Genomic DNA, 230686 nt, shown 5'->3' on the forward strand with positions numbered 1-230686 from the left:
AGTGTTAGTAGAACACGATACCTTATCAGTTGCTAAAAGCAAATTATTACGAGGCGAGTTGGTTCCTCCTTTAATGAAACTACTTTATCCTCGCGCAGATGCGATTGTGGGGGTTTCTAATGGTGCAGCACGAGATTTAGAAGCCCAACTCGGTCTAGCCAAAGGAAAGGTTAGTGTAATTTATAACCCGGTGGTTGATGACGAGCTGCTCGATAAAGGAAAAGCTGCTTTAGATCATCCTTGGTTTCAGGAAGGCTCCCCACCAGTATTTTTAGCAGTGGGACGGTTAACAGAGCAAAAAGACTTTTTTACCTTACTCGAAGCTTTTGAACTCGTCAGAAGACAAAGGCTAGTTCGTCTCATCATCTTGGGTGAAGGAGACGAACGCGATGAATTAGAAGCAGCGATCGCTAGATTAGGAATCGCTGAAGATGTCTCCATGCCAGGTTTTGTCGAAAATCCTTATGCATACATGAGTAGAGCCAGCGTCTTAGTACTCTCTTCTCGCTGGGAAGGGCTGGGAGTTGTGTTGATCGAAGCTATGGCTTGTGGTTGTCCCGCGATCGCCACCGATTGTCCAAATGGTCCTAGCGAGATTTTAGCAGCAGGAAAGTACGGACCTTTAGTACCGATAGGAGATGCAGTATCGCTGTCAGTATCTATGTTACAAATGCTAGAAACTCCTGTAAGTCGGGATATACTGACGCAACGAGCAATGTATTTTTCTATCGATCGGGCAGTATCTGAATACCTCGACGTGTTGAACTACAAGTGAAAGTAATTGAAATGCCTTAAGCAAATGTCACAATGCTAATAGAAAAAAAATGTGTTCGATTGCCTTGACGAGGTTTTTCTTTATATGGTTGCAGCTATAGCATATTTGATAATTATAGTTTCCATTGTTTGGTTTGAATTGACCAGAAAAAAAGTTTTAAGAATTGATTTCGTTTCTATTTTTAACTTATTTTTTGTTCTATTCTATGCTGTACCTGGTTTTTGTTTAAACTTCAATTTTGATTTTTATTCAGGTGAAATTTCTGAATACGCAGTTTCAAAATTTGGCAAAAGTATTATCGGTAGTACCAGCGTTTTATTAGCATTAGTTATATCTTACATTTTAATTGTTACTGGATTTTATGCTGTACCTAATCACTTACCACAAAGAGTATCGATCGCTCCGTCTCCGAAGACAAATAATCGAGTTTTTATTGCTATAGTTGCTGGTATTATCATCTCGTTCTGCTCGATTTATATTTATTCATCTCAATATGGTGGTCTTGTCAATGCGCTAGCAGATGCAGATATGATCCGAGCTGGTGCATTTGAACCTCCAAAGTATGCCTTTTTTCTGCGGTTTACTAATGCATGTTTACTTTCATCATCTTTGCTATTCTCACAGTTATTTATTATAAAATTTAAGCATTGGCGAAGTATATTGTATTTTTTATTTGGTATTTCTTGTGTTTTATCAATTATTTCTGGTTTGTTATATGCCGGACGCATTTGGATGATTTTACCGATTCTTTTTTTTATAGTAAATTATATTGATTGCAAGGAAAAATTAGGAATTGATTTCTATATAAGTATTGCAATAGCTTTTTTTATATCGATTTTAGTGCTTCAGTACGGCGATGTAATCTTTTTGAGTTTAAGAGGGTTATTCGATAATAGTCAAACATTTGCTGAAGCAATTCAAGCCCAGTCAGCCGAACGTAGTACAAAATTTATACTTGCTGGTGAGTTTGAACATCCATATATTTCTTTAGGAACGGCTTTAAATGTTGCTTTAACTTCAAAACACGATCTCAGATGGTTCTCAGACTGGATATATGGTTTTCTAGGATTACTACCAGACAACTTAATTGAACTAGAACTGCCAGATGGAGTTGAGACTTATAATACTTACTATATTACAGGAGTTGCCGAGAAAAAATTTGTTCCAGCTGGACTTTTAGCAGGAGCTGTTTACAGTGCTTATTGGCTAGGATTAGCGATTACGACAATTGTTTATGGAGCCATAGGTGGATTTATTCACAAAGCCCTGTTGACTAATTTTAACAAACACTATTTTATTCCAGTATTGTATGTATTAATATCATTTGCGTGGGGATTTACTATGCTAGTTTACGATCCAACTTCTCTTTTTTGGGACTATTTTGCTACCTTCTTATTCATTCTTTACCTATTAAATAGATGTAGTAGATTAACTTTTAAAAATAACGTTTAAAACGGGAGATAGATCGGAAAACAACAACTAAATTTTTAGTCAAAAAAACATGAGATAAAAACTATGCATGCCAAGCTTAATTCCCGTAAAGTTGTAATATATATTAGTACCGGACTTTCAACTGGCGGGGCAGAGAGAATGCTCTACAATTTACTATCTAAGATCGACAAAATGCGATTTGAGCCAATTGTGGTTTCATTGATGGATCGCGGTACGTGGGGCGATCGCATTATAGATTTAGGTATTCCCGTCCGTACTGTAGAAATGGAAAGAGGCAAGCCAACACCAGCAGCATTAATGCGCTTGCAGCGAATCATCAATGAAATCAAGCCAGATATCATTCAAGGTTGGATGTACCACGGTAATATCGCAGCTCAAATTGTCAGTTTTTTTATCAAACAGAAAATTCCTATTTTATGGAGCATTCATAATTCAGCCGATTCTCTAATGGCTGACAATAAAATGACAGCAGCAATTGTTAAATTGGGGGCTTGGCTATCGCGATTTGCAGCTAGCGTTGCTTTTGTTTCGCAAACAAGTAAGTCACAACACGAAGCCTTAGGTTATCTACCAGAAAATGCTTGCGTGATTCCCAATGGCTTTGATACTAATCTATTCACTCCTTCACTGTTAGCCAGAGCTGCTATTCGCTCTGAGTTAGGTTTAGCCGATGATAGTACTTTAATCGGCTCGATCTGTCGCTTTCATCCAATGAAAGATCATAGTAATTTACTACAAGCTGCGGCTTTACTCTTAAAAGCGCGTCCCGACGTACATTTAGTTTTAGCTGGAACAGATGTCAACGATCGCAATCCTCAACTGCAACAGCAAATTCAAACACTAGGAATTAGCAAAAATATTCACTTACTGGGAGAACGCCGCGACATGCCGCGTTTAACTGCTGCCCTGGATATTTCTACATCCACATCTGCTTATGGAGAAGCATTTCCGATGGTGGTAGGGGAAGCTATGGCGTGTGGAGTTCCCTGCGTCGTTACTGACGTAGGCGATTCTAGGTGGATAGTGGCACAAACGGGTAGAGTCGTACCGCCAAAAAATCCACTAGCATTGGCGCAAGCCTGGCAAGAGTTGATAGCTATGAGTAGCGAACAAAGGCAAGCTTTGGGTGCAATGGCGCGATCGCGTGTCGAAGAGTGTTTTGCTCTGGATGCGATCGCCGCACAGTACGAAAAGTTATACGAACAGGCTTTATCTAAACGTTAAAATTACAAAACGAATAACTATGCCTAAACTCCTATACATTACAACCATTCCAGTAACGATTAGCTCCTTTTTCGTCCCCATAGCGCGTCACTTTCAAGCTAAAGGGTGGCAAGTGGATGCAATGGCTAATGGAATCTCAACCGAACCGAAGTGTACTGATACGTTTGACAAAGTATGGGAAGTCGATCTGTCGCGCAATCCTCTCAATCCAACTAATGTCTTATCCGCACCTAGACAAATCCGCCAAATATTACAGCAACAGCAATACGATATTGTTAATGTCTCAACTCCAGTAGCCGCATTCGTTGCTAGACATGCCCTCAAAGATTTTAGCAGGCAGGGTAAGGTAAAGTTAATATACACTGCTCAAGGTTTCCATTTTTATCGCGGTGGTTCTTTAATTAAGAACAGTATTTATCGCATCCTAGAAGCAACTGCTGCCCCTTGGACTGACAGACTGGTAGTAGTAAATCGAGAGGACGAAGCGGCAGCTAAACAGATGCTTGCACCGGAAAAAGTTCGCTACATACCGGGAACAGGGTTAAATTTCGATCGCTTTAATCCCGAACGGATCGATGCCGCAGATGTAGCGAGAGTACGGCATGAATTGGGTTTAGCACCAGAGCATTCTTTATTTTTATCAGCAGCAGAGTTCATCCCTCGCAAGCGCCATCGTGACTTAATTCAAGCATTCGCTAAACTGAATCGCCCTAATGCCCACTTAGCACTAGCAGGGGATGGGCGGCTGTTCGAGCAAATGCAACAGTTAGCAAAAGATCTAGGCATTCAAGACCGAGTGCATTTTCTCGGCTTCCGTAGAGATATTCAGATTTTAACCCGTGCCTCTGTTGCTACACTTCTGGCTTCAGAACAGGAAGGCTTGCCCAATTGCGTCATGGAATCGATCGCACTGGAAGTACCCGTTATCGGTACGGATATTCGCGGTACGCGAGATTTGCTAGGCAATGGCAAAGGACTACTCTGTAAAGTAGGAGATGTGGCGGGGCTGGCTCAAGCAATGGCTTGGATATTAGATAATCTAACAGAAGCTCAGATGATGGGCAAGCAAGGACGAGAAGAGATGAAAGCCTATGAATTGCAATATATTTTGCGGCAATACGAGGCTCTGTATGCTGAAGTATTGAACGAGCTACAACCTAATGGGATTTTTTCACTACAAGGTTGAGAAGGAAGGTTGACCAGGGCAATGTCCCAAAGATCCTGTTCGTCACGCCTTCTGCCATTAATCTGAAAATGCAGTCAAAAACTTTCAGCTCAGCTCTTGTCCAACCGACCTCGATCGCAAATAACTTTCCCCTCCTACTCCAAGTGCGATCGCGCCAATGAAACCAATAATTGCGCCCTGTGAGCCATAAAATTCTACAGCTAAGGCGATCGCTAGGGTTACTGCCATATACGTAGTGGCAACATATGCATGAGTCCAGCCAGATTGCTGTAGTCTTTGATACAAATGACTGCGGTGTGCTTGGAAAATGTTCTCTTTGCGTAACAGCCGACGCACGATCGTGTAAATTGCATCTCCTATCAGTGGGAAAGTCACAACTAGGGCTGACCAAGCCTGGACTGCGCTATCACCAGCATTGAGTAAAGCGATCGCCACTATAGCACCTAAAACAGTACTACCTGCATCGCCCATAAAAATCTTAGCTGGCGACCAGTTCCACCACAGAAAGCCTACGAGCGCTGCTACCAGAAACCACAACAGGGGTTGATGTAGGTAAAAGGCAAAAAAACCTAATTGAATCGCACTCGTTCCAGCCACAATTCCATCTAACCCATCCATAAAGTTGTAGAAGTTGACAATCGCTGTCATACCAATTGCAGTGAGAACAATGGCTACAATGCTGCCGACAACTCCAAATTGCGATAGCCAAGGCTGAGGAAAAGCACCAAAATAAGTCACTGCAACTCCAGCAGCAGCCAACTGAACCAAATAACGAATGCCTGCGGGAACGTTACTGCGATCGTCAATAATTCCGACAATAGCCAGTGGAATCAGGATTAACCAGACGAGCGCTAAATTAAGATTTAATGGTACGTCTGCAAACAAATGAAAATAGTTATTTCCCAAAGCGATCGCACTCGTAATCGCGAAGGCAATAATAAATCCCAAGCCGCCACCACGGGGAGTAGGCTGGGTGTGAGAGCTGCGCTCGTTCGGAATATCTAGTAAGCTCTGCCGAAAGCGCTGTCTAATCAAATTTACGGTCAGGAAACTAATCCCAAAGCTGAAGATCGACAACACGATCGAAGGCATGGTAGTCATACTCTGTCAGAAAAAACCATTAAAGCATATTTGCTGTATGTCAATTTGGCGATCGCAGCATTTGTGCTAAACCTGCATCAACTGTAAAGGGGGGTTGCCAGTTCAGGGTCTTCTGAATGTAGCTGCTATCAATTGCTAAACTTCCTAGCAGGCGATCGATAATCGATGTATTGAGAGGCAATTGTTTTTGACTGACATTCTGTACGGTATCACCTAACTTCCCCCCCAGTTGCAACCAACTTGGAGGAACTGACAGCAGGTTACATGGGCGCTTTAAATTGACGGCAATTTTTTGAATTAATTCTGGTGTGGAAAGATCCTCTCCATCGCTAACTAAAAACGCTTGATTCGCTGCTTGGGGATGGTTCAGGGTAGAGGCGATCGCATCTACTAAATTTCCCACATAAATCAAACTGCGATGATTTTTAACTGCACCAAATGGCAGTGGTAAACCTGTTTGAACGAGTTTAATTAACCGTTCCATATTACCAGGATTTCCCGCACCATAAACTAGAGGCGGACGTAAAATTGTCCAAGTCATGGCACTTTGACTAGCAAGCTGTACTAGGGCTTGTTCTGCTTGCAGTTTGCTGCGACCGTAGGGCGTATCTGGTTGACAGGGCGAACTTTCCGTGAGGGGGCGATCGCTACTTGAGGTCATTGCTCCAATCGAACTTACGAATACGAACCGCTTCACCCCTGCGGCGATCGATTGCTTGACCAGATTCACCGTTCCCTCTGTATTGATACGCAAAAACTCTGCTTCTGGATCGGACGCTTTATCTTGAAGAATGTGGGCGCGTGCTGCTAGGTGAACGACTATATCTATATCCTTTAACGCCGAGCGCCAATCAGTATTGCCATCAATATTACCAACTTTTACGGCTGTAACGTTGGCTGGCAGTCGTGCAGAATCGTTCCGTACAGCTGCCATAATCTGCAATTTCTCTTGCAGCAGTCTGGGTAGCAAATGGCTAGCAACAAAGCCAGTGGCTCCAGTAACTAAGATTGCGTTTATCCTGTGTACCGTCATTCGCAGTAATGGCACAACTACTCATGTAACAGACTACTATTTTTTTGCTTAAAAAACTGTAATATAAGAAAAACTCTGTTGCAGTTCGGACAGAGGAAATCATAGCTAATTATTTATCTCGTCTACTCAAGTAAATCTGCTGTTATTTATGCGCAGGCTCAAGCAGTTAAGCCGACTAGTTAAACTTTTACTCGATCGCTTTGTTGCCGCGATCGCGCTGATAATATTGTCTCCTATAGTTATTTGTGTTGCGATCGCCATATATTTTCGTATGGGTTCTCCAGTTGTCTTTACCCAACCCCGTCCAGGTAAAGAAGGAAAGATTTTCAACTTTTACAAGTTCCGTACCATGACCGACGAGCAAGACGCACAAGGAAATTTACTTCCTGACGAACAGCGCCTGACGACTTTCGGTCAATTTCTGCGGCAAACTAGCCTTGACGAACTGCCCCAACTGTGGAACGTTCTCAAAGGTGACATGAGTTTCATTGGTCCCCGCCCCTTATTGGTGAAGTATCTCGACCGTTATACTACAGAACAAGCTCGCCGTCATGAAGTGAAACCAGGCATTACGGGTTTGGCTCAAATCAACGGTCGCAACGCCATTACTTGGGAAGAGAAATTTGTCCTCGACGTTTGGTATGTCGATAACTGGAGTTTGTGGCTGGATTTAAAAATTTTATTTCTGACCGTGTTTAAAGTTCTGCAACAAGAGGGAATTAATCAAGAAGGTTACACCACATCAGAAGAATTCAAAGGTCAAGGAAATAAGGTGTCATCCTAATGATTAGACAATTATAAGGAGCGATCGCGAATGGAAACTTGTGCCTTCCGGCTTTCGGAAGAACAGCTAGCACTTCTACCAACAGAAGCAGATATTGCTTTCTACGAAGAACATGGCTGGTATATTTCAAAACAGATACTCCCAGATGAACTGCTCGACACAGCAATTTTAGGTAGTGAAAGATACTATCGTGGAGAGCGAGACACTCCACTGCTCGTAAAAAATGCTTATAGTGACTGGAAACCACAAGATAAAAGCTTCATTCGGAATAACGAATTTGTCTCTTTACAAAACAAGCAACTCCACGAACTAGGCTTTTATCCAATTATTGCGGCGATCGCAGCGCGTTTATCCAGAACGAAAAGAATTCGCCTGTTCGCTGATTCGCTGCTGTGTAAGCTACCAACAATTAAGGACAGTCATAATGGAGTGGTAGGCTGGCACACTGATAAAGCATACTGGTCTACTTGCAGTTCCGACAAATTGCTCACTGCCTGGATTCCTTTTCAAAACTGTGACGAGTCCCTTGGTCCATTGATTGTCATTGATGGTAGCCACAAGTGGAAAGATACTCATTTAATGAAGAATTTTTTCGACCCGAACTTGAATGAGTTGGAAGAAAAGTTTCGCCAGCAAGGAAAACAAATTACAAAAGTGCCAATGACCTTACAAAAAGGTCAAGTTAGCTTTCATCACTGTCTGACAATACATGGCAGCTCTCCTAATTACAGTAACTCTTTGCGGCTAGCAATGGCAGTTCATATGCAAGACGATGGCAACCATTATCGACCGTTTTGGAATCAGAAAGGGGAACAAATTCATATCGGCTACGAAGCCTTATGTCGCAAATTGCAGAACGGTCATCCTGATTTTAGCGATCCAGCCGTGTTTCCCATACTTTGGTCGGAGATAGAGCGTTAATCGCGCAGATAGGATATCAGTTCTGATATGGCACGGTCTTAGCTCTGATAACTTTTGCACAAACATGAACATTCAAATCATCGATCCACAAGACCCCTTGTGGCATAAAGTTCTGCAACAGCTCCGCCATGATGTTTATCATCTACCTGAGTACATCGGCATTGAGTCAAACAGAACTGAAACAATGGCTAATGCTTTTTTGGTTGCTGATAGTGATAAAATTTTCTTCGTACCTTATTTACTACGTCAGTGTCATAATGTAATATCACAAGAATTGCTCGAAGAAGAATGCTTTGATGTTGTCTCTCCCTATGGCTATCCGGGCATTTTGTTGAGTGAAGCAGCGGCAAATACGCCAAAATTTGTAGATTTTGCTCTGCATGAGTTGAAGTACTTTTTGCAGAAAAACAACGTATGTTCGGCTTTTTTGCGATTGCATCCCCTTTTGAGCGATCGCTTCAAGGAGATTTTTCCCTCAGAATATTTAACTGATAGTGGAAAAACTGTATCCGTAAATCTTACTCTCTCTGAACCGGAAATTTGGGCGCACACAAGAAAAGGACATCAAAGCACTATTAATAAGTGCAAGCGGCTAGGTTTCACTGGCAGAATGGTCGAGCTTAGGCAATATATTGACGAATTTATTACTATTTACGAAGAGACAATGAATCGAGTCAATGCTAGGCAATTTTATTACTTTAGCCGCGATTACTTTGAGGATTTATTGTCACTAGGAGAGAATATTCATTTAGGTATTGTAGAGGTAAATAACGAAATCGCATGTGCTAGCTTATTTTTTGAATGTTGTGGTATTGTTCAAGCTCATTTGGGAGGAACGAAAACCAAATATTTACACCAATCCCCTTTTAATTTTCTCTTACATTACGTGCGCCTTTGGGCTAAAGAGCGTGGGAATGAATTTCTACATATAGGAGGTGGAGTGGGAGGTTCGACTACAGACAGCCTCTATACTTTCAAGTCAGGGTTTTCCAGGCAGAGACACGATTTTCTGACTTTAAAACTAATTACAAACGAAGAAAAGTACTATCATCTAGTCAATTTACGGGCAAAAGTCTTAAATACTCAAGCTGAAGTACTACTTAGCTCAGAGTTTTTTCCTGCCTATCGTTCTTACAGTTAAAGCACAGTTCAAAAACTCATGCTTGATATTCAGGTTATCAAACCACATGACCTATTATGGTCTCAGACACTACAAAAACTCAGACATGATGTCTATCATTTACAAGAATATCTCAAGCTTGAGGCGATTAGAACTCAAACTACTCCAGAAGCAATTTTAATTACTCAAGAGGACAAGATATTTCTGATACCATACTTAATACGTAGCTGTCAGGACATATATCAAAATGCTCCGTATCATGAAGAAATATTTGACGCTATTTCTCCCTACGGTTATGCTGGGATTTTGCTAAGCGATGCAGCGGTTGGACAAGCAGAGTTCTTAAATTTAGCTGTATCTTCTTTGGCGAACGTGTTGCGATTGAAAAACATCTGTTCGGCATTCTTTCGCCTACACCCCATACTCAATCACGGCTTTGAACAAATCTTATCTTCTCAAATTTGTCAAATAACTGGAGAAACTGTATCTATAAATCTCATGCTTTCTGAAGCAGAAATTTGGCAGCAAACTCGTTCCGAACATCGCACTCATATCAATCGCTGTAGGCGTGCTGGATTTACTACTAAGATAGTAAGATACGAAGATTATATAAAAGAATTTATTGATATTTATGAAGAAACAATGAATCGCGTCACCGCGAAGCAAATGTATTATTTCGGCTATGATTATTTTACCAAGCTAGCTAATCTACATGAAAACATTCACCTTGGTATTGTAGAATTCGATAACCAAATTGTTTGTGCTGGCATCTTCACAGAAATTTGTGGGATAGTGCAATACCATTTAGGAGGGACTAAAACCGAGTTTCTCAAACAATCTCCCAGCAAACTCTTATTCGATCGCGTGCGGTTCTGGGCTAAAGAACGAGGTGACAAAATCTTTCATCTCGGAGGTGGTGTTGGAGGTAACAAAGATAGCCTACACCAATTTAAAGCTGGTTTTTCTAAACTGAAGCATAATTTTTTGACATTGCGGTCGATCGCAGATGCAGAAAAGTATCAATATTTAGTAGATCTGCAAGCGAAGAAACTGAATATTGAATCCGAACAACTACTTAAGACAAGTTTCTTTCCAGCGTATCGTTCCTCTCAAATTTAAAAAAATCGAAAGGAGAGATTTATTTATGCTCGACAATAAGAAAATTTATCAATCTACTGAAGAATTTAATACTTGGGCATATGGAAAAGGTCTGAGATTTGAAGAAAAGTATTTAATTAATAACTACTTAGATAAACATTTAAAGACAGTAGAAGCAGGGACAGCAGGCGGTAGAATTTTACTAGAGATGAGAAAGATGGGCTTTACTTCTCTCATAGGTTACGATTATGTACCTGAATTTATAGAGCAAGCAAAGCAAAAAGATCCCTCAAGCGAAATTACTTTTGAAGTAGAAGATGCCACCCAACTAAGTTATGTAAATAATAGCTTTGCGCAGATCTTATATCTCCAACAAATCATCAGCTCTATAGATGGAGACCAAGCAAAGCTAAAAGCTTTTCAAGAGGCATATCGTATTTTAGAACCAGGTGGTACAGCACTATTTTCATTTCTTTGCTTTGAAGTGAGAGCGCAGACTTTAATCTACAAACCATATTTAGTCTATTTACGTATTTTGCGTAGCTTACAGGGTAAAAGTCTTTCTCTTCAGTATCTACCTTGGCTCAAATTAGGAGAAAAGTGGAATTTTTCTGCTTTACTAGATTGCGAACCCTATGTGTATTGGTATAAACCACAAGAAGTAGAACGACTATTGAAAACTGTTGGTTTTGAAGTCACTGCTGTTGGTTCTTCTGCCCAAATTGAAGGAGATAGTATGTGTACAAGTGTAGAAGAATTAGCAAGACAACCTTTAGCAGGTGGTTTATATTTCGTTTGTACAAAATAAAGTTTGTAGTTGTTTGAACTTAATCGTTGAAACTAAAGCGTAAATTAGTCAAATGTAACTGCTTTTTTAAATGCAAGTTCAAGATTTAGCGTGACTAAAATTCTCTGTTGGCAACGAATAAATGAGACTATTCTGAGAAAAAGTCCAGGCTCTAAATTGAACTAAACGTAATAGCAGTGTAAATGATAGCAGGCTCTTATCCGTGTAAAAAAGCTTACATTTAAATTAGTTTAATATTATACATATCGATACTAACACAACAAATAATACGAGAAGTTAAGTATAGCGATAAAATAACTTTATTGTTAAGATGGAATAATATTTTTTGCAATAAAAAGTAATATTACTATTAAAATGATTAAACCGATTCTTCTTTCTATTCCTCATATGAGCGGGGAAGAGATTGAGTATGTCAAAGAAGCATTTGATACGAATTGGATTGCTCCCGTTGGTCCCCATCTAGAAGCTTTTGAACAAGAATTTTGTCATGTAATTGATGTCAATCATGCTGCTGCCGTTGTATCTGGCACGGCAGCTTTACACTTAGCCTTGCAGTTGGTTGGAGTGGAGCCTGGAGACGAGGTATTTTGCTCGACACTCACTTTTGCGGCTTCAGCTAACCCCATCGTTTATTTAGGGGCAAAACCTGTCTTTATTGACAGCGATCGCACTTCGTGGAACATGAACCCGGAATTGTTACGAGCAGCCTTGGATAAACGGGCGCGGTTGGGTAAATTACCTAAAGCCGTAGTTGTCGTCCACCTATACGGTCAAAGTGCTGACATTGACCCGATTCTAGAAGCCTGCAACCGCTACGAAGTGCCGTTGATTGAAGATGCCGCTGAATCTCTAGGAGCAACTTACAAGGGGCGATCGCCTGGTAGTTTCGGTAAGATTGGCATTTTTTCGTTCAATGGCAATAAAATCATTACGACATCTGGAGGTGGAATGTTGGTTTCCAACGATCCAGAAATTGTCATCAAAGCCAGATTTCTCTCCACTCAAGCACGCGATCCAGCGCCCCACTACCAACACTCAGAAATTGGCTACAACTATCGGCTGAGCAATGTATTAGCGGGAATTGGTCGAGGTCAACTGCAAGTACTAGAGCAACGGGTACAAGCTAGAAGGCGTAACTTTGAAGTTTATCACCAAGCCTTGGGTGAACTGCCAGGAATCTCATTTATGCCAGAAGCGAGTTACGGTCGCGCCACGCGCTGGTTGAGCTGCATGACAATCAATCCTCAGATTTTCGGTGCAGATCGAGAACAAGTGCGTAAAATCCTAGCTCAGCAGCACATTGAGACTCGCCCAGTTTGGAAACCACTCCACCTCCAACCTGCTTTTGCCCAACACGAGACAGTTGGAGGTGAGGTGGCGGAAGAGCTGTTTGCTTGCGGTCTGTGCCTTCCCTCTGGCTCTAATTTAACCAACGAGGATTTAGAGCGAGTCGTAGGGGCGATCGCTAAAATTTGCTCTATCGCGCTCAAAATAAACTGAGTGTTTACAACTCCGATCGAACTAGAAAAACCTCATCTTTTTTTGCTAATGCTCAAGGGAGAGTGACTTTCTGCCAGTGCCGCGCTATCATCTTCTTCCGACTGGCTTGAAAGATAATAGTAGTTATATTGTTCGCTATCGGAATTATATCCATTCACTACCTGACCGAGGACATGCTGTCCTGACTTTTCTAGAAATTCTTTAGCACGGATAGCAGCAGCAGTATCTACTACACCAGGTCGAACGACCAATAAAACTCCATCTGTCATTTTTCCTAAAATTGCCGCATCAGCAGCCGCATTTAAAGCAGGAGCGTCAATAATTGTGTAGTCGTAATTGGCTGAAAAAACAGTAATTAAAGATGCCATCCTTTGAGAATCTAGTAGTGCCATTGGATTCGGTGGAATCACTCCAGAAGTCAGGATGTGAAGATTAGCTGTGATCTTTTTGATTGCTGTTTTTGGTTCGGTCTGACCCACAATAATATTACTTAAACCCAAATGATTTGGTAATTCCCAAATTTTATGCTGCAAAGGACGATACATATCTGCATCGACTAACAAAACCTTACGCCCCATCTGAGCGATGGTGACAGCTAAATTTGCTGCAACCGTTGATTTACCTTCTTTGGGGACGGAACTTGTAACGACAACTGCTTTGAGCTGTTTATCAGAATTCAGAAACTTCAAATTAGCTTGCAGCATTCGATATGCTTGGCTGAAAGGCGATCGCGGTGACTCCTGCACTAAAATTTCTGGTGTAGCTCTTTCTAGGGAGCGATCGCGCAAGAAAATGTTCTCAGATTTTTTTAAAGCTGGAATTATACCCAGTAAGGTATAGCCAAATATTTTTCTAGCTTCCTCAACACTTCTGAGCGATTTATCTAGTTTTTCTAATATCAAAGTAGTAGCAGCCGCTAATATTCCACCCAGCATAACTCCCGTCACCAGGTACAACATTTTGCGGGGAGCAACCGCTTCTTCTGGTGGTATGGCTGCTGAAATGACGCGAGCATTACCTATATTCTGATTTTCCGCAATCCGAATTTCTTGTAATTTCTGCTGTAGTAATAAATAGGTAGATTGAGCTGTTTGAATTTTTCGTTCTAACGCCCGCTGCAATTGTTCCAACTGAGGTAAGCGATCCAGTCTTTCTCTATAAGAAGACTGCACGTTTGAGATTGCTGCTATTTGGCTAGATAAACCCAAACGTCTCGCTTCTGCTCTCACAAACTCTTCTGTCAGTTTTTGATCGAATTCGCTATTTTGTAAGCTATTTCCTGCGCTCGGTTTTTGTTCTCCTACAACTTGTTTTAAGCGTTGTTTGAGTAACTGCTCTAAACTTGCTTTCTTTTGCTTGAGGGAGACAACGTTAGGAAAATCTGCCTGAAAGCGGCTCTGTTCCACCGCTAGCTGCGATTCTATTTGTTGAATCTCTTTTAAAATAGCTTGTACGGCTGGAAATTGACTGATACTAGTTACCGCTCCGGCGCTATTTAAAGTTTCTCCTAATTGCTGTTTCAGCAGTTCAGATTGAGCTTTTGCATCTGCCAAACCAGCATTAGCATTCGCAGCTTGGCGCTGCATATCGGCAATAATTGCTACTGCTGCTCTTTTTTCTTCATTTAGATCGACAACTTTATTCTGCTCTTGAAATTGACGTAATTCTGACTCGCTCTGACGCAAACTTTTTTCTGCCATAGGCAATTGTTTCTGAACAAACTCTCTCGCAGACACGGCTTCAGAGCGATTAGCAAGTAAATTACTTTCTAAATAAATAGCCATTAAAGTATTGACTACTGTTGCAGCTTTGTTCGGATCTGCATCTCTATAAGCAATCTGCAACACATCCGTTTTTTTGACATCTGTTATATCTAGCTTTCTCAGAAATTTTTCCGGTTTAAGAGTTTTACCCAATTCATTCTTCAACTCTAACCGCGTAATCGTTTTTTTTATAATAGGCAGAGAACGTATAATTTCCGCTTCTGTATCTACAGGATTATTTTGCTCTTGTAATGGCTGCAATTCACCTATGCCCTTACCTACTTCAGGTAAATAGGAAGAACTAGGGCTATTTTTTCTAAAGAGTAACTTTCCTTCTGCTTCATATATTGGCTTTTGCAATGCTAGGCTTATACCTGTCAGTGCGACAACGACTCCAAACACGATTGATGTTGGTAAGTAATGCCGCTTGAGTAACAGCCAATATTGCTGTAATTTGACACTAGATTCTGTGGACTCAGGAAGTGACATGAGCGCGCTATAACTTTATGACAAAATTTAACAAATAGATATCGTATTCAATACTACCTTGAATAGTGTTGTTGTAAACACCTTCTCCTCAATTCTTCCACATCGATTATTATTTTATGATAGAATTTTATTGCGAAACAATGTTTATCCATAAATTGATAGCTATAGATGGCATGAAATCGGAGCTAGGGAGAGCCAGATAAACGACGTTGCCAATCAGCATCGATTTGTGCCGAATTTTGGCTTTCTTGTTCTAATAAATCGCTATCAGTCGAGTAGACTACATCGTCTTTAGTAATCGTTGATTGAGTGGCAAACTGATTTGCATAAGCAATTTTTTGCTGTAAGACTACATCGGAGCTAGCTAGCAGATTTGCTCTTGCTTGCCGTTTCTGATTGCGATCGCTGATTTTGCGATTGCGCCTCTGCACCCAAAAATATCTTACCAGAGGTAGAAGCAAAAAGCCTACTCCATATGCTATGAGCAACCAATAAACTCCCTGCACGAAGGCAACCAGTCCCCCGAGCTGAGCCGCAGCTAACCCATCTGCTAGTAAATTACCCAATACTAGTAACCCAACAAAATTCAGTACGCCCAAGCCAATACCGAGCATAATTTGCCCAGAGCTAGCCGCACTGAAACGATAGGATAACTCTTGCAAAAATGCTGGCACACGTCGTGATTGTTGCTGCGTGGCACTAACTTGCAACTCTGGAAAATGGTAAACGAGATGCCCTTCTGGACTAACAACTGGTTGACCGTTAAAACGGGTTAGCACGGGCAGCATATAATCCTCGTACTCCTGGGCATATCCCTCGCCCAAGTCGTCAAGGTAGGGAGCGATTTGTTCTGCCGTTACCGCACCTCGATTGTTACGGATTGTAGCGGCAATCAGCGAGAAGCGTTTATCTTCTAGATCGATATTGGGATTACCATCACCAAAGAGAAACGAGAATATCGCCTCTAAAAAATTCAAATTGCTGGTTTCCCTTCTCCGCTGTCGATAGCGGGTGTCGTAATCTGGATAGAATACCCAAAACCAATCGGGACCGATCCAAAAGTAAGGCATGTAGAACCCACCACCGCCGCGATCGCCGCGATCGTCTCCATCCCGATTTGTAGCTGTAACAATAATCGCGATCGTGAGAAACACTAGCACGATTGAAACGAGCAAAACAATACCAAAAGAAATCCGAATCAGGTAAAACAGTACCTTCCAAATTTTTTGCCACCATTCTTGCAAGCGCAACCGCCAGTATTTGTTGCGTAAAACTCCCCGCAAATTCTGCGGAAACTGGTAGGCGATCTCACCTGAGTTAGCTACCTGCATGTGTCCGCCGACATCACTAGCTAGAGCAAGTAACCCTTGTTGCGCTTGACCGACATCTAACCCGATCTGAGCTGCTACGTCTCCTACCGTGACGCGATATCCTAATTGTTCCACAGCTTGCACGATCGCGGGATTGGGAATCATACACTACCCTCGATTGCCATTTCTTCCTTCTCCCAGTATAGAGTTCTATTTAGGGTTGAGGAGCAATTACCAAGTCGCAAGTTGCTATGCTCGCAGTCGTAATGAATTCCGAATTCCGAGTTCTCCCCGTGCGCCACTTATTGCAAATGGCTAATGACTAGTCACTATTAATTTGTATAAAGAACTAAAAGAAACGAAACACCTATTTGACGATCGGATTTATTCAATCGATCTAATCTTACCCAGGTATTTCGTTTCTCAAACTACTTTCCATTTGAGGTATATAAACAATCTAAACCAACAATAACTCTGCGTCCAGACTTGAATTCCAGTTAACCTAAATCTTTATAAAAAATTTACTATATCAGGGAACTCTTATTTACGGTTGGAAATTGCAACATGGAAATATTTATTGAGCGATCGCCGCGCTCGCAATATTTGACATCAAGCTCGTAAGATCGGGGATTTTGCTGATAGTTACTTATTAAACTTGGTATGAATTATTGCATTCTACACTGAAAAACGTGTTTCGTTCGTTTGCTAAGCGCTGGGATAAATACCTTAAACTCTATCTAACTAAAGGACTACCATGATGGTGTATTAAATACCACTTACCAGCCATCTTCTCGAAGATATTTGTGGCGATTGATTCAGCCTTTATGGTTTTGTTACTGCTAGCTTGTAGTACGCGCTCGACTAACACGATATAAGCCGTCGTATCGCGAACTTCTGTATGAATAATTTCGATTTCAATTTCTAAATATTTAGTATTTTTGAAAATGACTTCCCAAGAGTCGCGAATTTGCTTCCAACCGCGCAAGGCATTACGCCCAGGGTGAATGCAGTGGCTAGCAGTTCCCTGCGACCAAACTTGACTCATAGCTTCTAGATTTTTCTTCTCAAAAGCCCGGTAAAAATTTTCATTGACTGCCAAAATCTCAGCTTGTACGTCTGTCATTGCTTTACTCCTCTGCTCCTGTACGGGGCGGATTTATCTCAAATTTCTGTCAGTCACGAAGTATATCGGTGAACCCGCCCCTACAACTCCCCACTCCCTAATTAACGTCGGTACTCGTCGCCGCAATCACCGATTAACCGCAACAGATCGCGCGATCGCGCCAATACAGTTTCAATTTGACCCGTATCGTCTGCATCTAAAGTAAGTGCAAACACCTTAGCATTATCTGCGACGTGTTCCGAGATCCCTAACCGCGTGCCAACGATCGCCCCTGCTACTGTCGGGCGATCGAGAATGTATCTGACTGCAACGTTAGCAATACTAACATCGTGCTTAGCCGCTATTTGTTTTAACACGGCTAAAAGCTCTTGAAACAGACTCCAGCCACCCCATGCATCTACCATGTTTTTATATTTGCGTAGGGAAGCTGTGTTTAACGCCGCGCCTCGCGGTTCTGGTTGTTCTAAGTATTTTTCTGACAGCAATCCGCCGCAAAGCGTACCGTAAGCTAAAAGTTGAATATCATGCTCTTGACAAAACGGAATCATCTTCATTAAGGGGCGGCGATCGACCAATGAAAATTGTACTTGGTTGGAAACAATCTTAATGCCTGCTTCTGAGATGATTTTTAACCGTTCCGTATCGAAATTCGTGAGTGCTAAGTGCTTAATTTTCCCTTCTTGCTGGAGTTCTGCTAGATAAGTAAGAGCATCTATGTAGTTTTTATCTCTGTATTCCCACCAGTGGAATTGGAGCAAGTCCAGCGATTCTACTCCCATCCGACTTAGGGAGCGATCGATATTTTGCTCGACGACTCGCCGCGTCATCTTTGCTGGTCTGGGAACCCATTTGGTAAATGCTTGTAGATTAGAAAGTGCCTCTTTACCCCGCGTGGCGATCGCTTGACGGCGAAACTCACCGATAAAGTCTTCAGCAGGTCCGTAGTGGTCTGCTAAGTCCCAAGTGGTGAAACCAGCATCCATATAATCGAACATAGTGGCGATCGCTTGTTTTGGCTGGATTGCTCCATGCGTCCCCGATACTTGCCACATGCCATTGAGGACGCGGCAGATATTTAAGTCTGGAGTAAGTTGCCACCGACTAGATTCTGGTAATTTCATCTTGCTACACGACTGTCCTATCTCACAAGGTAGCAGGAGTTGGTCATTTGTCATTGGTGAGTGGCTGGTGACTAGTGGCTAGAATCTTGTCTATTCACTAGCCACTAGCCACTAGTCACTCTCTACTGATAACTGATAACGGTACGAAAATTGCTGTGATTCCAGCTGGGGAAAGGTGGGAAGATGGAAGTTTACGCCCCTGTTTAGAAGATGCGATCGGTGCTGGTGCGATTCTCAACTATTTGCAAGGCAATCCCTCCCCAGAAGCAAAAGCAGCTATGGTAATATTTCAAACGTTTCGCGCCGATCTCGCGTCAGCCTTGAGCCAATGTAGTTCGGGAAAAGAGTTAATTTCTAGAGGATTTAGTTGCGATCTCGAACTGGCAACAGCTTTAAATGTGAGTGACTGTATTCCAATATGTCGCGATCGCCCTTATATTCGGCATATGTGACATAAATTGCGAGTCGAGGCAGACGTGAAGCGCAAGATCGTTTATCTAGCTAGTCCCTATGGATTTTCGCAGCAGCAAAAGACGCTGCTTTTACCTCCTATTATTCAAGCTTTAGAGACATTGGGGCTAGAAGTTTGGGAACCGTTTGCCCGTAACAATCAAATCGATTTTTCTCAGGCTGATTGGGCGTATCGCGTAGCGCAGGCAGATTTGCAGGATGTGAAAAACTGCGATGGCATTTTTGCAGTTGTCAACGGCACGCCACCAGATGAAGGAGTCATGGTAGAGTTGGGAATGGCGATCGCTCTGAATAAAGCAATTTTCTTATTCCGAGACGACTTCCGGCGCTGTAGCGATAACGAACAGTATCCCTTGAATCTCATGCTTTTTGCTGGCTTACCGGAAATTGGCTGGGAAAATTATTACTACACCTCGGTAGACGAAATCCAATCGCAGGATAAAGCGTTGTGCAAATGGCGATCGCGAATGTAGATGACTGCCGTAGCACGTAGAAATTCGTGGAGCGCACAGTAGGGGCGCACAGCTGTGCGCCCCTACGACCGTGATACATTGTGGCGCTTGCGCCCCTTCACCTTCTTGCCACCATCCAAGCCGTAGACTTCTCCCTTTTTTCCATCGTCTTGACTGCTACTCGAATCAGCTATTGCGACAGTGGAATCCTCGGCTCAACCTAACTGCTTACGCAACTTGTGCCGAACCGCATCATGCATTCTCTGCCACACACCCTTGCGCTGCCATTTCTTGAAATAGCCATATACAGTAGAGTACGGCGGCAAATCATGGGGCATCATCTCCCACTGACACCCTGTGCGTTGAACGTAGAAAATGCCGTTGAGAATTTCTCGAAAGTCTACTTTGACTGGATGCCCAAATCCTTTCGCTTGGGGCAGCAGTGGTTTAATTTCCCACTCAGCATTACTCAAATCACTGGGGTAGGGTTTGCGATGAGGATGCGCAACATCGGGCAGACGAGTCATTGTGGTTGTTACTGAAGCAATAGACAGTTCTAGCCTAAATTCCAGCCGCCACCGCACTCTCAGCTCTTCAGCTTCTCTTCACAAATCAGCTCTTATGGTCAGGCGAATGGTAGCTTAAGTTTTTGTTTACAAATCAGCTCTCATACCGAATCGCACTCAGTTGTGAGTGCGATCGCCCTATGGAGAATTCATTCTAGGAGGGAAAAAAGTTTGTCGATTTGGGAATCACAAGGCGCTGGCGAAATCAAGGAGATGCAGTGAGGACTTTGAGACTTGGGGCAGAATAGATGGAGAGAAACACTGCATCTTCCAATCCCTCATTGATTGCTCCGTGAACTTGCGATGGTTCAGCGATATCAATCTGACCAGCGGAAATAATTTTCTTCTGCCCGTCGCCAAGATAATATGTCAATTCTCCCCTGACTACGATCCAGGTATCTTGCCCGTCAGGGTGAGTGTGTGCAGACACTTGTTGTCCAGGACGTACACCCCAGACGGCAATGCTTGAGTGTTGCGTAATAGCTATTTCTGTAACAACTGCTTTTTCTTCGGAAAAGCGAACCGATTTTTCAACATCAAATATGCGTTGGGTGGAGAAAGGTAAAGTATCGGTCATCATCATCTCCATATATGGTTTGCTTGAGCTATGCAGGAACTTATTAGCCTACAGCAATTGAACAATCTTCTGAGTCTTATAGATAAGATTATAGCCACGAATTTAAAAAAGAATTACTAGCTAATTCTCACGTTTTTCTTAGAAAAAACTCATAAATCTATCAGCCACAACTCAGGAAAGTGATGGATGCTGGAAATATTGAATTGAACAAATTTTGTTTATTCTCAAATTCTTAGGAGTGAATCTAGTGAAACTCACGTCTGTCTTAGCAGGCTTTGCTTTAGTCGGGTTAGTCACGGTTGTAGATGCGCCACTTAGAGTTATCAATCCTCGGTTGGGTCAAGCATCTGCTCAAGAGATGCAAATGAAAGGTCCGACTAGCATTCCCATTCAAAAGAAAATTGAATTAATTACCGCGCACAAGGGACAACTGGGTGGTGGTGACGAACTGCGGCGCTATTTCTTTGGCGACCTGCTACCAGTATCAGTGCAACCTGGTGGTGCGGGTATGGTTGTCCTCCTTTACAACAAAGCCAATGATTATACTTTTGCTTATTGTGCAACTTACGATGTGGTCGTGGCGCTGAAAAAAGGTAAAGTCATGAAATTTGAACCTAGCGAAGTGAAGTAATTCACGTTGAACTTCGAGCGTGACGATCGCTCTTTCTTGGCAAAGGTGGCATGAGTATATTAACTCGATTCATGCTGAGAATTCCTGGGCAGCTTTATTTGTGGCTGGCAATCTCGATCTTTGGAGCTGCTAATTCCGTAACGCGGAAGCTCGCCCAACTCGGTACTCAGCATTTTATCAATGGTCGCAACCCGATCTCGCTTTGCAATGTTTTGTTTGTAGGAAATCTCTGTGCCTTACTAGTGCTAGCGATCGTCTATCAGCGACAGTTACGCCCTACGGCATGGCAGCGAATTTCTCGCCAGGAATGGTTGGGTGCGATCGCAGTGGCAATTTTAGCTGGGGCGATCGCACCCAGTTTAATTTTTCAAGCACTAGCATTAACAACAGTCAATAATGTTGTTCTGGTAGGGCGATTAGAGACTTCCCTAGCGCTGATTCTTTCCATTTGGTTATTACAAGAGCGAGTCAATCTTTGGGAAATTTGCGGCGCGTTTGTTTCATTTATGGGTGTGATTGTCACAATTTTTCTAACATCATCTGGGCAAGGCATACATATCATGACAGATTTCTTCCACGTAGGAATGGGTGAAATCTTAATAGTTACTGCTGCTTTAGTGCTGGCATCTGCCACGATTATTAGTAAGCTGAGACTGTCTCGCGTTCCTTTAGGAATCTATAATATTTTGCGTACAGCTCTAGGAACGGTAATTTTCTTTTTTGCTGCCTTACTACTCTACAGCAAACATCATTTTATGGATGCATTCTCTCCCTTTTTATGGCAGTGGATGTTAGTTTATGGCTCGATTGTTGTCGTTGTCGGTCAGTCTTTCTGGACTACAGGCTTAAGAGCTACTTCAGTATCCGAAGCTTCATTAGTTGGCTCCTTTACCCCAATTGCCGGAATTCTATCTGCTTATCTGATTTTGGACGAAGTGCCAACTCTGGCACAATATATTGGTGGCAGTATTATTTTGATTGGCGTTTTTCTCAGTCAAATTGGTATTTGGCGCAAAGCATCAATTCAGTTTGCCACTTCACAAATCGGTACGACTAGCAAACTACAAGAAGTTGAAAGTCGGATGGGATTTAAGGGGATTTAAGCAGAAAGCGTGACAGTTTTAAAACTATCAGTTTCCTAGAGGTTTTATATGGTCGATCTTAATGACGCGCTCGGACTCTTGCATCCAGCGATCGCAGTTATCTTTGTTTTTCCATTCATTGGGATCGTCTCTTATTTCGCTTGGCAGACACGACAGCGAAGATTACAAATCATGGCAGGCAAAAGCAACATTCCACCTACCACCGGACTAAATCACAATCGTTTTGGTAAGGTATTAGCTGGAGCAGTTGTAGGACTTGCCCTGCTAGGAATGGCTCATCCAATATTTGCTAATATTACCACTAACCAAATCTGGAGCAAAGAACCTCTTAAAGTTGTCTTCATTGTTCTAATATTTGCTGCTACTATTGCCTCTTTAGTTTTTCTTTATCGAGCAAAACCGCGACTTTGGCGCGGGATTTTTGCTACCTTAACAGGTACTGGATTAGTTGTTTTGGGTTCTCAGGATGGGGTGTTTCGCCGCGAGTATGAATGGTATGTCTCTCATTACTACATTGGACTGGCAGCAGCAATGCTGATGATTTTCTCTCTAGCAATTCTGCCAGACATCTACCAAGACCGCTCGAATCGCTGGCGAATTGTCCATGCAGTTTTGAATTCTATCGCCCTTTTACTATTTGTGGGACAAGGGCTAACTGGGACGCGGGACTTGCTAGAAATTCCTCTGGGCTGGCAGAAACATTACATCGAGCAATGCGACTTCGCCGCTCGGATCTGTCCGAGTAAAACTTCACAAAGCCAGGTAGAGAAAGAACTAGGGGTAGTGCAAGCGTTGCGCTTGTGAGGAGCAGAATAGAATTATGCAGAGGGAAGCAGGGGGAGGGAGAATATTTCCTCAAGTATGGCGACTCGATCCGTTTTCGCTGCGATCGCGTTTAACGATTGGCATTGCCACTGTTTCCTCGGTAGGGTTGGGTAGCATTGCGCTCTGGACAGGGTGGCAAATGCAGCGCATCTTAATTAACAGTCACAAACAGGGAATCGAATACATTGCCGGACGCTTACCCCACGATGTAGAACTCTACAGTGAAATGATGCCAGTAGAAACTGGATTGAGCAAGGCAATTAATAACCTGACGACTGCCGATACGCTTTTATGGGTGAAGCATTCAAATGGGAAAATTACAGCTAAGTCTGGTAATCTCAAAACTCAGAGCGATCGGGGTACGGCTGCTGCCTTAATGTCCCTGACACAAATGCCATCTCAAGCCCAAGTTTCCGAAGTCAACGGACGCTTCTTCGTGTTACGTGGTAGTCCTTTGCAGGTGCGGGAAAAAGCAATTGGTCAATTGTTCGTGGCAAGAGACATTTCTGGCGATCGGCAGATGTTTTTGGCAATGGTGTGGAATTTGGGCATCGTTAGTCTAGGAGTGCTGCTAACAGTGACAGTGGCGATCGCTTTTTACTTGAGGCGATCGCTCCAACCTCTGCGCCAACTGAATCTAATGACTCAGTTAATTTCAGCTGAAGATTTAGGACAAGCGCGATTGAATCTCGAACGCGCTCCTAGCGAAGTGAAAGAACTGGCGCAAACTTTCAATATGTTATTATCTCGCCTCTCTCAAGCTTGGGAGCGAGAACGGGAATTTGTCAGTAACGTTTCCCATGAGTTACGCACGCCACTGACGATCGTACATGGATACTTGCAAAGCGTCTTGCGACGACAGCATAACCTGACAGAAACTCAGCAAGAAGCTTTAGAAACTGCTGCATCTGAGGCAGAGCGTACCATCCACCTTTTACAAGATTTACTCGATTTAGCCAGGGCAGATAGTGGTTATTTGCAGTTTCGGCTCGATTCTTTTGTCCTCAATGACTTAGTAGCGGAAGTTGTCGGGATGGCGCGTCAGTACAGCGATCGCGCGATCGCAATTGAGACAGAAACTCATCCGATTGTCGTCAAAGCAGACTACGATCGCCTCAAACAAGTGTTGCTTAATTTGATTGATAATGCAATTAAATACTCCGAGTCAGATACATCAATTCAAGTCAAACTAGACGGCAACCCAACAGCAGCAACCATTCAAATCTGCGATCGCGGTTATGGCATTCCCTTACAACACCAATCTCGCATCTTCGAGCGATTTTACCGCGTCGATGAAGCTCGAACTCGCGGCACTGGGGGTTCTGGTTTAGGGTTGTCGATTGTCAAAACTCTAGTCGAGGGAATGGGTGGTAGCGTGACGTTGCGCTCGAAATTAGGTGAAGGTAGCGTATTTACAATTAGCTTACCTGTATAGCTGCCTGCAAAGAGACAAAATTAGCTGTAGCAGAATTAGCCTATACCAATTTCAACAAGCGATCGCCCACTCGTAGAGCATTAGCAATAATCGTTAATGTCGGATTGACTGCGGCACTGGAAGGGAAAAAGCTACCATCGACGACATAGAGATTCTGAATGTCGTGAGTGCGGCAATTGAGATCTAATACAGAGGTTGTCGGATCTTCGCCAAAGCGACAAGTGCCGCATTGATGCCCTACTGCTTGTAGCGGGATCGAGTTGCGGGGGTAAAGACTGAAGGGAATGACGTGTTCTGCTCGATCGACTTGCTTGAGAACAGTCGCCCAACGTTGAATCAATCGGCTAGCCGCTTCAATATTATTGGGTTTGTACTCCAGGTAAAGGCGATCGCCTTCTATTCGCACTCGGTTGTGAGGATCGGGTAAATCTTCAGTCTGCAACCACCAACCCACACTGCGATCGGCGATCGCTTTCAGTTCTGCTCCAGGTCGAAGTTTGAGCAAGGGGGCGAGTAAAGCAGGAGCTTCCGCAGGTAGCATATCTGCAAGCACGTTGCCCGTGTTTTGCACCAACCCCATTGGATAAGGAAAGCTCGGCTCCCCCCAATAGAAATCGCTGATGCAAATAGTTTTTTGATAAATGGCGGGATTGAGCTTGGTACTCAGTTGTACCATTGCCGTACAATTGTGCTTCATCAGGTTTCGCCCTACCTGACCGGAACTATTTGCTAGCCCGTGAGGATGGCGATCGTTTTGCGATCGCAACAATAATGCGGCTGAATTAATCGCCCCGCAAGCAACTACAACAACATTGCCCGTGAAAAATTGAGGCTCCCCGTTTATTTCCGCTTCGATCCGAGTAATTTCTCGACCAGAGGAACTGGTATGCAGGCGCGTGACTTTGGCTGCTGTGAGTAAGGTGACGTTAGTACGTTTGCGGGTTGGCTGGATGCAGTTAACTTCGGCATCTGCTTTGCCGTCGGTCAAGCAGGGAAACCCATCGCACGTATTGCAGCGAATACAGTTACCCAAGCTTCGATCCACTTCATTAAGTTTCAGTCCCAAGGGCAAATTAAACGGATGCAACCCAACCTGCGCGAGCAAATTAGCGAGTTCTTGCATCCGAGGTTCGTGGCGTACCGCAGTGTAGGGATAAGGCAGACTTCGCGGTGGCTCAGTCGGGTCGCCAGTCTGCCCATGCACGTCGTACAATTCTTCGGCGCGATTGTAATAGGGTTCAAAGTCGAGGTATTTCAGCGCCCACTCTGGTGAAATACCATCTTTGTGTTCGACCCGCTCAAAGTCTCGTTCTCGCAACCGCAGTAAAGCAGCGCCGTAAACTTTAGTATTGCCTCCCACCCAGTAGCCTGTTGCGGGACGAAAGGATTTACCGTTTGTGTCATACCAGCGTTCTTGAGTGTGATATCGCTCTCGTTGATAAACTTCTAGAGCACTCCAGTTCTCTTTCTCTTTGGGTAAAAACGTGCCTTGCTCTAAAATTAAAATCTTTTTACCACTGGGAGCGAGACAATACGCCAAGGTACCGCCACCTGCTCCCGTTCCAATGATGATGATGTCGTAGTGTTGTGCGGTCATGAATGAGTTCCTCTAGCTAAAAACTAGGAAGTCAATGGTTAGAAGACGCAAGAAGACACATCTGGGTCTTCATCAAAACTAATCAGGGCGAGGTAATCGGGGTTTTCTAGAAGTGTTTTGGCAACTAGAAAAGCGGCGATCGTCCAAGTCTGGTATTTCCTCGCTTCTTTGCCAATTAGTTTTCCAGTCTTGCCATCGTAGTATTCGCACCAGCGATCGCTTGATAAGCGTTTCTCCGCAATTTCCAAGGCGTTTCGTGCCAAGTCTGGTCTACCCGTCTTCAAAGCTGCCGCTGTCAAAAGCCAGAGTAAAACGGGCCAATTACCGCCATTATGGTAAGACCAGGGAATATTTTTGGGATCGCAGCCAGTGACAATCTGCCAATCTCGACCTTCTACGGCTGGAAAGCAAATTTTCATCGGCATGTGTCCGATTAGATCCTGCCAGCGTTGCTCGATTAAGTTGACGATCGCCTGAGATTGTTGGGCAGTTGCCAGCGAGGCGATCGCTGACATCAAATTGCCGAGTCCGAAAAAGCGAAAATCAATCTGTCCTGGTCCTAGATTTCCGGCAAAATAGCCGCTAGTATCGGTCAGCCATTCGACGAGCCACGCAGGGATAGTATCTGGATAGACATTGAATCGATTCATTGCCATGTCACCAAACTCTTCGCCTTTGTAGCGATAGATTTCGTTCAAACGTTGCAGATCGATCCAGTAATATTTCCGCACGTGATAGGTTAGGTGACTTAAGCGAGTCTCGACAGCCTGAAGATAGGTATTGCCGGAACCGATTGGTAGCAGCAGTTCTCGCGCCGTCCGCAAGGCAGCATAGAACAATGCCTGAATTTCCAGCGGATGACCGTAGACTCCCAGACGGCGATCGATCGCAAACGAGCCATCCGGGACTAACAGCGTCGGAAACATGTCAAACCGAGCTTCCAAGCAAAGCTGTAAAATCAACTGAATTCCCCGCTGAAAGTCATCTCGGCAAGCAAGTGCCGTGTCTCCCGTCGCTTTGACATATGCCCGTAGCAGAATCAGCCACCAGAAGCAGGAATCGATCGGGGCAACTCTGGCGATCGCCTGTTCGCCATAATCAGCCACCAAATACTCGGTTTCAGCTTCAACTTCTACCTTAAAACTAGCAGGATGCAATCCCTGTCCTGGTTGAAAGCAATCCAATCGCCGTTCGCGGCTTTGAAGCCCCAACACTTCCACCAAGAAGTTGCGGACAATATCGGGCTTCCCCTGCATCAGAAATAGCAGACCAGCGGGGACAAAATCACGCACAAAACACTGGTCGTAATTAAGTGCCTCTGCGTCAGGGTCGCGAGCAGCTACAGTACCGATAGGTTGCCCGCGATAATAGAGAATCGCATCTTCAAGGGCTGTTTGAGCTTCTTCTATTAATGTACGGTCTGCAAGCATACAGTTTCAATAAATTTGACATGAGAATCTAGTGCTATTTTGATGAAATTTTGCTCGCTACACCACCGAACGGCGAGCGACGCTTCTTGCGTAAACAGTGTATTGATTGTCACTCTTAAACTATGTCGAAAGATGATGAAACGTTAATGAATTCCGAGTAAAAAGCTGATGTGTGCCTGAAAAATAGCTGAGGAGTTTCTCATCAAACTCTCACGCAGCAGTAGTTTGTGTTGTTTGCAAGAGCGGCTTTCACGGCAAGAGAGTATACTTTTATTCATCGAGATTCGAGTAGTTAAGGATAAGCGATCGTGCAGCCTGGAGCAGAACAGGATGGAGTTAGCGTAGCTTCTGAATATCAAAATCAGCGCGTTCTAGAGGTGTTATCCTCACTCAGTTATCGGACTGGCGAACTGAGTGGCTACCTGCAAGAAATTGCCCAAGGCGTAAGCGAACTCATCCGACTCGATTGGTCTACAATTACTCTCTGTCGGGATGGATTCGAGCGAGTTATAGCCAGTACCATTGACATAGGTGAAGCAGCGGAGCGAGTTTATTCTCTCCACGGCACTCTGACGGGTACGGTAATTGCCACAGGTGTTTCTTTAGTCGTTGAAGATACTCAGACTTGTACGGACTATGGAGAAGCTCCAGCAGGCTACCAGGCATATTTGGGCGTTCCCCTACGCACGCCTGTAGGAGAAGTCATTGGCACGATTTGCTCCTTTCAACGACAGCCGCGCCATTTCAGTGCCGCAGAAATTAGGCTAGCAGAAATTTTTGCCGAACGAGCGGCAACGGCGATCGACAATTACCAAATGTACCAGCAACAGCAGCAGATGAACCAGCAGTTGCAAGTAGAAATCGAGGAGCGCCGAGCCACCGAAAAGATGTTAAGAGAAAGCGAAGAACGGCTGCGCCAGATTGCCGAAAATATGCATCAGGTACTCTGGATGTACTCTCACGATCGCCAACCCATCTATATTAGTCCTGCTTTTGAGCAAATCTGGCAGCGATCGTGTGAAAGTTGGTATGCTAATCCCCAGATCTGGCAAGATACAATTCATCCTGAAGATCGCCAACGAGTCGATGCCGCTTTCCAGCAAACAATGGAATTTAGCGAAGAGTATCGGATCGTTCGCCCCGATGGATCTGTGCGAATTATTTTTGACCAAGCATTTCCAATTTGGGATGCCGCAGGGCAAATTTATCGTTTGGCTGGAATTGCCGAAGATATCACGGAACGCAAGCAAGCTCAACAGGAAATGGTGAAGGCGATCGCATCTTTAGCAGAAGTGGGCGAGTTAGCAGCAACGATCGTTCACGAGTTACGCAATCCCTTGACTACAGTATTAATGGGACTGAATGCCTTTAAGCGGATAGATTTACCACCAACCGCCAAAGAACGCTTAGATTTATCGCTGGATGAAGCCGAACGAATCCGAAACCTGTTAAACGAGATTTTGCTGTATGCCAAGCCCCAGGTACTTCAATTTGCCCAATTGGAGCTGAATAGTTTCATTGCCGGAATTTTACCATCGCTGCGAACTATGCCCTCAGCCATGCGGCGGCGGATTGAATTTTTCCCAACACCAACCCCGATCGAGGTTTTAGCCGATGCCAATAAACTGAAGCAGGTATTTATCAATTTGGTAGACAATGCCTGTGAAGCCGTGAAAGACGATGAAGTAATTTCTTGGCAAGTGGAATTAGAAGAGACTGCCAAGCGAGTCAAGATTTACATTTGCAATGGTGGCGATTGCATTCCTCCGGAGATCTTACCAAAACTAACAAAACCGTTCTACACCACAAAGCTTTCTGGTACGGGATTGGGTTTATCGATTGTCAAGCGGATTGTCGAGGCTCATGGGGGAGAATTTGCGATCGCTTCTTCTACAGCAGAAGGCACGATCGTCAGCGTCCAATTACCTGTAATAGATTACTCTCGCAATACATAACCTACACCCCGCACGGTATGGAGCAAACGCTTTTCGTTGTTTTCTTCCAGTTTCAGGCGCAGGTAGCGAATATAAACTTCAATTACATTGGAATCGCCGACAAAGTCATAACCCCAAACTTTTTCTAAAATTTGGTCTCTGGTAAATACTTGACGCGGGTGGCTCAGCAGGTATTCTAGTAGATCGAATTCTTTCACAGTTAGTTCGATCGCCCGCTGACCGCGCAATACTTCACGGGTACGGCGATTTAAGCTCAAATCCTCAAATTGCATTAAATCTAAATCTGGTTCGCTATTCCGGCGTAGATGGGCGCGAATTCTGGCGAGTAATTCCTCAATACTGAAGGGTTTAACTACGTAATCATCAGCACCCGCATCCAAACCAGTGACGCGATCGCCCACTTCATCTCTTGCTGTCAACAAAATTACGGGAATCTTGTTGCCAGTAGCACGCAGGCGACGGCACAGTTCCACTCCTGTCAACCCTGGTAGCATCCAATCTAGAATTGCCAGATCGAATGATGACTCTCGCGCCAATGTCAATCCCGCCATGCCATCATGCGCTACGCTGACGCGATAGCCTTCGCTGCTCAGTTCTAGTTCCAAAAACCGAGCCAGCTTGATTTCATCTTCAACCAGGAGAATATGTGCTGTCACGGTCTTACTCCCGATCGGTTATATTTTGTTGCTGATGAGAAGCCACTAGCATCGGTTTCTCCCAATTCATCCATATTGCCACGTAAGCCAATCCGAGCCGAAAAAGCTCAAGTGAGGTGAAATTTTAGTGCAGAGATGTCACTTTTTACTATTCTAATTTTGCCTACTTTCCTAAGGAAATTTTCTCCGAAATGCATGACAATAGCACATATCTATACAGAACTTATCAATTAGTATTTGAAAATTCATTTTTGCAGAGTGTTTTTCTGCGAATTGAATGCGACTTGAATCAAATTTAGCCATCAATAGTAGGCAGTTATAGGAAATATCATAGTTATTTGAACTGAACGTAATTTCGCGTCGCTGCTTTGTCGATTTCCATTTGCAGGAAAAAGTTTAAGACTGTCCGCAAAACGACTATAGCGCCCAATTGACCGATCTCCGTCCAAGTAGGTGCGATCGCGGTACGGAGAATATCTGCTGCTAGTTCAAATTCCAGTGCTAGCGACAGCCATCTGCCAAATCGCAAGCGGATCTCTTCTTTGACTGCATCGGGCAATCGCCGCCGCACGAAAAACAATACAAAAGCTTTAAAAGTGGCCTCTACTGCAGCAAAACCAATTATTAAACCAGCACCAGCTTCTACACCAACTGCTAAATTGGCAGTTAATTGCTTGAATAGGTCTTCCATTTTACCTACTCCTAATTTCTGGAAAAACTATTGCTTTTAATGCGATCGCTGTAGCAGTTTTTGCGATGATGCTTTGTCTTGTCTTTCATACTCGCCGTATTGCTGAATTAGCTTTGCCACTAAACCCGTCCATCCAGTTTGATGACTAGCACCAATTCCCGCGCCGTTATCGCCGTGGAAGTATTCGTAGAACAAAATCAAATCTTGCCAATCAGGATCGGTTTGAAACTTTTGAGTTCCGCCATGAACGGGGCGATCGCCGGATGAGTTTTTCAGAAAAATCCGCATTAACCTTTGAGATAATTCAGTTGCAACTTCCCACAACGTCATCATTTGACCGGAACCTGTAGGGCATTCAACTTGAAAATCGTCTCCCAAATAATGATGAAATTTTTGTAGAGATTCAATCAGTAGAAAATTTACTGGAAACCAAACGGGACCGCGCCAATTAGAATTACCACCAAACAAACCGCTACTAGATTCTGCGGGTTCGTAATCGACGCGAAATTGAGTACCGTTGACATTAAAAACATAAGGATATTCGGCATGGTAGCGGGAAATTCCTCGAATCCCATAATCTCCGAAAAATTCAGTTTCATCCAGCATTTTTTGTAAAATTCGCTGCAACTTATCGCGGTAGACAATAGCCAGCAATCTTCGCTCTCCTACTCCCTCGCTTTTCATACAAGCAATATTTTGAGTGAGATCGGGGCGATTTTGAATAAACCATTCCACTCGCTTTTTAAAGCCTGGAAGTTGTTGTAGTGTTTCTGGTTCAATCGTTTCTACCGCAAATAACGGAATTAAGCCCACAAGCGATCGCACTTTTAAGCTAATCTGCTGCTCGTTAGGTAAATGCAGGACATCATAATAAAATCCATCTGCCTCATCCCAGAGAGATGCTTCCATTTCGCCAATGTGGTTCATGGCATCAGCGATATAGAGAAAATGCTCGAAGAATTTAGTCGCAATGTCTTCGTAAACGGGATTGGTTTTTGCTAACTCTAGGGCGATCGTTAGCATATTCAAGCAATACATCCCCATCCAGCTTGTACCGTCAGATTGATCGATGTGTCCCCCCGTTGGCAGCACGGCACTGCGATCGAATACGCCAATATTGTCTAAACCGAGAAATCCCCCTTGAAAGACATTTTTACCCTCTACATCTTTACGATTTACCCACCAAGTAAAATTCAGCAATAATTTCTGAAATACCCGCTCTAAGAAGACGCGATCGCTGCGTCCGTAAATTTTTTGTTCGATCTTGTAAACGCGCCAAGTTGCCCAAGCATGAACGGGTGGATTCACATCTCCAAATGCCCATTCATAAGCCGGAATTTGCCCGTTTGGATGCATGTACCATTCCCGCGTCATCACATCTAATTGATATTTGGCAAAATCTGGGTCGATTGTTGCTAGAGGAATGGCATGAAAGGCAAGATCCCAAGCGGCAAACCAAGGATATTCCCACTTATCAGGCATGGAGAGAATATCATCGCTGTAAAGGTGAAACCATTCGTGATTTCTAGCTGTTTTGCGATCGCTTGGTGGCTCAGGTGCAGCCGGATCGCCCTTGAGCCAATCTTCGACAACATAGTGGTAGTATTGCTTGCTCCAAAGCATTCCGGCAAAAGCCTGTCGTTGCACGTTACGCATATCCTCGCCCAGTGTAAAGGGAGTTATGCGCTGATAAAATTCATCGGCTTCTCGCTGGCGGCTGGAAAGGGTAGTATCGAATGTATCGAATGGAGATCCCCCCAACCCCCCTTGGTAAGGGGGGCTTTGAGATCCCCCCAACCCCCCTTGAGAAGGGAGGCAAGGAGATATATCGCTGAGTCGCAATTTAATGATTTGAGTTTCGCCTGCACCGACATTTAATAAATAATGAGCCGCAGCTTTAGTACCAAAAGATTCTGGGTTTACTGCCTCCTTTCGACCCTGTACGATGTAGTCGTTAATGCCATCTTTTACATAAGCAGAAGCATTAGGGAAATTAAATAACCGTGCGGTATTCGTTTCATTTTCTGTAAATAAGAGTTCTGTTTCCCCTTGACAATACAGATATCTTGTCCCTAACGTGGGATGAAAAGCACTAATAACACTCAAATCATGACCAGATTCAATTTTTTGCAGAATCGGCTTGCTCTCATCTGTAGTCCAAGACCAAGTATTGCGAAACCAGAGTGTCGGTAATATATGTAGCGTTTTCGCTTCTGCCCCCCTGTTTATTACCTGAATTTGAATCAGAATATCTTCAGCAGAATACTTTGCATATTCGACGAATACATCAAAGTAACGATTTTCATCAAATATACCTGTATCTATCAGTTCAAACTCCGGCTCTCTACGATTTCTGCGTTTATTTTCTTCCACTAATTGAGTGTAGGGAAATGCTTGATGTGGATATTTATAGAGTGCTTTCATGTAGGAATGAGTTGGAGTATTGTCAAGATAAAAGTAATATTCTTTGACATCTTCCCCGTGATTGCCTTCACTACCTGTGAGACCAAAAAGCCTTTCTTTGAGAATCGGATCTTCACCATTCCAAAGGGCGATCGCAAAACACAATCTTTGATGGTTGTCGGAAATGCCAGCAATGCCATCTTCACCCCAACGGTAAGCACGAGAACGCGCTTGGTCGTGGGTAAAGTAGTCCCAGGCAGTACCATAAGAGCTATAGTCTTCGCGGACTGTACTCCATTGGCGATCGCTCAAGTACGGTCCCCACCTGCGCCAGTGAGCTTTGTGCGTCAGGGCTGCTTCTAACCTGATTTCTTCCTGGGTTAAGGTTGTCATCATAAGTCTCCTGGCTCTGAAATAAACTTCTATTATTCTGAAATGATGAGTTGTAGAAGCGCGATCGCCCTAAATACAAGCTAAGCAAAAACTCTGAATTCCTGCTGAGATGAAAATTAAAGCTAGCTAAGAATTGTTGACATAAATGCGATCGGCTGCCGCTTTAGGATCGTCCATCGTCAATTGAAATCGTTGAGCTAGAAAATCGAGCAGCCTTGCTGTAGCTATTACTTCTCCACCAGCCGCATGACATGACCATCGGGATCTCTGACCAAAAAGCCCTTTTTAAATCCCAACTTCTGCCCAGGTATCGCCACGACGCTAGGAGAAACAAACGTAGCCCGATCGCGTTGCAATTTCTGAGCAACTGCTGCTGCATCTTTCACCACAAGCGTAGTCTGCCAATGCAGCAAATCGTTGGGACGAGCATCCGTTGGCAAAGGTCGCCCATCTCTGGGGGTGAGGTACTCTAGAAACTCAATTCCAGGGGAAGCAAGGCGCGATCGCAAACCACTAATATGCAACCTTGCCCCAAATACGTTGTTGAGATGCTCTTGTTCTGTGCCGTAATTTTCGCTTTCTCCCGCTAGTCTCATGCCTAGAAGATCGCGGTAGAATTTCAGGCTAGCTGCGGTATTAGAAACAACGATCGCGGTGTGGTCAATACCCAAAAATAATTGGTTTGTTGGCTTTTGCCATTTTGGATCGCCTTTACCTGGAGGAAAATAAATCGTTTCCAGGTAATGACCATCTGGATCGCGGAAATAAAAGGCACGAATCCCTGCTGCTGCTTTGTTCCAGTCGGGAATGCGTTGCGGGGCTGTGGAGGCGTGTTGTACCTTGAACTTGCGTAAGTGCTGGTAGGCTTTATCCATATCGTTAACTGCGATCGCAATGTGTTGAAACCAGCGATCGTTACTACGCGAATCAACTGGAAATGGCTTGCCCTTGGGGGTGAGGTACTCAGTTAGCTCGATGAATTCGCTACCCAACCGCATCCTAACCACGCGCATCCGCACGCCAAACAATCCTTGCAATTGTTCGTATTGGGTTCCCAAAACTTCCACATCAGAAACTTTCTGGAAGGAAAGCACTTGAGAATAGAAATCAATGGAACGATCCATGTCTGCAACGGTCATTCCCACCGATTCTACAGCAGTGACGGCTGGCTGAGCTGACTGAGTTATAGATGTTGCAGCTGGCTGGTTACGTGGCTGCGGGTATACTTGATTGTGGGTGGTTGCGAAGGTCGCTTCGCGAACCGCCTGTGGCATCGCGACAAATGTACCAACTGCCAACAGGACTCTGGCGGTCTGGGTTAGTTTCCTAGTCATACAAGTAATGCTTTCGATGCCTTCACAGCAGAATACAGAAACGCTCTAACTTGCTCCTCTTGCGCCCCATCCGAATCTGTTGTTAATTGAGAGGCAGTCAGAACCGCTCCTACCCAGTGCTGAGTCTGCCAGAAACCTCCTCCAGCTAGTTTAGGTAGGCTAGTTGTATCGGGATAGGGATAGGGGGATACATACCAGTAAGGTTCGTCGTAGCTGCGATCTCCAGGTGACATCCCCACGCCTACAGTGATTGGCTCGCCGTTCTTTTTGCCTGGAATTGAAATTAACGTCGCCATGTCGAAGTGATGGGACCAAGTGTGAATTGGGGAAGCATCTTCAGTTTCAGCTACGATTTCTTGCAAAAGTTGATGAGTATTAGCGTAGTAATTTGCTAGTTCCTGCCGTCCTGCTACTTCACTGGTATTGAAAGTAGCACCGTGGGCGATCGCATGGTCGGGAAAATCATCGGGTGGATAGGAAAGAAACGCAATTTTTTCAGCATCAGCACCAAGTTGAGAAATCTGTTTTTTGTGCCAGTTCATTCCCTCTACTAAAGTTTTTCCTTCCAAAGGAGACGTTGCAATAGTCTCACCATGCTTATCTAAAATAATTGATATTAAACTAACTGGGTCGAGTGCAACTTGAAACGATCTTATTGCATGAATAACTGCACCAACAAATACTTTTAGATCTGATTTCCATGTCAAACTCGTATGACTATAATCCTGTAGAGGTTCCGCTAGAGCAGAGCCAGTAGCAGCAATAAACTGAATTGCATAGTGTAATCTGAGTCGGCTTTCAGTTAGCGATCGAGGCTGAATTTTGCCTGTTAAATGCCATAAATTATTCATAATAAATTGCCACAAGAAAGATGTTTTCTTTGGTTGGTCAAGAGTATTATCAATTTTTCTTCTGCCCCTCTGCCCCTCTGCTCTTATCCCATCCGCTCGCTCAAATGTTCTCCCACTCGCAAAGCATTAGCAATAATCGTCAGTGTTGGGTTTACGGCTCCACTGGAACAGAAGAAACTACCATCAACAACGTAGAGATTATCTATATCGTGGGTGCGACAATTGAGATCCAATACTGAAGTTTTAGGCTCTTCCCCAAAACGGCAAGTCCCCACCTGATGCCCTACACCATCTAAAGGTAATTTACCCGTAAAATAAGTTTTGCCCCCTTTGACGAAATAGGAACAGTTAGGCAAGATTTCTTGACCGCATTCAATTGATTTGAGAATATCAATCCAACGCTTTTCTAGGCGATCGTAGGATTCGGAATTATTTTCGGTGTAGTCGAGGATAATTTTGTCTCCATCCACCCGAATGCGATTATTAAGATCGGGCAAATCTTCAGTTGTCAGCCACCAATCAATCGAATGGCTGGCAACTTGCTCAGGAGTTAGGGGAGCGTAAGCTTCTGGATTGCCTTCTAGCGCCTCTTTGCTAACTTTACCCAAAGTTTGAATCTGTCCCATCGGGTATTCGTAACCTTCCTCACCCCAGTAGAAATCGTTGATTGACAGAGTTTTTTGAAAATTAGTTGGGTTAGGTTTTTTGGAAACGCCAATAATCGAACCCAAGACGTGCTTCATAAAATTGCGCCCCACCAAGTCAGAGCTATTGGCTAAACCGTTGGGATGTTTATCATTGGCAGATTTGAGCAGCAGTACGGATGAGTTAATCGCGCCACAGGCGATCGCCACAATATCCCCAGAAAATCTTTGAATTTGCGCTTGCCCAGATTCGGGATCGCGTATCTCTACCTCTACGCTAGAAATTGCTCGTCCCGATGCACTCGTATGCAATTTCAGCACCTTTGCTTCCGTCAGCAGTGTAACGTTATCTTGCGCGATCGCAGGACGCACGGCACTCACCTCAGCATCAGATTTAGCCTGAACCAGACAGGGAAAACCATCGCAAGTATTGCAACGGATACAAGCACTCAAGTAGCGCTGGGCTTCATTTAAATGGATGCCTACCGGAGTATGGTAGGGGTGCAAACCTCTGCCTTTGAGGATATCTGAGACTTCTTGAATTCTGGGTTCGTGGCTGACAGCAGGATAGGGAAATTCTTGAGAGCGAAAAGGTTCCGTCGAGTCTTCGCCACTCTTACCATGCACTTGATAGAGTTTTTCTGCCTCGACATAATAAGGTTCAAAGTCTTTGTACTTCAGCGCCCATTCTGGCGAAATGCCGTCTCTGTGCTGGAATTTTTCAAAATCTTTTTCGCGTAACCGAAATAGAGCCGCACCATAAACTTTTGTATTGCCACCCACAAAATAACTCATGCCTGGGTGCAATTCGTTACCGTTTTTGTCATACCAAACTTCAGAATTGTGGTAGCGATCGCTATTAAAAACCGTTTTAGTATCCCAATTCGCTTTCTCCCTCGGCAGAAATGGTCCCCGCTCCAGAATTAGGATTTTCTTACCACTAGCAGCCAGTTTATAAGCTAGCGTACCGCCACCCGCCCCCGTACCGATAATAATAATGTCGTAATGGTTAGTCATAATTACGTCAGCCTCGCATTTTTATCAAAGATCGAGAACAACTCTTGCCGTTTTCGGTTTAGAAATGCAGATCAGTACCGCACCCTCATCAATCTCTGCGGTTGGTGGTTCCTGGTAAGTCACTTCGCCAGCTTGGATGTTGCACTGACAAGTGCCGCAGATACCTGCACGACAACTATAGGCAGGATCGAGATCGTTAGCTTCGGCAAACTCCAGAATCGTTCCTTCACCCTCGTGCCAAGTGAGGGTTTTGCCCGATTTTGCAAAGATAATTTCTGCTGCTGCAACTTCCTCATCTCCACTTACAACAGAAAGTTGTCTCTCGGATGTAGCTTTCATTGGTTTACCGAAAGACTCAAACAAGATGCTACTGCTAGCTACTCCCGATTCTTTGAGTCCTGCCATAATCGACTCCATAAAAGGCGGAGAACCGCAGAGAAAATATTCTGCCTCTTGCTGGACTAAGCTTCTAACCAGAGCCGCATCAACATAACCGATACTGTGATAGTTTCCTTCGTCTTCCACTCGCAGACGGCTGTAGCAAAAATGGACGTGTAGATTGGGATTCTGCTGTGCGATCGCCAGTACTTCATCTCGAAAGGCATGAAATCGACCATCTCGCGCCCCATGCAAAAACCAAATCTGTCGGTTGGGATTGAGGCGGCTACAAGCTTTTACCATACTAAGCATGGGAGTAATTCCCACCCCATTGCTAATGAGTACGGCTGGTAAAGACTGATTGACATCAAGAACAAAGTTACCTCTAGGTGGCTTAGCAGAAATTACCGCTCCTTCATGGATGCGATCGTGCATAAAGTTAGAGGCAATTCCTGGTTGTACTTCTAACCCTTGAGGCGCTGGTTCCCGTTTAATTGAAAGACGATAGTATTCGCAAGGTTCAGGGAAATCTGAGAGCGAGTAAGTCCGAATAACAGGTTTAGCTTGCCCAGGAATATCTAGTTTAATTGTTAAAAACTGCCCTGGTTGAAAGCTAGGAATTTCACTGTTATCCTCTGGTTTGAGATAGAAAGAGGTGATTTCTTCGCTTTCTTTGACCTTGCGAACGACCACAAAATTGCGCCAGTCTTGCCAAGTTTTGCTAGTAGCTGTTGACCGAGCAGTAGATTCTTGTATACTTACCTTTCTCCCAGTAACTAAGCCCACCAAAGCACCGCAACCAGTTCCCAGCAATGAAGCATACACGCCCAATTTAGCTTTATCTTTGACATTGACTAGACCTACGACTGCACCAGAAACAATCGTCGCGATCGCAAAAGCAGCACTTGCTCCTGTTACACTCCTGAGTATAGGATTCTCAATTTGTCTAAGACTTGCAAGCATTTGTTCTCTCCTATTAGTGATTAATCATTAGTCATTAGTCATTTGTGACGAGTAGATATTGATAACTGATAACTGTTCACTGTTCACTGTTCACTGTTCACTGTTTCCTATGTGACGAGTAGATATTGATAACTGATAACTGATAACTGTTCACTGTTTCCTATAGCCACAGCGAAAAATACAGCGTTTGTGATTGTGATGGTGGAGTTTGGCGCAGCGCACTGCGTTCCGACCTTTAAGGCGCACGTAAAGTTCAGATGCTAGCAGCATCCCTAAAAGTGGAGCAATGAAATAAACCCAAATTGCCGTCCAATTCTGTGCGGGAATTGCCGAGGCAAGAGTTCGAGCTGGATTCATGCTCATACCTGATAATGGCGCTTCTACCGTGATGTAAGTTGCAACTAGCAGTCCGGCAAACAGTCCGGTATATCGTGCCAATTTCGGGGTATTGGATACAAACAGAATCGTCAGCATAATTCCGAAGGAAATAATTGCTTCCGCAATGAATGCAATACCTGCACCAGCAGTCCCAGGAACAGTGACGATATAATTGACTGCTGGATCGGCGATCGCATCCCTCGAGACGACTGCAACTAACCACACTCCCAACAGTCCGCCGACAAATTGCGCCACGATGTAAAAAAATGCATCCCAAGGCTTAATCTTGCCCAAATGGAAGAACGTCAGCGTGACAACCGGATTAATGTGCGCTCCAGACTGCTTACCCCAAGGGGAATATATAATGGCGATCGCGGTCAATCCCATCGCTACCCCAATGATGCAACGGCGTAATAACGGATCGGCAATTGTTTGTCGCAGTGGTGAAGCTGGATGCTCCAGCAAGGCTGTCACAACACTGGCAGAAATCATAAAAATGCCAAGTCCCGCAGCTTCCATCAAATATTCAGGATAGTGACGACGTAGAGCGTTCATCTCACCTATTGCTCCTGATAGTTCCAAAGCAGTCCACCATCGACAAAAAAGGTACTACCTGTAATGTAGTCAGCATCAGAGGATGCTAAGAAGGCAACAACAGAAGCAACATCTTGCGGTTGTCCCAGACGACCGAGAGGAATATTGTGCAAGAGCGCACCTAACTTTTGGGGGTCGTTCAAGAGTTTGGTGTTGATCGGTGTTTCTATTGCTCCTGGTGCGACATTGTTAATTGTGATGCCCAGCGAACCCAATTCAACTGCTAAATTGCGTGTCAGCATTTTCATACCACCCTTACTGGCACAATACGCTGTAAAGTTAGGAAAGGGCAGTTCCTCATGCACCGAACTAATGTTGATAATCTTGCCAGGTCTTTTGGTTGTAATTAGATGTTGCACAAAGGTTTGAGTTGCAAAGAAAACTCCCTTCAAATTGACATTCATTACCGCATCGTAATCAGCTTCCGTCACTTCCCAAAATGGAGCGTGTTTTTCAATTCCAGCGTTGTTGACCAAAATATCTAGCTTGCCAAAATGTTCGATACTTTCTGCAACTAGCTGACGCACCTGATTCACATCACCTAAATCTGCCTTAACCGTGTAACCTTGAGATTTAGCGCATCCAGCCATGTAGCATCTACCACCAGCAGCCTGTACCTTTGCTAAGGTTTCCTCCGCTCCTTCTGGGTGCGATCGGTAGTTAATGACAACATCTGCTCCTTCTTGGGCAAGACGCACGACAATTCCCTGTCCGATTCCTTGACTGCTACCCGTTACCAGGGCAACTTTACCTTCAAGTCTCATGCAGATTCTCCTTGGATAGATAGCAATTAGTTCTCAAACGAGATACACAAGCAATAGTCAATATTGGTTCTGGAAAGACTAATCACGCTAATGACCGAATACTAGTTGCCGAGTCATGTTTGAGCAATTTCGTCAAGAACAATTGTTTTATAGCGGTTTTCAATTGGGTAAAACACGCGATCTGTAGGGGCGCACGGCTGTGCGCCCCTACAAGTGTCACGCACGCAATCGAGAATTGCTATTATGCAACTTAAGTTAATTGTTGCTTGAGCAATTAGCGGATGAATGATACACCTCTAAAAACGTTAATCGATCGAGCTGAGAATTTAGCTGCGATCTTCTTATAGTTTTCTCAGGAAAATCTAATTTTGACTAAATTATTAGTAACAGTACTTCAGAAAATCTAGATAAATTTTGAAGTAAATATGCTTTAAGTTTCATTAACAATAAGTTGATTAGATTTAAGTAAAATTTTTGTCGGCTCAGAGATTTTTTAGTATAAACTCAGCAATTTCTCAGATAATCCTTTTAAAGTAATTCTTTAAAGGTCATAGTTGTACCAGGGTAGTAAATCCAATATAGCTCTGGAACGTCAGCATGACAAAATTTCAGTAAAAGGAAACTTACTCTCATGAATGCTTTTGTAAAAAGTATTGCTTTAACGACTATTGGCTTAGCTATAGCAACTACCTCTGCAAGTGCTGCACAGGCAAATAATCCAGATACTAACACTACTAGCCATGCAAATATTGTCGAATTCGATCGTCAAATAGCTCAAATCTCGCCATCTAGTCGTCTGAATGAGACAAGATCGAGACGTTTCATCGATGAGATGATTATGCTTCGGATGAAAATGGTCGAAGCAGCTGAGGAAGCACTTCAGTCTCCGAATCCTGAAATCAAACGCATGGCACAGGAGGTCATCAAAACTAGTAATAATGAAATTAAAAAAATGATGGAAATGCGGGGGAAATTTGGTATATATGAAGATGGTTAAGTTGGCTGAAAGACCACTTTAAACAATTAAGCCTACAGGACAAAAAATGAGGAGAGGGGTTCAACAGGTGACAGAGAAAGGGTTTCATAGTAGTTACCACACCATCTGTGAAACCCTATGAACCAAGTTAACTTACTTCGAGACACTTTGAAACCCCATCTAGGATGGCATGGCGCTCGACTCAATTTTCTGGCTTTGTTTTTAATCGCCCTTATCAGAGTCAAAACAGTAAACTTTTAGCTTTGATGGCTTTGGCTTTATGTTGGGCGATCGCGCACTGGCGAATGGTTATCTTCTCATCGTCCTCTCAAGCTGAAGAAATATGGACGACGGCAAGCGAGTATTTTTCGTTATGGCTTCGATCGTCTTCGTTCCATTTTTACTGATTTAGACTTGAAATCTGATGACTTTCTTCACTCTCTACAATTTTTGTCCTGTACTTAGCTGTTTTCTACACTCAGCACTGCTGAGTCATTTCTTGCTGCCTAGTCTAATCTCCAAATCCTAGTTTCACGGTTGCAATATCGGTTCTTCGATCGCAGCAGCCCGTGCAGATGCAATACGGGAAGCAGGAGAACGGAACAATGCCTGAAAGTAAGACTGTCGCTGTTCGCTTGGTTCTGGGGCGTAATCCCATAAACTTTGGTAAAAGAAGAAAGCTACACCTAAACCGCGATCGCGTGTAGCCCTCACCTGTGCCTGAATCCGTTGCATTGGGACTGGATCGTTTCTCAAGCCCGTAAGAATGCCGATACCAGTAGGAATCTTTTGTTGTACCTCTTGAATTTCGGGGCGGGCAAGTTGTTGGAGAAAACTTTGCAGTTCTGGACGGTAGACTTGCACGATCAGTTCGTCAACAATTCCGTTACGCACCCACGCTAGCCAGTCTTGCAAGTGAAATTTATAAGCAAAGTCGTAGTAGTTGGGGGCGACGGCAAAAATTGCTTTGGGCTTGCTTTGTTTAACTGTTTGATTGAGTTGAGTCATAAATGCCGTAATTTTATCAGCCCGCCAACGCATCCACGCTGCATCGCCAGGATGGGCTGGACTGCGCTTGGTTTCCTTCTTGTACAGAGCCACCGTATATTTGTCATAGCCAAATTCACGCGGTAAACTCATGTGATCGTCAAACTGAATCCCATCGACATCGTACTTAGTCACGACCTCCCGTACTAGTGCGGTGATAAATTGCTGAACTTCTGGATGGAAGGGATTGAGCCATACAACCTCACCCGCAACATCAATTGAAGTTTTGCTCCCATCCCGTTTTTGGGTTAGCCAATTCGGGTGTTGCAATGCCAATTCTGAAGTGGGGGGAGTCATGAAACCAAACTCAAACCAGGGAACGACGAGTAAGCCTTGGCGATGGGCTGTGGCAGCGAGATCGGCTAAAGGATCTTGTCCCTGCAAACCTTTGCGCACGAAGGTTTGAATCCCTGTTTGTCGTGCTACGTTGCTATCATACTGAGCGTATCCAGAATTCCAGACGACGGGATAGATCGTGTTGAAGTGCAGCCGCGCTAGTTGGCTGACGGCAGCTTGCATTTTGTCACGGTCGATGAGGGTACTCGTATCGTTATTTGTCATCCACACGCCGCGAATTTCCTCAAAAGGTTGCTGGGCGATCGCCACAGGAGAAATACTATTCGGTATGGTTACGGCTAACAATGTACCTAAGAGTAAGGCAAGATACTTCAGCGATCGCCACCACTGTCTAAGGATTACGTATAATTTCAAATATAATTTCATAAGCTAAAATCGCAAGCTATCTATTCAGCACGCGATCGCGTACTTCAATTGTGAAAATTCACTTTTGGCAATAGTTCTTTTCTCCACCATCATTTACCAGCATCCAACTCACCATCCGTTGTCATACTGAAAACTATTAAGATTGCGTAAAAATTACTTTAAAAAGAGGCGTGAGAGCGAAAAAGAGACACGATAACAATTAAACCCTGCCCTTAGATTTCAGCAAAAATCTTTTGTTTTTAGTGATATATCAGTTGTTAACCTGCGATTGCCGCTTGAAATTAGCTTAAAATTCTGCTGAAGCGAGGCGGCTCAGCTAACGTATTTCCTCCTCAAGATGTGTCCGCGATCGCTCTGAGGACAGTAGCGTCCAGATTATCATAGTGGATATGTTACTACCGCTATATTTATTCTCATATCTATGACAGGGCTGACAAAAAAAGAAGCGGAGCGGATGCTGGAAAAGCAGATGGAAGCAGAACGGATGCACGACGTTTTGCTACTGCTGCAAAATTTATCCAACGATCAAGAAGCAACTATTAAATTAATCATAGATTGTCTCTACGATGCGGGTGCGGTCAATATAATAAATCAAAAGATCCAATTTCGCCCGCTGAATCGGATGACAAAATCAGTAGCGCGAATATCCAAACCAGTATTTAGGAATGTAGCATGGTATTGGTTTAGGCAAAATTGCCCGCAATTGATCGTAAATTGGTTGCTGACGAAGATTACTTTTCAGCCTAAGCGAGTCGCAGTAGCGATCGCTGAAAATCGACCCGAACCATTGGTAGAAAACGAATCCCGCCCTAGATCTCAGAACGAACCCCATTATTTAGATCGGGATTTAAATCCCAATTTAAATCGGGTAGCAACCCTCGATCGCGAAAATCGCCAGTTACGCCATCAAGTGCGGTTGCTAACAGGGGTTTCTGTTTTGGCGATCGCAGCTTTGGGTGTTGCCGTGACCATACCCCATCGTACGCTGGAAATTTTCCCTAGCCGAAAGCCACAACCAGGAGCATCGGCTAAAGTTAGCAGTTCAACTGGTGTGACTCTTGAACGAGCTTGTTTAACTGGTAGACTAACGAACTGCGATTTCTCCCCGTCGATAGAGTTCGCGGGCAAAGTCAGTCCACATTCCCTGTCCCCAATAGCGGAAACAACTAGTTTCCAACAATAAGTTATACAACAAGGCTTCAAGGTAGTCAGGAAGCTGAGTTACAGTCGGATCTTGCTGTACTAGTGGGTCGTACTTTGCATGAAATGCTGCACTGAGTTGATTCATCGGTGCTAAAACATTTTCGTAACCTTTGACCCAGCTGAGATCGTTCGTCCAAGATGCACCATCCATGTGAAATCGGTCGTCAGTGGCTTTTAATTGCGCGATCGCATGTTCTACCGCTTCTGGAGTCGCACTGTCTGGATCGACTTGCTGCCAGATTTTGTGTTGGTTCGCCGCTTGACAAGCTGGATAATCATCGGGATTAGCGCCAGCCGCCTCAATCAATTCCAAATATTCCGTGCCATTTAGTGCTACGATTCCCGCGTCATTATTGCCAGCATCGCGAATTTCATGATACACCCGAAATAAATCGCGGGGATATTCATTCATCATCACGCCGCCATTTTCTCCATCAGCAATTTGGGTTACGAGAGAGGGTACAGTGACGTTACCAACTTGTTGCTTCCCTCGCCCTTTGGCTTCAAAATAAGGCTGCATCTGGGCAACTAATTTCGTATCCGATCCTTGAGTTTTAATCAGCGCCGTAATGCTAATCGTTTCACCGTGTGAATTTCGCGCCACTAAACGGTTGGGAATGTATTTTTGGTCGTGGTGCAACCCCGTACCATCCAAACGTTCCACGGAATGTTCTTGTACCAGCAACCAGCGATAACCGCATTCTTTCAAAGCTTTAATGTATTCAAATAGGGTATCTGGGTGGTTGGGTAAGTGCATTTCGGGAGGAGAAAAACCCTTAACACGCCGCAAAGCATCGTAGCCAAAAATTGCGGCAAAATAATGCTGCCAAGCTTGAATGTGCAGCTTGAGATCGGGAATTGGCGTAGAAGGGACAACAGCATGACTCCACATCGTCCCCAGCCATTCTACGTAAGGTTGGTATTGGCGATTGCAAGTTATCTGTTTGAGATTGTTCAGAATATCTTCTCGCCCCATTTGCTGCAATCCCCACAATAGATTACCCGAATAGTCCAACATAATTCGAGGGTTGCAACCTTCAGCAATCAACTGTGGAATAAATTCCCCCATGCGTCCGTAGCACCAGGCAAAGACTCCGGCGTTGTGGTTATCCCCATCGTGAGGATGTTCAAACATATATTGCAGATTGCTGATGACCCCATTACCACCTGCGGGAATTGTCGGTTGGTGCATGTGCAGGGCGCAAGCAAATCCAGAAGTCAGATTTTCTAGACGCAAATTGGTAGTGGGTAAAAACACGGGTTCGCTGTGGTTCGTTACCGACTTTATTTCCGCCTCCCAGCCGCAAATATTTGGCAACCCCGACCTTGATGCTGCTAAAACAGGTAAGTTTGATATAGCTGTTGCCGTCATAATCAGTTATCAGTTATCAGTTATCAGTTGTCAGTTGTCGTCGGGGCGGGTTTAGCCAGTGGATTCACGGTTAAAGCCATCATCTTGGTTCAAAACCCGCCCGTACAGTTATCAGTTGTCAGTTGTCGTCGGGGCGGGTTTAGCCAGCGGATTTACGGTTCAAGCCATCATCTTGGTTCAAAACCCGCCCGTACAGTTGTCAGTTATGAGTTATCAGGGAGCAGGGAGCAGGGAGCAGGGAGCAGGGAGCAGTTAACCGTCAACCATCAACCATCAACCGTCAACCGTCACATCAACCAGTTCTCTACACCCTACACTCTAAACCCTTCTTTCTTCAACCACGACAAATTTACCAATGACGAATAACCAATGACCAATGACAAATTAATTTGGCAAGCTGATTTTTATCGTCGCCCGTGGCGAGATGATACCGGACAGGTATTGTGGGAATTGTTAATCTGCGATGCCGAAGGCGGTTCGCGAAGCGACCATCGCACTGGGAATTTTCGCTACGAAGCCATATGCCCTCAAGCAGCAGCCAATGCATCGTGGCTGGTAGAACAGTTGCAATTAGCTGCATCTCAGCTACCAGATATAATCCAAGTCTTTCGACCCCAATCTCTCAGTTTAATCGCTGCCGCAGGGCAAAAACTAGGTATTCCCGTAGAACCAACGCGGCGCACTGGGGCATTGAAACAGTGGTTGCGATCGCGCATACCTCAGTATTCCACTAATGGAGAATCCTACAACCCCCTCGCTATAGACAAACCACCCCCCGTCCCCCTACCAGAAAATTTGTGGGGCGATCGCTGGCGTTTTGCTAGTCTACCAGCAGGAGATCTCGAAGCTGCATTTAAAGACCGTCCGCTGCCGATCTTAGACATGCCGGAATCTCTACTCCCCCTAAATTTAGGCTTAGCATCGACAATTGCCGTTCCAGGGGTAATCATCTATGGTGACAGAAAATCCATGCAGTTAGCCCGTTGGTTGCAAGCAGCGCAGCCGATTGCCCTCAACTACGTTTCAGGCGAATTAGCGGGATTAGTTTTAGAAGCAGGGTTAGCAGATCGGTGGGTTGTAGCGACTTTTTCTGATAGTGAGGCGATCGCATCTGCTCAAACTTACGCACAGCGTCAGCAACAGAGTCAAGGTTTGCATTTTTTGTTGGTTCAACCCGATGACTCGGGCATGACTTATACTGGTTTCTGGCTGTTACGAGATGAGTAGAAAATACTTCTAGCGTACTTAAGTAGGAGACAAGAGGCGCGATAATTTTGTCTCCTGTCCCCTGTCTCCTGTCTCCTACCTAAATTTTTCCTCACAACTTCCTCAAACTGTTTCTATATAACCCATAACTGTAGAGCAAGTAGATAGAGTCAATGGCTTTTCCAAGGCTTATCGAGCTTCTATTGACTCAACCTAAATATGAGGGGAATTGAGTCTATGTTGCAATCAACAGCAAATCGGCAAAACCAGTTACAGATTTCTAAAGAACAAGCCTTTGTACTTTGGTTTGAGGAAGTTGGGATTGCAGATATCCCTTTAGTAGGTGGTAAAAACGCCTCTTTGGGTGAAATGATTCAACAACTGACACCCAAAGGCGTAAACGTACCCACGGGTTTCGCCACAACAGCTCATGCTTATCGCTACTTTATCGATCGCGCAGGCTTACAAGCGCAGTTGCGATCGCTATTTGCCGATCTAGATGTGGAAGATGTCAATAACTTGCGGCAACGAGGTAAGCAAGCCCGTGCTTTAATTCTCAATACGCCGTTTCCACCAGAATTAACCAGCGCGATCGCGGATGCTTATTTGCAATTGTGTCAAAGATATGGCGACACGTCAGCGAGTTTGTGCGATCGCCTCGCGCCAGAATATCGCGAATCCTGCCAGCGTTCTAGCGGTGAAACTGATGTTGCAGTTCGTTCTAGCGCTACAGCTGAAGATTTACCCGATGCCAGTTTTGCCGGACAGCAGGAAACATATCTCAACGTCCACGGCGTACAAGCAGTGCTAGAAGCTTGTCATAAATGTTTTGCTTCTCTGTTTACCGATCGCGCTATTTCCTATCGCACAATTAAAGGCTTCGACCATTTTAATATTGCCCTATCGGTGGGCGTGCAAAAGATGGTACGTTCTGACTTGGCGGCTTCTGGGGTGATGTTTTCGATCGATACAGAGACGGGTTTTAAAAATGCTGCCCTAATTACAGCTGCCTATGGTTTAGGGGAAAACGTCGTCCAAGGTGCAGTTAACCCCGATGAATACTTTGTCTTTAAGCCGACACTGCAACAAGGTTTTCGCCCCATTTTAGAAAAACGCTTGGGCAGTAAAGAAATCAAAATGGTCTACGATGTCGGTGGTAGCAAGCTGACAAAAAACGTCACCGTACCAGAATCAGAACGAGTCAAGTATGCTCTGACGGATGATGAAGTTCTGACTTTAGCTCGATGGACTTGTATCATTGAAGACCACTATTCGACAGTACGCGGCGTTTATACCCCGATGGATATCGAGTGGGCAAAAGATGGGATTACGGGAGAATTATTCATCGTCCAAGCCCGTCCCGAAACCGTACAATCGCAAAAATCTGCTAATACTATCAAGAGCTATCAACTCGTAGGAGAGCGTAGCAATGCGCCCGTAATAGTTAGAGGTCGTGCAGTCGGAGAGGCGATCGGTACGGGTAAAGCGCGAGTCATTTTGGATGTCCATAAACTCGACACTTTTCAACCAGGGGAAGTTTTGGTGACATACAAGACCGATCCCGACTGGGAACCGATTATGAAAAAAGCGAGTGCAATTGTCACCAATCAGGGGGGTAGGACGTGTCACGCGGCAATTATTGCGCGAGAAATGGGAATCCCCGCAATCGTGGGAACTGGGAACGCGATCGCCCAGTTGAAAACGGGTCAGGAAGTGACGATTTCCTGTGCGGAAGGGGAAGAAGGACGGGTGTATGAGGGGATTTTGCCTTATGAGGTGAAAGAGGTGGCGTTAGAAAACTTACCTCAGACGCGCACCCAAATCATGATGAATGTGGGCAATCCCTCGGAAGCCTTTAGTCTAGCAGCCATCCCAAATGATGGTGTGGGATTGGCGCGGTTAGAATTTATCATTGCCAACCATATTAAAGTGCATCCCTTGGCTTTGATTCATTTTGACAAGTTGCAAGATGCGGATGCGAAAGACAAAATTGCCTTGTTAACGCATTTATACGATGATAAGCCATCATACTTCGTCGATAAATTAGCTCAGGGGATAGCTACAATTGCGGCTGCTTTTTATCCCAAACCAGTAGTCGTGCGGTTATCTGACTTCAAAAGCAACGAATACGCTAATCTTCTAGGTGGGAAGCAATTCGAGCCAGAAGAAGAAAATCCGATGATTGGCTGGCGCGGTGCGTCGCGGTACTACGACGAGAAATATCGTGAAGGTTTTGCTCTGGAATGTCAAGCCTTGAAACGGGTACGGGATGAGATGGGTTTAACCAATGTCATTCCAATGGTTCCCTTCTGTCGCACGCCTGCGGAAGGGCGTAAGGTAATGGCAGAAATGGAGAAATATGGTTTAAAGCGGGGCGACAATGGGTTACAAGTCTACGTCATGTGCGAGATTCCCAACAACGTCATCTTGGCGAAACAATTTAGCAAAGTGTTTGACGGATTCTCAATTGGTTCCAATGACTTGACGCAACTCACTTTGGGACTCGATCGCGATTCTGGCTTGGTGGCGCACCTATTTGACGAACGCAATGAAGGCGTAAAGGAGATGGTACAAATGGCGATCGCTAAAGCTAAAGAAAATCAGCGCAAGATTGGGATCTGCGGTCAAGCACCTAGCGACTACCCAGAATTTGCCCGCTTTCTAGTCGAACAAGGAATTGACTCGATCAGTCTCAACCCAGATTCAGTTTTGAAAACTTTATTGGAAGTTGCTGCTGTTGAGGGTGTAGTTACACATTGACGTTTTTGTCAAGATGCAAATCGCGTCTTGACAGAAAATTTGACTGAACTGCGACGAGCGATGAAACAAGAGATGAACGCGAGCCACCAAGAGCAACTGCTTGACTTCTTACAAGAAAAATTGGCAATTCCACCCAAGGCGATCGCGATGGCGCTACGGCTGAACGAGCAGAATCCCGGTCCCTTACCCATGCTGCTGTGGCAGTACGGGTTAATTTCTCTGGAGCAGTTAGAGCAGATTTTTGACTGGATGGCAAGCTAAATTAAGCTGCGAGCAACAAAAATATGCATTCTCATCCCCCTGCAAAAGTGCCAGATCGAGCTACCGTCACGGCTCATCCCAGTGGCGATAAGCGTTTTAAGCTTCTAGATGTCACGATTAAGCGACATCAAGCTCGACAAGACGCACTGATCGAGATCTTGCACAAAGCACAGGAACTTTTCGGTTATCTGGAAGATGATGTTCTGTTGTACGTTAGTCGCAGCTTGAAATTGCCTCCCAGTCGCGTTTATGGTGTGGCAACTTTCTATCACTTGTTTTCCCTTGCACCCCAAGGAGTTCACACTTGTACGGTTTGTACTGGAACTGCTTGTTATGTTAAAGGTGCAGCACAAATCTTAGCAGCAGTCGAGCAGAACGTGAAGATTCATGCTGGTGAGACGACAGCAGACAAACAACTTTCTTTACTGACAGCCCGTTGCCTGGGTGCGTGTGGTATCGCTCCTGCGGTCGTATTTGACGGGACTGTGTGCGGACATCAAACGGCAGAGTCAACTTGCGATCGCCTGAAGGAATGGCTGGAAGGCAAGTAGATGGCGCGCCAGCCGAGTGCATCCTCACAAGTTTCTCATACTTCTTTTCTAACTTCAGAGTGGAGTCGAAATCGGTGGTGGCGAGGAGGCAGCTAAAAAATGGATTTAACCCAATTACAGGAAATTGCCCAGCACGAACGCGCCGCTCAAAAACCGATACAGATACGTTGTTGCGTAGCTGCGGGGTGTCTATCTGCTGATTCCTTAGCCGTGAAACAAAGGCTGGAACGAGCAGTGACAGAGACGGGTTTAGGGGATAAAGTGCAAGTCTGTGGTGTTGGTTGTATGCGTTTGTGCAGTCAAGGACCGTTAGTACAGGTTGCAGAAAGCACGCTTTACGAGAAAGTCACTCCTGAAGATACGCCTTCTATTATTACTGCCCTCGATGGCAGCGAAACAACGGTGCGACATGGCGATTTGACCCAGCCATTTTTTACTCAACAAATGCCAATCGTTTTAGAAAATAGCGGTAAAGTCGATCCAGAACGGATTGAATCTTATATTGCCGCAGAAGGGTATCGGGGACTCTACCACGTTTTGCACGAGATGCAACCGAACGAGGTGGTAGAGGCGATCTCCCAAAGTGGCTTGCGGGGACGCGGTGGTGCTGGTTATCCTACTGGTTTGAAATGGGCAACCGTTGCCAAAGCCAAGGGAGAACGCAAATATGTTATCTGCAACGCTGATGAGGGCGATCCTGGCGCATTTATGGATCGCAGCGTCTTGGAAAGCGACCCGCATCGGGTACTGGAAGGAATGGCGATCGCCGCTTATGCGATCGGGGCAAATCAAGGCTATATCTACGTCCGAGCTGAATATCCTACTGCTATTAGTCGCCTGCAAATTGCCATTCGCCAAGCCCAACGCCTCGGTTTGTTAGGCAGTCAAATCTTTGATTCACCTTTTGATTTCAAAATTGATATTCGCATTGGTGCGGGTGCTTATGTCTGTGGCGAAGAAACCGCATTAATGGCATCAATCGAAGGCAAGCGGGGTTTACCCAGTCCTCGCCCTCCTTATCCGGCTGAATCTGGTTTGTGGAAAAATCCGACTCTAATTAACAACGTCGAAACTTTTGCTAATATTGCGCCGATTATTCGTAAAGGTGCTGGCTGGTTCGCCAGTATTGGTACAGAAAAAAGTAAAGGTACAAAAGTTTTCGCCCTAGCAGGCAAAATTTGCAATACAGGTTTAATTGAAGTGCCGATGGGAACGACTTTACAGCAAATAGTAGAGTCAATGGGGGGCGGCGTACCGGATGGTGGAGTGGCTAAAGCCGTGCAGACTGGAGGACCTTCGGGGGGATGCATCCCAGCTTCAGCTTTTGACACGCCTGTAGACTACGAATCGCTGACTCAACTCGGTTCGATGATGGGTTCCGGTGGCATGATTGTCATGGATGAATCGACCAACATGGTAGATGTCGCCCGCTTTTTTATGGAATTTTGCATGGATGAGTCTTGCGGTAAGTGTATTCCCTGTCGCGTTGGTACTGTGCAGCTACATCGTTTATTAACCAAGATTCGGCAGGGTGAGGCATCGTTAACCGATTTGTCACTGTTGGAAGAACTGTGCGACATGGTGAAAAATACGAGTTTGTGCGGTCTGGGTCAGTCTGCACCTAATCCAGTATTTAGCACTTTGCGTTATTTCCGAGATGAATATTTGGCTATGGTTGGTGAGGCAAATGTTTACTAAAATTTTCCTCGGCATTGGTGTATTGCTGGCGATCGCCTTACTCGTTCTAGCGATCTTGCGACTGGGAAACGCACAAGAGATGAGCGCCAAAGAGCGATCGCTTGAGTTACCAGTGGGTAGGCTTTTTACTGAGGACATGGTGACGGAGTTACCTGAGCCTGTCAAACGCTACTTTCTCCATGCGATCTCCCCAGGAACTCCCCTGGCTAACTCAGTGCGCCTGAAAATGAATGGTAATTTTAAACTTGGGCAGGATAAACCCTGGCTACCGATGCAAGCTACAGAAATTCTCTCTAGCCAAGGATTTATCTGGAAAGCAACAATCGGTCGTGGTTTACTCCGAATGGTAGGAGCCGATTATTATGTTAATCGTTCGGGGCGAATGCAATTTGCGCTGTTGGGGCTTCTACCCTTAGTCAAGGCTAGCAACCCCAACATTAACCGCTCTAGCATTGGAAGACTCGCAGGGGAATTTATCTGGCTACCTTCAGCTTTACTGCCGCAACAAGGTGTAGATTGGCGGGTAATCGACGAACATACGATTCAAGCAAGTCTGAAAATTGATGGCGAACCGATAACGCTGACACTCATTATCGATCCTGACGGCAAGTTATTGAAATTTTCTTTACCCCGATGGGGCGATCGCTCTGCCGATGGTAGTTGGGCTTACATTCCGTTTGGCGGCGAAGTTCAAGCAGAGCATAGTTTTGACGGCTATACCATCCCCTCACAAATAAGTGCGGGTTGGGGGTATGGTACAAGCTCTTATTTTGAATCATTCCGTGCCGCGATCGCCAATCACAATTACGAGATAAAACAGCAGCAATGGCAGTAAAAACTCTTACTATTAACGACCAATTAATCAGCGCCCTTGAGGAGCAAACCATACTAGAGGCAGCAAGGGATGCGGGAATTCATATTCCGACACTTTGCTATTTAGAAGGAGTTTCAGAGGTTGGTGCTTGTCGGCTGTGCTTGGTAGAAATTGCTGGCAGTCATAAACTACAACCCGCCTGTGTCGCCAAAGTTGCGGAGGGTATGGAAGTGAAAACTCATACCCCAAGGTTGCAGAATTATCGTCGCACGATTGTCGAAATGTTGTTTGCAGAAGGCAATCACATTTGCTCGGTTTGCGTGGCGAATGGTAACTGCGAATTGCAAGACTTGGCGATTGAAATGGGTATGGAACACGTCCGGTTAGAATATCATTTTCCCGATCGCAAAGTTGACGTTTCTCACGATCGCTATGGCATCGACCACAATCGTTGCATTCTCTGCACTCGTTGTATCCGAGTCTGCGACGAAATTGAAGGGGCGCACACTTGGGATATGGCGGGTAGAGGGACAAACTCGCACGTTATTACCGATTTGAGTCAACCTTGGGGAACGTCGCAATCCTGTACTTCTTGCGGTAAGTGTGTGAATGCTTGCCCTACAGGGGCGCTGTTCTACCAAGGTTCGAGTGTAGGGGAAATGAAACGCGATCGCGCCAAATTGGAATTTCTGGTGACAGCACGGGAGAAACAGCAATGGCAGATTTAGGACTGGGTGATTTTTGTCAAGGTTCAAGCCAGTTCTCTTGTTGCAAGCCTGAAATGTTTACAAAGTGGCGCGTGTTATCGGTTACAAGAATATCTTGTCGAGAACGGGCGATCGCAGCAATTATTGCGTCTATTTCTCCTGTTGGTCTACCAATTCTTCTTAACTCAGCTTGAATTTTACCAAACTCTTCAGCTGCATTTCGGTCAAACTCAACAATTAGCATCAAGTTAAGAAATTGTTCTAGTATGGTCAAGTTTTGCTATACCCGTTGAGAACAGTAAACTCCTTTGTAAAGCTCAGCTACTACAATTGTGGGAAGATAGCAAAGACTTGCTTTGGTGTTAAATTGTTCAGCTGCAAGAATATTCTGTTTGAGTAGAGCTATACAAATATTGGTATCTAAGACATACACAACTTCTTTCCCTATTCATCAAAGGGTTCTATTGCTCTACCGCGATAAGCATGACGTTCTGTATTAATCTCAGCAAATATTGTATCGAGATCGGGCTGATTTTTCCATGCTCCAAATATTTGGTTGAGTCTATTCAGTCTCTCCTGTTCGCTCACAGGCTGCTCGATCTCAACTTCCAGATAAATTTCTGTACCATCAGGAATATTTATTTCCTCTAATAATTCAATGTTTTTACCATGCTTTATGCCTTTAACTCTCATCGGATTTGTTCCACATATTTAAGAAGAGCTATATCCCTACTATACCTAAGTATTGAAGTTATACCAATTCTGTTTATCTTTGCACTAAATAGGTCGCTTGTAACCCCCCTTAAAAAGGGGGGTTGGGGAGATCTCCCGTGGCATAGTCATATCAAAATGGTATTAGGAGGATCGAGCGGATTTATAAAGCGTACGCCTTCAATTATCGCGTCCAGATTGAAATCTTCGCTGTAGACTACCGGAATCTGATTTAATTTAGCCGTCGCCCAAATTTGAGCATCTCAAAAACTAAGCTGATATTCTTTTACACCTCGGAATGCTTCTAACACGATCGCGCCTGTCACTTCTACAACTTCCCAAGCGAGTCTGTAGTTTTGAATCCGGTTTCCGGCTTCGACTACGCTTAAGGCATTGGGAAACTTGCGATCGCTTGTCACCGTGACGAAAAATTCAGCTCAAATTTGAGTGCTGATGACACCCGTACCGGAGGTAACTAGGCGATCGAGGGTTTGTAGAGCTGCTGTATGTTTGTCGGGGTTGCTGGTATCGTAGGCGTAAATCAGGATATTAGTATCCACGAAGAACTTTGCGGTCATATAAATCTTCGCGGTTCCAAGTACGATCTTCACAGGTAGGATTAGGGGTTGAGCTTTGCTCGATCCGTTGCTGGATAAAGGCTTTTTTTTCTTCCCATGCCTTCAAATTGCGGCTTGTAGGCTGAGCTGCTAAGCTGTATCGTTCTACTGCTTGTCTAGCCGCAGATAGGATGTCGTCTTCGGTTTCGAGTTGTGCTAAATTTTCGACTTTCATTTGCTCGGTAACTTGCCGATGTGCCACTCTGTACTGAGCGTGTAGCAAAGTACGGGCAATTTCTTGCATTACTGCTTCCATATCGGCAGGAGAGCCAAATGCTTCAATCTGCCACAAAGCCGCACGCGCTTCTGGTGGTAGCTCGACGAAAAGCTTGAGCGCCATGCCTGCAATCTGGCTGGGTTTACGCTGCTCTATTCGAGCAATATAAGCAACGCGGTTAGCTGTCTCTATATCGGTATAAGCAGATATCGTCTTTCCTGCCATTTGCTCTTTACTTTCTACGTCTGTAGTTTTTATAGAAAGTATAGATTTTATAGATTGAGATTGGTGAGGCAAAGGGCGATCGCTTTTCTCGCGTGACTATTTCCTGTCTTCCAGACAACGTTGTGGCAACTGGTGCGATCGCGCTTTCAATAACTATCTAACAGCCAGTTAGAAGAATTAGTGAATTTAGTTTCTAGGGTTTTAAATATAATATGCGCAATTTGCGATCGCCTTACCTTCAATCAAATTCAAGTCACCGTACTTTTACTTAAATTTTTACAATTATAAAAACTAATACCCTCGTATTCTTGCTGTGGTTGTTAATAATTTAACTTGATAAAACTGTAAGGGAATAATCTAACTGTAACAATGACGTTTATTCATGAATCTGCATGAAGTAATTAGTTTTGTTTCTAGAGTTAAATACAGATAAAATGCTTTGATTCTTATTTCTATTTAAAAATATTATTTGGCTTTTATTCACGGATTTTGTTTCTAATAGCAACGTCTTTAGAGAACTAGCAGGAAAGCAAAAATGTCAACTCGCAAGCGCCACAGAACTAAACAGAATTTATTCAGACCAATCTGGCGGTTATCAATCAACTCACTGACAAGAATATTTAAATGGCTTCTACGCTGCTATATTCTTATATTGAGAGGAATTAGCGGACGACAACCTCATCTTGCTAAATCTGGCTTTATCTTGCCAACAGTGGCAATGGTAACTTTAGTAGTTGTTCTCCTAACTACAGCTCTTGTATTTCGGTCTTTCGATCGCGCTGGTAAAGCAAGTAATGTCAGGGTTAATCAAGCTGTTCTGAAGGCGGCTGAACCTGCGCTAGATCGCGCTAGAGCTAAGATAGATGCACTATTTAACGATCCGAAACTTCCACGTACAACTCCATCTGATATTGCCTTATATAATGCTTTTATTAGTGATAAATATACACTTGGCGATGAAACTCGCTTAAAGCTTGCATTTGATATCAATAATACTAATGGAATTCAAAAACAACCTAACACAGAATACAAATTAGAAAATGATGAAACTCTGAATACTGCTTGGAAGTTTCCAGTTGATACAGATAACAATGGTAAGCTTGATAGCTATACCCTCTACGGTATTTACTTCAGAAACCCCTCTCGCGCTACTGATGGAAAATTTAATCGAGCTAGAAACCCTCTAGAGGCAAGAACTCCACCTATGACAGGTAGCATTGGTAATGAATGCGCTAACGCATCTGGTACTAGTGCCAGCTTAATCGGTGATTCTAGTTGGTTTAAATCAGATGGTAAACTAATTAAAAACTTTTTTGTTTACACTACAACAGTTCCGATTACTAGCAATCCTACAGATACGACTAATTACGAAAAATATAGTGGCAATACAAGTTTTTCAGCTTTAGAGTTTCAACAGGATCGTAGTAGAATTCCTCTTGTTAGTAACGCAGCTTTATTTCAAGACGACATTATCTTAACTCCTGGTCCTAGTTTATATTTGAATGGTAGAGTTTTCACCAATGGAAATTTACTTTTAGGAGGAAATACAGGCGTTAGACTGTTTCAAGTTAGTAGTGCGTATTCCTGTTTTTATAAGGAAGAGAATAGTAAAATCACCGTTGGCGGTAACGTCGCAAATGGAGGCATTACTGACGAAGATGATAATGCAGCAGATGTAACAGTCGATCTATTTAAAGGAGCAGGTGTTCTCGTTGGTCCTAGTTTCTCTAACACTACTGGTACAATTAGCGAAACTAATAAATCCGTCAACGTAGGAGGAGGCAAAACCGTAGCTTACAACGATGCTGCATACAATAAGCGTATTGCTTTGATGAAGGAAAAAGCTCTCACTTACTCAACTAATGGCGGGACTGTAACCTCGTACACAAACCTTCCAACAGTAAGTAGTGTTAATGCTGTCAGCCAATATCCTTCAGAAGTGAAAGTAGGATTTGAACAGAAATTAACAGCATCAGGTGGTAGCTTAAACGCTCAAGATGCTCTAGCAGAAGAAATAGAAATTTATTTGAGAAACCATATTCGTCGCGTTCCATATGGTGAAATCACATCCTACGCTGGTACAGGTGCATTAGGTTCGTATACTAGTTCAAATGTTTTTACTTCAGGTACTATTGAACCGCCAGCAGCTTGGCAAGAAATTACAAATACCAGTCCCCTCTCGCTGCTAACGGCTCAGCTACCACAAACTCAACCAGAAAAACAACAGGAAGCGAAAAAAGAAAAATATGTAGGCGATCGCATTTTAGTTGGAAATAACCTACCTGCATATTGGAAAAAAGATGGCGTGTACGTTAGTGGATCTAATGAAAAGCAATTTCTGGACACCACAGGTACAATCAAATGGACTGAGCCTAATACTGAACCTCGTTATCGTACAACTCGTGTAGAAATTCTTCCCGATTTAGGGGTTTCTGAACGAAATGGTTTTTGGGAAAATGCTGCTGCACAACAACCTGAATCTGATGTGTCCAATGTCGGTGGCTTGCGGGTGATTACCGGAGCTGGAATTTATGTTGATGATGATGGTTCTGCTACAGTAGGTACTCCTTCTTTCGTTCGCAACACTTATTCTTTTCTGCCAAAACCTACTTGGGACACGAATATAGTTTCAAATCCAACAAGTATTGAGCAGTTTACTACTGCGTCAATCAACAGTGGTAACGAAAATATAGTTGCGTGGACAGATTTGATGCCTATGACTGGAGGAGCGAGTGAAATTGCTGGCTCGAACAGAAAAGGCGATTTGCTCATGAGAGCGACAGCAGTTTATCATCATAAGGACTCTTCATATACAGTCTCAGCTACGAATAGCTACTTAAATCGCACTCCTCTGGCTTGTGTAAGTAGCTATTTCGATCCAACGAATGCAACCACTGCCAAAAACAAGTTAAATCACAATACTGGTTATGGTGTTGATACTACTAACGGTAGATCTAACAATGGTATTGTTTATTCTGCTCCTTACAGCACTGATAGCGCCAGAATTACAGAAGTAGGAACCTACCGAACTCAGCTCAACCAACAGGCAAGGTTAGTGTTTCCGAATGGGCGAATAGTCAATCAACCATTGCGAGATGCTTTGAAAAAAATTGATGCTAGCGGCACGCGCTCATTAGCAGACAACTCAGCTCTCGATACAGCAATTTGTAGTTTGAAGATCCTCGACGGGACTCTTAGCGTCGCTAGCTCACCTCCCCTTCCTCACGGAACAATCAAAGAAGCAGCTTTCCTCGAAGGTAGGGAAATTAAGGCAATTGACAAAACAACAGGTAGTTCTGAATATGACATAGAACTAGAGCAACGCCAACCCCTAGAAATTAGGGTTACAGATCTCGACATGAATCAACTGAAAATTACTACAATTGGTGGATCTACTCGCCAAGAGTACCTACTACCAAATAGTGGTTTGATTTATGCTACACGAGATGACGCGCTACTCGATCTCAGCGATACCTCTGCCGATCTGAGTAGTAGGAAGTTACTCAGCCCAACTGATTTCAAGGTCGATCCCACCCGTCGCCCAAATGGAATTAGACTCATTAATGGCAGTAATCTCGCTAGGGTTAATGCATATAGAGAAGAAGAAAAAGGTTTAATTCTAGTCTCCGATTTAGCAGTGTTTGTCAAAGCTGATACTAACAATGGCTTTAACTTACATCGCACGCCAGCAGGAACAACTGTAGAAGAGTTTGAAAATCCACTAGACGATGATTGGGGAGACTTTTACACGCGAGGAGACGGTTCTGCTGGGAACGGACGAAATACTAACTTTGCCTGTCGTTCGGGACAAACTGGATGTGCTACAGGTTCTACTGATGGCGATACTTGGCGACAAGCAGCCATTTATGCTGATGCTGTCAAGTTACTTTCTAGTAGTTTTCAAGATGGTTTTCGGAATCAAGGGGACTTCGATCTCGGAAATAATACTGGTGGTAATTTTGCTGACACTCGTAAGAAAATTGGTTTTTGGAATAACGGTTTTGTTACCAGTGCTGATTGGGCAGATAGTAGCGGTTATGCGTCTTCTAGAAACTCTTACCTAACTAACGGAGTAACTCCAGTTCAGAGACGGGTAAATTTCCCAGAGTATTTAATGGAAGTCTGCACTAAGCTACCTGTCTCCACATGCGGAGCTAATGACTGGTATGTAAACCCAGAGACAAATCTCAAAGCCTCTGATGCAACTACGATCGGCGCAGCTTTTAATATCAATACCCATAAAGCAGGCACTACAGCAACACTTGCTGCTGCTGACTATAGACGGTATCCACGACGAATAGCTGTGTTGCGAAAAACTGATGGGAGCAATCGGCTGATTTTGACAGACTCTACTGACAAAGCCAACCCTATTCCTATTGGTATTAATAGCTCTGGAAATATTACTCCTTATCCCTATCAAAATTATTCTAGTGGCGCTACAACATACAACGCCTATAACAGTAGCAGTAATAAGCCTCGCAATAGCGATTCTACTTTGTGGTACAGAATGTCTAGCGATGCCAATGACCCAACCAACCGCACTGATAGAAGTACCGACCGTTATGGAAAAAACTTTCCTCTTCAATACATGACTGGTAGTGGTTTGCTGTTACCTGAAACAGTTTGCGTCAAAAAAACTGTAACAGCAGGTAGTTTAGTGCCGTGTCCAACCAGTTGGGATTCAACTGTAGCTAACCTAAATTTACCTACCTCTGATAAAGCCTCTACCTATGCAGTCTGCGTATTTGCAAGTAATAAAGGGTCTACCAAGAAATACAAAACAGTTGGTGATACTGGTTTTGTAGGTAACTGTCCTGGTAATAATAGCAATACCAGTACTGTTTCAGGAGTAATTAAAGGTACAAGAGATATACTAGACAGCCTAACATCCCCAGTTCCTACTGGTTCGCTCACTGCTGCTGGTGGTACTCTCACAGCTGCTGCTGATGTCAACGTATATCAAATACCCAGTGCAGTTAAGCAATTTAACAATAATGCAACTATTAATCTCAACAGTGGTAGTAATCCAAATGCAGTATTTATTCTTAAAGCTCCCAGTGGTAGTTTCAGTTTTGGCGACAGTAAATGTAGCACAAGCTGTGGCGGTGTTAAAGTTGTTCTCACAAACGTCGAACCTAACAATGTGTTTTGGATTTTAGATGGTGGTAGTGTCAAATTTGAAGATGTGACTTCATCTCATGAAATCAAAGGTACCGTCTTTGGTGGCTCTTCTATGCACATGGGCAACAATACGGAAATTGAAGGTCGGCTCTTAGGGAACTCAAACGCCGTTCAATTTAGCAATCCTAGTACTTCTAATGTCACAGCTATTGTTAGCAGCGATCAGCCTTTGTTCATACCAGTTCTACAAATTCACTCACCACAAGGAACTCCTGGGGACAGCACAACCGACCTACCAGATGACGGCAAGATTGAAGAGAAATGGACGCAACTTGTCTCAGCAGAAACATCTCAATTTAACGCTGCTTTTGTTGCAGGTAACATGCCTAGCCGTCCAGAGGAAAAACCAGATGACTTCGAGAACTTTGTACGTTTTCTAGAAAGCTGGAGAGATCCTTCTAATTTCTCACAAAAGAGGAACATGAAAATTCAAGGTGGCTTTATTCAGCTTAAACGTAGTACCTACGCTACCGGACCTGCTGCTGCTGTTCTCAATAAGAGGAAAACATCGGGTAATGCTGCTTATAATAATGGCGAAATGAGCGTTTTTAACTACAAATACACAGCATACAATAATAATACAGGTGACGCTAATCATACTAACGAAACTCCATACACTGAAGCACCAAACCGCTTGTGGGGTTTTGATGTCGCAATCCTATCTCAACCTTCGGACCTATTTTCTGAGAGATTTTCTACACTACCTACGGCTCCTCCTAACGAGTATTTTAGGCAAGTAGGTCGTGACGATCTGTGGGTTCAATATTTGCTTTGTGCTGCACAAGGTTCAGGAAGTAGCTATTCCTATGCAGTTGATGGCAGCGAACGTCCTAGTATTTGTCCAGCTTTGAGTTCCTATAACGACTGATTGAGTTACTAAAAAGAGGCAGTTATTAGTAAAAATTACAATTTATAATAACGAGTCTCTTTCCTATAAAAGCATTAGCAGTGGGCTAGTTTTTCAGATGATTGACATCTACAAAATCAATAATAGATTGGTAAATATTTATGTTTAGCTACATACACAAGCAATATTTTTCTAAAACTGGTGAATCTGGTTTAACTATTATTGAATGCTTAGTAGCTGTTTTAGTAGTTTCAGTTTTGATGGCTGCGATCGCGCCTGCAATTGCTCTTTCTGTAGCTACGCGAGTACAAGCTAGGCGAGTGGAACGGGCAACCCAAGCCGCCAGAACTTACATTGATGGCTTAAGTGCTGGAACAATAACTGCTCCTACTCAGACAGCTTCATTACCGTTCGTCACTAACGCCTCTGTACCCACAGGCTCAAGTAGTTGGAGTTGCACTACTACCGCAACTAATTTCTACTGCTCAAATATTACAGCATCGAGTTTATACTGCATAGATCTTGATGTTGGCAGTAATGGCTACACCTGTACTAGTAATTCTGTCAATGACTTTATTGTTCAAGCATTTCGTACTAGTAACAATCAAAACTATCTGCTTGGCTTGCGAGTATATAGAGCAGATGGTTTCAGTGATAGCAATGCTTTTCAAAAAAGTGATGGGACTAGTAAAAAAACAGCATCAACGTACACATCAGGGTTAGGTAATCGCAAAGCTCCATTAGTGGAAATGATTACAGAAATTAGCCCCGATCGACCAAAATACACAGATTTTTGTAATCGTTTGGATTCTTCTAGTACAGCTCCTTGTAAGAGTAATAACTAAATAGTCTCAGTAATCTTATCGCTTTTTATATGCTTGCAGTATGAAAAACAGTAACGCGCTCAGTCTAAGCAAGTTATTCTCAAAGTATCAAAAACAACGCTATCAAGTAGCTCAAAAAAGCAGAGGTTTTACTCTGATTGAACTCTTGATAGCAATGGTAATGTCATCCATTATTTTGGGAGCTTTGCTAACATTTATTAATACTTTGCTGAGTTCAGAGCGTCAAGAGCAAGCAAAGGCAACTACAGAACAAGAAATTCAAGCAGCACTTGATTATATTGCCCAGGATTTACAACAAGCAGTTTATATCTATGATAATGATGGATTAAGTAGAAACTCAACTACAAATTCCACAACTTCTGGAATTAAAGACCAAATTCCACCTGTAGCCACTGGAGCTGATGGTTGTGGTAGTTCAACACCTACCTGTGTTCCAGTCCTGGTATTTTGGAAACGCGAACATAAGCAACGTGTAGTACCAGTAACAGGAGTAACTGCCAAAGATGATACTTTTGTTTACTCTCTAGTTGCCTATTACTTAACTAAAGGGGATAGTGACAATAGGTGGTCTAATAATGCCCGCATTCGTAGATTTCAAATTCAAGGTGGAGTGGTAAATCCCACGACTCCAACTAATGCTGATAGAACTCCTAACTATATTACAGGTGAGACTCCTAGCAATGGTTTTATGCCGTTTGACTTAAAAGTATCTGGTAGTACGCTTCAAGAAAAAATGAATCGTTGGCAAAAGGCGACTACAAATAACAATATTGGCAATGCTGTAAACTATAATGCAGAAGCTAGAGTACTAATTGATTTTGTAGACAATAGTAGTACTAACCTACCTGATTGCCCTGCTAACACACAGCGAGTTCCATCAACCTTAGTAGGTGGATTTTATTCGTGTGTTAATTCTGCTAAAACTATAGCGCAAGTATTTATTAGAGGTAACGCTCTGGCTCGCATAGACCAAAATAATGCATATAGCAGTACTCAGTCTGTTTATTTCCCGACTGCTAGTGTTCAAGTTAAAGGGCGTGGATTATTAGGTGGCGAATAATTTAATTATTGAGAGTTATTGTAAATTAAAAATCAGAAGCTAATATCATCATGATTGGAGTAGCATTAGTCAAAAGAGCGCGGTTACAAAAAATATCTAATTGTACCGCTTTGTTAGCCAAGCAATATTCAAGTCAGGTCGCACGAAAAAACTATCTATCTAATTCTGGATTTACACTTCTAGAAACGCTGGTAACGGTAATTATAGTTGGTGTTTTAGCCGCGATCGCCGCTCCTAGTTGGGTAAGTTTTACAGATACTCGCCGCCTTAATGCTGCTCAAGACCGAGTTCTTTACACAATACAAGAAGCTCAAAGTAATGCTAAGCGAGATAAAATTACTTGGGAAGCTTGTTTTCGTAATGATGGTAATAAAGTTGTATACGCAGTTCATCCCAGAGTTATTAGTAATAGCAGTTGGAATTGTACTCAAGCTACAAACTGGCAATCCATTCTTCAAGAAGGTTCTCAGTTTATTACAATTAATTCAACAAACTCTACTTTGCGGCAAAATCCAACTGGATACTACCGAGTCAGGTTTAGATTTGACGGCGCACTTGATACACAGGATGGTGGTGCTGGAAACCAACAAGGTAGAATTACCTTAGCTGCTCGTTATGGTGGTAACAATCCTAAACGCTGTGTCATTGTTTCTACTTTACTAGGTGCGTTGCGTTCTGCTCAAGATAATCAATGTCAGTGATTCTTATTATTCAAAAAATCATAGAATAAAACTTTTTATTCTAAATTTGCTACGGTCTGCCCTTATTTAGACGAAAGTAATTATTTCCCTGATAGTCATCTAAACGCAACTGTAGAATATAAAACTGTAGAATACTACTATGGCTCCCAAAGTTTCAGCAACAGCAAAAGTGTATTGGCTTACGCCCGAACGGGGTGGTCGAAAGGTTCCTCCATCTGGTTCTGTCTATGCTGCTACCGCACAGTTTGACGAGCAAGAGAACGAGTTTTTTAGCATAGTTATACGCTTTCCGACATCAAAAGAGCAGGGGGAAAATGGTACAACTTCTAGGGTGGATGAAGTCGAAGTTGGCTTTCTCGCTCCAGAATTGGTTGAGAGTAAGTTAACTCCTGGCAAAGAGTTTTCAATAACTGAAGGCAATCGAATTGTTGCCCAATGCCAAATTCAATCTATCAGCTCACCCGTAGGAAACGTAAGTGAAGCTTAACCGATTCAGGGTCATACGATCCCTGGTACGTAGACCAAATGTGGTAGCTAGGTAACACGACCGCCACTCCAAACTTACTATGTATCGTTCCAGGATAACTCTCTTCAGCTTCAGTCCCGCCAAATCGAAACGACCAATTTCCTAACCATATGTAGAAACCAGGAATAAGTGCATCCGTACTCCAGGCTATAGCTTTTCGTGCCTGCTATTTTTTGTTCATCTTTCAACGCCCCAGATAATCCATTCTAGTTATTAACTTTAGATTGTCGAGTATTTAGAGTATTTAGTCGTTAGTTGACCTAATAAGGCTTCGGTGCAACTTTACTCTTGTTCCCCCCTTTTTAAGGGGGGCTAGGGGGGATCTTTTCTCGAAGTAGTAGAGTCTTGCGATCCCCCAACCCCCTTAAAAAGGGGGCTATGAAAAAGTCATACATGAGATTAATAGTGCTTTTCTATACTTTAAGTCTCTACTTGATAGCGCGATATTTGTAGGGACACACAGCTGTGCGCCCCTACAGATCGTGTGTTTTACCCAATTGCAAACCGCTATAAAACAAAGTTAACCCATGTGTAACACTAGCCCCAAAGAACTTACGGCGCGATAGAATAACTTTGCAGGCTAGCAGGGGAGAACGCTTCTAGGCGTTCTATCTACTTCAACCTAAGTAGATACCCTTAGAGTGGAAAAGTAGTAATGTTAAAACGTATACTGAAATCTATCGCGCGATCGCTGACTCGTAAACAAAGGCGACGACGGTTAAAACCTCTAGATCTCAAAAAACGCCGCCGTTCGGTCGAGGCTGGCTTTATTCTACCAACTGTAGCCGTGGTATCGATGGTAGTGGTACTACTGACCGCAGCGATGACAATTCGGTCTTTCGATCGCGCCCGGAATGCCAGTAATGTGAGAGTAAGTCAGGCAGCAGCAGAAGCAGCCGCACCCGCGATCGCCCGTGCTAAAGTTAAAATTGAGGCTTTAATTAGAGATCCTGCCCTACCCAGCCGCACGCCTGCTACTCAATCGCTCTACAACGCAATTAAATACAACTCTAAATTTACTTTTGGCGACGAGACGCGCCTGAAACTAGGCTTTGATATCAATCAAGATAATGCCATAACCGCAGACAACGCCGACATCAAAAATGACGAAACGTTAACAACTGCTTGGCGCTTCCCCACCGATACCAATAATAACGGTAAATTTGATACGTATACGCTTTATGGGATTTACTTCCGCAGTCCTAGCGTTGAAGCAGGTGATTTTAACCGCGAACGCAATCCTCTCGAAGCCAGAACCCCGCCTGTAAATATTCCAGTTGCAAATAGCCGTTGTGCCGATATTCTGAGTGCAGATACAGAAATATTGGATAATGGTTGGTATCAATCTGGAAATCAATTAAACAAAAGCTTTTTTGTCTATACTGCCAGCGTACCTATTACAGATAATACCGATTTAGGCGATCGCTTTGAAACTTTGGCGGGTAATACCAGCTTTTATGCATTAGAGTATCAACAAGACCGTAGTTTGATTCCGCTCAATCAATACGCTGTATGGTTCAACGACGATTTAGAATTGTCACCTAGTACCGATTTTCGGATCAATGGCAGAATTCATACTAATGGTAACTTGCTAGTCGGTGGACGCAACAACGCCACAGTTAGATTTTATCAAGTCGATAGTCAAGAATCCTGTTTCTATCAGCCAGAAAACGGCAAAATTACTATTGGGGGTAATGTCGGTAATGGTAGCGTTACCGATACAAGCGATCGCAATGTCGTAACCGTCGATCTATATAGTAACAATCCAAGCAACAGCACCGCTCAAATTGGCAGTATCAATAAATCTACAGAAGAAACAGGCGGAGAAGAAATAGCCTATTCTGATGATGCTTTTAACCAACGTATTGCCTTGATGAAACAAGCAGCATTAGAATTTTGTATCGAAGCTGGACGAGATTGTTCTGAATTAGAACCACCGGAAATTAAGACAGTTTTAGCAATTAACAGATATCCTGATGAAGTGAAAAATCGCTTCAGCCAACGCTTGCAGGAAAATCCTAGCCTAAATACGTATATTGTCCTGAAAGAAGAATTAGAAAGATATCTACGTTATCGAACTCGGCGCGTTCCATATGCAGAAGTTTTAGAGTCAAATGACGATATTTTAAACGATTACACTCAAGATAATATTTTTGCCAATTTAAATACAATCGAACCGCCTGCCGAATGGCGAGAGCCAACAGATAATAATACTAGATTGTTACTCAGAACGCGCCAATTAGAAGCGACATCTCCCGAACAACAACTAGATGGAATTGAGAGATATTTAGGCGATCGCATTCGTGTAGGAAATAACTTACCTGCATATTGGAAAAATGGCAATAACTATGTTACAGCACCGCGCGATCGACAATTAGTTACAGGCATAAATTGGACGAGTCCTAGCGATCTACCCCGCTATCGTAGCACCCAAGTACAGCCATTCGATCCTAGCGAAATTGCAGAACGCGGTGGATTTTGGGAACGACAAACTTCCACTAATACTGGAGGTTTACGGATTATTACAGGGGCAGGAATTTATCGCGATCGCAAAGATAATAACTCTCGCATACCAGCTTTACAAGTCGATTCTTTTTTACCCGATCTATCAAACCGTAAACTAGACTCTGGAGCAGATCTTCCCACTCCTGACAATCGGTTAAGGATAGCAGGTCAACCTATAGATAAATATACCCTGGTTTGGTCTGACATGATGCCAATGACAGGCGGCGATGAGGAGATTAAAAAGCAGGAAAAAGCAGCACCTCCTAATCTGCGGATGCGTGCGACAGCAGTTTATCACTATACCCAGAGTACGGGTGTCGATCAAATACCAATTGCTTGTGTTAGCAGTTATTACGATCCTACAGATGAAATCACAGCCAAAAATGGCAAGTTTGGTACTAATAACGGTTATCCCTGGGGCGGAGGTGGTAACAACTTACCCTATCATTATGACGAGCGTGGTAGGTCAAATAATGGCGTAGTTTACGAAGCTCCTTATACTAGCAATAACGATAGGATTAGAGAGATTGGTATCTACTTAACAGAACTAAGATCGCAAGCAAAGTTAATGTTTCCTAACGGGCGCATTGTCAATCAACCGCTACAAAATGCACTCAAAAAATTAACTGCTAACGTTACGCTGGAAGACCCTGACAAACCGCTGAGTATATCAGATAATGCCACGCTTGACACAGCAATTTGTGCCTTAAAAATATTAGATGGGACAATTATACCAGTCAATAATAATCCGATTATTCCTCACGGCGCAATTCAAGAAGCCTCTTTTTTAGATAGTAGAGAAATTAAGGCAATTAGCCGCGATGAAAACGATCCTTCAAGTTCTACACTCAACAGCGATCGCAATCCCCGCTACGACTTAGATCTAGAACAGCGTCAACCGTTAGAAATTAGGGTGACAGATATCAATTTGAGTACGGGAGAAATTCAAGAAACATATAGCGATCCAAAGAAAGAAAAAGTCGTAGGACTTACTCGAAAGAAAATAGATCCAAGTCAGATTGAAAGTGATTATCTATTACCAAATAGTGGTATAGTTTATGCTAGTCGTGATGATGCTTTACGCGATGATTCATCGGCGATCGATTCTATCAATCGGAACGCAGTTGTAGTACAAAGTTCAACAGATACATCTGCGATCGTACGTCTTGAAAGTAGGCTGCTCAGTCCTACAGATTTTAAACTCGATCCTACCCGTCGTCCTAATGGGATTCGGTTAATTAATGGGAGTGACTTATCGCGAGATCTGGATAATAGATATCGACCGGAAGAAAAAGGATTGATTTTAGTTTCCGATCTCCCTGTATATATCAAAGGTGATTTCAACCTTCATCAAACACCGTTAGGTAACAAATTAGAAGAGTTTCAAGAAACATTAGATTGGTCTAATTGGAGCAATTTTTATACTCGGAGATTAGGAAATCTCAATCCAAATTTTGCCTGTCGCCCTGGAAAAGCAGGATGTCCCGATCGCGATGGCGATACGTGGCGATCGACTACTATTATTGCTGATGCTGTGACGCTGCTATCTAATTCTTTTAGAGATGGATTTCGCAATGAGGGAGACTACGATCTCAACAATAATACAGCCCTCCCCATCTCTCAACAAACTACGCCAGACGATCCTCAACAGCCTACGACAGAACGTGACAAGGTTTTCCAAAATCGTAATAATCAAGGCTTTTGGGATAACAGCTTTGTTACGAGTTCTGATTGGTGGGATACAAATAGTAGCGGTAATCCATATCCTAATCAGAAAAATTCCGACGATAGTTATGTAGGTTCCTATTTAACTAACGGAGTCACACCCATACAGCGACGTACAACTTTTCCTGAATACGTCATGGAAATTTGTCGAAAGATACCTGTTGAAACTTGTCAAGAAAGTGATTGGAAGATTGGCTATGACCAAAGTAGGGATGACAAATTAGATAATACCGAAATAAATAGTGCTATAAATCTCAGTAGCCCTCCAAATGGAGGATACAAACCCGATCGACTTGGGGCAGGTACTACTGCCCGACCTGCTTTACAACTGGAAGATCGGCGCTATCCTCGGCGAGTGGCTTTTCAGAGAAACGATAACTTAAATAATCAAAACCAAAATCAAAATAGGAACCAGAATAATCGCCAGAATAATTTAAACGATCGGCAAAATAATCAGCCGAGCAATCCAAGCGATCGACAAAATAACCAACAGAATAATCAACAAAATAATTCAACCAACCAACAAAGTAATCTAGGCAACCAACAGAATAATCAACAAAATAATTCAACCAACCAACAGAGTAATCCAGGTAACCAACAGAATAACCAACAGAGCGATCGACAAAATAATCAACAACAAACCAACCAGCAACAAAATAATCAACAAAATAATCAACAAAACAATCAGCAACAAAATAACCAAGTTAGTGCTAATCAACTAACTCCTTTAGGAATCGATTCTCAAGGAAACGTAAAACAGTTTCGCTATGTTGATGGAAATAATAACGTTAGACCAGATGGATTACCTCGGCAAGTACGTAATGCGTTATGGTTTAAAACAACAACTAACCCTGTCGATCCAACTCAGGGTGAATCCTATAGTCCGAATAATCTGCTGTTTATTAAAGAAGTCTCTAACGGTAAGCCGCTATTAGTCCCTGTTTTACAAATTCATACTCCCGATGGTTCTCCCAGTGAAACCCTGGATCGAGGAAACCCAAATCGCTACGCTACCAACTGGTTGCAAATAGCCGAAGAGGATACAACCTTTAATGCCGTATTTATGACTGGTAATAGTCCCAGTCGTCCTCAAGAAGAGTCAGCGGGATTGCCTAACTTCGTCCGTTTTCTAGAAAATTGGGAAAACAGGGTAGTCAACATCAATGGTAACTTTATTCAAATGCGGCGGAGTGCCTACGCTACAGCACCATTTATGCCGATCCGTCGCGACACGGCTACTGAGTTGGCTACGGCAACCGATAACCTTAGCTGGTTTGACTACGCCATTAATAAATATCCCACTGATGGCGCTAATAACGATTTACCGACAGGAACGCCACCATATTACAGCGACCCAGAACGACACTGGCAATTTGATGTTGCCTTATTATCCCAATCTTCAGACTTATTTGCCCAAGAGTTTACAACTCCATCAACAAGCCAGCCTAGCGAATTACTCAGAGAAGTCAGTCGAGACGATCCTTGGGTACAAACTTTGTTGTGTGCAGCCATAGCTAGCGATCGCACTGGCAAAATTACAGCTACCTACACTCAATATGCGATTTCAGATAAAACCCAGCGTCCGGTAACTTGTCAAAACGATACACCAGATTATCCGGCAAACTTGAATTAGGGTGAGGGATATGAAAACTATTCAAGTCAAAAGTCAAAAGTCAAAAGTCAAAAGTCGCTTCCAATTCCCAACTCCCGACTTCCGACTCCCGACTCCCACCTCGTCAGGCTTTACCATCCTCGAAGCTTTAATCGCGATCGCAATTTTATCAATCTTGATGACCGCGATCGCGCCTGTTTTTGTCCTTGCTGTTGGTAATCGGCTGCAAGCAAGGCGAATAGAATTGGCAACTCAAGCAACAAAAACCTATATTGCTGGAGTTAAGGCGGGAACGATTGCACCACCACAGCATACAGTTGTCCTAAATGAAGTCGATAGTAACAAAAATTTTAATTCTCAACGCGAACAATTTGTTGCTACAGCTCCTCCTTCTACTTCTGGTGGTTTGCGTTGTACGAATGTTACAGTTAGTAATTCTTATTGCTGGAATAATACGACATCGAGTTTATATTGTTTCGATTTAGATGGTGGCGGTTGTAGTAGCGATAGCGGACAAGATTTGGTGATTCAAGCTTTTCGCAGCGCCAGTTCTGAGGATCGATCTATGGATAAAGCTTATATATTGGGGCTTCGGGTTTATCGTGCTGCTGGTTTTAGCGATCTATCACCGCTAGTTGCTAGCGATGCTAATACTCAAAGAACGCAGTTGACTTTTTCGGGAGGGTTGGGTAATTTCAAAACACCATTAGTAGAAACAGCTACAGAAATTGCTAATGATGAGTCGAGTATAAATGATTTTTGCGATCGCCTTGGGTGTGAGTGAGTTAAAAGTCAAAAGTTAAAAGTTAAAAGTTAAAAGTTAAAAGCTCTGTTTTTTGATTTGCTATTGATAATAAGGTTGAAAATGTCGTATGCGTCATAGGTTTTTTGATTTTTGTCGCGCAAAGACGCGGAGGCGCAAAGGAAGAAAAGAGAAGAGAGGATTGGGTTGCAGTGGTTTTACTTTGATTGAGTTGTTGGTGTCGATTGTGATTTCTTCGATTGTTTTGAGTTCGCTGTTGTCTTTTATGACGAATATGTTGACTTCTGAGCGGAGAGAACAAGCAAAGTCTAGTAGCGAACAAGAAGTACAGTTGGCTCTTGATTATATTTCTAGGGATTTACAAGAAGCTATTTATATTTATGATGCTGATGGCGTGCAGGCGATCGCTGACCAATTACCTCATGCTAGAGAAGTAGATAAAGTTCCCGTACTCGTGTTTTGGAAGCCTACTTTTTTAGCTCAAGATCGTCCTGTTACTACGATGGATGGAACTGCAACCACTGTTGGATGCTTGACTAAGTTGCCTAGAAATGATGCCTGTAGTCAAAGAGATTATTTTGTTTATTCTTTAGTCATTTATTACTTAATTAAAGATAATAATCCTGCTTGGTCTGAAGCAGCCAGAATTGGTAGACTCGAACTACAAGATGGAATCAGAGATTCTAATAATTCCAGAAATTATCTGACAAATCCCTCTCCTGGTTTTCAATTATTCAATCTTTCTCAAGCCGGAACTCTGAAAGATAAAATGAATGCTTGGCAAAAAGCAGATACAGCTTACGATTCTCAAAAAATTCCGATTGAAGTTTTAGTAGATTACGTCGATCCGAGTCCGAGCGATCGCGCGCCAAAGCCGTTAGATTGTCAAAATATTTCTTCTGTGGCTCAACTCGTTCCTGCTAATACTCAACTGGCTAATCCTTTACAAATAAATAGTTTTTATGCCTGTGTAGATGCAGCGCGCAATCTAGCTCAAGTTTATTTGAGAGGAAGTGCGTTAATGCGTTTGGAGCAAAATGCTGTTTATAGTGACGCTCAGGCTGTTTATTTTCCTAGTTTAAACATCCAAGTCAAAAGTCGCGGTACGACTAGCTCTAAATTTTAGCGGCAATTTGTTATGAATAAAATCACCAAGACAATTTTACACCCATCGATTTTTCGTAGGGGCGCACAGCTGTGCGCCCCTACAGATCGCGTTCCTCTGGGAATCTCCATTGGGGATAGGGGAGAGAGGGAGAATCGAGGATTTACCTCGATCGAACTCATCGTTGTAGTCATTATTATCGGAGTTTTAAGCGCGATCGCGGCTCCTAGTTGGGTGGCTTTTGTTGACGGTCGCCGTTTGAATGTGGCTCAAGACCAAATTTTGCGCTCTTTACAAGCAGCACAAAGTAATGCTAGGCGAGATAAAGTGACGTGGCAAGTCAGCTTTCGCGAAAATAACGGCGTAGCACAGTGGAGCGTTCTGCCAGCAAGTACAAATCCGACCGTTGTAACTTGGCAAAACTTAGATGCAGCAATTCGGATCGTCGATCCAATTGTGAATGCTAACGATCCCGATGGCACGACATTAGAATTCGATCCTACTCATAACTTGTGGCGAATGCAATTTAACTATCGCGGAGAAGCAAATAGTCCATTAGGAAAAATTGCGATCGCCACTCGTAACGGCGGACAGCGCTGGAGTTGTGTTAAGATTGCCACTCTCTTGGGCGCAATCCGATCCGCTAGCGATGAAAATTGTCTGAATTAAATGTCATTGGTCATTTGCGAGTAGTTAGTAACTTTTCACTTACGACTTACGACTTACGATTTACGACTTGCTCATCGCCTCTGCTGTTTTTTCCCGATTTAGCTTCAAAATCAGCACGCCCAAGGGAGGCAAACAGAGATCGATAGAATAGGGGTGATTGTGGTATTGCCATTCATCCGTCCATTTTCCACCTAAGTTACCCATGTTGCTACCACCGTACTCGCGGGAATCGCTATTGAATAACTCTTGGTAAAATCCTGGTTCGGGTACGCCAATTCGGTAGTGGGAATGCGGTTGGGGAGTAAAGTTACAAACTGCGATCGCAAAATCATCTGAATCTTTGGCGCGACGAATTAACGCAACTACGCTATGGCGATTGTCGCTGCAATCGATCCACTCAAACCCTGCTTCAGCAAAATCTTGGCTGTACAAAGCTGGTTCAGAGCGATATGTGTGGTTTAGATCTTTGAAAAACTGCTTGAGCTGTTGGTGTGATTCATATTGCAACAACTGCCACTCTAAGTCACCCCAGACGTTCCATTCGCTCCACTGTCCGAACTCCATGCTCATAAACATGGTTTTTTTGCCGGGGTGAACGAACATGAAGGTAAACAAGCAGCGGACGTTGGCGAATTTCTGCCATCTATCCCCTGGCATTTTGCCGATGATGTTACTTTTGCCATGTACGACTTCATCGTGGGATAGAGCCAGCATGTAATTTTCGCTGTGGTGATACCACATGCTGAAAGTGACGTTATTTTGGTGGAATTGGCGGAACCAAGGGTCCATACTGAAGTAATCCAGCATATCGTGCATCCAGCCCATGTTCCACTTGAGATTAAAGCCTAATCCGCCCATATACGTGGGCCAAGATACCATAGGCCAAGCGGTAGATTCTTCCGCGATGGAGACGATGCCAGGAAAATAACTAAAAATAACGTGATTTGTTTGCCGTAGGAACTCTGCTGCCTCTAAATTTTCCGTGCCACCATATTGATTTGGCAACCATTCCCCTTCTTTGCGGCAATAGTTCAGGTAAAGCATTGAGGCAACGGCATCTACCCGAATTCCGTCGATGTGATACTTATCAAACCAGAACAAGGCGTTGGCAACCAAGAAGTTTCTCACTTCGTTGCGGCTGTAGTTGAATACTAAAGTTCCCCATTCTTTGTGTTCTCCCTTGCGCGGATCGGCGTGTTCGTAGAGATGAGTCCCATCAAAGAATGCTAACCCGTGTCCATCTTTAGGAAAATGACCTGGAACCCAATCAACAATTACCCCAATACCGTTTTGGTGGCATTGGTCAACAAAATACATGAAATCTTCTGGCGTGCCATAGCGGGACGTACAAGCATAATAGCCAGTGACTTGATATCCCCAAGAGCCGTCAAAGGGATGCTCTGCAATTGGTAATAATTCAATATGGGTGTATCCTAAATCTTTCACATAGGGAATTAGGCGATCGCCAAGTTCTCGGTAGGTGAGAAAACGCGCTCCCGGTTTGAGTTCCGAGACAATGACGACGGGTTCTGTCTCCCCATTAGGCAACTTGGGGGGTTCGGCAGAGGAGGCGTGCAACCACGACCCGAGATGGACTTCATAGACAGAAATTGGCTGTGTTAGGGGGTCGGTATGACGGCGTTTTTCCATCCATTCCAAATCGCTCCATTGATAAGCGTCTAAGTCTGTGACAATGGATGCGGTTTTGGGTCGGGGTTCTTGCTGATAGCCATAAGGGTCAGACTTTTCGTAGATGTGACCATCGTTATTTTTAATTTCATATTTATAGCGATCGCCGACTTTAAGTTCGGGGACAAATATTTCCCAAACTCCTGTCGCACCTTTACGCATTTGGTGCTTGCGTCCGTCCCAATGATTAAAATCTCCAATAACTGACACGTTGCGCGCGTTCGGAGCCCAAACAGCGAAATAAACTCCTCGAACGCCATTAATTTCCGTGGTGTGCGCCCCTAATTTCTCGTAAATGCGGTGGTGATTGCCTTCCGCAAATAGATGCAGGTCAAAATCTGTCAAGCGGGGAGAACGAAAGGCGTAGGGGTCGTAGATCACGCGCTCGTGTTCTCCCTCTAAAATCCGCAACTGATAGTTTGCCAGTTCGGGAAGATCGAGCGTGCATTCAAAAAAATTGGGATGATGCACGGTTTCCATCGGAAATTCTTTTCTTTCCTCTGGCAGTACCACCCACGCTGCACTCGCATTTGGTAAGTATGCTCGCACTGCCCAGACGGTTTTGCCTTCCTGTTCCACGGAATGAGCGCCTAGCACTTCAAAAGGATCTTGATGCTGGTTCCAAATAATTCGATCTACCTGTTCTGGTGCAATGGTGGTCATAGACATGCAGCTACCTACCTGGAATAAATTTACTAAACTCCTCTCGTCATACTTATACACACTCTTTACATTTATTTGCAAATGAGCAAGCAAAGCAACAGTATTTAGGCTGATTTTGTCTCAACCATAGGTAAGACTTTGGGGAGTCAGGGAAGAGGAGACAAGGGAGATGGGGGAGACAAGGGAGATGGGGGAGACAAGGAAGCTCTCTAGGAGTAGAGGAAGCAACTCTAGTCACCAGCCACCAGCCACTAGCCACTCCTCAAATAGGCAAAAAAGGTAAAAAAGTACGAATTGCCTTTCGCAGTTGGAGTAGAAAAACGATTTCTCGAACTTGAGAGTTCAATGTAGGTGGTGCGGGACGGGTTTGTAGTTTAGCCTGTAATTGAGCGTATTCAGCAGTAGTTAGAGGTTTGCCATCCACAGGCGATCGCGCCGTGAGAAAGATTTCCGTTCGCAAAACTTCTTCTGGTGTATCTTCTGGTGGTGGTAAAGCTAAGGCAGAATTGGCGATCGCACAGATTGTAAAAAACACGATGCCAACACCTACAAATTGAGTTTGAAAGTGGGCGATCTCTTGACGTTTGCCAGCTGGCAAAAGCCCCATACTCTTTCTTTCTCCCTAAACTGCTACCAGAGTATTTATAGCATTTTGTCTGCCCTCCTAAGCACTACACCTAAGCAGTACATATGTAGGTACTTATTACTTATGTGGCAAGAGAGCATATTTAATGCAAAAAGCGCCCCCCATTATGGGAGGCGCTGATGATTTAGAAGAACGAACTAGCCATTGAGGGAAGGAGCTTCCACTGCAGCTAAGTCTAAGGGGAAGTTGTGAGCGTTGCGCTCGTGCATCACTTCCATACCCAGGTTAGCGCGGTTGAGGATGTCTGCCCATGTACCAATCGCATGTCCTTGAGAGTCAACGACTGACTGGTTGAAGTTGAAGCCGTTGAGGTTGAACGCCATCGTGCTGATGCCCAAGGAGGTGAACCAGATGCCGATCACAGGCCATGCTGCTAAGAAGAAGTGCAATGCACGGCTGTTGTTGAAGGAGGCGTATTGGAAGATTAAGCGACCAAAGTAACCGTGTGCCGCTACGATGTTGTAGGTTTCTTCTTCTTGTCCGAATTTGTAACCGTAGTTCTGAGATTCGGTTTCGGTGGTTTCACGTACCAAGGAGGAAGTGACCAAGGAACCGTGCATGGCGCTGAATAGCGCTCCACCGAATACACCAGCTACACCGAGTTGGTGGAAGGGGTGCATCAGGATGTTATGCTCGGCTTGGAACACTAACATGAAGTTGAATGTTCCCGAAATGCCCAAGGGCATCCCATCAGAGAATGAACCTTGTCCGATTGGGTAAATCAAGAAGACTGCGGTTGCTGCTGCGACTGGTGCCGAGTATGCTACGCAGATCCAAGGACGCATTCCTAGACGGTAGGACAGTTCCCATTCACGTCCCATGTAGCAGAATACGCCAATCAAGAAGTGGAAAATTACCAATTGGTAAGGTCCACCGTTGTACAGCCATTCGTCTAATGATGCTGCTTCCCAAATTGGGTAGAAGTGCAAGCCGATGGCGTTGGAAGATGGCACAACTGCACCAGAGATGATGTTGTTGCCGTAGATCAAAGAACCTGCTACTGGTTCGCGAATCCCGTCGATGTCTACCGGTGGTGCGGCGATGAAAGCGACGATGAAGCAGGTGGTCGCAGCTAGTAAGGTGGGGATCATCAACACGCCGAACCAGCCAATGTACAGGCGGTTTTCCGTGCTGGCTACCCAGTTACAAAACTGTTCCCACAAGGAAGCGCTTTCGCGTCTTTGTAATGTGGTTGTCATGGTTCTATATATTGCTAATTAAACAACAGTAATGCTGTTTGCTTTGGTATGAATCAGGCTCCCTTCTTGGTTGCCTGTAAATATATCTTTACACAACTTCAGCAAAAATTTCACATACTGCCAATTCTATTAAGTAATGTTAAAACAGGATATATATAAAAAAAAGTTATATTTAAAGGGAAAAATGTCTGTCTGTAGGCAATATTCGCAATAAATCTATAGCGATCGCAGCAACTGAAGTGAGCGCAGTCAATGCTTTGTCAATTTGTCAAGCAGAATTGGTAGGTAAATAGTTAGTTCAAAGTAGTATAAATTTGAAAAATCCTCAGTAGAGAAATATTTAAATGTAATGAGGTATATTTCTAAAGGGGGATGAAAAAAAATTAGATTCCAGCAGCCCTAGCAAGGGACTTAAACAGTCATAATTTTCGCGATCGCGCCTCCTAAAATAGAGGTAAAGACTCACTCCAAGCGAGGTTTAGATGCCTACTTCCAATTCCAACCTCAAAGAAACCGCAGGCGTAAAAGTATTATTTTTTGCAATTCCCAACAATTTCCTATTGCAGCTCGGTACTGGCTCTCTACTACTTGGGCTAGTTGGAGGTAAAGCTGTAGCTCAGGCAGTAACCGCTATTGGGCAAGCCAGTGAAGAAGTATTTCGTGGCGATCGCTTGCCAGTTTTGCCATTTCCCGAAACAGAGACGACATCAGAACCTAGTGACGCATAATTTGCATCGTGCCTAATTCGTCAGGATTTCGATTAAAGATAAAGATTGTCGCTTCAACAACGAATTAGGACAGCATTCAACTCTACAATTATTAATTGTTCCTGGCTCTACTCGAACAGACCCTATGACTTCGCTCCTCCACTCCCATGATGAAGCTTTGACTATCAGCACCTCTCCCTTTGATTTGTTCTTGAGGCAACGCCTGCAAACAGTAGAGGAGTTGTGGGAGTCTGTTCTGAAACAAGAATGCGGTCAAGAATTAGTGAATCTCTTGGCGCAATTACGCGATTTATGCTCGTCAGAAGGACAAGCGATCGACGAGCAAATATCGGAAGTCGTTCAATTAATCTCTCAGTTAGAGTTGAACGAAGCAATTCGCGCTGCGCGTGCCTTTGCACTCTATTTCCAGTTGATTAACATTGTCGAGCAGCACTACGAGCAACGCCAACAACTGAGTATCAGTCGCGCTTTGCATCAAAAAGCAGCTAAGCAGCTACATCAAACGCCACAACCCACCTCTACAATTAACGGACATCAAACAGCAGATGTAAATCGAGATCCTGGCGTAGAGCTGTTAGAAAAAAACTGGCACGCTACCCAGCAGCAGCAAAAACAAGGGACTTTCCACACCTTGTTTCCCCATCTACGGCAGATGAACGTACCGCCGCAACACATTCAACGGTTGATCGACCAATTAGATGTCAGATTAGTCTTTACGGCGCACCCAACTGAGATCGTCCGCTCTACAATTCGCGATAAGCAAAGACGCTTAGCCAAGCTACTGCAACAGCTCGATCGGATTGAGGAAAGTACGGGCAGTATTGAAGGTGCTAATCCTTGGGAAGCAGAAGCCCTGCGGGAACAGCTAACAGAAGAAATTCGCCTTTGGTGGCGCACTGACGAGTTACACCAGTTTAAGCCAGCAGTGTTAGATGAGGTAGAGTACGCCCTGCACTACTTCAAAGAAGTTTTGTTCGAGCAAATTCCCCTGCTGAATCACAGATTTAAACACGCTCTGGCATCTGCCTTTCCCCGCTTGCGTCCGCCTAGTAATAACTTTTGTAAATTTGGTTCCTGGGTAGGATCGGATCGGGATGGCAACCCTTCAGTGACACCCCAAGTTACGTGGCAAACGGCTTGCTATCAACGCCAGTTGGTGTTGGAAAAATACATTCATTCAGTCAAGCGACTGACAAATTTATTGAGCATATCGCTGCACTGGAGCGATGTCCTGCCAGATTTATTAGAATCTCTGGAGCAGGATCGGTTGCAGATGAACGAAGTGTATGAAGCACTTGCCCTGCGGTATCGTCAAGAACCGTATCGGCTCAAGCTTGCCTACATTTTGAAGCGACTAGAAAATACATTCGAGCGTAACGCGCGCCTGTACAACAAGAATCTGCGCAAGCAAGAAATTCAAGAAGAGAACGTCACCACGGCAGTCTATAAATCTGGGCTTGACTTTCTCGCGGAATTACGACTAATTCAACGCAACTTGTCAGAAACAGGCTTAAACTGCCGAGAACTTGATAGCCTGATTTGTCAAGTAGAAATTTATGACTTTAACCTAGCTCACCTCGATATTCGCCAAGAATCTTCTCGCCACGCCCATGCTTTCAATGAAGTGTTGGAATATCTACAAATTCTGCCTCAGTCATATAACGAATTGTCAGAAGCAGAAAGAGTCAAGTGGTTGTCGGAAGAATTGCAGACTCGTCGTCCGTTGATTCCCGCCGAACTACCTTTTAGTGAAAAAACCAACGAAGCGATCGAAACTTTGCGCGTCGTGCGTTTGTTACAGCAAGAGTTTGGCGTGCAGGTTTGCCAGAGTTACATTATCAGCATGAGCCGCGATCTGAGCGATTTGCTAGAGGTGCTGTTACTAGCTAAAGAAGCTGGACTCTACGATCCAGCAACAGGAATCGGGACGATCCAAGTCGTACCTCTATTTGAGACGGTAGAGGACTTGCAACGCGCCCCCAGCATCATGCAACAGCTATTCGAACTGAAGTTTTATCGCGCTTTGTTGGCAGGAGGGTATGAAGCGATAAAACGGGAGTCGGGAGTCGGGAGTCGGGAGTCGGTGGGACAAGGGGACAAGGAGACAAGAAGACAAGGAAACAATTCTAGTCACCAGCCACTAGCCACTAGCCACTCTCCACTTACTGCTCACTTACAAGAGGTGATGTTGGGTTACTCAGATAGCAACAAGGATTCTGGGTTTCTCAGCAGCAATTGGGAAATTCACAAAGCGCAAAAAGCACTCCAACAAGTTGCCGAACAGCATGGAGTCGATTTGAGAATTTTTCACGGACGCGGCGGCTCGGTAGGACGTGGTGGTGGTCCTGCATACGAGGCAATTTTGGCTCAACCCGGACATAGTATCAATGGCAGAATTAAGATTACCGAACAGGGTGAGGTTTTAGCCTCTAAATATTCGCTGCCAGAGTTGGCGCTTTACAACTTAGAAACGATTTCGACTGCCGTGATTCAGGCTAGCTTGTTACGCACGGGCTTTGATAATATTCAACCATGGAATGAAATATTAGAAGAGCTAGCAGCGCGATCGCGGCAACATTATCGCGCCCTGATCTACGAGCAACCAGATTTCATTGACTTTTTCCACCAAGTGACTCCGATTGACGAGATCAGCCAGCTGCAAATCAGCTCTCGCCCCGCACGACGACAAGGTGGAAAAAAAGATTTAAGTGGTTTGCGGGCAATTCCTTGGGTGTTTAGTTGGACGCAAAGCCGTTTTCTCCTACCTGCTTGGTATGGTGTCGGCGCAGCTTTGCAGGAATTTTTAAACGAGGAACCAGAGCAACACCTCAAATTGTTACGTTATTTCTACATGAAGTGGCCCTTCTTCAAAATGGCAATTTCTAAAGTAGAGATGACGCTGGCAAAAGTAGACATGCAAATCGCTCATCACTACGTCAAGGAGTTATCGAAACCCCAAGACTTAGAACGATTTGAGCGGCTATTCGAGCAAATTTTGCAAGAGTTTCACCTCACAACTGACTTAGTACTGAGTATTACAGGTCATAAACGCCTGCTCGACGGCGATCCAGTCCTACAGCAGTCCGTACAGTTGCGAAGCGCGACGATTGTACCGTTAGGATTTTTGCAGGTTTCATTGCTGAAGCGACTGCGGCAATACAGCAACCCGAGTACGACAGGCATCATTGATTCCCGTCATAGTAAAGGCGAATTATTGCGCGGTGCATTGTTAACTATCAATGGAATCGCCGCCGGGATGAGGAATACTGGTTGATTGGTAGTTGGTAGTTGGTAGTTGGTAGTTGGCGATCGCGTTTACAAATGACTAATGACCAATGACAAACAAAAAAAGAATGTTGGTTTGTACCTTTGTCGCGTTGGCAGCGGGATGTTTTGGTGCGATCGCAGGTGGGCAAATTAGTGCATGGGTACACCAGCAAAACTGTCAACAATTCCAGTGGGGAGGCAAGGAAATTTGTCAAGCTTGGGCGATCCCAGGAGCGCTCTGGCAAGGTAGTACGACTGGATTTTGGGTTAGTGAAGTGGTAGGTGCGTTACTGGCTGGTTTAGCAACCCAACGAGGGGCTACTGACAACTGATAACTGATAACTGTACGGGCGGGTTTTGACCTTAGATTTACAGATGGGATAGTGGATCTTGCGCGCACCCGCTCCTATGTCCTGTACGGGCGGGTTTTGGGCAAAGCTGGATTGACACAAACGCTGAATCTGTTGCTAAACCCGCCCCTACGATAACTGATAACTGTTCACTGGTCGCTGGTGGCAGTAGGTGTTTGCAAGCTCTCCCAACTCTTCCAAGTATTGGTATTTGTGTCAAAACAGCGCCAGCTCGACCGTTCTGCTTCTTGGTAGCAAATCAACACGCGGTGGCTATATGGGTAGCTGCTACTGATGTAAGACACTACTTGTTGTAGAGGGGCTGTTTTGCGACTGAGCCGCCTAGCAACAGCCTGGTTGGGGCATTCAATTAGCATGGCTGAGTGTCCGTCAATGTAGGTGAGAGAAAAGACAGACATGCGCAAAATTGCCCGCAACCAACTTTCCGTATGGTCAAAATACTCGTCTACAATCCTGTTAGTAAATGCTCTTTGCAACGAACGGTCGTTGGAGTTGGGTTTGAGAGAGTCTGACATAGTGACGCTTGTGAGTGGCTGGCTTGAGGTTAGATCGAAAATGTTGAGAGTGACAAGTAGGCAATTCCCTTCGGGGTAGCTTCGCTTCACGCGCAACCAAGCAGATTTTTTCTATTTGTAACAGAAAAATTTCTGTGGATGCTTTTTGTTTTGATTTTGCCAATCTCTCTTGGTAGAATGCATCCGTAGATCTTCTCATATAGCTATGTCTGCGGAAACGTCACTAGATAACACTTTGGGAGCAGATGCCGTCGATCGCGCAATTGCGGATGGGATCGATTTGGACGGCTCCCCAATTCCTCCTGTCAAGTTGGAACTTTACCATCAAGTCATGGCGCTAGAAGCAGGAAGACAGCGCAGTGGCGTGTCAAATACAATGCGATCGCGGATCGTGCGCATCGGTGCGAAGCACATTTCCCAAGCGGAACTCAACCAAATGCTACTCGATGCTGGTTTTGCACCACTTAAGGAGAAGGAAGTCGCTTTTTATTACGGGAATAAATAGAAGACAAAGGGGACAAGGAAGCAGAGGCAGCTGGGGGACGCAAGGTTGCTAAGGAAGCTGAGGGAGCAACACTGATAACTGATAACTGATAACTGATAACTGCTCCCTCAATTACCACTCATAGCCGCGCTCGACCCAATAATACCAATCTTCGATCGCTTCTAACGTGTCGTCATCAACTTCCATCGGTACGACATCATATAAAGGTACGGCAAAAGTATCTTCCGTACCCTCTTCTTGATAAACGATTTCTACATACATATCGTCTTGGCATTCTTCTTCCGATGCCATTCCGATAACTTCGACTTCTTCACCTTCGATTTCTACTTCATCTTCCGAGTCAATCGGACGCTCTTCTGAAATCCAGATGGCGTTGAAAGGAAATTTAATCTTGTTATCGAGATAGTAATACCAACCTAGTCGCCGTTCTTCTTCGTCATAAGCATCAACGACGACTTCCATTTCGATTCTTTCTTCTCTGCTTGCGTCGATTTCCAACTCGGACATGGGAAACCTCACCACAATGGGCTGAGCGTGAACATTACCAAGCACAAACATTCTAGATGCTAGCAATACTAGCTAGACAATGAGGTTAAAAATTTTAAAGCGCCAAGTGTAGAAATCATTGCAGAAAGATGAATTTAACTTTACCTTAAGTTGCGATCGCACCAACAATTTTTTGACTTATATCTAGGAAGGCGATCGAATTAAAAATATTCGCTCTAACTGAATTACAAACTTTGGCAAATTGTTGGCAACCTACCAACCCCAACTACCAGGAACACCTTTAAATGGTCCAACAATATCGCTCGTAATCCAGCCACCATAAAAGTTCCCTGGCTGAGGCTGTACTTTTTCCCCATCGACATAGCAAGCATCCATGACATGAGCATAAAAAGCTACATAATCTTTAATCGGGGCAAAACTTGGCGTGGGGTCGGGATAAAACCAGGCTACATTCTCAGCCTGTTTGTCGCCGACAACAATAGTGTAATATCCTGCTCGACCTTTCCATTCGCAAAAACTCGCATTGGGTGTTCTGACGAGGTACTCCATTTTAATATCGCTAGGAGGGATATAGTAAACCGGGGGATGGCTGGTTTCGAGTACGCGCTTGGCATGGCGAGTATTGGCAATTTCTACACCATTGAAAATAATTTGAATCTGCTTGTTAACATCCTCCAATCGAGGAGGTCTGGGGTAATCCCAGACTGATTCTTGACCGGGAGCAGGTTGGATGCGTTGAGGATGCGCCATGCTAGTTTTCTATGTGATGAATGTTACTGTAGGGGCGCACGGCTGTGCGCCCCTACTATAAATCTGCGTCCTTACTATAAATCCTTGTGAGTGAAAGATTTAGCATTCATCCCCGTGTAAGTAGCAGCGATGTGTCCGTCGCCTGTAAGCTGGTATTTATATGTAACTAATCCTTCTAAACCAACAGGACCACGGGGTGGTAATTTGTGGGTGCTGATGCCAACTTCTGCACCAAAGCCGTAACGGAAGCCATCAGCAAAGCGAGTTGAACAGTTATGATAAACTCCTGCTGCATCGACTTGGGCTAAAAATGTTTTTGCAGTTGTCGGATCTTCAGTGACGATCGCCTCTGTGTGTCGCGATCCATAAGTATTAATGTGGGCGATCGCTTCATCTAGAGAATCTACTACCTTAATTGCTAAAATCAAATCGCTGTATTCCGTCGTCCAATCTGCCTCGGTTGCTGCGGCTACATCAATAATTTTGCGAGTGCGATCGTCACCGCGCAATTCTACCTGGCGTTCTTGTAACGCACGGGCAACTAGCGGTAAAAATTCAGGGGCAATATATTGATGTACCAATAAAGTTTCTATAGCATTGCAAGCGGCGGGATAATGGGTTTTGGCATCAACAGTAATCTCTACTGCCTTGGCAATATCAGCTGCTTTATCTATGTAAGCGTGACAGATACCATCTGCATGACCTAAAACAGGAATGCGGGTATTTTCTTGTACGAAGCGCACGAAAGAGTTAGAACCCCTTGGAATAATCAGATCGACATATTCATCTAGCTGCAACAGCGCCATTGTCTCTTCTCGCGTTGTCAGCAATTGGACTACGGCTGGGTTAATTTCTGTTTGAGAAAGTCCGTGGTGGATCGCTTTGACGATCGCCTCGCAAGATCGCACGGCTTCCTTACCACCTTTGAGGATGACACCATTTCCCGATTTGATTGCTAATAAAGAGATTTGAATTGCCGCATCGGGTCTAGCTTCAAAAATGACACCTAATACTCCCAAAGGGCAAGTAACGCGCTGAAGAACTAACCCTGTATCGAGTTCGCGATGAATCTGCACCGCACCCACGGGATCGGGTAATTTACCCACATCTCGCACCCCCGCGATCGCACTTTTGAGCTTAGTTGCATCTAATTTGAGGCGGTTGTAGAGTGGTTTGGCAATTCCTTCCGCTTCAGCTGCTTTGCAATCAGCCGCATTTGCTGCCAAAATTTCCTCAGCTTGGGCTTCTAACGATTGAGCGATCGCTTCAATTGCTTTGTTTTTCGCTTCAGTAGACACAACTGCGAGTTGACGCGCGGCATCGCGAGTAGAAAGAGCGATCGCACTGAGGGAATGGGATTCGATCTGGGTGGCAGTCATGAATCGATCTCAAAGATATCCAGCCAAAGTGTAACAAATATCAGTTATCAGTTGTCAGTTATCAGTTGTCAGTTGTCAGTTGTCAGTTGTCAGTTATCAGTTGTCAGTTATCAGTTGACATTTACTACTAATATTGAGTTTGCATGGGTTGGTAATGGGTAATGGGTAATGAGTAATGACAGACAAAATTACGGTGATTCAAGGCGATATTACTCAGTTGCAAGTGGATGCGATCGTTAATGCTGCCAATAATTCACTGTTGGGTGGTGGCGGCGTAGATGGGGCAATTCATCGCGCGGCTGGCTCCCAGTTGTTAGCAGAATGTCGTCAGTTAAGGGGGTGTGCCACAGGTGCGGCTAAAATTACTCAAGGGTATAACTTACCCGCCAAGTGGGTGATTCATACTGTTGGTCCAGTGTGGGAAGGTGGCGATCGCGGTGAGGATGAACTTTTAGCAAGTTGTTATCGCAGTAGCTTGACTTTAGCAGTGCAACATGAAGTTAAAACTATTGCTTTTCCCGCTATCAGCACGGGTGTGTATCGCTTTCCTATCGATCGCGCCGCACAAATTGCTGTGAGGGAAGTTCAGGCTTTTTTGTCTACCAATGATTCGATCTCGCAAGTAATTCTTGTCTGTTTTAGTCAATTGACATGCGATCGCTTTCTTAAGGCGTTGCATCAATCAGTAACCAGTGACCAGTGACCAGTTATCAGCGATCAGTTATCAGTGACCAGTTATCAGTGACTCCTGACCAGTGACCAGTTATCAGCGAAGAGTAGTTAGTGGTAAACTTTGACTTTTGACTTTCGACTTTTGACTTCTAGACTTCTTTCTTGTCCCTTCAACTTGGAGTGAAATCATGTCAAAACTGCCCAGCAACAAAATCGACCCCGCGCCTATGACAGCTGATGTTAGCGTCGTGGATTTGATCGATAATTACTTCACGGCATATAACTCAGCAAGATTACGGGAAATCTGCCAGTTGTTGAGTCGAGAAGTGTTTCGCGAGGATGTCACTGTAGGCTTGAGCCTATCGGGAGCCATGACCCCTGCTGGATATGGAGTTTCTGCCTTAGCGCCCCTGATTCGGCATGGTTTTATCGATTGGGCGATCAGTACTGGTGCTAATCTCTATCACGATATGCACTATGGGTTAGGTTTTGAACTGTATAAAGGTAATCCGTTTGTAGACGATGTGAAGTTGCGTCAGGAAGGCACGATTCGCATTTATGACATTATGTTCGGTTATGACGTGCTGCTGGAAACGGATGCTTTCATTCGTAAGATTCTTCAAGCGGAACCTTTCCAAAAACGCATGGGAACGGCAGAATTCCACTACTTGCTGGGTAAATACATCCGTGAAGTCGAAAAGCAAATTGGAGTGAAGCATTCTTGTTTGCTGGCAACGGCTTATGAATGCGGCGTACCGATCTATACTTCTTCGCCTGGAGATAGTTCAATTGGGATGAATGTTGCGGCTTTGGCTTTGGAAGGCTCGAAATTAATTCTCGATCCGTCGCTAGATGTCAATGAGACAGCCGCGATCGCCTATTCTGCTAGAGAATCGGAAGGGAAAAGCGCAGCGTTGATTCTCGGTGGTGGTAGTCCCAAAAATTTCTTATTACAAACTCAACCCCAACTTCACGAAGTACTAGGGTTGGAAGAACGGGGACACGATTACTTTATCCAGTTTACCGATGCGCGTCCCGATACTGGCGGTTTATCTGGAGCCACCCCCAGCGAAGCTGTCAGTTGGGGAAAAATCGATCCTGAAGAACTTCCCAGTACGGTAGTTTGCTACACCGACAGCACGATCGCCCTTCCCCTCGTTACCGCATACGTTCTCAACCAGTGTCCCCAGCGTCCCCTGAAACGCCTATACGATCGCCGCGAACAGATACTAGAACAACTCCGCACCGATTACTTAGCTGCTAAAACTCAACCTACAGATAAGATTCCGGCAGCGGTGGCTGATGCTGCTACAGAACAACCGATCGCGACTTATCCCTGTGGAAGAGTAATTCCACAACATTCTTAGAGAGCAGGGAGTAGGGAGTAGGGAGTAGGGAGTAGGGAGTAGAGAAATCAGTCAAATTTAAATGTAAGGTGGGCAATGCCTACCTTACTAGAAAATCTTATCTATCATCGGATAGATGAATTCAAAAAAATATTATTATTGGAGTATTAAATAATACCTCGATCGCTAATTATTAAATCTTATTCTTGTTACGAGATTGTCACTTTTATTATTTAAGATACAAAGCGGTACGGTTGAATCGTTTTATAGATTTCTATATAAATCAGTTGCGATTAAATTTCATCCATGTTGCTACCAGTTTTAGATGAATGTGAGAACTTTCTCATTCAGGCTTCATGCAAAACTCACAAAAATTCTTGAATATTTAGGTGTTGTTACTCTATCATTAAGATAAGTAAATACTGATAAATCCACCCCTCAAAATTATTAAAAGAGTGGCTGGAAGGGTTATGGCTGGCATTTTTTTCCTGGCTTGACTAATATCGAGCGCGATCGCTAGCTACTAGCAAGGCAATATCCTGTTAACCGTTCTAAAAGCGAACGGTAACTTTGTGCTGCTTGTTAAGAGCTTCTTGGTTTTGGTCAATTTGATAGTAGTGATGAAACAAGCCTGAAACAAAATCAAAAACAAAAAACCAAATTTTTTTCGATCTCACAACTCCATTCTATACGAGTTTTTTGTTAACTGTGTTACGAAAAATGGAGAAAAACAAGCAACGAGATCGACTTCAAACAAAAAACACAAATGAAGTCAGTTGCTAATTTTAGCCAATTAGATCGGAGGAACTGTAAAAGATTTAGGCGATTTCCGATCGCTGCTAGAAAGCAAATCAATGCAATTCATAAAATGCAATTCATCAATAGAGTCATAAATGGAGGAAAGCATGAGAATTCGAGAAGGGATCAAAAACAAACGCCTTTTCACTCGCGGTGTAACCAACGATCTTCTTGCCTCAATTGTCGTCTTTCTGGTCGCTCTACCTTTGTGTATGGGGATCGCGATCGCCTCTGGAGTCCCGCCAGCAAGAGGCTTGATTACAGGCATCATCGGCGGGATGGTAGTCAATATTTTTTCGGGTTCCCCCTTACAGGTCAGCGGACCCGCCGCCGGACTAGCAGTGGTCGTTGCAGAACTGATTCAAGAATATGGGATCGAAATGTTGGGTCCGGTGTTGCTGCTAGCAGGTTTCATGCAGTGGTTGGCGGGAGCGTTCAAACTAGGGCAAATCTTTCGTGCCATGTCCCCAGCCGTAATTTATGGAATGCTAGCAGGAATCGGCGTGTTAATTTTTGCCTCTCAATTCCATGTTGCCATTGATGACAAGCCCCACACTCACGGGTTAGATAATTTGCTTGCTATTCCCGCTTCAATTCAAAAAGCAGTCTTACCCCCTGCTGGCAGCAACCATCATATTGCCGCGCTGATTGCGATCGCTACCATTGCGATAATTCTCTTGTGGGATAAGTTTAAACCTCAACGCCTGCGATTATTACCAGGAGCGCTAATTGGTGTAGTTTTAACCACGGCGATCGCCACTTCATTACGACTGCCGATCCAATATGTCAACGTCCCTGGCAATTTATTAGAAGCAGTACAATTACCGCAACCTGCCGGATTATTTCGCTTGCTGCACGCACCGCTAATTTTAGAAGCATTAGCGATCGCCTTTATTGCCAGTGCCGAAAGTTTGCTCTCAGCTGTTGCCGTAGACCGCTTGCATTCAGGCGAGAGAACGGATTTTGACAAAGAACTTTCCGCGCAGGGAATTGGTAATATGATTTGCGGTGCGCTGGGGGCGTTACCAATGACAGGGGTAATTGCGCGCAGTTCGGTCAACGTCGAAGCGGGCGGAAAAACTAAATTATCTGCCATCCTGCACGGTGTCTGGATACTAGTTTTAGTCGTTGCTGCCCCTGGCTTGCTGCGGATGATTCCCACTTCCAGCTTAGCCGCAATTCTATTGGTCACAGGTATCAAGCTGATCGAGATCGAACACATCCGCAAGCTGCAATTTTACGGGAAAGCTCCCCTCGCCATTTTCTTCGCTACCTTTATTGGCATTGTGGTTACAGATCTGCTCTCAGGCGTATTGATTGGCATCGTTTTAACAGCAATGACACTGCTGTACAAAATGTCTCGCTTAAATATCCATATGCGACGAGACGACGATCGGTCTCGAATCGATATCTACCTAGAGGGAGCAGCAACATTTATTCGGTTGCCCAAACTAGCAGCAGCTTTAGAACAGTTGCCACCTCAAAAAGAACTGCACGTTCACTTAGACAAGCTGGCTTACATCGACCACTCCAGCATGGACTTGCTCTCAATGTGGGCAAAGCAACAAGAACAGATGGGAAGTCAGGTCGTGATGCAATGGGACGGTTTAGAAGACCGCTTCCGCAGACCGTTCTTACCTGGGCGGGCGATCGCTGCTTGATGTGGTGCGTGAAATACTTCTGACCCGTGTACGGGCGGGTTTTGACCCCAGATTTCCGGTGGTGGTTGTCGGTCTACGCGCTTGCCCCTACGATAGCTGACCCGTGTACGGGAGGGTTTTGACCCCAGATTTCCGGTGGTGGTTGTCGGTCTATGCGCTAAACCCGCCCCTACGACTTCCGCCTATTACCAATGACGAATGACGAATGACCAATGACAATCATCACGCAAGATCTTGTAAACCATTGAGGATTGCTATATGAGTGAGTTTTTCATTCAGACAACTTGGTGGATACCTTTTTACGGGATGATTTTAGCAGTGATGGCGAGTGCTGGCATTCCTGGCATGGCAGGCTTTGCCGCAGAATTTTTGGTCTTTCGAGGTAGTTTTGCCGTATTTCCAGTACAAACTCTGCTGTGCATGGTTGGTAAGGGTTTGACAGCAGTTTATTTCTTAAATCTGGTCAACAGTGCCTTTTTCGGGCGACTAGCACCGCAATATACCGACCTACCCCGCGTATCTTGGCTAGAACGCATCCCTGGTGTTGTTTTGGCAATTCTCATCGTCATTCTAGGGCTTCAGCCTAACTGGATACTTAGTTATTTGTCATTTGTCATTGGTCATTTGTGAGTGATGAGTGATAAGTGGTGCGTAGTGTGGGGAGTGTGGGGGGTGTGGGAAGTGTGAGGTGTAAGAATTTTGAATGCGTGAATGCGTGAATGCGTGAATTGTTTTGCTCCCTCAGCTCCCGATCGCTCCCGATCGCTCCCTCTGCTCTCTTCTCTCCCTTGTCTCTCTTGTCTCCCTTGTCCCTTCGACTCCCGACTCCCGCATTATTACAGGAGAAACAACGATGGTAACAACATTACGTCCATCTACTCAAATCCTGAGCGATCGCGTTCAACATTTAGCAGCCGGAGCAGCTTTACTTCCTGATTCTCCTACTAATGTAATGGAGGTTGTAGGCATTTTAGAAAGTTACGGTGTGGTTTTGGATGCCTACGCTCGAAATCTGATTTATGTGGCAGAAAATGCTTTCTTGGAACCTTTTACCGTATTCAAATACTTCAACGGTGAAGTGAGTTTAAAGAAATTTCTGCGTTATATGCGGCACGATCGCCTCAATTTTGAATATGCCGAATATTGCATGAAGGCAATGTTTTGGCATGGAGGTGGTGGTTTAGATACTTATCTCGATTCGCCTGAGTTTATCGAGCGATCGCGATCGGCAATTCAAGCTAAGTTCAGAGGTAATTGGCTACTCCAAAGCTTGTACAAAATCTATCCAGATTTTTTCTTTGAACAAATCCGTCAACTCGTCTATTACAGTGCTTTGGGGCAATTTTGGCAGGTGATGAGCGAGATTTTTCTCACGCTGTCAGATCGCTACAATCGCCAAGAAATTACCTCTATTCCTCAAGTTGTCGAGCATATTCAATCTGGCTTAGTAGCAGCAGCAAACCAACCAATAACCTATAGTGTCACCCTACGAGGACAAGCCTACGATATCTTACCTGCATCGGCGGGGTTGAAGTTCCTGGCTGATACGGCTGTACCTTATGTTGAAGCAATTTTCCTACGCGGCACTCCTTTTCCTGGCACGGTTTCTTACAACGCTCAAGCGCACCAAATTCCTACCGATCCTAGTTGCTTTGAATATGGGGCATTATACGCCGATCCCTTACCAACTGGGGGTGCTGGTATTCCTCCTACGTTACTCATGCAAGACATGCGACACTTTCTGCCAGAGTATTTGCATGAATTTTATTGTCACAGTCGTAGGGGAGAGGACAATCTGCACGTGCAAATCAATCAAGGTTTTCAGAAAGCTATGTTCTGCGTCACCACCGCTGCCATCAAGGGACTTGCTCCTCATTCCTTAGATACTACCAATCCAGAACAACAACAAGCAAATCGTCTCTATTTAGAAAGCTGGATGAATCGCTTAATTAACTCTCGTTTACCACAAATGGGTAGTTGGTAGTTGGTAGTTGATGGAATATCGATTTCTTACTCCCGATTCCCGCACGGGCGGGTTTTGACCGAGATTTACTGTCTCAGTTGAAGATCTATTTGCTCAACCCACCCGTACAAATTCCCATTTTTATCGATGAGTAGAAGCTTATGAATTTGATTTTTCTGATTCCATTAGCAACTTGTTTTTTGACTGGCTATCTGTGCCAAAAATGTCCTGGTGAAATAGCATATCTTACTGCTGTCATTGCAATTGTTAGTTTGATTTTGAGTTTGATTTTAGCCCCTTGGCAGCTTCAGCTATTGATAATCCTGCTTGTTTTTAGCACGACTAGAAAGTTGTTGCGGCAAAATGAGTATAGATTGCGGTTGATGGATCGACAAAAGCAAGGCGATCGCAACATGTAAATGTACGTCAGACTCATCCGTTAGATAGAGTTCTGAGAAAAATAACTCGCACCATTGGCTAGAGGAAAGGAGCTGCTTGGCTTTTTACTATATCTACTTAAAGTTTAAGAGTCGCGATCGCCCAACTGCATTAATCTACGAAAGCCAGGAGTAAGACATGACAGCCTCAGATGAAAAGCGTAAAATTCGCTATGCAGTAGTCGGCTTGGGGTGGATTTCCCAAGTCGCAGTACTACCAGCCTTTGCCAATGCTGAAAATGCTGAATTAGTGGCTCTGGTTTCAGACGATCCAACCAAGCGAGAGGATTTGGGCAAAAAATATCAGGTACAAAAGACTTATTCTTATGCAGAGTACGATCGCTGTCTTGATGGTGAGGTTGATGCTGTCTATATTGGCTTACCCAACCACCTGCATCGAGAATACACCGTACGAGCTGCACAAGCTGGGGTACACGTACTCTGCGAAAAACCAATGGCAGTTACGGAGCAAGACTGCGAGGCGATGATTGTAGCTTGCCAAGATAATAACGTTAAACTGATGATTGCTTATCGCTTGCATTTCGAGCCTGCAAATATGCAAGCAGTAGAAATTGTGAAATCGGGAGAAATTGGCGAACCGCGATTTTTTAGTTCGGTTTTTACCCAGCAGGTAGAAGCGGCGAACGTCCGCGTCAAGAAAGCTTTGGGTGGCGGCGTTCTAGACGATATGGGCATCTACTGCATCAATGCCGCTCGTTATCTATTTCAAGATGAGCCAGTTGAAGTATTCGCTATCAGTGCTAGCAAGCCAGAATCGCGCTTTCAGGAAGTAGCAGAAATGCACAGCGTTATTTTGCGGTTTCCCGAAGATCGGTTAGCGACGTTTACTTGTAGCTTCGGTGCTGCTCCCGTGGCGAACTATCAGATTGTTGGCACAAAAGGAGATTTGAGGCTAGATCCTGGTTATGACTTTCAAGGAGCGCTGACGCACTACTTGACAATCGATGGCAAAACTCAGGAACGGACTTTTCTACCCACCGATCAGTTTGCCGCAGAATTAATTTACTTTGCTGACTGCATACTACAAAATAAAGATCCAGAGCCATCAGGGATTGAGGGTTTAAACGATATTCGGATTATCCGCGCCCTCGATCGCGCTGTTGAAACTGGTAGTCCTGTAAAGTTAGGCAAGCTAGAAAAGCAACAACACCCCTCAGCCGCTCAAATTATCGAGCGTCCGCCGATTCAACAGCCAGAGCTAATTCATGCTGCCGATCCTTCAGGAAAGTCTTAAGGATTAGTCATTGTGTCATTGTGTCATGACTTGTGAAAGACTAATGAAAAACCTTTGAAACCTGCGCAGGCAGGTTTTATTTGTGTAGTCGCGATTTCTAATCGCAGGAGTGCTTTTGTACCGTCCTACTAAATTTTTAGAGTTAAATGCAATATTTTATACCAATAAGTCAAACTGCTTTAAAGACTGAAAACGGTTGTTGTGCAAAGCTTTAAAAACTGATATGGCTGAACGAAATCGAGCGCTCTTGGTGACAATATAACACTCGTGTAATGCGATTGTAAGACTGAAGCGCGAAAAGATAGTGCTATCTGCCGATCCCGATCGCTTCCGATCGATAAAATAGAGTAGCGATCGCTTATGATAAAAGTCATATTTCTGCAAATATTGCTAAACTCTTGATAGTATCATAATCAAGGCATAGTTGGTTTACAGCGCAAACAGCACGCATATAGATGAGAAAAGACGTTTATGCTCAAGAAGCATAATTTCAATTATCAATAAAAAATAGAGTTGTTGCGATTAGTAAAAATTGCTACTTAAATTTTCTTCAACTACGCACACAGTTTTTTTTAAACTTCCTTTTCTCAGAATTCTATTACAAATCATCAGAAAAGCTTGGCAAACATCTAAGCATTATTCTGGAAAATAGCAAACTCTGCCTGTAGTGATTAAGTAGAGTAGCCTTTACATCATATTTTGTCATGCAGTTAGCTAATCGCGTTGCAATTCCACTGCGGACTCTGACTTTACCCGAACAAACCCCCGAGAAACCAAGGATTATAGTATTTCACTCTACAGGCTCTTCAAATTCACAATTATCACGTCCTCACTCTCATACATTTTTTGAACTTTTTTTTGTTGAAGAGGGTGAAGGTTGGTATTCAATAGGCGATCGCCCTATTTGGGCTAAACCTGGCGATCTATTTTTACTTCCTCCTGGTGAGGTTCACGATCCGAGTGGACTCGATGATGCAACTAAGTGGGTTGTTGGTTTCAGTGCCGAAGCTCTTCACCCTGCCCGTGCTGAAGCCGATATGCTCTTAATGTTACCCGATCGCCTGCTGAACTCATTTGTTCACACTGAAAATGCCCAAACCAAGCATTATTATGTACCAACTGAGATCCGATCGCGCTGGTTAATTCTACTGGGACAACTCAAAAGCGAACTTTGCGATCGGGGATTTGGTTTTACCGAAGCAACTCGCGCTCTATTAATTCTATTACTGATAGAAACTGCTAGACTCGCTGCATCTGAACTACCTGAATCAAAAAAATCTTCGCCTCAAACTCGCCCAATAGTAAAACAAGTTTTGGGCTTTATTGATGCTAATTATTGCAACTCCATTGGACTGCAAGAAGTGGCTAAGGCAGTTAATCTTTCTGCCGCTTATTTAACTGACATGATCCGCCGAGAAACTGGCAAAACCGTACTGAGTTGGATTGTCGAACGTCGCATGACAGAAGCTCGTCGCTTGCTTTTAGAAACCGATCTGGCGGTAATTCAAATTGCCGAAGCAGTAGGCTATTGCGATGCAGGTTATTTCATTCGCCTATTTCGGCGACTGAACGGCACAACCCCTCAAGCATGGCGAGTTATGTATCGCGGCTAGTATAAAAGGCAAAAGTTAAAAGTTTAATACATGCGTAGGGGCGCACATCTGTGCGCCCCTACAGATCTAGGTACCTCATTCAACTGAGAATGCCTATAATTTAATTCAATAATTTGAATGTAAAGATTTTTTCCCATTGGCATAAATTCAGTCAATTTGATTGAGTATCACTACGAACATAAAACATTAAACTACAAATCTCTTCGTAAGAAACAAGACAAAAAAAACAACCAATCGCACAAAAAGAATGTCCATTGATGTTCGAGTTTATCTTACATACACTAATAAACATAGAACAAATAGAACTGAGGCGATCGAGCGACGTGACGTAGTCAAACAATCGAGATGTATGGACATAGTTCTACTTAAAACTTTCTCCAATTAATGCTCTAGTTTGAAAAAACTGAACTAGAGATTTTGTGAATAGGAGTTTGGGATTTCTGCATTGCATCGATCGCAATTTAGAGAAATCGACACGTTTCTTGAGAATTTAAATAGCGCAATTAGCCCTAAATCGAGGACAAAAACAATGAGACAATTTACAATTAGTACGACCCTAATGGGTAACGTAACTGAAATTAGAGAGCAAGAAGCTGCCTTTCATATTAAATGCAGAAGTGGTGACGAACTAGTCGTCAATGTGGGTAGAGAAACCCAATTTCAGTTTGTACAAAATTTAGATGGAATTAATCGCGATCGCTATCCAACTCCCGAAGGTTTCGAGAGAAACCCATCGCAGTTAGTTAAAAAGTATATTAAGCCCGATCGCTTAGTTGTCGTTCAAGGCGTTTATCTAGAAGACGATCCCCATCGTCGCCTTGATGCACGAATGATTAATGTTTTGCATACCCCTGAAGGAAAATTTCTATTCGAGCAAACGCATTGGTGGTTGGTTCAAATTGCTCGTTTAGCTGATACTTGGTTAGGTTTCTTATTTCCCAATAAGATGACTTATGAAATTGATGATTTCAAACTGTATCAGACTAATTTAAACATTATCGGTTTGCGTACTGATGATAACTTGCAAGAAAGTTCGACGCTATCGCGATTGATCTACGGTCTCTCTTCAGCTTACCTACTCACTGGATGCGAAAGCTATTTATCAGCGGCGCGTGCAGGAGTTCAGTATCAAAGAGAAACTTTTCGCGGCTTAACGAGCGATGGCAAACATTGTTTTTGGGCATCCGGTAAGCGCAAGACAGATTACAGCTATCAACTGTACATGACATCGCAAAATAGTGACGATCTCAATACAATTCCGCTCTACGAACAAATATATGCCTTAGCTGGATTAGCTCAATACTATCGAATTACCCTCGACTGGGAAGTACTAGATGATATTCAACGAACAATTCGTACTTTTAACGATTACTATCTAGATTTTGAATCGAAGTATGGCGAGAATGCTTTTGGAGATTACTTCTCACACCTCGATTATGCAACCCTAAGTTGGGATAATGAGGCGTTAGGCGACAATCAAGCGAGGAAAAATTGGAATTCTATTGGCGACCATATTCCAGCTTATTTGGTCAATCTCATATTAGCTCTTGAGCCATTACCAAGAACTTGTGGCAACTTTGAAGAACTTCAGAAGTTTTTAAATATCTGCAAAAAGATTCTCCATACGACCAGCACGATTATCATCGAGCAGTTTCCCGATCCAGATTCGAGCATACCATTTGTAAACGAGAGGTTTTTCCGCAACTGGCAACCAGACCAATCTTGGCGCTGGCAGCAAAATCGTGCCGTGATTGGACACAACTTAAAGATTGCCTGGAACTTGACTCGCGTTGCCAATTACTACTACTTTGCGGCTGAAAGCTCTAGAGCTGAAAACCCAGAAGCGGCAGAGCCAACAAAACAGTTTGCCGATAAGTTGATGAAACTAGCGGATAAATTAGGCTCGACAATGGCTGAGATTGGTGTCGATCTATTCCGAGGCGGAATTTTTGATACCGTAGAGCGCCACCCTACCAACGGATTCTCACTAGAATTCCCTTGGAGCAACACAAAAGACTTTTGGCAACAAGAACAAGCTCTCTTAGCCTACTTAATTCTGCATGGTTGCAGCAATGAAGATGAAACACAAAAGCAGAAGTATTTAGAACTTGCTCAAGAGACAGCCGCTTTCTGGAATTTATTCTTCCTCGATCAAGACAGCAAAGGGATCTTTTTCCGAGTCACCGAAAGCGGAATGCCCGTAATTCAAGGTGGTTATGGGAATAAAGGCGGACACGCGATCTCCGGCTACCATGCCTTCGAGCTAAATTATTTGGCTCACATCTATATCAGTTCTTACGTCACGAAACAACCTTTCTGCCTCTACTTCAAACCTAATAAAAATTGTCGGCAGCGCTCTATTAATGTCTTACCTGATTTTGTCAGACCTCATAGCTTGCAAGTTAGCCGCATCAGCATTGATGGTAGCGATCGCGATGATATCGATCCCGATAACTTCCGAATTAATCTGAGCGAAAAAGAATTTCAACTTGGTTCGGAAGCAGAGATCGTCGTACAACTGAAGCCTTTAAGCGCGTAGGAGCAAACAAATGACTGCGAGAATGCTTGAAGGCAAGAAAATCGCCGTACTGGTTGAAACTGAATACATCCCTTACGAGATCGAAGCATATCAAACACGCTTTGCCGAACTAGGTGCAACCGTCCATTTAATGTCTCGGTTGTGGGATCAGCCCAGCGCTCGCTTTGCCGCTGATGTCGATAGCGTCGAAGTAGCAGATCGGATTAACAGGCAAGAAACGTCCCTCGCAACATTGGAAGTCAACATCGACTTTCAAAACGTAGAGATCAACGAATATGCAGCCGTGATCGTGGCTGCAAATTACACCAGCGTCCGCCTACGGTACTTTCAACCCCCACAGGGACAACAAATCAGCCCAGAACAGACTCGCACGGCTCCAGCAGTCCAATTCTTCGCTCAAGCAATGGCGAATCCCAAAATCATCAAAGGGCTACTGTGCCACGGGTTATGGTTGCTGACACCAATGCCAGAGCTACTGAAAGGACGGCGGGTGATTTGCCACGAAGTTGTCTTAGCAGACATCACAAATGCAGGCGCAATTTACGTGCCACCCCCTCTGGATTCCGAGCCAAACGATCCCCAAAACATTGTGGTCGATCGCGACATGGTAACGGGACGAGCAGGACATGACGTTAACGCATTTATCGATGCGATCGCGACTCAAATCAAACAGAATTCGGGAGTCGGGAGTTGTAGGGGCGGGTTTAGCAAATAGATCTCTAACTGAGACCGAAAATCTCGGGTCAAAACCCGCCCGTACGGGAGTCAGAAGTCGTAAGTCGTAAGGATTTCACGCACCAATTACCAATTACCAATTTAGAGGTTCCAATGACTAAAAAGATTTTGATTATTCTATCCGAATGGGGTTACTGGGGCGAAGAATTGATCGGTCCCCTAGAAACTTTCGATGCTGCTGGATATCAAGTGGACTTTGCAACTCCAACAGGCAAAAGACCTGTAGCCCTCACCCCTAGCATGGATGCTACATTCGTCGATCCGCCTTTAGGTCGTCCTGTTGTTTCTCAAGAAATGGCAGAGAAAGTCCGCGCTATAGACGACCCCAACAATCCCCGCTTAAATAATCCAATCAGCTTGAGAGATTGGCTACCTGAAAGACCTTATTGGAGTTCTCCTAAATTTCTGCGGGAAATGGAAGCATATTATCGCAGGCTTGAGGAAATTCGCGAGCAAGATTTGAGCCAATACGATTCGATGTTAATCGTCGGTGGTAGCGGTCCTCTAGTGGATTTGGTCAACAACCAAAGAGTCCACGACCTAATCCTCAACTTCTATCAAATGGATAAACCCATTGCTGCCGAATGTTATGGCGTTCCCTGCCTTGCCTTTGCCCGCGACATCAACGATCGCAAAAGCATTATCTGGGGCAAGCACGTTACAGGTCATTGTTTGGAATATGACTACAAAGACGGTACGGGATTTATGGGAACGAACGTCAATCCTAGCTTAGGCGATATTAACTTCGGTCCTCCGTTCTATCCGCTAGAGTATATTCTGCGCGATGCCACGGGACCAGAAGGGCAATTCCACGGTAACGTCGGGCATGAAGTTTCAGTCATTGTCGATTACCCCTTCGTCACAGGTCGTTCCACCCCAGACTCCTATGCCACTGGTCAGCGGTTAGTGGAAGTTCTGGAAAAGGGATTGAGACGATACGGCTGGTAGCGGAAGAGGACAAGGGAGACAAGGGAGACAAGGGAGACAAGGGAGAAATTACAGGTTACTGGTCACTGCTCCCTGCTCCCTGCTCCCTGCTCCCTCTCTAGAAGGAAAAAATCATGGAAAAAAGAAACGGTAGATTTGCAATTATCGAGCAATTACTTGCTGATGGTATCCGCTATATGTTCGGCAACCCCGGTACGTCGGAAGAGGGGTTTCTCGATGCACTCAGCGATTATTATCCAGAATTTGAATACATTCTTGCCTTACAAGAGACGATCGCGGTAGCGGCTGCTGATGGCTACGCTCGTTCTACTAAAAAGCCGACCATCGTGCAACTGCATAGCGGGGTTGGTCTGGGTAATGGGATCGGCATGTTGTACCAAGCAATGCGGGGTCATGCGCCACTAGTCGTAATAGCAGGTGAATCTGGAATTCAATACGATGCGATGGATGCGCAGATGGCAGCAGACTTAGTGAGTATGGCAAAACCTGTCACTAAATGGGCAACCAGGGTGGTTCATCCGAGTTCGCTGCTGCGGGTATTGCGACGAGCAATCAAAATCGCTGCTACGCCACCGATGGGTCCGGTTTTTGTCTCTTTACCGATGGATGTGTTGGATGCACCAAATGAGGAAGAAGTTGTGCCGACTTCGATCCCAGTGACGCGAGTTGCTCCCGAACCGGAGGCGATCGCCAAAGCAGCGTCAATGCTAGCTACAGCAGCCAAACCACTGATTATTGTCGGTGACGGTATAGCTTATTCCGACGCTCAAGCAGAATTAACTCGCGTTGCAGAATTGGTTGGCGCTCAAGTCTGGGGTTCGGATTCATCGGAACCAAATATGAGCGCAACCCATCCGCTGTTTGGTGGGCTATTGGGTCATATGTTTGGCGAAGTGAGCAGCCGCATTACATCTCAAGCCGATGTTGTGCTGATTTGCGGTACATATGTTTTCCCCGAAGTCTTTCCTGCTTTGTCTGGTGCGTTTGCTCCTGATGCAAAAATCGTTCACATCGATTTGAATGCTTACGAAATCGCTAAGAATTTCCCTGTAGATCTAGGTATAGTCAGCGATCCGAAAACGACCCTTGCCAAGCTGGGTGCAGAATTAGAAAAAATAATGACTGCCGAGCAAAAGCGGCTAGTCGGTCAAAGAACTACCCAAATTGCTGAAACGAAAAAGCAGCAAATGGCAGAGCAGTTTGAAGCTGACAAAGCCGTGCATGACTTAGTACCTCTGCACTTATCGCAATTTGCCGAAGAACTTGCCAGACATTTACCACCAAACGCGATCGTCTTCGATGAGGCAATTACTCATTCTGAAGAATTATGTCGCTACATTCCACCGACGACGCTGGGGCATTATTTCCAGACGCGGGGCGGTTCTCTCGGTGTAGGTATTCCTGGTGCAATTGGGATTAAGCTCGCCCATCCCGACAAAACGGCGATCGGCTTTTCAGGCGATGGTGGTGCAATGTATACCATCCAAGCGTTATGGACGGCTGCGCACCACAATATCGATGCTAAGTTTGTCATTTGCAACAATCGCAGCTATCGCATTTTGAAGCTGAATATTTTGCAGTATTGGCAAGAACAGCAGCTGCCGCAAGGCGAATTTCCTGCCTCTTTCGATTTGTGTCATCCCGATCTGCGGTTTGACGAACTAGCACGGGCGATGGGAGTGCAAGCCGTGCGCGTGGAAACACCAGAGCAGATCAAACCCGCGATCGCTCAAGCTTTATTCCACAACGGACCTTTCCTGATCGACCTCGTCATCAGTAATGAAGTCCCAGGAGCGATCGGCTAGGGACTGGAAGAGAGCAGAGGGAGCAATTCAAAATTCAAAATTCAAAATTAATTCTGAATTCTCCCCACCACGCACCACGCACCACTCTCTTGCTGATAACTGATAACTGATAACTGACAACTGGTTACTACTCACTATGATCCATCAACTAATATTTGCCCATCCTAGACCAGGGATGAGTGAGAAAGACTTTCAAGACTATTGGATTAACATTCATGCGGCAAATTATGCCAGCAAAATTCCTCAAATTAGAAGGTATTTAATTGATTTGAGAATTCCTTTTGGAGCAGAGCCAGAAGACCCTCTTTTTAGTGGTGTTGCTGAAATTTGGCTAGAAAATGAAGCAGAACAAATTGCTTCGCTTCAGTCTAAAGAGTTTATCGAAGGGGCGCGGCGAGATGAACCAAATTGGGCAGCATTTTGGCGCACGGTTGGGTTAGATACTACAGCTCATGTTTTGATGGCAGGAGAACCGCTACAAAGAGACTCCGAGCAAATCAAGCTTTTAGTTATGGTGAAGCGTAAAGCTGGAATGCCATTAGCAGAATTTCGTCAAACGATGTTGCACGGTCATGCAGCTAAAGTTATGAAACTTCCAGGTCTGCAACGCTATCTTCAGTGTCACGTGCGCGATAGTTTTTATGCGATCGGTGAATCTATTCTCGATTGTGTATCGCAACTTTGGTTTGACGATCTATCCTCTCTTGAGAAAGCTCTGAATTCACCAGAATATGAGAATTTCATTTTGCCAGATTTTGGACAACTTTTTGAAAGTAATTACGTTCACAGTATGGTGACAACTGAAAACTGGATTATTGGACCAGATTTTCGTTAAAAGGAATGAGATCGAGGAAATAGAAGTTATGTCGAAAGAAAGCGTAATTGATTTTTTCAGAGTTTGTCATCACGATACAACTTTGTTTGCGAAATTCGAGTCAAAGAATTTATCTGAAGTCATTTTTCACGCTAAAAGTTTGGGTTACAGCTTTAATGGTGAGGAATTAGCTGAGGTTATTGGAGGTATGGAAGCTCAGATTATTACAGAGAGAATGGGTGAAGCGATCGATGCTAACAGTAGTTTATGGCGGAGAATGTGGGGAAAGTCTCGCCTGCAATATGTAATTGAAGAATTATTTCAGACTTTTTCTGAAGCGGAACTAAAGCAGTTTCTTAACTAATAAAAATCTTATGGCAAGAATAGAAGTGATTAACTTTTTACAAGCACTCGTTCGCCAATCTGAATTGCAAACCAAATTAAAAACTCTTCTTAAACCAGAAGTTTTAGCATATGCGGAGCAAGCGGGTTATAAGTTTACCGAACAAGAATTTGACGATACTGTCTGGGGAATCGAGATTTATTTAGCAAATAAATTAGGGGAAAATTTCGATTTGACATTTAGTTTGTGGGAAACAATGTGGGGCAAATACTATCTGGAATATCTCGCTGCTAACGTCATTGATAGTTTATCCCAAAAAGAGATTGATGAGTTTCTAAACCAGTAAAAAAGGTGGACTAGTCAATGAATTTTGAACGTACATTTGATTACATTATTGTAGGTGCTGGCGCGGCTGGTTGCGTCATTGCCTACCGACTGATGAAAAATCTGGGTTGTAGCGTTCTGTTACTCGAAGCAGGCAGTCCAGATAGTAACCCCGCCATCCACAACACAGATATGCAGTCGATGACTTCTCTGTGGGGTTCTAATGCAGATTGGGGTTACTCAACCGAACCAGAACCAGGTTTAGGCGATCGCCAAATCTCCATCGCGCAAGGCAAAGTTTTGGGCGGCGGGACTTCAATCAATGCGATGATGTACATTCGGGGCAATCGTCGCGACTACGATCGCTGGAAATATTTAGGTAACGAAGGTTGGAGTTACCAAGAAATTTTACCCTATTTCAAGAAATCGGAAGATTATGAAGGGGGAGCCTCGGAATATCGAGGTGTAGGGGGACCTTTACACGTCATTAACTATCGCAATCCTGCACCTGTATCCCAGGCTTTCGTGTCAGCAGCGATGGAATTGGGTTATGGGGGTAATGGCTGGGACTGCAACGGCGCACAACAGGAAAATGGCGCATTTTTCTATCAATCGACTCGCACTCAAGATAATCAGCGTTGCAGTACGGCTGTTGCTTTTCTCAGACCAATTCTCGGACATCCCAATTTTGCAGTAGAAGTTAACGCGCAAGTCACCCGACTTTTATTTGCCAAACAGCGAGTTATTGGGTTGGAATATCTGCAAGACGGCAAAATTCACCAAGTTAAAGCCGAAGCAGAAGTCATTCTTAGTTGCGGTGCATTTGAATCGCCAAAACTGTTAATGCTTTCCGGTATTGGAGCCGCCGAACATTTGCAAGCTCATGGTATTCCCCTCGTAGTAGATTTACCAGGAGTCGGTAAAAATCTGCAAGATCATTTGCTATTTGGAGTTGGATATAGCTGCAAGCAAGAACAACCCGTACCTAATCTTCTTTCCGAAGTAGGTTTATTTACTTACACCAACAGCGACATCGATCGCAGTACGAACTCACCCGATCTGCAATTCTTTTTTGGACCCGTACAATTTTTAGAACCTCAGTATCGAGTCGATGGTCCTGGCTTTACTTTCGCACCAATTTTAGTGCAGCCGCAAAGTCGAGGTACTGTTTCTTTAAGATCTAACAATCCTCAAGATTTAGCTGTTTTGCGTCCTAATTACTTACAGTCTGAAGCCGATCTTGATGTGTTAATTCGAGGAATTGAATTATCGAGAGAATTAGTGAATACTCGCGCTTTTGATGAATTTCGCGGTGAAGAATTAGCCCCAGGAATTTCTGTAACTAGCAAAGCAGAATTAAGCGCCTATATTCGACAAGTTGCTTCCACTGTTTGGCATCCAGTTGGAACTTGCAAAATGGGAAGCGATCGCGATGCCGTTGTCAATGCTCGACTTCAGGTTTATGGAGTAGAAGGATTGCGAGTTGCCGATGCTTCGATTATGCCCACAATTACGAGCGGGAATACGAATGCTCCTACTATCGCTATTGGTGAAAAAGCAGCCGATATGATTATTTCTACTCGGTAATTCGACAAAACTCAAACCAAAAATTCTAAAAAAAATAATGAATGAAGTGAGAGGCGATCGTGACAGAAACTTTTGATTATATTATTGTTGGTTCGGGTGCGGCAGGTGCAACCGTTGCTTATCGCTTGAGCGAACTTGCTGATGCCAAAGTCTTAATTTTGGAAGCTGGTGGAACTCAAAATTGGGAAGCTATTGACGTTCCCTATCGCTGGAATGAGTTGCTATTGACTGAAATCGATTGGGCTTACATGAGCGTTCCCCAGCCAGGGTTAGCTAACAGACAAATCTATTCTGCGGCTGGCAAACTGATCGGCGGAACTTCCAATATTTATCACATGATTCACACCAGAGGTAAAGCCGCTGATTTTGATGATTGGGCTTACAACGGTTGTTCCGGTTGGTCTTTCAAAGATGTGCTACCCTATTTTCAAAAACTCGAAAATCAGGAAGACGACACCAACCCTACTGCGGGTAAAGGTGGACCAATTAATATCATTGATGCCAAATACGAAGGCAACCCAGCTTCGCAAACTTTCATCGATGCCTGTGTAGAACTAGGATATCCTTATGTCAAAGATTTTAATGCCGAAGATTTTGGTGTTGGTTGGCATCACGTCGATATTAAAAATGGCAGGCGAGCAGGGGTCAGAACGGCATATTTAGAACCAGCTTTAGCTCGCCCTAATGTAACTTTAAGCAGCAACTCTCAAGCAACAAAACTGGTAATAGAAAACAATCGTTGTGTAGGGGTTGAATATCAGCAGGACGGAGTTTTAAAAACTGTCAGAGCCGATCGCGAAGTCATTGTTTGTGCGGGTGCAATTCAATCGCCAAAATTATTGCTGCTTTCAGGTATTGGCAATCCAGAACAACTGCAACAATTCAACATACCTACAGTAGTCGATTTACCGGGTGTAGGAGAAAATTTTCACGACCATCCGCTGATTATCGGTCCGATGGGCATGATGTCCGAACCAGGAGCCGATCCCAAGGGCAACATGACTGAAGTTGCCTTATTTTGGAAATCCGAACCGTCGATGCTGGTTCCCGATTTAGAAATTTGTTTGGTGCATCGCGCCCCATTTGGCGAATCATTTTTCGGTAACGTCATTCAACGCCTGCAAACGAATCAACCAATTGCGCCAGTCAGCCAGCTTGTCGATCCGAGAATCATTTTGGCACTACCTGGTTTAGTACGTCCGCTATCGCGTGGTTGGGTGCGTTTGGCAAGTAGCGATCCGATGGCTAATCCGCTGATTAACGCCAATTATGGTGCAGAAAAAGCAGATATCGATCGCATGGTCGAGATGGTAAAAATAGCCCGTCAGATTTATCAAACTCAAGCCTTTGCCAAGTTAGGTTTAACAGAAATCAACCCAGGTCCAGAAGTCAACAGCGAAGCAGCACTCAGAGATTGGGTAATTAACAATGTCGGTTCCTACTACCACTACGTAGGATCTTGCAAAATGGGTGTCGATCGCATGGCAGTTGTAGACACGCAACTGAAAGTTTACGGCGTGGAAGGATTGCGTGTCGCAGATGCTTCGGTAATGCCCGCCATCCCCTCATCCAACCCCCATACAACAATCGTCGCGATCGGCGAAAGAGCCGCAGATTTTATCAAACAAGAGTTGTAAGTCGGGAGTCGGGAGTCGGGAGTCGGGAGTCGGGGAAAGAGAGCTGCTCTTGAGCTGAGGAAGCTAGGGGAGCAATTCTAACCACTGGTTCCACCAGTCACTAGTCACTGATAACTGATAACTGATAACTGATAACTGATAACTACCCACTAGAGGTCAAAATGCCAGAACAAACACAAACAGAAATTTTCGATTTAGGTGATTTCCAACTATCAACCGGATTCATCCTCTCGAATGCCAAATTAGCGTATAAAACCCACGGTAAACTGAACGCAGCGAAAGACAATGCGATTCTGTTTCCCCATTTTTTAGGCGGAGCGCCAGAAGCTCTAGAAATCTATATTGGCGAAGATCGTCCGCTCGACCCGCGCAAATACTTTATCATCTTACCTGGGCTGTTAGGCAATGGTGTCTCTTCCTCGCCCAGCAACACAGCCGCACCATTCGATCGCGGAGCCTTCCCGCAAACTTACATTGCTGATGATGTCATCGCTCAGCATCGGCTCGTAACGGAAAAATTCGGCATCGACGAACTGTATTTAGTCCTCGGTTGGTCTGTCGGCGCGCTGCAAACTTATGAGTGGGCGGTTCGCTTTCCCCACATGGTCAAACGTGCTGCTTCGATCGCGGGCGCTCCCAAGCCTTCCCCGTGGACTCTTTTGTGGTTGCGGACGGCAATTGAGGAGCCGATCTTAGCCGATCCCGCTTGGAACAACGGTTTCTACACCGATCCCCAAGCCGTACAAGCTGGATTGCGCCGTCAAGCACACGTCATGGCGCTGACACTACCACCACTGGGATTCTACCGTGAAGGCGAAGAAGTCTGGCGGACGATCGGCTTTGCTTCGATGGATGATTTCGTTTCTCGTTTCTGGGAAGCCTTTATGCTGCCCCAAGACCCCAACAATTTGATTAATCAATCACGCAAGACCCGCGCCGCCGACCCCAGTGCTGGTGGCGATCTATCTGCCGCACTCAGCCGCATTAAAGCACAGATGTTTGTGGTTGCTTTCACTGGCGATCGCATGTTTCCGCCGGAAGAATGCCAGCGCGATGCTGAAAGGATTCCCAACGCTAAGTATTGGGAAGTTAACAGCATCGGCGGACACTTGACGACATTTTCTCTGACTGAGCAAGACAGACAGGCAATGGATGATGTGCTGCGGCAAGTGCTAACAGCCTAGAGGGAGCAGGGAGCAGGGAGTAGGGAGCAGAGGGGCAGAGGAGCTGAGGGAGCTGAGGGAGCTGAGGGAGCAAAAAACAACCGTCAACCGTCAACTGTCAACCGTCAACAATCAACTACCAATTACCAACTACCAGTTACCATCTGCGTTCCTTTTGCAAGAAATTTAGTATTTTCATGGAGAGAATCAATGTATATCGGTCGCGATTGGTCAATCGATCACAACCAACGGGCAAAAGTCAACAACGCCGAACTCAGATATGCTTTAGTGGGGAGTGGCGAACCCGTACTGTGCATTCATGGTACGAATATTGCTGACAGCCTGATTACACCGCTACAGTTTTATCCCCAACTGTTTGAAAAATACCAGTTTATCAGCTACTACAGAGCTGGCTACAACGGCAGCACCCTAGAGAAAGATAGTTTGAGCATTGAAGAAGGTGCAGAACACGCTAAACAATTGTTGGAGCATTTAGGAATTAAAAAAGCTCACATTCTGGCTTTTTCCTTTGGTGGTGTCATTGGCTTCCAGTTCATGCTGTCCTATCCCGAAATGGTGCATTCTGCCATCCTGCTCGAACCATATCTGCCGAGAGAAGCACCAGAAGCGGTGGAAGCAAACGTGAATGCCTTTAACCGAGCAATGGATCTGTTTAAAGCTGGCGATCGCCTGGGTGCGGCTCAGCGCTACATGGTGGATGTCTGCGGACACAGTTTTTTGAGTGCCGTGGATATGACGAATCCAATTGACGTGTGGGACAGAGTTGCTGTTGATGCCAATATCACTTTCACGATTGATTTTCCGGCAATTTCCAATTGGGGATTCAGAATGTCAGAGGCAGATCGGCTAGTCGAGAAAAAACCCACTATGCCAGTCTTGGCGGCGATGGGATTGGACAGCGAAGCGGCGATGCCTGGTTTTCGTGAAACGCAGCAGTTTCTGATCGACTGGCTACCGCAAGCAGAACGCTGCGGCATTATGAATGCAACTCACGGGATGCAAAGCATGAATCCTGTAGAAGTCGGACAAGCTGCCCTGGCTTTTCTCCAGAAGCACCCAATGAGTTAAGCCGGAGAAGTATTTGTATGTCTTTACTCGCACAAGCCGAGCAGTTCTTTGCCGCACTGAACGCCCACGATCTAGACAAGGTAGCTGCCGCGATCGCCCCGTCAGCCAGCGTTCGCACCCCCATAGGGTCATTTACTGGCGGTGAAGCTTACCGAGAGTGGATGTTGATGCACTTCCGAGCGTTACCAGATTTTACTCACGAAATTCGCGGTATGGCAGCCGAATCAGACCGGACGCTTGCCTTCGAGCTGCACGCCACTGGAACCATGACTGGTCCTCTGGCTATGCCAGGTGGTGATTTACCTCCTACGGGCAGAACCATCAATATCTCTGCATCCGATTTCTGGCGATTTGAAGATGGGCTGATTGTTGAGTATCATCTCTACTTCGATCGACTCGATTTCTTCGGGCAACTGGGACTAACGCCACCAGCTGATGATTAATTTTTGACGCGATCTTGTATCTTTCTATTAACGCTTTTTGAAGGAAGGTTATGCAGACACGCACTCTCGGTAACAACGGTCCACATGTCTCTGCCTTGGGTTTAGGGTTGATGGGGATGTCAGACTTCTACGGTCCCGCTGATGAAGCTGAAAGTATTTCTACCATACACGATGCTCTCGACGCTGGGATTACGTTATTGGATACAGGAGACTTCTACGGATCGGGTCATAACGAGATGCTCTTGCGCGAAGCCCTGAAAGGTCGCAGGCGTGAAGATGTCTTTATCGCCGTCAAATTCGGGGCGATGCGATCGCCTAATGGTGGTTTTATTGGCGTTGATTGCCGTCCCGCCTCCGTGAAAAACTTCCTCGCCTACACGCTCAAACGGCTAGGAACCGACTACATCGATCTTTACCAACCAGCGCGGATAGACCATACAGTGCCGATTGAGGAGACAGTCGGCGCGATCGCCGAAATGGTTGCAGCGGGATACGTCCGCCATGTCGGACTTTCAGAAGCAGGAGCCGAAACCCTGCGCCGCGCCCAAGCCGTTCACCCGATTAGTTGGCTGCAAATTGAATATTCGCTCCTCAGTCGCGGTATCGAAGCTGAAATTCTGCCTACAGCCCGCGAACTTGGCATTGCGATCGCTGCCTATGGAGTCCTATCGCGCGGTCTTTTGAGCGGTCACTGGTCGAAACAACGATCCGAAACAGCCCGCGATTTCCGCGCCTACCTGCCCCGCTTTACGGGCGCAAACCTAGATTGCAACCTCGCCCTTGTCGAGGCATTACGGGCGATTGCCGACGAGAAAGGGGCGACAGTGGCTCAAGTCGCGATCGCCTGGGCTTTAGCGCAAGGCTCGGACATTATTCCCCTAGTTGGGGCGCGTCGGCGCGATCGCCTTGCTGAGGCGCTAGGGGCGCTAGAAGTGCAGCTGTCTGTGGCAGATCTCGCCCGGATTGAAAAGGCAGTACCGACAACTGCGGTAGCGGGCGATCGCTACGATGCTGGGCAGATGGCTATGCTCGACAGCGAAAGAAAAACATAAAAACGTTAACAAGAGTTTTGCTATGCCTACCATTCAATTTACGTATTGCACGGGATTAAGAAGAGAGATTTTTGCCAACGTTCGCTTAACTGGTGACTGGGACGGCAACGGACGCTATTCTGAGCAGTGGACGACTATCCCCATGCAACAGGCTATTGGTGAAGATGGTTGTCCCTGCTTTACAACGACAGTTGAGTTAGACGATGCGCAAGTTGGTTGGTTATTTCGTTGGGGTGTAATTTTAGATAGTCCAGCAGGTGCAGATTGGTGGGGCATCTCCACTGAGATTAATGACGGCAATTCGAGCGATCGCTACCGCAGTTTTACCCTACAACCTGACAGCGGGAAACCGCAACAAGAACGCTATTACCTCACGCACTCGCGTCTTTTGGGAGCGCAAAAATACTATACCGAGGCTCCCCAACCAGCGATTCAATTTGCCGTCTGGTCGCCTAACGCTCAAAATGTAGAAGTGGTTTTTGGTGGTGCTAGCGGTTATATAGGCGATGACGGTTCTGGCATCGACTCCTCACGCGGTACGCTGGCTTTATCCCGACAAAACAATGGCATTTGGCAGACAAATATCGCCAATTCCGCCCTCGCTAATTTCGCCAATTTTGACCATCTGCCCTATATGTATCGGATTACGAAACAGAATGGCAGAGTGGAATACAAAACAGATTTGTATTCCCGCTGTCAAATAGGTCAAGGAAATGTCAATCCCAACGGCGCAGCTTATACTGGCGATTACCGCGATCTCGATGGTTCGGTGAGTTGTTCGGTAGTTGTCGATCCCGATCGCGTTTTGAGGCAGCCTGGAAATGCGATCGCGCCAGCTTCACAAGATTTTATTACCGAAGCAGAGTTTTGGCAAAACGAATTTAATCCCAATCGTCCCCTTCCCCGTCGTGTTGAAGATCTCGTTATCTACGAACTGCATATTGGTGCGTTGGGATACGGTACGAATCGACCTGGCAATTTTGCCGATGCCTTGCAACTGCTACCCTACTTAGTCGATTTGGGTGTCAATGCAGTTGAATTGTTGCCCATGTCTGAATTTCGGGATGAGCAAAATTGGGGTTATGAAACATCCCACTACTTTGCTTTAGAATACAGCGCGGGTGGTCGCGACCAATTGAAGCATTTCGTCCGCGAGTGCCATCGTAACGGTATTGCCGTAATTATGGATGTGGTATACAATCACTACTCTCCAGATGCCGGACGCGCACAATGGGCTTACGATTCTGATCTTCCCGAAGAAAACATTTATTACTGGTACGAGGGCAACTCTAGCAATTATTTCTACACTGACGGCAGGCACTTCCCAGAAGGCGGATATGTAGACAACATGTCTACTGGCTTTTCTCCCCGCTTTCATGAGGAGATGGTGCGCAAGATGTTTATTAGTAGCGCCGCGACTCTGTTAGAAGAGTTTCATGTTGACGGTTTCCGCGTCGATCAAACAACTTCGATGCATTCGTATAACGTACTACACGCTGACGGCAGATCGTTAGGTAATGTCAATGTTTTTGGGGCTAAATTCCTGCGAGAATGGTGTCGGACGTTGAAGCTGATCCGCCCAGATGTGATGTTGATGGCGGAGGATCATTCTGATTGGGATCGGGTGACTCAGCCGACTGAAAATGGTGGTTTGGGGTTTGATGCGGCTTGGTATTCCAGTTTCTACCATAATTTAGTTGGCGATGCCAGTGCCGGAAGAGAATACGCCAAACTCATTCCTACCGCTGGTTATGGTAATAACGATCCGCTAGCAATGGATTACTTCGCAGGCGCGTTAGCAGCATCCGGCAGTCATAAGGTTGTCTATCATGAATCCCACGACGAAGCAGGTAACTCCTACTACAACGAAGGTGGCAACCGCATCGAGTCGCGGCGCACGATTGTTGCTGCGGTGAACTCTGCACCTTTAATTGGCGAGACGCGGCGCTTTGCTGAGGCACGCTGTCACTTTGCTTGTGGCGTGACAATGCTGAGTGCGGGTACGCCGATGTTCCTCATGGGTGAAGAAATTGGGGCGCAAAAAGCCTACAGATACCGTGGCTTTATGGATAACCGCGAAGATTTGCTAGGCGAACGGCAAACTAACGGACAGCGATTGTTTCGATTCTATCAGGATGTTATCCGACTGCGGCTCAACAATTCAGGATTGCGATCGCACAATATTGACATCATCCACGTCCACAATGCAAACCGAGTTATTGCATTTAGACGCTGGGATAATTCCCAAGAATGTTTAATTGTCGCCAGTCTTAACAATAATCCTTTTGGATCGGGATATGCGATCGAAAGTTCTCGTCTTGGAAATGGTACGTGGCAGGAAATTTTTAATAGCGATGCCGAACCGTATGGGGGAAATAGTGTCGGCAACTTAGGCGGATCTATTGGTTCTAGCAATGGGTGGATTAATGTTGTCATTCCAGCGAACGGATTTGTTGTCTTGCAACGAATTTAGATCCCCCCAACCCCCCCTTCAAAAGGGGGGCAATGGAATTTTTGGTTAGGATATTATAATTTATTCGCATTAATTCACGTTTGGAAATTTTTGATTTTTGACTTTTAATTTTTGACTTACTCAATCATGCCAAAATACACAGTCGAAGATGTTTTAGACATCATTAAAACCTTCACTCCAGAAGAAAAAATTGCCCTGCAATCTCAGCTAGCCACAGCTTTAAATTCTCCAGCAGGTGTAACACCTTCAAGTAGAAACCAGCAATCTCAATCTTTTGGTAACGTCACCCTTGGCAGCGGCAACACTTTTGATGCTAATCAGATTTCTGCTGAAGGCTCTGTAAATTTAGCTCGTAGTACAAACACAGGTGAATTTGCTAAAAAAGAAATTCAAGAAGCTTTAGACTTATTGCAAACGCTTAAACAAGGAATTGCTCAAACTGAGAAGCTGAATGTATTGGAAAAGAAAAATGCTGAGGCAACGATTTCAGTTGTAGAAGAAGAAATTACTAAGCCCAAACCAGATAAAAATTTACTGACTCAAGCAGGAAGCGCTTTAGAAAGTTGTTGTAAAAAAGTAGCAGAATTTGCCGATCCTGCCTTGGCTATTGCTAATATCATTGCCATGATTGTTTAACAGTTATCAGTGACTTGTGACTTGTGACTGGTGATTAGAAAAGAATCCAGCCACTAGCCACTAACCACCAGCCGCTCACATGAAAAAAAATGCTAAACAGTCAACAACAAGTACAAAGCTTCGGTGATATTGCATTAGGAGATGGGAATGTTTTTACGATTAACCAGATTCTCCAAGTCACTGCTTCTGCAATTCAAACTCGTCCGCTCAATCCAACTTCGCCTTATCGAGGACTGAAAAAGTTTGAATGTAATAATAAAGATCTTTTCTTCGGTCGCGATCGCTTGATTGCCAATTTAATTGAAATTGTTAGTCAAAGTAATTTTATCCTACTTTTGGGTGCGTCTGGGAGTGGCAAGTCATCTTTAGTTCGAGCTGGAATTATCCCTCAACTTGCTGAAAGACTAGGTGCTAAATTTCGCGACTTTACATTTACCCCTGACAGAAACCCCTTTGAATCTTTCCGAATTAGTTTGATTGGTAAAGGCTATAAGCAATCCGAAGTAGAATCTACTTTTGAAAACTTTAAAACTCCTCTAAATCAAGGCATTCATTCACTGAAAGAAAAAAGTTCTCAATGGCTCATATTTATCGATCAGTTTGAAGAGGCTTTTACCTTATGCCAAGATTTAGAACAACGCAAAAAATTTATTGACAATATAGTTGCTATTGCTAAGTCGAATCGGCAGTCTGTTAAAATTATCTTGGCAATGCGGGCAGATTTTTTAGATCGTTTTAGCCCCTATCCAAACTTAGGTAAAATCGCTCAGCAGAATATTCATCTCGTCACCGATATGCACCCAGACGAGTTAAGACAGGCGATCGAACAACCTGCTGCCCATCATGGTGTTATTTTTGAAGCTGGATTAGTAGAAGAAATTATTCGAGATATTCAAGGACAAGCTGGCTCTTTACCTTTATTACAATATACTTTAGATTTACTTTGGCAGCATGAAGATATTTCAGACCGCACTTTAAATATTAAAACTTATCGAAAATTAGGTGGCGTGCGTGGTGCATTGCAAACTCATGTCGATCGCATTTATCAGCATTTACAACCACAAGAGCAACTGGCAGCAAAACAAATTTTTCTGAGATTAATCGATCTAACTGCGACAGAACAAGAATTCAATATAGTAGGAAAAGCTGTCAGTCGTCGCGCCCAGTTGACTGAATTTGATAATCAATTAGTTCAAAACATTTTAAATCGATTGATTGATAGCAACTTATTAGTTACCAATCGTCAAGAACAATCGACTGTAGAAATCGCCCACGAAATTTTAATTAACTCTTGGTCAACTCTGAAAGAATGGATCGAAGATAGTAAAGAAGCGATCGCCATTCGCAATCGATTGTCAGAAGATGCCCAACGCTGGCAAGATGCAGGTACGCCGTCAGATGAACTCTGGAGTGGTTCCAAGTTGCAACGGGTAGAAGAACTACGACAAAAGCAAGAATTCGATCGCTTGGGTGGCTTAACTGGGTTAGAAAATCAATTTATCGATGCCAGTATAGCAGAACGCGATCGCCGTCTTTGGGAAGCAGAAACACGCAGAAAGCGACAACTCATAGCAGTTTCCGGCGCATCCATTATTTTTGCCGGACTCGCACTTTTGGCAGGGGTGCAATGGCATCAAGCCGAACGACAGAGGACAATTTTATGGTTGCGCGAACGGGCAAATCAAGCTACCAACTTACTCAACTTTAACCCAGTAGCAGGAGTAACGAGTGCGATCGCCCTCACTGGTGAGAGTATAGACCGATTTGGCGATCGATTTGCGCAGATATTACCGCAAGTACGTTCTAGTTTACGGGATGCGATCGCCGTCCCGACAGAACGCAATGCCCTCAGAGGACATCAGGGTGCTGTTTGGGTAGCTGCTTTTAGCCCCGATGGTCAAATTATTGCTAGTGGTAGCATCGATAAAACTATACGACTGTGGGATAAATCTGGAAAGCCAATCGGTCAACCTTTTCAAGGACATCAGCGCGGCGTTTTCTCCATTGCTTTTAGCCCTGACGGACAGTATATAGTCAGTGGTAGCGCCGATGGTACAGTACGATTGTGGGATAAATCCGGTCAGGAGATCGGTCAACCGTTCCAAGGTCATGTTAATCATGTCAAATCAGTTGCCTTCAGTCCCGATGGAAAATATATAGTTAGCGGCGGCGATGATGGCACAGTCAGATTATGGGATTTACAAGGCAAGCCTGTAGGTAAGCCAATTCAAGCACATCAAGGCGAAGTTTGGTCAGTTACCTTCAGTCCTAATGGAGAATATATTGCTAGCGGTGGTAATGACAACACGATTAGGCTGTGGGACAAACAAGGAAATCTGCGCAGCCAGCCTTTTCGGGGTCATCAAGACCAGGTTTTTGCAGTTGCCTTCAGTCCAGACGGAAAAGCGATCGCGAGTGGTAGTGCCGATAATACGATGCGCTTGTGGGATCTCAGGGGCAATGCGATCGGTCAACCCTTCACCGGACACGAAGATTTTGTCCGTGCAGTCACTTTTAGCCCCGATGGAAAGTATATTTTGAGTGGCAGCGACGATAAAACAATTCGGTTGTGGGATTTAAAAGGACATCAAATCGGTCAACCACTTATCGGACACGAATATTATCTTTACTCAGTTGGCTTTAGCCCCGATGGAGAAACAATTGTTAGTAGTAGCGAAGATAGTACGGTGCGTTTGTGGAATCGAGCCGATTTTGAAAGCGATCGCACTCTGACGGGACACCAGGATAAAATTTTAGCTGTAGCCATTAGTCCCGATGAGCAGTACGTTGCAAGTAGCAGTGCTGACAAGACAATTCAGTTGTGGGATAAATCTGGAAAGCCTCTAACTCAATTACAAGGTCATCAAGGTGCTGTCACCTCAATTGCTATTAGTCCTGACGGACAGTATATTGCCAGTGGTAGCAACGATCGCACGGTACGATTGTGGGATAAACAGGGTCATGCGATCGCGCGTCCCTTCCAAGGACATGCAGGTGATGTATTCTCGGTTGCTATTAGCCCTGATGGGCGATCGATCGTTAGTGGTAGTGCAGACGACACAATTCGATTGTGGGATAAACAGGGTAACGCGATCGCGCCTCCCTTTCAAGGACATGAAGGTGGTGTATTCTCGGTTGCCGTCAGTCCTGATGGACAATCGATTGTGAGTGGTGGTAACGACAAAACAATTCGCGTTTGGGATCTCAAGGGCAATCCTATCGGTCAACCCTGGCGCGGTCATCCAGATGAAGTTCACTCAGTAGCTTTTAGTCCTGATGGAAAATATGTCGTTAGCGGTAGCCGCGATCGCACGGTACGATTGTGGGATCGTCAAGGCAACGCGATCGGTCAGCCTTTTTTAGGGCATGGTAGTATCGTCACATCCGTTGCTTTTAGCCCAGATGGAGAATATATCATTAGTGGTAGTCGCGATCGCACGGTAAGACTGTGGGATTTGCAAGGCAATGCGATCGGTCAACCGATGCAAAAGCATGAAGCTTCTGTCACCTCAATTGCAATTAGCCCCGACGGGCAACATATTGTCAGCGGCAGTTGGGATAAAACAGTACAATTATGGCACGGTGGTAGTTTCTTAACTTGGTTGAAAACAGCTTGCAACAAACTACAAGCGCATTCCATTCTCACCACATCTGCTACAGAAACAGCAAAGACAGCCAGCAAAACCTGTCAAATTAAGTCGTAATTCGTAATTTGTAAGTCGTAAGTGGAAGAGTTATCTTCTGCTACTAAGATTTTGTTTGATAGAGCTAATCTTGTTTTTAGCGATACAGCCTTTTTCAATCGGAGGAAACACAAGCTTTGTAGGGGCGCGCAGCTGTGCGTCCCTACGAATATATCGCATCATTACGAGAATCTCTATATACTTACTTTGATAAAATAAATTGAGTATAATTCGTGTTGCTTAGTATTTACGGCTAAGCTTTTCAGTTAGATTTTTTAATATTAACGATTTCACTGTACGAACTGCTGACTTTGCTACCAATTGTACTATTTTGCAATTCCTGAACTTTTCTGTCTTAACAAAATATAGCTTCTAGCAGAATATGGAGACTAGATTGCTTCCTAAAGTAGTACTTCAACTTACTATTACCTACTAGTAAACTATTCAAGGACTATTTTAAGCTTTTTTTAATTTAGCTTTAAGAGCTACTAGAGGTAGTTATGAAGCTGCAATCTGACAACAGATACATGCTAAAGCTACTATAAAAAGTTATGACAATTATTCTAGTCACGGGTTCGGCAGGATTAATTGGTTCTGAATCAGTGAGATTTTTCTGCGATCGGGGTTATACCGTTGTAGGAATTGATAATAATATGCGGCAAGCGTTCTTTGGGGAAAATGCTTCTACTAAATGGAATCGCGATCTCCTGTTAGAAAAATATGCAGAACGCTACATTCATCATAATATTGACATTCGCGATCGCGAGGCAGTTACTCAACTATTTCAACACTATGGCACAGACATTAGCTTAATTATTCATACAGCAGCTCAGCCTTCACATGACTGGGCAGCTCGCGACCCCTACACTGATTTTACAGTCAATGCTAACGGTACTTTGGTCTTACTAGAAAATACCCGCCAAATTTGTCCAAATGCGGTTTTCATTTTTTGTTCTACTAATAAAGTTTATGGAGATACACCCAATTTATTACCACTAGTCGAGCAAGAGTGGCGCTGGGAAATTGAGGCAGCACATCCATATAATGTCGGCATTGATGAAACCATGAGTATCGACCAATGTAAGCATTCCTTATTTGGAGCTTCCAAGGTTGCAGCAGATGTATTAGTCCAAGAATACGGACGTTACTTTGGCATGAAAACTGCTAGCTTTCGGGGCGGATGTTTAACAGGTCCTAGTCACTCAGGTACTGAGTTACATGGGTTTCTATCTTATTTAATGAAATGCACGATGTTGGGAAAACCTTATCGGGTTTATGGCTACAAGGGCAAGCAAGTTCGAGACAATATTCATAGCTACGATCTGGTCAATGCTTTCTATCATTTTTACCAAGCTCCTCGTGTTGCTGAAGTTTACAACATTGGGGGAAGTCGGTTCAGCAATTGCTCGATATTAGAAGCGATTCAAGAATGTGAAGCGATCGCTGAGAAAAAACTGAATTGGACTTATGAAGAGATTAATAGAATTGGAGATCATGTCTGGTGGATTAGTGATGTTCAGAAGTTTCAACAGCATTATCCAGACTGGAACTTGACTTATGGTATTAAAAACATTGTCAAAGAAATTTACATTCAAAATACTAGCCGTTGGAATTAAAAAATAGCCAGCTTAAGTAGGGCGAATTCCTCTCTTAGCTTCATTTATATTGGAGTGGTAGTGATGCAAAAAATATTTCAACAACGAACAGTTAAATTTTTCATTGGTGGGGGTATAGCAGCAGCACTGAATATTTGGCTCATTTCTATATTGATCGATCGCTTAGGGTTTCATACACCTGAATTGCGAAATCTCGCCAATGCAATATCAATGGAGGTCTCCTTATTATTTAGTTTTTTCATCTACCGTATTTGGGTATGGACTGGTGGTGATTGGAGGCTAGAAAAAGTTTTGTGGCGACAGTTACCGCTCTATCATGTATCTGCTAGTTCGAGCATAATTGTACGTTTAACTCTTTTCCCTATCCTCGATTGGTTAAGTTTTAGCCCTCAAACTAATACCCTCATAGGCGTACTATTGGGTGCTATTCTTAACTATATAATTAGCGATCGCTTAGTATTTCAAACTAGAAAAAAGACCGAACTTTATTATCCAGAAGGATTAGCACCAGCTTTAGCAAGTCCGTCAAATTCAACTAAACTACCTGTATCCTCTGTAAATATTGAACCTAACCTGGTTCTTTCAATAGTCATTCCAGCTTATAACGAAGAGGATTGTATTGCTCAAACAATTCAAGCGATTAGCCAAGTTTTAGAAGAGAAGTACATCCCTTACGACATTTTAGTAGTTAACGATAATAGCCGCGATCGCACAGAAGCAGTTTTACAACAGCTTCGCTTACAAAATCCCAAAGTAACCTACATTAATAACTATTATCCGAATGGTTTTGGTTTTGCGGTTCGCTGCGGTTTGGAAAATTTTCAAGGGGATGCTGTAGCGATTGTAATGGCAGATTGCTCTGACGCTCCAGAAGACATAGTTGCTTACTACTATAAGCTGTGTCAAGGCTACGAATGCGTGTTTGGTTCTCGCTTTATTAAAGGTGGAAAAGTCATTGATTATCCAGTTCATAAGTTGCTTGTGAATCGTTTAGCCAATTTGTTTATTCAAGTCTTATTTGGCTTAAACTTCAACGACACGACTAATGCTTTTAAGGCTTATCGTCGAGAAGTCATTAAGGGAGTTTATCCACTTTTATCTCATCACTTCAATCTTACAGTTGAAATTCCACTTAAAGCGATCGCGCGAGGCTACTCTTACGCAGTTATACCAATTTCCTGGCGCAATCGTACAACAGGAGTTTCCAAGTTAAAGCTAAAAGAGATGGGGAGCCGTTATTTATTTATTGCCCTCTGTATCTTTCTAGAAAAGAAACTTTCTAGAGGAGATTATGTTCGGAAGAACTTACAACCTGCAATTCGTAGATCGGTCTGAAAAGGAATACTTTTTAATTCGAGGAAACTGATAAAGTTATGGTTGTTTCACATTTAAACCAGGAAAACTATCTAAAAAAACTTTACAATAATCGATTTAGTTATAAAGAGAAAAAAGCTAAAAATGCTCTGTGGAAAGTTCTAATAGAGAATTTTTTACAAGCATATGTTGGACGAGACTCAGTTGTATTAGATATTGGGGGGGGATATTGCGAGTTTATCAATCACGTTCAAGCAAAAGAGAAGTATTTAATTGACTTAAATCCTGACTCTCAAGTCTTTGCCAATTCTGATGTTGGGGTTGCCCATATCAATCTTCTAGATTCTAAAGAGCGAGATTTATTTACAAAGCGTGTCGATCGCATCTTTATTTCTAACTTTTTCGAGCATTTAAATAATAAAGAGGAGTTAATTGAGATTCTATTGTTTTGCTGGGATCGTCTGAAACCTGGCGGTTCGCTGTTAATTCTTCAACCCAACTTTAAGTACTCGTTTAAGGAATACTATGACTTTATCGATCATGAGTTACCACTAACCCATCTTTCTTTGAAAGAAATACTAGAGACTGTAGGCTTTGAAATTAATGTGTTAATTCCTAGATTCCTACCCTATTCAACAAAGGGTAAACTCACCTCACCTCAGCTTTTAAGACTCTACCTTAAATTGAGAATCCTGTGGAGGTTTTTAGGAGGGCAAATGTTTGTGAAAGCAGTTAAACCTCCCAAAGTTAATGAATTACCAGCAATCGGGAGATAGATCTAATGACTCGACAAGTTTTGATTACAGGAGGAGCAGGTTTTGTAGGTAGTACTCTAGCGTTGGGGTTGGCTCAGCGCTATCCTGACTGGCAGATTACTGCTTTAGATAACCTCAAGCGGCGGGGTTCAGAGCTAAATTTACCTCGACTGAAGCAAGCAGGTATTCAGTTTATTCATGGAGATGTACGAAATCAAGAAGATCTCGATCCAGTGGCACTTAAACCCGATTTAATTGTAGAGTGTTCCGCAGAGCCATCAGTTTTAGCGGGATATGCGTCTCCAGGGTACGTACTACAAACAAATTTGGTGGGAACTATAAACTGTCTGGAATTGGCTCGACAAACTCAGGCAGATTTTATTTTTCTTTCTACTAGTAGAATCTATCCAATTAAGAGCCTTAGTAGTTTGCAGTTTAAAGAGACAGAAACACGGTTTCAACTCTTAGAGCAACAAAATTTACCAGGAGCATCGAGCCAAGGTGTTGCTGAGAATTTTCCTTTAAATGGGTCGCGATCGCTTTACGGTGCTACTAAGTTAGCATCAGAGCTGTTGGTGGCTGAATATGCCGAGGCTTATGGACTAAGAACTATAATTAACCGCTGTGGCGTGCTGACTGGACCCTGGCAAATGGGCAAAGTCGATCAAGGCGTATTTGCTCTGTGGATGGCATTTCACTACTTCAAGCGATCGTTGAAATACATTGGCTACGGTGGAACGGGCAAGCAGGTACGAGATTTTTTACATGTAAGCGATCTTCTAAACTTAATTGACCTGCAAATTCATCAATTATCAAAATTAGCCGGACAGACATTTAATGTAGGCGGCGGGGTAAACAATACACTTTCACTCTGCGAGACGACGCAGCTTTGCCAGGAAATCTGCGGGCATAGCATACCAATTACTCCCCTTCCAGCCTCTCGAATGGGTGATGTCCCAATTTTTATCACAGACTCTAGCAAGGTCATGTATGCCACTGGATGGCAACCTCAGAAAGATGCAAAAACAACTCTAACTGAAATTTATGAGTGGCTGCATAAATTCGAGCAACAAGTTAGCGAGATTTTTCTTTAAGGATTAGTTGTGACACCAGCAATAGGAAGGCTAAAGCTTCTTTTATGTACAAAACTACAATTTCTAAATTTAATATAGCCTTATTATTTGCCTATCTAATTCCGCCAGCAGTTACCCTATGTTTTATCGCTATTTTTAGCGTAAATGCTCCTTTTTGGGATCAATGGAGCTTAGTTAATTTGTTTGAAAAAATTATTAAAGGAAAAGTGAGTTTTGTAGATTTTTTTGCTCAGCATAACGAACATCGCATATTATTTCCAAAAATTATATATACTATTTTGGCTTTTGTATCTAACTGGGATATTAGATACGAATCGTATTTCAGTGTATTTTTAGTGGTAATAACTTTTTTGATATTTTACAAAATTTCAACTTTGAATGCAAAAAATAATCTCAACGTATCAAAGCATTTAACCAATATTTTAACCTGCGTATTGCTGTTTTCTATAGTTCAGTATGAAAACTGGTTATGGGGATTTCAATTAGCATGGTTCTTAGTTAATACTTGTTTAGCAACAGCTGTTTTAATTATTTCTTTATCAAATAACTACCCAAAAAGGTTGTACTTGGCTGCAATACCTTGTTTTATAGCCAGTTTTTCTTTAGCGCATGGCTTGCTAACTTGGTTAGCTGTAATACCTTCAATAGTGTCTATTAAAGGAAATGCTAGACAGAAAAAGATAAGAATTACGATATGGTTATTACTATTTCTACTAAACCTTGTTGCTTATTTTATTAACTATCATAAACCAAACCACCATCCCACAACGCTTTTCTTTGTCAAAAATCCATTAGCGACTTTACATTACTTTTTTACTCTTCTAGGAACTCCACTTATATATAAGGCTATTCTTCCCACACTCGTAGGAATAATATTTTTTGGAGTTTTTCTATTGTTAACATTTCACTTTGTCAAAAAAACTAACTTCATGTTAAATATAGACTTAGAAGTAGCATCTTGGATATCAATAGGTTTATTTGCAATTCTCTTCGCTCTTGTAACTACTCTAGGTAGAGCAGGCTATGGAGTTGGACATGCCATGTCAGTGAAATATATAACCTCTTCAATATTACTAATTATTTCTACCATCCATTTGTCGCAAATATTTTTATCAAACAATAGTTTCATTATTGGGATTGTGCTGGGTCTTTTTCTGATGAATTCCATTAATCAACTTCCCCAAATCAGTTCTCTTCATTTACAAAGACAAGCTGGTGAAACTTGCCTAGCGTTAATAAAATTTATAGAAGGAACTGAACATAAATGTTTTGAAGGTTTGCTTCCACTTTCTTTTAATAGTCAGCTAAAAAATTATGCAGAAACATTGGAAGAAATAGGTTTGAGAGAGTTTCCAAAAGATATATCTTTCATGACTAAGCCAATCAAGAGCTATGGGAGTTTAGACTATCCCTCTACAACAAAAAACTCTATAACAAATAGTAGAAATGGACGTATAAATTTGAGCGGGTGGTGTACGCTACCGAATAGTCAAGAACTTCCGAAAATAGTACTGTTTTCTTATGGGAGTAGCAAATCTTTTTTTGCTGATGTGCTTGTAAACCCAGGTAGTTCTAACATTGCTAAAGCTTTCAACTTTAATCGCATCAATAAAATCAGATGGAACGCTAATATTTCAACTAAGTTTCTGCCGCTTGGAGAGACTGTAATTAAAGCTTGGATATACGAACCTGCGGATAAGCAATTTATCAAGTTGAATGGTGAAATTAAGGTAAACGTGGTGGAATAAAAATTTTAAATCAAAACTAATTTTTCCATTCATGGTTTTTAAGCGATCGCTCAAAAGACATTTCAAAAAATTATTAAATTCGTACGATACCTAAAAATAATAAAAAGAATTGATTTGAGTAATTAAAGGTCGAAGACATGAATCTAAATCAACGCATCCCAAAATTAACTGTTAATCTAGATAGAACTGAAGCAATTAATGTATTTGCGATCGCTGTTTTTTGGGTTTTTATGATTGTCTTGGTTAATCCTTTAGGCGATTTTCCTCTTATTGATGACTGGGCATTCGGAAAATCTGTAAAATCTATTATTGAACAAGGCGATTTTTATTTCTCAAGTTGGAATGGCATGAATCTATTCTCTCAAATTTTATGGGGAGCTTTGTTTTGCCTACCATTTGGTTTTTCTTTTACTGCTCTTAGATTCTCAACTTTAACCTTGGGTTTAATAGGTATTTTGTCTACTTATGGACTCTTTAGAGAAGTAAAGTTATCACCTAAAATTGCTCTTTGCGGCACTTTGATAGTTGCAGTTAATCCGTTATATTTTTTACTTTCTAATACATTTATGACCGATGTTCCTTTTTTTGCTTTTGCTATTTTGTCCTTGCTATTTTTAATACGTGGACTTAGGAAGAATTCAGGCATAGAAATTTATATTGGTGTCTTTATTGTCTGTGTAGCTTTACTAATCCGTCAATTAGCAATGGCAATACTTCTAGCTTTTGGCTGTGCGTATCTATTTAAAAATGGGTTTAATAGTAAAAATTTTTTTAAAGGTTTTTTTCCAGCAAGCTTAGGCTTGTTAGTACAGTTCATTTATCAAAAATGGCTGACTTTACACTTAGCAAATCACAATGCTTACGGCACCCAGGTCAAAAATATATTCAATATTTTATCAGAAAAAGGAATTGAATATATTCTTTACAAGTTTACTTCTCAAACTATCGTTTCTCTAGTTTATTTAGGTCTATTTATATTTCCATTTCTAGTTATTTTGTTGCCAGTTAAATTTAAAAACTTTACTTGTCAACAAAAAAACATTGGTTTATTTTTTGTTGCCTCTATTTCTACTATAATAGTAGGAAGATTAATAATATCTAATAAGTTAATACCATATCCAAATAATATCTTATCTAAGTTTGGGTTCGGACCTTTATTTCTACGTGATACCTACTATAGTTTCAATGAGATAATCATACCAGACGCTCTCAAAATATTTTGGGTATTTGTAACAGTAGTAGGAGGCATAGGAGCTGCTATCTTAATTATGTATTTATTTTTTAGTATTTGGCAAATTTTTTCTAAAAATTTTATCTCTGAATTGAGTAAAAAATGGTTGAGCGTTTTCATTTTATCTACAATTCTCATCTATTTTTTTCCTCTAGGTATAGGAATATTATTCGATCGCTATTTAATTTTTTTAATCCCTTTGTTAATAATGCTCGTTGCACTACCTTTCATAAACATTAATGATAAAAAAAATAACTCTACAGCTATTGTTATTGCCCTAAGTACTATTTTAGTTTTCGGAGCATTTACTCTTGGGGCAACACATGACTACTTATCTTGGAACCGAATTCGCTGGCAAGCTTTAAATAATTTAATGCAAGAATTTCAGATAACCCCTAACCATATAGATGGTGGCTTTGAATTTAATGGCTGGTATTTATATGATTCTAAGTATAAGCCTAAACATAATCGGAGCTTTTGGTGGGTTGATAAAGATGATTATGTAGTTTCCTTTGCAGCATTTACTGGTTATGAAGAAGTGAAACGATATCCTTTAAAAAGATGGCTTCCTTTTGGACCAGATAAAATTGTTGTTTTACATAAAACTACGAACGGCTGAACGATTAGTCATTAGCAATTTTGATTGTAATAAAACTAATTATCGATGAATCAAAAAAACTATAAGTCGATTGCGCATAATGCGCAATACTATATTCAAATAATTAAACATTCTCTATTTTTTATACTTTGGGCAATCGTCTTAATCTACTGTTTTTTAATTTTCATACCAATACCAAATAGCTTAGGAACAGATTTAGAGTTATCTTGGCAATTTGCTATTAGCCGCGCAGCTGTAGACAAACTGATTTTTGGGAAAGACATCATATTCACCTACGGTCCGCTTGGATACTTAATTCATGGAGCAGCGTTAGAGCAAAATTTCTTCACAGTAACAAAATTTCGTTTTATTGTATACTTCATTTTGTTTGTAGCGGTCTCTTTAAAAATAGTAAATCTAAAGACGAGTTCACAAAAATTAGCGCTGTTCTCAAGCTGGTTTTTTCTGATTTCGATAAACGTATCAGTGACTTATCAAAATATATCAGTGGATTATCAAATCTTATTTATATTTTTAATTATTTTATCTATACTCGATCGCTTACCTATAAAGTTAATTAGATTGTGTGCTGTAAGTTTAGGTGCTTTTGCGGGTTTCTGTCTATTAACCAAGTTTACTCTTGGGATAGCTACTATTGGTTCTCTCGTTCTATTCTTTTTTGGAAATCTTTTTAGTTGTATTAAGAAAAACTCAAATTATCTTATCAGTCTTTTTGCCTTAATAGATTCATTATTAGCCGCAATATCAGTATCTTTCCTACTATTATCACCAGATTACTACGTATCAAACTTCCATAAGATACTAGTTTGTCTTGTTTTTTCTAGTGCTGCTGGATCGCTAGCTTGGGTTCTTCAGCTAAAGCTAAACCGTAAGATCGTTCTTAAAATAGGAGAAAAAATTATTAAGAGAGAGAACTTCAGTAGTAAATCTGTTGTTTGGACTGTAAGTTGGTGCGTATTTTACGTAATTTACTGTGTTTGTTTTTTTGCAATCATTTTTTACTCTTATCCTTCTTTGATAGATTATTTTAAAAACTCTATAGATATGGCATCTAACTATTCTAGTGCCATGAGCCTTGTTGGTCCCCGACGAGAGTTATTTCTTGCAGTATCAGAACTAATTTTAATATCTATTCTTTTAGTTTTAGTCGCAAGAGTAGGAAAGTTGGGTTTTGCATTAGCTTTGTTTCTATGTTTATTTTTAGCTTTTAAGCATGGATTTGTACGCCATAGTGCTAATCATATTATTATTTTTAGTTGGTGTACGTTGATTATAGTCTCATTATCTATACCAAAACTGAGAGCAATACGCGCTCAAAAATTTTCTTATCTGCTATGTCTTTACGCCTTAATTATAGCTTTTATATTTTGGATACCATTAGGAGCTAGTAGTCCTCGCTCTGTTACTCCAGATATGGCGATCGCAAATTTATCACAATTATTTAATGTAATTTCTTTACAGGCTAGCGTACGAGCAAATAGCAACAATAATTTAGCTGCAAAAAAATTACCTACTAGTATGACAAGCATAATAAAAAATAAAAAAATTGATATTGTTCCTTGGGAAATATCATTAGTAGCAGCAAACGACCTAAACTGGAAGCCGCGACCAATATTTCAATCTTACTCAGCTTATACAACTGCTCTTGATAACATTAACTTTAAAAGTTTATCAGCAGAGCCGAGAGACTATATCTTCTATGATTTTTCTGCCATAGATGGTAGACATCCTTTTTTTGATGAACCTAGAACTTTTACTTATATTTTTTGTAACTATAAATTAAATTCTTATCTATCTAAGTCTATCGAACCAAATCAATTTTCTTATCCAACAAACTTATTACTTTTAGAAAAGCTTCCTTCGAGTGGATGTTTCCCAAGTGTTTCAACAAGTAAAACGTCAACTGTCCGTTGGAATAATTCTCAGCATATAGAAGCAAGCGATCGCTCTATAATTCTTGCAAAAGTTAAATTCACGTATTCTCTCTTTGGTAAAATCTATAAAAGCTTGTTTAGAAGCCCACCTGTAATGATGCAAGTAACTTATGCAGATGGTAGCAAACGAGACTACAGAATTATTCCTGAGAATTCAGAAAATGGTGTTATAGTTAGTCACCTACCTAAAGATGACAATGAAGCTTTGTCTTTCTTTCGCAGACAATTACCCGCTCAAGTCCAGTCATTCAGGTTCCATGCAACTAATTCTCTCTTATACTCACCAACCATAGAAATAAATTTTTTATCACTACATATCTGATTCCTCTTTTGTTGCTTGGGCAGAGTTAAAATAAGAAAAGGAGTGCTAGAAACTATGCTGTGGCTATATTTCTTACAAGATACACCTTGGGATGTTAAAGCCTTGCGATAAATCTGATTGTGTTAATCAAAGTGTTAGTTGGGGACGAACCGCTCGTATTATGTATAGCTAAACAGTCATTGGTAACTTAGGTAGAACAGCAAATGCTATTGTCTTGGTTAATGCCTACGCTCTGCTTGTTTTGAATGAACTAAGAGGTGCTAATCGCCTCATCTATTGCATTGAGCTGGATTTTCTTCGCCTTTACTTTAAACTCGCAGATTATCGCTTTTCTTATGCTATTACGCTTGGCATAAGAAATCAAGAAAATTGAACAGCTAAAAAGCAACGCCGAGTCGCCCTACGTCTGCGACATGAATGTACGTGGTTTTGGGCTTCCCGACCGCTTTTCGATCGAGAGAGATATTGCTAAGTAAAAAAAGGATAGTAGGTTGGGTTTTCTACTATCCTCCACTTATTGTTGTATTGCTTACAATTCTAGTACTTGTACCTGCCAAATTGTACCAGCTATGTTTTCACATCTAGTTTTTTCCGATGGCTCAAGGCAGATTTGAACTGCCGACCTTGGGCTTATGAGTCCCAAGAAGAAGCTTTATTTATCAATACTTTCAGGCTTTAAAAAAGAATTTTACCCCAAACTTACCCCAATAATCATAAATAGTACCTCATTCGCTTCTCGAACGCTTGTCCACCTTCTCGAAAATTATTTGCTTAAAAAGATTATCTAGAGATTCCAGGGTCAACTAGCCCTAATCGTTACTAGCCGTTGTCTGTAGCGATGACAATTGCTATATTGTCAATGTATTGCAAGTATGACAAGTACAACAACGATGCTAACTGTCAGATTGGACGAAGAAACAGAACGACAGCTAGGAGATATCCTAGCCCGCGAAAAAGATACTAATCGTAGCGAGTTGATTAAACGCCTTATCCGCGATCGCTGGCTGACATTGCAGGTAGGTAAAACTCTGGTGGAAAGACGCGGCGGACACCCCCAGCATTTATTACAGGATGCTCCAGCCGATTTATCAGAACGCCAAAACCGCAAAGCGGCGATCGCTGAATATTTGAAGAAACGTCACTCATGACCTATCATCCGATTGTTCTAGCGGATAGCGGTTTTTTATTTGCTTACTACAGTGCCAAAGATAAATATCATGGCTTGGTACGGCGCTTCTTTGAAAGCTTTACGTCGAAGCTACTAACGACATCGCCTATTTGCACAGAAGTCATGTGGCTGCTTAGCTCCGACTGGCAGACACAAAATGAATTTCTTTTAGATGTGGCTAAAGGACTTTATGAGTGCGAGCAACTTTTACCACAAGACTTTTCCCGTATTGCTGAACTCAACGCTCAGTATGCCGATCTCCCAGGAGACTTTGCCGATTTATCCTTGATTGCTATCTCCGAGCGTCTAGACATTGCAGCGATCGCTACTTTAGACAGTGATTTTGATATTTACCGCCGCTATCGGAAACAGCCTTTTGAGCGGGTGTTTCGACCGGAGTAAAGAGCGTTTTCTCAATCTCCGCCTTTGCAAGCTTTTTCACGCTCGACTCCCTCCCATTCCAACAAACGTTCTCTATACCTCTCCATTTTCAAGTAACACTGTCTTGGTAGCTTTCTCTGACATCTGATATTTTTTATTTATAGTATCTTTATTTTGTGAAATAAGTATTTTACAGCATTCTTACAAAGATCGAATTATTATTTAAATATATGCTGTAGGAAAATATTTGCAATAGACACTGTATTTAGTTCCGATTATTTAAGTTTTTATACAAAGTTTTCTACCTATTAAATTGAAATCAAAAATTTCAAAATCATCCCGAAGTGAGTTGGCTTTTTAGAAGCTTCGGGCAAATTGCTGTCAAACAATATTCTACTAACAAACTAAAGTTAGCAAGCATTTTTTATGTTTGAAAAATATCTTCTACAATTTCAATCAGCACTTAACGATGAAATTAGAGCCTTAAGAAAAAGCGGCGGACAAAAAACATTCTTAAGCGATGGGTGCTATTTAGGCAAACGCTTAGATCGGTACGTCTATTCTTTTACTGCTGATACAGAACTCCGCTTTCCAGATGATACACCAGTCGATCTAGAATATCGTGGAAAAAAGTATAAAGGCACTATTGTCTCTATTGAAGGATTTGAGCTGATTCTAGGATTAGAAAATCACCTCGGAGACGCGATCGCCACAGCAATACTTTTTACCGCTCCTTGGTTTTTGTTAGAGGAGTTGAAAAAGCGTCTAGAAGAAGTCAAAAACCTAAAGAGTGCTAACGTTTCCCTGGCTTTAAAACTTTTAGGAAAAACATCTGAGTCTATTCCCGCTACTAGCAGTCAAGCTCATAAAATACTTAACAAGTTAGAGCAACAATTAGGAAAGCCGATTGAGTATAACGAGAATCAATTGCTAGCTATCGATAAGATTCTCTCCCAAAATGTCAGCTTCATTTGGGGACCACCTGGTACTGGTAAAACCAAAACGCTTGGTATGGCGGTAGCTACACTCGTACAAGCTGGTGAGTCTGTGCTAGTAGTTGCCCACAGCAACGCAGCTGTAGATGTAGCAATGCTAAGTGTGGCTCAGTATTTACAAGCTTCACCTGTTTACAAAAATGGTTTGGTACTGCGTTATGGAGTAACTAATCTGTCGAGCCTCGATCGTTTTCCTCAACTTCATGTCAGGGGTGTACTGGAGCAACACAACCCAGCTTTATCATCGCAAATCGAGCAACTGGAAAAACAGAAGAAAAGCTTGGTTAGGCAGTCGCGAAATGAAAAATTAAGTGATTTACAGCGTCAACAACTCAAAACTCAAATAGCTCTAGTTAAACAGAAGTTACAGCCACTCAAAGAGCAGCTGAAAGAAAAAGAAGCGGAGCTGATTCGGCAAGCCAATGTTGTCGGCTGCACGCTATCTAAAGCTGCGATCGCCCAAGAAGTTCACCAACGTCGCTTTGATGCCGTAGTCATAGATGAAGCAAGCATGGCTTACATTCCTCACTGTGCTTTTATTAGTACTCTAGCGCGTCGTCGAGTCGCTGTTTTTGGTGACTTTCGACAGTTGGGACCAATTTCACAGGCAGACACCGAAGCAGCTAGAGAATGGTTACAGCAAGATATTTTTAATGAGGCTGGAATTACTGCTTCAGTCAAAAGAGGATGTACCGACCCAATATTGGTATTACTGAAAATCCAGTACCGTAAGTAGCTGGACAGTTTTAATTACATAAATGAGTGGTATGATTTATTAACAAATATTCCTGTTGTATATTCATAGCACTCTGCGATGATATTCATTAGAGAAATCAATTCTCTCTCCTCAAAGCTGTTAGAACGAATTTATCGTCAAAGCCGACATCATCAAGTACGTCAAAGAGCGCACTGTTTAATTTTAGCTTCACAAGGAGTCAAAATAGAAGAGTTAATGAACATTTTTCAAGTCAGTTATAAAACAATATATAACTGGTTGAATCGATGGGAATCAGAGGGAATGGTAGGACTATACAACAAACCAGGAAGAGGTAGTAAACCGACATTTAATTCTCAACAAAAAGCAAAAATAAGAGAGTGGGCGCAGCGACAGCCAAGGCAATTAAAACAGGTAGCACAAAAGATTAAAGAAGAATGGGGAATCACCATCAGTACCAAAACAATCAAAAGAATATTGAAAACACTGTCAATGAGTTGGCATCGGATGCGTCGAGGGTTAGGCGGAAAACCAAACCTGCAAGAATATCAAGAAAAACAAGCGCAGTTAGAAGAATTGAAGCGATTGGATGAGCGGGGTGAAATTGACTTATATTACTTAGATGAAACGGGATTTTGTCTGATTCCTTGTGTTCCTTATGGCTGGCAAAATATTGGAGAATATTTAGCGTTGTCCAGTCGCCGTAGCCGTCGATTAAACGTTCTAGGAATCCTAAATAGAAAAAATCATCTTGAGACTTATATTTCTTCTCAAAGTATTAATTCTGATGTGGTTATCACTTGCATTGAGACTTTCTTTTCTACAGTAAATAGACCAACATTTATTGTCGTTGACCAATCTTCTATTCATACCAGTGATGCCATTCTTGATAAAATTGAAGAATGGTCTGAACGTGGAATTACTATCTTTGTATTGCCCCCCTATTCACCCCAATTAAATTTAATTGAGATTTTGTGGCGGTTTATGAAGTATCAATGGATTGAAATAGATGCTTACAAGACTTGGGAAACTTTTGTGGCATCTATTGAGAAAATCTTGAAAGAAGTAGGTAAAAACTATGTAATTAATTTTGTCTAATTACTTATGCATCCAGATATTGCAGCTATACCCAATCGCCTTTTTTACGATAGCCAGCTAGTAGATGGTGCAAGAGTAAAGGAGCAAACAACATCTATTGCCCAAAATCCACCCAGTTCTGGAAATGCGCTTGTCCTTTACGACCTTACTAAATTGTCCGCTTTCTGTTTCAGCGAGGAAGAATCTCACAGCCGCTTTAACTTTATATCGGCTTTAGTAGCGGTTAATCTAGCATATGCCAATGTTCGAGCAGGTAATTCCAATATAGGAATTATTACTCCTTATAATGCTCAGTCTCGCTTGATTCATCGACTATTAAAAGATTTATCGATTGCCGAAAAGCTGGTGAAGGTAGCAACAGTACATCGCTTTCAGGGGTCGGAACAAGATGTAATTATATTTGACACGGTTGAAGGTCCACCACGAGAAAAGCCAGGACTACTGGTAACTGGCGGAATGGATAGCACTGCTATGCGACTGGCTAACGTAGCGATTAGTAGAGCTAGAGGAAAATTCATTGGAATTGTCAACTATTCTTATCTGCAAAACAAGCTCAATTCATTTAACATCTTTCGTAAACTGATCGATCGGGTAGCAGCGCGAGCAAGTATTCATTCTATTACCTGGTCAAAAGAGGCATCTGCTAACAACTGGAAGCTAGATCTCCCAGGAGTAACCTGTTTTCCGAATAGTCATACAGCGTTGAAGCAAATTGAATCGGAGATTACCAAGGCTAAAGAAGAAATCGCTATTAACTGGTCAACCCCGCTAGCTAAACACCATTTTTCTGCTTCTATTCTCAAAAGATGTCATCCAGAGCGCGTTCGCTTTTATATTACTGGACAAGGCTATCAAAGTTTTGCTATTGGGCTACAGAACACTCAAATTTGGCAAGGGCGATCGCAACTCAATATCAGTTTGGTTGGCATCGATCGCCAGTGCTTATGGATATACGTTAATCCTGCTTCCCCTAACTCAGTTGTATTGCGTCTAGACTTGCCACAAACAGTTAAGCTTCTCTATGCTTTTTGGCGATTAGTACCTAGTGAAGAAGTTAAGCAGGACACCCTATTAGAGAAGATTGCCAAAGGTCAAAGTCCGGTAGGGATGCCTTGTCCTGTGTGCAGAAGTCTTTTGTATCCTACTGTCGGCAAGTATGGTGCTTATCTAGCGTGTACTAATAAAAATAAATGTCGTTACACTAAATCAATGTCTTCTACCGATGCCACTAATTGGGCGCATCTAAATAATATCAAGTGTACAAAATGCCGTTCTCAAGTAAAAGGTTGTAAAGGTTACAAAGGTGTTTTTCTCAGATGTACAAACTCAAAGTGTGATGGCTGGACACCATTAGAAAATTTTGTAAGTTCTATACAAAATTTTCTCTTTTGTAGAAAACCTCAAGATCTTACAGATTTTCGTTGTCCAGCAGGAATTACATATTCAAAACCAGGGCAGTTCCTTACAATTCCATCACCGCTAGGATTCATTTTCTTGGGATTCTCTGTGTATTGCCGCTGGCAGTTTTTTCTCACGCGCAATGCAAGACTTGCTAACGCTCGATTGTTGACAGCATTGGCTGTGTTGTATTCGTGAAGTTTACCAGCAAAGAACGCTAGAGTCCCCCATACCAGTAATGCAGCAATCGGAATCGCATAGGCAAGTTTAACCGAATTTATGGCAATTTTCTTCGCCGCTTGGGTTCCTAGTAAGACTTGCTTTTGTTCTTGAATCAGGTTACAAGTTGCATCGACCAGACCATTTGAGATCGTGTTTATGTTTTGCCGCTCGGTAGCTAGACTTGCGATCGCCTCATCTAATTTTTGCTCTAAACTGCTATGGCGATCGCCGAACGCTATCAGCCTGTCTTCAACCAGTTGCGCCGACTGTTGGATCTCTTCCTTAGCCTGTACAATCCTGCCATCTGACCTGCCTAATTCTTCTACTGCCGCAATATTTTGAGCCACGCAGAAATAGAAATCAAACAACTCGTTATCGAGAAAATATTGGTTGTCGCTCAACCACTCATACACGCGCTGCTGGGTAGCGGCGGACTCACGAGTAAGTCTTTCGGCAAGCAAAGCTTGAAGCTGGGTTTGTCGATCGCCCAGAGAAATTTTATTTCGATGACTGATTTGATTCATCAATTGTTTGCCCTGAGATTTTCTACGCTAAAGTTAGCCATAGCTAAAACATCGTAGGCTCGGCGCAGGTATGCTCGTAACCCAGCTAGTTGAGCCGTACTAAATCCCTTGTAACGACGTGCCTCTGTAAAACTCAAGGTGTTTTTATAGATTTCCGTCGCCGTATCTTCTCTCAGCTTTGGTAAATCGATGACTCGTAGATCAAATTGCTGTAGCAGTTGGGGTGTGATGAAGCTATTGAAGCTATCCCACTCTTCGCACTTACCTAAATTTCTCACCAGGATATGCTTGACCTTATCTTGCATGAATTCTAAAGTCCGCAAAAAACCCTCATAACATTCCTGCGAATCGTCGAGTAAATACCAGTTCTGAATTTCAACTCCTAGATCGATCGCGGCGGCTAAAATATCTCCAGCATTCAACCAGTGATTAAATCCTTCCTCAACGTTACCAGGTAAATCTAACAGCACCAGTTTTTCCAGCGCCAAATCCAGAATGCGATCGGGAATCTTCAGATGGCGGTCTAGTTCGCTAAACCTCGTCGGCTGGACGAACTGGGGGTAAGCTTTAATAAAACTTTCCTGGCGATCGGCATCCACTGCATAGCAATCTAACCCTGCTTCCAAACAATAAGCGGCTTTCAGCTTTGAGAGCAAAGTTTTGCCAACTCCGCCCTTTTTACAATTCGATAGATGAATGGCGGGACGAGTCGGAACGATCGCATCCGTTTGCTCTGACTCCACTACTTGGGATTGTTTAGCTCTAGCCACAACTTCCACCTCTTTTATTTATTGGAGAACAATCGCTCGGCGGCTTCTTGCTTGATTTTTGGTAGCACCGCCGCAGGCTGAGTGTTGGCATCCTTAATCGCTACCTCTGGTTTCCTAGTTGCTGGTACAGGCACGGCAGGAGGAAGAGTTGAATCCGAGCTATCGGAGTTATCTCCTACTTCTTTCTCCAACTGGCGGCGATACTCCGTGTGGTATTGCTTCAAAGTCGCAGCACTAATCTTGACCCCACTTTCGGCAATCGATTTTGCTAGGTCGTCATATTCACAACCCCTAGCCAAAGCCGCCTCAATTCTTAGGTGCAATTTGGCTACTAATTGCCTCAAATAACCAGGCTGGGTAGCTTTACTTTTCGTTTGGTCAATCTTTTTGGCGATCGCCTTTTCTAAGGGGCTGAAGTCCGTCTCATTCATGTCGTATTCCCCAAGACTCATTAGCTATGGTAGTGTATCAACAGCCAGTCAGGACGCGGCAAGAACGGCGTTTTGGATGCACCCTAGCGGGTAAATCGTACTCGGACAAATTCAGCTATATACGAGGAAAATCCCACACCTGATGCACCCTTACAGAGTGCGAAATAAAGGTACTGCCATCCCCGTATAAAGCTACAAAATATTGATTTTGGTAAAGAAATAGCAATACAGCAATCTCGAATGAAAACTTCATTTGAGCAAGCGATCGCCAGTTAGCAACTACTGGTGTCCGAGAGCGATGTTGACAAGTAATTGGTTCAGCCAATCGCCATAAATTTAGCAGTCTTTATTCCCCCCACATTCTCATATGGTTTGTTCAATTGGTAGGCTCTATGCCAAAGTCGAGGACTATACCCAAAGCGACAGTTACTACATTAAAGGTGGAGGTATCAACCAGTCAGAATGGTACGGCAAAGGTGCGGCTCAGCTAGAGTTGAGTGGCATGGTAAAGCCAGAAGACTATCACAAAGCGTACAAAGGGTTAGACCCAGAAGGCAAAGCTTTACGACAGCAGCAGGCAGGTAAGAAGCAAAACCCAGGTAGAGACATTACTCTATCCGCACCTAAATCGGTCGCCTTGGTTGGTTTAGTCAAAGGCGATCGGCAAGTACTGCTAGAGCATAAAGCAGCAGTCCGCACTGCGATGGACTACGTAGAGCGCAACTGCATATTTACCAGAACGGGTAAGGGAGGAAAGGAGCGTTATCAAACCGACAATGCTTTATTTGCCATCTTCCACCACGACGACAACCGCAACCAAGATCCGCTAGTCCATAGCCACTGCATTGCATTTAATCAGACAGCAGGAGCAGATGGAAAGTGGCGCTCGATGGATAACCGCGAACTTTACCAGCAAAAGATGACGATCGGCACAATCTATCATCACGAGCTGGGTAGAAGACTAAAAGCATTAGGATACGAGTTGGAGTGGAATCGCGACGGCACGTTCGAGGTCGCAGGCTATACACAACAACAGCTAAAAGTTTTTAGCACTCGCCGCTCGGAGATCGTTGCCGCTGTTGGCATGGATGCGAGTGCCGAAGTCAAAGCCCAAGCTTGCACGACAACACGCAAAAACAAGACTTATAAAACAGCAGAGGAGCGAGAATCGCTAGAAATAACTTGGCAACAACGGGCAGAGGCAGCAGGAATCGAGCATCCGCAGCCAAAACTGCGGCAAAACCTTGAAGAATCCTATCACCACTCCTCGCACCCAGGTAGTACAGCCGAGCTGTTACGCAGCGCCATCGAAGTTAAGTGCGATCGCGCTGTTGCTTTTCCCCGTCACGCACTACTGAAAGAAAGCTTAATACAGTCACAAGGTAACTACAGCTTGGAGGAAATAGAACGAGCAATCGATCGCGAGCCGAATTTACTCAAAACTCAAGACGGACGGATGATCACTACCCAAGCAGTAGGACGCGAAACAGATATCCTACAAAAAGCGCAGGTTCGTAAGGGTGGCGATCGCGCCCTAGCAACCGCCCAAGCTGCCCAAGAAAAAGCACGAGAGTTTGGCTTAAACTCTGCCCAGGAACGCGCCTTATCGCACTTTGCTACGAACCAAGATGCGGTCATGCTTTGTCAGGGAGATGCAGGAGTCGGGAAGACGTATACGCTCAAGGCACTACACGAGATCGTCCCAGCTAACCAGTCAGTACGAGGCTTAGCGCCCAGTGCCGCTGCTGCCGAAGTCCTACAACAAGATGCGGGAATTCCTTGTCAAACTTTGGATGCTTATCTGATGTCTCCACGCCAGTCTTTACCGCAGAACGAGTTGATTGTAGTGGACGAAGCTGGCATGGTGAGTAGCCGTCAAATGCAGGCTTTACTGGAACGGTTGCAGCAGACTAACTCTAGAGCAATTCTCATCGGTGACACCAAACAACTTTCGGCAGTACAGGCTGGCTCTCCGTTTAAATTACTTCAGCAACAAGCTGGGCTTCCTACAGTCGGGATTGATTTGAATGTCCGCCAGCAAAACCCGCAGTTGAAAGCAACGGTGGATCTAATCGCCGCTGGCAAGATCGAGCCAGGTTATCAGCAATTGCAACAGCAGGGCAACATTAAGCAAATTCCGATTGACAGTAAACGATTTCAAACAGTAGCCAACGATTACTTAAGCACAGATAAAAAGACGCGAGCCAAGACTCTGATCCTGGCTGGTACTAACGCTGAAAAGCAAATGATTACGACCCAAGTAAGACAAGGATTGCTCGCACGGGGTCAACTTGGTATGGATGCGAGAGAAATTACCGTTCTCAAGCGCAAAGACTTAAGCACATTTGCGATCGCCCAAGCTAATAGTTACGAGCCAGGTAATGTAGTCAAGTTTCACCAAGACTCCGCTAAATTCAGTCGAGATTTGTTCTATCGAGTCGATGCTGTGGATGCAAAAAACCAGACAGTTACTCTTAGAGACAAATACGGTACGACGCAAATACTACAACTAAGTCAGTATAAACAGCGCGAAGTTTTTCAGGCGGAAACTAGAGAAATCCGTGTCGGAGAACAGATGAAGTTCACGCGCAATCAGTATAAGCAAAACCAGGTGAACGGGCAACGCTTTACTGTCATCGAGTTGAAAGATGATGGTCAGATCGTCGTTCAAACCAAAGGCAAAACTCAAGCTGTAAATTCTGATGCCCTATTGCACTGCGATTATATTTACGCAGATACAGTACATAGCAGCCAGGGTAAAACTGCCGATCGCTGTATCTATGTTGCCAGCTCAGGTAATTCGCCAACCGTTGGGCGAGAAAGTTTTTATGTAGCCGCATCGCGGGCGAGACAAGAATTTATCGTCTATACTGCTAGTGCTAAAGACCTGGGGCTATCGGTACAGCAATCCAGGGGACAAGAGAATGCTTTGCCACTAGTTGTCAGCCATTCCAGCCAAAGTAAATCTAAACCAGTAGCGTCGCCGCCCAGTCAGACACGATCTTCGTCTGTTGAGCCACAGCGAGCCTTACAGGATTCAAAAATACCAGTTCCATCTCCTACAAGGGAGCAAGAATTTAAGCTTTTGGTTCAATCGAAATATTTAATTGAAGAAAAAGGGGAACGAAACCCGCAGAACTCCAAAGAAAAGATTTACAAATCGGCAGATGGTACGGAAATAAAATTGAATGGCGATCGCCTGAGAATTAAGCAGGGAGGATCGGAACTAGAATTCGGTCGCGACAATGCGACTATAAAAAATACTTTTTCTTGGCAACAAATGCAGGAGCAAATTCAAGCTCTTACTGCTGAAGCAAAACAATTCATTGCAATAGATCGCTCTCGCGATCGCGGACGGGGTATTAGTCGATAACAAGTTCTCAGGGGATCGAATTGAGAGGATAAAATCAAAAAAAATCAGGGTTTTACACATCTTCATATTTTCTCGACAACTTGTCATTATCAAAATTTATGCTGCAAAATAAGGTATTACCCTAGCAGTTGGCAGTCCGTGCTTAGTGAGGTTTGAGGCGGATTAAGGTTTGTATTGCTGGAATGATGAGCTTCAAAATAATTGCTTAATTAACTGTATTCAGGCATCTACCAATGACGAAAAGAAACCTAAAGCCAAACAGCTCGCTGTCGGAAACAGTACTCTTTTTAAGTGGGTTGCTCGCTCTCTGGTGGGCTGTCCAAAATCAGAACGTAGCTTTGTTTTTATTCCAGAATCCTCATCTAATCTTGCCCTACTTAATTCAAGAGATTGGGGTGGTTTGGCTGACGATTGGATCGATAGGAATTGTGGCTCTATTTTGGTTGCTAATTGTGATTTCTACATCCAACTCGTCGAACGTTTTGCGGGGAGCTAAGTTAGTTTCGTCGGGCAAACTCAAAAGCATTTTGCAGCAACAGCCCAAGCTCCGCAACCAACCCCAACTTAAAATTGCCGGAATGCCTATTCCATCTGCCTACGAGAATCGAGGCTTTTTTGTGGTTGGTTCTCCTGGCAGTGGTAAGACTAAAGCGATCGAGCAATTAGTTGCAACCTTAAAACAGCGAACTGATTTTCGCGCAATTATTTTCGATCGCGGTGGCGAACTGCTAGAAAAGTTTTACGATCCCACTAAAGACATCATCTTCAATCCTCACGATGCCCGTAGCTGCACCTGGACGCACGTTTACGAGCAAGCTCAACCTGCGACAATTGCTGCTGGTTTGATCCCGATGGAATCAGCTCGCGAACCTTTCTTTTCCAATGCAGGGCGAGCTGTGATGACAGAATTATTTCGTAAAACTAGAAATAATGCGGAATTGCTGGAGTTACTTCGGGGCAATGTAGAACAACTCAAAACTTTTTTAGCAGGTACTTTAGCTTATCGGTATTTAGAGGAAGCCAAAGTAGCGACTTCGGTGTTGTCAACGGCGGCTAACTACTGTCAGTTTTACGAATCCCTGCTAACGCCACAAGCAAAGGCACTGAGCTTTTACCAGTGGGGAGCTAGCGACAGCCCTAGATGGATTTTTATCACTTTGAATGAGGACGATACAGAACTATTCAAGCCCTTGTATAGCCTTGCTTTTGAGTTAATGCTCAAGGGGCTGCTTTCTAATCAACAACATACTCGCAAAACTGCGATCGCGATCGACGAGTTAGGTGCGCTCAACCAGTTGCCTAGCCTGAGCCGATTACTCAGCGAAAGCCGCAAGTTTTTGGGTTGTCCGATCCTAGGAACTCAAACTGAAGCCCAAATTACTAAAATCTATGGCAAAGAAGATACTCGCATCTTGCTCCAAGGTGCAAAAACAAAGCTGATCTTAAACTGTGCCGATCCTCAAACTGCTGAGACAATGGCGCAAGTGATTGGCAAGCAGGAACGAGTAGATTTTACCAATAACCGTAATCGCAGCCGGAATTACTCAGGCAGAGGAGCGGGGCATGGCAGCAGTTATGGCGAGAGCGAGCAAATTCGCGAAACTTATGCGGTTATGCCTTCCCAGTTGCAAGATTTACCCGACTTAGCGGGCTATTTGAAAATCTCTGGACTACCAGCAGCTCTCGTCCAAGTTAGAGTTCAAGACTTTTCTGTACGAGCAGAACGCTTCGTTCCCCGCTCTCAAGTATCTACTTCGCCTGCCGCAGCTCAACCAGTCAAAAAGGCGCAAAGCGTTCAGGAGCAGTGGGAAAATTTGCGATCGCAATTGATCGAGCATCAAAATCGCTAGATGCAGAGTCAATTATACTGTTTATCCACAACGGTAAACATGAGAATTTTTTTACTCTTGATTTTTCATCTAAAATCATATCATGCATTTTTATCTATCAAGCAATTTAAATTGAATTACTCCGTTTTATTGATTAATTCAAGTGCAATAGTTTTGAGAATGTGCTGTCGAGGAGTAGAAGAGATATAAAAATTTATCGCTCCTTCTAGATCTATTTGAGGTTCGCACAAAGCTTTTTCTATTCTTTCTTTTAACTCTTGAATACCAGAATATACATTTACTTGATTGATACTGCCCTGAAAGCTCTCCATTCGATTTTTAAAATCAGCGAAGGCTTCATTCGGGTCTTTATACCATTTGATACTTTGACCTGTTGCCGTTAGAGCTTCGTCATCTATACTTCCATCCTTAAGCCTTGTGGGTTTGTCATTTGAGTGAACGTACACGCTAATTCCATGTAGATTTTCCCAAGAGGGTTCTTTATGCCCTGTACAACGTTCATAGTTTATTTTGATAAAATCGTGATCCTGCAATCCTAAATATACAAATGGACCATTTTCCTGAGAGTACTTTATGATTGCAGGATGTATAAAACCTGCATCATCAGGGCTTGGTGGTTTCGGTTCTGTATCTTCTGAATCGTCATAATTACAATCTTCTATATCTAAAAAACCTCCATCAAAAAAATCATTGTCAGCCAGCATTTTGACAGGAAGTAGAATAGTAGATACAAACCAGTTTTTGATAGAAGAGAACCTTCTCCCAAATTCATCAAAAAACAAAGACATTGGATTTTCTCGATCGAGTATTAGATCTGTGCTTAAATCCACCTTGCTAAGTAATCTTCTTCGCTCAGATGCTACTACTTGAGAGTTTGTGTCAATGAAGTTACTCGATCTATCTTTAATAGTCTTTTTCTCAAGGGTTTGCTGGAGTTGATTAATTATACTTTGAATTTCACCATCCTCATTGTGCTGAAGAGCTAGATGCTTGATATAAGCCAATCTTAAATCATTAACGTAAACAGAATTCCCGTTAACTGAGCTGATATGTAAATATTCCTGGATTGCTCCGTTAAGATTTATATCCCAAGTTGATATACCATCAACTAAGCCGCCTTTAATAATTGCCTTTTCAAAATTTGCCCTATTTAGAATCGCTCCTCTCAAATCTACAAATATGAGAATGCTCTTGCTAAGATTTGCATCTTCAAGATTTGCGTCACATAAGCGTGCGTCTCTAAAAACTACTTTGCTCAAGTTAGCTTTTTTTAAGTTTGCTGACATAAAGTCTGCATTTTTAATGGTTGCTCTAAATAAATCTGCTCCTTCCAAGTTAGCATTGCTTAAATTAGCTTTTGTTAAATTTGCTTCCCTTAGATTTGCTCCTCTCAAGTCAGCGTTTCTTAAGTCTGCCTCTACTAAATTAGCCCCTCTAAGATCTGTTGCATCAAGTCTGGCATTCCTTAATGATTTTGCGCTAAAGTCTACATCTCTTAGATCGGCTTCACGAAGGTCAATCCCATCTAGGTTTAGCTCTTTAGGCTTTGCTCCTACAAGCTGCGGAAATATTTCAGGATTTTTTTCTCTCCAGCGATTCCAATCTACTGCTCCTCGATTGAGAATAGCTAGATGCATCTTATTCAGCGTTGCAAGAACTGGCGGCTCTGACAAGTCATTTATTTCAGTTATTCGACCCTCAATATAGTCAAAAAGCTGCTCTAGAGTTAAACTCAGCAACGAAGCAATTTTGGGAAAGTGTCTTCGGTCGGGCAGTATTTCTCCTTTTTCCCAACGTGCCACTGTAGGTTGTGTCACAGGAGGACTAAAAAGTTTACCGAATGCTGCCTGAGATAAATGGCTTGCTTCCCTAGCTTTCCTGATCAGTTCAGGAAATGATTTTGATGATGCTTGAAAACTAGGCACGGCTTTCTTTTATACGTGTATACGTAGTTTTTCTTGCAAATCTTAACAGTAGTTGGAAATACTTTTGATTGAAGATAATCATGCTTTACACATAGGATTGCATCTAATTATTACTGTTAAGTATAGTTTTTTTATAAACAATACGCTAGAGTAATACTCAAACTTAGCAAAAGAGCCGAGGTATTAGGGTCAACACCGCCAAGTGAAGAAGTCCCGCAACTCCCCGACTCTCTGCTGGCAGCTTACCGCCGCCCTGCTCAGACAAGCTGAGCAAGCTTTTTGCTTCAATTCTAACAGGCAAAGGTATAGCTGTCGCAGGAGAGATTGGGTGTGGCATTGCTTCGGCAGCAAGCAACAACAGGAGCAACATGAAACACCCCGAACAAAACATGTCGCAGCAAGAGGAAACATTGAAGTCTTCCAGCTTTACAATGCTCGACAAATATCTAACTGCCAAAATAGTTGGTATTTCACCTCACACTGTAAAAACTTACAGAGAGCGATACTGGCAGGCTGGCATACATTATGTCAGATGTAATTCTCGAATGATTCGTTACAACCAAGAGCTAATTATTGATTGGGTTGCTAACCGTTCTAATTCACCGGAGTGCCACCAGCGAGCAATTGAGGCTTATCTTGCTTCTCTTCTATCCAACAAGCCAAAAACTCGTGGTCGTAAGCCAAAGTAACTACCCACTGTATCACTGGGAAGCATTAGATTCACAGCAGTTTTTTGGATCTACTGCTTCCTTACCTACTGCTCTGTCACAGCTATTAGTAGCAGTTGCACCCTAGCACAAAAGAAAAGCTCGGAGACTCTCATTCACTTGGCTGAAGCCTGAATGTGTTAAAAATGCTCGACTTTAGCTGGGCAGCATTTTGCTGTTCATACAAGCTACAGACTGCATCCGAACCTACATAAATTACTAACACTCAAGTTAACACGTCAGCTTTCACCAGGAAAGAGAGTTGCCGAGATACTTCATTTTTGAAAATCTCAAAAACTCACGCACTCTCATGAATGACAATTTTTCTAGCAATCAATCTGCTTCCTTTAAACTCGATCGCACCCAAGCGATCGCCCAACTTGCTGCTCTGGGCTACAAAGACGGCGAACAAGTATACCTGCGCTTTTTCGTCCCAGACAGCGATCCACGTAAGGGAGAGGATAAAGGACGCAAGCTTGACGGCGTATTCCCAAACTTGCCTTGGCATCACATAGAACAACTCCAAGCAGAAGGACGTGGCTGTTACTTTGTCGTCAACGGTGGCGGTCACTCAGATCGAGATGTCACGCAAGGTCGGGCTATCTTCTTCGAGCATGACAATCTAGATAGACAATTGCAACGAGAGCTATGGAAAACGCTAGGATTACCAGAACCAACCGTTCAAGTAGATACGGGTGGCAAATCTATCCACACGAAATATGCCCTCTCCACTCCCTGCTCCATCGAACAATGGCGAGAACTCCAAGCAGACTTGCTAGAGTTTGTGGATGGCGATCGCAAGCTCAAAAACCCTAGCCGAGTCATGCGATTGGCTGGAGCGTATTACATCAAGCCTGGACAAAATCCAATTCAAAGCCAGCTGATTTTAAATACAGGCAAAACCTATTCCTACGAGCGATTAAGGGCAATTATCCCCAAACAGCAGCCAAAGGTAGATCCAGGCAAGCATATTACATGGCACGAGTTCGATCGAAGTTTCCGGTTGCCGATCCCTGACGCTGTACCACTTTACGAGTGTTTAACCAAGGAAAACCGCTATAAGATCGATCGAGGAGTCGGACAGGGCGAGCGCAATACTCAAGGCTTTACTGTACTGGTCAATATAATTGCCACTGCCAATTACTTAAATAGTATCGGGCAGCGTTACGAGGGTACGCCCGAACAACTATTTGAGCAATTCCGTTTCAAATGTACTCCGTCAATCGATCGCAACGAAGTTAAGTCGATTTGGAAGTCAGCTCAAAAGCGTGCGAGGACGACTAGTTTATCGCCGGATGCGATTGAGAACTGTATTAAAGCTTGGAAGTGGAGGCAAATTCGCGGTGAAAAATCGCCACCAACAGCAGCCAGACAGATACAAAGTCATGTGGCGATCGCTCAACCCCCTACAGAATCAACTTCTCTGCGCGATCGCGTTTTGGAGATTTTGGCTCGCCATTTAGAGCCATCTCAACGAAAAGAAGAATTCATTAGTTTATCGCGTCTGACTAATTACCCGCTCTTGGCAATCGAGCAACTAGCAGACATGATCGAAGCTGAAGCCGAGCGATTGGAAAGCCGCGATGAAACTGTGGCTGAACTCGATCGCCTGCTGGAGGCAACAGAAGCATCTGTAGATATCCAGTCAGTACTACCTGCTGCTTTGGCTATTCCGCTTTGTCAGCTCGCTAGTTGGTTGAATCTGAAACCAGAAGTGTACTTGACAATCTTGCTCACAGTTGTCTCCAGTCTTCATAAGGTTGGAACGGCGATCGTTCTCAATCAAGATTGGGGATTTGAAGTCACTCCAAATCTATTTAGCGCCATTGTCGCTGATTCCAGCCAGAAGAAAAGCCCGCCTTTTAAAGCTTTAGTTCACAAGCCATTGAGTTTACTTCAAATGAGAGCAAAAGAGGATTATCGGGTGGCGATGCTTCAGTACGAACGTAATCTAGAACGCTATGACAGTTTGAAAGGAGACGAGCGTAGAGATGCTTTCCCTGATGGTAGACCGAAGGAGCCACGCCAGAAAGTCTATTATTTCAGTTCTACCAACGGTGAAGGACTTGTCGCACAGGTGCAAGCACACCCGCAACAGGGCATCTTGTACGTTCAAGATGAATTAGCGGCTATTTTCAAGTCGCAAAATATGTACCGAGGCGGGCGCGGATCGGATGAAGAAGATTTGTTGAAGTACTATGACGGGCAGGGCAGCACGGTACTGAGGATTGATGGCTTGAGAGTCGATCTGCCAAGCTTGTTGCTGTCAGTGCTGGGTGGTATACAACCAAAAGTTTTGCAATCGTTCATGCGGGATTGCTCAGATCCCAATGGCAAATGGGCAAGGTTTATCTTCGCCATTCAGCCTCTAGCAGCTTCGCAAATGCATGAGGATAGCGGCAGCTTCAGTATTAATTCGTTACTGATCGATCTGTATCAAAAAGTAGACGCTTTACCACCAACAACGTATCGATTGGAGCAGGGGGGGTTTAAATTCTTCTGCCAAAGCTACAATCGGATCGAACAATTACGCATACAAGAACCTTTTGAGGGGATGCGGACGGCATGGGGTAAGACCGAGGGGCGAATTGGCAAACTGGCTATAAACCTGCACGTCATTCATGAGTTGATGGCAGGAAGGCAACCCTCAGAAATTGTACCCAAAGCCAGGATTATCGAGGCTGTTAAACTGACCAAGTTTTATATTCAGCAGGTCAAAGCTTTATATATTCAATTTGCTGATACCGATCGCCTATCTAACCATTTGGCTAAATTAGTAGAATTGTCGAATCAGAAAGGCTGGATTAAAGTCCGCGATGCTCAACAAGGGTTTAATGCTAAGTCGCGCCCAAAGCCAGAAACTATCCGCTCCTGGTTTATAGAACTGCAAGCTATGGGCAAAGGTGTAACTCGCGGTGGCGATCGCGCAATGGAGTTCAATGCTCAAGTTGTGGAATCTCAGTCCACACAAAAGTCCACAGATGAAACAATTAGAGGGCAAGGGTTTCAAGCGATTGTGGACTTTGTGGACTTTGTGGAATAAACATTTGATTTTTTGATTTTGTCTACCGAGCCGAACGGGAAATTCGATCCCAAGTGAAACTAAGTCCACAAAGTCCACTTTGCCCACAAACTCCTAAAACGCGCTTGGTGTCAGCGTTGTAGCAGTGGACTTTTCTGTGGACTTAGCTTCCACTGTCTCCAGTACTAATACTGGAATTTTTCACAGGAAGTATAAAAACTTAATAAAAATTCTGTAGTAGCACCCTTAGAAATCCGGTCACTGCCAAATTAGGCTCAAATCCAGCAAATGTTTTGAGTCTATTTTAGTTTGGTCGGCGCAGTTCATGTCCGAAATCTTCGCTTCTGTTGGGTCTATCGTCACTTGTCGCGATCGCCATTGGGTTATTTTACCTTCGGAGAACCCAGACATCATTCGCTTGCGCCCTTTAAGCGGAAGTGAAGAACTCATTTGCGGCATTTACCAACGACTAGAACTTGAAGCGATCGCCCCAGCCCAGTTTCCCCAGCCGCAACCAGAAGCAATTCAAGACCACGCTGCTATTCAACTATTGATGGATGCGGCAAGGTTAAGTTTACGCAGTGGTGCGGGTCCATTTCGCTGTTTGGGGCGATTATCCGTTCGACCTCGCCCCTATCAACTCGTCCCCTTATTAATGGCACTGCGTCTAGATACAGTACGCTTACTGATTGCCGATGATGTAGGGATTGGGAAGACAATTGAAGCGGGATTAATTGCTCGCGAACTGCTCGATCGCGGAGAAGTCAAGCGCCTAGCAATTCTGTGTCCGCCCCAGTTGTGCGACCAGTGGCAGCGAGAATTAAGGGAAAAGTTTCAAATCGATGCTGTCGTTATTCGTTCTGGAACTGCATCAAAACTAGAACGGGCAAAGCCGGAGGGTGCTGCTCACATCTTCGAGTATTACCGTCACATCATTGTTAGTCTTGACTACGCCAAATCAGAACGGCGACGGGCAAGTTTCATCACCCACTGCCCCGATTTAGTCATTGTCGATGAAGCCCACACCTGCGCCCGCGCTCATGCTGAAGGCATTGCCGTACAACAGCGTCACCAGTTAGTACAGCAAATTGCCGCAAAACCAGATCGACACTTAGTTTTACTCACAGCCACGCCTCATAGCGGAATTGAAGCCTCGTTCTTGTCGATCCTGGGCTTGCTGAAGCCAGAGTTCGAGCAACTTCATCTTGATTCCCTCACAGAACAAGCGCGATCGCAACTTGCCAATCATTTCGTGCAGCGCCGACGAGCCGACGTAAAACTGTGGCTGGGCAACGAAACACCATTTCCCGAAAGGGAGGCGTTAGAACTTCCCTATCGCCTGACTAAGGAATATCGCAGCTTATTTGAAGACGTATATAACTTGGCGCGGGGATTGGTCAAAACAGCAGATGATAGCCTCAGTTACGCCCAGAGGCGGGGACGGTACTGGTCGGCGCTAGCTTTGATTCGCTGCGTCATGTCTTCTCCGGCTGCCGCGATCGCCACCCTAACTCGACAGGCAAGTAAAGCAGGCAGTACGAATGAATTAGCCAGCGATTTAGATGAAGAGTTATTGGCTGCTTACGTCTACGACCCTACCGAACAAGAGCAAGCTGTTGATGCTCCACCAACTGTAGTGCTGGAACAAGGGCAGCAATCCTATGGCGATACAGAACGACGGAAGCTAAGGGCTTTCGTGCAAGAGGCAGCGAAACTCCAAGGAGAGAAAGATAGCAAGTTACAGGCAGCGATCGCCACGGTTGAATCTCTGCTCAAAGACGGGTTCAACCCCATCCTCTGGTGTCGCTACATTGCCACAGCCAACTATGTCGCCGCTGCCCTGAAGCAGAAGTTGGAGAAGAAGGGCAGTAATATTCGCGTCCTGGCAATTACAGGAGAGCAATCGGAAGACGAACGGGAAAGCTATCTAGCCGATTTGCGGTCTTCTCCACAACGGATCATGGTGGCAACGGACTGTTTGAGCGAAGGGGTAAACCTGCAAGAGCATTTTAGTGCCGTAATTCACTACGATTTACCGTGGAATCCAAATCGCTTAGAACAAAGGGAAGGGCGAGTCGATCGCTATGGACAATCTGTTGCCGTTGTCAAGAGTTATCTGCTCTACGGTCAGGATAATCCCGTTGATGGTGCGGTACTAGATGTACTGATTCGCAAAGCAGTAAGAATTCACAAGACTTTGGGCATTACCGTACCCGTACCGATGGATAGTGCCAGCGTCACGGAAGCAGTATTTAAGTCTCTATTCGATCGCGCCACCGACACGCAGCAGCTATCCTTATTCGACTTAATGAACTCGGAAGAATCGAATCTAAACGAAGTGCATCAAAGTTGGGATCGGGCAGTCGAAAGGGAAAAACTCAGCCGCACTCGATTTGCTCAAAAGTCAATCAAGCCAGAAGAAGTGCAGCAGGAGTTATTGGAGTCAGATCGCATTTTAGGCAACGAACAGGATGTAGAAAGGTTCGTCCTGTCGGCTGGCGATCGCCTGAATTGTTCCCTGATCGAGAAAAAGCAGGGCTGGTTACTACCATCTCCACCTCAGTTTTTGAAAACAGTGTTGGGGGACAAATCGCGCCTGATTTCTTTCACGACTCCCGCACCAGAAGGAGTGGAGTACATCGGACGCAACCACCCATTAGTAGAAGGGTTAGCACGACACTTGCTGGAAGAAGCACTCAGCAACGTATCAAATCCCACTGCTGCCCGTTGCGGCTTTACTGTCACAGATGCGGTGGACAAGCGCACGACTCTCCTATTATTGCGCCTGCGACACTTGCTAGAGAGTTCCAGCCATCAAAGTTTATTGGCGGAAGAGTGCCTTGTAGCTGGCTTTACCGGATCGCCCTCCAATCCGATTTGGCTGGAATCAGAAACCGCGATCGCACTGTTGCAACAAGCTCAACCCGTAGGTGATGTGGCAGCTGCAATGAAGCGGCTGGAAGTAGCCGAACTGATCGGGCGGATCGGGGAACTAGAAGACGAGTTACGGCAGATAGCCGAAAGGCGATCGCATACTCTTTCCCAATCTCACCGCCGCGTCAGGGCATTGACTAAAGAAGGGCAGGTGCGAGTCAAGCCTCAACTACCAATGGATATTTTAGGAATTTTAATTTTACAGCCAGGGCAACCCAAGGTAAACAGATGAGTGCAGTCGCAGCTACGTTAACAGGAATCCAAATCGAGGGCAACCTAATTGCCCCAGATATCACAGCAGAAATGCTAGCTGGAACGAATGAACTACCCCGCCGCAAGCGGACGGGGTATCAGAATCAAAAGAGAGATAATTGCTCATCTCGATGCAATTTGAGATAGTCATTCCCCTGTTTTTTCACATACCTGGCAATCATCCCTTCATCACCATGTTTTCCAACTGTACTCGCAAAATACCCATCACTCCAAAACTCGCCGCCCCACAGCTGTTGTTTCACTTGCGGACAGCGTTTAAATACTTCTCTGGCTGTGAGACTTTTGAGCATTGTTACCAGCTTGGTCACACTATAAGTTGGCACTGACTGTACTAAGAAATGCACATGGTCTTTGTCCACACCAATTTCGACAAACTTGATTTCATAGCGTTTCTCAATCTCTAAACACACCTCCCTCAAAACTGCATCTACCTGTTCGTCGAACACAGCTCGTCTATACTTTGCGGGAAACACCAAATGGTAAAGCAACACCGTAACGTTATGACTTTTATGAATATATTCGCTCATTCCTCACATTTTACGCCGCAGAGCGGCGGGGAATTTGACCCGCAGAGATTAAGGGACAAGCACCGGAAGACTTTAACTTTACTAAAACTGACAAACTGGCTGACGAAATCGCGATCGCCTGGGGTGATGCCAAGGCATATTGGGCAGCATTTCAACGGGCATTAGCAAGATTACCTGAAAATGATATAGCAACGACTGTCACCCGCGAACAGTGGGTCGTACCGCTATTACGTAGTTTGGGCTATGAGCCAGTTTATACAGCCAAAGCTGAAGCGATCGACGGGCAAACTTACGCCCTCTCCCACCGCACCGATCCAGGGGAAGATAAGCCACCCATTCATGTCGTTGGTTGTCGCGTCAAGTTAGAACAGCGTCCGCCTAGCGGTACGCCTAGACTTTCTGCTCATGCCCTGATGCAAGAATACCTCAATCGCACTGAGCATCTTTGGGGAATTGTCACAAATGGGTTGCAGTGGCGGCTGTTGCGAGACTCTTCGTTAATGACTCGCCTCACCTACATCGAGTTCGATCTAGAACAAATTCTCAACAACGAGAACTTTGCAGAGTTTGGCTTATTTTATCGCCTCTACCACCGATCGCGGCTACCACAGGGAGCAGACGATGCCGATGCGTGTTTGTTGGAATACTACCACCAAGAGGCAATTCAGCAGGGGGGACGGGTACGCGATCGCCTGCGCGATGGTGTAGAAAAAGCTTTGGTACTGCTGGGGACTGGGTTTCTGCAACATCCAGCCAACGGGCAGTTACGGCAATCTTTTGAGTCGGGAGAACTGGCTGATACCGTTTACTATCGCCAATTACTATTGCTGATTTACCGCTTGCTGTTCTTGATGGTGGCAGAAGCGCGAAATTTGTTGCTGACGGACGAAGATCCAGAGAAAGCCCGCATTTATTTGGAATACTACAGCGTCACGCGCTTGCGAAATTTGGCAGAACGCCCCAGCTATCGGCGCGAAGGCTTCCAAGATTTATGGCAAGGACTGCGGGTAACGTTTCGGTTATTTGATGAGAACTGGCGCGGGGAAGTGTTGGGGCTTTCGCCCTTGAACGGTGACTTGTTTGGATCGAAAACACTCAGGCATTTAGATGAGTATGCGATCGACAACCACGAACTGTTGTTGGCAATCCGGCAGCTATCCCTGTACGAACAAAAAGGACAATCGCGACGGGTGAATTATGCGGCGCTGGATGTGGAAGAGTTGGGCAGCGTCTATGAAAGTTTACTCGATTTTCATCCGCAGATTCAGGCACGGCAGGGAATTTATGAGTTTCAGTTAGTGACGGGAAGCGATCGCAAAACCACTGGTTCTTACTACACGCCACCTGAACTAGTAAGGCAGTTGATTAAGAGTGCTTTGGAACCCGTGATTGAGGAGAAGTTGAAAGAGGCGAAAACTGTCTCAGAAAAAGAAACGGCATTACTCAGCCTCAAGGTATGCGATCCTGCTTGCGGTTCGGGACATTTCCTTTTAGCCGCAGCGCGGCGGATTGGCAAGGAGTTAGCGATCGTTCGGACGGGAGAAGCACAACCAGGGGTAGAACCGTTACGCAAAGCCATACGGGATATTGTTCAAAACTGTATCTATGGAGTTGACTTGAACCCGTTAGCGGTCGATTTGTGCAAAGTCGCTTTGTGGATTGAGGGTTTTAATCGTGGCTTGCCGCTGAATTTTCTCGATCACCGGATTAAGTGCGGTAATTCCTTGGTGGGGGTGCTGGATTTAGCTTGTTTAGATGAGGGTATCCCTGATGAGGCGTTTAAACCCGTAACTGGCGATGATAAACAATTGGCTAGCCGTTGGAAGAAAGAGAATAAAAAACAACGCGAGACAGATTTACAAGGGCAATTATCTTTAGATTTTGAGGGCAGTTTAGAACTCGATAGATCTCATTATGCCCAAACTGCAAAAGAAGTAGGTGCGATCGCAGAAGTTACAACTTATGACGTTAAGCACAAGCAAACCCAATATCAACTCAGTCGTCAAGAACAAGGTTGGTGGCGCGACTATTCCGCTTGCAACCTGTGGACGGCTGCGTTTTTCATGCCACTGACCGAACAAAATTTGCAATTGTTACCGACAACAGCAGCACTAACTCAACTATTGCAGGGAAATAAGTTTACACAAAAGGTAGTGGAAGCAGCAAATATACTAGCCCAAGAAAAACACTTTTTCCATTGGTGTTTAGAGTTTCCTGAAGTTTTTGAAGCAGGTGGATTTAATTGCATATTAGGAAACCCGCCTTGGGAAACACTTCAAGTTGCAGAACAAGAATTTTTTGCCTCCCGTGATGCTGATATTGCGCGGCTACCAGGAGAGACAAGAAAACAGGCTATCAAACATTTGACACAAACTAAACCAGGATTAGCACAAGCTTTTGAGCAAGCAAAACACCAAGCAGACGCGCAAAACAAGTTTTTGAGAGAATCCGAACGATTTCCCTTAACAGCTACAGGTAAAATTAATACTTATGCTGTATTTGCTGAAACTACAAGAAGATTGATATCTCCTAATGGTAGAGTCGGTGTTATTGTGCCTACGGGAATTGCTACCGATGATACCTGTAAAAAGTTCTTTGGAGATTTGATTCAACAACAGGCTTTAGCTAATTTATACGATTTTGAGAATCGAGAAAGGCTATTTTCTGCTGTAGATAGCCGTACAAAATTTTCACTATTAGCTATCTGTGGCAAGCCAATCAAGCAAAGTAATTTTTCCTTCTTTCTGACTCAATCCAAGCAACTAGATAATCCAGCACGCTCATTTCAGCTTTCACCTCAAGATATTGCTTTACTGAATCCAAACACCCTTACTTGCCCAGTTTTTAGAACTCGAACCGATGCTGAGCTAACCAAGAAAATTTATCAGCGTGTACCCGTGTTGGAAAATGAGCGTACAGGTTGTAGTCCTTGGGATGTTTCATTTAAACAAGGCTTGTTTAATATGACTAGTGATAGTGGGTTATTCAAGAATGAGGCGGGTGATGGTTTAGTTCCCCTCTACGAAGCGAAGATGTTTCACCAGTTCGATCACCGTTGGGCAACGTATACAGATATTGGTGATACTCGTGACTTGACAGATATAGAAAAGTGCGACTCAAGCTTTCAGGTTCAACCTCGTTACTGGGTTAGCCATGCTGAGGTAGAAAATCGATTAGGTAATTGGAAGAAAAGCTGGTTGTTAGCTTTCAGACGTATTTGTAGATCGACTGATGAACGTACAGCTATTTTTAGCTTAGTTTCTAATATTGGATTTGGAGACAATGTTTTTTTGATGATTCCAGCATTAGATAATGCACTCCTTGTTTCATGTTTGTGTGCTTGTTTGAATAGCTTAGTTTTTGATTTTGTAACTCGTCAAAAAGTAGGTGGTACTAACTTTAGTTTTTTCATAGTCAAACAACTTCCCGTTCTTTCCCCAGAAGCATACACTCCAGAAAACATTGAATTTATCAGCAGCCGTGTCCTCGAACTCGTCTACACCGCCTGGGATATGCAACCCTTCGCCCAAGATATGGGATATGACGGCGAACCCTTTATATGGAATAGCGAAAGACGGGTATTATTGAGAGCAGAATTAGACGCATATTACGCCAAACTCTACGGACTCACCCGCGACGAACTCCGTTATATTCTCGATCCTGCTGATGTCTATGGTTCCGACTTCCCTAGCGAAACTTTCCGCGTCTTAAAGAACAACGAAATCAAACAATTCGGCGAATACCGCACTCAAAGATTAGTCCTAGAAGCGTGGGATAGAATGTTTGGGTAATTCGTAATTTGTAATTCGTAATTCGTAGTTGAAGAATTGTTGATTTCTAGCTATTTTTCTAGCAAAGTGTGTTTGCTGTTGCAATTTATTGTAATCTAGTAATTAGCAAATATAAAGCGTGGTCAACCTCTGTGAAAACTGACGCGATCTTTTATGAAATATTTAAAGAAATACCTAACATTTTCTTTGAACTAATTGGACAACCTAACATCAACTCTAACGCTTATGAATTCACTGCTCCAGAACTTAAACAAACAAGCTTACGCCTAGACGGAGTATTTTCAACTCGCCAAGAGTTTTCCAACGAACCTCTTTACTTCGTCGAAACTCAGTTTTACAAGGACGAAGAATTTTATGACAGATTGTTTACAGGTATTTTTCTTTATTTCAGTCAATATCGACCTCTCAATCCAGACTGGTATGCAGTTGTTATCTACGATCGCCGCAGTAATGAAGCTACACTTCCCCCACGTTATCACGCTTTAGTAGAACCACATCTACGCCGCTTCTACCTAAACGAAGTTGAAGAAGCAACAGAAGAGTCTCTAGGTGTAAAAATTGTGCGTCTAGTAGTAGCAAGCCAGCCAAGAACGGGAGAACTAGCCAAACAGCTTGTTAACCGTGCCAGGGAAGAGTTGACAGATTCCCTAATTCAGCAAAAAGTTATAGAATTTATAGAGACAATCGTTGTCTACAAGTTTCCTAATATGAGTAGAGAGGAAATTGAAGCCATGTTAAATATAAACTTATTGAGAGAAACCAGGGTTTATCAAGAAGCTAAACAAGAAGGAAAATTAGAAGGAAGATTAGAAAGAGACGTTGAATTAGTAACGAAACTACTGCAAAAAGGATTCAGTATTCAAGAAGTTGCAGACTTATTAGAGTTAGATGTAGAAGAAGTAAGGAAAGCAGCACGAGAGCAGTAAACCTCTATCGTTTCGTTTCCAAATATTAACTGCGAAGGAATTGTAGCTATGTTGAACGTAAACTTTATAAAAGGAACCAAGGTTTATCAAGAAGCTAAAGAAGAAGGGGCGTTAGAGGTTACAGTTAAACTAGTGCCGAAACTCCTGCAAAAAGGATTCAGCATTCAAGAAGTTGCAGACATCTTAGAGTTAGATATAGAAGAAGTAAGAAAAATAGCACGAGAGCAGTAAAATTCTATAGTTGATAATTCACTGGTACTTTTAATCAATTATTAATTAAGTCGTAAACTACAACTCTTAAGCGGCGATCGCCTTGTAGAAGTAATTTGTCGCTCAAAAAATCTCAGAAAATATTTAGCGAACGAAGATTAAGATAGAAACCTGAGATAATATATTTAAATGAGTATTATTCTATCTAAATAGCGAATGTACGAGCTTGAGCGAATCAGGGTGCTTTTTGGTGAAGAAGTTGTTTCCTATTTGACTAACAAAAATCGAGGTGGAACTAGTAGCGCCAAAGGCAACACCTACGAAAACTTTTTTGCTATATATCAATTAGCACTCTTGTCACAAATCGTCATTGAGAACAACAAAGATATACGCTGCTTAAGTCAGATCTTAGCGTTTGTAGACGATCTAATCATCGATTGTCAAGATGAATCCCCTTTACGTCACTATCAGTTGAAGAATAGCTCAAGTGTTACTTGGGGTGAAGGGCTGAAATCGATTTCTGACGACTTTAACAAGCAATACGAGCTAAATCAGTCTATCTCAAAAGAGTCAGAGGTTAATTTAGTTGTTTCTGACGCGAAGCTAAAAACTGGTTTGGAAGCAAGTATACCTGCTGCTATTAGTGGGTACAGTACAGTAGTTTATTTTCCGTATAATTCTAGCTTAGTTGGAGTAATTCAGAAAGAAAAAGCCTTTCAACAGGCTATAGAGTATCTATGCGCCTTTGATAATCCTGCACCAGATAAGATTGAATGCGTGGCAACAGTACTACTAGGAGCATGGGTTTCTAGCAATAAGTCTAACGTCTCCATCATTGACATATTAAGAAAAGCTCAAGAATCATCACCTTCGTTCATCCGTTCTTTCAGCCAAGAGTGGCAGCTAGACCCTGAAGTTGAAAATATTTTGAGTAAAATTGAAGATTTCCAATATAATTTGACCAAGGGGTTTCTACATTGGGAGTTCAAAAACGGACTTGATCTGGGTACTTTACCTTACAGTGTTGACACAGAGCAGTTTAGGCGATTTCAAGAAATTATTAAGAAAAAGCAACCTACCTGCTTTGATGAACTTGAGAGCTTCTTAATATGACAAGAACCTATTCAAACATCGTAGATCGAAGCATTCAGGCTTTACTCGATACCATAGCCGATAAGCATACTGAGCCAGCTCTTTATCAAGACACTATGACCAAGATCGGTATGCTTCTTGGTAGTGCAGTCCTATCTCAAATTAGCGATACTCAAGGTAATGTATATCTTGCTTGCACGGTTGAAGATGCAGATTTCTTAGCTAAAGGTATGCTCATCTCACTGGAAAAAGATTTGCAAAAAGTGGCATTTGCATGTTTTTGGAATCACCGCTTTTCCCCTTTTGAAATTGAAGATTTAAAAGTTGCTCCAATTATTAAAAAATATCAAGAGCCTGTAAGTCAATCCGTTAATTATTTAATTATTGTCAAATCTATTATCTCTGGTGCTTGCGTAGTCAAGACAAATATTGTCGATTTAATTCAATCAATTGAACCAGAAAAAATTTTTATTGTGGCTCCAGTTATGTATTTTGAAGCAGAGGAGAAACTGAAAAGCAATTTTGATAAATCAATTTATGATAAATTTCAGTTCTTTTATTTTGCTAAAGATGACGAGCGGACTCATGAGGGCGAAGTCATCCCAGGAGTAGGTGGAAACGTCTACACTCGGCTTGGCTTCGAGGGACAGGAATCTAAAAATCAATTTATTCCTGAAATTGTCAAAAGTAGACGTAGGAAATTGACCAAAGTTTAGAAATATCTTTTTAAGCAAGGTAGAGGAGTATAAGCAGAAGTAAAGTTGGCGATCCAGCTAGCTAAATTGGGCATCTTAAGACAAGAACAAAGCGCGATCGCGCTCGTCGCTGAATCATTTTCGCAAAGCAGTTTTCTATGTCAGATGCCCCCAACCTCCAAGCTGCCCTAGATATTTTCAATTTACGGGATGAGGTAATTGCAGATTACCGCCGCTACATTGAAAGCTTTCTCAAAATCCGCGATCCACAAGTAGCAGCATTCGTCGATCGCGAACTGGAACGGGGCGAACTGTGGCGCGATCCGCTAGTGCAACTCAATCCCTCCTATAGATCGGGTGCTACTGTCACTCAACTAGTGCAAAGCGGCGTACTTCATCGCGATTGCCAGCAATACTTTACTAAGAACGGCAATCCTTTCCGCTTCCACTACCACCAAGAACAAGCATTTCTCGCCGCCCAACGCCAGGAACCCTACGTTCTCACTACAGGCACGGGTTCGGGGAAAAGCATGACGTATGTAGTGCCAATTTTTGACGACCTACTCCGCCATCCCGAAATCAAAGGTGTAAGGGCAATTCTGGTTTACCCGATGAATGCTTTGATTAACTCCCAAAAAGAAGAGTTCGACAAATTCTTGAGTCAAGTTCCCAATAGCCATATCCGCGTCGAGAAATATACCGGACAAGAAAGCCTCAAGCAAAAAACAGAAATTCAGAACAATCCGCCCCAAATTCTGCTGACCAACTACGTGATGCTGGAACTCATGCTTTCCCGCACTCACGAAAATAAATTAGTTGCTTCCCCCGACTTAAAATTTTTGGTGTTGGATGAATTACACACCTATCGCGGTCGCCAAGGGGCTGACGTGGCGCTCCTGATCCGCAAACTCCGCCAGCGTTGCGGTAAAGATCTGCTTTGCATCGGTACTAGCGCCACCATGTCCACCGAAGGCACGAGAGACAACCGCCGTCAAACCGTGGCTGGAGTAGCCAGTAAGCTATTTGGTGTAGCAGTCAAGCCAGAAAACGTCATCGACGAAACCTTAGAGCGTTCTATCCAACTTCCCGATCCCAGTCCTGAAGAACTCCAGCGTAGTATCACCACAGGCTTGCCTCCTTTATCAGAGCGATCGCTAGCTGCTTTTAAATCCCATCCCTTGAGTGCCTGGATTGAAATGAATTTTGGTCTAGCCGAAGAAAGCCAAGAATCTACAGAAAAAACAATTACGAATTACGAATTACGAATTACGAATTCCCACCTAGTCCGCCGGACTCCAATTTCCCTAGCAGCAGGATCTCAGCAACTTGCCGACCAAACCCAAATTTCAGTTGAAACCTGCCGCGAAACCCTCAAACAAATGTTTCTCTGGGGCAGCAAAACGAAAGGATTGGCGTTTCGCCTGCATCAATTTATCTCCCAAGGGGGTAGCGTCTACGCCACGATTGAATCGCGAGACAACCGCTTTCTGACGCTAGAAGGGCAGTACGCCACTACCAACGATCGCCTACTCTATCCTCTTGTCTTCTGTCGTGAATGCGGTCAAGACTACTACGTGGTGCGCTACGACAAGGATAACTATACCGTCAGTCCCCAACTCGCGATCGCACTCGATAGTAGTGACGATGACGTGGATGAAGGCTACCTCACTCTTGACGAACCTGAACTTTGGAATACTGGCGACGAAGACCGTCTTCCCGATAGCTGGTTTAACGACACGAAAAGGCAGGGGCGCGTTGCTAAAAAAGAATATGTCGCTCACATTCCCCAAAAGCTGCAAGTCCTACCCAACGGCAAAGTTACCAACTCTTTACTGGAAGGCACGGCTTGCTGGTTTGTCCCCAAACCGTTTTTATTCTGTCCTAACTGCGGTGTCGTGCATGACAAGAAGAAAAACGAGTTTACCAAACTGTCTCGACTCAGTAGCGAAGGTCGCAGCACTGCCACAACTCTTTTATGTCTTTCCACTGTTAACCGCTTAAAATCTAGTTCTGCTGTCAAACCCGAAGCCGCCAAAATTCTCAGCTTCACCGATAATCGTCAGGATGCCTCCTTACAAGCCGGACATTTCAACGATTTTGTCCAAACAAGTTTCTTACGGGCGGCGCTGAATAAAGCACTTCAAACCAATCGCAGTCTCACCCACAGCCAACTGGCAAGTGAAGTTGTCAAGCACATGGGTTTATCCCAATCTAGTTACGCAATTCAGCCTGCCGAATTTGGTCCTGGTAAGAAGCGCAACGAAAAAACTTTTCAAGATTTAATTGAATACCGCCTTTACGAAGACTTGCGCCGAGGCTGGCGGATCGTCCAACCTAATTTAGAACAATGCGGTCTGCTGGCGATCGAGTATGACGGACTGGAGAAAATCTGCCAAGACACTCAATGGCAGCAGTCTCCCCATCACCTATTGTTACAAGCTACGCCAGCCCAAAGATTATTTGTCGCTAAAGCTTTGCTCGATCAACTGCGTAAGGAACTAGCGATCGATGCGGCATTGTTACAGAGCGATCGCCTGGAGCAACTCAAACGCGAAGTGACGCAGGCAATCAAAGAGCCTTGGGCATTCGATCTCAACGAACGCCTGCACGAAGCGACTTGGACTTCTAGCGCCAGTAGTAACTCGGACAAAGTGAAAGTTAAACTCACCTCTCGCAGTAAAATCGGTCGCTTCCTCCGTTCCCCTGCTACCTGGTCGGGGCTGCAACAACCATTACCGGAATCGGAGTACAACCAACTGATCGGGGCGTTAATCGAGATCCTAGGTGCGTCAGGATATCTCAAAATCGAAGGGCAGTTCGTGCAACTACGCATCGACTGCATGATTTGGCAAGCTCAAACTGCTGAGACAATTCCCGCCGATCCGCTCACATCCAAGCGGCTTCAAGGTAGCGAAGACGTACAAATTGAAGTCAATCGATTTTTCCAAAACTTTTATCAAGACAACGCCCAACAACTCCACAGTTTGGAAGGGCGAGAACACACTGGTCAAGTCAGCAACGAAGACCGCCAAGAACGGGAAGATAAGTTTCGTCAGGGGCAGCTATCATCCTTATTCTGCTCTCCCACGATGGAACTGGGCATCGATATTTCCGATCTCAACGCCGTCCACTTACGCAACGTACCACCAACTCCTGCCAACTACGCTCAACGCAGCGGTCGGGCGGGACGTAGCGGACAAGAAGCACTTGTGATTACCTATGCTGCTGCTGGCAGCGGACACGACCAATATTTCTTTCAGCGCCAGGAGCAGATGGTAGCAGGGGCGGTAGCGCCGCCAAAGCTGGAGTTAGGCAACGAAGATTTGATGAAATCTCACGTTTACTCGCTGTGGCTTGCTCATACAGGTCTTTATCTAGGAGAATCGATGAATCAAATTCTCGATCTGGATCTAGAAGCATATCCCCTGAAAGACACGGTGCGATCGCAACTGACTCTCACTTCTGCCAGCGTCGGAACTTGTATTCGAGCCGCACGAACCATTCTTGCCGATACCTTCTGTCAAGCCGATCTTAACCGGACATCCTGGTATTCAACCGACTGGCTGCGCTACACGCTGGAAAATGCTTTACTTGGGTTTGACCGAGCCTGCGATCGCTGGCGCAAACTTTACGGCGATGCTGTATTCCAATTGCAAGCAGCTCGACAAACTGTAGATCGTTCTGCCAAAGGTGGCGTGACTCAAGAGGAACGCAAGCTAGCCCAAACGCAAGAGCGAGAAGCCCAAAGGCAAATCGATCTGCTGGTGGGGCAAATCAGCCCGAACCAAAGCCAAACTCAGTTAGAGTTTTACCCTTACCGCTACTTTGCTGCCGAAGGCTTCTTACCAGGATATAACTTTCCCCGTCTCCCAGTCCGCGCTTATATCCCTGCTGGCGATGCGGGTAGATTTGTCTCTCGTCCTCGCGTGGTGGCAATTCGCGAGTTTGCCCCTAGCAACGTTGTTTACTACGAAGGGTCGAAATTTCAAATTGCCAAAATGCGCGTTCCCGTGGGTGGGATTGAGGGTAGATACGTCCGCGTCAGCGTTTGTCCTAGCTGCGGCTACTTCCACGAGGGAGATGATTCCCTGCGCGACACCTGTGAAAACTGCGGTGCAAAGATTGTAGCCGATCGCGATGGCAACCCTGGCAAACTCAATCGCGTGCTAGAAGTAGAGACGATGATAACCCGCAGGCGGGAACGGATTACTTGCGACGAGGAAGAACGGCTCAAGTACGGTTACAACGTCACGACACATTTTCGCTATGCGCTACAAAAGCAAGAGATAGCAACAGTCATAGCAGCGGATGGAACGCAGCTATTGCGGTTAATCTATGGTGAAACGGCAAAAATTCGACGGATCAATCGGGGCTTGAGACGCGATCGCACCGAACGCGGATTCAAGCTCGATGCAGCAACAGGAGTGTGGGGCGATCGCTCGACGAATGACACGCCCCAGGAGAATCTCCAAGCAGAAGTCAACCTGATGGTAGACGATACTTCTAACATTCTCGTAGTCGAACTGATCGACATTCCTACTGCCAATTCCGAAGCATTTCTCGCTACGCTACAGTTTGCTCTAGAACGAGCCATTCAAGCAGTATACAAACTGGAAGCGGACGAACTAGCTTCCGAACGCTTGGGTCAAGGGCAACACTTACTATTTTGGGAAGCCGCCCAAGGAGGAGCGGGCGTTCTTTCCCAAATCCTTGAAGACCCCGATGCTTTCAAGCGACTCGCCAATGCTGCGTTAGATATTTGTCACTTCCTACAAGAGAAGCAAAGCTGTACGAAAGCTTGCTATCAATGCCTGTTATCCTACCGCAACCAATTCGATCATCCACTGTTGGATCGCCACCTGATTCGCCCTTGGTTGGATCGACTTGCTAGCAGTACCATCACCCGTCAAGCCGCCAGTGGTTCCCGCGAAGCTCAATACCAGCAATTGTTACAGCAAACCGATCCCAACTCTAATTTTGAGCGTGTTGTTTTGGCAGAGATCGAGCGACGAGGGTTAAAACTACCGGATGCTGCTCAAGAGTTAATTCCTGAAGCTAATTCCAAGCCAGATTTTATCTACAGGAATGCTAAAGTTGCTATTTTCTGCGATGGTTCGGCTCACGATCGCCCAGAACAACAAGAACAAGACAGGATCGAGCGGGACAATCTCAGATATGCGGCTGGGTATTATGTCTTAGTCCTGCGACATGATGAGGATTGGCAACGGCAGCTAGAGGTTTTGGCTTCTATAGTGTGATGTCGATCGTGTTAGAGAAAACATTTTTAATTCTCGCTATTCCAGTCATCCCAGAAAATTGAGTTCGTTGAATCAACAAAATTACACAGTTCTATATACAAAGATATGAGTAATACACAAGATTGGCAGAATAAAAGCTTGCAAGAAGTTATTGAGGAATTTATTGAAGAATGCATTAGATACCAATATACTCAAGAAAAGTTGATTCAACTAATATCAATATCTGAACCATTAAAACTAAAAGGAATCAACTTAGCAGAAAAGTTAGCAGAGCGACTTGATGAGATAGAAGCTAATACCATTAGTACAACTAGAGCAGAAATATATAGCCTATCTAATCAATTTAAAGCTCGAATAGACGAACAGTTTAACCAGTTGCTAAAGCAGTTAAAACAAACAGAGAAAGATTTAAATGAAAAACTCGATACTCGTCTAGAAAGGATTGAAGACAAGCTAGATAAGATTTACGATTTAATTAAAAAAGATGAAGAAGCGTTAAATTGGTTCTGTGCTAATACCATTTGTATCACAAGTTATATAGTAAGTTCATGGGTCAGCGAACTTCAAAAATTTGCTATCGAGCCTGACCAGAAAATTTTAGTTGGCTTTGTTCTGCGGGATAAGGAAAATAAGTTAAGCAAAGAAAGAATTGAGGCATGGGATTTAACTAGTGGAGAAAAAATTTACACTATAGTACTTAACGGTGAATACAATTACAAGCTTACTATTAGTCCAGACGGAAAAACTTTTGTCAATAGTAGTTCTCAAGGCATTCAGCAGTGGGATTTAAGTAGTGGTCGAGAAATTTGTACGCTATCAGAATTTTCTTATGCTATGGCTTTTACTCCTGATAGCAAAATGTTAGTTTATCGCCAATCTATAGATAAAATGTATAAATTTATCTTGTATGATTTAGAGAAAAAGATGGAGCATAGGACTATCTTACCTATAGAAATATTAAATTCTGCTCTGATAGCCGCAGACTTTAACGGTATTGTTTTTAGCCCAGACGGGCAGATTTTAGCTCTGTTCGATACATTACAAGATTTTATAGAAATTCTAAATATAGAGATTCAAGAAGTAATTCGTGTCTTAGAACATTCCCGTGAAATCAGAAATGTAGTTTTCAGTCCTAGTGGAAGACTGTTAGCAATTCTTGATGGTGCTGGTAAAATATTTTTACGAGATATTATTAACGGCGACCAAATTTTTAGTTTAGCAAGCGAATCGGACTATTATTCTGCAATGGCTTTTTGTCCAGATCGAAGAATCTTCGCCGCTGGCTGCTCTAAGCAAATTGAGTTATGGGATTTAGATAGTAAGAAAAAATTACAAACTCTTACAGGGCATTCCGATACAATCTCTGCTTTATGTTTTGATAAAAATGGAAAAAGTTTAATTAGCTATGCAGTACGTAGCGGAGAAGTGAAAATTTGGCAGTCAGCTTAATTTTTACATTGATACGTGCGAGTAAAAATTAGTGGTTTATAAAGCTATCTTTTCGGTGCTATTAAATTGATATCTTGAACGATTATTCAAAAAAATAAGAAAAACTTAAAATAAGTAAAAAACAAAATATGTTTTGTTAATCCAGCATTTTTAAGCATCTTTTTCGCTTCCTTGTTTTCTCGGATTACATTGCTGTTTCAGAACGCATAGGATGTGAGTTATATTGAGTTTTATACTAAACAATTGCTAGAACCTTACCAAGTCGATCGCTTATTTTTATTAATTGGCGAGAATCCTTTGCCTAACTGGGTTGCTGCTGTGTCACTTTTACGAGATGGTGGCACTCCTTATTTGATCCACACGACACATACTCAAAAGCAAGCAGTTTATTTAGCTCATCTTCTCAATCGCGACGTTTCCAAAATTCAAACTGCTCAACCGATCTGTTTGGGCGATCGCCATGCAAATGCTCATCATATCTGTCAGCGTATTCAAGCTTTAGTAGAGCGGCTACCAGGACGATTTGGATTGAACTATACAGGTGGAACTAAGACGATGGCTGTTCACGCTTATCGCACTCTACAAGCAATTCAACCTGATGCTGTTTTCAGTTATTTAGATCCTCACAAGCTGGCAATCTGTATAGATAGCGATCGCGATGATTGTTTGTACATTCCCGTATCAGTTCGGTTATCGCTAGCGCAGATTTTGCAACTGCATGGACTAACTTGGAAAACGGAGCAACCACCAATTGCTACACCAACTTTACCCCAAGCAGCAACAGCATTAGCTAAACTACATGGGAATCTTCAATTAGCAAAGACTTGGCGTAACTGGTGTCACCAAGAATTGCGTAGTAAAGCCCGTCAAGGGAATATTTGGCAAAGAGAAGCAGAACTAGCCCAGCTTCCACCACTGAGTCTGCAAAATTTACCAGAGGCATTCCAACAAGTTCTTTGCCAATATTTTGATGCATCACAAACGATATCTCTATCGATCGCTTGCCAAGGGAGATTTAAACAGTTAAGGCAAGTCTGTGAATGGCTAGATGGTACTTGGTTAGAGCATTACGTTTTACAGCAAATTCAGGCGATCGCGCCGCTGCATGGTATTCATGAAAGTAAGATGTCATTGCACATTAAAGATCCTGCTAGACCCTATAGCCAGTGGGATAAATTTGAGTTTGATGTTGCTTTTATGCGAGATTATCAACTTTTTGCTTTATCTTGTACTACTACTGATAAGCATAGTTTGTGCAAGCAAAAGCTGTTTGAGGCGGCTTTGCGGGCGCGACAATTGGGTGGTGCAGAGGCACGAGTCGCTTTAGTATGCTGTCACGATCGCCCAGAATTATTAAAAACTGAACTAGAGATCGTCACTCGCGATCAGAAGTTAGCTGTGTTTGGCAGACAAGATTTAGAGCATTTGAGCCAAAAAATTGCTGACTGGATTGGGCAAAATAATTAAGATTAGAAATTTAAATTTTGTAAGAATTGAACTGGTTGAAATTGTTGTTTTTCTGGAACCAACATTGCTATACTATTTTGAATAAAGCTGACGACTACACCGCTAAATTTTTGATAATCGGTTTTAGTAATTGGCTGGAATCCATGAGCCAAAATTGAATAATTCCGAATTTGTAGAACGTCTTGAATTTTTGCTGCTTGTTCTTGGTAAGCTTTACCTAATGGTTCATCGGGTAATTTACTGAGTAATAGATAACTCTGGGTTAGTGCTAGCTGTATCTTACCGCGATCGCAATTTAGTAATAGATCGGCGTGCAGAGATTCTGGTAGATTTTGCAGATCGACATCACCAGTTTTAACTTTATAAGCTTGCCATAAACGAATTTGAGCTAGCAATTCTATGGCTCGATATAATCGTCCTACTGCATCATCATAGCGTTCTTGCGTGGCGCGGCGTTCTGCATTTAATAATAAGTCTTGTACGACTTCATAACCATGTCCTTTAATGCCATCTGGTGCTTTAAATTTCTCATCAATAGCTGCACGGCTGTGCATCACTCGTTTGAGAAACAAAGCACTAGGTTGAATTTCTGGTTTTTTCATGTAAGATTGCAACAAATCCCAAGCATCTACATGAGCAAACCGATCCCAAGCATCGAAACCAGCACAGCAATCTCGGAGAATGCGAATGCGTTGTTTGGTTTCATTAGGTAACTCTAGTTGCAGGATGTTTTTAAGTTCGGCGATCGCTCCAGCATAATTGTATTGTTGTAGTAATAGGGGTAGAAATTGCTCGATTTTCCGTTCTACGGAAATTGCGATCGTACTAGCGCGTTCTGTTGTTTCCCCTCGTTCTACTCTAAACAAGTTTTCGCGAGTCGTGCTGGTGGTAATATGCAAGTTGAGATCGTAATCTATCCCTGCCATTGCTAAAGCCGCAGACATAGTTTTTGTGCCACCCGTGTAATCTACCAAAATTTGATAGTTAGGAAAATCTTGTTGCAGCGTGCGAATTGTGCTGGAAATTTGGCGATAGCACTCAGAAAGATCGTCTGGTTGGATTAAGATTAAATCTGTATCGGGATGAAAGTTACTTAAACCAAGATAGGTAGGGATATTAGGCAGTTTTTTAACTTCTTCCCCTCGGCGAATTTCGCAAGGCGTACCATTACCAATAATTTGTGTTTTGCTGCCTTTAGAACCATCAGAACAAATAAAGATAACGCGATCGGGTTGTAGGGCTTCAATTGCTGTCAAAATCGGTTGAGGAGAACCACCAACGGTAACAAGAAGAATTTTAGGCATAGGGAAGAAAGGATAGGCGATCGCACCACTACAGACAAAATATGTAGCTACTCAAAACATATTTAATCCAAATATTTATAACGTATTTCCAAAGAAGCGGCTTAAAGATACCGCTAGGAATAATATAACCGTTCCCTTATTCAGGATTCCAAAACTCAAGAAACTTGAAAATTCCAAAATCTCGATAATTTAGCGTCCAGACAGGACAATTATAATGCTGTGCTAGCAGAATTACCGTTGCATCTTCTAGGCTACCCTGCCACTGTGGTAAAGCTTGAACCATGAGATAAACCTCATCAAAATTTTGTTGACTGAGCGGAATAAATCTCAAAGTATCTTGCATTACAGCAAGGGTAGCTTGAGCTACAGCAGGATTAGTTCTTTGAAGTAGCCATTTGTACACTTCAAATACAACTGGAATGGGAGTTAGCAAGCTCGCGTTAGTTGTCAAAAGTTGCTCAAAGCCTGCTCGACAAATTTCATGTTCGGTGTCCTTTGCATAGAAAAATGCAATTAATGGACCTGCATCTAAAACTAATTGTCTCAAGGTTTTTTTTGGTTAACTTGCATATCGTAATCTTCAGCGTTGTTAGCTGCATGACAAGGAGCGTCTTGGACTAAACCTGATAATGCTAAAAATTTTGATACATTTTGCTGAGCTAGCTTTCTTTGTACTGCTTCCTGCATGATACTGGAAAGCGTTTCTTCTGGATGCTCTTTTAGATAGTTTGCTAAAGCATCTGCATATTCATCGGGTATGTAAATCGTTCGTTTCATTAGATTTTAGTGATTGTCATACATATATCATACTAGCTCAACTATAATACGTTCCAACAAGGCGACATCTCCCTGTCGCTGGGAACTTTAGTCGATGGCGATCGCTACGGTCGCAAGGTTGCATTTCCAACGAGGCGATTTCACCCTGTCGCTGGTAGGTGGGAGCCAGTGGGAGCAAGCTACTACAATGGCGAGTTCCCAACAAAACGACATCACCCTATCGCTGGGAGGCTACTTTAATTAAATGCGATCGACAGTACAATTGCATTGAGTTTTCAACAAAGCGACTTCTCCCTATTAATTTGCTAGTTGCATGAGTTGTGGAAGTTCTTTACCCTCTTCTTGAAACTCTTCAATCAGCATTTCTAGTACTTCTTTAGCATTGGAAAGAGCTTCTTCATAAGTTTCACCATGAGTTGCAGGTTGATTGGTAAAATCTTTGAATTCTGGTAGGTAAACTACGTAGCAGTTATCTTCTTCACTCCAGTGAATAGTAATGGTAAATTTCATTCTTCATCCTCCTGCTTTGTTGATTTTATGGCAGTTCTAAATGATTTGTAGAGCAGGCTGCTAGCCTGCTCTACGTTCATAAAGCAAAACCCTTGTCGCTGGGAGATCCGAGAGTATATCGAGTCTATTTGTGCGGCGGAGCAGTTTCCAACAAAGCGACATCACCCTGTCGCTGGGAGTCACGTATGTAAAGACGCGCTCCATCGCCCAGTTTTCGCAGAAAGTGTTTCCAACAAAGCGACATCACCCTGTCGCTGGGAGGCAGACCTAACGGTCAAAGCCGGTGACGACTTGTTTCAGTTTCCAACAAAGCGACATCACCCTGTCGCTGGGAGCAGACGAAATCATTTTAACCTTATCGGAAGATGGTAGGTTTCCAACAAAGCGACTTCACCCTGTCGCTGGGAGTTCCTTATTATCTTGCCAAGATTGCGGACAATTAGAGCTAAGTTTCCAACAAAGCGACTTCACCCTGTCGCTGGGAGTATTTTGGATACAATTGAGAAAATTTCAATGTATCTCTAGTTTCCAACAAAGCGACTTCACCCTGTCGCTGGGAGTTACTCACTACGACAAGGAGAAAACTAAGTGGTGGGTGTTTCCAACAAAGCGACTTCACCCTGTCGCTGGGAGCTGGTGTGAGCGATCGCACTTGGCAGAGTTTAGTTACTCTGTTTCCAACAAAGCGACTTCACCCTGTCGCTGGGAGACCCTTTTTTCTATACTTTGGTGGACGAGGCTTATCGGTTTCCAACAAAGCGACTTCACCCTGTCGCTGGGAGTCATCGAACACCGCATATTTCGCGGTACATCTCACGGGTTTCCAACAAGGCGACTTCACCCTGTCGCTGGGAGTTAAAGGACGGGGTTTCAAACCCATTTTTTCGATGAGTTTCCAACAAAGCGACTTCACCCTGTCGCTGGGAGTCGATAGTTTTGGACTGCGCTGGATAGAAATCGAGTTTCCAACAAAGCGACTTCACCTTTACCCTGTCGCTGGGAGATTGTTTATCCAACTTATGAAGATTTATCCAATCGGTTTCCAACAAAGCGACATCACCCTGTCGCTGGGGAGCAATGCTGAGATAGCAGAAAAGTATTACCCTGGTAAGTTTTCAACAAAGCGACATCACCCTGTCGCTAGGGAGATGACTGCCACACAAAGCGCAGGGAGCAGAAAGAAGCACGTTTTCAACAAAGCGACTTTTCCCTGTCGCTGGGGATACCTCGCTGGCTACTGCAAGGGCATCTAGCAGATGTGATTTCCAACAAGGCGACATCTCCTTGTCGCTGGGGAGCTGGACTTTCGCTCCGATCCCGAACTAGAGAGCAAGCATTTCAGGTTTTCAACGAAGCGACTTCACCCTGTCGCTGGGAGGAAATAGTCGATACGTTCAACAGATTTTGTGAAGAGTTTCCAACAAAGCGACATCACCCTGTCGCTGGGAGATCTGGGAAGTTTCAAGGTCATCATTTATGGCGCTTACAAATTTCCAACGAGGCGACTTCACCCTGTCGCTGGGAGAAAAACTGAAGACTGTAGCCGCTATTGCAAGTATCTGTTTCCAACAAAGCGACTTCACCCTATCGCTGGGAGGCTTTCTTAATAAGGTGGGAGCTGTCACCATTAAGGCGAAGTTTCCAACAAAGCGACATCACTCTGTCGCTGGGAGCCGATAAATTTGCTCAACCAAAAGCATGTAGATCGGTACAAGTTTCCAACAAAGCGACATCACCCTGTTGCTGGGAGTTTCGAGAAGTGACGGACACTCTGGAGGTTACAAATACGTGTTTCCAACAAAGCGACATCAACCTATCGCTGGGAGAATTGAGAACAGATCGCGATAGGTGCTGTGAAGTTGTTTCCAACAAAGCGACTTCACCCTGTCGCTGGGAGCAAACAGTTCGTCAACGGATTAAAAGGCGAACGGGTCGCTAGTTTCCAACAAAGCGACTTCACCCTGTCGCTGGGAGATGAAGTATTATTTTAAGGGAGGATTATGAGACCAGAGTTTCCAACAAAGCGACTTCACCCTGTCGCTGGGAGGGTTTGAGCAAATACGGTGTCGGCTACAACTTTAGGTTTCCAACAAAGCGACTTCACCCTGTCGCTGGGAGTTGAAACAGCCAAGAACTTAACAAATAAGTAAACTTTTGGGTTTCCAACAAAGCGACTTCACCCTGTCGCTGGGAGCAGACAAAACTTGTACGATACGGACTACGTAGCGTGGTTTCCAACAAAGCGACTTCACCCTGTCGCTGGGAGTTAACTTGCTACGCAACAACTTTGGACTGAGCCTAGCTGTTTCCAACAAAGCGACTTCACCCTGTCGCTGGGAGTTAATATCGATGGCTGCACATCATCGAGGAGAGGTTGTTTCCAACAAAGCGACTTCACCCTGTCGCTGGGAGTCTTCTTTTCAGAATCCAGACCCAGCATAGCATCCACAACCCGATCGCGAAGGTTACGCTTGCCAGCTTCAGAAAGTGACAAATTTTGACCAACCAAATTACTGAAATCCTTACTAGACAAACCATCGAGGCTCAGAACAGTAGAATCGGCTCCACAGCAATTCCGGTTAATCTTCGCAACACAACCATACATAAATTTTTATCAACAAAAACTGTTGCAATACTTAGTAAAAAATAACAGATTTAAATAAAAAATTTACCCCAACAGAGAAATTTTCGCCGACTTCAAGGGAACTATTAGGAAAGTCAAGTTTTAAAAGTAGGTGAATTCAACTCAATCGATCTTCCTAAACATCCTTTAAATCAAACAAAAAGGAAATTTTGCTCTCCCAATCATCCGCATCTGAAAAGATGACAGACACCATCTACACAGCAATTACTTTCGCACCCGTTCAGGCTTTTATTGAAAAATCGCGCAAACTACGCGACCTTTATGGTAGTTCTTTTATCCTATCTTACTTAGCCCGTGCGGTTTGTAATGCTGCCCAAAAACAAGGATATCAAGTGATTTCTCCTGCCTTAATTGATGTAACTCAAGGCACTCCCAACCAAATTATTATTAGAGGAGATTTTACCCAATCTCAAGCAAAAACTGTCTTTCATTCCACTTGGAAAACTATTATTAATACCTGTCGCCAGTGGATTGAAGACCGGATTTCAGCAGAATATCAATGGTGGCAAGCATGGGAAATGTGGACGAGATATGCTTGGGAATTCTTCTGGGCGCAAGGAACAACAATTACACAAGCACGACAAGCACTGAATAATACAAAACGATCGCGAGATTGGGTAGGCATCAACTGGCAAGGCGAAAGTTCCACTTTATCAGGTGCAGATGCGATCGCCTGGTACGGGATGGGCAAACCAATGAAAGCCAGCGATCGCAACCTCTCGACTGAAGACAAAGCGATCCGCAAGTTTTACACCCAACTGCGCGAAATTCCAGAACTGGGAGAAGCTTTTGTCGATGAAAGCGAACAACTCAGCATTCCCGAACTCGTCAAACGCTTGCTGACTTACAGCGTTGTCACGGCAAAACTGAAAGATGCAAACACTGACGTGCCTCAAATTGAAATTCCCGATCGCTTTCGCGATGTCAGCCGAGGCGATAACCGATGGACTGGCTGGTTTCAAGGAGATGGCGATCGCATTGGTAACTATCTCAAAAATCTTGCCTCAACTCAAACTGAAGATGTAGCCCTCAGCCAATTCAGCGCAGCAATGATGGATTGGGGTAAAAACCTGAAGCACCACATCAGTAACGGTCGCATCATTTACGCTGGCGGCGATGACTTTCTGGGCGTATTCTACAGCACTCCCCAGCACGAACTAACCGCTACCGATTGTCTGGAATGGTTTTACCAATTCCCCGCAGTCTGGGAACGGCACAAATGCAAGATTTCTGTAAGTGTAGGCTTTGTCTGGGCTGCACCTGGAGTTCCCCAAAGGGATGTGTTGCAAAACTGCCGCGAAGCAGAACAATCGGCTAAGAAAGCAGGGCGCGATCGCTTGGCTTTACGAGTCCTATTCAACGGTGGTAATTCGATTGAATGGATTTGTCCTTGGTGGTTTTTAAACGTGCTAAGCGCGTATCGCGATCGCAACACTCAGCAAAACTGGACGCATATATATACAGATATTGCCACATTAGAATCGCGCCACGCCTTTGAGAGCAGCCAATCTGATGTTGCTTTAGCCCTATTTGAAGTCTATTTCGGCAAAGAGAATCGAGAAACTTTGAGTCAGCATCTTTGGGATACGGAAGATAAAACGGGGATTTTGGGCGATCGCCAACAAGACGATCGGAATTTCCATCAATCCCTGAATGACTGGATTATCAACCTTGCTAAAGTAGGCTTTCACCTATGTGACAACATCTGGCTACGATCGCATGACGAATGACGAATGACGAATGACCAATTGGTTTCACCTATGTGGCAATACCTGATTGTTATTACACCCTTGGGATTACTCTACGGCAGCGCCGGACGGTTTCTGTCGCCAGAAAATTTAGTCGGGCGATCGGGAACTAGCTTTCCCCCCAGTGCGGCAACTCTATCGGGATTATTTGCTTCTACCTACAGTAGTGCCGAACTACAGTCTCTCATTCTAGCGGGACCATTCTGGGCAAACAGCAACGAGCCGCAAAACTTTTACGTCCCAACTCCTTTTACATATTTGGTAGACAATAGCAAGATTCAACAGCAATTAGACTGGCACGCCGAGGCAAGGCAATGGCTGACATCTAACGGCACTCAACCCACAGGAAAGTTTACCAAAGAAACTTGGATGGCGATCGCCCATTGGCAGCAACCCCAGCAAGTCAGCCCGAATCCCTGGAAATATCTACCCCATCTCCACCCCCAACTCAAATTAGACGAACGCAAAGTTAATACAGATAGCAATGGCAGTTTATTTCTGGAAAATGCCGTCCAAATGCCTCCAGATACCTGCTTGATTTACCTGTCTAACATTCCCCTGCGCGACGGCTGGTATCGCTTTGGTGGTGAAGGACACATGGTAGATGTCCGCAGCGTGCCACTTTCTCCTACCACACAACAACTCCTCAGCCAACCTGTAGGCGATCGCTTTGCCTTAATTACCCCTGCTGTCTGGGGTTCAACCCGCCTTTCCTATCGCGAACCGATGGTTTACGAACGGAATGAATTACAACCAGCTTGGAATCTAGCCGCTTTACTCACAGAACGCCCCCAACCTTGGCGCTATCGCTTAGGAGGCACGGGCAACACCAAACGGCTTTCTAGAGGGCGTTACGCCGTTCCTGCTGGTAGCGTCTACATTTTAGACACCCCCATAACTCAATCCTGGCAAGATTGGTCGGAAGCCTGGTTTCCCACAGAGGCTTACTCCTTCAAGCGTTGGGGCTGCGGTCTAGCCCTTCCCTTACCGCCAGCGATCGCATTGCAAAACTTGTCAGGAGCAGCATAAATGTATCTTCGAGCTTACGGCATTATTGAAACTTCAGCACCCCTCCATGTCGGAGCCAGTGCTGGGGAAGAAACAGGCAACCTTAACCTCATCTTCCGCGACCAGTTTACCCAAACGGGGATTATTCCTGGTAGTTCGATTCGCGGGCGCTTTCGTGCCGATATGCGTCAAAGTGAGGGCGAATCCTTTGTGAGTAAATGGTATGGGCATCATGTCAGCGAAGGAGCTGATACAACTACCGAAGCATTGGTGAAGTTTGAATATGCTTCTCTGGTATGGCTGCCTGTATTTTGCCCTGGTCAACCGATCGTTTGGATTACCTGTCCTTGGTTACTCAAACGCTACAAGCAGATTGCTCAAATCTCAGAACCGCTACCAAAACCCTACACCGCTCCGAAAACTTTACCAGGAAGACAAGTAGGAGGCGATCGCAAGGTGCTGTTTTTCAACCTGGGATTTATGGAAATCGAGCATGAAGCCGATCTTTCAGCCTGGATTCCGATTGAATCTGCACTCAAACCAGATAGTTTAGTCGTTGTAGCTGACAACGATATTGCCATGCTGCATGACATGGCACTCTATCGCCAAAGTCGCGTCAAACTGGATGACAAAGTAAAAAAGGTAACTACAGGAGCATTTTTCAATGTCGAAGCCCTGCCAGAAGGCAGTATTTTAGTCTTTCCCATTGCCTTGAAAGAGAAAGGCTGGAAACCTTTTGGTGATTCTCCATCCCAAGAACTTTATTTCGGTGGTTTGGAATCCATTGGCTTTGGACGTTGCCTCACGACTTTAGCAGGAGAGTATCAATAATGGCTTGGCAATTATACGGTTTAGACCGCGAAGCCCAACAGCTTGTCTTGCAAGCAAAATCGCGTCAGCCAGAATCCCTCAACCAATCGTATAAAATGCGTCTGGCGGTTGCATATGGATTAGAGCGGTTTTGGGGAGAACACCTGCGGCTGCAAAGATCGGATGGTGATAAAGCTCGATACTGGAAAAATACCTGGGATAGCCTGGTTAAAATCATGGCTCAAGCGGGGTTGAAGTTGCCTAACGATTCAGTTAGAGCAGATGATACGAGAGCGATTCAAGCAATGTCAGAGAAACTGTGGCAGTTAGACTTAGCAGACCAACGCTATGCTTTGGCAGTTCTGACTCAGTTATGCGATTGTCTTGTCTGGTGGACGCAGAGATATAAAGGAAAATCTACAGATGCCGATTCATGATGCTGCTAAAAAAGTCCCGCTACTATTTCGAGCGCAGATTGATGGACGTTGCCAACCCCACCGCATCATTAAAGGACAAAAATCTGATGCGATACAGTGGGCAGATGAATGGGTAGACAAAGCTGATTCTGACGTTCGTGAATTTGGTGCTGAAGTAAAAACCCGTGCTTTCACTCTGAGTTGGCGCTTTGTCACCAACGGTGGTCAAGATGATGGCACGATCCGCCCTGTTATCGGTGCGAAAGGTTTACCCTTCTATCCTGGTAGCAGCATGAAAGGTGTGTTTCGCCGTGCTTGTACTCCCCAACAAGCCGAACGCTACTGTGGTAAATCTCTCTCAGGAGGAGACTACGAACCAGGAATTTTGCGATTTCACGGCGGTTATCCTGCTGATGACAATTGGAAGCAAAATCTCGTCGATATCGTGCATCCTCAGCAAGATTGGCAAGTCAAAAACGACGACAAAGACAAGGGTGCATTTGCCCAAATTTCTCTCTACAAACCCAAACTTCGTTTTGGCATCTCTAGTTCCATTCCTTTAGCTGACGAAGAATGGAAAACGATTTGGGAGATTTGGAAACAAGCACTGTCTACTGGAATTGGTTGTCGCGTCTGCGCGGGATACGGACAGCCTGATAAATTTCTAGGTGGTGATATTCTCTACCGCACTCAACTTAGGGGTCAAGGACAAGCCGCTAAACTTCTGGATGGAACCGGAGAGTTTCGCCCTAATATTTTTCGAGCCAGTTTGCGCGGTCATGCTTTACGCTTATTTGGCGGTATGACCGATGAAAACTCTGCTAACCGCCTTGTGGATGAGTTATTCGGTGGTGTCCAAGGACAAGGTACTGTCGGACTTCTGAGCATGAATTTTCGAGACTCCAGCTTAATCTTGAGTTCCTTCAGTCGAGGTGCATTCGCACAGCCAACTTATGAAGTAGAAGGCGAGTTATCTTGGCTGCTGACACAAAAACTACCAAGTACTCAACAGCAGGAGGCTCTAGCAAAATTAGTCAAAGCCTTGACTCGGTTTGCCATGCTGCTAGGTGGCTTCGGTAAATCTTGGCGACGTGCCGATCATCGATTGTTTTTCCCAGAATACTATGAAGGAGCAAATGAGGGCAGAAAACCCTTAATTGGCTGTCATTGGCAGTGGTCGGGGGAGCGATCGCTGCGTTTCGATGTCCCAGTCCGCAAGTTAGATTCAGTTGGTTCCTTTATTGAAGAGGTGCGTCAAATTGCACGGGAATGGATACAATTACGGGGCATAATTCCCAATTCAGCCCAATGCACTCCTTGGCGCGAAGCTTGGCATCCTGACAACGTACAAGTCTGGGGACGATTGGCAAATGATGCAGAAGACTGCGAAGCAATTCGTTGGCTGCACTCTCCCTATCGAGAAGCAATTCCTACAGCCAAAATTGCTGAAGGTTCTATCTACTGCTCGCATATTACAGGACAAGTGGGACAAGTTGGTAGACTTTGGCACAGGATGTTTCCCGTCGTGCGCTTGGTAAAAATTCCCCACGAACCGGATAGTAAGCCTATTCCCAAACAAACCCACCAATATTTTGAACTGTTAACTTTCTTTAGCGATCGCTCGCCAAAGTCAGCAGACTTTCTCAATTTTCTTCAATCGCAGCCGAATTCATTTCAGCAGCTTTGGTCGCATTGAGCCGCAAGGCAGTTTATGAGGAAAGTCAATCGTCTGACTAGCTGCAAAACTATAAAGTCTTGTGGAAATGTTGCCGCTCAAAAATTTTGTATTTATCTAAACTAGTGTAGGTATTACAATCAAAACTCAGGCACAGACAACTCTCGCTTTATGCCTGCATAGTGACGGTAGATGATTTCAGGTGAGTTGCCCACTAATCGCGCTACATCCTTTGCATCTAGACCATTTTCTACAGCTAGAGTGATAAATGTATGGCGGATGTTGTACTGAGGCAGATACTTTTCAACCTTGCCTGCCTTTACCAAACCTTCTACTACAGGCTTCCAGACCCGATTCAAGAAGTTATGAGAGTCAATAACTTGTCCGCGTGAACCTGGGAAAACTAAATCATTAGGTAACGGGCTTTCAGGTTTAATGCTCCCAAGAAATTCTTGAAGCTTAGGGTTACAGGGGAAAACTCTTGTCTTTCCGGTTTTGGTTTGTCCGCGAATACCAGTATCGCTGGGTATGGCTTCCTTAAATTGAATCCTCAAACAATCTGCTGAAATATGTTTCCATTGGAGTGCGATCGCTTCTTCAGGACGACAACCAGTGATGAAAAGAAACTTTACATAGGGGGCGTAGTAAGAGTGGGGTATGGGAGCAAATTTTGAACAGAAGCTATTATTCTCAAATGCTGCAATGATTGCATCCCTCTCTTCCCAACTAAATGGTTCTCTACTCGTATCCCTTACTGTTTTCTTAATATCGCTAGCCATACCGTTGAAAGAATTCTCTGAGGCTAAACCTGATTTGACTGCCCAGTTGAAACAGGCATTCATTTGAATTAAGGTGCGACGTGCCACTTCACTGCTATATTTGCCAAGTAGCCAGTCTCTAACTCCTACAGCATCCTCAACGTTTTTAGGGAGAGATTGTAGCCGCTTGGCAATCTTGCCGTAATCCCTTACTAGCGTGCTAGCAGCAACTTGAGAAGACTTATACTGCGTATACTTTTCCCACAGCTCTGCAAAAGCAATTTTTGGGGTAGTAATTGGGGTAATTGGGGTAACGGTGCTGAGTAATGACTGAGGCTTGTATTTGGCTAGGGTATGGTCAAACCGCTCATAAGTAATATCAGACTCAATGAGCTTAGCCTTAGCCTCTGCTGCTTTTCGATTGAGCTTATTGTCCGATAGCCCAAGCGAGAGATAGTGCCGCTTGCCAGCGTGAGTGAACGCTAGCTGCAACCGACCATTGGATACTTTAATCTGTACTGAACCCTTAGTAGCTTTATGCTGCCTGCCTTCTAATTGCATTAGGTAAAGCTGGATAATTTTGGGGTAAGCGCCTATAGTCTAACCTAGCTTTACCCCAATCTTACCCCAATAACTGCTCGAAACTACTCTAAAAGTACCCCAACTTTTCTGCCTAAGAACGGTGTAGAAGGGCTTGCAAGGCTTGAAATTTCGATGGCTCAAGGCAGATTTGAACTGCCGACCTTGGGCTTATGAGTCCCCTGCTCTAACCAACTGAGCTACTGAGCCAGATTTTTGACGCTTAACTATACTAACATATCGATCGCGCCACTGCACTTTCTGACAAAATTCTGAAGCTAGGATCGAATTCGATCCAATCTCGATTTAAATTGAGAGGACACCGAAATTTCTCTATCTGTTAAATTGGCATGAGCATAAACACAGATGTAGCTTTTTAGCAAGTCTGAACTATACTGTTGCTGCTCGTATTCATCCTTATGATTAAGGATTGGATTAAAAAAGATGAACATCTACGGCTTCCTCCAATCTATCGGTATCGCCAGCCCATATGGTTATGGTTGGCTATCAGTCATGTTTACCTTTGTGTTGGCGTGGATAGTCACTTGGCAATTAATGCCAGAAGTGCGATCGTTCGCTTTAAAAGTAGGTTGGGCAGACCAGCCTAACGAACGAAGGCTCAACCGCGAACCTTTGCCTAATGCTGGTGGTTTGGTAATCTATACTGGAGTGTTAGCTGCTTTAGTATTGGCAACGCTTTTGCGCCCCATAGTTATTGAAGGAGTGCTAGCTGAGGTACTAACAATCTTGTTAGGCGGCTCGATTTTAGTTTTAGTAGGATTCATCGACGACCAATTCGGCTTGCCACCTTGGGTACGCTTATCCGTACAAATTCTGACAGCTTTTTTACTCATTGCTAGCGATATCCGCATCGAAGCCAGAATATTTCCGCCACTCGATCCGTTACTTTCGACTTTGATTACCGTGCTGTGGGTAGTTGGAATTACGAATGCAATTAACTTGATGGATGGAATTGACGGTTTAGTAGGAGGAGTCAGTTTTATCACTTCTATAAGCCTACTAGCAGTCTCGGCACAATTTGCCACCAGAGCCGCAGCAACTTTACTCTTAGCAGCATTGGGAGGCTCAGCACTAGGATTTCTGCGTCATAACTTTCATCCTTCCCGCATCATTATGGGAGACGCTGGAGCTTATTTTTTTGGCTACGTGCTAGCGGCTACCGCAATTTTAGGTAGCTTAAAAGTTAATACTGTATTTGCCTTAGTACCAACAATCCTATTTCTGCTGCTACCAGTCATTGACACAACTCAGGTGTTTGTCTTGCGGTTGATGGCGGGGAAAAATCCTCTGAGTACTCCTGGTAAAGACCATCTACATCACCGCTTGTTGGCTACTGGCTTATCGCAACGAGCTACGGCGATCGCATTGTGGTCTTTCACCGCGATCGCGAATTGTTTAGCAATGAAATTACAAGGTATGACCCCTCTAACTATCCTAATGACTATGCTCAGCATTGTCGCACTTCTAAGCTTCACCATCTGGCAAAGAATTAGGAAGATATGAAGAAGGTAGGGGAAGAAGTCGTAAGTCAGAATTCACTTACTAATCCCTACTCCCTACTCCCTGCTCCCTTCATCGGGGTAAAAACGCCATCGGATTAACTGCTTTTTTACCTAGTGGATGAATTTCAAAGTGTAGGTGAGGACCGGTACTAAAACCAGTATTACCCATCTCGGAAATCTGCTGCCCTTGGTATACTGTTTGACCTTTGTGAACGAGCAATCGCTTGTTGTGGGCATAGCGAGTGACTGTACCATCTGTGTGTTGAATATCAACCATATTGCCGTAGCCGCCAGAGTTCCAGCCTGACTTGATGACGACTCCAGCCGCAGCCGCAAAAATAGGTGTCCCCACCGGAGCAGCAATGTCAATTCCCCGATGCATTCTTCCCCAACGATAGCCATAACCGGAAGAAAGTTTCCCTCTAGCAGGCCACATAAAACCCTTTTTGGAAATTGTTGGTTTGGGTAAATAGGTATCTGCTGAATCTAAAGGTGGTAATGCTGGCGATACGTTTCGTTGCTGAATTGATTGGAGCGAATCTGTTGCATCTCTACCAATTGGTGCTGTTGCCAAGCTATCGTCACTTTCATCTTCAGTGGGTTGCACTGAACGCTGCGGTTGTTTTGGTGCTTCTACTTGTAAAGTCTTGCTGGCTTGTTTGGAATTGAAGTTTTGGTCTGTTTTCAATTCGACAGACGCAATCTGACGTAGCTTCCGCAACAAACGATCGCCACTCCTCTTGGCAGCAGGTTGTTCTCCTGGTATTGCTTGACTCAGCAATGGCTGGGTGCGATATCTCTGCTGTAATTTCTCGATATCGCTACGCAAATTTTGGACGTAGCGATCGCTCAACTGTGCTTGTTCCGCTTTTGCTGATTGCTGCCTCTGAATTTCTGCTATCCCTTGAGGATTGGCTTCCACAACCGAATCATCTTCAGAAATATTACCACCCATACCAGCATTAGTATTGTTTTCCAAAGCTGCTGTTATTGGCTGCTGGCTCTCACTTCCCTTGGATGGCGAAATTGGCACGATCAGCTGTTGAGCGATCTGAATGCGGTTGGGATCGGCTAATTTGTTGGCGGTAATGAGAGTTGTCAGTGGTAGTCCGTGTTGTTGCGCGATCGCACTCAGCGTATCTCCGGCTTTTACCTTGTAGCTTAGTGCCTGTAAGGGAACTAGTACCATTGGGCGATCGATCGCTATTTTTGGCAGACTTGCCGCTGTGTGCGGTTGTGCCAAAGATATGCTTCGAGCTTCAGGCATTGCCTCTAGTACGTAAGGCATTGCCTCCCCACTCGCACTACCATGTGTTGACTGTGGAATTTGTAACTGAGGATGGAATGCTAGTAGAGATACCGCAGGTTGTAGTCCAGGATCGCTTGCTAGCAATGCCCCCATTTGTTCCTGGCTCGATGTACCTGCCGATGCTTGCCACTCCTCAAACCCCAACTCCGCCGAACTATCTTCTTCCAAGCGATTCAATTTCTGTCTCAGGCGATCGATCGACCATCTTTGTCTGGCGATCGCTGCTTCTCGCTCGTCTAGTTGAGATACTAACGCTGCTGTTGATACGGTAATTTTACTTGCCTTGAGCTGGCGAATCAGGCGATTGACTCGCAAAGCCTGTAAGACTTTGGCTGTTTTCTCTGTTGGTTGCTTGGCTACAGGCTCAAATAACTGTGTCGCGTTAGTATGACTTCGAGTGAATGCTAAAGGCACGGTTGCCGCGATTCCTGTTGGCACACCAATGCTGCTAATGGTTAAGCTCGCTCTAGTTGCTATCGGCATTTGACTGAGCGAAGGCTGATTTACGGCTATGGCTGGAGCGCTATTACTGATTTGGGTCAATAGCAGATTGGACGCTCCGGCTGAGAAAATAATGCCGATCGTGGCGGCTGAAGTCCGCACTTGCCGCTTGGCTTTAGAGGCTCGATCTGCCCGATCTTTTGCCCACGTTTGTTTCAACAATGACCTCCTGTCTGGAATAGCGCTTAACTACCTCTGTTCATTTGCTATGGCGATCGCAATTGCGATACTACTACATGATGGTTTTGAGTATTCTCAAATCCAGTTTTTTCATGCTGAGATAAATATGCTGAGGCAAGCTTACTAGGCATTTTTTGATTTAAACAAGCTTACAGCCTATTGGCAAAAAAAATTAACGTTGTCTCCAGTCTGCTCAATATACTACAGTTGGGCGATTTCTACTCAAGGGGTAAGAATTGCCCAGAATACAGGCATTTTTTGTTTTGGCATATTTCTTTTTTCTTTTATCGTTATTTAATATTTTTTAATGAAGTCGTTACCTCAATGTATTGAGTCATATTACTTATGTTCTCTATTACACATAGTCAATTTAAGTCAATTCCTGTAAGCCAACAAGTGTCGCATTTTACCAAAGCTGCGAGCTACACAGCCAAAGCTCAAATCTGAGTACAATTACTCGAATCCTTAACTTATCTCTCTATGAGAGCTGTCAATCCTCTATGACAAGGCAGATAAAAGATGAAGAAAATGTATCATCGAAAAAGACATTTTGGTCAAATAGTTGATAAAAATTTCTTATGTCTGCCTCAAGGCTGAAAACCCACTCGCGAGCAACTAGCAAAAACTCGCTGTAAAAAAAATTACTTCAATTTAAATCTAAGTCAAAAAAATCAGAGAATATACGTAAGTCAGTTATCAGTTATCAGTTGTCAGCGATCGGTGAAGAATGGGGTGTGGGGTGTCAAGATTTTAAATTTCTTTCTCCCTCAGCAACCTTGCGCTCCCTCAGCTGGGCGACTCTCTCTTATCCCTACTCCCTGCTCCCTGCTCCCTATCCCCTTAAATATCCTAACTGCCGACGGGCTTCAAACAAACCAATGGCGACGCTGACAGAAAGGTTTAGACTGCGAACGCCAGTTTGAGCCATAGGAATGTAAACTCTAGCGTGACAAGCAGAGAGGACGGCTGGAGGTAAACCAGTTGTTTCGCTACCGAATAGCAACCAATCGTCAGCCTGAAATTGGTATTCGATGTAGTTCGATTCACCTTTAACGCTAAAGCCAACCCAGCGTCCCCCGCGCTCTAGATAATAGGTTTTGAAGCTGTCTAGAGATTCGTGGTAATGCAAGTTGACATATTGCCAGTAGTCTAAGCCAGCTCGTTTCAAATAGCGATCGCTAATTTCAAAACCCAACGGTGCAACCAAATGCAATTCTGTCCCTGTCGCCGCACAGGTACGGGCAATATTACCAGTGTTGGGAGGAATTTGCGGATGAACCAAAACGAGTTGAGGCATTTACAGTAAGTCAAAAGTCAAAAGTCAAAAGTCAAGTATTCGTAGGGGCGGGTTTTTAGAAAATAATTGTTCTAGAACACATAGTTCTACGGTTAAACCCGCCCGCACAGAAGTGAAGTATTCGTAGGGGCGGTTTTTTTTGGGCAGACTATTCCAGAACACCTAATTCTACGGTTAAACTCGCTCGGACAACAGCGAAAAGCTGAAACGTTTTATCGAGGTGTTGTCCTCTCTATAGCACGATTTGGCTACAAACTCATAAATATATAGTTTTTTTAAATAAATGTAAATCGATCGCAAATGATTAAAAATTCTTAACATTTGTTTGTCACTTTCCACTGGTCATTTGTCATTGGTAGAACAAATGACAAATGACAAATAACTGATGACTAATGCACTACAGCATTGCCGACGAACAGAGCTTATCTTCCAGTTCTAACTCGCGATCGCTCATTGCTTGAATAGATTGCATGATAATGCTTCTTGGCTCAAAGCCGTATGCATGAAGTTTCAACCACTGCTGAGCGGTGTTACCCTCGCGCAGGATTTTTTGTACGGGAGAAAGAAAACAATTGAAGCCGTTTTGCTTGGCGATCGCCCAGACTTCTTGATAAACTTCTTCAATCCAGTCTCTTGCTAAGATTTTTCTGCCGTCTTGCCAATGAGTTAGCTCAGCGTCAAGGCTAGAACGGGCGACTGCACTCTCATTAGCAGCAGTAATTGCTAACAAATCTTCAGCGCGGGTTGTTGCTGGTAGGGTACTCATTTCTAGCGGATCGAGTTGTGGATCTGCTATGAGTTGGCACAGCCGTGCTTCTAATAAAGCAGTGATGCTTAATAAAGCAATCGGATCGGTAACGAGATCGCAGATTCTTAATTCTAAACGGTTGAGGTCGTAAGGGCGGCGATCGCCATTCGGTCTTACCGATGCCCAAAGATGGCGGACACTCTGCATTGTCCCTGCGGCTAACTGTTCCTCAACCCAGCGAATGTGATGAGCGTGGCTTTCAAACAGGGGGACGTGCGCGGGAGTTTGAGGAAAAACTGCCCAACGAGTGGAGTGATAACCAGTAGGTTCGCCGTCAATAAAAGGAGAGGAGGCGCTGAGGGCGAGGTAGAGGGGTGCTTCGACGCGGATCAGACGACACGCCCGTAAAAGTACTTCTGGATCTTCAATCCCAACATTAATATGAACGCTAGCAGTAACAACTGTAGTACCGTAGGTCTTTTCAATATATTCGTGGTATGGGTTATTCGGGTCGGAACGGTAGAAGCGATCGCTCCCCCCCAAAGATAAAGTACTACCAGGAAGAAGCGTATAGTTGCCCAAGCGTTTGAGATATTCCCGGATTTTGCGCCGAGGGCGTAGCAGTTCGCACAACTGTCTTTCGTATTGAGATGAGGGAGACGTTATGTACTCTACATTGCGGCTATCCGGCTCTTTGGCAAAATTACCATCTAAATTTGCCACGATTTTATCTGAAAGACCGACGACATCACCCGATGGTGTCCCCGTGTACATTTCAATTTCAAAGCCTTTTGATAGCAGCACTCGATCCTCCTCAGCTTGCAGTGAGTAATTCTTCCACTAACTAAGTGTATCTAGCAGCGGCAAAACTTTGCATCTGCCCGAAAGTTCAATACCTGCGTTAGTTTGCCATGACAAAGTTTCTATCCGTGGTTAGGTGCAGTTATATTTTCGATTCAACTCTGCACGAGTGCGATCGCAGTCTTTACCATCGCGATCGATTGAGTCACCTCACATTGATTCTCCTATAAAGAATCATATCGCTTTTCAGGAAATGAGCTGCGCATCGCTGTCAGCAGTTGATGAATAGTGCGGATAAATGAAGCTTGTCTGCCATTACTCCCGCTTTGCTGGCAAAAGCTCTAGTTTGCGAGTCTTCATTAGCTCGTTGGAGAACCTTATGCAAAAAACGAAACGATTTCGATGGCTACGCTATGCATTAATTGTAATTATGGTTTGCGGACTTGCTATTCTACCTCAAACAGTTTTGTCTCAAGAAAGACAAATTTTTACAGTTAATAGCATCTTAGATGAACCGGACGGGAATATAGGTGATGGGAACTGTATTTCTAATCCTTCCCGCCTCTGTACGTTACGCGCCGCAGCACAGGAAGGTCAGGCAGTCAACCGTGCCGTCACCGTACCAGCAGGTTTGTACGAACTGAGTCAGGGACACTTAGATATCACCAAAAACTTAACCCTGACTGGTGCGGGTTCTGGAAAAACAAAAATAGATGGCATGTTGAAAAGTCGCGTGTTCGATATCGCTGACACTGGCTTTGCCTACATTGGTAAAGTCACAGTACAGTGGGGTAATGCAACCCCTGGCTTTGCCAGTCACTCCCACGGTGGGGGTATTCACAACCACGGGACGCTGATTTTAGTTGATAGTACAGTCAGAGCAAGTTCTATTAACTGGAGGTATGGTAACGTTTGGGGTGGCGGTGGACTTACTAATGCAACTACGGGCAAAGCGACACTCGTGAACGTAACGATCGTGGGGAACTCTACATCTGGTGCAGGTGGGGGAATTGAAAACCTCGGCACGATGGATGTGTACAATAGCACGATCGCTAACAATCAGTCTTTCCGCTCGGCAACGAGTGGTGGTGGAATTGCCAATACTGGTACGATTCAGTTAAAGAATACGCTGGTAGCAAATAACTATGAGGGTGATAATTGCGACGGCACGATTGTCGATCTTGGTGGCAACCTGTCAAGCGATGCAACCTGTGGCTTTCCTACCAACCGAAGTAACGTTGAGATCGTACTAGGCGGACGGGACGATAATGATATGTTGCCAATCTACGCTGAGAGTCCGGCAATCGATCGCGGGATCGACGACCAATGCCAGAGTACCGATCAACGTGGTATGACTCGACCCCTAGACGGAAACAGAGATGGTGTTGCTACTTGCGATGTGGGTGCATACGAGTATCTCGCACCTCTATCAGAGGGAGTTGACACAATTACTAATTAATAGCCGTTTCAATTGAATGAAATATCTATGATGTAGGGGCGCACATCTGTGCGCCCCTACCAACTATCATGTATACAATCGAGAATTACTATCAATAGATTGGGGATTTTGAATTAAACCCAAAATCCAAACCTACAATTTATCTTCTAGAGCGTCTGCGGAGGCGATCGATTGTGACGGCAACAATAATGACTAAACCCTTGACAACTAACTGCCAGAAGAACGACATATTCAACAGAGTGAGTCCGTTATTGAGGGTGGCAATGATTAACGCACCAAGCAGAGTTCCCCAGATAGTGCCAATCCCACCAGAGAAGCTGGTTCCGCCCAAAATTACAGCCGCGATCGCATCGAGTTCGTATCCATTCCCTAGCATTCCCGTAGCACTGTAAAGACGGCTGGCGCTCATAATTCCCGCTAAGCCGGAGAGCAAGCCACTGACACCGTAAACAAATAACAGTACTCGCTTGACCTTAATTCCCGTTAGCCTTGCCGCCTGTTGATTGCCACCAACTGCATAGATCTGCATTCCCAAAATAGTGCGGCGGAGAATAAACCAGCTAGCTACCACTGTAAGTAACGCAATTACCACTAACCAAGGAACTGGTCCTAAGTAATTAATCCCGATCCAAGCAAAGTTGAGGTCGCGGTTGATCACGGTTGTACCGCTAGCAATTAAATAAGCAGCCCCTCGCAGAGCCGTGAGCGCACCTAGAGTGACAATGAAAGGTGGTAGGTCGAGAAAGGCAATTAAAGCACCGTTAATTAAGCCCAAACCCAAGCCTGCGAGTAAAGCAACGGGAACCGCCAGCCAGCCGACCCCTGGGATGAGTGATGTCAGCACGCCAACTACAGCTGTTACTCCCAGGATAGAACCAACCGAAAGATCGATTCCGCCCGTAAGGATTACAAACGTCATCCCTGTTGCTAGCACGATGTTGATCGATGCTTGTCGGAATATATTGACTATGTTGCCTGTGGTCAGAAAGTTAGGCGTGAGCAAGGCGAAGAGAATGCAAATCAGCGCCAGAATTGGGAGAATTCCTACTACCTGAAGCAGGTTACTTGCAGATTTACGCCTACCCCCCTTGGGGCGATCGCTCGATCTGCCTCGCATTGGTTTTGATTGGATTTGACTCATAATTTTTCTCCCTCAATTGCTCCGGTGGCATAAGTCATAATCTTTTCTTGCGTAATTTTCTCGCCGTTGGTGCTGTTTAGTTCGCCAACTAAACGCCCTTCTCGCATCACCAAAACGCGATCGCTCATCCCGATAATTTCGGGTAGTTCGCTGGAAACCATCAGAATTGCAACTCCTTGGGCTGCTAAGTCGCTAATAATGCGATAAATTTCGCTTTTTGCGCCAATATCTACACCCCTTGTGGGTTCGTCTAACATCAAAACTTTGGGCTTAATTGCCAACCATCTTGCTAGCAACAGTTTTTGTTGGTTGCCACCAGATAAATCTAAGGCTCTAATGCCTAGTTCTGCTAGCCGAATATTGAAGTTATCGACTGCGGCTGAGGCAATTTGGTTAATTCGTAATGGGCTGATCGTGCCTACTTTTGCTTCCCGTTTAAGTAGGTTAATTGCAATATTCTTGCGGCAGCTCATTTCCAGAAACAAACCCTGTTCTTTGCGGTCTTCTGGCACGTAACCAATACCAGCGGCGATCGCATCGCTGGGTTGATTGATGTTGAGATGTTTACCATCTAAAATCACTTCACCACTTGTCTTGGGGTCAGCACCGAAAATTAACCGACATAATTCCGTACGTCCTGCACCTACCAGCCCCGCCAAGCCGACAATTTCTCCTGCATGTAGTGTTAAATTTGCAGGCTGAATTTTGCCACCATCGCTAATGTTCTTTACCTCTAGTACGACTGAACCGATGGTTTTTCCGGGCTGTTTTTCAAACAAATCTTGCAAAGGTCTGCCTACCATCATTTGTACCAGGCGCTCGCTAGAGATCTCCTGGCGTTCTAAACTGCCTACGTACTCGCCATCTCGCAAAACGCTAATGCGATCGGCAAGCGCGTAAATTTCTTCCATGCGATGACTGATATAAATAATGGCGATGCCGTTGTCTCGCAGCTTGCGAATTAACTCAAATAGTTGTTCTGTCTCGCGGTCTGAAAGCGCTGCGGTTGGCTCATCCATAATTAGGATGCGGCTATTGTCCTTGAGCGCCCGCGCAATCTCTACTTGTTGCTGTTCGGCAATTGAGAGGCGAGACACCGTGTCTTCTGGCTGAAAACTCGCTCCCAGACTGTTAAGAACTGCTGCTGCTTCCTGATTCATCCGATCGCGATCGAGGAAATATCCTTTAGTTAACTCGCTACCCATGAAGATGTTTTCAGCTACAGTCAAGTTGGGAGCGAGATTCAGTTCTTGATAAATCAGCGCAATTCCTGCAAGTCTTGCAGCACTGGGATCGGAAATTCTCACTGGTTCGCCGTTAATGCGAATTTCACCTGCATCTGTTTCATATGCCCCAGCCAGAATTTTCATCAACGTACTTTTACCTGCGCCATTCTCGCCCATCAGAGCATGAATTTCACCAGGATATACAGTTAAGTTGACATTTTCCAAGGCAGTTACACCGTGAAATTTCTTGGTAATGCCTCGCATTTCTAACCGAGGGATGGGAGGGGATGTGGTTGTTGTCATAAGAGTAATGATGGTTGACAGTTGACAGTTGACGGTTAACTGTCAACTGTCAACTGATTACGAATTACTGCCAGCCTTTATAGTCTTTGACGTTTTCTCTGGTAATTAGCCTGACTGGAATCAAAATGTCGGGATTCTTCGGCTTCTTGCCATTGAGAATGTCGTTACCAACTCGAACGGCTGTTTGCGTCATGCCCAGCGGATCTTGAGCAGCAGTCGCAACAAAAATACTATTGGGATCTTCAATTGCTTGTTTTGCTTCCGGTGCGCCGTCTACGCCGACAATGAAAAACTCGTTGCGTCTGGCTTGCTTGGCTGCCAGTTCTGCACCAACTCCACTCGGATCGTTGATCGCAAATACGGCATCAATTTTGTTAAATGATGTCAGCAAGTCGCTCATGACTCTTAAGCCACCATCTCTGCTACCTTCGGCGTTTTGGTCTTTGGAAAGTATTTTGATGTTGGGGTATTGAGCAAAGACTTGTTCGCAACCTTTGACGCGATCGAATACAGATTGTACTGGCGGACCATTCACAATTACAACATTGCCTTTCCCTTTGAGGCGATCGGCAATATACTGACAGCTAATCTGCCCTGCTTGCAGATTATTAGAGGTGACGGTAGCATCTACGCCACCACCCGCACCTGTATCTACTGCAATTACGGTAATGCCTGCTTGTTTGGCTTTTTCCACAGCAGCAGCAATGCCCTCACTATCGCCAGCATTCAGCAGGATTAAGTCCGTGTTAGCGGCAATAAAGTTTTCGATTTGATTGAATTGCAAGTTGAGGTCGTAACCGCTAGAAACAACAGCAGTTCGTACCCCTTCTCCAGCAATTTTCTTTGCTTCAGATTCCGCACCTCGTCCCATCAAGACAAAGAAGGGATTGCTGAGATCGCCTACCGTAATTGCAAGCGATCGCAGTTTTGTGTTTGGATTTAATTGCTGTGTAGAGTTATTTTGGCTATCTGGCGAGCAAGCGACAATGGCACTGCCGATCGCGCCCAATAGACCAATGGCGATCGCGGCTTTTTTCCCTTTCATTTTTTCAACCAGCTTTTAAAAATATTCAGACCGCATCTATATTGCGAGATGCGATCGCGACTTCAAACAAATTTCTATTTTAGTTATGCAGACTTATTATTCTGATTTTTTTAGTAAGCGTTATACATCTATCTTAAAGCTTAGATCTTGAAATGGATTGAATGCGCGATCGAGTAGAAATTTGTTGAGACTGATGAGGATAAACACTATTTATTGTCAATATCTCTTAAAATCACGTAACACGGTAACAAAACTTTATTTAAAAATGTTAAAGATTAGATCGGTTCGATCTTTGCTTAGCAGTACAGCTAAATCAGGAACTAAGTAAGGAACGCGCAAGTTTTCCAAATAGCCAGTTAGTCAGTTTCGATTGTCTGTAAATAAAAATTGCTCGATATCATTTTCTAAATCTGAAATAGTCTACTCTAATGAATTCTGGTATCGATCTCACCTCTTGTCCAGAACCCAAAACTAGAGTATATCCTCGATTTGTCACCCAATAAAGCTTACCACGTTTGGGATAATCTCCCAGTAGGTATGTATCATCTATAGCGGGGTCGAAAGCATCATACTCTAACATTAACTCCTCGACAAAATCCCAAATATTGCCAATTTCTTGTACCGTAACTTTGCGGCGACTTGACCAAAAGTATGCTACTTGTTCGGCTTCGCGATCGTCTGGATAAGGATGCAAAATATATTTTTGAGTCGGCAAGTCTTGAGCATCATCCTCATCGTCTTCATACTCCTGTCCTTCAAAATGCTCGATTAATTTGCCACCTTCAAACAGGTTATAGCCAACTGTTGCACTAGTGTCGCTGACACCCAATTCTATGACTGGCTGTCCCAATCTTGCCGAAAATGCTGCTAGCTCGCTCCGTTCTGTAAGTGTTGACTCTGAAGGTGGTTTAGAAACAATCGACCAATTATGACCGACCAGTTGATAAGCAAATGCAAAAGAACCTCGCACCTCAATTTGAGTACCGAGAACATCGCAACGCGACTCTACAGCTTTTTCTGCTAAAACAGCCGAGAGCCGAGCTAAAGGCACTCTAGCTAGTACAATCCAAGAATTGCGATCGATTGATTCTATACCTCGCCTTTGCGACCACGGGCGAAGAAAATCTTCCTCGAATTGTGCCTCGAATTCGCGCTTCCATTGCTCGTCCATACTAAAGTTTTCTTGCAATTGAGATGCATATATATTGCTGCTATGAAAACTATCGTAGCTGATGTATAAACTGAGAATAAGGACAAGTTGCCAAAAGAGAATTTTCACGTTGAATCCACGTTTAAATAAGCCTTTATTTAACTTGCCATTTTTTGAACCAATAGCTCAAAAGAATTATTTCTCGTACTGCTCGTAAGCCGCAACAATTCTTTGTACTAAAGGATTGCGAACGACATCTTTTTGAGAAAACTCACAAAAAGCAATTCCTTCGAGATGTTGCAGAATCTTTAACGCCACTGTTAAACCCGATTGTTGTTGCAAAGGTAAGTCAGTTTGAGTCATGTCCCCAGTCACAACCATGCGCGAACGGAATCCCAACCGCGTCAACACCATTTTCATCTGGGCTGGTGTCGTGTTCTGCGCCTCATCTACAATTACAAAAGCATTATTCAGCGTGCGACCCCGCATATATGCTAGAGGAGCTACTTCAATGACTCCCCGTTCCATTAGGTTAGCCATTTTTTCTTGGTCGATAAACTCATACAATGCGTCGTACAGGGGACGGAGAAACGGATCGACTTTTTGTTGCAAATCCCCTGGTAAAAAGCCCAGTTTTTCCCCAGCTTCCACGGCTGGACGAGTTAAAATTAACCGTTCGTACTGATTTGCTAACAAAGCTTGGGCGGCAATTACCACTGCTAAATAAGTCTTACCAGTACCAGCAGGACCAGAGCAAAATGTCAAGTCATGGCTGCGAATGTATTGAATATACTGACGCTGGCGAAAAGTTTTTGCCCTGACTTCATCGCCGCGACGGGTACGAGCGAGAACATCTCGCTGTAATTCTTGCAGTTCGCCTTGGCGATGGGTATCTAATGCTTGACGCGCCGTCAGGATATCTGCATTTGAGATACTCTTACCCTGACTCCAAAGGTCTTCGAGCGATCGCACTAACTGCTGACTCAGCTCAATTTGTTTTTCCGTGCCGTAAATATATAACTCTTGCCCGCGCAACACAACTGTAGCACCTGTGAGTCGCGCCAGGGTTTTCAAATTTTCTTCATTTTCTCCAGCTAAAGCGATCGCGCCAGCTTGAGTTGGTAGCGCGATCGTTAAAGGCTCTGCCATACCAGTTTTCTATTTGTCATTGGTCGTACCCTATGGGAAGGGCTTCGCCCTACGCCATCAGTCATTTGTTCTTTCTAGCTTACTAGTTACAAACGAGCGGTAACCATCAACCAACGACTAATGAGAACGAGGTTTTTGCACGGGTTTGGGACTCTCACCTCGCTGTTCCCTCAATTTTGGCGCAGATGAACGGTCTGATGAACGTCCGGTTTCTTCCCCACTCGTCGCACCATTAAAAGCTTGGCTACCGTAAATATCCAGATATACTGAATGCCCTGACATAGCAGCAGCAGCAGTAATAACCGTGCGAATATTTTGAATATTGCGTCCGCCGCGACCAAAAACTCGCCCCTTGTCTTCACCTTCAAAGGCGACTCTAAGCCAAACCTTCGCCGTACTGGGGAAGAACTCGCAATCCACGCTTAGTGAGTTGGGAGACTCCAAAAACGGCTGAATCAGAAATTGCGCTAGTTTAGCGTAATCTGGTTGTCGATCTGAACTTATAGTGCGATCGCCCTTATGAGTTGGTTGATTGGCTGGCTGCGGTATTGAGCTGTTCAAAGACATTAGCTTTTTGTAAAATGTGACGCACGGTATCAGTAGGTTGAGCACCTTGTTGGAGCCGCCTTACGATTCCTGGCACATCTAGTTTAGTTTCGTCAGTTCTGGGGTTGTAGAATCCCAGCTCTTCCAAAGCACGACCTTCGCGCCGAGCGCTGCTTTTTATCGCCACAATGCGGTAACTTGCTTCCCGTTTTTTACCGTATCGCTTCAATCGCAGTTTGATCATACTGGGGTTAACTTCTCCTGTAGGCGGCTAATAGATTGTATTCACTGAATAGATCATCATATCACAGTTGACAGTGACTAGTGGCTGGTGGCTGGTGACTAGATTCTTCAAGCCACTAGCCACCAGCCACTCACAGAGTTCCAAATCCTTTTTTCTTCTTTTCTTTCTTCTTTTTCTTAGCAGGTGCGCCGCCAGCGTAGCCCCGCCAACCAGGGGGAGTAGGACGACTACCAGCAGCATAGGGATCGCCCATACCGCCGCCACCACCGAACAGATTAGGCATACCTGGGAAGCCCCCGCCTTGACCCATCTGCTGCATCATGGCTCGCATTCTCTGAAAGTCGCTCACCAGTTTGCTCACGTCGCTTTCTTTATAACCAGAACCTCTAGCAATCCGGCGGCGACGGCTGGGGGAACTAGATAATAGATCGGGGTCTTTACGTTCCTGCTTTGTCATGGAATTGATCATCGCTTCGCAGCGCTTGAGCTGGGTTTCACCCTGCTTCAGCTGGTCGTCCGACATCTTATTCATGCCAGGAATTAGCTTCATGATGCCACCTAAAGAACCCATGTTCTTCAGCAGCCGCATTTGCTTCAGAAAGTCGGTGAAGTCAAATTTTGCCGAGAGAATTTTCTCTTGCATTTTCTCAGCATCGGCAAGGTCAAATTCTTCTTGGGCTTTTTCTACGAGCGTCAGCACGTCGCCCATACCTAAAATGCGCGATGCCATGCGATCGGGGTAAAAGGGTTGTAGTGCTTCTACTTTTTCCCCGACACCGACGAACTTAATCGGCTGTCCCGAGATTCGTCGTACTGAAAGCGCTGCTCCACCTCGGCTGTCACCGTCCAGCTTGGTAAGAATTGCCCCAGTAATACCGACTTGTTCGTGGAAAGTGCGGGTGAGATTGGCTGCTTCTTGACCCGTCATCGCATCCACTACCAACAGCGTTTCGTGGGGTTGCACGGCTTCTTTAACACGAATCAACTCCGCCATCATGTCTTGGTCAATTTGTAGGCGACCAGCGGTATCGATAATAACTGTATCTACCCCTTGTGCTTTGGCTTGTTCGACACCTTGTCGCGCAATCTCTACGGGGTCGGCATTACTACCCATTTCAAACACGGGTACGTCAATTTGCTTACCTAGCGTCACCAACTGATCGATCGCCGCAGGGCGATACACGTCTGTCGCTACCATCAAGCAACTCCGGTCTTGCTTGCGTAGATGTAATGCTAATTTAGCCGTAGCGGTAGTTTTTCCCGTCCCTTGCAAACCTGCCATCAAAACAACGGTAGGGGCTGTGTTTGCCTGTGCTAGGGGAACGTTGGTTTCCCCCATCACTTCTACCAGTTCGTCATAAACAACTTTGATGAACTGCTGGTCGGGTCTAACCCCAGAAAGTACCTCGGCTCCTTGTGCCTTGGTTTCTACTTCAGCAATAAAATCTTTGACTACCTGCAAATTGACATCCGCCTCCAATAAGGCACGGCGTACTTCCCGCAATGCCTCTTGAATATTGGCATGGGAAATCTTATCTTGTCCCCGCAGCTTTTTCCAGGCAGATTCTAGGCGATCGGCAAGTGCATCAAACATATTTCATCAAGTAAAACGGCGATCGGATTTTGGGAAAGCAAATTTTGCCCACTATTCCCATTATGAGGGATAAGAGGTAAGGGATAGGGGTAAGGGATGAAAGGTTGACAGTTAATGGTTGGTAGTTGGTAGTTGGTAGATGCTCCCTCCACTCCCTCAGCTTCCTGAGCCGCTCTTATTCCTCACTCCTCGCTCCTCGCTCCTCATGACTCGCTTTTCTGAGAATTATGTTAATAAATATTAAAAATAGCTATTTTGTATTTTTAGATACAGAATTGCTTGCTATAGTAAAAAAGTGAAAGTAAACAGAAAAATATAAAGAGGAATCAATTATGTCTACTCAAGAACAAGCTCGGGCGTTGATGATGCGTCACCACCACGTAGTCAAAAACCGTCAGCAATCGATGTTGAACCGTGCAGCAGCTGAAATTGGTTTTGAAGGTACGACAGAATATTGGAATCATATTCAAGGCAAACCTCACCCCACCTTCTCGGCTAACTACGATCGCAGTGGTTCTTCTATGAGCTAGATGGCGATTTTGATGTGAAGAAAGTTTGCTAAAGTTTGTTAAATAACGTAAAGCTCCCCTCAAAATTGCGATCGCAGTTTTGAGGGGAGCTAAAATTTTGCAGTGGAGTACAGATACTGAGAATAACTATACAGAGAATTGCTCAGTCAAGATTGAGTAGTAGACCCGCTGCCGATACTAAATATTCTAGTAACGAACAAGGTTTTACTTCTCCAAAGCGCTAAAGTCACTATAAAATTACTTCTCACGATAGATGATAGAGTTTTCGTAATTAACATATTTTAACAATTGCCCGCAAAAAGATAGTTGGTTGGCATGTTATCTCGCTGAAAAACGACAGGAGCCAAAAGCAAAACCAACTCGTGCATAGATGCGCTCGCAATTTGAAAAATATAGAACTCCGTAAACCTTATGGAAGCACTTCCCACGGTTAAAGCTACTCCTGCTCAACACGAACTGACCGATCCAAAAGTAGAAATAGATACTTTAATTACAGCACCACAACAAGAAACTGAGATCGATCTAGAGTTTCTTTACACCAGGGATATCGAATTTCGTCAAGAAACAATTTACTTTGTGGTAGTCGATCGCTTTTATGATGGCGATCCAAATAATAGCGAAGGCCCCAACCCAGAACTATACGATCCCAATGCTCAAGAATGGGGGAAGTATTGGGGTGGTGACTTACAAGGAATTATTGATAAGCTCGATTATCTTAAAGATATGGGAGTGACAGCAATTTGGCTGACTCCTTTATTCGAGCAAATTGAAGATTTATTTATCGAAAGTGCGGCAATTCACGGTTACTGGACGAAAGACTTCAAACGCTTGAATCCGCGATTCATCGGTCAAGATGAAAACCCATCTCTAAACGAAACTCAAGAGATAAGAAATACAACATTCGATCGCTTGATTGACGAGTTGCACAAGCGCAAAATGAAGTTAATTCTCGATATTGTCTGCAACCACAGTAGCCCTGACATTAGCGGAGTCAAGGGAGAATTATATGATGATGGCGTAAAAATTGCTGACTTTAACGATGATAAAGATCATTGGTATCACCATTACGGTGAAGTGTCAAATTGGGAAGATGAATGGCAAGTACAGAACTGCGAACTTTCCGGTTTAGCCACATTTAACGAGAACAACAACGACTATCGTAATTACATCAAATTGGCAATTAAGCAGTGGCTAGATCGAGGCGTAGATGCCTTGCGAGTAGATACAGTCAAGCATATGCCAATTTGGTTTTGGCAAGAGTTTATCGCCGATATTCAAGCCCATAGACCAGATGTGTTTGTCTTTGGTGAATGGATTTTCAGCCATCCACTCGACGATCGCTCGGTAGAGTTTGCCAACTGTTCGGGTATGTCCATGCTCGATTTTGGTCTATGTGTAGCAATTCGAGGCGCTTTGGCACAAGGCGCTGAGGGTGGATTTCAACTAATCCAAGATGTGTTCGATCTCGATTACCGCTATAACGGGGCAACAGAGTTAGTCACGTTCATTGACAACCACGATATGCCGCGTTTTCAGTCGCTTAATGCCGACCCTGAAATGCTACGAGTGGCGATCGCTCTAATCATGACATCTCGTGGTATCCCTTGCATCTACTACGGTACAGAACAGTATCTTCACGACGATACAAACGGCGGAAACGATCCCTACAACCGACCGATGATGACAAGTTGGGACAACGATACTGAAATCTACCGTCATATTCGCTTGCTTTCTGGCTTGCGACGACTCAACCCAGCCGTATCGGTTGGTAGCCATCAGCAGCGATATATTACCCCAGATGTCTACTGCTATGTCAGAAGATATGGTGAGTGTAGCTGCTTTGTTGCCATGACTCGGGGTGAAGCCGTCACGATTGATACGGTCATGACAGACTTACCAGATGGCGAGCATACATGCGTGTTAACGCGGCGCAAATTTACAGTGGAGAACGGCGAGATCCGCAATTTAGAACTGGGATCGAGAGATGTCATTGTTCTCAGCCATATTGGGGAAAGGGCAAAAGCTAAAACTTTAGTTAGAGTGCAATTGAATGGGGTCAACACTCAACTCGGTGAGAGAATTGTGGTGATGGGCGATTGTCCAGAACTAGGAAACTGGGATATTGGCAAGGCTTACCCCCTAGAGTACATCAATGCCAATACTTGGTTTGCTGAAATTCCCTTCGAGGAGAGTGCTGGTAAGCTAATTACTTACAAATATGCCATCTTGCGAGAAGGGCGATCGCCATTGCGAGAAAATATCGTGGCGCGGCGCTGGGTTGTCGCCAGCGAAGGGACGGTTAAGTGGCGAGATCTCTGGGCATCTGGGAGAGAATCGTAGAAAAGTCAAAAGTCAAAAGTTATGCATTTGTAGGAGCGGGTTTACCAGACATAATTTGCTAGAGTCTTAGTTATGCGCTCGACCCGCCCGTACATAGTCAAAAATCAAAATAGTCACCAAGCTTCGCGATCGCTCTCAGCCTAGTAACAGCACAATGGCGAACGGTTTCTCGCCTATTACCCATTACCAACAATCAACTTTCCCTTCCTAATTCAGGAAATTGCGAAGACTAGAGTTCGGTTTTACGCCTGTCGCTAGTGCCAAAATCTCGATACTCTCTTATTGAGTAGTCAAAGTGGAACTATCTAGGAAAGCGGAACGGAACGGAGAGTTGCTAGCTGTGAGAGGGGGCGATCGCTGGTGCAAATGTGGACTTTACCAACTATAAGGGAAATTATTACCAAGAGCAGAGCGGATGAGATTGGCTGCTACACTCCAGAGTTGGAAACAGAAGCCATTCGCCATACCAGTGCTGCATCTAAACGGCTCAAAGTCGTGAAAGAGTGGAGCGGAGCGATCGCCGCACTCGAACAGCTATTGTTAGATAGTCTTGGTTCCCCATTGTCAAACTCTTTAGGATTTAAAGGCGATCGAGGCATCGTTTTAGCTGGTCCAGCACCAATTTTGAGTCAAAAGGAGTTGCTGGCTAACTTTCAAACTGGAGTGTTTACCGCAGAGTGGCTGAAGTTATCTGGAGGAAGACCGTTTCAACTCCCGCCAGCTGCAACCAAGTCTGATGTAACCAAGTCTCAAGCAAAATCCGATCCTTTACCTGTAGCAGTGGAAATCGATCCACCTGGTAGTACGACTATACCCTTGCTACCGGGAGATCCGCTAGCAAAGGAACAGTTTTGCTTGGTTTTGACAGATAGTTTTAGCTTAGTGATGGTTGCTGGGGTAGATGGCAATAACGACCCAGTATTTATGTTTGCGTTTGAACCGGAGATAGTTGCGCAGGCATGGCAGACGCTGCGGGCGCGAGTTGCTCTGACTAGCCCCCGATACCTACTACTGCAACTCGATGCGATCGCCCATAAATACGCTCCCGTTGCCCCAGATTACCGGGTCGTGGCTCAATTTAGCCGTTTGTTGCTCAAGTATTTGCCAGAACCAGAAGAAGGACCAGGGGATAAGAAGACAAGGGAGACCTGGGAGACCAGGAGGACAAGGAGACCAGGAGACCAGGGGATAAGAGGAGAGGATATCGATTTCCCGACTCCCGACTCCCGACTCCCGACTCCCCATTCCCGTCCCGATTTAGAACTACTGCAAGCATTTGCCCACGAAGTTCGCACGCCTTTGACGACAATTCGCACGCTGATTCGCCTGTTATTGAAGCGACGAGACTTGTCTAGCGATGTGCAAAAACGCTTAGAGGCGATCGAACACGAGTGTCGAGAACAAATCGATCGCATGGAGTTGATGTTTCAAGCGGCGGAACTGGAAACATCTGCTTCAGATAGCAACAATCATAATTATTTGATTGCCACATCTTTAGAACAGTTATTGCAGCAAAGTATTCCCCGCTGGCAAAACAGTGCGAAACGCCGCAACATGACTTTAGATGTGATTTTGCCGCAGCAAATGCCAACAGTGATCAGCCATCCTAGTATGCTCGATCGGGTACTGACAGGATTAATCGAGAATTTTACTCGCAGCCTGCCCGCTGGCAGTCAAATTCAGGTGCAGGTCATTCCCGCTGGCGATCAACTCAAGCTACAGTTATTTTCGCAACTTCCAGGAGAAGACGACGAAGCGACACAAAGTTTTTCTGTCACGTCGATTGGCAAATCTCTCGGTCAGTTACTGACATTTCAACCCGAAACAGGCTGTATTAGTCTCAATCTCAATGCTACTAAGCACCTATTTCAATCGATTGGTGGCAAATTGATCGTGCGTCAGAAACCACAACAAGGAGAAGTATTGACAGTGTTTCTTCCTTTATTTGGGAGTGGAGAGTTGTAGGCAAAAAATAATGCTGAGCCATTTGCCACCACACTTTACTTAGTTGGGGCAATAGGTAACAAAACATTGAAAATAGAACCCTCGCCAACTTTACTTTTGACGGAAATGGAACCGCCACAGCGTAGTAAAAGTTGTTGGACGATCGTTAAACCAAGTCCCGCGCCGCCTAAATCTTCGCTAGAAACAGAACGCACCCGATAAAAGCGATCGAAAATTTTGGGGATCTCGTTGGGCGAAATGCCAATTCCAGTATCGCGGAATTCTAGTTGCACGTATTCGCCTTGAGTACAAGCTTTAACCCAAACTTGCCCGCCTGTAGGAGTAAATTTAATGCTGTTATGTAACAAATTAATAGCAATTTGCCGCAACCAATTGTTAGAGCAGAAAATAGAAGGCAAATCGGGAGAAACGGTGTAGGCAAGCATAATGCCTTTTTCTTGAGCTAGAGGTTGATAGGTACTAACTACTCCTGGAATAATTTCACTCAGTTTCAATGGTTGTAAAACTGTTTGCTCCGCCGTTTTGTCTAATTGGACTAATTCTAATAAACCATTAATTAAAGAGTTTTGGCGATCGCACTCGCTACTCAGAATCTGCAAATAGCGCTGTTTTTGCGGTGGTTTGAGGTGAGGAGAATTTAACAGACTTAAAGCCGTTTTCATATGTGTCAGCGGAGTGCGGAGTTCTTCGCACATCCGACCGAACGATTCATCTTTACGACTTAAGGTACTTGCTAAGGCTTGATTTTGCCGTTTCAAACCGCCAGTGAGTTCGTCAAACGTACTGCGGCGAGTCGCATCTTGTTGCTGAACTTGTTTGGCAAATAATCGCTCTAATAGTACTGGATCGGGTGCAGACGGACAAGCAAATAGCGTCTCCCAATTGTTCATCACCTCTGGGGCGATCGCGGGCTGTTTGTGCTGCGCTAGCTTCCAACGCACGCTTTGAGCCACGACATGACCAATTCCCTTGAGTACCTCTTGCAAAACTCGTCCCTCAAACGAGCAAAGACTCAGCAAGGGTAAAAATTTCTTTTGGCGATCGTTTTCCTTCGTTTTTCCCTTTTTTCGTTTCAGCCGCGATCGATGTGCCAGCACCATACAGCAGAATTGAGGTGAATGGACAATGAGAAAATAATCCCGCCGCAGATGGCTATTTGGTAATAATTGAACCGGAACCAATGGGAAACCAGACAATTGAGCGATCGCAGTTTCCTGTCCGTAGCAAACATAGGTTTTGTCAGAGACTCTCACCTGCTCGTGATAGCGCTGAATCGAAGCATACCAAACTTTCCCTAATGGTAACTTCAGCCACAGTGTCGCTGAGATTTGCTTTTCTACCAGTAATTCCATCACCGATTCTACCAAGGAAAGCAAGGTTGCCGGACTTACCAACATCGGCGACGGTGGTTGTTCTATACTCAGAGCCAGTCGATAAAGAGAGATATCCATTACTAGGAATTATGGGTTAGAAGGAGGATAAAGAAGACAAGGGAGCCAAGGAGGACAAGGGAGCAATTCCAGCCACCAGCCACTAACCACTAGCCACTCACTCCACTCCTGACTCCCGACTCCCAACTCCCGACTCCCGAATTCTTAGTGCATTTCTCGCCTGTTCGCGATCGTCAAAGTGGATTTTTTCTGTACCGAGAATTTGGTAATCTTCGTGACCTTTACCAGCAATGAGTACGCCATCGCCGGATTGGGCTTGTTGAATTGCCGTTTGAATTGCTGTAGCGCGATCGCCAATGACAAATGGCTCTATTGTGTTAGGAATGCCTGCGAGAATATCTTGGAGAATCCTTTCTGGGTCTTCGGTGCGGGGATTATCAGAAGTGACGTAAACGACATCTGCTAGATCGGCGGCGATTTTACCCATTTTCGGACGCTTGGTGCGATCGCGATCGCCGCCACAGCCAAACACGCAAATCATCTTACCTGGAATAAACGGTCGGGCTGCTTTCAACAAGTTTTCTAAACTATCAGGTGTATGAGCATAATCGACGATCGCGCTGATATCCTGACGGGGACTCACTTGCACCCGCTCCATTCTGCCAGGGACTCCGGCAAATTGCGGCAATACGTTAGCGATGAGTTGTAAATCTACGCCCAGGTGTAAAGCGGCTGCTACTGCTGCGAGTAAATTGGCGAGATTATACTGACCTACGAGCGGCGATCGAAATTCTACTTCTCCTACGGGTGTGTGTAATTTACCGCTTACTCCCGTTGGTTCGTAATCCAGATCGCTCAAATAGAAGTCAGCTGATATTCCAGTTTGGACGCTATAACTCCACACCCGTTCCGGTGGTAGTTGTTGAATTAATCTTTGTCCGTAGGGATCGTCTGTATTAATAACTGCTCGTCCTTCGAGATAATCGGGACTGAATAGCAAGGCTTTTGCGGCAAAATAGTCTTCCATATCGCGGTGGAAGTCTAGGTGATCTTGAGTGAGATTGGTAAACACCCCCACTTCAAACGGACACCCTAAAACTCGTCCTTGTGCTAAAGCATGAGAACTGACTTCCATTACCGCTACTTGAGTTCCCGCTTGCACGGCGTTAGCTAATTGTTTTTGCAGTTCTACAGCAAATGGTGTGGTATGAGCTGCTGTTTGCTCGAAACCCGCCCAACGAGAATAAAGAGTTCCAAATAAAGCTGTAGATAACTTTGCTTGTTGGAGGAAAAATTCGATTAAATGAGTCGTAGTTGTTTTACCATTCGTTCCCGTCACCCCCACCAATTTCATCCGTGTAGCCGGATAACCATAAAAAGCAGCCGCCACCCCAGCGCAAGCTCGAACCATATCTGTAGCAGAAATAATGCAAGGCTCTCCCTCAGCTCTCTTTTGGGCTACCTGAGAAGAGACTAAAGCCGCGATCGCCCCACTCGCGATCGCGCTTTGCCAAAACTCTCCTCCATCCACCCGCGTTCCTGGCATTCCAATAAATAAATCTCCCGCTTGACAAGCATGAGAATTTGTCGTTAAACCTTTCACCTCCAGATCTAAAGCTGGATGCTGGGGTAGTTGCTCGATACTGTCAACTTTTGCTAACAATTCACCTAACTTCATAGTTTTGTCATTGGTCATTGGTCATTGGTCATTGGTCAAAAGTGAGCGGCTAGTGGCTAGTGGCTAGTCACTAGTCACCAGCCACTAGCCACTGATAACTGACAACTGTTAACTGATAACTGTTAACTAGCTAGCTTAATCCCAGCTTTCAATTGCACCTATTCTGCTTCATGATGATTTACATATTTCTGAAGCATCTGTTGAATTTGACTGACTGTAGCGCGAGGAGAGGGACGAGGGAGAAGGAGCGATCGCCCATCGTCGCTATGCAGAAATAAAACAGGTACTTCGTATTGATATGCTTGCCACCAATCTTCCTGTAGCGTGATGTCGCGGACTTCCAGCGATAGCTCTTGGTGTGTAGATAAAATTTGTGCTAGCTTTTCCTGCAAGCCTTCACACAAATGACATTCAGGTTTGCTATAGAGAATCAAATGCATAAACTTAAGTTGTAAGTCGTAAGTCGAGCAAGAGAGCGCTCCCGAGCGCTCGGGAGCAATTCTAGTCACTAGTCACCAGCCACTAGTCACTGATAACTGATAACTGATTTCCGTTATTGTTGAATATGCAGAACTATTCACATCATTGCGCAGATGACTGTTTCAACATCTTCTATCCAAACACCCAATTTCGATCTAGATGAGCTAAATCGCAAATATGAGACAGCTCATCCTAGCAAAATTCTTGCCTGGTGTGTCGAGAACATTTCTACAGGATTAGTACAAACCAGCGCTTTCAACGTAGACGATATCGTCATCACCGATATTCTCTACCGCGAACTCAAGCACCGCACCCCAGTTATGTTTCTCGACACTTTACACCACTTTCCTCAGACTTTAGAGCTTGTCTCCAAAGTTAAAGACTTGTACGACTTGGATCTGCAAGTTTATAAAATCCCAGACGTGGATACTCGGGCTGCTTTTGCTGCCAAATATGGCGAAGCTCTATGGGATAGCGACATTAAGCAATTTCACCACTTGACCAAAATCGAACCGCTGCAACGAGGACTAGCCGAACTCAACGCTGTAGCTTGGATTACCGGACGGCGACGCGATCAGGCGCGTACCCGTTCTGACATGCCCGTTTTTGAACTTGACAGTCAACAGCGCCTCAAAGTTAATCCCATTGCTAGTTGGACGCGCAAAGAAACTTGGGCGTATGTCTTTGAGCATAACGTCATTTACAATCCGCTCCACGACCAAGGCTATCCCAGTATTGGCGACGAACCAATTACTACGCCTGTAGCCGAAGGCGAAGACGAACGCGCCGGACGCTGGCGGGGTTCTGACAAGACTGAATGTGGAATTCATATTTGAAGGAGACATATGATTAAAATCCTCCACCTCTCAGACATCCACATGGGAAGCAGCTTTTCCCACGGTCGGCTCAATCCTGAAACTGGGTTGAATACACGCTTAGAAGATTTTGTCAAGACTCTATCGCGCTGTATCGATCGCGCCTTAGAAGAACCAGTGGATTTGGTGCTGTTTGGTGGGGATGCTTTTCCCGATGCCACGCCACCCCCATATATTCAAGAAAAATTTGCCAGTCAATTTCGTCGCTTGGTTGATGCTCGGGTTCCCACCGTATTATTGGTAGGCAACCACGACCAGCATTCCCAAGGGCAAGGGGGGGCGAGTTTGTGCATTTATCGAACCTTGGGCGTACCAGGGTTTATGGTGGGCGATCGCTTGATGACCCATCACATTCAAACAAACAATGGTACAGTTCAAGTCATCACTCTCCCCTGGCTGACTCGTTCCACCCTCCTGACTCGTCCAGAAACAGAAGGTTTATCCCTCGCTGATGTCAACCAGTTATTAATCGATCGCTTGCGTGCTGCCTTAGAAGGAGAAATTCGTCGGCTCGACCCCAAGATTCCGACCGTACTTCTGGGTCATTTGATGATCGATAATGCTTCCTATGGTGCAGAACGCTTCTTAGCTGTAGGGAAAGGTTTTACTATTCCCCTGTCTCTACTAACTCGTCCCGAGTTTGATTACGTTGCTCTCGGACACGTCCACCGCCATCAAAACCTCAACCCATCTAACGAACCGCCAATTATCTATCCTGGTAGTATCGAGCGAGTCGATTTTAGCGAAGAAAAAGAAGACAAAGGCTATGTGATGATAGAACTACAGCGGAGTAGTACCAAATGGGAGTTCTGCCCGCTACCAGTTCGTCCTTTTTGTACCATTAACGTCGATGTCGCCAATGCAGCCGATCCGCAAGCAGCTTTAATCAAAGCGATCGCGAAAAAGAATATTACCGATGCAGTCGTCAGATTAATTTATAAACTCCGCTCCGATCAAATCGATTTAATTGACAATGCAGCACTTCATCAAGTTCTAAGTTCTGCTCACAGTTATACAATTCAACCAGAGCTGATCAGTCAGCTAGCACGACCGCGTTTACCGCAATTAGACGCGAGTAGCAGTATCGATCCCCTCGATGCCTTAAAAACTTATCTAGATAATCGCGAGGACTTGAAAGATATTACCGCTCAAATGATGGTAGCTGCCCAACAATTATTAGCAGCCGATACAGAAACTTGGTTAGAATCTGCCCCAGAAACTAGAACCGATGCAAGTAACACTGACGGACAGTTACGGTTACTGTGAAATCAGTTATCAGTTATCAGTGGCTAGTGGCTGGTGACCAGTGACTAGTCACTAGCCACTAGCCACTCACTTTTGACCAATCACTAATGACAACTGCTATTGCAATACTTCCCTGAGCAATTCACGATGCATGTAGGCTCTGTCTACTAAAGACTGAATTTGGTCTGGGCTTAAGGGGTCGCCGTTGGCATAATGTTCGATCCAAGTTTGGCTGATAATATTGGGGTCGTCGGGAATTTGAGCCACATCCCAACCAGGGATAGAAAGTTCTGCCATCAGACGATCGACTTTTGGATCGTAGCTGATGGCAAAACAGCGGCAACCTTCCGCAGCTGCCATAATTAGGCTGTGAAAGCGCATTCCAATTGCCATTTCTACGCCGCGAAATACGCCTTTTAAACTTTTCGGATCTTCGAGGTAGAGGATTTGATTTGCTCCAGGTAATTGCGGCTGAATCGCTTGAGCAATCGCTAAGTCTTGCGATAACTGAAATGGAACTAATAAAATGCAGGTGTCTGTTGCCCGTTGAAAGTCAACTAAAGCGCGAGTCAAATTCGCAAGGCGATTGGGAGTTAATTGTGGGTGCGATCGCAAAGTCACGGCAACTCTCGGCGCTGGTAAATCCCACAGCCCAGGAGTATTTCCGGCTTCTAACGCCCATACCGGATCGGGTGCTTGCAGGTGGGGAATCTGCCAATTGGTCAGCAAACTTGCCGAACCGCGATCGCGGACGCTCACCCCCGTACATCCAGCAAATGTCTGTTTTGTCAACCAACGGGTAAGCGGACTTTTTAAAGGACCAATTCCCTGCGCCCAAGCCATCGTTTTCAACCCTAACTTTTGCGCCATAGTCATTAATCCACCGTAGTAAAAGGGGCTAATAGCACTAGTAGAATCTTGCATGATGCTGCCCCCACCCCAAATGAAAGCATCAGACTGCTGCAAGGTTTGCCACACAGGAGAAAAAGCCATGCGATCGCAAGCTTCTACTTGATAGCGCTCCTGCGTCTGCGCTGGATTACCAGACAGAATAATAGGCGTGGCATTTTTGGGTAGCATTTGCAACAGTGTTGCCAGCAACGCCTCATCACCGCCATTACCTTTACCGTAATAACCGCACAAAACCACCCGGATTTGCCTCACATCGTCACCCCGCAATCTTGACTTAATCCAAACTTGATAAAAACTTTATAATATATTGGCTGTATGTTGGCAGTTAACAGTTATCAGTTATCAGTGGAGAGTGACTAGTGGCTGGTGGTTAGTGACTAGAATGACTCCTTTGTCCCCCTTCTCCCCCTAATCCCCACTCCCTTCGGTCGCGGGAACCCCGAGTTCCCCCTTGTCCCCTCGCTCCTCACTCCTCGCTCCTCACCCCTCATCATGCACGTACTCTCAATTCCTACCTGGATTATTCACGTCTCTAGTGTCATTGAATGGGCGATCGCCATTTGGTTAATTTGGAGTTATGGCGAGGCTGTGGGCAATCGCGCTTGGTATGCGTTTTCTCTGGCAATGCTACCAGCTTTAATTAGTGCCATGTGTGCCTGTACTTGGCATTTCTTCGACAATGCCCAATCTTTAGAGTGGTTGGTGACGCTTCAAGCTAGCATGACTTTAATAGGAAACTTCACGTTATTAGCTGCTGGTTGGTTGCTGTGGCGTTCGACGCGCTCGCCAGTAACGCGATCGCACAGCAAGATTTCTTCTAAGTAGAAGGATAAAATTAAACGTACAATACATTTGCTTTCTGCCTTCTGCCTTCTGTCTATCTCTAATGATTTCAAAAGAAACTCTTTTCGCACTCTCTCTGTTTCCCTATCTAGGCTTTCTCTGGTTCGCAACTCGCTCTCAACAACTGCCGCGCCTAGCATTATTTGGCTTCTACGGTACTTTGGTATTTGTCGCCGTCACTATCCCCGCCGGAATTTACGCCCAAGTTCATTACGGCGAATCTCTCGCCAATGTTGACTGGTTGCATGGTAGCGCTGAAGTGTTTTTAACTCTCTCTAACATTTTGATTGTTTTGGGTTTTCGACAAGCTTTGAAGCAGGGAGTCGGGAGTCGGGAGTCGGGAGTCGGGGAAGAGAGCTGAGGGAGCATTCAAAATTCGATCGTGTACCACTCTCTACTGATAACTGTTAACTGATAACTGACAACTGATAACTGACTTATGGATCTTTTTCCTGCCATAGATTTACTTGAAGGACGCTGCGTGCGACTGTATCAGGGAGACTACGATCGCTCCCAGGTTTTTCACGATAATCCTGCTGATGTTGCGCAACAATGGGCTAGTCAAGGTGCTACGTGGCTGCATGTCGTCGATTTAGATGGTGCAAAAGCAGGTAAACCCGCTAACTTGGAGGCGATCGCGGCTATTGTAGAGGCAGTGTCAGTACCAATTCAAGTTGGTGGTGGGTTGCGCGATCGCGCTAGCGTTGCCCAGCTCTTAGAATTAGGCGTACAGCGAGCTATTTTGGGTACTGTGGCTGTAGAACAACCCCAGTTAGTAGCAAATCTGTGTCAAGAATTTCCAGGGCGAATTGTTGTTGGTATTGATGCGCGTAATGGTAAGGTAGCTACACGCGGCTGGTTGGAAACTTCGGAAGTCTTAGCCACAGATTTAGCCCAGCGAATGCAACAACTGGGTGCGGCAGCAATTATTTACACTGATATTCATCGCGATGGAACTCTTGCTGGACCCAACTTGGATGCACTACGAGAGTTAGCTACAAGTTTATCTATTCCCGTCATCGCTTCTGGTGGTGTAAGTTCTATTACGGATTTACTCAGCCTTCTAGCTTTAGAACCCCTCGGCGTTACGGGTGCGATCGTCGGTCGCGCCTTGTATACTGGCGATATTTCCCTCAAACAAGCTATACAAGCAGTCGGACAAGGACGCTGGCAAGATATCCCTCCAGATTTAGGATCGTCGGCTTTTGCCTAATTGCTTGATTTGAAAGTGAGGAGTGAAGAGTGGCTGGTGGCTAGTGGCTAGCTACTCACAAATGACCAATGACCAATGACCAATGACTTCCTACAACGTCAATTCCCACGTCTGCCCAACTAGATCTTGACCAAAGCTATGATGGGGTTCTTGGTGTACTAAGCGATATCCTGCTGCTTCGTAGATGCGACGGGCAGCAGATAATATGCTATTCGTCCATAACTCAATTTTTTCATATCCCGCTTGTCTGGCAAAGCGATCGCATTCTTTCACTAGCCGCGTTCCAATTCCTAAACCTCTAGCTTTGGGTTCGACTAGCAGCAAGCGCAATTTGGCAACTGTGTCTGATTTTTTGACTAAAAAGACAGAACCGACTATTTCGTCGTCCTTTTCCGCCATCCAGCACCGTTCTTTCTTCGGATCGTAGTTTTGAATAAACTCCGCCACAATCCTCGCCACTAGTGCTTCAAACTGTTCGTTCCAACCATATTCCCGAGCGTACAATACACCGTGGCGATGAACGATCCAGCCCATGTCTCCTGGTTGGTGAGAACGCAGTAAGTAAGGAGTTTTGCTGTTGGATGCCGTACCTAATAATTCCTCAATCGTTTGCATTGCTTCAACCAAGCGGCTTTGATTTGCAACAGACATTTGACTCAACATCTCGCCAATTTTATGCTGCGATCGCTCGTTCAGTTGGGCAAAAGCTTGCTGTCCCTCTTCTGTGAGCGAGATCGAGTTTTGTCTACCATCAGTTTCAGATGGTTGGCGATCGATTAATCCTTGCTGTGTAAAGCCACGCAAGATTCGACTTAAATAACCCGCATCTAACCCTAACTCTTTAGTGAGTTCGCTAGCTGTGGTGCGATCGCGGTGCGCTAGTTCGTAGAGAATCCGCGCTTCTGCTAGGGAAAACGGGCTACTTAACAATCCTTCTTGTAAAACACCAATCTGTCGGGTGTAGAAGCGATTGAAGCGTCGTACAGTCTCTATACGTCGAACTTGCTCTGTCTGGGCTACCATGACAACTTTTAGCTCTATACTACTATTTGCTTGACTTTAGCAAATATTTAATTGCTTTTGTCAACTAAATAAGCTTGATATAGCAATCCTGCGTGATTTGTTAATATCAAGTCCATATTGTTGACAGTTAACCGTTAACAGTTGACAGTTAACCGCCATAACGAGTGGTTCAGAACTCATAAGAGAGGATTGCTATAGCTAATAACTGTATCTTGCGGTAGAAGCCCTGACCGCGCCTTTCTTCGTAGGATTGCGTTCAGCTTCAAATCTTAGGAGGGTGTTTGTATGCAGTCCATTTTTACCAATTTTAAGCAAAATTTACAACGCAAGGTTTTATTACTAGCCGCGATCGCGCTATTGCTCGTTTCTGGTTTGTTTGTCTCCGAGCCTAGTTATGCCGCAACTCCCAACCAAAAACTAATCCAACAAGAACAAATGGATAAAAATAGCCAAGTTGGAACTGTGGATGTCGAGCAGCGCGAACAAGCTTATGAAGAGCAAGTAAAAGCATCCAAAGATATCGACAAAACGTATGAAGACAATCTCAAAGAGTTTAAAAAATCTCACCCTGAAGAGAATATCGTTAATAAAGCAGTAGAGGGAGCAAAAGAGGCAGTCGAGAAGGTAACTAAATAATAGCGATCGGCAAATTGTCCATCACGCAAACAGTACCATCTGTAATAAAATTGGTACTGTTTGAGCTATGTAGGCAGAATTTTGCTACCATCTAGCCTATGTAATTCAACTAACTATTCGTGTATTTAATACTACAATAATGCTATAAATAACTATAACAAAAAAATACTGAACGGATGAAGGCTAAGAATGCCAAAAAGCACGATTTCCGCAAAAATTTTTCAAGTTTGTTTGGGGCTTACAACCAGTATATTTGCTATTACAGCACTGCCTCAAATACTTATAGCAGGAGAGCTTGAAAAAAATAAAAACAATGCGAAACAACAAAATTTGATAGTAAGAAAAGTAGATCTACAGGCTCAAAACAATCATCGCGATCTCTCCCATAATGCCAGCGATTTACAGCCGAGAAGCGAACCCATCTTAGCCGAAAAAAGTATGGAGGCGAAACTTCTCGCTCAAGAAATTGACCTAGAGACATTTTGTCGCAACTATCCATATAATTCTCGCTGTACTAACCCGAATCCTACACCAGAGCGAGAAGAGAAACAGCTAGAAACCCCACCAGTAGAAAGTAAAACAAGTGGATTTGCATTATCTGCCAAAGCTAGTACTCTAGGTTTTGGAATTGAAGGAACTGGAACAATTTCACCTAATTTTAACGGCAGATTAGGCTTTAATTACTTCGATTTCAGCATTGATACTGAAAAGAGCGATATCGATTACGATGCTGATATTCAGTTATTAAGTGCAACAGCACTAATAGATTGGTTTCCCTCTAGTCGCAGCGAATTTCGGATTACTGGCGGGATTGCTTATAATGACAACAAAGTAGATGCAACAGCGCGATCGGCAGCAACTTTAGATATTGGCGGGGTAGAATTTCCGGCGGCTGCCGTGGGACAATTGGAAGGAGAGGCAACATTTCCGAATACAATTTCTCCCTACATTGGTATTGGCTACGGTAATCCAGTAAAACGCGATCGCCGATTTACATTTTCTATCGATTTAGGCATACTATTTACTGGTTCCCCAGAAGTAGAGTTAAATGCAACTGGTCCAGCGAGTTCACTACTTGATGTTCCCCTAGTAGGTTCAGTCTTGAATGATGCAATTGAGCGGGAAGAAGAGGATATAGAAGACGATTTAGATGGGCTAAGTATTTATCCCGTCCTCACGCTTGGCATTTCTTACCAATTCTAAAACATTTTGCGATCGCCATAGTTTTGCACAGATCCGATCCCTCCTCACCCCCTTACTAAGAGGGGGATCTTCTGCGGCGCAGTCATAAAGAATCGATCTCATCTACTAATAGCAATTCTCGATTGCGTGCATGACATTTGTAGGGGCGCACAGCTGTGCGCCCCTACAGATCGTGTGTTTTCCCCAATTGAAAACCGCAATGAGATAGACACCCAGCGCCAATGCATTCATGCACGATCGCGAAAATAGGTATTATAGTGAGGCTTGAAGCAACATATGTAAACATCGATATTTTCATAATTCGCAAACTTTTGTGAACTAGTAACGCGATCGCGATTCAATTTATCCCATGAAATACCCAATTACTCTTGCCCTCTCCTGGCGTAAATGGTTAGCAGGTATACTAGCAGTAGTCATGGCGATCGCGCTGTCTGGCTGCAATCCGGCTGAGATGAGAACCCAAGCAGCTGACGTACCGCAAATAGTGGTAAGCGTGACTACCGATCCCGATACGTTTAATTATGCTTTAGGTCATCAAGTCCCAAATATTTTTAACATGACCTTTAGGGGATTAACTACAGTTAATGGCATTACCAAAGAACTCGAACCAGAATTAGCAGAATCTTGGCAAATTTCCGAAGATAAATTAAATATTATTTTCACTTTAAGAGAAGGATTAAAATGGTCTGACGGTCATCCACTTACAGCAGATGATGTTGTATTTACTTATAACGATATTGTTTTAAACAAAGCCATTCCTACAGATCTAAGAGATTACATTCAAATTGGTAAGCAAAAGGCTTATCCAAAAGTTGTTAAGCTAGACGATCGCCGCGTCGAATTTATCATGCCCGAACCTTTTTCACCATTCTTAGCTACGACGACGGGAGATCCTACAAGTGCGATCGCCATTCTACCAAAACACGCTCTACAAGCATCGGTTAAAACAAAAGATGCTAAAGGAAACCCACGCTTTTTAAGCACTTGGGGAACGGATACAGATCCAACTAAAATTATTACTAATGGTCCTTTTACACTTGAAAGCTACGTACCTGCTCAACGCTTAGTTTATCGCCGCAACCCTAATTATTGGCGTAAAGATGCACAAGGCAATTCTCAGCCTTATATTGAAAAATACATTTGGCGAATTGTCGAAAATCCAGAAACAACTTTAGTTCAGTTTCGTTCCGGTGGATTAGATATAGCTTCAGCTTCAGCAGATAATTTTTCTCTACTCAAACGCGAAGAAGAACGAGGCAATTTTAAAATTTACAATGGTGGACCTGCTTTCGGTATGTCCTTCATTACTTTTAATCTAAATAAAGGTAGCAGAAACGGTAAACCATTAGTTAATCCAATTAAATCTCGCTGGTTTAATACAGTTGAGTTTAGGCAAGCAATCGCTTACGGACTCGATCGCCAAACGATGATAAATAATTTTTTACGGGGTTTGGGAGAGCTACAAAACTCTCCAATTGACACTCAGAGTTCGTATTTTCTCCCTCCTGAACAAGGATTGAAAGTTTACAACTACGATTCAGCCAAAGCCAAAGAAATACTGCAAAAAGTTGGATTTAAATACAATAATAAAAATCAATTATTTGATGCTCAAGGTAATCGGGTACGATTTACTCTCATGGTTCCTGCTGGGGGTAGAGGTAATAGTGGAAGAACAGTAGCTCAAATTCAACGAGACTTAGGCAAAATTGGAATGCAAGTCGATCTCCAATTTCTCGATTTTGGCACTTTAATAGATAAAACTTCTAATTCTTTAGATTGGGAGTGTTATATCGGTGGTTTCATTGGTGGTGGAATTGAACCGAATGACGGAGCAAACGTATGGTTGACAGCAGGTGGGTTGCACAATTTCAACCAACTACCTCAAGTAGGACAAGCACCAATTCAAGGACGAGAAATTGCGGATTGGGAACAAAAGATTGAAGATCTGTTTATCAAAGGAGCGCAGGAATTCGACGAAGCCAAACGCAAAGAAATTTATAATGAGTTTCAACGCACGGCTCAAGAATATTTACCTTACATTACCTTATATAATCCTTTATCGCTAGCGGCAATCCGCGATCGCATTGAGGGGACAAAATTCTCTGCTTTAGGCGGCGCATTCTGGAACATATACGAATTGAAGGTCAAAGAATAATACATTCAGAGATGTAGGGGCGCACAGATGTGCGCCCCTACAATTACATATACAAATCCCAATTTATGATCCGTCGAAATTTTCTAATAACACTTATATTACTAGTTGCGATCGCGCTGTCTGGCTGCAATCCCACCGAAATGAGAACTAACGCAACTCAAGTTCCGCAAATCGTGGCGAGAGTTCCAGGCGACCCGCAAACTTTTAATTATGCTTTAAATCAATCGTCGCCTAACGTTTTTGGATTTCTTTATGAAGGATTAATTACTGAAAATGGCGAAACTGGAAAGCTAGAGCCAGCATTAGCAGAATCTTGGGAAATTTCTGAAGATAATCTCAAAATCGTTTTTACTCTAAAACCAAATTTGAAATGGTCAGATGGAGAACCGCTAACAGTTGATGACATCGTTTTTACTTATAATAATATTTACTTTAACGAGGAAATTCCTACAGATATTAGAGATATTCTGCGCATTGGTAAGAGTAAAGCTTTACCTAAAGTCCGCAAATTAGATAGCCGCCGAGTTGAATTTACCGTTCCAGAGCCATTCGCACCTTTTTTACGATTTGCAGGTGGAATAGTCATCTTACCAGAACACGCCCTACGTCAATCGGTAGAAACTAAAAATAAAGATGGTAGACCTCAGTTTTTATCTACGTGGGGAACAGATACAGATTTGCAAAAAATTGTGGTCAACGGTCCTTTTACGCTGGAAAGCTACACTGTCAACCAGCGTGTAGTCTTTCGCCGCAATCCCTACTACTGGCGGAAAGACACACAAGGAAATGCTTTACCTTATGTTGAACGGTTAATTTGGCAAATTGTTGAATCACCAGATACAGCTTTAATTCAGTTTCGTTCGTTAGGATTAGATATGCTAGAAATTGGACCTACGAGTTTTCAATTACTGAAACGGGAGGAAGAACGAGGAGATTTCAAAATTTACAGCGGTGGACCTGACTTTGGCACAAATTTTATTTGTTTCAATTTAAATAAAGGTCGTCGTCAGGGAAAACCTTTAGTCAATCCAATCAAGTCACGCTGGTTTAATACAGTAGCATTTAGACAAGCAGTTGCATACGGAATTAATCGCGAAGCAATGCTCAACAATGTTTATCGTGGTTTAGGAGAACTACAAAATTCGCCAATTTCGGTTCAAAGTCCTTACTATCTTTCTCCTGAAGAAGGTTTAAAAGTTTATAACTATAATCCTGGAAAAGCTAAAGAATTACTCAGAGAAGCTGGATTTAAATATAATGATAGAGGTCAATTACTCGATGCTGAAGGTAATCGAGTCCGGTTTACCATGATTAGCCAAGCGGGTAATAGAACTGTTGATGCGATCGGTTCGCAAGTCAAACGCGATCTCAGCAAAATTGGGATTCAAGTTGATTTTACTCCAATTGACTTTGCGGTCATGGTAGATAAAATTACCAATACTCTCGAATGGGAATCTTATTTTGGTTTAATTACTGGTAGCATTGAACCATATAGCGGAGCAAATGTGTGGTCGCCCGACGGTGGTTTCCATCCTTTTAACCAGAAACCACAACCAGGACAACCGCCAATTGAAGGACGAGAAGTTGCAGACTGGGAAGCAGAAATCGGTCGGCTTTATATTGAGGGAGCAAGAGAACTTGACGAAACAAAGCGCAAAGAAATTTATGGAGAAACTCAGCGTTTAGCGCAAGAGTATCTTCCTTTTATTCATTTAATCAATCCTTTAGCTTTAGCAGCAATTCGCGATCGCATTGAAGGAACAAAATTCTCTGCTTTAGGTGGGACGCTTTGGAATATTTATGAATTGAAAGAAGCAAAAGACTAGTACACCGCCCTCAGCTCTCAAGCTGGTACTCTGTGGAACAAATACGAACTGAAAGTGACAGAATAAATTTGTTGACAGTTGACGGTTGACAGTGGCTGGTGACTGGTGGCTAGTGACTAGAATTACTCCCTTGTCCCCCTAATCCCCACTCCCTTCGGTCGCGGGAACCCCGAGTTCCCCCTTGTCCCCTCACTCCTCACTCCTCGCCCCTCAAATGTCCCAACCCGAAGCCTTGCGATCGCTCTTAGAATCTGTGGCAGCTGGTAACGTCAGTCCAACTGTCGCCTTAGACAAATTGAAACATTTTACCTACGAACCAGTTGGTGAATTTGCCCGCATCGACCATCATCGCCAGTTGAGAACTGGGTTTCCTGAAGTAATTTGGGGTCAAGGCAAAACTCCCGACCAAATCGTGCAAATTATGGCAGCGATGCGCCAGCGTAATCCAGTAGTGATGGCGACGCGCATCGAACCCGATGTAGCAGAACAGTTAGAAGAAAAGGTAGAGGGACTGCGTTACTATCCGATGGCAAAAATTGCGGCGATCGCACCAGCACGGATCGAACCGCAGTATCCTGGTACAATTGGTATCCTCTCGGCAGGGACTGCCGACTTACCCGTAGCCGAGGAAGCGGCTATAACTGCCGAACTATCTAGTTTTCGCGTTCTCCGGTTATGGGATGTGGGCGTTGCTGGAATTCATCGCCTGCTCGACAACCGCCACGTCATCGCTGAAGCATCTGTATTAATTGTCGTAGCCGGAATGGAAGGGGCTTTACCCAGCGTAGTTGCAGGATTAGCCGATTGTCCTGTCATTGCCGTTCCTACCAGCGTTGGCTATGGTGCGAGTTTCAGCGGCTTAGCTCCCCTCTTGACAATGCTCAACTCTTGTGCGGCAGGGATAGGAGTTGTCAATATAGATAACGGTTTTGGTGCAGCGATTTTAGCAGGACAAATTCTACGCACCGCAGGGAAATTACAGTGACCAGTTATCAGTGACCAGTGACCAGTTAATTCTCACTTACGACTCCCGGTTCCCGATTCCCCGAATGACTGAAAAATCCTCCTACTTCGGCTAGGGTATAAATTGGTCTGCCTTTGACTTCTTCATAAATTCGCCCAATATACTCGCCTAAGATGCCAATACTGACAAGTTGAACTGCACCAAGGAAGAAAATTGCTACCAAAATAATCGTAAACCCAGTCAAAGGAGACTGAGGTACAAACAATCGCCAGTACAATACGAGTAGAGCCATGAAAACGGCGATCGCCGCAGCAAATAGACCGACATAAGTAGAGAGGCGCAAGGGGACTTTAGAGAACGACACCAACCCATTCAAAGCTAGAGCCAGCGACTTACCGAAAGTGTAATTGACCTTACCAGCAAAACGAGGCGGGCGATCGAATTGTACGGCAGTCTGACGAAAACCAATCCAAGCCCGTAAGCCGCGCATGTAGCGATTGCGTTCTGGCATGGCGTTGAGGATATCCAAAACTTGTCGATCCATCAAACAGAAATCTCCAGTATCGGTGGGAATATCGACATCAGCAAGGTGTTGGAGCAGGCGATAAAATACGTATGCCGTACCGCGTTTGAACCAACCTTCTTTGTGGCGCTGCGTGCGTTGGGCATAAACAACTTGAAAGCCATTTTGCCATTTGGCTACCATCTCTAAAATCAATTCTGGTGGGTCTTGTAAGTCTGCATCCATGACAATCGCCACTTCACCCCTGGCAAAATTAAGTCCAGCCGTCACCGCAATTTGATGTCCGAAATTGCGAGCAAGACTGAGGTAGGATACGCGAGGATCGTTTTGATGTAAATCGCGCACGATTTGCAAAGTGCGATCGCGGCTGCCATCATTAACAAATATGAGTTCTATAGCTCCATCCAATTGTTCGCCAACCGCACTAACGCGGCGATAGAGTTCTAGGATATTTTTTTCTTCGTTATAGACTGGAACAACCAAGGAATACTTAGGCGATACCATCTCTTCCTACCAACACGATATATTTGACTCATTACTGTAGCGCGATCGCTAACAACTAAGAGCTGGCGGTTAGGGTAAAGACAAGTCGCAAGTCGCTCTTTTGCAGTCGCAAATCAAAAACCTCTTGCCACTGATAACTGACAACTGATAACTGATAACTGACAACTGACAACTGATTTACAGGAATTGTACGAGTTGCTGTAGCTTTGCCCAAGCAGCACCACTATGCAGAATTTCCTTAGCTAAGCTAATACCAGCAGCATATTCACCTAAAGGAATCTTTTCTCCTACTTGCAGTGCTAGCGCTGCATTTAAAGCGACAACATCTTGCTGTGCTTGGGTTCCCTTACCTTGCAATACAGCGGTGAGAATTGCTGCATTTTCCTGTACGTCTCCACCCCTTAATGCTGCTGTTGGTGCGGGTGCTAAGCCTAGTTCCTGCGGATGTATAGTTGTTAACTCTACCTGTCCGTGAGATAACACTGCTAAATCTGTAGCATCACCTAAACCTGCTTCATCCAACCTTTCCCGTCCGTGCAGCACAATTGCCTGTTTTGTCCCTAACTGCTGTAAGGCATGAGCGATAGTTAGTGGTAAGTTTGATTCACAAACTCCAATGACTTGTCCTGTTGGGCGCAAAGGGTTGACTAGCGGTCCTAATAGATTAAATATCGTCCGTACTTTCAGCGTTTTGCGTAACGGGGCAACAGCCTTCATAGCGGGATGCCACCCAGGGGCAAATAAAAATGTAATGCCCACTTCTGCAACGGCTACTTGTATTCTGTCTGCGGCAGCGTTGAGATTGACTCCTAGTGCTTCCAACACGTCCGCAGAACCGACTCGACTAGAAGCAGAGCGATTCCCATGTTTAGCTACTGGTACTCCCGCCGCTGCTGCAACAAAGGCAACCGCAGTAGATATATTAAAGGTTGCAGCTCCATCTCCACCAGTACCGCAGGTGTCAATTAATGGTGTAGGGGCGCATAGCTGTGCGCTCGTGCTGTGCGCCCGCACAGATTGTAAAACTTGAGCCATACCAGCCAGTTCTTCGGCTGATACACCTTTAGCCTGAATTGCTGCTAATATTGCTCCAGACAAGACAGGTGGAATGCCTTCGTTGAGCCATGCCTGCATGAGTTGCGCTGCTTGCGCGCCAGACAAAGATTGACGATCCAGTAATTGCTGAAGTAATTGCGTTGCCCAGGTATTTGAAGCTTCTGGGAGAGAACTATTGCTGAGATCGATGGCTGATGTAGAGGTCATTGTCAGGACAATTTTTGCAGTTAGAAGCATACTACCGCAAAAGGCTCTACTCGATCGGACTTGTCTTTCAAAAATCGTACTAGACTGCCATTTACTATGAGTTGTGATGTATGGCAGCGATCGCCTTAACTATTCGCCAGCCTGATTCTTGGGAACGGAATGCAATACTCAGGTTTTTACAAAGCCAAAACTTCTCTGGCTTTCTCCGTAATCTCATCAGGATCGAACGGTTTGGTAGTATACATGTCAGCTCCAACCTCTATACTTTTTTGTCGGTCGAATTCCTGACCTTTAGCCGTCAACATAATTATGTAAACATCGGAAATATTCAATTGATTTTTTACAGTATTACATACATCAAAACCATTCATTTTTGGCATCATCACGTCTAAAAATACGAGCTGAGGTCGCTCGTTTTTAATAAGATTGAGTGCAACTTCACCATTATCTGCAAATAGTAGTTCTACCCCTTCATCTTCCAATTCTTCTAATGTTTGTTCCATCAAAAGTCTGACGTGAGGTTCGTCATCGACAATTAAAATTTTTAAATTCATATCTTTACCCATATACTTAAATCTCGGTCAGCAAAATTTGAGCTGAAAATTTTGGTGCGATCGCGTGCCGTTTATGGCATAGCTATCCTAACCTACAATTTATATCATTGGGTAAAACTTTATATGAGTTTTTTATTTTTGATGAAAGCTCCTGGTAGTAAAATCTCATTTTGTGTAGTTAATGTTTCAGAACGATCGCCATCCTTACGGTCTGCCAGTAAGATAAAGAAAACATTTTCTAAACCTTTTTCAAAACGTAATGTTTTAATAACTTCGGAGCGCTCCCAGAAGTTAGCGTTAGCAATAATCATGTATGGTTGAACCGACACTGCTTTTTCCCGCAATTCTTGAGCATCAATAGCTTCAACTACACTGTAACCTTTAGCTTGTAAAACTTCAGCTAAAGTTTTTACAGTAGACACATCTTCATCAACTACTAAAACTTTTTTACTAGAATTAGCTTGAGTCGTTAATGTGCCAATTTCATGCAATAAAGTATCTGTCTCAATTGGCTTCATTAAGTAACGTTCAATTCCCAAACGATAGCCCCGCTCTCTATCTTCTACAATAGATAGAATAATAATGGGAATATTCATAGTTTTGGGATCGTTTTTGAGAACAGCGGCTACATCGAAACCGCTCATCTCTGGCATCATGACATCTAGAATAATGAGATCGGGAGCAGATTTTTTGACAAAGGCGATCGCTTCTATGCCATCTTTAGCTTCAATAATATTGTATCCTTCAGTTTCTAACTGCTGCCGTAACAACTGACGAATATTGGCATCGTCATCTACAACTAAAATTGTTTTTTTAGTCGTTCTAGAATTAGCAGATTTCATGACTACATGTTCTCGCAACTGCTTGACGAGAGTATCGACATCAAAAGTTCTTGGTTTTAAGTCACAAGAAATCATGATGGGTAAGGTAAAGGAAAATTTACTACCCGTGCCTAAAGTACTTTCAACCCATATTTTACCTCCGTGATGTTCGACAATCTGTTTGCAAATTGGTAATCCTAAACCCGTGCCTTTGGGTTTATCAGTGAGGGTATCGCCCACTTGCTTGAATTTCTCAAATACTTTGTCTAAATCGGCTTCAGCAATACCTATACCTGTATCGATAATACTAATATGAATTTGAGTTTCATTAGTTTTGACTCTGCAAGTAATCGAGCCAGTATCGGTAAATTTGACAGAGTTAGAAATTAGGTTAATGATTACTTGAATTAAGCGATCGCGATCGCCTATAATCTCTGGTAGTTCGGTTTTGACATCTCGAATTAATTCAAGATTTTTTTGGTGAAAGAGAGCAGAGGTAGCTGCGATCGCTCTATCTATAACTTCATTAATTTGTAGGGGAGCCATCTTCCACTCAATCTTACCCGCCTCCATCTTGGCAATATCCAGTACATCATTAATCAAATCCGTCAGTCTGCCACCTTCTGATACGATAATGTCAAGATTATCAGCTATTTGTCTGACATTGCGTTGTACTTTTTTATCATCTGTGGGGATGACGGGAAAGACAACCTCTTCTAGCTTTTTCTTAATGATTTTGGCGAAACCAAGTACTGATGTTAGAGGCGTTCTGAGTTCGTGAGACACTGTAGAAATGAAATCAGTCTTCATCTGATCCACCTCTTTCTCTGACGTGATGTCTCGAATTAATAGAACTGAGCCAATACACCGATCTTTTCCATCTTGCTTGCCTGTATAATCGACATCTTTCACGATTGCAGTTGCAACTGCTTTTCCAGTACAACCACTCGATAATTCTATTTCTGCAACGAAAACTTTTTTGAGATTTCTACGAGTTTTTTCTACTAACTCGACAATCTTACGATTAAATATAACTTGACAATCACGACCAGTTAAATCTGTCTGTTCAATTCCAAATAGAGCAAACAGAGCTGGATTGACACGAGCAATCTTACCATTTAAATCGACGACCAATAATCCATCTGCTAAGTTATCGATCACGGCAGTTAAATAAGCCGTGCGCTCTTGAACTCGCAGTTCTAATTGTTCGTTAGTCTTTGCTAACACAGAAAAAGACTCTCGCAACTGTTGTGCCATCTTGTTGAATAAATAAGCTAGACGACCTAATTCATCTTTTCTAGTTACGTCTAGTTCAATATCAAGATTGCCAGCAGCAATACTTTCTGTTGCCTGCATGAATTTGGTAAGGGGAACAGAAATCTGTCGTTGAAAAATCAAAAACACGATAATAATTTCAACTAGCAGTGAGGATAGTCCTAAAAATAAAATGACTCTGGCTGCTTCAAATGCTCGTTGCGTTAGTAACGATTTAGGAAATACCGTAATCAAATACCAATTTGGTTCATCAATCTTAATGACTGCTAAATACTCGCTATCTTGTGGATTGTCAATTATTATTTTGTTTTCGTTCTGTTTTTGCGTCACTAAGTTAAATATGCGACGTAAATGAGGATCGTTCGACTGCGCAACTTCAAATTTGCCTTCAGCTTGTTGAATCTTGTTTGTTAGTTCAGGATGAGCTACTAAACGTCCATCTTGTCGAAAAATCATATTATACGTACCTTTGAGATGGTCGTTGATCGTGCGATCGCGCAACTCATCAATCAACATATCATGACCGATTGTCGCAATATGCTTGCCATCTAAATCTACCGGAGTCACGCATGAAGCCATCCAAGCTTGTGCTACTTTATCGTAGTAGATTCCCGTCCAGGTAGTTTTTCGTTCTGGGTTGTGGACTTTATCTGTGATATAAAAAGATTCATCGGCAGTGACTCGAAAAGATTTATCTGAAGGTGCATTCTGTACCCAAGGATAAGTCGGCATATAAATAGAAATTCCATTTTCTGGAATTTGTATATATGTGTTTACAAAGCGGTTACTCCATGCTGGACCATAAGCATTGAGCAGCTCGAAATAGGTAACAACTCGCTGCTGTATATCGGCATTCAGAACGACATTATTACCCAAAAAGACTCCTGAAGATTTTTGGAAGTCAAAGCCTTGAGGACGGTTACGAATAGTAGCATCGGGCATTTTGACAAATCGTTGCTCGAATTCTTTTGCAAAATCTCGATCGCCCTTTGCTTTGAGTTGTTGTAGTATCGCTTGTTTAAGAATGGCTTGATTGTCTTGAGCTAGAGAAAAAATAGCTCTTTCTCGTTGCGCTCTGAGTTGAACGTACTTCTCTACTTGACTTAAAGTTTCAGCAGTAAAACTAGAAACGAGTTGAAAATAGCCGATTCCAGTGGATGCAACAATCACTAGTCCAAGACTCAGTGATAACTTAATCAAAGCCTGTTGCGTTAACGTACTGCCAGATTTGCTTTGAGCAATATTATCATCCGGAGGTGTGTTAGTTCTAACTTTCAACCCGTTGAGCCAATTTTTGTTCATTTCAACATCCTAGAGCGCTTAGTTACCAGCGAAATATAGGTTTGATAGTGGTAAGGATCTGAATTGAAAGCCACTATCAAAGCTCAAGCTGGCAAACGGCACAGACACAAAGTCAGAATGCTGTGCTATTTCAATGTGCCTACCTGAGTTTGTAGCAATCAGAAATTGCTTTATCGCTCGATAATATAGTTCCCATTTCCGGCTAAAACTTCACACCGACGGGAAGTTTAACAACAATAAAAGGTGTTTTAGGATTTCCTTTTGTGTCATCAGTAAATCAACCTAAATTACTGATATGTGTGGCATGCTCTAGAAACGTGGTAACAGTACCCCTGACAGAGTTATTGCACTAGCAATCCAACTGTAGCGGCAAATCAACCATCTTTTAAATCCATAAAATTTTTTAATACAATAAAAATAACACGGAGCTAGTAATAGCTCCGTGATTTGCAATTGCTTTTACAGTCTGGCGTTAACCGCAAAATTACCTAGTTTACTGAAGTACTAAGTCTCTCATCTGACTCTCAGAATAGGATGGATTAAGGAATCCACATTTTGTGAAATACGAGAAGTAGGAATTCAGTAAGTCGTCATTTACAGGAGGACAGACAATGGAATTAACAGCAAGCTTATCTAGAGAATCCTCCAGTTCAAAGTAAAACGATCCTAAGGATTGTTGAATAAACTGCTGATTGACAAAAAGAGCCGTCAAAGGAGTCAATGCATTCTCTGAAGTTCGATTCTGTCTCTGCTTGAGTAATTGAGAATACCAAGTTTCATAAGCAACGATTTCGAGAGGATACCCCTGCCTATTAATCCAATTAACTAGCTGTTCCCACTCTAAGGATACAGGATTGACGACTTGAAAAGCTTTACCAAATGATGATTGGCGACGAGACAAATGGTAGATTGACTGACTTACAAAGTCTACTGGTACTAGGTTTAGCACTGCTTTCAACTCAGGAGCAATACCCATTTGAATGCAACCTTTAACCATTCTGGCAACAAAACCATTATTCTGACATATACCTGTTTGGCTGTGTCCCATGATGTTGCTAGGTCTATAAATTGAGACGGGTAGACCTCTAGAATGGGCTGTCATCACCAATTTCTCAGCAATATATTTACTTTGTGCATAGCCGTTGTAGAGACTTGAGAAGGGACCAGTAGCATCCCGTTCTCCTACTACTCTGATTTCAGCTTCGTTAGCTGTAGAGAAAACATCTACTGTAGAGATAAAGTGTACGGGCTTGATTTTAGTCTGACTAGCTAAGCGTAAAACTTCTTGCGTACCAATGACATTACTAGCAGCTAGGGCGGAGTATGGGTAAATCATATTTACCCATGCGCCACAGTGATAAATGATATCAATTTTTTCTGCCAATCTTAAAAATTGTCCTGCTTCTATTCCTAAGCTAGGTTGACTGAGATCTCCCAATATAGGAACAATTCTGGCACTAAAATCTTCATTCCAGAGTTGATATCGTTTTAGAGTGTTGTGGAGCCTTGCTTTTCCTTCCTCTATACTGGATGCTCGTACTAAACAATAAACATCTGAACGAGATTGCTCAAGCAATTCCGCAAGTAAAAAAGCACCTAAAAATCCCGTAGCGCCTGTTAAGAATAATTCAAGAACAGGTTCGACTAGGGTGTTTTCAGGATAGATTGTAGGGTCTAGCTCTACTTCCACTGTTAGATTATTAGTTTTATTAGTAGAGATTTCAGCTCCACGTAAAGCATCTATAGTCTGTGCTAACCCAGCAATTGTTGGATTTTCTAGAAATTTACTTAGTAGTAGCTCAATCTGAAATGCTTCATTAGTTTGATAGACAAGTTGAATTGCCAGTAATGAGTTTCCTCCTAATTCGTAGAAACTATCATAAGTGCCAATTTGCTCTACTTCTAGTAATCGATTCCAAATCTCAGCTAGTTGAATTTCTACAGGAGAGTGAGGAGCAACGTAAGCCCCTGCTTCCATCCGAGTCCACTGTGGAACGGGTAAGGCACGACGGTCAATTTTGCCGTTCAGAGTCAACGGTAATTCATCAAGTTGAACAAAGGCAGAAGGAACCATATATTCAGGTAACTTCTGTTTCAGAAGGCTCCTGAGAATTCTTGCGGTCACTTGTTGTAACGCTACTTTTGTAGAAGATTTAGGAACTATATAGGCAACCAATCGCTTATTACCCATGTTGTCATCACGGGCAACAACTACCGCTTGCTGTATTCCAAGGGATTTATTTAAGAGCGCTTCGATCTCTCCTAGTTCCACACGAAAGCCGCGAATTTTCACTTGATGATCGATGCGACCGAAGACTTTTAACTCTCCGTTAGGCATATAAGCAGCAAGGTCGCCCGTTTTGTAAAGTCGAGCTTGCTCTGGCTGTTGACTGAAGGGGTTCGAGATAAACTTTTCAGATGTAAGTTCTGGGCGATTAAGATACCCTCTAGCTAGACCTGCTCCACTGATATAAAGTTCACCTTCAGCTCCAGTTAGTACAGGATTCAGGTGAGCATCTAACAAGTAGATTTGGGTTTGAGAAATGGGACGACCAATGGATGGTATCTCACTCGTTCCCTTTTCCATCAAAGCAACAGTAGAATAGGTTGTATCTTCTGTGGGACCGTAAAGATTGAAAACTTGTTGAATATGGTCTAGCTGGTAAAGCTGCTGTACGAGTGTACTCTGCAAAGGTTCTCCCGCTAGGTTCACTGTCTGAACTGAGGTAGGAATACCCTTCATTCTGAACAATTCAGCGATCGCAGAAGGAACAGTATTAATCAGCGTTACCTCATTGGCAGCAGGTAAATTAGGTAGGTGTAATGCATTTTGTGCCACAATTACCTTGCCACCACAGCTTAAGGTGACAAATATTTCAAAGATAGATAGATCGAAGCATAAGGAAGTAGAAGCCAGAACACCGGCTAATTGCTCGGTTGTAAAAAATTCTTCTGCCCAGTTGATAAATGCAATGGTGTTACGATGCTCGATCGCTACTCCTTTCGGTTGACCAGTAGAACCCGATGTATAGATGACGTATGCAAGATTTTGAGGTTGTACTTCACGACTGGGATCGTCTGCTGGCTGTCCTGCGATCGCCTGCCAGTTGTCAATACAGATAATTTGTACCTGATGAGTGGGTACGATCTCTCGCAAGCGATGCTGAGTCAGTAAGACAGGTAATTGAGTGTCCTGAATAATAAAGCTTAGGCGCTCTTGTGGATAACTCGGATCGAGAGGTACGTACGCTCCACCAGCTTTGAGAATGCCTAGAAGCCCGACAATCATCTCTAAAGAGCGATCGACGCAAATTCCTACTAAAACTTCTGGCTTAACTCCCAGGGTTTGTAGGTAATGTGCTAGTTGATTTGCTCTTTCATTTAATTCTCGATAGGTCAGATGTTGGTCTTCAAAAACAACTGCTACGGCATCAGGAGTTTTTGAAACTTGAAGCTCAACTAACTGATGAATAGAATTGATTTGAGTCTGATTCTGCATTGATTTACCTACGACTTTAGATGGAAGACTGAAGATAGATAACAATAAGTTTGAGAATATTGAAAAAATATAGGAGAGCTACCTCTAAATGATGCCAGCTAACGATAATTCTGAATTAAATACTTTGTTCCCATTTGCTGGATTGAATATAGGTTGCAACATCATTGTTTGCTTAATTGGAATTTGAATCCAGAATGTGGCTCCCTGTCCTAGTTCGGAAAAACACTTTAAAACCCCTCCGTGCTTCTCCACAATTTGGTGACTGATAGAAAGACCTAAACCAGCGCCATTACCAGCCGTTTTCGTTGTAAAGAAAGGCTCGAATATCCGATCGCGAACTGCCTCGCCAATTCCAGCGCCATTATCTTGGATGCGAATAACAACGTGGGGGCTAGAGAAGGAAAAACTAGAAGGAGTAGGAAACTTGTCTTCTGGTTGCCACATTCCTAAAGCTAGAGAACTTTCATTTTCGACTTCCATAACTTCTGTACGAATGGTAATGATTCCAGCTTCGCTCTGATTTTCCAAAGCATCGATTGCGTTAGCAAGAATACTCATAAACGCTTGATTAATTTGACTGGAATAACACTCAATCAAAGGCAATTTACCATATTCTTTAACAATCCGAATTCCAGAATGCTTGCTGATTGCTTTGAGACGACTATCTAAAATCAGCAGAGTACTATCAATTCCTTCATTAATATCTATTGGCTTCATTTCTGACTCATCAGAGCGAGAGAAGTTACGCAGCGACAGAGCAATTTTGCGAATCCGCCCTACATCTACTTTCATTGAGTTTAGTGTTTTTGGTAAATCCTCTAAGAGAAACTCTAAGTCAATGTTCGCCATCAACTCTTGAATTCGATCGCAATCGCTAGGATGATAGTTTTGATGAAGTTCGAGCAAGTTCAATAAATTTTGAGTATAATTACTTACATAAGCAAGATTGCCATGAATGAAGTTCACGGGACTATCGATCTCATGAGCAATTCCTGCTACTAGCTGTCCCAAACTAGACATTTTCTCACTCTGAATTAGATGAGCTTGGGTATGCTGCAATTCATATAAAGCTTGCTGTAACTGTTGAGCTTGGGCTTGAGCAACGGTTGCAGAAATACAACTTTGTTCGTACAGGAGAGCTTTCTCAATTGCTACTGCTGCGTGGAAAGCAAACATCGTCAGAATTTTTAAGTCTTCAGAATTGTAAGAGATCGCAGTTCTCTCGCTCAATTCATCTACTTCTTCTTGGCTCCAAAAAAAGATCACCCCATTCATTTGTTCTTTCGTCTTTAGCGGGACGCAAATTAAAGATTTGATCGGACCTTGATACTCGCAAAATCTAGGATCGGCAGTAATATCATTGACGATCTCGCCTTTACCTGTGTGGGCAATTTGACCAATAAGTCCGCCGCCTAACTTCAAAGATTCTTGAGATGGAAAAGCTTGACCAATAGATGATAGCGATTCTAACTCTCCCGTTTTTTGATTCAGGAGTAAAATCGAGCCACCTGTTGCTTCAATCAGTTTCCCAACACCCTCAATGACCAGTTGGGCAACTTCTTTTAATTCTAAGCTAGCAGTAATCTGAGTCGTAATATCGTGGAGCAAAGTCAGCTCGCGATATTTCTCTAATAACTCGTTTGCCAGCGCCTTTTTCTCGAATTCCTGTTTCATTAAGTAAGAAATCAGGTTGACAACAGCAATAGCTTTGTCACTACCAGCAATCCAACCAACAACACGATCCGCAAACTCGATTGGATACCTATGTGTCAAATTTTCGCTACCTGCACCTACTATTTTTTTGCCATCAGCATCGTGAATTTGAATGGCTGTACCTGTTGCCTGGTTTAAATACTCAAGCAGAGCAACTACTTCTTTTTTTGTTGCTATTTTCTTAAAGTTAACTGAAACCATTGGCTTTTATCTCTAGCGTTTTTTTATTTGTTTATACTATTTTTTAAGCTGGAAGTGCTAATGTTCTAGCAACTAATAGCTATCAGATTTAGTGATTTGACAAAATTATATCGCTCAATGCAGGTGCGAATTATTTCGTTGGTCATCTCCACTATTTCACTAGCGATCGCTGAATGCCAACTGCTTTATTAAAATTTTATTAAAATCAATTGTTTGCTTGAAGATTGGTTTTTAATCGCTAAAATTAGGCAATTTTACAGTTGTTTTAAATTAAAAGGTATATAACATCTGTAGATTCCCTAAATTTACTGAAGCTCAGCAGTTAAAATTGAGGAATGCATTGAATCTAAATAGCGATCGCCCAATTAATCTTTGTAACAGGTTAAGAAAAAATACTAGAGAAAATACTGAGCCTAAAATAAAGAATCTTACTAACTCTAGTTTCAGTATAATAAATTGCGATTAAATACCGAATTTCTACTTACTTTAGTTGAAAACCTCAAAAGGAAAACTCCATTGGGGGAGAGTGTCTCTCTATCATGGAATGAAAGTTTCAGGATGTTTACTATTACACTCTGACTCTAGTTTGTGTCAAATTATATTGACTATGAATATTCTAGAACCACTTTGCTCGTCAGACAGAATTGCTTAGTACGATTTATCGAGTTGAGATCGAATAGCCAAATTTTATAGAAGATTATGGAGAAGTTAGAGTTAAATCAGTCCTTACCTGCGAATATAGATCCTAGCTGTCATTGCTCTTACACTAACTTTGACGCTCAACTGAAACTGCCGTCTCATCCAGCTAGTACTGTGAATATATCGCGGAAATTCACAGCCTTACAAGTTGCAATCGTACTATTCCTAGCGTGCAATTTGATGACTTTTGGCTGCATACTCTATCTTCTGTCACATAGTCGCTACGGTGCTATCAGTCAGGCGCTCGCAATCAGCTTGTTATCTATTTTAGCTAGTATTACAGTTCTGCTTGCTTATTGGGCTTTCCAATCGCGACAAGAAAAATTACAGGAACGCAGCGTTTTCGATCTCATTACCCTACCAGCTTACTGGATTAATTCTGAATTAAAGATTCTTGCAGTCAATCAACATCTGGCTCAAAATCAAAGCTTGCGTACCGATGACTTAATTGGGCAGCATGTTAGTTTTTATAATTCAGATTGTCATTTTATTGAGTTTATTCAAGATTTTTTTTCCCAACGGGAACAAAGCATTTATAGAGAACTGGAGATTCAAACTGATACCTGTACTCGTAACTTGCTAATGGTGGCGCAAAAATCTGCGCCAGAAAATACTGCAATTTTGATTGAAATCGATTTGACTGCTCGTCAGCAAAGAGAAACATTACTACGAGAGAGCGAAGAACGCTACGTTCTGGCTTTGCAGGCTACCAATGATGGTATTTGGGATTGGAATTTAAAAACTAATGCGATTTACTTTTCTCCACGATGGAAATCAATGCTGGACTATTCAGACAATGAGATGAACTCTTTAGATGAGTGGTTTTGTCGGATTCATCCTGGAGATGTGGAACGCATTAAAATGGAAATGCTCAATCATCTTTCCGAGCTAAATTCTAAGTTTGAGAGCGAATACCGGATTTTATGCAAGGGAAAAACTTATCGTTGGATGCTTAGCCGAGGAATTATTATACGAGATGTATCAGGAGAAGCATATCGCATAGTAGGAATGCAATCTGATATTACTAACCGCAAAGTTACAGAAGAACAGTTACTCCATGATGCCCTACATGATGCATTAACTGGATTGCCTAACCGAGTTTTATTTATGGATCGGTTAAGTCATGCAATTTCTCTAGCAAAAAGACGGAGAAATTATTTATTTGCCGTACTTTTCTTCGATCTCGATCGCTTTAAGCTAATTAACGACAGTTTAGGTCATTCAGTAGGCGATCAATTACTCATTGCGATCGCCCGTCGTCTAGAAAAATATTTACGAGTTGGCGACACTGTTGCTCGATTAGGTGGCGATGAGTTTACCATTCTATTAGAAGACATTAAGGATGAAAATGTAGCTACTAATATTGCCAATCGACTACAAGAAGAATTAACTCGCTCTTTCAATCTCAGCGGGAACGAAGTTTTTACTAGTGCTAGTATCGGCATTACTCTCAGTACTTTTAATTACGAACGCCCAGAAGATCTACTCCGCGACGCAGATATAGCCATGTATCGCGCTAAAGCTACAGGTAAAGCTCGCTACGAAGTCTTCAATACGACCATGCACACGCGAGCCGCTGCGCTCTTACAATTAGAAACTGACTTGCGACGTGGACTGGAACGACGAGAATTTCAATTATATTATCAGCCAATTGTTTCGCTGAAAACAAGTGCGATTACAGGTTTTGAAGCACTTATTCGCTGGCAACATCCACAGCGAGGATTAGTTTCCCCAGCCGAATTTATTCCAGTAGCAGAGGAAACAGGTTTGATCGTTCCGATTGGCTGGTGGGTACTACGAGAAGCGTGCCGTCAGTTGAGTGCTTGGAAGATACAATTTCCTGAATATCAATCGTTAGTCATGAGTATCAATCTTTCTGCCAAGCAGTTTACTCAAACTAATTTAGTAGAAGAAATTACTGAAATTCTACGGGAAACAGACGTACCTGCAAAAAGTTTAAAACTGGAAATTACAGAAAGCGTGATTATGGATAATGCCGAAATAGCAACCACAATGTTGTTTCAGTTACAATCTCTGGGAATTCAACTCTCGATCGATGACTTTGGTACAGGTTACTCGTCGTTAGCCTATTTATATCGCTTTCCTACTCATACTTTGAAAATCGATCGTTCTTTTATTAATAAGATTGATATCGACAGCGAACAATTTGAGATTGTACGTACTATTGTCACCCTTGCAGCTAATTTAGGTATGGATGTGGTAGCTGAGGGAGTAGAAACCTTAAAACATTTAGCTCAACTCAAAGCACTCAATTGCGGCAGCGGACAAGGATATCTCTTCTCAAAACCAGTCGATAGCCAAATGGCAGCAAAATTGTTACAAGAGCAGAATATAGTTGTAGATACAATACCAATATGATTTGGCGTTTTGAAAGCCTAGTGTTGCCACAAAACGAAATTCACGTTTGGCGTGCTAGCCTCGGCTCAAACTTAACATATTTGCAGCAATTAGTTAAAACCTTATCTGTTGATGAATTAGATCGAGCGAATCGCTTTCATTTTGAAACAGACAGAAACCGTTTTATTATCGGTCGCGGCATACTCAGAAGCATTCTTAGTTACTATTTGGATATTGAACCACACCAATTACAGTTTTGTTACGGCAGTCATGGTAAACCAGCATTGAAGACGTGTGACTTACTGCATTTTAATTTATCTCATTCCCAAGACTTAGCTTTGTATGCTTTTACGCGCGATCGCCAAATTGGGATTGACTTAGAATACATCCGCCATATACCTGGATTAGAGCAAATCGTTGCTCAATTCTTTTCACCTAGAGAACGCGCAACTTTTCTCGCCCTTCCTTCCAGCCAACAGCCAGCAGCCTTTTTTCACGGTTGGACTTGCAAAGAAGCTATCCTCAAAGCACTGGGAGATGGGTTGTCACTTCCTTTAAACCAATTTGATGTTTCACTGCTGCCAGATCGACCTGCCCAACTACTCAGTATAAACGGCGATCGCGCTGCCGCAGAGCGATGGTTGCTTCAGTCGTTTATCCCAGCTTCCGACTATGTTGCAGCTATGGCAATTGAGGGACATGACTGGAAGGTGAAATGCTGGCAGTGGCAAGGATTGCAGGTTAAAGACAGAGATGTCATTCTGCCTCTTTGTGAAGATGCAAGCTTTGACTGGCATTGTCAAGTTTATGGAGACAGCCAGTCGTAGAATTCTAAGATTCTTGCTGTTAATTTTCAACTAGATTTCGGCGATCGCCCCAAATATGCATTAATGTCGTTGTACTGGTTCTCTCGCAATATCTATTCGATCTGCAATTTTTTTGCCTCGATAACGGTAGCGCCACATGACGAAGCCAGTAACAAACAGAATTAGGGGTGCAAGTCCGACAAATACGTAAAGAATCCGGCTGGGTAGTCCCCAAAACGTGCCGTAGTGCAAAGGCGTAAAAGATCCGAGGACTGGCGTATCAATAAAATCTAATTCACCCACATTGAGAGCGCGGGCTTTCTGAGTGCCTGGGATGTCGAATATAGCCGGATCTGGAACAGCTCTGTAGCTCTGCGTATCATTGAAACGATTAAATGTAAATTGCAAGCGTTGCTCGTCAGTTATATCTATCCCGACTTTCCCTAAAGCATTGATAGTAGTGCTGTTGCTAGCATCGGAGTCGAAAATCGGAATGCGATCGCCCTCAGCATCAAACCAATCACCAGTGGTTGTCAAGCCAAGATTGAGGATGTAATCAACATTGCCCTCAGCACCAGAAATTCCCTGCTGAAAGTTGTAGCCAAAACTATCTGATGGATGCGTGGTAGAAAAATTAGTCCCAATTTCAGTAGTAGAAGTAAATTCCTCTTGCGGTCTGCGAGTAATGAAGTTAATCACCCCACCACTTGCCCCTTCACCGTAAATCGCAGAAGGACCCCGCACCACTTCAATTCGTTCGAGCGCTCCTGGGTCGATCGTTCTTAAGTCTCTACCAAAGCCTGTAGTAAAGTTACTACTTACAGGCACGCCA

At 43.9% G+C, this 230686-nt stretch carries 179 protein-coding genes, 1 tRNA gene, 5 pseudogenes and 1 CRISPR repeat array (2 of these 186 only partly in view); of the genes and pseudogenes, 116 read left to right on the forward strand and 69 right to left on the reverse strand.

What is annotated here, in order from left to right; all coding sequences use genetic code 11:
* The 4 genes from QH73_RS05870 to QH73_RS05885 form a co-directional block, all read left to right on the forward strand.
* A protein-coding gene (locus tag QH73_RS05870) for a glycosyltransferase (RefSeq protein ID WP_039715589.1) crosses the window boundary here: on the forward strand, nucleotides 1–775 show its 3' portion. It extends 317 nt beyond the left edge of the window; 775 of the gene's 1092 nt are visible here — the last part of the coding sequence; the start codon falls outside the window, past its left edge; the stop codon is at nucleotides 773–775.
* A gap of 84 nt (nucleotides 776–859) precedes the next feature.
* Nucleotides 860–2227, forward strand: coding sequence for a hypothetical protein (locus QH73_RS05875; protein WP_132866680.1), 1368 nt, complete (start codon nucleotides 860–862; stop codon nucleotides 2225–2227).
* A gap of 63 nt (nucleotides 2228–2290) precedes the next feature.
* Nucleotides 2291–3451, forward strand: a complete 1161-nt coding sequence (locus tag QH73_RS05880; protein ID WP_039715591.1) for a glycosyltransferase — start codon at nucleotides 2291–2293, stop codon at nucleotides 3449–3451.
* 19 nt (nucleotides 3452–3470) lie between these two features.
* Complete coding sequence (locus QH73_RS05885; RefSeq protein WP_039715592.1) at nucleotides 3471–4637, forward strand: glycosyltransferase; 1167 nt, start codon at nucleotides 3471–3473, stop codon at nucleotides 4635–4637.
* 84 nt (nucleotides 4638–4721) lie between these two features.
* Here QH73_RS05885 and QH73_RS05890 read toward each other — a convergent pair whose 3' ends face one another.
* Nucleotides 4722–5738, reverse strand: coding sequence for an MraY family glycosyltransferase (locus QH73_RS05890; protein ID WP_132866682.1), 1017 nt, complete (start codon nucleotides 5736–5738; stop codon nucleotides 4722–4724).
* 40 nt (nucleotides 5739–5778) lie between these two features.
* Nucleotides 5779–6771: an NAD-dependent epimerase/dehydratase family protein gene (locus QH73_RS05895; RefSeq protein ID WP_039717454.1), complete on the reverse strand. Its 993-nt coding sequence runs from the start codon at nucleotides 6769–6771 to the stop codon at nucleotides 5779–5781.
* A 148-nt stretch (nucleotides 6772–6919) separates the two neighbouring features.
* On the opposite strand from QH73_RS05895, the gene QH73_RS05900 reads away from it, so the two are divergent.
* The 6 genes from QH73_RS05900 (at nucleotide 6920) to QH73_RS05925 (ending at nucleotide 13002) form a co-directional block, all read left to right on the forward strand.
* The gene (locus tag QH73_RS05900; protein ID WP_039715593.1) at nucleotides 6920–7555 is read left to right on the forward strand and encodes a sugar transferase; all 636 of its coding nucleotides are present in this window, start codon (nucleotides 6920–6922) and stop codon (nucleotides 7553–7555) included.
* Nucleotides 7556–7585: 30 nt separating this feature from the next.
* Nucleotides 7586–8476 (forward strand): phytanoyl-CoA dioxygenase family protein, encoded by an 891-nt coding sequence (locus QH73_RS05905; protein WP_039715594.1) that lies wholly within the window; start codon nucleotides 7586–7588, stop codon nucleotides 8474–8476.
* A 64-nt stretch (nucleotides 8477–8540) separates the two neighbouring features.
* Nucleotides 8541–9617, forward strand: coding sequence for a GNAT family N-acetyltransferase (locus tag QH73_RS05910; protein WP_039715595.1), 1077 nt, complete (start codon nucleotides 8541–8543; stop codon nucleotides 9615–9617).
* Between the two features lie 18 nt (nucleotides 9618–9635).
* Nucleotides 9636–10715: a GNAT family N-acetyltransferase gene (locus QH73_RS05915; RefSeq protein ID WP_039715596.1), complete on the forward strand. Its 1080-nt coding sequence runs from the start codon at nucleotides 9636–9638 to the stop codon at nucleotides 10713–10715.
* A gap of 25 nt (nucleotides 10716–10740) precedes the next feature.
* Nucleotides 10741–11502: a class I SAM-dependent methyltransferase gene (locus QH73_RS05920; RefSeq protein WP_039715597.1), complete on the forward strand. Its 762-nt coding sequence runs from the start codon at nucleotides 10741–10743 to the stop codon at nucleotides 11500–11502.
* 354 nt (nucleotides 11503–11856) lie between these two features.
* Nucleotides 11857–13002 carry a DegT/DnrJ/EryC1/StrS family aminotransferase gene (locus tag QH73_RS05925; protein ID WP_039715598.1) on the forward strand — a complete coding sequence of 382 codons (1146 nt, stop codon included), beginning with the start codon at nucleotides 11857–11859 and terminating at the stop codon, nucleotides 13000–13002.
* Between the two features lie 32 nt (nucleotides 13003–13034).
* Here the strand turns inward: QH73_RS05925 and QH73_RS05930 are convergent, their stop codons facing one another.
* From QH73_RS05930 to QH73_RS05945, 4 genes are all read right to left on the reverse strand, one after another.
* Entirely contained in the window at nucleotides 13035–15254 is a 2220-nt protein-coding gene (locus QH73_RS05930) for a GumC family protein (protein ID WP_039715599.1), read from the reverse strand.
* Between the two features lie 185 nt (nucleotides 15255–15439).
* Nucleotides 15440–16729 (reverse strand): hypothetical protein, encoded by a 1290-nt coding sequence (locus QH73_RS05935; protein WP_039715600.1) that lies wholly within the window; start codon nucleotides 16727–16729, stop codon nucleotides 15440–15442.
* 568 nt (nucleotides 16730–17297) lie between these two features.
* Nucleotides 17298–17687, reverse strand: coding sequence for a nuclear transport factor 2 family protein (locus tag QH73_RS05940; protein ID WP_039715601.1), 390 nt, complete (start codon nucleotides 17685–17687; stop codon nucleotides 17298–17300).
* 101 nt (nucleotides 17688–17788) lie between these two features.
* Nucleotides 17789–18808 carry an aldo/keto reductase gene (locus QH73_RS05945; RefSeq protein WP_039715602.1) on the reverse strand — a complete coding sequence of 340 codons (1020 nt, stop codon included), beginning with the start codon at nucleotides 18806–18808 and terminating at the stop codon, nucleotides 17789–17791.
* A gap of 155 nt (nucleotides 18809–18963) precedes the next feature.
* Between QH73_RS05945 and QH73_RS05950 the strand changes: the two genes are divergently transcribed.
* Complete coding sequence (locus tag QH73_RS05950; protein ID WP_374189010.1) at nucleotides 18964–19260, forward strand: 2-phosphosulfolactate phosphatase; 297 nt, start codon at nucleotides 18964–18966, stop codon at nucleotides 19258–19260.
* 24 nt (nucleotides 19261–19284) lie between these two features.
* Nucleotides 19285–19752, forward strand: coding sequence for a nucleoside 2-deoxyribosyltransferase (locus tag QH73_RS05955; RefSeq protein WP_039715603.1), 468 nt, complete (start codon nucleotides 19285–19287; stop codon nucleotides 19750–19752).
* A 74-nt stretch (nucleotides 19753–19826) separates the two neighbouring features.
* On the opposite strand, the pseudogene QH73_RS05960 reads toward QH73_RS05955, so the two are convergent.
* Both QH73_RS05960 and QH73_RS05965 read right to left on the reverse strand, forming a co-directional pair.
* Nucleotides 19827–20258: pseudogene (locus QH73_RS05960) on the reverse strand (IS5 family transposase); the annotation flags it as partial.
* Between the two features lie 244 nt (nucleotides 20259–20502).
* Nucleotides 20503–20886: a cupin domain-containing protein gene (locus tag QH73_RS05965; RefSeq protein WP_236146890.1), complete on the reverse strand. Its 384-nt coding sequence runs from the start codon at nucleotides 20884–20886 to the stop codon at nucleotides 20503–20505.
* Between the two features lie 235 nt (nucleotides 20887–21121).
* Here QH73_RS05965 and QH73_RS05970 point away from each other — a divergent pair, with 235 nt between their 5' ends.
* From QH73_RS05970 to QH73_RS05985, 4 genes are read left to right on the forward strand one after another with little or no spacing between them, the layout of a single operon-like run.
* Nucleotides 21122–21505: a hypothetical protein gene (locus tag QH73_RS05970; RefSeq protein ID WP_039717457.1), complete on the forward strand. Its 384-nt coding sequence runs from the start codon at nucleotides 21122–21124 to the stop codon at nucleotides 21503–21505.
* A 50-nt stretch (nucleotides 21506–21555) separates the two neighbouring features.
* On the forward strand, nucleotides 21556–22608 hold the full coding sequence (locus QH73_RS05975) for a DMT family transporter (protein ID WP_039715604.1): 1053 nt from the start codon (nucleotides 21556–21558) through the stop codon (nucleotides 22606–22608).
* A gap of 48 nt (nucleotides 22609–22656) precedes the next feature.
* Nucleotides 22657–23412 (forward strand): DUF4079 domain-containing protein, encoded by a 756-nt coding sequence (locus QH73_RS05980; protein ID WP_039715605.1) that lies wholly within the window; start codon nucleotides 22657–22659, stop codon nucleotides 23410–23412.
* Between the two features lie 16 nt (nucleotides 23413–23428).
* Nucleotides 23429–24868, forward strand: coding sequence for a sensor histidine kinase (locus QH73_RS05985; RefSeq protein ID WP_052290041.1), 1440 nt, complete (start codon nucleotides 23429–23431; stop codon nucleotides 24866–24868).
* A gap of 40 nt (nucleotides 24869–24908) precedes the next feature.
* Here QH73_RS05985 and QH73_RS05990 read toward each other — a convergent pair whose 3' ends face one another.
* On the reverse strand, nucleotides 24909–26465 hold the full coding sequence (locus tag QH73_RS05990; RefSeq protein ID WP_039715606.1) for a GMC oxidoreductase: 1557 nt from the start codon (nucleotides 26463–26465) through the stop codon (nucleotides 24909–24911).
* Nucleotides 26466–26503: 38 nt separating this feature from the next.
* Nucleotides 26504–27895 (reverse strand): glycoside hydrolase 100 family protein, encoded by a 1392-nt coding sequence (locus QH73_RS05995; RefSeq protein WP_039715607.1) that lies wholly within the window; start codon nucleotides 27893–27895, stop codon nucleotides 26504–26506.
* Nucleotides 27896–28203: 308 nt separating this feature from the next.
* Between QH73_RS05995 and QH73_RS29120 the strand changes: the two genes are divergently transcribed.
* Nucleotides 28204–29850, forward strand: a complete 1647-nt coding sequence (locus QH73_RS29120; protein WP_039715608.1) for an ATP-binding protein — start codon at nucleotides 28204–28206, stop codon at nucleotides 29848–29850.
* On the opposite strand, the gene QH73_RS06005 is transcribed toward QH73_RS29120, so the two are convergent.
* The 9 genes from QH73_RS06005 to QH73_RS06045 form a co-directional block, all read right to left on the reverse strand.
* The gene (locus QH73_RS06005; RefSeq protein WP_039715609.1) at nucleotides 29832–30506 is read right to left on the reverse strand and encodes a response regulator transcription factor; all 675 of its coding nucleotides are present in this window, start codon (nucleotides 30504–30506) and stop codon (nucleotides 29832–29834) included. The genes QH73_RS29120 and QH73_RS06005 overlap by 19 nt on opposite strands.
* A gap of 334 nt (nucleotides 30507–30840) precedes the next feature.
* Entirely contained in the window at nucleotides 30841–31197 is a 357-nt protein-coding gene (locus tag QH73_RS06010; protein ID WP_039715610.1) for a DUF1622 domain-containing protein, read from the reverse strand.
* Nucleotides 31198–31233: 36 nt separating this feature from the next.
* Nucleotides 31234–33993 carry an MGH1-like glycoside hydrolase domain-containing protein gene (locus QH73_RS06015; protein ID WP_039717459.1) on the reverse strand — a complete coding sequence of 920 codons (2760 nt, stop codon included), beginning with the start codon at nucleotides 33991–33993 and terminating at the stop codon, nucleotides 31234–31236.
* Between the two features lie 227 nt (nucleotides 33994–34220).
* Nucleotides 34221–35327, reverse strand: coding sequence for a VOC family protein (locus QH73_RS06020; protein WP_039715611.1), 1107 nt, complete (start codon nucleotides 35325–35327; stop codon nucleotides 34221–34223).
* Nucleotides 35324–36178 (reverse strand): hypothetical protein, encoded by an 855-nt coding sequence (locus QH73_RS06025; RefSeq protein WP_039715612.1) that lies wholly within the window; start codon nucleotides 36176–36178, stop codon nucleotides 35324–35326. Before QH73_RS06025 ends, QH73_RS06020 begins: the two co-directional genes overlap by 4 nt.
* Nucleotides 36179–36261: 83 nt before the next feature.
* On the reverse strand, nucleotides 36262–37839 hold the full coding sequence (locus QH73_RS06030) for a GMC oxidoreductase (protein WP_039715613.1): 1578 nt from the start codon (nucleotides 37837–37839) through the stop codon (nucleotides 36262–36264).
* 24 nt (nucleotides 37840–37863) lie between these two features.
* Nucleotides 37864–39180, reverse strand: coding sequence for a 2Fe-2S iron-sulfur cluster-binding protein (locus tag QH73_RS06035; protein WP_039715614.1), 1317 nt, complete (start codon nucleotides 39178–39180; stop codon nucleotides 37864–37866).
* Nucleotides 39181–39330: 150 nt separating this feature from the next.
* On the reverse strand, nucleotides 39331–40113 hold the full coding sequence (locus tag QH73_RS06040) for an MIP/aquaporin family protein (protein WP_039715615.1): 783 nt from the start codon (nucleotides 40111–40113) through the stop codon (nucleotides 39331–39333).
* 5 nt (nucleotides 40114–40118) lie between these two features.
* Nucleotides 40119–40916: an SDR family NAD(P)-dependent oxidoreductase gene (locus QH73_RS06045; protein WP_039715616.1), complete on the reverse strand. Its 798-nt coding sequence runs from the start codon at nucleotides 40914–40916 to the stop codon at nucleotides 40119–40121.
* Nucleotides 40917–41547: 631 nt separating this feature from the next.
* Here QH73_RS06045 and QH73_RS06050 point away from each other — a divergent pair.
* From QH73_RS06050 to QH73_RS29385, 3 genes and pseudogenes are all read left to right on the forward strand, one after another.
* Nucleotides 41548–41913 carry a DUF305 domain-containing protein gene (locus QH73_RS06050; protein ID WP_039715617.1) on the forward strand — a complete coding sequence of 122 codons (366 nt, stop codon included), beginning with the start codon at nucleotides 41548–41550 and terminating at the stop codon, nucleotides 41911–41913.
* 117 nt (nucleotides 41914–42030) lie between these two features.
* A pseudogene (locus tag QH73_RS28065) lies at nucleotides 42031–42147 on the forward strand (IS4 family transposase); the annotation flags it as partial.
* Nucleotides 42141–42357: pseudogene (locus QH73_RS29385) on the forward strand (IS4 family transposase); the annotation flags it as partial. The pseudogenes QH73_RS28065 and QH73_RS29385, both read left to right, overlap by 7 nt.
* A gap of 66 nt (nucleotides 42358–42423) precedes the next feature.
* Here QH73_RS29385 and QH73_RS06060 read toward each other — a convergent pair.
* Entirely contained in the window at nucleotides 42424–43662 is a 1239-nt protein-coding gene (locus tag QH73_RS06060) for a glycoside hydrolase family 10-like protein (protein WP_201277957.1), read from the reverse strand.
* Between the two features lie 421 nt (nucleotides 43663–44083).
* On the opposite strand from QH73_RS06060, the gene QH73_RS27705 reads away from it, so the two are divergent.
* On the forward strand, nucleotides 44084–44845 hold the full coding sequence (locus QH73_RS27705) for a hypothetical protein (protein ID WP_039715618.1): 762 nt from the start codon (nucleotides 44084–44086) through the stop codon (nucleotides 44843–44845).
* Here the strand turns inward: QH73_RS27705 and QH73_RS06070 are convergent.
* Entirely contained in the window at nucleotides 44747–46237 is a 1491-nt protein-coding gene (locus QH73_RS06070; protein WP_039715619.1) for a polysaccharide deacetylase family protein, read from the reverse strand. The genes QH73_RS27705 and QH73_RS06070 overlap by 99 nt on opposite strands.
* A 27-nt stretch (nucleotides 46238–46264) precedes the next feature.
* Here QH73_RS06070 and QH73_RS06075 point away from each other — a divergent pair, with 27 nt between their 5' ends.
* The 8 genes from QH73_RS06075 to hoxU all read left to right on the forward strand — a co-directional run bounded on the left by QH73_RS06075 (nucleotide 46265) and on the right by hoxU (nucleotide 54255).
* The gene (locus QH73_RS06075; RefSeq protein ID WP_132866683.1) at nucleotides 46265–46603 is read left to right on the forward strand and encodes a hypothetical protein; all 339 of its coding nucleotides are present in this window, start codon (nucleotides 46265–46267) and stop codon (nucleotides 46601–46603) included.
* A gap of 3 nt (nucleotides 46604–46606) precedes the next feature.
* Nucleotides 46607–47464 carry a Tab2/Atab2 family RNA-binding protein gene (locus QH73_RS06080; RefSeq protein WP_039715620.1) on the forward strand — a complete coding sequence of 286 codons (858 nt, stop codon included), beginning with the start codon at nucleotides 46607–46609 and terminating at the stop codon, nucleotides 47462–47464.
* A 216-nt stretch (nucleotides 47465–47680) separates the two neighbouring features.
* Nucleotides 47681–50203 carry a phosphoenolpyruvate synthase gene (gene ppsA / locus QH73_RS06085; RefSeq protein WP_052290042.1) on the forward strand — a complete coding sequence of 841 codons (2523 nt, stop codon included), beginning with the start codon at nucleotides 47681–47683 and terminating at the stop codon, nucleotides 50201–50203.
* 72 nt (nucleotides 50204–50275) lie between these two features.
* A complete protein-coding gene (locus tag QH73_RS06090; protein WP_201278030.1) occupies nucleotides 50276–50464 on the forward strand; it encodes a DUF2949 domain-containing protein in 189 nt (62 codons plus the stop codon).
* A gap of 23 nt (nucleotides 50465–50487) precedes the next feature.
* Nucleotides 50488–51015: a bidirectional hydrogenase complex protein HoxE gene (gene hoxE / locus QH73_RS06095; protein ID WP_052290043.1), complete on the forward strand. Its 528-nt coding sequence runs from the start codon at nucleotides 50488–50490 to the stop codon at nucleotides 51013–51015.
* A 99-nt stretch (nucleotides 51016–51114) separates the two neighbouring features.
* Nucleotides 51115–52713, forward strand: coding sequence for a NuoF family protein (locus QH73_RS06100; RefSeq protein ID WP_039715621.1), 1599 nt, complete (start codon nucleotides 51115–51117; stop codon nucleotides 52711–52713).
* Nucleotides 52703–53548, forward strand: a complete 846-nt coding sequence (locus QH73_RS06105; protein ID WP_039715622.1) for a DUF6544 family protein — start codon at nucleotides 52703–52705, stop codon at nucleotides 53546–53548. Before QH73_RS06100 ends, QH73_RS06105 begins: the two co-directional genes overlap by 11 nt.
* Nucleotides 53539–54255 (forward strand): bidirectional hydrogenase complex protein HoxU, encoded by a 717-nt coding sequence (gene hoxU, locus QH73_RS06110; protein ID WP_039715623.1) that lies wholly within the window; start codon nucleotides 53539–53541, stop codon nucleotides 54253–54255. The genes QH73_RS06105 and hoxU overlap by 10 nt, the downstream gene beginning before the upstream one ends.
* Nucleotides 54256–54271: 16 nt before the next feature.
* Here the strand turns inward: hoxU and QH73_RS06115 are convergent.
* From QH73_RS06115 to QH73_RS27715, 5 genes and pseudogenes are all read right to left on the reverse strand, one after another.
* Nucleotides 54272–54667, reverse strand: a pseudogene (locus QH73_RS06115) (type II toxin-antitoxin system VapC family toxin).
* Between the two features lie 11 nt (nucleotides 54668–54678).
* The gene (locus QH73_RS06120; protein WP_039715624.1) at nucleotides 54679–54927 is read right to left on the reverse strand and encodes a hypothetical protein; all 249 of its coding nucleotides are present in this window, start codon (nucleotides 54925–54927) and stop codon (nucleotides 54679–54681) included.
* Nucleotides 54928–55208: 281 nt separating this feature from the next.
* Nucleotides 55209–55364 carry a PIN domain-containing protein gene (locus QH73_RS27710; RefSeq protein ID WP_201277958.1) on the reverse strand — a complete coding sequence of 52 codons (156 nt, stop codon included), beginning with the start codon at nucleotides 55362–55364 and terminating at the stop codon, nucleotides 55209–55211.
* Nucleotides 55365–55382: 18 nt separating this feature from the next.
* Nucleotides 55383–55505, reverse strand: a complete 123-nt coding sequence (locus tag QH73_RS28660) for a PIN domain-containing protein (RefSeq protein WP_286194040.1) — start codon at nucleotides 55503–55505, stop codon at nucleotides 55383–55385.
* Nucleotides 55495–56004 carry a hypothetical protein gene (locus tag QH73_RS27715; RefSeq protein ID WP_063777335.1) on the reverse strand — a complete coding sequence of 170 codons (510 nt, stop codon included), beginning with the start codon at nucleotides 56002–56004 and terminating at the stop codon, nucleotides 55495–55497. The genes QH73_RS28660 and QH73_RS27715 overlap by 11 nt, the downstream gene beginning before the upstream one ends.
* 535 nt (nucleotides 56005–56539) lie before the next feature.
* Between QH73_RS27715 and hpsA (QH73_RS06135) the strand changes: the two genes are divergently transcribed.
* From hpsA (QH73_RS06135) to QH73_RS06180, 9 genes are all read left to right on the forward strand, one after another.
* Nucleotides 56540–62053, forward strand: coding sequence for a hormogonium polysaccharide biosynthesis protein HpsA (gene hpsA, locus QH73_RS06135; protein WP_132866684.1), 5514 nt, complete (start codon nucleotides 56540–56542; stop codon nucleotides 62051–62053).
* Nucleotides 62054–62193: 140 nt separating this feature from the next.
* On the forward strand, nucleotides 62194–62877 hold the full coding sequence (gene hpsB / locus QH73_RS06140; protein WP_132866686.1) for a hormogonium polysaccharide secretion pseudopilin HpsB: 684 nt from the start codon (nucleotides 62194–62196) through the stop codon (nucleotides 62875–62877).
* A gap of 40 nt (nucleotides 62878–62917) precedes the next feature.
* On the forward strand, nucleotides 62918–63937 hold the full coding sequence (gene hpsC, locus QH73_RS06145; RefSeq protein WP_039715626.1) for a hormogonium polysaccharide secretion pseudopilin HpsC: 1020 nt from the start codon (nucleotides 62918–62920) through the stop codon (nucleotides 63935–63937).
* 50 nt (nucleotides 63938–63987) lie between these two features.
* Entirely contained in the window at nucleotides 63988–64638 is a 651-nt protein-coding gene (locus tag QH73_RS06150; protein ID WP_132866687.1) for a pilus assembly FimT family protein, read from the forward strand.
* A 139-nt stretch (nucleotides 64639–64777) separates the two neighbouring features.
* Nucleotides 64778–65125 carry a hypothetical protein gene (locus tag QH73_RS06155; RefSeq protein WP_039715628.1) on the forward strand — a complete coding sequence of 116 codons (348 nt, stop codon included), beginning with the start codon at nucleotides 64778–64780 and terminating at the stop codon, nucleotides 65123–65125.
* Nucleotides 65126–65819: 694 nt separating this feature from the next.
* Entirely contained in the window at nucleotides 65820–71027 is a 5208-nt protein-coding gene (hpsA, locus tag QH73_RS06165) for a hormogonium polysaccharide biosynthesis protein HpsA (protein ID WP_052290045.1), read from the forward strand.
* A 10-nt stretch (nucleotides 71028–71037) separates the two neighbouring features.
* On the forward strand, nucleotides 71038–71790 hold the full coding sequence (gene hpsB / locus QH73_RS06170) for a hormogonium polysaccharide secretion pseudopilin HpsB (protein ID WP_039715629.1): 753 nt from the start codon (nucleotides 71038–71040) through the stop codon (nucleotides 71788–71790).
* A gap of 88 nt (nucleotides 71791–71878) precedes the next feature.
* The gene (hpsC, locus tag QH73_RS06175; protein WP_063777336.1) at nucleotides 71879–72895 is read left to right on the forward strand and encodes a hormogonium polysaccharide secretion pseudopilin HpsC; all 1017 of its coding nucleotides are present in this window, start codon (nucleotides 71879–71881) and stop codon (nucleotides 72893–72895) included.
* A 12-nt stretch (nucleotides 72896–72907) separates the two neighbouring features.
* On the forward strand, nucleotides 72908–73543 hold the full coding sequence (locus tag QH73_RS06180) for a pilus assembly FimT family protein (RefSeq protein WP_052290047.1): 636 nt from the start codon (nucleotides 72908–72910) through the stop codon (nucleotides 73541–73543).
* Nucleotides 73544–73603: 60 nt separating this feature from the next.
* Here the strand turns inward: QH73_RS06180 and glgB are convergent, their stop codons facing one another.
* The 3 genes from glgB to psbA all read right to left on the reverse strand — a co-directional run bounded on the left by glgB (nucleotide 73604) and on the right by psbA (nucleotide 77740).
* On the reverse strand, nucleotides 73604–75895 hold the full coding sequence (glgB, locus tag QH73_RS06185) for a 1,4-alpha-glucan branching enzyme (protein ID WP_039715630.1): 2292 nt from the start codon (nucleotides 75893–75895) through the stop codon (nucleotides 73604–73606).
* Between the two features lie 262 nt (nucleotides 75896–76157).
* On the reverse strand, nucleotides 76158–76502 hold the full coding sequence (locus QH73_RS28070) for a hypothetical protein (protein ID WP_039715631.1): 345 nt from the start codon (nucleotides 76500–76502) through the stop codon (nucleotides 76158–76160).
* 176 nt (nucleotides 76503–76678) lie between these two features.
* Nucleotides 76679–77740 carry a photosystem II q(b) protein gene (gene psbA / locus QH73_RS06195; protein WP_015153219.1) on the reverse strand — a complete coding sequence of 354 codons (1062 nt, stop codon included), beginning with the start codon at nucleotides 77738–77740 and terminating at the stop codon, nucleotides 76679–76681.
* 482 nt (nucleotides 77741–78222) lie between these two features.
* Here psbA and QH73_RS06200 point away from each other — a divergent pair, with 482 nt between their 5' ends.
* The 3 genes from QH73_RS06200 (at nucleotide 78223) to QH73_RS06210 (ending at nucleotide 82067) form a co-directional block, all read left to right on the forward strand.
* Nucleotides 78223–78468 (forward strand): hypothetical protein, encoded by a 246-nt coding sequence (locus tag QH73_RS06200; protein WP_039715632.1) that lies wholly within the window; start codon nucleotides 78223–78225, stop codon nucleotides 78466–78468.
* 124 nt (nucleotides 78469–78592) lie between these two features.
* Nucleotides 78593–81742, forward strand: coding sequence for a phosphoenolpyruvate carboxylase (locus tag QH73_RS06205; RefSeq protein ID WP_039715633.1), 3150 nt, complete (start codon nucleotides 78593–78595; stop codon nucleotides 81740–81742).
* A gap of 61 nt (nucleotides 81743–81803) precedes the next feature.
* Entirely contained in the window at nucleotides 81804–82067 is a 264-nt protein-coding gene (locus QH73_RS06210; protein ID WP_039715634.1) for a hypothetical protein, read from the forward strand.
* A gap of 167 nt (nucleotides 82068–82234) precedes the next feature.
* Here QH73_RS06210 and QH73_RS06215 read toward each other — a convergent pair whose 3' ends face one another.
* Complete coding sequence (locus QH73_RS06215; protein ID WP_015153215.1) at nucleotides 82235–82621, reverse strand: hypothetical protein; 387 nt, start codon at nucleotides 82619–82621, stop codon at nucleotides 82235–82237.
* 205 nt (nucleotides 82622–82826) lie between these two features.
* Between QH73_RS06215 and QH73_RS06220 the strand changes: the two genes are divergently transcribed.
* Nucleotides 82827–83126 (forward strand): small RNA NsiR4-regulated ssr1528 family protein, encoded by a 300-nt coding sequence (locus QH73_RS06220; RefSeq protein WP_039715635.1) that lies wholly within the window; start codon nucleotides 82827–82829, stop codon nucleotides 83124–83126.
* Between the two features lie 111 nt (nucleotides 83127–83237).
* On the opposite strand, the gene QH73_RS06225 is transcribed toward QH73_RS06220, so the two are convergent.
* The 3 genes from QH73_RS06225 to QH73_RS06235 form a co-directional block, all read right to left on the reverse strand.
* Entirely contained in the window at nucleotides 83238–83678 is a 441-nt protein-coding gene (locus QH73_RS06225) for a calcium-binding protein (RefSeq protein ID WP_309476455.1), read from the reverse strand.
* A gap of 207 nt (nucleotides 83679–83885) precedes the next feature.
* Nucleotides 83886–84383, reverse strand: coding sequence for a DUF427 domain-containing protein (locus QH73_RS06230; RefSeq protein ID WP_039715636.1), 498 nt, complete (start codon nucleotides 84381–84383; stop codon nucleotides 83886–83888).
* 74 nt (nucleotides 84384–84457) lie between these two features.
* Nucleotides 84458–85762 carry a glutamate-5-semialdehyde dehydrogenase gene (locus tag QH73_RS06235; protein WP_039715637.1) on the reverse strand — a complete coding sequence of 435 codons (1305 nt, stop codon included), beginning with the start codon at nucleotides 85760–85762 and terminating at the stop codon, nucleotides 84458–84460.
* 175 nt (nucleotides 85763–85937) lie between these two features.
* Here QH73_RS06235 and QH73_RS06240 point away from each other — a divergent pair, with 175 nt between their 5' ends.
* The 36 genes and pseudogenes from QH73_RS06240 to QH73_RS06415 all read left to right on the forward strand — a co-directional run bounded on the left by QH73_RS06240 (nucleotide 85938) and on the right by QH73_RS06415 (nucleotide 133364).
* Nucleotides 85938–86465 (forward strand): O-acetyl-ADP-ribose deacetylase, encoded by a 528-nt coding sequence (locus QH73_RS06240; RefSeq protein WP_039715638.1) that lies wholly within the window; start codon nucleotides 85938–85940, stop codon nucleotides 86463–86465.
* Nucleotides 86466–86622: 157 nt separating this feature from the next.
* Entirely contained in the window at nucleotides 86623–87801 is a 1179-nt protein-coding gene (locus QH73_RS06245; RefSeq protein WP_039715639.1) for a homospermidine biosynthesis protein, read from the forward strand.
* A gap of 884 nt (nucleotides 87802–88685) precedes the next feature.
* Nucleotides 88686–90239, forward strand: coding sequence for a SulP family inorganic anion transporter (locus QH73_RS06250; RefSeq protein ID WP_039717470.1), 1554 nt, complete (start codon nucleotides 88686–88688; stop codon nucleotides 90237–90239).
* A gap of 306 nt (nucleotides 90240–90545) precedes the next feature.
* Nucleotides 90546–90869 (forward strand): annotated as a pseudogene (locus QH73_RS06255) (NAD(P)H-quinone oxidoreductase subunit D4); the annotation flags it as partial.
* 223 nt (nucleotides 90870–91092) lie between these two features.
* Nucleotides 91093–92223: a CO2 hydration protein gene (locus QH73_RS06260; protein ID WP_039715641.1), complete on the forward strand. Its 1131-nt coding sequence runs from the start codon at nucleotides 91093–91095 to the stop codon at nucleotides 92221–92223.
* 140 nt (nucleotides 92224–92363) lie between these two features.
* Complete coding sequence (locus QH73_RS06265; protein WP_039715642.1) at nucleotides 92364–92621, forward strand: hypothetical protein; 258 nt, start codon at nucleotides 92364–92366, stop codon at nucleotides 92619–92621.
* Nucleotides 92622–92778: 157 nt separating this feature from the next.
* Nucleotides 92779–93894 carry a Gfo/Idh/MocA family protein gene (locus tag QH73_RS06270; RefSeq protein ID WP_039715643.1) on the forward strand — a complete coding sequence of 372 codons (1116 nt, stop codon included), beginning with the start codon at nucleotides 92779–92781 and terminating at the stop codon, nucleotides 93892–93894.
* 704 nt (nucleotides 93895–94598) lie between these two features.
* Nucleotides 94599–95507, forward strand: a complete 909-nt coding sequence (locus tag QH73_RS06275) for an AraC family transcriptional regulator (protein ID WP_052290049.1) — start codon at nucleotides 94599–94601, stop codon at nucleotides 95505–95507.
* 529 nt (nucleotides 95508–96036) lie between these two features.
* Nucleotides 96037–98046, forward strand: a complete 2010-nt coding sequence (locus QH73_RS06280; protein WP_039715644.1) for an AGE family epimerase/isomerase — start codon at nucleotides 96037–96039, stop codon at nucleotides 98044–98046.
* A gap of 10 nt (nucleotides 98047–98056) precedes the next feature.
* A complete protein-coding gene (locus tag QH73_RS06285) occupies nucleotides 98057–98761 on the forward strand; it encodes a DJ-1/PfpI family protein (protein ID WP_052290050.1) in 705 nt (234 codons plus the stop codon).
* A gap of 113 nt (nucleotides 98762–98874) precedes the next feature.
* Nucleotides 98875–99729, forward strand: coding sequence for a type 1 glutamine amidotransferase domain-containing protein (locus tag QH73_RS06290; protein ID WP_039715645.1), 855 nt, complete (start codon nucleotides 98875–98877; stop codon nucleotides 99727–99729).
* A gap of 113 nt (nucleotides 99730–99842) precedes the next feature.
* Nucleotides 99843–101534: a thiamine pyrophosphate-binding protein gene (locus QH73_RS06295; protein WP_039715646.1), complete on the forward strand. Its 1692-nt coding sequence runs from the start codon at nucleotides 99843–99845 to the stop codon at nucleotides 101532–101534.
* A gap of 136 nt (nucleotides 101535–101670) precedes the next feature.
* Nucleotides 101671–102369, forward strand: coding sequence for an EthD domain-containing protein (locus QH73_RS06300; RefSeq protein WP_039715647.1), 699 nt, complete (start codon nucleotides 101671–101673; stop codon nucleotides 102367–102369).
* Nucleotides 102370–102397: 28 nt separating this feature from the next.
* Nucleotides 102398–102712 carry a Nif11 family protein gene (locus QH73_RS06305; protein ID WP_039717473.1) on the forward strand — a complete coding sequence of 105 codons (315 nt, stop codon included), beginning with the start codon at nucleotides 102398–102400 and terminating at the stop codon, nucleotides 102710–102712.
* Between the two features lie 10 nt (nucleotides 102713–102722).
* On the forward strand, nucleotides 102723–103037 hold the full coding sequence (locus QH73_RS06310; protein ID WP_039715648.1) for a Nif11-like leader peptide family natural product precursor: 315 nt from the start codon (nucleotides 102723–102725) through the stop codon (nucleotides 103035–103037).
* Nucleotides 103038–103054: 17 nt separating this feature from the next.
* Nucleotides 103055–104602: a GMC family oxidoreductase gene (locus QH73_RS06315; RefSeq protein ID WP_039715649.1), complete on the forward strand. Its 1548-nt coding sequence runs from the start codon at nucleotides 103055–103057 to the stop codon at nucleotides 104600–104602.
* Nucleotides 104603–104661: 59 nt separating this feature from the next.
* Nucleotides 104662–106239, forward strand: coding sequence for a GMC family oxidoreductase (locus QH73_RS29125; protein ID WP_039715650.1), 1578 nt, complete (start codon nucleotides 104662–104664; stop codon nucleotides 106237–106239).
* A gap of 161 nt (nucleotides 106240–106400) precedes the next feature.
* Nucleotides 106401–107423, forward strand: coding sequence for an alpha/beta fold hydrolase (locus QH73_RS06325; protein ID WP_039715651.1), 1023 nt, complete (start codon nucleotides 106401–106403; stop codon nucleotides 107421–107423).
* Nucleotides 107424–107612: 189 nt separating this feature from the next.
* Complete coding sequence (locus QH73_RS06330; protein ID WP_039715652.1) at nucleotides 107613–108491, forward strand: alpha/beta fold hydrolase; 879 nt, start codon at nucleotides 107613–107615, stop codon at nucleotides 108489–108491.
* Nucleotides 108492–108508: 17 nt separating this feature from the next.
* On the forward strand, nucleotides 108509–108934 hold the full coding sequence (locus QH73_RS06335; RefSeq protein ID WP_052290051.1) for an ester cyclase: 426 nt from the start codon (nucleotides 108509–108511) through the stop codon (nucleotides 108932–108934).
* Nucleotides 108935–108984: 50 nt separating this feature from the next.
* On the forward strand, nucleotides 108985–109986 hold the full coding sequence (locus QH73_RS06340) for an aldo/keto reductase (RefSeq protein WP_039715653.1): 1002 nt from the start codon (nucleotides 108985–108987) through the stop codon (nucleotides 109984–109986).
* A gap of 22 nt (nucleotides 109987–110008) precedes the next feature.
* A complete protein-coding gene (locus QH73_RS06345; RefSeq protein WP_039715654.1) occupies nucleotides 110009–112459 on the forward strand; it encodes an alpha-amylase family glycosyl hydrolase in 2451 nt (816 codons plus the stop codon).
* Between the two features lie 126 nt (nucleotides 112460–112585).
* Nucleotides 112586–113095 (forward strand): hypothetical protein, encoded by a 510-nt coding sequence (locus tag QH73_RS06350; protein WP_039715655.1) that lies wholly within the window; start codon nucleotides 112586–112588, stop codon nucleotides 113093–113095.
* Nucleotides 113096–113184: 89 nt separating this feature from the next.
* Complete coding sequence (locus QH73_RS06355) at nucleotides 113185–116799, forward strand: nSTAND1 domain-containing NTPase (RefSeq protein WP_052290052.1); 3615 nt, start codon at nucleotides 113185–113187, stop codon at nucleotides 116797–116799.
* 530 nt (nucleotides 116800–117329) lie between these two features.
* Entirely contained in the window at nucleotides 117330–118394 is a 1065-nt protein-coding gene (locus QH73_RS06360; RefSeq protein WP_039715656.1) for an NAD-dependent epimerase/dehydratase family protein, read from the forward strand.
* 63 nt (nucleotides 118395–118457) lie between these two features.
* Entirely contained in the window at nucleotides 118458–119729 is a 1272-nt protein-coding gene (locus QH73_RS06365) for a glycosyltransferase (protein ID WP_201277959.1), read from the forward strand.
* A 38-nt stretch (nucleotides 119730–119767) separates the two neighbouring features.
* Complete coding sequence (locus QH73_RS06370) at nucleotides 119768–120484, forward strand: class I SAM-dependent methyltransferase (protein WP_039715657.1); 717 nt, start codon at nucleotides 119768–119770, stop codon at nucleotides 120482–120484.
* Nucleotides 120485–120489: 5 nt separating this feature from the next.
* A complete protein-coding gene (locus tag QH73_RS06375) occupies nucleotides 120490–121557 on the forward strand; it encodes an NAD-dependent epimerase/dehydratase family protein (protein WP_039715658.1) in 1068 nt (355 codons plus the stop codon).
* Between the two features lie 44 nt (nucleotides 121558–121601).
* Nucleotides 121602–123305, forward strand: coding sequence for a hypothetical protein (locus QH73_RS06380; RefSeq protein WP_039715659.1), 1704 nt, complete (start codon nucleotides 121602–121604; stop codon nucleotides 123303–123305).
* A gap of 137 nt (nucleotides 123306–123442) precedes the next feature.
* Nucleotides 123443–125155: a glycosyltransferase family 39 protein gene (locus QH73_RS06385; protein ID WP_039715660.1), complete on the forward strand. Its 1713-nt coding sequence runs from the start codon at nucleotides 123443–123445 to the stop codon at nucleotides 125153–125155.
* A gap of 45 nt (nucleotides 125156–125200) precedes the next feature.
* A complete protein-coding gene (locus tag QH73_RS06390) occupies nucleotides 125201–127411 on the forward strand; it encodes a glycosyltransferase family protein (protein ID WP_039715661.1) in 2211 nt (736 codons plus the stop codon).
* Between the two features lie 872 nt (nucleotides 127412–128283).
* Nucleotides 128284–128559, forward strand: a complete 276-nt coding sequence (locus tag QH73_RS06395; RefSeq protein WP_236146891.1) for a ribbon-helix-helix domain-containing protein — start codon at nucleotides 128284–128286, stop codon at nucleotides 128557–128559.
* The gene (locus QH73_RS06400; protein WP_039715663.1) at nucleotides 128556–128981 is read left to right on the forward strand and encodes a type II toxin-antitoxin system VapC family toxin; all 426 of its coding nucleotides are present in this window, start codon (nucleotides 128556–128558) and stop codon (nucleotides 128979–128981) included. The genes QH73_RS06395 and QH73_RS06400 overlap by 4 nt, the downstream gene beginning before the upstream one ends.
* A gap of 405 nt (nucleotides 128982–129386) precedes the next feature.
* Nucleotides 129387–130691 (forward strand): AAA domain-containing protein, encoded by a 1305-nt coding sequence (locus tag QH73_RS06405; protein ID WP_039715664.1) that lies wholly within the window; start codon nucleotides 129387–129389, stop codon nucleotides 130689–130691.
* A gap of 78 nt (nucleotides 130692–130769) precedes the next feature.
* The gene (locus tag QH73_RS06410) at nucleotides 130770–131768 is read left to right on the forward strand and encodes an IS630 family transposase (RefSeq protein WP_039712782.1); all 999 of its coding nucleotides are present in this window, start codon (nucleotides 130770–130772) and stop codon (nucleotides 131766–131768) included.
* A 6-nt stretch (nucleotides 131769–131774) separates the two neighbouring features.
* Nucleotides 131775–133364, forward strand: coding sequence for a C-terminal helicase domain-containing protein (locus QH73_RS06415; protein WP_132866690.1), 1590 nt, complete (start codon nucleotides 131775–131777; stop codon nucleotides 133362–133364).
* Nucleotides 133365–133911: 547 nt separating this feature from the next.
* Here QH73_RS06415 and QH73_RS06420 read toward each other — a convergent pair.
* From QH73_RS06420 to QH73_RS06430, 3 genes are all read right to left on the reverse strand, one after another.
* Nucleotides 133912–134682: a P-loop NTPase family protein gene (locus QH73_RS06420; RefSeq protein ID WP_201277960.1), complete on the reverse strand. Its 771-nt coding sequence runs from the start codon at nucleotides 134680–134682 to the stop codon at nucleotides 133912–133914.
* Between the two features lie 14 nt (nucleotides 134683–134696).
* The gene (locus QH73_RS06425) at nucleotides 134697–135134 is read right to left on the reverse strand and encodes a hypothetical protein (RefSeq protein ID WP_039715667.1); all 438 of its coding nucleotides are present in this window, start codon (nucleotides 135132–135134) and stop codon (nucleotides 134697–134699) included.
* 94 nt (nucleotides 135135–135228) lie between these two features.
* Nucleotides 135229–135438 carry a hypothetical protein gene (locus QH73_RS06430; RefSeq protein ID WP_132866693.1) on the reverse strand — a complete coding sequence of 70 codons (210 nt, stop codon included), beginning with the start codon at nucleotides 135436–135438 and terminating at the stop codon, nucleotides 135229–135231.
* Nucleotides 135439–135480: 42 nt separating this feature from the next.
* On the opposite strand from QH73_RS06430, the gene mobF reads away from it, so the two are divergent.
* Together mobF and QH73_RS06440 are read left to right on the forward strand one after the other, a co-directional pair.
* Entirely contained in the window at nucleotides 135481–138486 is a 3006-nt protein-coding gene (gene mobF, locus QH73_RS06435; protein ID WP_052290053.1) for a MobF family relaxase, read from the forward strand.
* A gap of 338 nt (nucleotides 138487–138824) precedes the next feature.
* On the forward strand, nucleotides 138825–140336 hold the full coding sequence (locus tag QH73_RS06440; RefSeq protein WP_165587625.1) for a type IV secretion system DNA-binding domain-containing protein: 1512 nt from the start codon (nucleotides 138825–138827) through the stop codon (nucleotides 140334–140336).
* Between the two features lie 116 nt (nucleotides 140337–140452).
* Here the strand turns inward: QH73_RS06440 and QH73_RS06445 are convergent, their stop codons facing one another.
* Both QH73_RS06445 and QH73_RS06450 read right to left on the reverse strand, forming a co-directional pair.
* A complete protein-coding gene (locus tag QH73_RS06445; protein ID WP_052290055.1) occupies nucleotides 140453–142261 on the reverse strand; it encodes a pentapeptide repeat-containing protein in 1809 nt (602 codons plus the stop codon).
* 163 nt (nucleotides 142262–142424) lie between these two features.
* Complete coding sequence (locus QH73_RS06450; protein ID WP_132866694.1) at nucleotides 142425–142631, reverse strand: hypothetical protein; 207 nt, start codon at nucleotides 142629–142631, stop codon at nucleotides 142425–142427.
* On the opposite strand from QH73_RS06450, the gene xisR reads away from it, so the two are divergent.
* From xisR to QH73_RS06465, 3 genes are all read left to right on the forward strand, one after another.
* The gene (gene xisR / locus QH73_RS06455) at nucleotides 142630–142950 is read left to right on the forward strand and encodes an excisionase family protein (protein ID WP_201277961.1); all 321 of its coding nucleotides are present in this window, start codon (nucleotides 142630–142632) and stop codon (nucleotides 142948–142950) included. The genes QH73_RS06450 and xisR overlap by 2 nt on opposite strands.
* Before the next feature lie 328 nt (nucleotides 142951–143278).
* A complete protein-coding gene (locus QH73_RS06460) occupies nucleotides 143279–146011 on the forward strand; it encodes a DUF3987 domain-containing protein (RefSeq protein ID WP_039715668.1) in 2733 nt (910 codons plus the stop codon).
* A 304-nt stretch (nucleotides 146012–146315) separates the two neighbouring features.
* Nucleotides 146316–149156: a DUF8741 domain-containing protein gene (locus tag QH73_RS06465; RefSeq protein ID WP_052290056.1), complete on the forward strand. Its 2841-nt coding sequence runs from the start codon at nucleotides 146316–146318 to the stop codon at nucleotides 149154–149156.
* A 124-nt stretch (nucleotides 149157–149280) separates the two neighbouring features.
* Here QH73_RS06465 and tnpA read toward each other — a convergent pair whose 3' ends face one another.
* Nucleotides 149281–149724: an IS200/IS605 family transposase gene (tnpA, locus tag QH73_RS06470; protein ID WP_039711384.1), complete on the reverse strand. Its 444-nt coding sequence runs from the start codon at nucleotides 149722–149724 to the stop codon at nucleotides 149281–149283.
* On the opposite strand from tnpA, the gene QH73_RS27725 reads away from it, so the two are divergent.
* From QH73_RS27725 to QH73_RS06510, 9 genes are all read left to right on the forward strand, one after another.
* Nucleotides 149707–149889 carry a hypothetical protein gene (locus tag QH73_RS27725; RefSeq protein WP_201277962.1) on the forward strand — a complete coding sequence of 61 codons (183 nt, stop codon included), beginning with the start codon at nucleotides 149707–149709 and terminating at the stop codon, nucleotides 149887–149889. The genes tnpA and QH73_RS27725 overlap by 18 nt on opposite strands.
* A gap of 71 nt (nucleotides 149890–149960) precedes the next feature.
* Complete coding sequence (locus QH73_RS06475) at nucleotides 149961–153515, forward strand: Eco57I restriction-modification methylase domain-containing protein (protein ID WP_236146892.1); 3555 nt, start codon at nucleotides 149961–149963, stop codon at nucleotides 153513–153515.
* Between the two features lie 131 nt (nucleotides 153516–153646).
* Nucleotides 153647–154441, forward strand: a complete 795-nt coding sequence (locus tag QH73_RS06480) for an Rpn family recombination-promoting nuclease/putative transposase (RefSeq protein ID WP_039715671.1) — start codon at nucleotides 153647–153649, stop codon at nucleotides 154439–154441.
* Between the two features lie 48 nt (nucleotides 154442–154489).
* Complete coding sequence (locus QH73_RS06485) at nucleotides 154490–154672, forward strand: hypothetical protein (protein ID WP_039715672.1); 183 nt, start codon at nucleotides 154490–154492, stop codon at nucleotides 154670–154672.
* Nucleotides 154673–154867: 195 nt separating this feature from the next.
* Nucleotides 154868–155764: a hypothetical protein gene (locus QH73_RS06490; protein WP_039715673.1), complete on the forward strand. Its 897-nt coding sequence runs from the start codon at nucleotides 154868–154870 to the stop codon at nucleotides 155762–155764.
* Complete coding sequence (locus tag QH73_RS06495) at nucleotides 155761–156459, forward strand: hypothetical protein (protein WP_039715674.1); 699 nt, start codon at nucleotides 155761–155763, stop codon at nucleotides 156457–156459. The genes QH73_RS06490 and QH73_RS06495 overlap by 4 nt, the downstream gene beginning before the upstream one ends.
* Nucleotides 156460–156596: 137 nt before the next feature.
* Nucleotides 156597–161696, forward strand: a complete 5100-nt coding sequence (locus QH73_RS06500; protein ID WP_039715675.1) for a DEAD/DEAH box helicase — start codon at nucleotides 156597–156599, stop codon at nucleotides 161694–161696.
* Nucleotides 161697–161801: 105 nt separating this feature from the next.
* Nucleotides 161802–163145 (forward strand): WD40 repeat domain-containing protein, encoded by a 1344-nt coding sequence (locus QH73_RS06505; protein ID WP_039715676.1) that lies wholly within the window; start codon nucleotides 161802–161804, stop codon nucleotides 163143–163145.
* 243 nt (nucleotides 163146–163388) lie between these two features.
* Nucleotides 163389–164612 (forward strand): Card1-like endonuclease domain-containing protein, encoded by a 1224-nt coding sequence (locus QH73_RS06510; protein ID WP_039717480.1) that lies wholly within the window; start codon nucleotides 163389–163391, stop codon nucleotides 164610–164612.
* 2 nt (nucleotides 164613–164614) lie between these two features.
* Here QH73_RS06510 and QH73_RS06515 read toward each other — a convergent pair whose 3' ends face one another.
* The 3 genes from QH73_RS06515 to QH73_RS06525 form a co-directional block, all read right to left on the reverse strand.
* The gene (locus QH73_RS06515) at nucleotides 164615–165916 is read right to left on the reverse strand and encodes a TIGR02710 family CRISPR-associated CARF protein (protein ID WP_039715677.1); all 1302 of its coding nucleotides are present in this window, start codon (nucleotides 165914–165916) and stop codon (nucleotides 164615–164617) included.
* Between the two features lie 136 nt (nucleotides 165917–166052).
* Nucleotides 166053–166463, reverse strand: coding sequence for a type II toxin-antitoxin system VapC family toxin (locus QH73_RS06520; protein WP_039715678.1), 411 nt, complete (start codon nucleotides 166461–166463; stop codon nucleotides 166053–166055).
* Nucleotides 166460–166693: a hypothetical protein gene (locus tag QH73_RS06525; protein WP_039715679.1), complete on the reverse strand. Its 234-nt coding sequence runs from the start codon at nucleotides 166691–166693 to the stop codon at nucleotides 166460–166462. Before QH73_RS06525 ends, QH73_RS06520 begins: the two co-directional genes overlap by 4 nt.
* Before the next feature lie 94 nt (nucleotides 166694–166787).
* On the opposite strand from QH73_RS06525, the gene QH73_RS06530 reads away from it, so the two are divergent.
* Nucleotides 166788–166937 carry a hypothetical protein gene (locus QH73_RS06530; RefSeq protein WP_165587626.1) on the forward strand — a complete coding sequence of 50 codons (150 nt, stop codon included), beginning with the start codon at nucleotides 166788–166790 and terminating at the stop codon, nucleotides 166935–166937.
* Nucleotides 166938–166990: 53 nt separating this feature from the next.
* Here the strand turns inward: QH73_RS06530 and QH73_RS06535 are convergent, their stop codons facing one another.
* Nucleotides 166991–167203, reverse strand: a complete 213-nt coding sequence (locus tag QH73_RS06535; RefSeq protein WP_039715680.1) for a type II toxin-antitoxin system HicB family antitoxin — start codon at nucleotides 167201–167203, stop codon at nucleotides 166991–166993.
* A gap of 143 nt (nucleotides 167204–167346) precedes the next feature.
* A CRISPR array of direct repeats spans nucleotides 167347–168131; the repeat unit is 36 nt; unit sequence GTTTCCAACAAAGCGACTTCACCCTGTCGCTGGGAG.
* Between the two features lie 91 nt (nucleotides 168132–168222).
* Between QH73_RS06535 and QH73_RS29390 the strand changes: the two genes are divergently transcribed.
* The 6 genes from QH73_RS29390 to QH73_RS06560 all read left to right on the forward strand — a co-directional run bounded on the left by QH73_RS29390 (nucleotide 168223) and on the right by QH73_RS06560 (nucleotide 175525).
* The gene (locus QH73_RS29390) at nucleotides 168223–168456 is read left to right on the forward strand and encodes a hypothetical protein (protein ID WP_445263844.1); all 234 of its coding nucleotides are present in this window, start codon (nucleotides 168223–168225) and stop codon (nucleotides 168454–168456) included.
* 1570 nt (nucleotides 168457–170026) lie between these two features.
* The gene (locus QH73_RS06540; RefSeq protein ID WP_039715684.1) at nucleotides 170027–171577 is read left to right on the forward strand and encodes a Cas10/Cmr2 second palm domain-containing protein; all 1551 of its coding nucleotides are present in this window, start codon (nucleotides 170027–170029) and stop codon (nucleotides 171575–171577) included.
* 3 nt (nucleotides 171578–171580) lie between these two features.
* Nucleotides 171581–172624: a type III-B CRISPR module-associated Cmr3 family protein gene (locus QH73_RS06545; protein ID WP_236146893.1), complete on the forward strand. Its 1044-nt coding sequence runs from the start codon at nucleotides 171581–171583 to the stop codon at nucleotides 172622–172624.
* Nucleotides 172625–173434, forward strand: a complete 810-nt coding sequence (locus QH73_RS06550) for an RAMP superfamily CRISPR-associated protein (protein WP_039715686.1) — start codon at nucleotides 172625–172627, stop codon at nucleotides 173432–173434. It abuts the gene before it with no gap.
* Nucleotides 173434–173850 carry a hypothetical protein gene (locus QH73_RS06555; protein WP_039715687.1) on the forward strand — a complete coding sequence of 139 codons (417 nt, stop codon included), beginning with the start codon at nucleotides 173434–173436 and terminating at the stop codon, nucleotides 173848–173850. Before QH73_RS06550 ends, QH73_RS06555 begins: the two co-directional genes overlap by 1 nt.
* Nucleotides 173837–175525 carry an RAMP superfamily protein gene (locus tag QH73_RS06560; protein ID WP_039715688.1) on the forward strand — a complete coding sequence of 563 codons (1689 nt, stop codon included), beginning with the start codon at nucleotides 173837–173839 and terminating at the stop codon, nucleotides 175523–175525. The genes QH73_RS06555 and QH73_RS06560 overlap by 14 nt, the downstream gene beginning before the upstream one ends.
* 119 nt (nucleotides 175526–175644) lie before the next feature.
* On the opposite strand, the gene QH73_RS06565 is transcribed toward QH73_RS06560, so the two are convergent.
* Together QH73_RS06565 and QH73_RS06570 are read right to left on the reverse strand one after the other, a co-directional pair.
* Nucleotides 175645–176823, reverse strand: coding sequence for an Arm DNA-binding domain-containing protein (locus QH73_RS06565; RefSeq protein WP_039715689.1), 1179 nt, complete (start codon nucleotides 176821–176823; stop codon nucleotides 175645–175647).
* 154 nt (nucleotides 176824–176977) lie between these two features.
* Nucleotides 176978–177051, reverse strand: a tRNA-Met gene (locus QH73_RS06570).
* Between the two features lie 234 nt (nucleotides 177052–177285).
* Between QH73_RS06570 and QH73_RS06575 the strand changes: the two genes are divergently transcribed.
* Nucleotides 177286–178365, forward strand: a complete 1080-nt coding sequence (locus QH73_RS06575; protein WP_039715690.1) for an MraY family glycosyltransferase — start codon at nucleotides 177286–177288, stop codon at nucleotides 178363–178365.
* Nucleotides 178366–178434: 69 nt separating this feature from the next.
* On the opposite strand, the gene QH73_RS06580 is transcribed toward QH73_RS06575, so the two are convergent.
* The 3 genes from QH73_RS06580 to gshA form a co-directional block, all read right to left on the reverse strand.
* The gene (locus tag QH73_RS06580) at nucleotides 178435–180333 is read right to left on the reverse strand and encodes a peptidoglycan DD-metalloendopeptidase family protein (RefSeq protein ID WP_132866698.1); all 1899 of its coding nucleotides are present in this window, start codon (nucleotides 180331–180333) and stop codon (nucleotides 178435–178437) included.
* An 853-nt stretch (nucleotides 180334–181186) separates the two neighbouring features.
* The gene (locus QH73_RS06585; RefSeq protein WP_039715691.1) at nucleotides 181187–181651 is read right to left on the reverse strand and encodes a tRNA (cytidine(34)-2'-O)-methyltransferase; all 465 of its coding nucleotides are present in this window, start codon (nucleotides 181649–181651) and stop codon (nucleotides 181187–181189) included.
* A 397-nt stretch (nucleotides 181652–182048) separates the two neighbouring features.
* On the reverse strand, nucleotides 182049–183203 hold the full coding sequence (gene gshA, locus QH73_RS06590; protein ID WP_132866699.1) for a glutamate--cysteine ligase: 1155 nt from the start codon (nucleotides 183201–183203) through the stop codon (nucleotides 182049–182051).
* Between the two features lie 376 nt (nucleotides 183204–183579).
* Here gshA and QH73_RS06595 point away from each other — a divergent pair, with 376 nt between their 5' ends.
* Nucleotides 183580–184659 (forward strand): choice-of-anchor Q domain-containing protein, encoded by a 1080-nt coding sequence (locus tag QH73_RS06595; protein ID WP_039715693.1) that lies wholly within the window; start codon nucleotides 183580–183582, stop codon nucleotides 184657–184659.
* A gap of 139 nt (nucleotides 184660–184798) precedes the next feature.
* On the opposite strand, the gene QH73_RS06600 is transcribed toward QH73_RS06595, so the two are convergent.
* The 9 genes from QH73_RS06600 to QH73_RS06640 form a co-directional block, all read right to left on the reverse strand.
* The gene (locus QH73_RS06600) at nucleotides 184799–185800 is read right to left on the reverse strand and encodes an ABC transporter permease subunit (RefSeq protein ID WP_039715694.1); all 1002 of its coding nucleotides are present in this window, start codon (nucleotides 185798–185800) and stop codon (nucleotides 184799–184801) included.
* Nucleotides 185797–187329, reverse strand: coding sequence for a sugar ABC transporter ATP-binding protein (locus tag QH73_RS06605; RefSeq protein WP_052290059.1), 1533 nt, complete (start codon nucleotides 187327–187329; stop codon nucleotides 185797–185799). Before QH73_RS06605 ends, QH73_RS06600 begins: the two co-directional genes overlap by 4 nt.
* 64 nt (nucleotides 187330–187393) lie before the next feature.
* Nucleotides 187394–188374, reverse strand: a complete 981-nt coding sequence (locus QH73_RS06610; protein ID WP_039715696.1) for an ABC transporter substrate-binding protein — start codon at nucleotides 188372–188374, stop codon at nucleotides 187394–187396.
* A gap of 397 nt (nucleotides 188375–188771) precedes the next feature.
* Nucleotides 188772–189653, reverse strand: a complete 882-nt coding sequence (locus QH73_RS06615) for a hypothetical protein (protein WP_132866701.1) — start codon at nucleotides 189651–189653, stop codon at nucleotides 188772–188774.
* Between the two features lie 66 nt (nucleotides 189654–189719).
* Nucleotides 189720–190673, reverse strand: coding sequence for a PhoH family protein (locus QH73_RS06620; protein ID WP_039715698.1), 954 nt, complete (start codon nucleotides 190671–190673; stop codon nucleotides 189720–189722).
* Between the two features lie 117 nt (nucleotides 190674–190790).
* Nucleotides 190791–191240: a KH domain-containing protein gene (locus QH73_RS06625; RefSeq protein WP_132866703.1), complete on the reverse strand. Its 450-nt coding sequence runs from the start codon at nucleotides 191238–191240 to the stop codon at nucleotides 190791–190793.
* Nucleotides 191191–191463, reverse strand: coding sequence for a 30S ribosomal protein S16 (gene rpsP, locus QH73_RS06630; RefSeq protein WP_015153916.1), 273 nt, complete (start codon nucleotides 191461–191463; stop codon nucleotides 191191–191193). Before rpsP ends, QH73_RS06625 begins: the two co-directional genes overlap by 50 nt.
* Before the next feature lie 130 nt (nucleotides 191464–191593).
* Complete coding sequence (gene ffh, locus QH73_RS06635) at nucleotides 191594–193057, reverse strand: signal recognition particle protein (RefSeq protein ID WP_039715700.1); 1464 nt, start codon at nucleotides 193055–193057, stop codon at nucleotides 191594–191596.
* On the reverse strand, nucleotides 193030–193209 hold the full coding sequence (locus QH73_RS06640; RefSeq protein WP_132866705.1) for a hypothetical protein: 180 nt from the start codon (nucleotides 193207–193209) through the stop codon (nucleotides 193030–193032). The genes ffh and QH73_RS06640 overlap by 28 nt, the downstream gene beginning before the upstream one ends.
* A 180-nt stretch (nucleotides 193210–193389) precedes the next feature.
* Here QH73_RS06640 and gifA point away from each other — a divergent pair, with 180 nt between their 5' ends.
* The 3 genes from gifA (at nucleotide 193390) to QH73_RS06655 (ending at nucleotide 197892) form a co-directional block, all read left to right on the forward strand.
* Nucleotides 193390–193587: a glutamine synthetase inactivation factor IF7A gene (gifA, locus tag QH73_RS06645; RefSeq protein ID WP_015153918.1), complete on the forward strand. Its 198-nt coding sequence runs from the start codon at nucleotides 193390–193392 to the stop codon at nucleotides 193585–193587.
* Nucleotides 193588–193998: 411 nt separating this feature from the next.
* Nucleotides 193999–195927 (forward strand): alpha-amylase family glycosyl hydrolase, encoded by a 1929-nt coding sequence (locus QH73_RS06650; protein ID WP_039715701.1) that lies wholly within the window; start codon nucleotides 193999–194001, stop codon nucleotides 195925–195927.
* A 360-nt stretch (nucleotides 195928–196287) separates the two neighbouring features.
* Entirely contained in the window at nucleotides 196288–197892 is a 1605-nt protein-coding gene (locus QH73_RS06655) for a sensor histidine kinase (RefSeq protein WP_445263845.1), read from the forward strand.
* 35 nt (nucleotides 197893–197927) lie between these two features.
* On the opposite strand, the gene QH73_RS06660 is transcribed toward QH73_RS06655, so the two are convergent.
* The 3 genes from QH73_RS06660 to QH73_RS06670 form a co-directional block, all read right to left on the reverse strand.
* A complete protein-coding gene (locus QH73_RS06660; RefSeq protein WP_039715703.1) occupies nucleotides 197928–199343 on the reverse strand; it encodes a DICT sensory domain-containing protein in 1416 nt (471 codons plus the stop codon).
* A 97-nt stretch (nucleotides 199344–199440) separates the two neighbouring features.
* A complete protein-coding gene (locus QH73_RS06665; protein WP_039717482.1) occupies nucleotides 199441–200961 on the reverse strand; it encodes a UDP-N-acetylmuramoyl-L-alanyl-D-glutamate--2,6-diaminopimelate ligase in 1521 nt (506 codons plus the stop codon).
* Between the two features lie 158 nt (nucleotides 200962–201119).
* Nucleotides 201120–201401, reverse strand: coding sequence for a glutaredoxin family protein (locus QH73_RS06670; protein WP_039715704.1), 282 nt, complete (start codon nucleotides 201399–201401; stop codon nucleotides 201120–201122).
* A 153-nt stretch (nucleotides 201402–201554) separates the two neighbouring features.
* On the opposite strand from QH73_RS06670, the gene cysH reads away from it, so the two are divergent.
* Nucleotides 201555–202277, forward strand: a complete 723-nt coding sequence (cysH, locus tag QH73_RS06675) for a phosphoadenosine phosphosulfate reductase (RefSeq protein WP_039715705.1) — start codon at nucleotides 201555–201557, stop codon at nucleotides 202275–202277.
* 9 nt (nucleotides 202278–202286) lie between these two features.
* Nucleotides 202287–203582: an exonuclease subunit SbcD gene (sbcD, locus tag QH73_RS06680; RefSeq protein WP_132866707.1), complete on the forward strand. Its 1296-nt coding sequence runs from the start codon at nucleotides 202287–202289 to the stop codon at nucleotides 203580–203582.
* A gap of 96 nt (nucleotides 203583–203678) precedes the next feature.
* On the opposite strand, the gene csaB is transcribed toward sbcD, so the two are convergent.
* A complete protein-coding gene (csaB, locus tag QH73_RS06685) occupies nucleotides 203679–204716 on the reverse strand; it encodes a polysaccharide pyruvyl transferase CsaB (RefSeq protein ID WP_039717483.1) in 1038 nt (345 codons plus the stop codon).
* A 249-nt stretch (nucleotides 204717–204965) separates the two neighbouring features.
* On the opposite strand from csaB, the gene QH73_RS06690 reads away from it, so the two are divergent.
* From QH73_RS06690 to hisA, 3 genes are all read left to right on the forward strand, one after another.
* On the forward strand, nucleotides 204966–205298 hold the full coding sequence (locus QH73_RS06690; RefSeq protein ID WP_039715707.1) for a DUF2499 domain-containing protein: 333 nt from the start codon (nucleotides 204966–204968) through the stop codon (nucleotides 205296–205298).
* Nucleotides 205299–205359: 61 nt separating this feature from the next.
* The gene (locus QH73_RS06695) at nucleotides 205360–205677 is read left to right on the forward strand and encodes a DUF3593 domain-containing protein (protein WP_201277964.1); all 318 of its coding nucleotides are present in this window, start codon (nucleotides 205360–205362) and stop codon (nucleotides 205675–205677) included.
* Nucleotides 205678–205755: 78 nt separating this feature from the next.
* Nucleotides 205756–206529: a 1-(5-phosphoribosyl)-5-[(5-phosphoribosylamino)methylideneamino]imidazole-4-carboxamide isomerase gene (gene hisA / locus QH73_RS06700; protein ID WP_039715708.1), complete on the forward strand. Its 774-nt coding sequence runs from the start codon at nucleotides 205756–205758 to the stop codon at nucleotides 206527–206529.
* A 90-nt stretch (nucleotides 206530–206619) separates the two neighbouring features.
* Here hisA and QH73_RS06705 read toward each other — a convergent pair whose 3' ends face one another.
* A complete protein-coding gene (locus QH73_RS06705; protein WP_039715709.1) occupies nucleotides 206620–207552 on the reverse strand; it encodes a bifunctional helix-turn-helix transcriptional regulator/GNAT family N-acetyltransferase in 933 nt (310 codons plus the stop codon).
* Between the two features lie 285 nt (nucleotides 207553–207837).
* Between QH73_RS06705 and QH73_RS06710 the strand changes: the two genes are divergently transcribed.
* From QH73_RS06710 to larB, 5 genes are all read left to right on the forward strand, one after another.
* On the forward strand, nucleotides 207838–208188 hold the full coding sequence (locus tag QH73_RS06710; protein WP_039715710.1) for a hypothetical protein: 351 nt from the start codon (nucleotides 207838–207840) through the stop codon (nucleotides 208186–208188).
* Between the two features lie 189 nt (nucleotides 208189–208377).
* A complete protein-coding gene (locus QH73_RS06715) occupies nucleotides 208378–209391 on the forward strand; it encodes a hypothetical protein (RefSeq protein WP_052290060.1) in 1014 nt (337 codons plus the stop codon).
* A 349-nt stretch (nucleotides 209392–209740) separates the two neighbouring features.
* Nucleotides 209741–211546, forward strand: coding sequence for an ABC transporter substrate-binding protein (locus QH73_RS06720; RefSeq protein ID WP_039715711.1), 1806 nt, complete (start codon nucleotides 209741–209743; stop codon nucleotides 211544–211546).
* A gap of 65 nt (nucleotides 211547–211611) precedes the next feature.
* Nucleotides 211612–213372, forward strand: a complete 1761-nt coding sequence (locus QH73_RS06725; RefSeq protein ID WP_039715712.1) for an ABC transporter substrate-binding protein — start codon at nucleotides 211612–211614, stop codon at nucleotides 213370–213372.
* Nucleotides 213373–213586: 214 nt separating this feature from the next.
* A complete protein-coding gene (gene larB, locus QH73_RS06730) occupies nucleotides 213587–214357 on the forward strand; it encodes a nickel pincer cofactor biosynthesis protein LarB (protein ID WP_039715713.1) in 771 nt (256 codons plus the stop codon).
* A 25-nt stretch (nucleotides 214358–214382) separates the two neighbouring features.
* Here larB and QH73_RS06735 read toward each other — a convergent pair whose 3' ends face one another.
* The 6 genes from QH73_RS06735 to QH73_RS06760 form a co-directional block, all read right to left on the reverse strand.
* Entirely contained in the window at nucleotides 214383–215363 is a 981-nt protein-coding gene (locus QH73_RS06735; RefSeq protein WP_039715714.1) for a glycosyltransferase family 2 protein, read from the reverse strand.
* Nucleotides 215364–215540: 177 nt separating this feature from the next.
* A complete protein-coding gene (gene trpD, locus QH73_RS06740; RefSeq protein ID WP_039717486.1) occupies nucleotides 215541–216626 on the reverse strand; it encodes an anthranilate phosphoribosyltransferase in 1086 nt (361 codons plus the stop codon).
* A 176-nt stretch (nucleotides 216627–216802) separates the two neighbouring features.
* Entirely contained in the window at nucleotides 216803–217180 is a 378-nt protein-coding gene (locus tag QH73_RS06745) for a response regulator transcription factor (protein ID WP_039717487.1), read from the reverse strand.
* 119 nt (nucleotides 217181–217299) lie between these two features.
* Nucleotides 217300–220578 carry an ATP-binding protein gene (locus tag QH73_RS28075; RefSeq protein ID WP_063777337.1) on the reverse strand — a complete coding sequence of 1093 codons (3279 nt, stop codon included), beginning with the start codon at nucleotides 220576–220578 and terminating at the stop codon, nucleotides 217300–217302.
* 493 nt (nucleotides 220579–221071) lie between these two features.
* Complete coding sequence (locus tag QH73_RS06755) at nucleotides 221072–224077, reverse strand: amino acid adenylation domain-containing protein (protein WP_052290061.1); 3006 nt, start codon at nucleotides 224075–224077, stop codon at nucleotides 221072–221074.
* 84 nt (nucleotides 224078–224161) lie between these two features.
* On the reverse strand, nucleotides 224162–225991 hold the full coding sequence (locus QH73_RS06760) for an ATP-binding protein (RefSeq protein ID WP_039715715.1): 1830 nt from the start codon (nucleotides 225989–225991) through the stop codon (nucleotides 224162–224164).
* Nucleotides 225992–226690: 699 nt separating this feature from the next.
* On the opposite strand from QH73_RS06760, the gene QH73_RS06765 reads away from it, so the two are divergent.
* Nucleotides 226691–229069 (forward strand): putative bifunctional diguanylate cyclase/phosphodiesterase, encoded by a 2379-nt coding sequence (locus tag QH73_RS06765; protein ID WP_039715716.1) that lies wholly within the window; start codon nucleotides 226691–226693, stop codon nucleotides 229067–229069.
* Entirely contained in the window at nucleotides 229066–229875 is an 810-nt protein-coding gene (locus QH73_RS06770; RefSeq protein WP_039715717.1) for a 4'-phosphopantetheinyl transferase family protein, read from the forward strand. Before QH73_RS06765 ends, QH73_RS06770 begins: the two co-directional genes overlap by 4 nt.
* A gap of 60 nt (nucleotides 229876–229935) precedes the next feature.
* On the opposite strand, the gene QH73_RS06775 is transcribed toward QH73_RS06770, so the two are convergent.
* Nucleotides 229936–230686: the 3' portion of a TonB-dependent receptor plug domain-containing protein gene (locus QH73_RS06775; protein WP_052290062.1), read on the reverse strand. It continues 734 nt past the right edge of the window; 751 of the gene's 1485 nt are visible here — the last part of the coding sequence; its start codon lies beyond the right edge, outside the window; its stop codon occupies nucleotides 229936–229938.

Origin of the sequence: Scytonema millei VB511283 (assembly GCF_000817735.3) — a bacterium.
GTDB lineage: Bacteria > Cyanobacteriota > Cyanobacteriia > Cyanobacteriales > Chroococcidiopsidaceae > Chroococcidiopsis > Chroococcidiopsis millei_B.

Bases quoted from the DNA above. Each gene is read 5' to 3' on its own strand.
- QH73_RS05875 (WP_132866680.1), top strand. From the start codon at position 860: ATGGTTGCAGCTATAGCATATTTGATAATTATAGTTTCCATTGTTTGG.
- QH73_RS06025 (WP_039715612.1), bottom strand. From the start codon at position 36,178: ATGAATAATTTATGGCATTTAACAGGCAAAATTCAGCCTCGATCGCTA.
- QH73_RS06525 (WP_039715679.1), bottom strand. From the start codon at position 166,693: ATGAAACGAACGATTTACATACCCGATGAATATGCAGATGCTTTAGCA.
- QH73_RS06050 (WP_039715617.1), top strand. From the start codon at position 41,548: ATGAATGCTTTTGTAAAAAGTATTGCTTTAACGACTATTGGCTTAGCT.
- QH73_RS05995 (WP_039715607.1), bottom strand. From the start codon at position 27,895: ATGCTTGCAGACCGTACATTAATAGAAGAAGCTCAAACAGCCCTTGAA.
- QH73_RS05965 (WP_236146890.1), bottom strand. From the start codon at position 20,886: ATGGAGATGATGATGACCGATACTTTACCTTTCTCCACCCAACGCATA.
- QH73_RS05905 (WP_039715594.1), top strand. From the start codon at position 7,586: ATGGAAACTTGTGCCTTCCGGCTTTCGGAAGAACAGCTAGCACTTCTA.
- QH73_RS06625 (WP_132866703.1), bottom strand. From the start codon at position 191,240: ATGTCTTTGAACAGCTCAATACCGCAGCCAGCCAATCAACCAACTCAT.
- QH73_RS06290 (WP_039715645.1), top strand. From the start codon at position 98,875: ATGACTAAAAAGATTTTGATTATTCTATCCGAATGGGGTTACTGGGGC.
- QH73_RS28075 (WP_063777337.1), bottom strand. From the start codon at position 220,578: ATGAACAAAAATTGGCTCAACGGGTTGAAAGTTAGAACTAACACACCT.
- QH73_RS06210 (WP_039715634.1), top strand. From the start codon at position 81,804: ATGACAAACAAAAAAAGAATGTTGGTTTGTACCTTTGTCGCGTTGGCA.
- QH73_RS05920 (WP_039715597.1), top strand. From the start codon at position 10,741: ATGCTCGACAATAAGAAAATTTATCAATCTACTGAAGAATTTAATACT.
- QH73_RS05980 (WP_039715605.1), top strand. From the start codon at position 22,657: ATGGTCGATCTTAATGACGCGCTCGGACTCTTGCATCCAGCGATCGCA.
- QH73_RS06310 (WP_039715648.1), top strand. From the start codon at position 102,723: ATGGCAAGAATAGAAGTGATTAACTTTTTACAAGCACTCGTTCGCCAA.
- QH73_RS05975 (WP_039715604.1), top strand. From the start codon at position 21,556: ATGAGTATATTAACTCGATTCATGCTGAGAATTCCTGGGCAGCTTTAT.
- hpsA (WP_132866684.1), top strand. From the start codon at position 56,540: ATGTCAACTCGCAAGCGCCACAGAACTAAACAGAATTTATTCAGACCA.
- QH73_RS06360 (WP_039715656.1), top strand. From the start codon at position 117,330: ATGACAATTATTCTAGTCACGGGTTCGGCAGGATTAATTGGTTCTGAA.
- QH73_RS06710 (WP_039715710.1), top strand. From the start codon at position 207,838: ATGCAGTCCATTTTTACCAATTTTAAGCAAAATTTACAACGCAAGGTT.
- QH73_RS06265 (WP_039715642.1), top strand. From the start codon at position 92,364: ATGAATTTGATTTTTCTGATTCCATTAGCAACTTGTTTTTTGACTGGC.
- QH73_RS06040 (WP_039715615.1), bottom strand. From the start codon at position 40,113: ATGAACGCTCTACGTCGTCACTATCCTGAATATTTGATGGAAGCTGCG.
- QH73_RS06560 (WP_039715688.1), top strand. From the start codon at position 173,837: ATGCCGATTCATGATGCTGCTAAAAAAGTCCCGCTACTATTTCGAGCG.
- QH73_RS06155 (WP_039715628.1), top strand. From the start codon at position 64,778: ATGGCTCCCAAAGTTTCAGCAACAGCAAAAGTGTATTGGCTTACGCCC.
- QH73_RS06545 (WP_236146893.1), top strand. From the start codon at position 171,581: ATGACGAATGACCAATTGGTTTCACCTATGTGGCAATACCTGATTGTT.
- hoxU (WP_039715623.1), top strand. From the start codon at position 53,539: ATGGCAGTAAAAACTCTTACTATTAACGACCAATTAATCAGCGCCCTT.
- QH73_RS06530 (WP_165587626.1), top strand. From the start codon at position 166,788: ATGGCGATCGCTACGGTCGCAAGGTTGCATTTCCAACGAGGCGATTTC.
- QH73_RS06305 (WP_039717473.1), top strand. From the start codon at position 102,398: ATGTCGAAAGAAAGCGTAATTGATTTTTTCAGAGTTTGTCATCACGAT.
- QH73_RS06270 (WP_039715643.1), top strand. From the start codon at position 92,779: ATGACAGCCTCAGATGAAAAGCGTAAAATTCGCTATGCAGTAGTCGGC.
- QH73_RS06150 (WP_132866687.1), top strand. From the start codon at position 63,988: ATGATTGGAGTAGCATTAGTCAAAAGAGCGCGGTTACAAAAAATATCT.
- QH73_RS06090 (WP_201278030.1), top strand. From the start codon at position 50,276: ATGAACGCGAGCCACCAAGAGCAACTGCTTGACTTCTTACAAGAAAAA.
- QH73_RS06490 (WP_039715673.1), top strand. From the start codon at position 154,868: ATGTACGAGCTTGAGCGAATCAGGGTGCTTTTTGGTGAAGAAGTTGTT.
- QH73_RS06540 (WP_039715684.1), top strand. From the start codon at position 170,027: ATGACAGACACCATCTACACAGCAATTACTTTCGCACCCGTTCAGGCT.
- QH73_RS06045 (WP_039715616.1), bottom strand. From the start codon at position 40,916: ATGAGACTTGAAGGTAAAGTTGCCCTGGTAACGGGTAGCAGTCAAGGA.
- QH73_RS06340 (WP_039715653.1), top strand. From the start codon at position 108,985: ATGCAGACACGCACTCTCGGTAACAACGGTCCACATGTCTCTGCCTTG.
- QH73_RS06505 (WP_039715676.1), top strand. From the start codon at position 161,802: ATGAGTAATACACAAGATTGGCAGAATAAAAGCTTGCAAGAAGTTATT.
- ffh (WP_039715700.1), bottom strand. From the start codon at position 193,057: ATGTTTGATGCACTTGCCGATCGCCTAGAATCTGCCTGGAAAAAGCTG.
- QH73_RS06755 (WP_052290061.1), bottom strand. From the start codon at position 224,077: ATGCAGAATCAGACTCAAATCAATTCTATTCATCAGTTAGTTGAGCTT.
- QH73_RS06205 (WP_039715633.1), top strand. From the start codon at position 78,593: ATGACTTCGCTCCTCCACTCCCATGATGAAGCTTTGACTATCAGCACC.
- QH73_RS05910 (WP_039715595.1), top strand. From the start codon at position 8,541: ATGAACATTCAAATCATCGATCCACAAGACCCCTTGTGGCATAAAGTT.
- QH73_RS06385 (WP_039715660.1), top strand. From the start codon at position 123,443: ATGAATCTAAATCAACGCATCCCAAAATTAACTGTTAATCTAGATAGA.
- QH73_RS06245 (WP_039715639.1), top strand. From the start codon at position 86,623: ATGTCAAAACTGCCCAGCAACAAAATCGACCCCGCGCCTATGACAGCT.
- QH73_RS06120 (WP_039715624.1), bottom strand. From the start codon at position 54,927: ATGAGAGTTAAAGGCATAAAGCATGGTAAAAACATTGAATTATTAGAG.
- QH73_RS28070 (WP_039715631.1), bottom strand. From the start codon at position 76,502: ATGGGGCTTTTGCCAGCTGGCAAACGTCAAGAGATCGCCCACTTTCAA.
- QH73_RS06350 (WP_039715655.1), top strand. From the start codon at position 112,586: ATGCCAAAATACACAGTCGAAGATGTTTTAGACATCATTAAAACCTTC.
- QH73_RS06200 (WP_039715632.1), top strand. From the start codon at position 78,223: ATGCCTACTTCCAATTCCAACCTCAAAGAAACCGCAGGCGTAAAAGTA.
- QH73_RS06605 (WP_052290059.1), bottom strand. From the start codon at position 187,329: ATGACAACAACCACATCCCCTCCCATCCCTCGGTTAGAAATGCGAGGC.
- rpsP (WP_015153916.1), bottom strand. From the start codon at position 191,463: ATGATCAAACTGCGATTGAAGCGATACGGTAAAAAACGGGAAGCAAGT.
- tnpA (WP_039711384.1), bottom strand. From the start codon at position 149,724: ATGAGCGAATATATTCATAAAAGTCATAACGTTACGGTGTTGCTTTAC.
- QH73_RS06230 (WP_039715636.1), bottom strand. From the start codon at position 84,383: ATGGCGCATCCTCAACGCATCCAACCTGCTCCCGGTCAAGAATCAGTC.
- larB (WP_039715713.1), top strand. From the start codon at position 213,587: ATGTCCCAACCCGAAGCCTTGCGATCGCTCTTAGAATCTGTGGCAGCT.
- sbcD (WP_132866707.1), top strand. From the start codon at position 202,287: ATGATTAAAATCCTCCACCTCTCAGACATCCACATGGGAAGCAGCTTT.
- QH73_RS06345 (WP_039715654.1), top strand. From the start codon at position 110,009: ATGCCTACCATTCAATTTACGTATTGCACGGGATTAAGAAGAGAGATT.
- QH73_RS06550 (WP_039715686.1), top strand. From the start codon at position 172,625: ATGTATCTTCGAGCTTACGGCATTATTGAAACTTCAGCACCCCTCCAT.
- QH73_RS06365 (WP_201277959.1), top strand. From the start codon at position 118,458: ATGCAAAAAATATTTCAACAACGAACAGTTAAATTTTTCATTGGTGGG.
- QH73_RS06180 (WP_052290047.1), top strand. From the start codon at position 72,908: ATGAATAAAATCACCAAGACAATTTTACACCCATCGATTTTTCGTAGG.
- mobF (WP_052290053.1), top strand. From the start codon at position 135,481: ATGGTTTGTTCAATTGGTAGGCTCTATGCCAAAGTCGAGGACTATACC.
- QH73_RS06010 (WP_039715610.1), bottom strand. From the start codon at position 31,197: ATGGAAGACCTATTCAAGCAATTAACTGCCAATTTAGCAGTTGGTGTA.
- hpsC (WP_039715626.1), top strand. From the start codon at position 62,918: ATGAAAAACAGTAACGCGCTCAGTCTAAGCAAGTTATTCTCAAAGTAT.
- QH73_RS06515 (WP_039715677.1), bottom strand. From the start codon at position 165,916: ATGCCTAAAATTCTTCTTGTTACCGTTGGTGGTTCTCCTCAACCGATT.
- QH73_RS06250 (WP_039717470.1), top strand. From the start codon at position 88,686: ATGAGAATTCGAGAAGGGATCAAAAACAAACGCCTTTTCACTCGCGGT.
- QH73_RS05935 (WP_039715600.1), bottom strand. From the start codon at position 16,729: ATGATTCCCAATCCCGCGATCGTGCAAGCTGTGGAACAATTAGGATAT.
- QH73_RS06260 (WP_039715641.1), top strand. From the start codon at position 91,093: ATGGTAACAACATTACGTCCATCTACTCAAATCCTGAGCGATCGCGTT.
- QH73_RS06325 (WP_039715651.1), top strand. From the start codon at position 106,401: ATGCCAGAACAAACACAAACAGAAATTTTCGATTTAGGTGATTTCCAA.
- QH73_RS05945 (WP_039715602.1), bottom strand. From the start codon at position 18,808: ATGAAATTACCAGAATCTAGTCGGTGGCAACTTACTCCAGACTTAAAT.
- QH73_RS06690 (WP_039715707.1), top strand. From the start codon at position 204,966: ATGCACGTACTCTCAATTCCTACCTGGATTATTCACGTCTCTAGTGTC.
- QH73_RS06450 (WP_132866694.1), bottom strand. From the start codon at position 142,631: ATGTTGCTCCTGTTGTTGCTTGCTGCCGAAGCAATGCCACACCCAATC.
- QH73_RS06535 (WP_039715680.1), bottom strand. From the start codon at position 167,203: ATGAAATTTACCATTACTATTCACTGGAGTGAAGAAGATAACTGCTAC.
- QH73_RS06395 (WP_236146891.1), top strand. From the start codon at position 128,284: ATGACAAGTACAACAACGATGCTAACTGTCAGATTGGACGAAGAAACA.
- QH73_RS06565 (WP_039715689.1), bottom strand. From the start codon at position 176,823: ATGCAATTAGAAGGCAGGCAGCATAAAGCTACTAAGGGTTCAGTACAG.
- QH73_RS06215 (WP_015153215.1), bottom strand. From the start codon at position 82,621: ATGTCAGACTCTCTCAAACCCAACTCCAACGACCGTTCGTTGCAAAGA.
- trpD (WP_039717486.1), bottom strand. From the start codon at position 216,626: ATGACCTCTACATCAGCCATCGATCTCAGCAATAGTTCTCTCCCAGAA.
- QH73_RS06370 (WP_039715657.1), top strand. From the start codon at position 119,768: ATGGTTGTTTCACATTTAAACCAGGAAAACTATCTAAAAAAACTTTAC.
- QH73_RS06300 (WP_039715647.1), top strand. From the start codon at position 101,671: ATGATCCATCAACTAATATTTGCCCATCCTAGACCAGGGATGAGTGAG.
- ppsA (WP_052290042.1), top strand. From the start codon at position 47,681: ATGTTGCAATCAACAGCAAATCGGCAAAACCAGTTACAGATTTCTAAA.
- QH73_RS06380 (WP_039715659.1), top strand. From the start codon at position 121,602: ATGTACAAAACTACAATTTCTAAATTTAATATAGCCTTATTATTTGCC.
- QH73_RS06275 (WP_052290049.1), top strand. From the start codon at position 94,599: ATGCAGTTAGCTAATCGCGTTGCAATTCCACTGCGGACTCTGACTTTA.
- QH73_RS06280 (WP_039715644.1), top strand. From the start codon at position 96,037: ATGAGACAATTTACAATTAGTACGACCCTAATGGGTAACGTAACTGAA.
- QH73_RS06765 (WP_039715716.1), top strand. From the start codon at position 226,691: ATGGAGAAGTTAGAGTTAAATCAGTCCTTACCTGCGAATATAGATCCT.
- QH73_RS06425 (WP_039715667.1), bottom strand. From the start codon at position 135,134: ATGAGTCTTGGGGAATACGACATGAATGAGACGGACTTCAGCCCCTTA.
- QH73_RS06100 (WP_039715621.1), top strand. From the start codon at position 51,115: ATGGATTTAACCCAATTACAGGAAATTGCCCAGCACGAACGCGCCGCT.
- QH73_RS27725 (WP_201277962.1), top strand. From the start codon at position 149,707: ATGAATATATTCGCTCATTCCTCACATTTTACGCCGCAGAGCGGCGGG.
- QH73_RS05930 (WP_039715599.1), bottom strand. From the start codon at position 15,254: ATGTCACTTCCTGAGTCCACAGAATCTAGTGTCAAATTACAGCAATAT.
- QH73_RS06610 (WP_039715696.1), bottom strand. From the start codon at position 188,374: ATGAAAGGGAAAAAAGCCGCGATCGCCATTGGTCTATTGGGCGCGATC.
- QH73_RS05925 (WP_039715598.1), top strand. From the start codon at position 11,857: ATGATTAAACCGATTCTTCTTTCTATTCCTCATATGAGCGGGGAAGAG.
- QH73_RS05940 (WP_039715601.1), bottom strand. From the start codon at position 17,687: ATGACAGACGTACAAGCTGAGATTTTGGCAGTCAATGAAAATTTTTAC.
- QH73_RS05985 (WP_052290041.1), top strand. From the start codon at position 23,429: ATGCAGAGGGAAGCAGGGGGAGGGAGAATATTTCCTCAAGTATGGCGA.
- QH73_RS05915 (WP_039715596.1), top strand. From the start codon at position 9,636: ATGCTTGATATTCAGGTTATCAAACCACATGACCTATTATGGTCTCAG.
- QH73_RS06695 (WP_201277964.1), top strand. From the start codon at position 205,360: ATGATTTCAAAAGAAACTCTTTTCGCACTCTCTCTGTTTCCCTATCTA.
- QH73_RS06415 (WP_132866690.1), top strand. From the start codon at position 131,775: ATGCATCCAGATATTGCAGCTATACCCAATCGCCTTTTTTACGATAGC.
- QH73_RS06335 (WP_052290051.1), top strand. From the start codon at position 108,509: ATGTCTTTACTCGCACAAGCCGAGCAGTTCTTTGCCGCACTGAACGCC.
- QH73_RS06660 (WP_039715703.1), bottom strand. From the start codon at position 199,343: ATGGATATCTCTCTTTATCGACTGGCTCTGAGTATAGAACAACCACCG.
- QH73_RS27715 (WP_063777335.1), bottom strand. From the start codon at position 56,004: ATGGCAGGAAAGACGATATCTGCTTATACCGATATAGAGACAGCTAAC.
- QH73_RS06600 (WP_039715694.1), bottom strand. From the start codon at position 185,800: ATGAGTCAAATCCAATCAAAACCAATGCGAGGCAGATCGAGCGATCGC.
- hpsB (WP_039715629.1), top strand. From the start codon at position 71,038: ATGAAAACTATTCAAGTCAAAAGTCAAAAGTCAAAAGTCAAAAGTCGC.
- QH73_RS06030 (WP_039715613.1), bottom strand. From the start codon at position 37,839: ATGACTAACCATTACGACATTATTATTATCGGTACGGGGGCGGGTGGC.
- QH73_RS06240 (WP_039715638.1), top strand. From the start codon at position 85,938: ATGACAGACAAAATTACGGTGATTCAAGGCGATATTACTCAGTTGCAA.
- QH73_RS06715 (WP_052290060.1), top strand. From the start codon at position 208,378: ATGCCAAAAAGCACGATTTCCGCAAAAATTTTTCAAGTTTGTTTGGGG.
- QH73_RS06500 (WP_039715675.1), top strand. From the start codon at position 156,597: ATGTCAGATGCCCCCAACCTCCAAGCTGCCCTAGATATTTTCAATTTA.
- QH73_RS05885 (WP_039715592.1), top strand. From the start codon at position 3,471: ATGCCTAAACTCCTATACATTACAACCATTCCAGTAACGATTAGCTCC.
- QH73_RS06620 (WP_039715698.1), bottom strand. From the start codon at position 190,673: ATGGCAGAGCCTTTAACGATCGCGCTACCAACTCAAGCTGGCGCGATC.
- QH73_RS05880 (WP_039715591.1), top strand. From the start codon at position 2,291: ATGCATGCCAAGCTTAATTCCCGTAAAGTTGTAATATATATTAGTACC.
- QH73_RS06285 (WP_052290050.1), top strand. From the start codon at position 98,057: ATGACTGCGAGAATGCTTGAAGGCAAGAAAATCGCCGTACTGGTTGAA.
- QH73_RS06020 (WP_039715611.1), bottom strand. From the start codon at position 35,327: ATGACTAGGAAACTAACCCAGACCGCCAGAGTCCTGTTGGCAGTTGGT.
- QH73_RS06330 (WP_039715652.1), top strand. From the start codon at position 107,613: ATGTATATCGGTCGCGATTGGTCAATCGATCACAACCAACGGGCAAAA.
- QH73_RS06760 (WP_039715715.1), bottom strand. From the start codon at position 225,991: ATGGTTTCAGTTAACTTTAAGAAAATAGCAACAAAAAAAGAAGTAGTT.
- QH73_RS27705 (WP_039715618.1), top strand. From the start codon at position 44,084: ATGACAGGGCTGACAAAAAAAGAAGCGGAGCGGATGCTGGAAAAGCAG.
- QH73_RS29390 (WP_445263844.1), top strand. From the start codon at position 168,223: ATGAAGATTTATCCAATCGGTTTCCAACAAAGCGACATCACCCTGTCG.
- QH73_RS06650 (WP_039715701.1), top strand. From the start codon at position 193,999: ATGGAAGCACTTCCCACGGTTAAAGCTACTCCTGCTCAACACGAACTG.
- QH73_RS06390 (WP_039715661.1), top strand. From the start codon at position 125,201: ATGAATCAAAAAAACTATAAGTCGATTGCGCATAATGCGCAATACTAT.
- hisA (WP_039715708.1), top strand. From the start codon at position 205,756: ATGGATCTTTTTCCTGCCATAGATTTACTTGAAGGACGCTGCGTGCGA.
- hpsA (WP_052290045.1), top strand. From the start codon at position 65,820: ATGTTAAAACGTATACTGAAATCTATCGCGCGATCGCTGACTCGTAAA.
- QH73_RS06315 (WP_039715649.1), top strand. From the start codon at position 103,055: ATGAATTTTGAACGTACATTTGATTACATTATTGTAGGTGCTGGCGCG.
- hoxE (WP_052290043.1), top strand. From the start codon at position 50,488: ATGCATTCTCATCCCCCTGCAAAAGTGCCAGATCGAGCTACCGTCACG.
- hpsB (WP_132866686.1), top strand. From the start codon at position 62,194: ATGTTTAGCTACATACACAAGCAATATTTTTCTAAAACTGGTGAATCT.
- QH73_RS06495 (WP_039715674.1), top strand. From the start codon at position 155,761: ATGACAAGAACCTATTCAAACATCGTAGATCGAAGCATTCAGGCTTTA.
- QH73_RS06725 (WP_039715712.1), top strand. From the start codon at position 211,612: ATGATCCGTCGAAATTTTCTAATAACACTTATATTACTAGTTGCGATC.
- QH73_RS06670 (WP_039715704.1), bottom strand. From the start codon at position 201,401: ATGCATTTGATTCTCTATAGCAAACCTGAATGTCATTTGTGTGAAGGC.
- QH73_RS06585 (WP_039715691.1), bottom strand. From the start codon at position 181,651: ATGCCTCAACTCGTTTTGGTTCATCCGCAAATTCCTCCCAACACTGGT.
- QH73_RS06295 (WP_039715646.1), top strand. From the start codon at position 99,843: ATGGAAAAAAGAAACGGTAGATTTGCAATTATCGAGCAATTACTTGCT.
- QH73_RS06080 (WP_039715620.1), top strand. From the start codon at position 46,607: ATGACCAATGACAAATTAATTTGGCAAGCTGATTTTTATCGTCGCCCG.
- QH73_RS05895 (WP_039717454.1), bottom strand. From the start codon at position 6,771: ATGACGGTACACAGGATAAACGCAATCTTAGTTACTGGAGCCACTGGC.
- QH73_RS06060 (WP_201277957.1), bottom strand. From the start codon at position 43,662: ATGAAATTATATTTGAAATTATACGTAATCCTTAGACAGTGGTGGCGA.
- QH73_RS06735 (WP_039715714.1), bottom strand. From the start codon at position 215,363: ATGGTATCGCCTAAGTATTCCTTGGTTGTTCCAGTCTATAACGAAGAA.
- QH73_RS06355 (WP_052290052.1), top strand. From the start codon at position 113,185: ATGCTAAACAGTCAACAACAAGTACAAAGCTTCGGTGATATTGCATTA.
- QH73_RS06410 (WP_039712782.1), top strand. From the start codon at position 130,770: ATGATATTCATTAGAGAAATCAATTCTCTCTCCTCAAAGCTGTTAGAA.
- cysH (WP_039715705.1), top strand. From the start codon at position 201,555: ATGACTGTTTCAACATCTTCTATCCAAACACCCAATTTCGATCTAGAT.
- QH73_RS06485 (WP_039715672.1), top strand. From the start codon at position 154,490: ATGTTGAACGTAAACTTTATAAAAGGAACCAAGGTTTATCAAGAAGCT.
- QH73_RS06235 (WP_039715637.1), bottom strand. From the start codon at position 85,762: ATGACTGCCACCCAGATCGAATCCCATTCCCTCAGTGCGATCGCTCTT.
- glgB (WP_039715630.1), bottom strand. From the start codon at position 75,895: ATGACCACCATTGCACCAGAACAGGTAGATCGAATTATTTGGAACCAG.
- QH73_RS06720 (WP_039715711.1), top strand. From the start codon at position 209,741: ATGAAATACCCAATTACTCTTGCCCTCTCCTGGCGTAAATGGTTAGCA.
- gifA (WP_015153918.1), top strand. From the start codon at position 193,390: ATGTCTACTCAAGAACAAGCTCGGGCGTTGATGATGCGTCACCACCAC.
- QH73_RS06595 (WP_039715693.1), top strand. From the start codon at position 183,580: ATGCAAAAAACGAAACGATTTCGATGGCTACGCTATGCATTAATTGTA.
- QH73_RS06705 (WP_039715709.1), bottom strand. From the start codon at position 207,552: ATGGTAGCCCAGACAGAGCAAGTTCGACGTATAGAGACTGTACGACGC.
- QH73_RS06555 (WP_039715687.1), top strand. From the start codon at position 173,434: ATGGCTTGGCAATTATACGGTTTAGACCGCGAAGCCCAACAGCTTGTC.
- xisR (WP_201277961.1), top strand. From the start codon at position 142,630: ATGAAACACCCCGAACAAAACATGTCGCAGCAAGAGGAAACATTGAAG.
- QH73_RS06015 (WP_039717459.1), bottom strand. From the start codon at position 33,993: ATGACAACCTTAACCCAGGAAGAAATCAGGTTAGAAGCAGCCCTGACG.
- hpsC (WP_063777336.1), top strand. From the start codon at position 71,879: ATGCGTCATAGGTTTTTTGATTTTTGTCGCGCAAAGACGCGGAGGCGC.
- QH73_RS06035 (WP_039715614.1), bottom strand. From the start codon at position 39,180: ATGCTTGCAAGTCTTAGACAAATTGAGAATCCTATACTCAGGAGTGTA.
- QH73_RS06400 (WP_039715663.1), top strand. From the start codon at position 128,556: ATGACCTATCATCCGATTGTTCTAGCGGATAGCGGTTTTTTATTTGCT.
- QH73_RS06405 (WP_039715664.1), top strand. From the start codon at position 129,387: ATGTTTGAAAAATATCTTCTACAATTTCAATCAGCACTTAACGATGAA.
- QH73_RS06460 (WP_039715668.1), top strand. From the start codon at position 143,279: ATGAATGACAATTTTTCTAGCAATCAATCTGCTTCCTTTAAACTCGAT.
- QH73_RS06220 (WP_039715635.1), top strand. From the start codon at position 82,827: ATGTCTGCGGAAACGTCACTAGATAACACTTTGGGAGCAGATGCCGTC.
- QH73_RS06745 (WP_039717487.1), bottom strand. From the start codon at position 217,180: ATGAATTTAAAAATTTTAATTGTCGATGACGAACCTCACGTCAGACTT.
- QH73_RS05890 (WP_132866682.1), bottom strand. From the start codon at position 5,738: ATGACTACCATGCCTTCGATCGTGTTGTCGATCTTCAGCTTTGGGATT.
- QH73_RS05900 (WP_039715593.1), top strand. From the start codon at position 6,920: ATGCGCAGGCTCAAGCAGTTAAGCCGACTAGTTAAACTTTTACTCGAT.
- QH73_RS06770 (WP_039715717.1), top strand. From the start codon at position 229,066: ATGATTTGGCGTTTTGAAAGCCTAGTGTTGCCACAAAACGAAATTCAC.
- QH73_RS06575 (WP_039715690.1), top strand. From the start codon at position 177,286: ATGAACATCTACGGCTTCCTCCAATCTATCGGTATCGCCAGCCCATAT.
- QH73_RS06665 (WP_039717482.1), bottom strand. From the start codon at position 200,961: ATGAAGTTAGGTGAATTGTTAGCAAAAGTTGACAGTATCGAGCAACTA.
- QH73_RS06375 (WP_039715658.1), top strand. From the start codon at position 120,490: ATGACTCGACAAGTTTTGATTACAGGAGGAGCAGGTTTTGTAGGTAGT.
- QH73_RS05990 (WP_039715606.1), bottom strand. From the start codon at position 26,465: ATGACCGCACAACACTACGACATCATCATCATTGGAACGGGAGCAGGT.
- QH73_RS06105 (WP_039715622.1), top strand. From the start codon at position 52,703: ATGTTTACTAAAATTTTCCTCGGCATTGGTGTATTGCTGGCGATCGCC.
- QH73_RS06465 (WP_052290056.1), top strand. From the start codon at position 146,316: ATGTCCGAAATCTTCGCTTCTGTTGGGTCTATCGTCACTTGTCGCGAT.
- QH73_RS06070 (WP_039715619.1), bottom strand. From the start codon at position 46,237: ATGACGGCAACAGCTATATCAAACTTACCTGTTTTAGCAGCATCAAGG.
- psbA (WP_015153219.1), bottom strand. From the start codon at position 77,740: ATGACAACCACATTACAAAGACGCGAAAGCGCTTCCTTGTGGGAACAG.